The 230686-nt window shown below is 51.5% G+C and carries 210 protein-coding genes, 5 tRNA genes, 5 other RNA genes, 6 pseudogenes and 1 riboswitch (2 of these 227 only partly in view); of the genes and pseudogenes, 99 read left to right on the top strand and 127 right to left on the bottom strand.

Going from position 1 to position 230686, the window contains the following annotated elements; genetic code table 11:
- Together E6P06_RS12830 and E6P06_RS12825 are read left to right on the top strand one after the other, a co-directional pair.
- On the top strand, positions 1-821 hold the 3' portion of the coding sequence (locus E6P06_RS12830) for an EmmdR/YeeO family multidrug/toxin efflux MATE transporter (RefSeq protein WP_003846749.1). It extends 667 nt beyond the left edge of the window; the window shows 821 of its 1488 coding nt (coding positions 668-1488); the start codon falls outside the window, past its left edge; it ends in the stop codon at positions 819-821.
- Between the two features lie 99 nt (positions 822-920).
- Positions 921-996: transfer RNA gene (locus E6P06_RS12825), tRNA-Asn, on the top strand.
- Between the two features lie 140 nt (positions 997-1136).
- Here E6P06_RS12825 and cbl read toward each other — a convergent pair.
- A complete protein-coding gene (gene cbl / locus E6P06_RS12820; RefSeq protein WP_003846751.1) occupies positions 1137-2087 on the bottom strand; it encodes an HTH-type transcriptional regulator Cbl in 951 nt (316 codons plus the stop codon).
- 101 nt (positions 2088-2188) lie between these two features.
- Entirely contained in the window at positions 2189-3106 is a 918-nt protein-coding gene (nac, locus tag E6P06_RS12815; RefSeq protein WP_003030855.1) for a nitrogen assimilation transcriptional regulator NAC, read from the bottom strand.
- 326 nt (positions 3107-3432) lie between these two features.
- Between nac and E6P06_RS12810 the strand changes: the two genes are divergently transcribed.
- Positions 3433-3508: transfer RNA gene (locus tag E6P06_RS12810), tRNA-Asn, on the top strand.
- Positions 3509-3556: 48 nt separating this feature from the next.
- Here E6P06_RS12810 and E6P06_RS12805 read toward each other — a convergent pair.
- Positions 3557-3778: pseudogene (locus E6P06_RS12805) on the bottom strand (type II toxin-antitoxin system PemK/MazF family toxin); the annotation flags it as partial.
- Positions 3779-4001: 223 nt separating this feature from the next.
- On the opposite strand from E6P06_RS12805, the gene fecI reads away from it, so the two are divergent.
- The 7 genes from fecI to fecE all read left to right on the top strand — a co-directional run bounded on the left by fecI (position 4002) and on the right by fecE (position 11561).
- Entirely contained in the window at positions 4002-4523 is a 522-nt protein-coding gene (gene fecI, locus E6P06_RS12800) for a ferric citrate uptake sigma factor FecI (RefSeq protein WP_139935299.1), read from the top strand.
- Positions 4520-5473, top strand: a complete 954-nt coding sequence (fecR, locus tag E6P06_RS12795) for a ferric citrate uptake sigma factor regulator FecR (RefSeq protein ID WP_139935298.1) — start codon at positions 4520-4522, stop codon at positions 5471-5473. Before fecI ends, fecR begins: the two co-directional genes overlap by 4 nt.
- Before the next feature lie 86 nt (positions 5474-5559).
- Complete coding sequence (fecA, locus tag E6P06_RS12790; protein WP_139935297.1) at positions 5560-7884, top strand: TonB-dependent Fe(3+) dicitrate receptor FecA; 2325 nt, start codon at positions 5560-5562, stop codon at positions 7882-7884.
- A gap of 58 nt (positions 7885-7942) precedes the next feature.
- Positions 7943-8845, top strand: coding sequence for a Fe(3+) dicitrate ABC transporter substrate-binding protein FecB (locus E6P06_RS12785; RefSeq protein ID WP_139935296.1), 903 nt, complete (start codon positions 7943-7945; stop codon positions 8843-8845).
- Positions 8842-9840, top strand: a complete 999-nt coding sequence (fecC, locus tag E6P06_RS12780; RefSeq protein WP_139935295.1) for an iron-dicitrate ABC transporter permease FecC — start codon at positions 8842-8844, stop codon at positions 9838-9840. Before E6P06_RS12785 ends, fecC begins: the two co-directional genes overlap by 4 nt.
- A complete protein-coding gene (gene fecD, locus E6P06_RS12775; protein WP_134215824.1) occupies positions 9837-10793 on the top strand; it encodes a Fe(3+) dicitrate ABC transporter permease subunit FecD in 957 nt (318 codons plus the stop codon). The genes fecC and fecD overlap by 4 nt, the downstream gene beginning before the upstream one ends.
- Positions 10794-11561 (top strand): Fe(3+) dicitrate ABC transporter ATP-binding protein FecE, encoded by a 768-nt coding sequence (fecE, locus tag E6P06_RS12770; protein WP_106902475.1) that lies wholly within the window; start codon positions 10794-10796, stop codon positions 11559-11561.
- 89 nt (positions 11562-11650) lie between these two features.
- Here the strand turns inward: fecE and E6P06_RS28245 are convergent, their stop codons facing one another.
- Complete coding sequence (locus E6P06_RS28245) at positions 11651-11785, bottom strand: AraC family transcriptional regulator N-terminal domain-containing protein (protein WP_226791653.1); 135 nt, start codon at positions 11783-11785, stop codon at positions 11651-11653.
- Positions 11786-12214: 429 nt separating this feature from the next.
- On the opposite strand from E6P06_RS28245, the gene E6P06_RS12760 reads away from it, so the two are divergent.
- Positions 12215-13006, top strand: coding sequence for a DUF4393 domain-containing protein (locus E6P06_RS12760; RefSeq protein WP_003836714.1), 792 nt, complete (start codon positions 12215-12217; stop codon positions 13004-13006).
- Positions 13007-13156: 150 nt separating this feature from the next.
- Here the strand turns inward: E6P06_RS12760 and E6P06_RS12755 are convergent, their stop codons facing one another.
- On the bottom strand, positions 13157-13378 hold the full coding sequence (locus tag E6P06_RS12755) for a hypothetical protein (RefSeq protein ID WP_003036289.1): 222 nt from the start codon (positions 13376-13378) through the stop codon (positions 13157-13159).
- A 97-nt stretch (positions 13379-13475) separates the two neighbouring features.
- On the opposite strand from E6P06_RS12755, the gene E6P06_RS12750 reads away from it, so the two are divergent.
- The 4 genes from E6P06_RS12750 (at position 13476) to E6P06_RS12735 (ending at position 18608) form a co-directional block, all read left to right on the top strand.
- A complete protein-coding gene (locus tag E6P06_RS12750) occupies positions 13476-13679 on the top strand; it encodes a hypothetical protein (RefSeq protein ID WP_003836718.1) in 204 nt (67 codons plus the stop codon).
- 244 nt (positions 13680-13923) lie between these two features.
- Complete coding sequence (gene shiA / locus E6P06_RS12745) at positions 13924-15240, top strand: shikimate transporter (RefSeq protein ID WP_139935294.1); 1317 nt, start codon at positions 13924-13926, stop codon at positions 15238-15240.
- A 118-nt stretch (positions 15241-15358) separates the two neighbouring features.
- Positions 15359-16813 (top strand): AMP nucleosidase, encoded by a 1455-nt coding sequence (locus tag E6P06_RS12740; RefSeq protein ID WP_016149940.1) that lies wholly within the window; start codon positions 15359-15361, stop codon positions 16811-16813.
- Positions 16814-16829: 16 nt separating this feature from the next.
- Positions 16830-18608: an aminopeptidase P family protein gene (locus E6P06_RS12735; RefSeq protein ID WP_048233454.1), complete on the top strand. Its 1779-nt coding sequence runs from the start codon at positions 16830-16832 to the stop codon at positions 18606-18608.
- Between the two features lie 55 nt (positions 18609-18663).
- Here E6P06_RS12735 and ptsG read toward each other — a convergent pair whose 3' ends face one another.
- The 14 genes from ptsG to yceD form a co-directional block, all read right to left on the bottom strand.
- Positions 18664-20097 (bottom strand): PTS glucose transporter subunit IIBC, encoded by a 1434-nt coding sequence (gene ptsG / locus E6P06_RS12730; protein ID WP_003836725.1) that lies wholly within the window; start codon positions 20095-20097, stop codon positions 18664-18666.
- A gap of 293 nt (positions 20098-20390) precedes the next feature.
- A complete protein-coding gene (locus E6P06_RS12725) occupies positions 20391-21188 on the bottom strand; it encodes a metal-dependent hydrolase (protein ID WP_003036276.1) in 798 nt (265 codons plus the stop codon).
- 10 nt (positions 21189-21198) lie between these two features.
- A complete protein-coding gene (gene holB / locus E6P06_RS12720) occupies positions 21199-22203 on the bottom strand; it encodes a DNA polymerase III subunit delta' (protein WP_032948994.1) in 1005 nt (334 codons plus the stop codon).
- Positions 22200-22841 carry a dTMP kinase gene (tmk, locus tag E6P06_RS12715; protein ID WP_003036268.1) on the bottom strand — a complete coding sequence of 214 codons (642 nt, stop codon included), beginning with the start codon at positions 22839-22841 and terminating at the stop codon, positions 22200-22202. Before tmk ends, holB begins: the two co-directional genes overlap by 4 nt.
- A complete protein-coding gene (yceG, locus tag E6P06_RS12710) occupies positions 22831-23853 on the bottom strand; it encodes a cell division protein YceG (protein ID WP_003036266.1) in 1023 nt (340 codons plus the stop codon). The genes tmk and yceG overlap by 11 nt, the downstream gene beginning before the upstream one ends.
- Positions 23854-23855: 2 nt before the next feature.
- Entirely contained in the window at positions 23856-24665 is an 810-nt protein-coding gene (gene pabC, locus E6P06_RS12705; RefSeq protein WP_096878875.1) for an aminodeoxychorismate lyase, read from the bottom strand.
- A gap of 135 nt (positions 24666-24800) precedes the next feature.
- Positions 24801-26042, bottom strand: coding sequence for a beta-ketoacyl-ACP synthase II (gene fabF / locus E6P06_RS12700; protein WP_003036260.1), 1242 nt, complete (start codon positions 26040-26042; stop codon positions 24801-24803).
- A gap of 85 nt (positions 26043-26127) precedes the next feature.
- On the bottom strand, positions 26128-26364 hold the full coding sequence (acpP, locus tag E6P06_RS12695; protein WP_000103754.1) for an acyl carrier protein: 237 nt from the start codon (positions 26362-26364) through the stop codon (positions 26128-26130).
- Between the two features lie 155 nt (positions 26365-26519).
- Positions 26520-27254, bottom strand: coding sequence for a 3-oxoacyl-ACP reductase FabG (fabG, locus tag E6P06_RS12690; RefSeq protein WP_003036255.1), 735 nt, complete (start codon positions 27252-27254; stop codon positions 26520-26522).
- 12 nt (positions 27255-27266) lie between these two features.
- Positions 27267-28196 (bottom strand): ACP S-malonyltransferase, encoded by a 930-nt coding sequence (fabD, locus tag E6P06_RS12685; protein WP_071685314.1) that lies wholly within the window; start codon positions 28194-28196, stop codon positions 27267-27269.
- A gap of 15 nt (positions 28197-28211) precedes the next feature.
- Positions 28212-29165 carry a beta-ketoacyl-ACP synthase III gene (gene fabH / locus E6P06_RS12680; protein WP_003832181.1) on the bottom strand — a complete coding sequence of 318 codons (954 nt, stop codon included), beginning with the start codon at positions 29163-29165 and terminating at the stop codon, positions 28212-28214.
- Positions 29166-29242: 77 nt separating this feature from the next.
- Positions 29243-30322, bottom strand: a complete 1080-nt coding sequence (gene plsX, locus E6P06_RS12675) for a phosphate acyltransferase PlsX (RefSeq protein WP_003846798.1) — start codon at positions 30320-30322, stop codon at positions 29243-29245.
- Positions 30323-30444: 122 nt separating this feature from the next.
- A complete protein-coding gene (gene rpmF / locus E6P06_RS12670; protein ID WP_003036242.1) occupies positions 30445-30618 on the bottom strand; it encodes a 50S ribosomal protein L32 in 174 nt (57 codons plus the stop codon).
- Positions 30619-30634: 16 nt separating this feature from the next.
- Positions 30635-31156: a 23S rRNA accumulation protein YceD gene (gene yceD / locus E6P06_RS12665; RefSeq protein ID WP_003036239.1), complete on the bottom strand. Its 522-nt coding sequence runs from the start codon at positions 31154-31156 to the stop codon at positions 30635-30637.
- A 197-nt stretch (positions 31157-31353) separates the two neighbouring features.
- On the opposite strand from yceD, the gene E6P06_RS12660 reads away from it, so the two are divergent.
- Positions 31354-31938 carry a nucleoside triphosphate pyrophosphatase gene (locus E6P06_RS12660; protein WP_003836743.1) on the top strand — a complete coding sequence of 195 codons (585 nt, stop codon included), beginning with the start codon at positions 31354-31356 and terminating at the stop codon, positions 31936-31938.
- Positions 31939-32020: 82 nt separating this feature from the next.
- On the opposite strand, the gene rluC is transcribed toward E6P06_RS12660, so the two are convergent.
- Positions 32021-32974, bottom strand: a complete 954-nt coding sequence (gene rluC / locus E6P06_RS12655) for a 23S rRNA pseudouridine(955/2504/2580) synthase RluC (protein WP_003036228.1) — start codon at positions 32972-32974, stop codon at positions 32021-32023.
- Between the two features lie 699 nt (positions 32975-33673).
- Between rluC and rne the strand changes: the two genes are divergently transcribed.
- Positions 33674-36937 (top strand): ribonuclease E, encoded by a 3264-nt coding sequence (rne, locus tag E6P06_RS12650; RefSeq protein WP_139935293.1) that lies wholly within the window; start codon positions 33674-33676, stop codon positions 36935-36937.
- A gap of 40 nt (positions 36938-36977) precedes the next feature.
- On the opposite strand, the gene E6P06_RS12645 is transcribed toward rne, so the two are convergent.
- Complete coding sequence (locus tag E6P06_RS12645; protein WP_044700682.1) at positions 36978-38003, bottom strand: LysR family transcriptional regulator; 1026 nt, start codon at positions 38001-38003, stop codon at positions 36978-36980.
- A gap of 21 nt (positions 38004-38024) precedes the next feature.
- On the opposite strand from E6P06_RS12645, the gene E6P06_RS12640 reads away from it, so the two are divergent.
- A complete protein-coding gene (locus E6P06_RS12640; RefSeq protein WP_139935292.1) occupies positions 38025-39224 on the top strand; it encodes an MFS transporter in 1200 nt (399 codons plus the stop codon).
- Positions 39225-39301: 77 nt separating this feature from the next.
- Here the strand turns inward: E6P06_RS12640 and flgL are convergent, their stop codons facing one another.
- From flgL to flgB, 11 genes are all read right to left on the bottom strand, one after another.
- On the bottom strand, positions 39302-40255 hold the full coding sequence (flgL, locus tag E6P06_RS12635) for a flagellar hook-associated protein FlgL (RefSeq protein WP_139935291.1): 954 nt from the start codon (positions 40253-40255) through the stop codon (positions 39302-39304).
- 14 nt (positions 40256-40269) lie between these two features.
- Positions 40270-41928: a flagellar hook-associated protein FlgK gene (flgK, locus tag E6P06_RS12630; protein ID WP_016149929.1), complete on the bottom strand. Its 1659-nt coding sequence runs from the start codon at positions 41926-41928 to the stop codon at positions 40270-40272.
- Positions 41929-41992: 64 nt separating this feature from the next.
- Complete coding sequence (gene flgJ, locus E6P06_RS12625) at positions 41993-42943, bottom strand: flagellar assembly peptidoglycan hydrolase FlgJ (RefSeq protein WP_003836755.1); 951 nt, start codon at positions 42941-42943, stop codon at positions 41993-41995.
- Positions 42943-44019: a flagellar basal body P-ring protein FlgI gene (locus E6P06_RS12620; protein WP_139935900.1), complete on the bottom strand. Its 1077-nt coding sequence runs from the start codon at positions 44017-44019 to the stop codon at positions 42943-42945. Before E6P06_RS12620 ends, flgJ begins: the two co-directional genes overlap by 1 nt.
- Before the next feature lie 33 nt (positions 44020-44052).
- Positions 44053-44751, bottom strand: coding sequence for a flagellar basal body L-ring protein FlgH (flgH, locus tag E6P06_RS12615; RefSeq protein ID WP_003836756.1), 699 nt, complete (start codon positions 44749-44751; stop codon positions 44053-44055).
- A 57-nt stretch (positions 44752-44808) separates the two neighbouring features.
- Complete coding sequence (flgG, locus tag E6P06_RS12610) at positions 44809-45591, bottom strand: flagellar basal-body rod protein FlgG (protein ID WP_003036202.1); 783 nt, start codon at positions 45589-45591, stop codon at positions 44809-44811.
- A 13-nt stretch (positions 45592-45604) separates the two neighbouring features.
- A complete protein-coding gene (locus tag E6P06_RS12605; RefSeq protein WP_003036200.1) occupies positions 45605-46360 on the bottom strand; it encodes a flagellar basal body rod protein FlgF in 756 nt (251 codons plus the stop codon).
- A gap of 20 nt (positions 46361-46380) precedes the next feature.
- On the bottom strand, positions 46381-47592 hold the full coding sequence (gene flgE, locus E6P06_RS12600; protein ID WP_003836758.1) for a flagellar hook protein FlgE: 1212 nt from the start codon (positions 47590-47592) through the stop codon (positions 46381-46383).
- 26 nt (positions 47593-47618) lie between these two features.
- Positions 47619-48317, bottom strand: a complete 699-nt coding sequence (flgD, locus tag E6P06_RS12595; RefSeq protein ID WP_003836761.1) for a flagellar hook assembly protein FlgD — start codon at positions 48315-48317, stop codon at positions 47619-47621.
- Between the two features lie 11 nt (positions 48318-48328).
- Positions 48329-48733 (bottom strand): flagellar basal body rod protein FlgC, encoded by a 405-nt coding sequence (gene flgC, locus E6P06_RS12590; protein WP_003036191.1) that lies wholly within the window; start codon positions 48731-48733, stop codon positions 48329-48331.
- A 3-nt stretch (positions 48734-48736) separates the two neighbouring features.
- On the bottom strand, positions 48737-49153 hold the full coding sequence (gene flgB, locus E6P06_RS12585; protein ID WP_003836763.1) for a flagellar basal body rod protein FlgB: 417 nt from the start codon (positions 49151-49153) through the stop codon (positions 48737-48739).
- Positions 49154-49310: 157 nt separating this feature from the next.
- Between flgB and flgA the strand changes: the two genes are divergently transcribed.
- The 3 genes from flgA to flgN all read left to right on the top strand — a co-directional run bounded on the left by flgA (position 49311) and on the right by flgN (position 50783).
- The gene (flgA, locus tag E6P06_RS12580; protein ID WP_139935290.1) at positions 49311-49970 is read left to right on the top strand and encodes a flagellar basal body P-ring formation chaperone FlgA; all 660 of its coding nucleotides are present in this window, start codon (positions 49311-49313) and stop codon (positions 49968-49970) included.
- A 93-nt stretch (positions 49971-50063) separates the two neighbouring features.
- On the top strand, positions 50064-50357 hold the full coding sequence (gene flgM, locus E6P06_RS12575; RefSeq protein ID WP_003036183.1) for a flagellar biosynthesis anti-sigma factor FlgM: 294 nt from the start codon (positions 50064-50066) through the stop codon (positions 50355-50357).
- 3 nt (positions 50358-50360) lie between these two features.
- A complete protein-coding gene (flgN, locus tag E6P06_RS12570; protein ID WP_016149928.1) occupies positions 50361-50783 on the top strand; it encodes a flagella biosynthesis chaperone FlgN in 423 nt (140 codons plus the stop codon).
- A gap of 85 nt (positions 50784-50868) precedes the next feature.
- On the opposite strand, the gene murJ is transcribed toward flgN, so the two are convergent.
- The 4 genes from murJ to rimJ form a co-directional block, all read right to left on the bottom strand.
- Positions 50869-52404 carry a murein biosynthesis integral membrane protein MurJ gene (murJ, locus tag E6P06_RS12565; RefSeq protein WP_003036176.1) on the bottom strand — a complete coding sequence of 512 codons (1536 nt, stop codon included), beginning with the start codon at positions 52402-52404 and terminating at the stop codon, positions 50869-50871.
- 222 nt (positions 52405-52626) lie between these two features.
- A complete protein-coding gene (locus E6P06_RS12560) occupies positions 52627-53550 on the bottom strand; it encodes a Gfo/Idh/MocA family protein (protein ID WP_048216625.1) in 924 nt (307 codons plus the stop codon).
- A 1-nt stretch (position 53551) separates the two neighbouring features.
- Positions 53552-54199, bottom strand: coding sequence for a YceH family protein (locus tag E6P06_RS12555; RefSeq protein WP_139935289.1), 648 nt, complete (start codon positions 54197-54199; stop codon positions 53552-53554).
- A 34-nt stretch (positions 54200-54233) separates the two neighbouring features.
- On the bottom strand, positions 54234-54818 hold the full coding sequence (rimJ, locus tag E6P06_RS12550) for a ribosomal protein S5-alanine N-acetyltransferase (RefSeq protein ID WP_003832145.1): 585 nt from the start codon (positions 54816-54818) through the stop codon (positions 54234-54236).
- 259 nt (positions 54819-55077) lie between these two features.
- On the opposite strand from rimJ, the gene mdtH reads away from it, so the two are divergent.
- The 9 genes from mdtH to E6P06_RS12505 all read left to right on the top strand — a co-directional run bounded on the left by mdtH (position 55078) and on the right by E6P06_RS12505 (position 61824).
- Positions 55078-56286, top strand: coding sequence for a multidrug efflux MFS transporter MdtH (gene mdtH, locus E6P06_RS12545; protein ID WP_003036166.1), 1209 nt, complete (start codon positions 55078-55080; stop codon positions 56284-56286).
- Between the two features lie 114 nt (positions 56287-56400).
- Positions 56401-56961 carry a lipoprotein gene (locus E6P06_RS12540; protein WP_003036163.1) on the top strand — a complete coding sequence of 187 codons (561 nt, stop codon included), beginning with the start codon at positions 56401-56403 and terminating at the stop codon, positions 56959-56961.
- 105 nt (positions 56962-57066) lie between these two features.
- Positions 57067-58113, top strand: coding sequence for a dihydroorotase (gene pyrC, locus E6P06_RS12535; RefSeq protein ID WP_139935288.1), 1047 nt, complete (start codon positions 57067-57069; stop codon positions 58111-58113).
- 65 nt (positions 58114-58178) lie between these two features.
- Entirely contained in the window at positions 58179-58424 is a 246-nt protein-coding gene (gene dinI, locus E6P06_RS12530; protein ID WP_003036157.1) for a DNA damage-inducible protein I, read from the top strand.
- A 340-nt stretch (positions 58425-58764) separates the two neighbouring features.
- Entirely contained in the window at positions 58765-59019 is a 255-nt protein-coding gene (gene bssS, locus E6P06_RS12525) for a biofilm formation regulator BssS (protein WP_003036154.1), read from the top strand.
- Between the two features lie 114 nt (positions 59020-59133).
- On the top strand, positions 59134-60249 hold the full coding sequence (solA, locus tag E6P06_RS12520) for an N-methyl-L-tryptophan oxidase (protein WP_003836779.1): 1116 nt from the start codon (positions 59134-59136) through the stop codon (positions 60247-60249).
- Positions 60250-60304: 55 nt separating this feature from the next.
- Entirely contained in the window at positions 60305-60418 is a 114-nt protein-coding gene (locus tag E6P06_RS12515) for a YceO family protein (protein ID WP_003036148.1), read from the top strand.
- 262 nt (positions 60419-60680) lie between these two features.
- Positions 60681-61247 carry a cytochrome b gene (locus tag E6P06_RS12510; RefSeq protein WP_003846816.1) on the top strand — a complete coding sequence of 189 codons (567 nt, stop codon included), beginning with the start codon at positions 60681-60683 and terminating at the stop codon, positions 61245-61247.
- 1 nt (position 61248) lies between these two features.
- Complete coding sequence (locus tag E6P06_RS12505; RefSeq protein ID WP_003832130.1) at positions 61249-61824, top strand: YceI family protein; 576 nt, start codon at positions 61249-61251, stop codon at positions 61822-61824.
- A gap of 45 nt (positions 61825-61869) precedes the next feature.
- Here the strand turns inward: E6P06_RS12505 and E6P06_RS12500 are convergent, their stop codons facing one another.
- Positions 61870-62922 carry a rhodanese-related sulfurtransferase gene (locus E6P06_RS12500; RefSeq protein ID WP_137348253.1) on the bottom strand — a complete coding sequence of 351 codons (1053 nt, stop codon included), beginning with the start codon at positions 62920-62922 and terminating at the stop codon, positions 61870-61872.
- A gap of 220 nt (positions 62923-63142) precedes the next feature.
- On the opposite strand from E6P06_RS12500, the gene E6P06_RS12495 reads away from it, so the two are divergent.
- On the top strand, positions 63143-64063 hold the full coding sequence (locus E6P06_RS12495; protein WP_003036136.1) for a Kdo(2)-lipid IV(A) acyltransferase: 921 nt from the start codon (positions 63143-63145) through the stop codon (positions 64061-64063).
- A gap of 155 nt (positions 64064-64218) precedes the next feature.
- Positions 64219-65439 (top strand): multidrug efflux MFS transporter MdtG, encoded by a 1221-nt coding sequence (gene mdtG, locus E6P06_RS12490; RefSeq protein ID WP_044711570.1) that lies wholly within the window; start codon positions 64219-64221, stop codon positions 65437-65439.
- A gap of 62 nt (positions 65440-65501) precedes the next feature.
- Here the strand turns inward: mdtG and E6P06_RS12485 are convergent.
- The 3 genes and pseudogenes from E6P06_RS12485 to E6P06_RS12475 form a co-directional block, all read right to left on the bottom strand.
- Positions 65502-66203: pseudogene (locus E6P06_RS12485) on the bottom strand (GGDEF domain-containing protein); the annotation flags it as partial.
- Between the two features lie 36 nt (positions 66204-66239).
- Positions 66240-67447 (bottom strand): IS3 family transposase gene (locus E6P06_RS12480; RefSeq protein WP_089617520.1). Its coding sequence is split into 2 segments (ribosomal slippage): positions 66240-67126 and positions 67126-67447, totalling 1209 coding nucleotides; the frame shifts between segments, so codons are not numbered across the junction.
- Positions 67448-67540: 93 nt separating this feature from the next.
- A pseudogene (locus E6P06_RS12475) lies at positions 67541-68185 on the bottom strand (MASE4 domain-containing protein); the annotation flags it as partial.
- A gap of 676 nt (positions 68186-68861) precedes the next feature.
- Here E6P06_RS12475 and E6P06_RS12470 point away from each other — a divergent pair.
- On the top strand, positions 68862-69239 hold the full coding sequence (locus tag E6P06_RS12470; RefSeq protein WP_032936472.1) for a MysB family protein: 378 nt from the start codon (positions 68862-68864) through the stop codon (positions 69237-69239).
- Here E6P06_RS12470 and E6P06_RS12465 read toward each other — a convergent pair whose 3' ends face one another.
- The 3 genes from E6P06_RS12465 to mdoG all read right to left on the bottom strand — a co-directional run bounded on the left by E6P06_RS12465 (position 69240) and on the right by mdoG (position 73600).
- A complete protein-coding gene (locus E6P06_RS12465; protein WP_003036125.1) occupies positions 69240-69443 on the bottom strand; it encodes a YceK/YidQ family lipoprotein in 204 nt (67 codons plus the stop codon). It abuts the gene before it with no gap.
- 100 nt (positions 69444-69543) lie between these two features.
- Positions 69544-72072 carry a glucans biosynthesis glucosyltransferase MdoH gene (gene mdoH / locus E6P06_RS12460; protein WP_003036122.1) on the bottom strand — a complete coding sequence of 843 codons (2529 nt, stop codon included), beginning with the start codon at positions 72070-72072 and terminating at the stop codon, positions 69544-69546.
- A complete protein-coding gene (gene mdoG, locus E6P06_RS12455) occupies positions 72065-73600 on the bottom strand; it encodes a glucans biosynthesis protein MdoG (RefSeq protein ID WP_096878882.1) in 1536 nt (511 codons plus the stop codon). The genes mdoH and mdoG overlap by 8 nt, the downstream gene beginning before the upstream one ends.
- 271 nt (positions 73601-73871) lie before the next feature.
- Between mdoG and mdoC the strand changes: the two genes are divergently transcribed.
- Entirely contained in the window at positions 73872-75032 is a 1161-nt protein-coding gene (mdoC, locus tag E6P06_RS12450; protein WP_048233430.1) for a glucans biosynthesis protein MdoC, read from the top strand.
- 23 nt (positions 75033-75055) lie between these two features.
- Here the strand turns inward: mdoC and E6P06_RS12445 are convergent, their stop codons facing one another.
- The 6 genes from E6P06_RS12445 to csgB form a co-directional block, all read right to left on the bottom strand.
- Complete coding sequence (locus E6P06_RS12445; RefSeq protein ID WP_139935287.1) at positions 75056-76543, bottom strand: phospholipase D family protein; 1488 nt, start codon at positions 76541-76543, stop codon at positions 75056-75058.
- Positions 76479-77021 (bottom strand): O-acetyl-ADP-ribose deacetylase, encoded by a 543-nt coding sequence (gene ymdB, locus E6P06_RS12440; RefSeq protein ID WP_003036110.1) that lies wholly within the window; start codon positions 77019-77021, stop codon positions 76479-76481. The genes E6P06_RS12445 and ymdB overlap by 65 nt, the downstream gene beginning before the upstream one ends.
- A gap of 100 nt (positions 77022-77121) precedes the next feature.
- The gene (locus tag E6P06_RS12435) at positions 77122-77442 is read right to left on the bottom strand and encodes a type 1 fimbrial protein (RefSeq protein ID WP_032936233.1); all 321 of its coding nucleotides are present in this window, start codon (positions 77440-77442) and stop codon (positions 77122-77124) included.
- Positions 77443-77594: 152 nt separating this feature from the next.
- Positions 77595-77927 (bottom strand): curli assembly chaperone CsgC, encoded by a 333-nt coding sequence (gene csgC, locus E6P06_RS12430; RefSeq protein ID WP_003036101.1) that lies wholly within the window; start codon positions 77925-77927, stop codon positions 77595-77597.
- Between the two features lie 61 nt (positions 77928-77988).
- Complete coding sequence (gene csgA / locus E6P06_RS12425; RefSeq protein WP_003036098.1) at positions 77989-78438, bottom strand: curli major subunit CsgA; 450 nt, start codon at positions 78436-78438, stop codon at positions 77989-77991.
- Between the two features lie 40 nt (positions 78439-78478).
- Complete coding sequence (gene csgB, locus E6P06_RS12420; RefSeq protein WP_003036094.1) at positions 78479-78937, bottom strand: curli minor subunit CsgB; 459 nt, start codon at positions 78935-78937, stop codon at positions 78479-78481.
- Between the two features lie 761 nt (positions 78938-79698).
- Here csgB and csgD point away from each other — a divergent pair.
- From csgD to csgG, 4 genes are read left to right on the top strand one after another with little or no spacing between them, the layout of a single operon-like run.
- On the top strand, positions 79699-80349 hold the full coding sequence (csgD, locus tag E6P06_RS12415; protein WP_003036091.1) for a biofilm master transcriptional regulator CsgD: 651 nt from the start codon (positions 79699-79701) through the stop codon (positions 80347-80349).
- 4 nt (positions 80350-80353) lie between these two features.
- Positions 80354-80746: a curli production assembly/transport protein CsgE gene (csgE, locus tag E6P06_RS12410; RefSeq protein ID WP_003036087.1), complete on the top strand. Its 393-nt coding sequence runs from the start codon at positions 80354-80356 to the stop codon at positions 80744-80746.
- A 25-nt stretch (positions 80747-80771) separates the two neighbouring features.
- The gene (gene csgF / locus E6P06_RS12405; protein ID WP_003036084.1) at positions 80772-81185 is read left to right on the top strand and encodes a curli production assembly/transport protein CsgF; all 414 of its coding nucleotides are present in this window, start codon (positions 80772-80774) and stop codon (positions 81183-81185) included.
- Positions 81186-81210: 25 nt separating this feature from the next.
- Entirely contained in the window at positions 81211-82044 is an 834-nt protein-coding gene (gene csgG / locus E6P06_RS12400) for a curli production assembly/transport protein CsgG (RefSeq protein ID WP_003036082.1), read from the top strand.
- Between the two features lie 46 nt (positions 82045-82090).
- On the opposite strand, the gene E6P06_RS12395 is transcribed toward csgG, so the two are convergent.
- The 4 genes from E6P06_RS12395 to ghrA form a co-directional block, all read right to left on the bottom strand.
- Entirely contained in the window at positions 82091-82573 is a 483-nt protein-coding gene (locus tag E6P06_RS12395; RefSeq protein ID WP_008320293.1) for a DUF1097 domain-containing protein, read from the bottom strand.
- 101 nt (positions 82574-82674) lie between these two features.
- Complete coding sequence (locus E6P06_RS12390; protein WP_003836798.1) at positions 82675-83229, bottom strand: molecular chaperone; 555 nt, start codon at positions 83227-83229, stop codon at positions 82675-82677.
- Between the two features lie 23 nt (positions 83230-83252).
- Entirely contained in the window at positions 83253-83990 is a 738-nt protein-coding gene (locus E6P06_RS12385; RefSeq protein WP_139935286.1) for a phosphatase, read from the bottom strand.
- An 86-nt stretch (positions 83991-84076) separates the two neighbouring features.
- The gene (gene ghrA / locus E6P06_RS12380; protein WP_139935285.1) at positions 84077-85015 is read right to left on the bottom strand and encodes a glyoxylate/hydroxypyruvate reductase GhrA; all 939 of its coding nucleotides are present in this window, start codon (positions 85013-85015) and stop codon (positions 84077-84079) included.
- Between the two features lie 236 nt (positions 85016-85251).
- On the opposite strand from ghrA, the gene E6P06_RS12375 reads away from it, so the two are divergent.
- The 5 genes from E6P06_RS12375 (at position 85252) to E6P06_RS12355 (ending at position 86063) form a co-directional block, all read left to right on the top strand.
- Positions 85252-85339: transfer RNA gene (locus E6P06_RS12375), tRNA-Ser, on the top strand.
- 44 nt (positions 85340-85383) lie between these two features.
- Positions 85384-85520, top strand: a non-coding RNA gene (locus E6P06_RS12370) — RtT sRNA.
- A gap of 44 nt (positions 85521-85564) precedes the next feature.
- Positions 85565-85701: non-coding RNA, RtT sRNA (locus tag E6P06_RS12365), on the top strand.
- 44 nt (positions 85702-85745) lie between these two features.
- Positions 85746-85882: non-coding RNA, RtT sRNA (locus tag E6P06_RS12360), on the top strand.
- A 44-nt stretch (positions 85883-85926) separates the two neighbouring features.
- A non-coding RNA gene (locus E6P06_RS12355) (RtT sRNA) lies at positions 85927-86063 on the top strand.
- Between the two features lie 4 nt (positions 86064-86067).
- Here E6P06_RS12355 and E6P06_RS27960 read toward each other — a convergent pair.
- Positions 86068-86193: a hypothetical protein gene (locus E6P06_RS27960; RefSeq protein WP_232727526.1), complete on the bottom strand. Its 126-nt coding sequence runs from the start codon at positions 86191-86193 to the stop codon at positions 86068-86070.
- 867 nt (positions 86194-87060) lie between these two features.
- On the opposite strand from E6P06_RS27960, the gene rarD reads away from it, so the two are divergent.
- On the top strand, positions 87061-87975 hold the full coding sequence (gene rarD, locus E6P06_RS12345; protein WP_121539897.1) for an EamA family transporter RarD: 915 nt from the start codon (positions 87061-87063) through the stop codon (positions 87973-87975).
- A 946-nt stretch (positions 87976-88921) separates the two neighbouring features.
- Positions 88922-89836 carry a VirK/YbjX family protein gene (locus E6P06_RS12335; protein ID WP_008320289.1) on the top strand — a complete coding sequence of 305 codons (915 nt, stop codon included), beginning with the start codon at positions 88922-88924 and terminating at the stop codon, positions 89834-89836.
- Positions 89837-90219: 383 nt separating this feature from the next.
- On the opposite strand, the gene phoH is transcribed toward E6P06_RS12335, so the two are convergent.
- The 6 genes from phoH to putP form a co-directional block, all read right to left on the bottom strand.
- Positions 90220-91008, bottom strand: a complete 789-nt coding sequence (phoH, locus tag E6P06_RS12330) for a phosphate starvation-inducible protein PhoH (protein WP_003036052.1) — start codon at positions 91006-91008, stop codon at positions 90220-90222.
- Entirely contained in the window at positions 90987-91283 is a 297-nt protein-coding gene (locus E6P06_RS27645; RefSeq protein WP_168199044.1) for a hypothetical protein, read from the bottom strand. The genes phoH and E6P06_RS27645 overlap by 22 nt, the downstream gene beginning before the upstream one ends.
- Positions 91284-91530: 247 nt before the next feature.
- On the bottom strand, positions 91531-92814 hold the full coding sequence (gene efeB / locus E6P06_RS12325; RefSeq protein WP_121539896.1) for an iron uptake transporter deferrochelatase/peroxidase subunit: 1284 nt from the start codon (positions 92812-92814) through the stop codon (positions 91531-91533).
- A 5-nt stretch (positions 92815-92819) separates the two neighbouring features.
- Positions 92820-93947 (bottom strand): iron uptake system protein EfeO, encoded by a 1128-nt coding sequence (gene efeO, locus E6P06_RS12320; protein ID WP_044700715.1) that lies wholly within the window; start codon positions 93945-93947, stop codon positions 92820-92822.
- Positions 93948-94005: 58 nt separating this feature from the next.
- Positions 94006-94839, bottom strand: coding sequence for an iron uptake transporter permease EfeU (gene efeU / locus E6P06_RS12315; protein WP_003036041.1), 834 nt, complete (start codon positions 94837-94839; stop codon positions 94006-94008).
- 212 nt (positions 94840-95051) lie between these two features.
- A complete protein-coding gene (gene putP / locus E6P06_RS12310) occupies positions 95052-96560 on the bottom strand; it encodes a sodium/proline symporter PutP (RefSeq protein WP_032936247.1) in 1509 nt (502 codons plus the stop codon).
- A 422-nt stretch (positions 96561-96982) separates the two neighbouring features.
- On the opposite strand from putP, the gene putA reads away from it, so the two are divergent.
- Complete coding sequence (gene putA / locus E6P06_RS12305; RefSeq protein ID WP_048219135.1) at positions 96983-100945, top strand: trifunctional transcriptional regulator/proline dehydrogenase/L-glutamate gamma-semialdehyde dehydrogenase; 3963 nt, start codon at positions 96983-96985, stop codon at positions 100943-100945.
- Between the two features lie 59 nt (positions 100946-101004).
- Complete coding sequence (locus E6P06_RS12300; RefSeq protein ID WP_003836811.1) at positions 101005-101400, top strand: lysozyme inhibitor LprI family protein; 396 nt, start codon at positions 101005-101007, stop codon at positions 101398-101400.
- On the opposite strand, the gene rutR is transcribed toward E6P06_RS12300, so the two are convergent.
- The 3 genes from rutR to E6P06_RS12285 all read right to left on the bottom strand — a co-directional run bounded on the left by rutR (position 101397) and on the right by E6P06_RS12285 (position 103343).
- The gene (gene rutR, locus E6P06_RS12295; protein ID WP_003036026.1) at positions 101397-102035 is read right to left on the bottom strand and encodes an HTH-type transcriptional regulator RutR; all 639 of its coding nucleotides are present in this window, start codon (positions 102033-102035) and stop codon (positions 101397-101399) included. The genes E6P06_RS12300 and rutR overlap by 4 nt on opposite strands.
- A 58-nt stretch (positions 102036-102093) precedes the next feature.
- Entirely contained in the window at positions 102094-103008 is a 915-nt protein-coding gene (locus tag E6P06_RS12290) for a DMT family transporter (RefSeq protein ID WP_139935284.1), read from the bottom strand.
- A 161-nt stretch (positions 103009-103169) separates the two neighbouring features.
- Positions 103170-103343, bottom strand: coding sequence for a general stress protein (locus E6P06_RS12285; RefSeq protein WP_003036022.1), 174 nt, complete (start codon positions 103341-103343; stop codon positions 103170-103172).
- Between the two features lie 386 nt (positions 103344-103729).
- Here E6P06_RS12285 and wrbA point away from each other — a divergent pair, with 386 nt between their 5' ends.
- Both wrbA and E6P06_RS12275 read left to right on the top strand, forming a co-directional pair.
- Entirely contained in the window at positions 103730-104326 is a 597-nt protein-coding gene (gene wrbA / locus E6P06_RS12280; protein WP_003832057.1) for an NAD(P)H:quinone oxidoreductase, read from the top strand.
- Between the two features lie 20 nt (positions 104327-104346).
- Entirely contained in the window at positions 104347-104574 is a 228-nt protein-coding gene (locus tag E6P06_RS12275) for a YccJ family protein (protein WP_003036015.1), read from the top strand.
- A 38-nt stretch (positions 104575-104612) separates the two neighbouring features.
- On the opposite strand, the gene agp is transcribed toward E6P06_RS12275, so the two are convergent.
- The 8 genes from agp to E6P06_RS12235 all read right to left on the bottom strand — a co-directional run bounded on the left by agp (position 104613) and on the right by E6P06_RS12235 (position 111492).
- A complete protein-coding gene (gene agp, locus E6P06_RS12270; RefSeq protein ID WP_139935283.1) occupies positions 104613-105854 on the bottom strand; it encodes a bifunctional glucose-1-phosphatase/inositol phosphatase in 1242 nt (413 codons plus the stop codon).
- Between the two features lie 87 nt (positions 105855-105941).
- Entirely contained in the window at positions 105942-106649 is a 708-nt protein-coding gene (locus E6P06_RS12265) for a helix-turn-helix transcriptional regulator (RefSeq protein WP_139935282.1), read from the bottom strand.
- A 69-nt stretch (positions 106650-106718) separates the two neighbouring features.
- Positions 106719-107474, bottom strand: coding sequence for a sulfite exporter TauE/SafE family protein (locus E6P06_RS12260; protein WP_139935281.1), 756 nt, complete (start codon positions 107472-107474; stop codon positions 106719-106721).
- 135 nt (positions 107475-107609) lie between these two features.
- On the bottom strand, positions 107610-108116 hold the full coding sequence (locus E6P06_RS12255) for a protein disulfide oxidoreductase (protein ID WP_003035978.1): 507 nt from the start codon (positions 108114-108116) through the stop codon (positions 107610-107612).
- Positions 108106-108729: a DsbA family protein gene (locus tag E6P06_RS12250; protein WP_139935280.1), complete on the bottom strand. Its 624-nt coding sequence runs from the start codon at positions 108727-108729 to the stop codon at positions 108106-108108. The genes E6P06_RS12255 and E6P06_RS12250 overlap by 11 nt, the downstream gene beginning before the upstream one ends.
- On the bottom strand, positions 108726-110606 hold the full coding sequence (locus tag E6P06_RS12245) for a protein-disulfide reductase DsbD (protein WP_139935279.1): 1881 nt from the start codon (positions 110604-110606) through the stop codon (positions 108726-108728). Before E6P06_RS12245 ends, E6P06_RS12250 begins: the two co-directional genes overlap by 4 nt.
- A 48-nt stretch (positions 110607-110654) precedes the next feature.
- On the bottom strand, positions 110655-111017 hold the full coding sequence (locus E6P06_RS12240) for a copper resistance protein (RefSeq protein ID WP_139935278.1): 363 nt from the start codon (positions 111015-111017) through the stop codon (positions 110655-110657).
- A 70-nt stretch (positions 111018-111087) separates the two neighbouring features.
- Positions 111088-111492, bottom strand: a complete 405-nt coding sequence (locus E6P06_RS12235; RefSeq protein WP_003846865.1) for a VOC family protein — start codon at positions 111490-111492, stop codon at positions 111088-111090.
- Positions 111493-111888: 396 nt separating this feature from the next.
- On the opposite strand from E6P06_RS12235, the gene dsbA reads away from it, so the two are divergent.
- The 4 genes from dsbA to E6P06_RS12215 all read left to right on the top strand — a co-directional run bounded on the left by dsbA (position 111889) and on the right by E6P06_RS12215 (position 114728).
- Positions 111889-112512, top strand: coding sequence for a thiol:disulfide interchange protein DsbA (gene dsbA / locus E6P06_RS12230; RefSeq protein WP_003035960.1), 624 nt, complete (start codon positions 111889-111891; stop codon positions 112510-112512).
- A gap of 193 nt (positions 112513-112705) precedes the next feature.
- The gene (gene cbpA / locus E6P06_RS12225; RefSeq protein ID WP_003035957.1) at positions 112706-113626 is read left to right on the top strand and encodes a curved DNA-binding protein; all 921 of its coding nucleotides are present in this window, start codon (positions 112706-112708) and stop codon (positions 113624-113626) included.
- A complete protein-coding gene (gene cbpM / locus E6P06_RS12220; RefSeq protein WP_003035954.1) occupies positions 113626-113919 on the top strand; it encodes a chaperone modulator CbpM in 294 nt (97 codons plus the stop codon). The genes cbpA and cbpM overlap by 1 nt, the downstream gene beginning before the upstream one ends.
- A gap of 122 nt (positions 113920-114041) precedes the next feature.
- A complete protein-coding gene (locus E6P06_RS12215; RefSeq protein WP_003846869.1) occupies positions 114042-114728 on the top strand; it encodes a Crp/Fnr family transcriptional regulator in 687 nt (228 codons plus the stop codon).
- 44 nt (positions 114729-114772) lie between these two features.
- Here E6P06_RS12215 and E6P06_RS12210 read toward each other — a convergent pair whose 3' ends face one another.
- The 3 genes from E6P06_RS12210 to deoD form a co-directional block, all read right to left on the bottom strand.
- Positions 114773-115606, bottom strand: coding sequence for an outer membrane protein OmpK (locus tag E6P06_RS12210; RefSeq protein ID WP_139935277.1), 834 nt, complete (start codon positions 115604-115606; stop codon positions 114773-114775).
- A gap of 86 nt (positions 115607-115692) precedes the next feature.
- Positions 115693-116856 carry an MFS transporter TsgA gene (tsgA, locus tag E6P06_RS12205; RefSeq protein ID WP_016149894.1) on the bottom strand — a complete coding sequence of 388 codons (1164 nt, stop codon included), beginning with the start codon at positions 116854-116856 and terminating at the stop codon, positions 115693-115695.
- Between the two features lie 38 nt (positions 116857-116894).
- A complete protein-coding gene (deoD, locus tag E6P06_RS12200; protein ID WP_106902498.1) occupies positions 116895-117602 on the bottom strand; it encodes a purine-nucleoside phosphorylase in 708 nt (235 codons plus the stop codon).
- Between the two features lie 317 nt (positions 117603-117919).
- Here deoD and E6P06_RS12190 point away from each other — a divergent pair, with 317 nt between their 5' ends.
- The 8 genes from E6P06_RS12190 (at position 117920) to E6P06_RS12155 (ending at position 125113) form a co-directional block, all read left to right on the top strand.
- Positions 117920-118429 carry a GNAT family N-acetyltransferase gene (locus tag E6P06_RS12190; RefSeq protein ID WP_016149892.1) on the top strand — a complete coding sequence of 170 codons (510 nt, stop codon included), beginning with the start codon at positions 117920-117922 and terminating at the stop codon, positions 118427-118429.
- Positions 118430-118671: 242 nt separating this feature from the next.
- Positions 118672-118896, top strand: a riboswitch (cobalamin riboswitch).
- 220 nt (positions 118897-119116) lie between these two features.
- Entirely contained in the window at positions 119117-120169 is a 1053-nt protein-coding gene (locus E6P06_RS12185; RefSeq protein ID WP_003035934.1) for an ABC transporter substrate-binding protein, read from the top strand.
- 66 nt (positions 120170-120235) lie between these two features.
- A complete protein-coding gene (locus tag E6P06_RS12180; RefSeq protein ID WP_054528248.1) occupies positions 120236-121303 on the top strand; it encodes an iron ABC transporter permease in 1068 nt (355 codons plus the stop codon).
- On the top strand, positions 121300-122115 hold the full coding sequence (locus E6P06_RS12175; RefSeq protein WP_139935276.1) for an ABC transporter ATP-binding protein: 816 nt from the start codon (positions 121300-121302) through the stop codon (positions 122113-122115). The genes E6P06_RS12180 and E6P06_RS12175 overlap by 4 nt, the downstream gene beginning before the upstream one ends.
- Before the next feature lie 10 nt (positions 122116-122125).
- Positions 122126-122566, top strand: coding sequence for a pseudoazurin (locus tag E6P06_RS12170; protein ID WP_003035925.1), 441 nt, complete (start codon positions 122126-122128; stop codon positions 122564-122566).
- A gap of 27 nt (positions 122567-122593) precedes the next feature.
- Positions 122594-123145 carry a ubiquinol-cytochrome c reductase iron-sulfur subunit gene (gene petA, locus E6P06_RS12165; protein WP_044700748.1) on the top strand — a complete coding sequence of 184 codons (552 nt, stop codon included), beginning with the start codon at positions 122594-122596 and terminating at the stop codon, positions 123143-123145.
- A gap of 1 nt (position 123146) precedes the next feature.
- Positions 123147-124307, top strand: a complete 1161-nt coding sequence (locus E6P06_RS12160; RefSeq protein WP_016149886.1) for a cytochrome b N-terminal domain-containing protein — start codon at positions 123147-123149, stop codon at positions 124305-124307.
- 2 nt (positions 124308-124309) lie between these two features.
- Positions 124310-125113, top strand: a complete 804-nt coding sequence (locus tag E6P06_RS12155) for a cytochrome c1 (protein WP_008320240.1) — start codon at positions 124310-124312, stop codon at positions 125111-125113.
- A gap of 154 nt (positions 125114-125267) precedes the next feature.
- Here the strand turns inward: E6P06_RS12155 and E6P06_RS12150 are convergent.
- Positions 125268-125355: transfer RNA gene (locus E6P06_RS12150), tRNA-Ser, on the bottom strand.
- 142 nt (positions 125356-125497) lie between these two features.
- Complete coding sequence (locus E6P06_RS12145) at positions 125498-127126, bottom strand: ABC transporter substrate-binding protein (RefSeq protein ID WP_139935275.1); 1629 nt, start codon at positions 127124-127126, stop codon at positions 125498-125500.
- A gap of 271 nt (positions 127127-127397) precedes the next feature.
- Between E6P06_RS12145 and yccA the strand changes: the two genes are divergently transcribed.
- Together yccA and tusE are read left to right on the top strand one after the other, a co-directional pair.
- Positions 127398-128057 (top strand): FtsH protease modulator YccA, encoded by a 660-nt coding sequence (yccA, locus tag E6P06_RS12140; protein ID WP_003035917.1) that lies wholly within the window; start codon positions 127398-127400, stop codon positions 128055-128057.
- A gap of 88 nt (positions 128058-128145) precedes the next feature.
- The gene (gene tusE, locus E6P06_RS12135) at positions 128146-128475 is read left to right on the top strand and encodes a sulfurtransferase TusE (protein WP_003035914.1); all 330 of its coding nucleotides are present in this window, start codon (positions 128146-128148) and stop codon (positions 128473-128475) included.
- Here the strand turns inward: tusE and yccX are convergent.
- Entirely contained in the window at positions 128472-128753 is a 282-nt protein-coding gene (yccX, locus tag E6P06_RS12130) for an acylphosphatase (protein ID WP_003035911.1), read from the bottom strand. The two genes, tusE and yccX, sit on opposite strands and share 4 nt — an antisense overlap.
- A gap of 94 nt (positions 128754-128847) precedes the next feature.
- Here yccX and rlmI point away from each other — a divergent pair, with 94 nt between their 5' ends.
- Positions 128848-130038 (top strand): 23S rRNA (cytosine(1962)-C(5))-methyltransferase RlmI, encoded by a 1191-nt coding sequence (gene rlmI, locus E6P06_RS12125; protein WP_048233409.1) that lies wholly within the window; start codon positions 128848-128850, stop codon positions 130036-130038.
- 57 nt (positions 130039-130095) lie between these two features.
- Positions 130096-130413, top strand: coding sequence for a heat shock protein HspQ (gene hspQ, locus E6P06_RS12120; protein ID WP_003035905.1), 318 nt, complete (start codon positions 130096-130098; stop codon positions 130411-130413).
- Positions 130414-130474: 61 nt separating this feature from the next.
- On the opposite strand, the gene E6P06_RS12115 is transcribed toward hspQ, so the two are convergent.
- On the bottom strand, positions 130475-130888 hold the full coding sequence (locus tag E6P06_RS12115; protein ID WP_003035903.1) for a CoA-binding protein: 414 nt from the start codon (positions 130886-130888) through the stop codon (positions 130475-130477).
- A 172-nt stretch (positions 130889-131060) separates the two neighbouring features.
- Here E6P06_RS12115 and E6P06_RS12110 point away from each other — a divergent pair, with 172 nt between their 5' ends.
- Positions 131061-131723 carry a DUF2057 family protein gene (locus E6P06_RS12110; protein WP_003836835.1) on the top strand — a complete coding sequence of 221 codons (663 nt, stop codon included), beginning with the start codon at positions 131061-131063 and terminating at the stop codon, positions 131721-131723.
- Between the two features lie 93 nt (positions 131724-131816).
- Positions 131817-132275, top strand: coding sequence for a methylglyoxal synthase (gene mgsA, locus E6P06_RS12105; RefSeq protein ID WP_044700753.1), 459 nt, complete (start codon positions 131817-131819; stop codon positions 132273-132275).
- Positions 132276-132307: 32 nt separating this feature from the next.
- Here mgsA and helD read toward each other — a convergent pair whose 3' ends face one another.
- Positions 132308-134362: a DNA helicase IV gene (helD, locus tag E6P06_RS12100; protein WP_139935274.1), complete on the bottom strand. Its 2055-nt coding sequence runs from the start codon at positions 134360-134362 to the stop codon at positions 132308-132310.
- A gap of 125 nt (positions 134363-134487) precedes the next feature.
- Here helD and E6P06_RS12095 point away from each other — a divergent pair, with 125 nt between their 5' ends.
- Positions 134488-134934 (top strand): YccF domain-containing protein, encoded by a 447-nt coding sequence (locus tag E6P06_RS12095; RefSeq protein ID WP_003035892.1) that lies wholly within the window; start codon positions 134488-134490, stop codon positions 134932-134934.
- Between the two features lie 18 nt (positions 134935-134952).
- A complete protein-coding gene (yccS, locus tag E6P06_RS12090) occupies positions 134953-137106 on the top strand; it encodes a YccS family putative transporter (RefSeq protein ID WP_139935273.1) in 2154 nt (717 codons plus the stop codon).
- Here yccS and E6P06_RS12085 read toward each other — a convergent pair.
- Entirely contained in the window at positions 137084-137698 is a 615-nt protein-coding gene (locus tag E6P06_RS12085; RefSeq protein ID WP_003035889.1) for a TfoX/Sxy family DNA transformation protein, read from the bottom strand. The genes yccS and E6P06_RS12085 overlap by 23 nt on opposite strands.
- 217 nt (positions 137699-137915) lie before the next feature.
- On the opposite strand from E6P06_RS12085, the gene sulA reads away from it, so the two are divergent.
- Together sulA and ompA are read left to right on the top strand one after the other, a co-directional pair.
- Complete coding sequence (sulA, locus tag E6P06_RS12080) at positions 137916-138425, top strand: SOS-induced cell division inhibitor SulA (RefSeq protein WP_003035886.1); 510 nt, start codon at positions 137916-137918, stop codon at positions 138423-138425.
- Between the two features lie 357 nt (positions 138426-138782).
- Complete coding sequence (gene ompA, locus E6P06_RS12075) at positions 138783-139829, top strand: porin OmpA (RefSeq protein ID WP_003035883.1); 1047 nt, start codon at positions 138783-138785, stop codon at positions 139827-139829.
- A gap of 89 nt (positions 139830-139918) precedes the next feature.
- Here ompA and matP read toward each other — a convergent pair whose 3' ends face one another.
- On the bottom strand, positions 139919-140371 hold the full coding sequence (gene matP / locus E6P06_RS12070) for a macrodomain Ter protein MatP (RefSeq protein ID WP_003035881.1): 453 nt from the start codon (positions 140369-140371) through the stop codon (positions 139919-139921).
- A gap of 185 nt (positions 140372-140556) precedes the next feature.
- Here matP and E6P06_RS12065 point away from each other — a divergent pair, with 185 nt between their 5' ends.
- Positions 140557-142317 carry a Lon protease family protein gene (locus E6P06_RS12065; RefSeq protein WP_003035878.1) on the top strand — a complete coding sequence of 587 codons (1761 nt, stop codon included), beginning with the start codon at positions 140557-140559 and terminating at the stop codon, positions 142315-142317.
- A gap of 68 nt (positions 142318-142385) precedes the next feature.
- The gene (fabA, locus tag E6P06_RS12060) at positions 142386-142904 is read left to right on the top strand and encodes a bifunctional 3-hydroxydecanoyl-ACP dehydratase/trans-2-decenoyl-ACP isomerase (RefSeq protein ID WP_003035875.1); all 519 of its coding nucleotides are present in this window, start codon (positions 142386-142388) and stop codon (positions 142902-142904) included.
- A gap of 107 nt (positions 142905-143011) precedes the next feature.
- Here the strand turns inward: fabA and rmf are convergent, their stop codons facing one another.
- The 6 genes from rmf to rlmKL form a co-directional block, all read right to left on the bottom strand.
- Entirely contained in the window at positions 143012-143179 is a 168-nt protein-coding gene (rmf, locus tag E6P06_RS12055; protein ID WP_003035871.1) for a ribosome modulation factor, read from the bottom strand.
- 256 nt (positions 143180-143435) lie between these two features.
- The gene (pqiC, locus tag E6P06_RS12050; protein ID WP_003035868.1) at positions 143436-143999 is read right to left on the bottom strand and encodes a membrane integrity-associated transporter subunit PqiC; all 564 of its coding nucleotides are present in this window, start codon (positions 143997-143999) and stop codon (positions 143436-143438) included.
- Entirely contained in the window at positions 143996-145636 is a 1641-nt protein-coding gene (gene pqiB / locus E6P06_RS12045; protein WP_139935272.1) for an intermembrane transport protein PqiB, read from the bottom strand. Before pqiB ends, pqiC begins: the two co-directional genes overlap by 4 nt.
- A gap of 4 nt (positions 145637-145640) precedes the next feature.
- Positions 145641-146894, bottom strand: a complete 1254-nt coding sequence (gene pqiA / locus E6P06_RS12040; RefSeq protein ID WP_139935271.1) for a membrane integrity-associated transporter subunit PqiA — start codon at positions 146892-146894, stop codon at positions 145641-145643.
- A gap of 14 nt (positions 146895-146908) precedes the next feature.
- A complete protein-coding gene (locus E6P06_RS12035; RefSeq protein WP_003836846.1) occupies positions 146909-148816 on the bottom strand; it encodes an ABC transporter ATP-binding protein in 1908 nt (635 codons plus the stop codon).
- Between the two features lie 12 nt (positions 148817-148828).
- Positions 148829-150937 (bottom strand): bifunctional 23S rRNA (guanine(2069)-N(7))-methyltransferase RlmK/23S rRNA (guanine(2445)-N(2))-methyltransferase RlmL, encoded by a 2109-nt coding sequence (gene rlmKL, locus E6P06_RS12030; RefSeq protein WP_003831977.1) that lies wholly within the window; start codon positions 150935-150937, stop codon positions 148829-148831.
- Between the two features lie 98 nt (positions 150938-151035).
- Between rlmKL and E6P06_RS12025 the strand changes: the two genes are divergently transcribed.
- Positions 151036-152142, top strand: coding sequence for a YcbX family protein (locus tag E6P06_RS12025; RefSeq protein ID WP_071667290.1), 1107 nt, complete (start codon positions 151036-151038; stop codon positions 152140-152142).
- Here the strand turns inward: E6P06_RS12025 and zapC are convergent.
- Entirely contained in the window at positions 152139-152681 is a 543-nt protein-coding gene (zapC, locus tag E6P06_RS12020) for a cell division protein ZapC (protein WP_003035852.1), read from the bottom strand. The two genes, E6P06_RS12025 and zapC, sit on opposite strands and share 4 nt — an antisense overlap.
- Positions 152682-152846: 165 nt before the next feature.
- A complete protein-coding gene (pyrD, locus tag E6P06_RS12015; protein WP_139935270.1) occupies positions 152847-153857 on the bottom strand; it encodes a quinone-dependent dihydroorotate dehydrogenase in 1011 nt (336 codons plus the stop codon).
- Between the two features lie 367 nt (positions 153858-154224).
- On the opposite strand from pyrD, the gene ssuE reads away from it, so the two are divergent.
- The 5 genes from ssuE to ssuB are packed head-to-tail and all read left to right on the top strand — an operon-like array spanning position 154225 to position 158475.
- A complete protein-coding gene (ssuE, locus tag E6P06_RS12010; protein ID WP_139935269.1) occupies positions 154225-154800 on the top strand; it encodes an NADPH-dependent FMN reductase in 576 nt (191 codons plus the stop codon).
- A complete protein-coding gene (locus E6P06_RS12005; protein WP_139935268.1) occupies positions 154793-155767 on the top strand; it encodes a sulfonate ABC transporter substrate-binding protein in 975 nt (324 codons plus the stop codon). Before ssuE ends, E6P06_RS12005 begins: the two co-directional genes overlap by 8 nt.
- A complete protein-coding gene (gene ssuD, locus E6P06_RS12000) occupies positions 155764-156909 on the top strand; it encodes an FMNH2-dependent alkanesulfonate monooxygenase (protein WP_087879483.1) in 1146 nt (381 codons plus the stop codon). Before E6P06_RS12005 ends, ssuD begins: the two co-directional genes overlap by 4 nt.
- A gap of 10 nt (positions 156910-156919) precedes the next feature.
- The gene (ssuC, locus tag E6P06_RS11995) at positions 156920-157711 is read left to right on the top strand and encodes an aliphatic sulfonate ABC transporter permease SsuC (protein WP_003035843.1); all 792 of its coding nucleotides are present in this window, start codon (positions 156920-156922) and stop codon (positions 157709-157711) included.
- Positions 157708-158475: an aliphatic sulfonates ABC transporter ATP-binding protein gene (gene ssuB / locus E6P06_RS11990; protein WP_003035840.1), complete on the top strand. Its 768-nt coding sequence runs from the start codon at positions 157708-157710 to the stop codon at positions 158473-158475. Before ssuC ends, ssuB begins: the two co-directional genes overlap by 4 nt.
- Positions 158476-158546: 71 nt before the next feature.
- On the opposite strand, the gene pepN is transcribed toward ssuB, so the two are convergent.
- Positions 158547-161159 carry an aminopeptidase N gene (gene pepN, locus E6P06_RS11985; RefSeq protein WP_003035838.1) on the bottom strand — a complete coding sequence of 871 codons (2613 nt, stop codon included), beginning with the start codon at positions 161157-161159 and terminating at the stop codon, positions 158547-158549.
- A 266-nt stretch (positions 161160-161425) separates the two neighbouring features.
- On the opposite strand from pepN, the gene pncB reads away from it, so the two are divergent.
- The 4 genes and pseudogenes from pncB (at position 161426) to aspC (ending at position 167259) form a co-directional block, all read left to right on the top strand.
- Positions 161426-162628 (top strand): nicotinate phosphoribosyltransferase, encoded by a 1203-nt coding sequence (gene pncB, locus E6P06_RS11980; protein ID WP_139935267.1) that lies wholly within the window; start codon positions 161426-161428, stop codon positions 162626-162628.
- Positions 162629-162795: 167 nt separating this feature from the next.
- On the top strand, positions 162796-164196 hold the full coding sequence (gene asnS / locus E6P06_RS11975) for an asparagine--tRNA ligase (protein ID WP_003035832.1): 1401 nt from the start codon (positions 162796-162798) through the stop codon (positions 164194-164196).
- Between the two features lie 600 nt (positions 164197-164796).
- Positions 164797-165885 (top strand): annotated as a pseudogene (ompF, locus tag E6P06_RS11970) (porin OmpF).
- A 183-nt stretch (positions 165886-166068) separates the two neighbouring features.
- Complete coding sequence (aspC, locus tag E6P06_RS11965; protein ID WP_044712521.1) at positions 166069-167259, top strand: aspartate transaminase; 1191 nt, start codon at positions 166069-166071, stop codon at positions 167257-167259.
- A gap of 53 nt (positions 167260-167312) precedes the next feature.
- Here the strand turns inward: aspC and E6P06_RS11960 are convergent, their stop codons facing one another.
- The 7 genes from E6P06_RS11960 to cmoM form a co-directional block, all read right to left on the bottom strand.
- Positions 167313-167960, bottom strand: a complete 648-nt coding sequence (locus E6P06_RS11960) for an MBL fold metallo-hydrolase (protein WP_003035823.1) — start codon at positions 167958-167960, stop codon at positions 167313-167315.
- 28 nt (positions 167961-167988) lie between these two features.
- On the bottom strand, positions 167989-168537 hold the full coding sequence (locus E6P06_RS11955; RefSeq protein ID WP_003035820.1) for a YcbK family protein: 549 nt from the start codon (positions 168535-168537) through the stop codon (positions 167989-167991).
- 177 nt (positions 168538-168714) lie between these two features.
- Positions 168715-170466 (bottom strand): L,D-transpeptidase, encoded by a 1752-nt coding sequence (ldtD, locus tag E6P06_RS11950; protein WP_003846982.1) that lies wholly within the window; start codon positions 170464-170466, stop codon positions 168715-168717.
- 245 nt (positions 170467-170711) lie between these two features.
- Positions 170712-175172 carry a chromosome partition protein MukB gene (mukB, locus tag E6P06_RS11945; protein WP_003846984.1) on the bottom strand — a complete coding sequence of 1487 codons (4461 nt, stop codon included), beginning with the start codon at positions 175170-175172 and terminating at the stop codon, positions 170712-170714.
- Positions 175172-175876 (bottom strand): chromosome partition protein MukE, encoded by a 705-nt coding sequence (gene mukE / locus E6P06_RS11940; RefSeq protein WP_003035809.1) that lies wholly within the window; start codon positions 175874-175876, stop codon positions 175172-175174. Before mukE ends, mukB begins: the two co-directional genes overlap by 1 nt.
- Positions 175857-177179, bottom strand: a complete 1323-nt coding sequence (mukF, locus tag E6P06_RS11935; protein ID WP_003836877.1) for a chromosome partition protein MukF — start codon at positions 177177-177179, stop codon at positions 175857-175859. Before mukF ends, mukE begins: the two co-directional genes overlap by 20 nt.
- Entirely contained in the window at positions 177172-177975 is an 804-nt protein-coding gene (gene cmoM, locus E6P06_RS11930) for a tRNA uridine 5-oxyacetic acid(34) methyltransferase CmoM (protein ID WP_003846990.1), read from the bottom strand. The genes mukF and cmoM overlap by 8 nt, the downstream gene beginning before the upstream one ends.
- A 135-nt stretch (positions 177976-178110) precedes the next feature.
- Here cmoM and elyC point away from each other — a divergent pair, with 135 nt between their 5' ends.
- Positions 178111-178875 carry an envelope biogenesis factor ElyC gene (gene elyC, locus E6P06_RS11925; RefSeq protein ID WP_139935266.1) on the top strand — a complete coding sequence of 255 codons (765 nt, stop codon included), beginning with the start codon at positions 178111-178113 and terminating at the stop codon, positions 178873-178875.
- 117 nt (positions 178876-178992) lie between these two features.
- Here the strand turns inward: elyC and E6P06_RS11920 are convergent, their stop codons facing one another.
- The 14 genes from E6P06_RS11920 to E6P06_RS11855 all read right to left on the bottom strand — a co-directional run bounded on the left by E6P06_RS11920 (position 178993) and on the right by E6P06_RS11855 (position 194864).
- Positions 178993-179886: a YcbJ family phosphotransferase gene (locus E6P06_RS11920; RefSeq protein ID WP_003035798.1), complete on the bottom strand. Its 894-nt coding sequence runs from the start codon at positions 179884-179886 to the stop codon at positions 178993-178995.
- A 164-nt stretch (positions 179887-180050) separates the two neighbouring features.
- Complete coding sequence (kdsB, locus tag E6P06_RS11915; RefSeq protein ID WP_003035796.1) at positions 180051-180797, bottom strand: 3-deoxy-manno-octulosonate cytidylyltransferase; 747 nt, start codon at positions 180795-180797, stop codon at positions 180051-180053.
- Complete coding sequence (gene ycaR, locus E6P06_RS11910) at positions 180794-180976, bottom strand: protein YcaR (protein ID WP_003035793.1); 183 nt, start codon at positions 180974-180976, stop codon at positions 180794-180796. Before ycaR ends, kdsB begins: the two co-directional genes overlap by 4 nt.
- Positions 180977-181027: 51 nt before the next feature.
- A complete protein-coding gene (locus E6P06_RS11905) occupies positions 181028-182260 on the bottom strand; it encodes a winged helix-turn-helix domain-containing protein (protein ID WP_139935265.1) in 1233 nt (410 codons plus the stop codon).
- A gap of 41 nt (positions 182261-182301) precedes the next feature.
- A complete protein-coding gene (lpxK, locus tag E6P06_RS11900; protein WP_044701579.1) occupies positions 182302-183279 on the bottom strand; it encodes a tetraacyldisaccharide 4'-kinase in 978 nt (325 codons plus the stop codon).
- The gene (msbA, locus tag E6P06_RS11895; protein ID WP_003035784.1) at positions 183276-185024 is read right to left on the bottom strand and encodes a lipid A ABC transporter ATP-binding protein/permease MsbA; all 1749 of its coding nucleotides are present in this window, start codon (positions 185022-185024) and stop codon (positions 183276-183278) included. Before msbA ends, lpxK begins: the two co-directional genes overlap by 4 nt.
- A gap of 36 nt (positions 185025-185060) precedes the next feature.
- Positions 185061-187325, bottom strand: coding sequence for a ComEC family protein (locus E6P06_RS11890; protein WP_139935264.1), 2265 nt, complete (start codon positions 187323-187325; stop codon positions 185061-185063).
- 206 nt (positions 187326-187531) lie between these two features.
- A complete protein-coding gene (ihfB, locus tag E6P06_RS11885; RefSeq protein ID WP_003035780.1) occupies positions 187532-187816 on the bottom strand; it encodes an integration host factor subunit beta in 285 nt (94 codons plus the stop codon).
- A 159-nt stretch (positions 187817-187975) separates the two neighbouring features.
- Positions 187976-189649 carry a 30S ribosomal protein S1 gene (gene rpsA, locus E6P06_RS11880; protein ID WP_003035776.1) on the bottom strand — a complete coding sequence of 558 codons (1674 nt, stop codon included), beginning with the start codon at positions 189647-189649 and terminating at the stop codon, positions 187976-187978.
- 113 nt (positions 189650-189762) lie between these two features.
- Entirely contained in the window at positions 189763-190446 is a 684-nt protein-coding gene (gene cmk, locus E6P06_RS11875) for a (d)CMP kinase (RefSeq protein WP_003035772.1), read from the bottom strand.
- 171 nt (positions 190447-190617) lie between these two features.
- A complete protein-coding gene (locus E6P06_RS11870; protein ID WP_003836891.1) occupies positions 190618-191379 on the bottom strand; it encodes a M48 family metallopeptidase in 762 nt (253 codons plus the stop codon).
- A 138-nt stretch (positions 191380-191517) separates the two neighbouring features.
- Entirely contained in the window at positions 191518-192801 is a 1284-nt protein-coding gene (gene aroA / locus E6P06_RS11865; protein WP_003836893.1) for a 3-phosphoshikimate 1-carboxyvinyltransferase, read from the bottom strand.
- A gap of 69 nt (positions 192802-192870) precedes the next feature.
- Positions 192871-193959 (bottom strand): 3-phosphoserine/phosphohydroxythreonine transaminase, encoded by a 1089-nt coding sequence (gene serC, locus E6P06_RS11860; protein ID WP_139935263.1) that lies wholly within the window; start codon positions 193957-193959, stop codon positions 192871-192873.
- A 212-nt stretch (positions 193960-194171) separates the two neighbouring features.
- Positions 194172-194864: a DUF421 domain-containing protein gene (locus E6P06_RS11855; protein ID WP_003035760.1), complete on the bottom strand. Its 693-nt coding sequence runs from the start codon at positions 194862-194864 to the stop codon at positions 194172-194174.
- Positions 194865-195000: 136 nt separating this feature from the next.
- On the opposite strand from E6P06_RS11855, the gene ycaO reads away from it, so the two are divergent.
- The 4 genes from ycaO to pflA all read left to right on the top strand — a co-directional run bounded on the left by ycaO (position 195001) and on the right by pflA (position 201292).
- Positions 195001-196761, top strand: a complete 1761-nt coding sequence (gene ycaO / locus E6P06_RS11850; RefSeq protein ID WP_016149860.1) for a 30S ribosomal protein S12 methylthiotransferase accessory factor YcaO — start codon at positions 195001-195003, stop codon at positions 196759-196761.
- A 405-nt stretch (positions 196762-197166) separates the two neighbouring features.
- Entirely contained in the window at positions 197167-198024 is an 858-nt protein-coding gene (focA, locus tag E6P06_RS11845; RefSeq protein ID WP_003035756.1) for a formate transporter FocA, read from the top strand.
- 59 nt (positions 198025-198083) lie between these two features.
- Complete coding sequence (pflB, locus tag E6P06_RS11840; protein WP_003035753.1) at positions 198084-200366, top strand: formate C-acetyltransferase; 2283 nt, start codon at positions 198084-198086, stop codon at positions 200364-200366.
- A gap of 185 nt (positions 200367-200551) precedes the next feature.
- Positions 200552-201292: a pyruvate formate lyase 1-activating protein gene (pflA, locus tag E6P06_RS11835; protein ID WP_003035751.1), complete on the top strand. Its 741-nt coding sequence runs from the start codon at positions 200552-200554 to the stop codon at positions 201290-201292.
- Between the two features lie 43 nt (positions 201293-201335).
- On the opposite strand, the gene E6P06_RS11830 is transcribed toward pflA, so the two are convergent.
- Complete coding sequence (locus E6P06_RS11830) at positions 201336-202757, bottom strand: amino acid permease (protein ID WP_139935262.1); 1422 nt, start codon at positions 202755-202757, stop codon at positions 201336-201338.
- Between the two features lie 213 nt (positions 202758-202970).
- Positions 202971-204119 (bottom strand): MFS transporter, encoded by a 1149-nt coding sequence (locus E6P06_RS11825; protein ID WP_003836902.1) that lies wholly within the window; start codon positions 204117-204119, stop codon positions 202971-202973.
- A 385-nt stretch (positions 204120-204504) separates the two neighbouring features.
- On the opposite strand from E6P06_RS11825, the gene ycaC reads away from it, so the two are divergent.
- On the top strand, positions 204505-205131 hold the full coding sequence (ycaC, locus tag E6P06_RS11820; RefSeq protein WP_003035746.1) for an isochorismate family cysteine hydrolase YcaC: 627 nt from the start codon (positions 204505-204507) through the stop codon (positions 205129-205131).
- Between the two features lie 109 nt (positions 205132-205240).
- Here ycaC and E6P06_RS11815 read toward each other — a convergent pair whose 3' ends face one another.
- The 8 genes and pseudogenes from E6P06_RS11815 to lrp form a co-directional block, all read right to left on the bottom strand.
- The gene (locus E6P06_RS11815; RefSeq protein ID WP_003035744.1) at positions 205241-206104 is read right to left on the bottom strand and encodes a dimethyl sulfoxide reductase anchor subunit family protein; all 864 of its coding nucleotides are present in this window, start codon (positions 206102-206104) and stop codon (positions 205241-205243) included.
- Between the two features lies 1 nt (position 206105).
- Positions 206106-206723, bottom strand: coding sequence for a DMSO/selenate family reductase complex B subunit (locus tag E6P06_RS11810; RefSeq protein WP_003035741.1), 618 nt, complete (start codon positions 206721-206723; stop codon positions 206106-206108).
- Between the two features lie 10 nt (positions 206724-206733).
- Positions 206734-209178, bottom strand: a pseudogene (dmsA, locus tag E6P06_RS11805) (dimethylsulfoxide reductase subunit A).
- A 236-nt stretch (positions 209179-209414) separates the two neighbouring features.
- Positions 209415-210707, bottom strand: coding sequence for a serine--tRNA ligase (serS, locus tag E6P06_RS11800; RefSeq protein WP_003836908.1), 1293 nt, complete (start codon positions 210705-210707; stop codon positions 209415-209417).
- Between the two features lie 92 nt (positions 210708-210799).
- Positions 210800-212143 (bottom strand): replication-associated recombination protein RarA, encoded by a 1344-nt coding sequence (rarA, locus tag E6P06_RS11795; RefSeq protein ID WP_003836910.1) that lies wholly within the window; start codon positions 212141-212143, stop codon positions 210800-210802.
- A 10-nt stretch (positions 212144-212153) separates the two neighbouring features.
- Positions 212154-212765 (bottom strand): outer membrane lipoprotein chaperone LolA, encoded by a 612-nt coding sequence (gene lolA, locus E6P06_RS11790; RefSeq protein WP_003831898.1) that lies wholly within the window; start codon positions 212763-212765, stop codon positions 212154-212156.
- A 111-nt stretch (positions 212766-212876) separates the two neighbouring features.
- Positions 212877-216941, bottom strand: a complete 4065-nt coding sequence (gene ftsK / locus E6P06_RS11785; RefSeq protein ID WP_139935261.1) for a DNA translocase FtsK — start codon at positions 216939-216941, stop codon at positions 212877-212879.
- A gap of 134 nt (positions 216942-217075) precedes the next feature.
- The gene (gene lrp / locus E6P06_RS11780) at positions 217076-217570 is read right to left on the bottom strand and encodes a leucine-responsive transcriptional regulator Lrp (RefSeq protein WP_002439523.1); all 495 of its coding nucleotides are present in this window, start codon (positions 217568-217570) and stop codon (positions 217076-217078) included.
- Between the two features lie 547 nt (positions 217571-218117).
- Between lrp and trxB the strand changes: the two genes are divergently transcribed.
- The 6 genes and pseudogenes from trxB (at position 218118) to infA (ending at position 223942) form a co-directional block, all read left to right on the top strand.
- Positions 218118-219086: a thioredoxin-disulfide reductase gene (gene trxB, locus E6P06_RS11775; RefSeq protein WP_139935260.1), complete on the top strand. Its 969-nt coding sequence runs from the start codon at positions 218118-218120 to the stop codon at positions 219084-219086.
- 114 nt (positions 219087-219200) lie between these two features.
- Positions 219201-220967 carry a cysteine/glutathione ABC transporter permease/ATP-binding protein CydD gene (gene cydD, locus E6P06_RS11770; protein WP_071698297.1) on the top strand — a complete coding sequence of 589 codons (1767 nt, stop codon included), beginning with the start codon at positions 219201-219203 and terminating at the stop codon, positions 220965-220967.
- Positions 220968-222689, top strand: a complete 1722-nt coding sequence (cydC, locus tag E6P06_RS11765; RefSeq protein WP_139935259.1) for a cysteine/glutathione ABC transporter ATP-binding protein/permease CydC — start codon at positions 220968-220970, stop codon at positions 222687-222689. It abuts the gene before it with no gap.
- A 44-nt stretch (positions 222690-222733) separates the two neighbouring features.
- Entirely contained in the window at positions 222734-223438 is a 705-nt protein-coding gene (aat, locus tag E6P06_RS11760; protein WP_003035721.1) for a leucyl/phenylalanyl-tRNA--protein transferase, read from the top strand.
- A pseudogene (locus E6P06_RS11755) lies at positions 223439-223796 on the top strand (hypothetical protein).
- Entirely contained in the window at positions 223724-223942 is a 219-nt protein-coding gene (gene infA / locus E6P06_RS11750) for a translation initiation factor IF-1 (RefSeq protein ID WP_002211347.1), read from the top strand. Before E6P06_RS11755 ends, infA begins: the two are co-directional and overlap by 73 nt.
- A 79-nt stretch (positions 223943-224021) precedes the next feature.
- Here infA and E6P06_RS11745 read toward each other — a convergent pair whose 3' ends face one another.
- Entirely contained in the window at positions 224022-224933 is a 912-nt protein-coding gene (locus tag E6P06_RS11745) for a LysR family transcriptional regulator (protein ID WP_003847025.1), read from the bottom strand.
- Positions 224934-225041: 108 nt separating this feature from the next.
- Between E6P06_RS11745 and E6P06_RS11740 the strand changes: the two genes are divergently transcribed.
- From E6P06_RS11740 to E6P06_RS11725, 4 genes are all read left to right on the top strand, one after another.
- Positions 225042-225902, top strand: a complete 861-nt coding sequence (locus tag E6P06_RS11740; RefSeq protein WP_003035384.1) for a pirin family protein — start codon at positions 225042-225044, stop codon at positions 225900-225902.
- Between the two features lie 16 nt (positions 225903-225918).
- Positions 225919-226596 (top strand): isochorismatase family protein, encoded by a 678-nt coding sequence (locus E6P06_RS11735; protein WP_003035382.1) that lies wholly within the window; start codon positions 225919-225921, stop codon positions 226594-226596.
- A 149-nt stretch (positions 226597-226745) separates the two neighbouring features.
- Positions 226746-226833: transfer RNA gene (locus E6P06_RS11730), tRNA-Ser, on the top strand.
- A gap of 44 nt (positions 226834-226877) precedes the next feature.
- Positions 226878-227014: non-coding RNA, RtT sRNA (locus E6P06_RS11725), on the top strand.
- A gap of 141 nt (positions 227015-227155) precedes the next feature.
- Here the strand turns inward: E6P06_RS11725 and rlmC are convergent.
- The 5 genes in view from rlmC to potG are tightly spaced (at most 59 nt apart) and all read right to left on the bottom strand, a layout consistent with a single transcriptional unit that may run on beyond the window.
- The gene (gene rlmC / locus E6P06_RS11720) at positions 227156-228283 is read right to left on the bottom strand and encodes a 23S rRNA (uracil(747)-C(5))-methyltransferase RlmC (protein WP_139935258.1); all 1128 of its coding nucleotides are present in this window, start codon (positions 228281-228283) and stop codon (positions 227156-227158) included.
- A gap of 41 nt (positions 228284-228324) precedes the next feature.
- Positions 228325-228813, bottom strand: a complete 489-nt coding sequence (locus tag E6P06_RS11715) for a YbjO family protein (RefSeq protein WP_003035378.1) — start codon at positions 228811-228813, stop codon at positions 228325-228327.
- A 59-nt stretch (positions 228814-228872) separates the two neighbouring features.
- Positions 228873-229718 (bottom strand): putrescine ABC transporter permease PotI, encoded by an 846-nt coding sequence (gene potI, locus E6P06_RS11710; RefSeq protein WP_003035376.1) that lies wholly within the window; start codon positions 229716-229718, stop codon positions 228873-228875.
- Complete coding sequence (potH, locus tag E6P06_RS11705; RefSeq protein ID WP_103848614.1) at positions 229715-230668, bottom strand: putrescine ABC transporter permease PotH; 954 nt, start codon at positions 230666-230668, stop codon at positions 229715-229717. Before potH ends, potI begins: the two co-directional genes overlap by 4 nt.
- 9 nt (positions 230669-230677) lie before the next feature.
- Positions 230678-230686 carry the 3' end of a putrescine ABC transporter ATP-binding subunit PotG gene (potG, locus tag E6P06_RS11700; protein WP_134215920.1) on the bottom strand. The gene runs 1125 nt beyond the window's last position, so only the last 9 of its 1134 coding nucleotides appear in the window; the start codon falls outside the window, past its right edge; the stop codon is at positions 230678-230680.

Genomic DNA, 230686 nt, shown 5'->3' with positions numbered 1-230686 from the left:
TTGTGGGAGCAGGCCTGGGACTGACCATTTCGCGCTACATCGGGGCGATTGCCATCATCTGGGTACTGATGATTGGTTTTAACCCCGCGCTGCGAATTCCCTTCAAAAGCTATTTTAAGCCACTCAATCTCGCCATTATATGGGAAGTGATGGGGATCGGCATTCCGGCAAGTATCGAGTCGGTGCTGTTCAACGGCGGTAAACTTTTGACGCAGATGTTTGTTTCAGGCATGGGAACCAGCGTTATCGCCGGGAACTTTATTGCATTTTCTATCGCCGCGCTTATCAATTTACCGGGGAATGCTTTAGGTTCCGCGTCGACAATCATTACCGGCAGGCGTCTGGGAAATGGCCAGATTGCCCAGGCTGAAATCCAGCTACGGCATGTGTTCTGGCTGTCGACGATTGGGCTAACGGCAATTGCCTGGCTAACCGCACCTTTCGCCGGGGTGATGGCCTCATTTTATACCCACGATCAGGATGTAAAAGAGGTCATAGTCATCCTGATTTGGCTCAACGCAGCATTTATGCCGATATGGGCAGCCTCCTGGGTGTTACCAGCGGGCTTTAAAGGTGCGCGAGATGCACGTTTTGCTATGTGGGTATCGATGCTGGGCATGTGGGGCTGCCGCGTAGTCGCGGGCTACACTCTGGGTATCGTATTAGGATGGGGAGTTGTCGGCGTTTGGTTAGGTATGTTCTTCGACTGGGCCGTGCGCGCCGCGTTATTTTACTGGCGTATGGTCACAGGCCGCTGGTTGTGGAAATACCCACGCCCCGAACGCGAAAAGTGCATAAAACAACCGGTTGCGTCTGAATAATCGGCGAAATGAGGAATATTTCAGCAAACGATCGTATTTATCCATTCAGGCTTTGACAACGCTGAGCGGCATCGCTAATATTCGCCTCGTTCAAACGATTCCTCTGTAGTTCAGTCGGTAGAACGGCGGACTGTTAATCCGTATGTCACTGGTTCGAGTCCAGTCAGAGGAGCCATATTTAAGAAGCCTGCTCAGGAAACTAAGCAGGCTTTTTGCTTTTCTGCGATCCCATTAGCCAGGTAGAGCGCTTCACTTCACACCCAGGCTTTTCCATACTGGCGACGATAGAAGCCCGTTTCTCACGGGCTTTTATTGTTAAATCTGATAATCAATCACCGCTTCATCTGGCTCCATCGCCTGACGCTTAATTTCATCGACGGATAACCCTGCGTTGCATAGCTCGATGAATCGCCAGACGTAGTTGCGCTGCAGTTGTCCGCGTTTAAGCCCTAGCCAAACGGTATTTGCATCAAACAAATGCCGGGTATCCAGACGGGTTAACGTCCCCTCTTCCTGCTCGCCGCTGGATTGCTCTGCCACCAGCCCAATCCCCAATCCCAGTGACACGTAAGTTTTAATCACATCCGAGTCCTGGGCGCTGAGAATAATATCAGGTATCAGCCCCTTGCGAGCAAACGCCTCATCAATACGGGAACGCCCTGTAATCCCCTGACGATAGGTAATTAACGGCCAGTGAGCGATGGACTCCAGCGTTAGCGGAGAAGCCTTCACTAATGGATGGTCCTGAGGAACAAGCAGGCTGTGGTGCCAACGAAACCAGGGAAAAGCCACCAACAATGGATCGCTGCTCAGCCGCTCACTGGCAATTCCGATATCTGCCCCGCCATTTTGTAGCAGGACATCAATCTCCTGTGGTGTGCCCTGAATAAGTTCCAGACGCACCTCAGGGAACAGCTCACGAAAGGCTTTTATCACCGCAGGCAAGCTATAGCGTGCCTGCGTATGCGTGGTGGCAATCGTCAAAACGCCGGACGTATCATTGGTAAACAGATCCGCCAGTCGACGAACATTGCTGGCCTCATTCAGAATACGTTCGGCAATGATCAGCAAGGCTTTACCCGGTTCAGTCATGCCCAACAGGCGTTTACCGCGACGGATAAAAATTTCGATGCCAAGTTCATCTTCAAGTTCACGAATGTGTCGGCTGACGCCCGACTGCGAGGTGTACAGTATATTCGCGACCTCCGTCAGGTTGTAATCCTGACGGGCCGCCTCGCGGATTATTTTGAGTTGCTGGAAATTCACGTTTCACTCCGGGCACATCAGACATTACGCTATTGTTAAAGTCTGATGCCCGGCATAACAAATAATAAAAACCTGCATCTTATTCCTCGCGGGAATAAGGTTTAGCTGACCAGCTGCAGTTCGCGATTTTCCAGCGCCGGACGGCTAACCAGCGATAGCAGGATCTCCTTCACTGCCTGCGCCTGGGGCGATAAGCTCCCTCTGGCTGATACGTTCAACGATAATGGCAGATTCATCGATGGGGTTGTGATGCGCGCCATCCAGCCGTTCGCTGCATTGCATAATGAACGGGCGGCCGACTCGGGCAACACTGTGACGCCCATACCACTGGCAATGGCGGCCGTCAGGGTGGAGATAGACTCAATTTCGCCAATCACTTTAGCCGTTAAGCGACGTAGCGAAAAAGCTTCATCCACGCGCAGGCGAACCGCGCTGTAATCCCGTGGCAAGAATAAATTCATCTGCGCCACCGCGGCTAAATCGACGCTTTGCCCCGGACACTCACGCGTGCCGACCAGATACAGATCCTCTTTAAGCAACGGTTGACTGCTGATGCCCGCCACGGGTGAACGCTCATAGAGCACTGCCATATCTAATTGCCCGCTGAGCAGCTTGTCATTCAGCACTGCCCCACTGTTTTCATGCAGATAGACCTGCACATCGGGCAGTTCGGCACGTAGCGTCTGTAATAACGGCATGGTAATGGATGACGCTGCTGTCCCCGGCGCAAGGCCGATAGAGACCTGGCCTGTCAAGGTCTGTCCCACGTTATTAACCGCAAGTTGCGCCTGTTCACACTGACGTAAAATCGTCCGGGCGTGGGTATATAACACTTTTCCTGCTTCCGTCGGCGTGACGCCACGCTTGGTACGAATCAGCAATTGCTGATCAAGCTCACCTTCCAGCGTTGCGACCTGCTGGCTCAGCGCGGGTTGCGCAATGTGCAATACTTCCGCTGCCTGGGTCAGGCTACCAATATCGACGATTTTCACGAAATATTTCAGTCGTCTGAAGTTCATTTTGCCTCCTGTCGGAATACCAGAACCCGTGCTGGCAGTCATTGAATTCAGGATTGCAAGATGCTTGCCACTTTCGTCTAAAACGGTGTTTTATGGTTAAAGCCGCACAAAGTCAGGAGTAAAAGCGAAGGAAGATCATTCTGCACACCGAAATATCTCATTCAGGCTGCCCTGGAAGAGGTAGACACGCACCAGAATGGGGCAAAAGCATAAAAAGACGGAAAGATCGCCGCTTTGCTGATTTTGTCAGCAAACGAACACACAAATGTATTTACCCCTTTGACAAGCCTCACCACCCTCGCTAATATGCGCCTCGTTCAAACGATTCCTCTGTAGTTCAGTCGGTAGAACGGCGGACTGTTAATCCGTATGTCACTGGTTCGAGTCCAGTCAGAGGAGCCATATTTAAGAAGCCTGCTCAGGAAACTAAGCAGGCTTTTTGCTTTTATGCTATTGCTCATTGCGCATATCAAAGCCACAGCTCAATCTGGCCAACACTTCATTCATAATGACCGCAGGTATTTGTTCCAGGCGCTTGCCGTTCCGAGGTTCCATATCAATAGTTCTGGGCTGATCACGGCGAATAACGCCCGTCGTTTTAGTGCCCGCATCATCCAGTTAAACGCTAACACCAGCAGCATGAGCAAGGTTTCCGCCACTGGTGACAGGAACTGAGGTGTCCGATTCTCGCTCACAACAGACATGGTCAGATGTCATTCCAACCATCACATGCCAAATCACACTCCTCTTTCCCATCCAATATCCACATCATAAGATTTTTATAAAAAACAATGCGTTAATACGTTCAACGTAATACAATTATATTTCCAATTGTAATGATAACCATTCTCATATTACTATAATCGCGTGATAATTAACTTTTGATACATTCCGCATGTCTGACCACGCCACTACCACTGCTTCCTTTACGCTCGAGTCGCTTTATGGCGCACATCACGGCTGGCTGAAAAGCTGGCTGACGCGCAAACTCCAGTCCGCCTTTGATGCAGATGACATTGCCCAGGACACTTTTCTACGGGTAATGGGCAGCGGGCCGCTCTCGACGATCCGCGATCCGCGTTCCTTTCTGTGCACTCTCGCCAAACGGGTGATGGTCGACCTGTTTCGCCGAAACGCGCTGGAAAAAGCCTATCTGGAGATGCTGGCGCTGATGCCGGAGGCGCTCGCGCCTTCGCCCGAGGAACGCGAGAGTCAGCTCGAAACCCTGCAACTCATCGACAGCATGCTTGACGGGCTGAGCGGAAAAACACGCGAAGCGTTTCTCCTTTCGCAGTTGGATGGTCTGACCTACAGCGAAATAGCGCTAAAGCTCGGTGTTTCGGTCAGTTCAGTGAAAAAATATATGGCAAAGGCTATCGAACATTGTCTGCTGTTTCGTCTGGAGCACGGTCTGTGAACGCCTCTATCACCGATTCTCGCCGCCAGGCATTGCGCTCGGCATCACACTGGTATGCCGTATTGAGCGGCGAGCGTGTCAGCCCACAGCAGGAAGCGCGCTGGCAACAATGGTATGAAGAGGACAAAGATCATCAGTGGGCCTGGCAACAGGTTGAAAACCTGCGCAGCCAGCTCAGCAGCGTTCCGGGCGATGTCGCCAGCCGGGCTCTGCACGATACGCGTCTTACCCGTCGTCATGTCATGAAAGGGCTATTGCTGCTGCTCGGCGTAGGCGGAGGCTGGCAGCTCTGGCAATCTGAAGCCGGAGAAGGTCTGCGCGCGGACTACCGCACCGCCAAAGGGGCTGTCAGCCATCAGCGGCTGGACGATGGCTCGCTGCTGACGCTCAACACACAAAGCGCCGTGGACGTTCGTTTTGATACGCGTCAACGCGCTGTCCATCTCTGGTACGGAGAAATTGCTATTACTACCGCAAAAGACGCGCAGCAGAGACCTTTCCACGTTGTGACCCGCCAGGGCCAGCTCACCGCGTTAGGCACAGAATTTACCGTCTACCAGCAGGACAACGTCACACGCGTTACCGTTCAACAACACGCGGTTGAAATCTTACTGGCAAATCGTCCGCAGGAAAAACTCATCGTCAGCGCTGGCGAGAGCCTGCAGTTTAGCGCGTCTGAATTTGGTGCAATTACCTCAGCGGATGATGAAAGCGCCGCCTGGACGCAGGGCATTCTGAGCTTTAGCGATAAACCTCTGGGTGAAGTGATTGCCACGCTGAGCCGTTATCGCAACGGCGTGCTGCGCTGCGATCCGGCTGTGGCCGGGTTACGCCTGAGTGGGACCTTCCCGCTGAACAATACCGATGCCATCCTGAATGTTATCGCGCAGACTCTTCCAGTGAAAATTCAGTCGGTTACGCGATACTGGGTAAATATCTCAGCATTGTAAGAAAAATAATTCTCATTTCGATTGTCCTTTTTCCCCTTCTCATTCGACTCATAGATGAACACAACAAAAATGATGATGGAGAAGGTATGACGCCTTTACGCGTTTTTCGCAAAACAACACCTTTGGTTAACGCCGTTCGCCTGAGCCTGCTGCCGCTGGCCGGGCTGTCGTTATCCGCCTTCGCAGCGCAGGTTGATATTGCACCGGGTTCGCTCGACAAAGCCCTTAATCAGTATGCCGCGCTCAGCGGAATTACCCTGTCGGTTGACGCCAGCCTGACGCGCGGCAAACAGAGTAACGGTCTTCACGGTGACTACGACGTCGAAACCGGCCTGCAACACCTGCTGAACGGTAGCGGCCTGCAGGTAAAACCGCTGGGTAATAACAGCTGGACACTGGAGCACGCACCCGCACCGCAAGAAGATTCCCTGACCGTGGTGGGCGACTGGCTGGGGGATGCGCGCGAAAACGACGTTTTCGAACATGCTGGCGCGCGTGACGTTATCCGCCGTGAAGATTTCGCCAAAACCGGCGCGACGACCATGCGCGAGGTGCTGAACCGCATTCCTGGCGTTACCGCCCCAGAAAACAACGGTACCGGTAGCCACGATCTGGCGATGAACTTTGGTATTCGCGGCCTGAACCCACGCCTGGCCAGCCGTTCAACGGTACTGATGGACGGTATTCCCGTGCCGTTTGCCCCTTACGGCCAGCCGCAGCTTTCCCTGGCACCTGTTTCGCTCGGAAATATGGACGCCATCGATGTGGTGCGCGGCGGCGGTGCTGTGCGTTACGGGCCGCAGAGCGTGGGCGGCGTGGTGAACTTTGTCACCCGCGCCATTCCGCAAGACTTCGGTATCGAAGCCGGCATGGAAGGCCAGCTCAGCCCAACGTCCTCACAAAATAATCCAAAAGAGACGCACAACCTGATGATGGGCGGCACGGCGGATAACGGTTTTGGTACCGCCCTGCTTTACTCCGGCACCCGCGGCAGCGACTGGCGCGAGCACAGCGCAACGCGCATCGACGATCTGATGCTGAAAAGCAAATATGCGCCGAACGACGTGCATACTTTCAACAGCCTGCTGCAATACTACGACGGTGAAGCCGACATGCCCGGCGGCCTGTCGCGCGCGGATTACAACGCCGACCGCTGGCAGTCCACGCGCCCTTACGATCGCTTCTGGGGGCGCCGCAAGCTGGCAAGCCTCGGCTATCAGTTTCAGCCGGACAGCCAGCATAAATTCAATATTCAGGGCTTCTACACCGAAACCCTGCGTAGCGGCTACCTGGAACAGGGCAAACGCCTCACCCTTTCACCGCGTAACTACTGGGTACGCGGCATTGAACCGCGCTACAGTCAGAGCTTTATGGTGGGTCCTTCCGCGCACGAAGTGGGCGTGGGATACCGCTATGTGAGCGAGCCGACGCATGAAATGCGTTACTACACCGCCACCAGCAGCGGACAACTCCCGTCCAGCGCTAGCCCATACGATCGCGACACCCGTTCCGGCACCGAAGCGCACGCCTGGTATCTGGATGACAAAATCGACATTGGCAACTGGACGATCACACCGGGTATGCGCTTTGAACATATCGAGTCATACCAGAACAACGCCATCAAAGGCACGCATGAGGAAGTGAGCTACAACGCCCCACTTCCGGCGCTAAACGTGCTCTATCACCTGACTGACAGCTGGAATCTTTATGCAAACACTGAAGGCTCATTCGGCACCGTACAGTACAGCCAAATTGGCAAGGCTGTGCAAAGCGGCAATGTGGAACCGGAAAAAGCGCGAACCTGGGAGCTCGGAACCCGATACGACGGTGGCGCGCTGACCGCGGAAATGGGGCTGTTCCTGATTAACTTTAATAATCAGTACGACTCCAACCAGACCAACGACACTGTAACCGCACGGGGTAAAACGCGCCATACCGGGCTGGAAACCCAGGCCCGCTATGACCTCGGCACGCTGACGCCAACGCTCGACAACGTTTCGGTCTACGCAAGCTATGCGTATGTGAACGCCGAGATCCGCGAGAAAGGCGACACCTACGGCAACCAGGTGCCGTTCTCGCCGAAACACAAAGGCACATTGGGCGTGGACTATAAACCGGGTAGCTGGACCTTCAACCTGAACAGCGATTTCCAGTCCAGCCAGTTTGCGGATAACGCCAACACCGTGAAAGAGAGCGCCGACGGCAGCACCGGCCGCATCCCGGGCTTCATGCTCTGGGGCGCACGCGTAGCCTATGATTTTGGTCCGCAGATGGCAGACCTGAACCTGGCGTTCGGCGTGAAGAATATCTTCGACCAGGCGTATTTCACCCGCTCTTACGACGACAACAACAAAGGCATCTACGCAGGCCAGCCGCGCACTCTGTATATGCAGGGGTCGTTGAAGTTCTAATTCACACCGATTTCGTAGGCCGGGTAAGCGCAGCGCCACCCGGCTTTCAGGAGCACCGATGTTCACATTTATCCGCACACTTTTCGCCGCTCTGCTGCTGGTCACCAGCCACGCTTTTGCCGCCACAGTTCAGGACGAACATGGCACCTTTACGCTTGATAAAACGCCACAGCGGATAGTGGTACTGGAGCTGTCGTTCGCGGACGCGCTGGCTGCCGTCGATGTCAGTCCTGTCGGCATTGCCGACGATAACGATGCCACGCGCATTCTTCCCGAAGTTCGCGCCCATCTGAAACCCTGGCAGTCTGTCGGCACGCGTGCGCAGCCGAGTTTAGAAGCCATCAGCGCACTGAAACCGGACCTGATCATTGCCGACAGCAGCCGTCATGCGGGTATTTTCAGCGCCTTACAGCAAATTGCACCGGTGCTGCTGCTGAAATCTCGCAATGAAACCTACGCTGAAAATCTTCAGTCTGCGGCCATCATCGGCGAGATTGTGGGCAAAAAGGCACAGATGCAGTCACGCCTGGCGAAACACAAACAACAGATGTCAGCGTGGGCCAGCCAGTTGCCAAAAGGCACGCAGGTGTTGTTTGGTACGTCCCGGGAGCAGCAGTTCAACCTGCACACGCAGGAGACCTGGACCGGGGGCGTCCTGACCTCTCTGGGGCTGAAGGTACCTGCGGCGATGGCGGGTGCGTCTATGCCGTCCATCGGCCTGGAACAGCTACTGGCGCTCAATCCTGCATGGCTACTGGTCGCACATTATCGCGAAGAGAGCATCGTGAAACGCTGGCAGCAAGACCCGCTGTGGCAGATGTTAACGGCTGCGCAAAAACAGCAGACGGCGTCGGTCGACAGTAACGCCTGGGCGCGGATGCGCGGCATTTTTGCGGCCGAACGTATTGCCAGCGACACGGTAAAAATCTTCCATCACCAGCCTTTATCCGATGTGAAATGACAGTTCTCAGACATCCGGCGTTGCAATGGGGGCTGCCCCTTGTCGCGCTTATCGCAATTTTCTGGCTGAGTCTGTTTTGCTACTCGGCCATTCCTGTTTCTGGCGTTGATGCTATTCGCGCCCTGCTGCCGGGCCACGCGCCGACGCTTCCACAAACGCTGGTGCAAAACCTACGTCTGCCGCGAAGCCTGGTCGCCATTCTGATCGGCGCAAGCCTGGCTCTCGCGGGAACGCTGCTGCAGACTTTGACGCATAATTCAATGGCATCTCCTTCGCTGCTCGGTATTAACAGCGGCGCGGCGCTGGCGATGGCACTGACCAGCGCGCTCAGCCCCGTGCCCGTCGCGGGTTACTCCATCGCCTTTATCGCCGCCTGTGGCGGCGGCGTAAGCTGGCTGCTGGTGATGACCGCAGGCGGCGGATTTCGCCATACCCAGGACAGAAACAAACTGATCCTCGCGGGTATCGCGTTCTCGGCGTTTTGCATGGCCCTGACCCGCATCACCCTGCTGCTGACGGAAGATCACGCCTACGGCATTTTTTACTGGCTCGCGGGAGGCGTATCCCACGTACGCTGGCAGGAGTTCTGGCAGCTTTTCCCGGTGGTGGCAGTTGCTATACCGGTGGTGTTGCTGCTGGCCAATCAACTGAATCTGCTTAACGTCAGCGACAGCACCGCCCGTACGCTGGGGGTGAATCTGCCGAAGCTGCGTTTAATCATCAACATTCTGGTGCTGCTTCTGGTCAGTACCTGCGTCAGCGTGGCCGGCCCGGTGGCTTTTATCGGTCTGTTGATGCCGCATCTGGCTCGCTTCTGGGTAGGATTCGACCAGCGCAAGGTCCTGCCGATGAGCATACTGATGGGCGCCACACTGATGCTAGTGGCGGATGTTCTGGCCCGCGCGCTGGCTTTTCCTGGCGAATTACCCGCGGGGGCCGTGGTGGCTCTGATTGGTGCGCCCTGCTTTGTCTGGCTGGTCAGGAGGCGTGGATGAAAGTTACGCTAGTCATTTTTATCGCCCTCGCACTGGCAGGATTTTCGCTGCTGTCGCTGCAAATGGGGGTGATCTCCGTTCCCTGGCGCGCCCTACTGACCGACTGGCAGGCCGGGCGTGAGTATCATTACGTGTTAACGGCGTACCGCCTGCCGCGACTGCTGCTGGCGCTGTTTGTTGGTGCAGCCCTCGCGGTGGCAGGCGTTCTGGTACAAGGGATTGTGCGTAACCCTCTGGCATCGCCGGATATTCTCGGCGTAAACCATGCCGCCAGCCTTGCCTCTGTAGGCGCACTGCTTCTCGTACCGTCACTGCCGGTGATTGCTCTGCCGCTGCTGGCCTTTGCCGGTGGCATGGTGGGCCTGATCCTGCTGAGAATGCTGGTGAATACCAGCCAGCCGATGAAGCTCGCGCTCACGGGTGTTGCGCTTTCTGCCTGCTGGGCCAGCCTGACGGACTGGCTGATGCTTTCGCGCCCGCAGGATGTGAACAGCGCCCTGCTGTGGCTGACCGGCAGCTTATGGGGCCGTGACTGGAGCTTTGTGAAGATTGCCGTCCCGCTGCTGATGTTGTTTCTGCCGCTGAGCCTGGGTTTTTGCCGCGATCTCGACCTTCTGGCACTGGGCGATGCGCGCGCCACCACGCTCGGGGTGTCGGTGCCGCGTATCCGGCTCCTGGCTTTGCTACTGGCCGTCGCCATGACATCTACCGGTGTGGCCGTCTGCGGCCCGATCAGCTTTATTGGTCTCGTGGTGCCGCATATGGTGCGCAGTATTACCGGTGGGCGTCACCGCTGGCTGCTGCCCATATCGGCCATGACAGGTGCGTTGCTGCTGGTGGTTGCCGACCTGCTGGCGCGAATTACTCATCCCCCGCTGGAGCTTCCGGCTGGCGTACTGACCGCCATTATCGGTGCACCGTGGTTTGTCTGGCTGCTTGTGAGAATGCGATAAATGACATTACGAACTGAAAATCTGACGGTCTGTTACGGTACAAACAAGGTCCTTGATGGCGTTTCACTCGCCCTACCAGCGGGGAAGACAACCGCCCTGCTCGGCCCTAACGGCTGCGGGAAATCGACGTTGCTAAACTGTTTTTCACGGCTGTTAACGCCGCAATCCGGTGGCGTATTTCTCGGCGATAATGCCATCAACACGCTCTCATCACGCCAGCTAGCCCGCAGGCTGGCGCTGCTGCCCCAGCACCATTTAACGCCAGAGGGGATCACCGTCCAGGAGCTTGTTTCGTACGGTCGCAACCCGTGGTTGTCACTCTGGGGGCGCCTCTCCGTTGAAGACAATGCGCGGGTCCAAGATGCTATGCACCAGACCCGGATCCAACATCTTGCCGACCGACGGTTAACCGATCTTTCCGGCGGTCAGCGCCAGCGCGCCTTTCTGGCGATGGTCCTGGCCCAGAATACACCCGTCATACTACTCGATGAGCCAACCACCTATCTCGATATCAATCACCAGGTGGAACTAATGCGGTTGATGGGCGAACTCCGGGCTCAGGGGAAAACGGTGGTCGCAGTGCTGCACGACCTTAATCAGGCCAGCCGGTACTGCGATCATCTGGTGGTAATGGCGAACGGACATATTATGGCGCAAGGCACACCAGAAGCGGTGATGAACCCTGGATTGCTGAGAACCGTATTCAACGTGGATACGGAAATACACCCCGAACCAGTATCTGGTAGGCCGATGTGTGTAGTGAGATAGATGACACAGGCTGTAATGGTACCATGGTCTCAACAGGTCGCCGTCATATCACTCGCGCTGTGATGACTTCACTCTGCCCAGGTAACATTTCAACTGTTCTGAGCTGAATAATATTGCAGCGTTCTGTCATCAATCATCATGCGTTTAGGACCAGTCAAAACCATGTTAATCATCGGTTCATAAACTGCAGACAGGCGGTGTTCAGGGATTACTCTCAGCACCATAGCAACCCGTGAAATGCAGGTTTCGGTACGCTGATTACCCGTGGCTGATGCAAGTTTTCGTAACTTCGGTAATTTTTGCATTTACCGAGTGATAACACGTCGCTGTATGCACAGCAAGAGAGGCAGGATAAAGGAAAAAGCGAAGAGGATGGAGAAACGGGGAGACGCGTTAATTCATGTTTCCGCTTAATATTAACGGGCGCCGGGTTGCTTCATACCAACGTCCGCTGAGTGCCAGGAGCAGACATGAAAGAATCGATTGCTGCAGAATCTCCGTCTGATCAAGACGTCTCAAATTCTTGGGGTTATAGTGTGTGGTGCTCAACGAATCGTTGCGCGGGACATTTGATATGCAGCCATTTTAGCTGCAGCAAACACAGGCAGCATATCCAATACAGGTGAAATCAGGCATTATACAATGGAGACAAGATGGTAGATGAGAGCGCGAAAGCGATAGTCGAAAAGCTCGCTGTTCCGGTTTATGAAGATGCTCTGAGCCCTTTTGCTAAAGAATTATCAAAGGGATTAGTCTCTATTGCCAGAATGGTAAATTCGGGAGTTTTCCTGGTAGAAGACAGTGTTCATGCGGTGACAAGCGTCTTGCGGATGACAGCTGAGAATCTGGCATTATTACCGCCCAAGCAAATTTCATTCGATCAGCCAAGAGTTGCTCTTCAGGCTCTGAATGAGGCAAAATTTGCAATAAATGAAGATGAAATACAGCGCCTTTTTTCAAATCTTATATCGGCAAGCCTGGACAAAGAAACTTCGAAGCTTGCTCATCCGGCGTACATCGAAATAATCAAGCAGCTCCAGCCGGATGAAGCCAAGATCCTTCGGTTTATGTTTAATAAAGAAAACCATAGAAAAGGTCATGCACCAACGATTGATATAGTCCAACAAGATTTGGAGGATAGTAACTTAACAATCACATCAACTAGACTGGAAGTAAACCTAATTTGTGAAGATGCTGGTTGCGATAACCCCGAAAACTCAGTTATGTATTTCTCCAACTTAAAACGGTTGGGCCTGCTAACTCCAACATCAGGAACTTCTTTCCCAAAGGAAGAGCATGAAAGAATTTTCTCATCAGAGAAAGTAAAAGAAATATGCAGTATCAATTCGCATCTAGATAGAGTTTCTTATAAAAGCGGGCAATATAGTTTTACAGGCTTTGGCCGAGGCTTTGTCGATTCGTGTGTCGGCAGATATAGCATTTAAAAAGTCAATAAGCTGCTCCGGTTATTGAGGCCTTAACGTCAGCTCCTCGCTCAAAGTTGCCCCTCAGCTCCACGCCAGCTGCTGAACAAACGCATCCGTGTAAGTGCACAATTTTCATGTGGCACTAAAGCAGTGTGTTCCCATCGACATTCAGTCAGCTTTATACGCCTGCCACTCGCGCCAGACATTCTCAGGATCAATATCGCGGTAGCCACGCTCTCTGATTATATCCTCGGCTGCTTCGGCCGGCAGGCGGATGGCTGTAGCGCCATCACGAATGGACTCAACCTCATCGCGGGTCAATTCCCGTCCTATGTCCTGTTCTTTATCAATCAGGACTACGATCAACGCAGGGATAAAAACAATCTTCATACTGACAAGCCTCTGATATATTCGCATCCCACTGTATCACTGACAGTTTTGATATAATTCAGTAATCGTCAATTTATTACCAGGACGGGAATCATTCATGACATTGCAAATCCGTGACGCCACACCGGCCGACGCGATATTGCTCAATGCGCTGGGCTACCGCATCTACCGCGCACACTTTGAACAAAAGGCACTGGAGCTTCGCTTATATGTCTACGGAGATAACGGGCGTGCGATTCGTGCTTATGAGCGATGTGGTTTCACTGAATCTCCGTATGCCATTATGAAAGTGGGTTTATAGCTTCCCCAAATACAGTACTCCTAATGCTCCGCCTGAAATCAGAACACTCCTGACAGGCCACGATTCCACCAGATTCAGATTTTTCATTCATCTTATTTTTCATGTTGCCATCAGATGAGGGAGATAATCGTTTTCACTTCCCGTCTGTCGCGGTAATCTCATAACGGTCGTTAATATTGCGACTGCAATGTGTGTAACCCAACTCAAATACTAATAACTAAAAAACAGTACAGACAGGATAACTATGGATTCCACCCTCACCTCCACGGGTCCCCAACAGGACGCCTCTTCGCTTAACCGCGCCCGACGCGCTGCGCTTGGCAGCTTCGCGGGTGCCGTGGTCGACTGGTATGATTTTCTGCTTTATGGCATTACTGCCGCACTGGTCTTTAACCGCGAGTTCTTCCCGCAGGTCAGCCCGGCGATGGGGACACTTGCCGCATTTGCTACCTTTGGCGTCGGATTTTTGTTCCGTCCGTTAGGCGGGGTGATCTTCGGCCACTTCGGCGATCGTCTGGGCCGTAAACGTATGCTGATGCTTACCGTCTGGATGATGGGTATTGCCACTGCGCTGATCGGGATTATTCCCTCTTTTGACACCATTGGCTGGTGGGCTCCTGTGCTGCTGGTGACACTACGCGCCATTCAGGGATTCGCCGTTGGCGGTGAATGGGGCGGCGCAGCGTTGCTCTCGGTCGAAAGCGCGCCGAAAAATAAAAAAGCCTTCTACAGCAGCGGCGTCCAGGTTGGTTACGGCGTCGGACTGTTACTTTCTACCGGTCTGGTCTCGCTGATTAGCTCGCAAACCACCGATGAGCAGTTCCTGAGTTGGGGCTGGCGTATTCCATTCCTGTTCAGCATCGTGCTGGTATTGGGCGCGTTGTGGATGCGTAACCGAATGGATGAATCGGCCGAATTCGAACAGCAGCAGCAGGCACCGCAACCAGAGAAAAAGAGACTACCGGTAGTCGAGGCATTAATCCGTCATCCAGGTGCGTTTTTGAAAATTATCGCTCTGCGCCTGTGTGAACTGCTGACGATGTATATCGTCACCGCGTTTGCCCTTAATTACTCCACGCAGAATCTGGGTTTACCTCGTGAACTGTTTCTGAATATCGGCTTGTTGGTGGGTGGACTGAGCTGTCTGACCATCCCCTGCTTTGCCTGGCTCGCCGACCGCTTTGGTCGCCGGCGCGTTTACATTACTGGCGCACTGGTCGGGACGCTTAGCGCATTCCCGTTCTTTATGGCGTTAGAAGCGCAATCCATTTTCTGGATCGTGTTCTTCGCGATTATGTTGGCCAACATTGCACACGATATGGTGGTCTGCGTACAGCAGCCTATGTTTACCGGTTTGTTTGGCGCAAGCTATCACTACAGCGGCGCAGGCGTTGGTTATCAGGTAGCAAGCGTAGTTGGCGGCGGTTTTACCCCCTTCATTGCTGCTGCACTGGTAACATTCTCCGGCGGAGACTGGCACAGTGTAGCCATTTATCTGATGGCGGGTTGTCTTATTTCCGCGACTACAGCATTGCTGATGCGGGATAAGCAGCACGGTTAAGCCAGGGTGCGGAGGCCGTCCGGTCTTCGCACAATCTTCCTCAACGTCTGACTTTTGTTTCACATTCCTGTGACATACTATCGGGAGAGCAGTACATCTGTGGAACAAGGAGACAGACATGAACAATAAGGGCTCCAGCCTGACCCCGGCTCAGGCACTGGATAAACTGGACGCGCTGTACGAGCAGTCGGTTAAAGCACTGCGTAGCGCCATTGGTAAGTATATTGAAACAGGGACGCTCCCTGATGTAATCGCCCGCCATAACGGTCTTTTTGTTTACCCATCACTGTGTGTCACCTGGGATGGCATCGCCACCAATCCCCCGAAAACCCGAGCCTATGGTCGTTTTACCCATGCGGGCAGCTACACCACTACGATTACCCGCCCGTCGCTTTTTCGTCCGTATCTTGAAGAACAGCTCACGCTGCTGTATCAGGATTATGATGCGCATATCTCCGTCGAGCCGTCGCAGCATGAAATCCCCTATCCCTATGTGATTGACGGTTCAGAACTGACGCTGGATCGCTCAATGAGCGCCGGATTAACGCGCCATTTCCCCACCACTGAATTGTCGCAGATTGGTGACGAAACGGCAGACGGGATTTTTCATCCGGCGGAATTTTCTCCGCTGTCTCACTTCGATGCCCGACGCGTGGATTTTTCGCTGGCGCGACTACGTCATTACACGGGAACGCCGGTTGAACATTTTCAACCTTTTGTGCTGTTCACCAACTACACCCGCTACGTCGATGAGTTTGTGCGTTGGGGTTGCAGCCAGATCCTCGACCCGGACAGCCCATATATCGCGCTTTCTTGTGCGGGCGGGATCTGGATCACCGCCGAAACCGAAGCGCCAGAAGAAGCCATCTCCGATCTCGCCTGGAAGAAACACCAGATGCCCGCCTGGCATTTAATCACGGCTGACGGTCAGGGGATCACGCTGGTCAATATCGGCGTTGGCCCGTCTAACGCCAAAACCATTTGCGATCATCTGGCCGTACTGCGCCCTGACGTCTGGCTGATGATTGGTCACTGCGGTGGTCTGCGTGAAAGCCAGGCGATTGGCGACTATGTTCTGGCCCACGCTTATCTGCGTGACGATCACGTTCTGGATGCCGTACTACCGCCGGATATTCCGATTCCGAGCATTGCGGAAGTACAACGCGCCCTGTATGACGCCACCAAAGAAGTCAGCGGTATGCCCGGTGAAGAAGTTAAACAGCGCTTGCGTACCGGTACTGTCGTCACCACCGACGATCGTAACTGGGAGCTACGCTATTCCGCTTCTGCGCTGCGTTTCAACCTCAGTCGCGCGGTGGCTATCGATATGGAAAGCGCCACCATCGCCGCTCAGGGATACCGTTTCCGCGTTCCGTACGGCACGCTGCTGTGCGTTTCCGACAAGCCGCTGCACGGTGAGATCAAACTACCTGGTCAGGCCAACCGTTTTTATGAAGGTGCTATTTCTGAGCATCTGCAAATAGGTATCCGGGCTATCGATCGTCTGCGTGCTGAAGGCGACCGACTGCACTCCCGTAAATTACGTACATTCAACGAACCGCCGTTCCGTTAAGACCTGAAGGTTAACTATGCACAACTCAACTCCTCTTTCCGCCCTGCGCAACCTGCTGATAGCGCAGGGGCTGGATGGCATGATTGTTCCGCGCGCCGACGCTCATCAAAGCGAAGATTGTACGCCGCATGACAATAAACTGGCCTGGCTGACCGGATTTAGCGGCTCTGCCGGCCTCGCGTTGGTCCTTCAGGACCGTGCGTTAATGTTTGTCGATGGACGCTATCAGGTCCAGGTACGCAATGAAGTCTCGCTGGATGATTTTGAAATTCATCATTTACACGATGAACCGCTGGCCGACTATTTGCAGTCTCACGTTGCAGCGGGTACACGTATCGGCTTTGAACCGCTGCTGATGGTCAACAGCCAGTTTGAAGCCTTGTCGGCAACTCATTGCGAGCTGGTACCTCTTGAGCAAGATCCTTTTGACCAGGTGTGGCTTGACCGACCGGCAGCCCCCTGCGGCATCATTCGTGAAATGCCCATTGAAATCAGCGGGGAAAGCAGCACGCAAAAGCGTGCCCGCGTCGTGGAACAACTCGCTCAACATGAGGCTGACGTACTGGCAATTACCCTGCCGGATAACATTGCCTGGCTGTTGAATGTACGCGGTTCAGATCTGGCTATGGTGCCAGTACCGTTTTCGTTTGCCCTGCTCCATCGCAGCGGTGAGTTGGAATGGTTTGTGGATAGCAACAAAACGCAGCAACTCCCCGTATCACTGCTAAACACGCTCACGCTGGCCCCGCAAGAGAGTTTCCTGGTACGTTGCCAGCAACTGGCCAGTGGGAAACGCTTTCTGGTCGATAAAGACTACGCCCCGGTTGCGTTGCGTTTTGCCATTGAAGAACACGGTGGCAACGTCTTATGGGCCCCTGATCCCATCACCTTGATGAAAGCCCACAAAAATGACGTTGAACTGGCGGGCTATCGGGAATGCCATGAACAAGATGGCGCAGCCTGGGTAAACTTCCTTGCCTGGCTGGCCCATGAAGTCCCTTTGCGCGAAGCGGCTGGCAATCCGGTCACCGAACTGGAAGCCCAGGCGAAGCAACTGGAATTTCGCCAGCAGCAGCCGGGATTTATTGAGCAAAGCTTCAGCACGATATCGGCCTCTGCCAGCAATGCGGCGATGTGTCATTACCACTCCAGTGAAAAAACCAATACGCCAATTACCTCGCAGGCCATGTATCTGAATGATTCCGGCGGCCAGTACCACAATGGTACGACGGATACGACGCGTACCTTCGCGTTTGGTCCACAGGATCCGCAACGTCGTCTGCATTACACCGCCGTGCTGAAAGGCTTTTTGTCGCTTATATCATTGCAATTTCCCAGCGGCACTCAGGGCCATCAACTGGATGCCTTTAGCCGTCGGGCACTGTGGGATTTAGGGCTGGATTTTGATCATGGAACAGGACACGGCGTAGGCCACCAGTTGCTTATCCATGAACAACCCCATCGCATTGCCAAGAAAGTAAACCCCTGGCCACTGGTCGCAGGCAATATCATCACCATCGAACCGGGTTATTATCTGGCCGGACAATATGGGATCCGCATTGAAAACCAGGTGGAGATTATCAACAGTCGTCCAGGCTTCTGCCGTTTCTCAACGCTGACGCTGGTACCGATTGATTTGAATCTGGTTGAACTTCATCTGCTGAGTGAAGCTGAAAAGCAGTGGATTGATGATTACCACCAACAGGTCAGAGAGACGCTATCCCCGCGCGTGAACGCAGAGGCACGTCCCTGGCTGTTCGCTGCCACCGCACCAATTCGCGTTCAGGCTAATTAATGCAATAAAAAAGGCAGCCCGCAGGCTGCCTTAGTTCTCCCCAATTTCTTACTGCTTAGCTGTTACGGATGTACTCATCCATTTCAGTTTTCAGGTTATCGGACTTAGTACCGAAAATCGCCTGAACACCGGAACCAGCTACCACAACGCCTGCCGCACCCAGTTTCTTCAGGCCAGCCTGATCCACTTTAGCAACGTCAGCCACGCTGACACGCAGACGAGTGATGCACGCATCGAGGTTAGTGATGTTTTCTTTACCGCCGAATGCAGCAACCAGAGCCGGAGCCATTTCACCGGTCGCACCTGCTTTGCTGTCTTCGGTGGCATCTTCACGACCCGGAGTTTTCAGGTCCAGCGCTTTAATCAGCACACGGAAGATGGTGTAGTAAACAATCGCATAACCGATACCGACAATCGGGAACAGCCACAGTTTGCTGCTGTTACCGGAAAGAACGATAAAGTCGATAAGACCGTGGGAGAACGACGTACCGTCACGCATACCCAGCAGGATACAGATCGGGAATGCCAGACCAGCCAGAATCGCGTGGATGATGTACAGGATCGGCGCCACGAACATGAAGGAGAACTCGATCGGCTCGGTAATACCGGTCAGGAACGAGGTCAGCGCAGCGGAGATCATGATACCGCCCACTTTCGCGCGGTTTTCTGGTTTAGCAGAGTGCCAGATAGCGATAGCAGCAGCCGGCAGACCGTACATTTTGAACAGGAAGCCACCGGACAGTTTGCCCGCAGTCGGGTCACCCGCCATATAGCGAGGAATGTCGCCGTGGAACACCTGACCTGCAGCGTTGGTGTATTCACCGATCTGCATCTGGAATGGAACGTTCCAGATATGGTGCAGACCAAACGGCACCAGGCAGCGTTCAATGAAGCCATAGATACCGAACGCCACGACCGGGTTCTGGTATGCAGCCCACTGGGAGAACGTCTGAATAGCAGTACCGATTGGCGGCCAAATGAAGGACAGAACCACACCGGTGAAGATAGCAGCCAGACCAGAAATGATAGGAACGAAGCGCTTACCCGCAAAGAAGCCAAGATACTCAGGCAATTTAATACGGTAGAAGCGGTTGAACATATACGCTGCAATCGCACCGGAGATAATCCCCCCGAGAACACCCGTATCAGCAAGGTGTTTAGCTGCGATCTCTTCAGCAGGTAAATGCAGAACCAGCGGCGCAACTACAGCCATGGTCTTAACCATGATGCCGTAAGCAACAACGGATGCCAGTGCAGATACACCGTCATTATTAGTGAAGCCTAACGCAACACCGATAGCAAAAATCAGCGGCATGTTCGCAAAAACAGAACCGCCTGCTTCTGCCATTACGTGCGATACAACGGCTGGCAGCCAGCTGAAGTTAGCGGAACCGACGCCCAGCAGGATACCTGCAATTGGGAGTACGGATACCGGTAGCATCAGCGATTTACCGACCTTTTGCAGGTTAGCAAATGCATTCTTAAACATAATTAGGAGTGCTCCTGAGTATTTGTGCTTTTCTACGTTCTCACGCATTAGCGAGGGGGGAGAACCTCGCCGTGTACAGGGCATCTAAGTACCCTTTATTTATTACACAGAGTAAAATAATTCAGTTTATTTTTGTTTGACGGCTATCACAGTTCAGTCGTGAATGGCCGCAAAATCCGCACATTCCGATAAAATGCGTTTCTGAATGTGTCAAGCTGGTTATTCACCGCCCATTTTGTGGCGGTGAACTTTACTCGCATTAGTGATTAATTACGAGCTTTAAAAAAAGTCAGTTAACGAACAGATTGCAGGCGAGAAGCGTCGATGTGAAACAGGCGGGCAAAGTTATCAGTGGTTGCCTGCGCCAGTTCTTCAACGGCAACACCTTTCACTACGGCCATGTACTCTGCAACGTCACGAGTCATGGCGGGCTGGTTCTCTTTTCCTCGATGCGGTACAGGCGCAAGGTAAGGAGAATCCGTCTCGACCAATAACCGGTCCAGAGGAACATAGCGGGCGGCATCACGGAGCTGCTCTGCATTTCGGAACGTGACGATGCCGGAAAACGAGATATAGAATCCAAGGTCCAGTAATTTGCCCGCCGTTTCTCTGTCCTCTGTAAAACAGTGTAGTACGCCGCCACAATCCGTCACTTTTTCTTCGCGCAGAATAGACAGCGTATCGGCTCGCGCATCGCGGGTATGCACGATAACCGGCTTCTGTAACTCACGGCCAATCTGAATATGGTGGATAAAAGATTCCTGCTGGCGCACCTTTGTTTCCGGCGTGTAAAAATAGTCCAGCCCGGTTTCTCCCATCGCCACAACCCCCTCTTCGGCGGCAAAACGACGCAGCTCCTCAACATCATAGGTTTCATCCTGATTTAACGGATGCACGCCGCAGGAAAAAACCACATTGTCGCGCTCACCAACCAGTTCACGCATACTGCGGTATCCTGGCAAGGTGGTTGCAACGGCAAGACAGAATTTCACATCGCGTGCGGCCGCTTTCGCCAGCACGTCGTCCACGTCCTTATGCAGAGATTGATAATCCAGGCCATCAAGATGGCAGTGTGAGTCGACTAAAAACATAATGTCTCTCTCAAAGATGGGGAACAGGCAGTACGGTGCCTGGTTGCAGGTAATGCTCAATACGAAGAATAAGATCGGTTAATACCAGCTCGCGGTTTACGCCCGTCACGTTCAGCAACTGCTGACGGCAATGGCAAACGTCACCGAGTATCGCCTGTATCTGGGCAACGGATAACCGTTCTGCGATGGAAGATATCAGGTCCAGGGCATCGGGATTGGTTAAATGGGCAATCCCATACGGACGTTTCAACGCATCCGTAAACAACGTTGCCAGCCAGTGTAAACGGGCGGCAGCCTGATCGTGGTTTAACGCCGCGAGCAAGATATACCAATCACCGGCATTTAATGTATTTACCAGTGCCGCACAAAAATCTGTACGGTGCGCCCAGCTTTCAGCCTGTAACAGCGTGAGTGCCGCGCCTGGCGAACCGGCACTTAGACGTAACGCGCTAAGCAGCGCTTCTGACGACGCAGTCACTTCACGAGCAAGCCAAGAGATAGCATACGACTCCGGAGGTGGCGCAAGATGATGTAACCGACAACGGCTGCGTAATGTCGCCAGCAAACGAGCTGGCTCTGTGCTGGCGAGGAAAAACCAGGTCTGTGCCGGGGGTTCTTCCAGCGTTTTCAACAGGGCATTGGCGGCAGCATCGGTTAACTGGGCGGCATCAGGGATCCATACAACCTTCGCACCGCCGAGACGCGAATGCTCGTACAGCTTTTCACTGACTTCGCGTACAGCATCAACCCCCAGCGTGCTTTTGCCTTTTTCTGGCAGCAGCGAATAGTAGTCAGGGTGCGTCCCCGCCTGCATCAGCTGACAGCCACGGCACTGTCCGCAGCTTTTATGTCCTTCCGGCTGCTGGCACATTAAATAGCGGCTGAGGGCGTAAATCAGCGCGTCGTCGCCCATTCCGGGTAACGCCTGAATCAGTAACGCATGGTGACCACGACCCGCCTGGTAGCTGGCCACCAGTTTTTCAAAATCCGGTCGTAACCATGGGTACCATTTCATGCGCCCTGCTCCTTCACCCACTGGGTGATGGTATTGCGAATATCAGCCATCACAGCCTCCAGCGGCTGCGTAGCGTCTATAGTGCGAATGCTGGCGTCTTTGGCAGCCAGCTCAAGATAGCGCGCGCGGGTACGATTAAAGAAATCGAAAGATTCCTGCTCAATACGATCCAGCTCGCCGCGTGCACGGGCACGCTTCAACCCGACTTCTGGCGTCACATCCAGATAGATAGTCAGATCCGGGCGAAAATCGCCGAGTACTGCATCGCGCAGGGTTGCCAGCATGTTTTGATCGATACCACGTCCACCGCCCTGATACGCCTGAGTAGACAGATCGTGACGATCGCCAATTACCCACGCGCCTTTCGCCAGCGCAGGTTTAATAACGGTTTCGACCAGCTGTACGCGCGCAGCGTAAAACATCAGAACTTCGGCTTTGTCAGTGATAACCTCGTCACCCACCGACTTAATGTCCAGCACCAGGCTTCTTAGTTTCTCAGCCAGTTGCGTGCCGCCAGGTTCGCGGGTGAAAACCATGTCACGAATACCGAGTTGCTCAAGTGTCTCTACCACTACGTTACGCGCGGTGGTTTTTCCGGCGCCTTCCAGGCCCTCGATGACGATATAGTTACTGCCCATTTTTTTCCTTAAGCACTTTCAGGTAATCCTGCACGGACCGGTTGTGGCTGGCAAGATTGGTGTTAAACGTGTGGCCACCTTTACCGTCAGCCACAAAATAAAGATACGGCGTTTTTGCCGGATGTGCCGCGGCCTGCAACGATGCCTCTCCCGGCATGGCAATCGGGCCAGGTGGCAGTCCTGTAATGGTATAGGTGTTATAAGCGGTCGGGGTGTCTAAATCCACGCGCGACAATTTGCCATTATAACGTGACCCCATACCGTAAATCACCGTCGGATCGGTTTGTAAACGCATACCGATACGTAAACGGTTAATAAACACCGAAGCCACCTGGTCACGCTCGCTGGCAACCGCAGTCTCTTTTTCAATAATAGAAGCCATGGTTACCAGCTGATTTTTGTCCTGATAAGGCAGGCCGTCAGCGCGCCCTTCCCAGACAGTATCCACCGCTTTAACCATTTTCTGATGCGCGCGTTTTAGCAACGCTACGTCTGTCGTATTGGCGGTATACATCCAGGTATCTGGCCAGAACCAACCTTCCACCCATTGCGGGTTTTCCAGTTTCAGCGCCTGGGCCACGGTCTCATAGCTATCGTCGCTTAACGTATGTTTGATATACGGGGCATCGCGCAGCTGTTTCAGGTAATCGCTTAGGCGCATCCCTTCAACCAGACGTAACGGGAACTGCGCCTCTTTTCCGCTTTCCAGCAGTTGCAGCATATCCCGAACCGTCATGTCGGGTGTAAAACGGTAGGTTCCGGCCTTAAAATGCGACAGTTCAGGTTCCACACGCAGCAGCCATTGGAACACGCGCGGACGGTTAATAACCTTGTCCGCATACAGCTGTTCGCCAAGGGCCAGGCGGCCCGTCCCCGCTTTCAGCGTAAAAATCGTCTCTTCTTTAATCAATAATTTACTGTCCGCCAGATGGCGAACTTTCCACATTCCCACTCCCGCGGCAATGCCCAGCACAACCAGCAATAACAGGACAACGAGTAACAGTTTTTTCATGACTAATTCGGGTGCTCACAAAGTGGGGCTAAAAAATCGAATAACAAACGTGAAGACAGCAATGTGTCGCCACAGGCACGCACGGGAATAATGGGCATTAACGCGTTACAGACGACGATTTCATCAGCCTGCATAACCTCCTCCAACCCGGCATACACTTCGACAATACTGAATGGCGATTGTGCCAGCATCCGGATACAGAATTGTCGCATAATGCCGTTTACTCCGGCCTGATCCAGGCGGGGCGTGTAAACCACATCACCTTTACGCCAGAACAAATTAGCCGCACAGCATTCCGTAACCCATCCCTCGCTGTCAAGAACCAGTGCTTCATCTGCGTCCGTCTGTTCAAGATGAGAGCGAATCAACACCTGCTCCAGTCGATTCAGATGTTTAAGCCCGGCAAGCCGTGGATTACGTCCCAGACGTACTGGGCTTAGCGCCAGCATAATGCCATCTTGCCGCCAACGATCGTAATGAACGGGCCAGGCTGAAACGGAGAGGATGCGTGTGGCGCTGTGACAACTTTTGCCACTGTAGCCCCGGCCTCCAGTGCCACGGCTGATAATCACTTTCAACACCCCGCGTACGTGCCCTTTCGCCAGCATTTTCATTTCATTTTGCAGCTCGGACCAATTTTCAAAAGAGATCAGCAGTTTTTGGCAAGCGTCTTGTAAACGCTCAAGATGCGCTGCAAAGAGAGGGATTTCGCCGTCGATAATACAGGCAGTGGTAAAACAGCCATCACCAAATTGGGTCGCTCGATCGCTTGCTGCCAGCATATTCTGCTCGCAGCCATTAATTAAGAACATGGTGGCTCCTTATTTCTGGTCCGCTAGTTTGGCAGGATGAGTAACACAGGACAAGGGCGGAAAACCGAATAAAAAAAGGCCCGACAAGCGGACCTTTTCAATTTGCTATCGATGCTAGCGCATCACCTAACAGGCTTAAATCTTTTTAAAGATCAAAGAGCCGTTGGTACCACCGAAGCCAAAGGAGTTACACAGTGCATACTCCAGACCACTAACCTGACGCGCTTCGTGAGGTACGAAGTCCAGATCACAACCTTCATCCGGGTTATCCAGGTTGATGGTTGGCGGAATAGCCTGATCGCGCAGCGCCAGGATAGAGAAAATAGACTCTACCGCGCCCGCCGCACCCAACAGGTGTCCGGTCATGGATTTAGTGGAGCTGACCATTACACGGCTTGCCGCATCACCAAAGACAGATTTCACTGCCTGGGTTTCTGCTTTATCGCCTGCAGGCGTAGACGTACCATGCGCGTTGACATAGCCAATCTGACCCGCTTCGATAGCCGCATCACGCAGCGCGTTGACCATTGCCAGCGCAGCGCCTGCACCGTTTTCCGGTGGTGACGTCATGTGGTAAGCATCACTGCTCATACCGAAGCCAACGACTTCAGCATAGATTTTTGCACCGCGCGCTTTCGCATGTTCGTACTCTTCCAGTACAACCATGCCCGCGCCGTCGCCCAGCACAAAACCATCACGTTCTTTGTCCCACGGACGGCTTGCCGCTTGCGGGTTATCATTACGCGTAGACAGCGCACGTGCCGCGCCAAAACCACCCACGCCCAGCGGCGTACTGGCTTTTTCTGCACCACCCGCAACCATCGCGTCCGCATCGCCGTATGCAATGATACGTGCAGCATGACCGATGTTATGCACGCCTGAAGTACAGGCGGTCGCGATGGAGATGCTTGGCCCTTGCAGGCCGTACATGATGGTCAGGTGACCTGCCACCATGTTAACAATCGTCGACGGAACGAAGAACGGGCTGATCTTACGCGGTCCACCATTTACCAGAGAGGTATGGTTTTCTTCGATAAGACCGAGACCGCCAATACCAGAGCCGATAGCGGCGCCAATACGGTGGGCGTTCTCTTCCGTTATTTCGAGGCCAGAATCCTGCATGGCCTGAACGCCAGCGACAATTCCATATTGAATGAAAGCATCCATCTTGCGCTGTTCTTTGCGCGAGATAATGTCTTCACAGTTAAAATCCTTTACTAAGCCAGCAAATTTCGTTGCATAGGCGCTAGTATCGAAATGGTCGATCAGGCTGATGCCACTCTGACCGGCAAGGAGAGCTTTCCAGGTAGACTCTACGGTATTGCCGACAGGAGACAACATGCCCAGTCCCGTCACAACTACACGACGCTTAGACACGGTTGTCCTCCAGGGAGGGAAAATAATTCAAGTGGGATAAAAAGATAAAACTCAGGCGGTCGAATGACCGCCTGGAGATGTTCACTTACGCCTGGTGGCCGTTGATGTAATCAATGGCAGCCTGAACGGTAGTGATTTTCTCAGCTTCTTCGTCCGGAATCTCAGTATCAAACTCTTCTTCCAGAGCCATTACCAGCTCAACGGTGTCAAGAGAATCTGCGCCCAGGTCTTCAACGAAGGAAGCATTGTTGGTTACTTCTTCCTGCTTAACGCCCAGCTGTTCGCCGATAATTTTCTTAACGCGTTCTTCGATAGTGCTCATACTCTTAAATTTCCTATCAAAACTCGCTTTCGCGATGGTTTTCGTAGTGTATAAAATGTTGAAAAATTTGCAACTAAATCCCGGCAGGTCTTACCACGATTTTGCGCTATTTTGAGGCCATTCACCCTAATAACGCAAATATTTTTCAATCGTGGTTAAACCATGTACATCCCGCCGTTGACGTGCAAAGTCTCACCTGTGATGTAACTTGCTTCGTCAGAAGCTAAAAATGCAACCGCACTGGCGATTTCCTGAGCGCCGCCAAGGCGACCCGCAGGAACCTGCGCCAGAATACCCGCACGCTGATCATCAGACAGCGCACGCGTCATGTCCGTTTCAATAAAGCCCGGAGCAACAACGTTTACAGTAATGCCACGAGACGCAACTTCGCGCGCCAGTGATTTACTGAAGCCGATCAGACCCGCTTTCGCCGCAGCGTAGTTAGCCTGACCTGCATTTCCCATGGTACCAACCACAGAACCGATAGTGATAATACGCCCATGACGCTTTTTCATCATAGCTCGCATTACCGCTTTTGACAGACGGAAAACAGATGACAGGTTGGTTTCGATGATATCGTTCCACTCGTCATCTTTCATGCGCATTAACAGGTTATCACGAGTAATCCCGGCATTATTGACCAGGATATCGACTTCACCAAATTCTGCGCGAATATTTTCCAGAACAGATTCGATAGATGCAGGATCGGTCACATTCAACATCAGACCTTTACCATTTGCACCTAAATAATCACTAATGGCCTGCGCGCCGCTTTCGCTGGTAGCAGTACCGATAACTTTCGCGCCACGGGCAACGAGTGTCTCAGCAATTGCGCGGCCAATGCCACGGCTTGCACCGGTAACCAGCGCGATTTTTCCTTCAAAACTCATGGTCTTCCTCTTTTATTGCTCTAGCGCCGCAGACAGTGCCGCCGGCTCATTCAGTGCCGAAGCAGTCAGGGTGTCAACAATACGTTTCGTCAAACCGGTCAGAACTTTACCCGGACCGACTTCATACAGGTGCTCTACGCCCTGGGACGCCATAAATTCAACGGTTTTAGTCCACTGAACCGGGCTATACAGCTGACGAACCAACGCATCGCGAATAGCGTCTGCCGTGGTTTCACACTTCACATCGACGTTGTTCACGACCGGAACCGTCGGTGCGTTAAAGGTGATTTTCTGCAGCTCAACGGCCAGTTTCTCAGCAGCAGGCTTCATCAGCGCACAGTGAGACGGCACGCTAACTGGCAGTGGCAGAGCACGTTTCGCACCCGCAGCTTTACAGGCAGCGCCCGCACGTTCAACCGCTTCTTTATGACCCGCGATAACCACCTGACCTGGCGAGTTGAAGTTGACCGGAGAAACGACCTGACCTTCTGCTGACTCTTCACATGCTTTAGCGATAGACGCATCATCAAGACCGATAATCGCAGACATGCCGCCTGTGCCTTCTGGTACAGCTTCCTGCATGAACTTACCGCGCAGTTCTACCAGACGTACGGCATCAGCAAATGCGATCACGCCTGAGCAGACCAGCGCAGAATATTCGCCCAGGCTGTGACCCGCCATCAGCGCAGGTGTTTTACCACCCTGCTGCTGCCATACGCGATAAAGCGCGACAGATGCGGTCAACAGCGCTGGCTGCGTCTGCCAGGTTTTATTCAGTTCTTCGGCCGGGCCCTGCTGAGTCAACGCCCACAGATCATAGCCCAGCGCAGCTGATGCTTCAGCAAATGTTTCTTCAACAATTGGGTAGTTTGCTGCCATTTCAGACAACATCCCAACGGTCTGGGAACCCTGCCCCGGAAACACAAATGCAAATTGCGTCATGTTTAAATCCTTATACTAGAAACGAACCAGCGCGGAGCCCCAGGTGAATCCACCCCCGAAGGCTTCAAGCAATATCAACTGCCCAGCTTTAATACGCCCGTCGCGGACAGCTTCGTCCAGCGCGCACGGTACGGAGGCAGCAGAGGTATTACCATGTCTGTCGAGCGTCACGACAACATTATCCATCGACATACCCAGCTTTTTCGCCGTCGCGCTGATAATGCGCAGGTTAGCCTGATGCGGTACCAGCCAGTCCAGCGCAGAACGGTCGAGATTATTGGCTTCCAGCGTTTCATCAACGATGTGCGCAAGTTCGGTCACTGCGACTTTAAATACTTCGTTACCCGCCATCGTCAGATGAATCGGGTTTTCTGGGTTCACGCGATCGGCGTTAGGCAGCGTCAACAGTTCGCCATAGCGACCGTCGGCGTGCAGATGCGTGGAGAGAATGCCTGGCTCTTCCGATGCGCTCAGTACAACCGCGCCCGCCCCATCACCGAAAATGATGATCGTTCCGCGATCGGTTGGATCACAGGTGCGCGCCAGAACATCAGAGCCAACGACCAGAGCATGCTTAACTGCGCCAGATTTAACATACTGGTCGGCAACGCTCAGGGCGTAAGTGAAACCAGCGCAAGCGGCCGCAACGTCAAACGCCGGACAGCCTTTGATCCCCAGCATACTTTGGATCTGGCACGCCGCGCTTGGAAATGCGTGAGTGGATGATGTGGTAGCAACCACAATCAGACCAATTTGTTCTTTGTCGATGCCCGCCATTTCAATCGCACGGTTTGCGGCGGCAAAGCCCATCGTCGCAACTGTTTCATTTGGCGCTGCAATATGGCGTTCACGGATACCTGTACGAGTGACGATCCACTCATCAGATGTCTCAACCATTTTTTCCAAATCGGCGTTAGTACGCACTTGTTCAGGCAGATAGCTGCCAGTACCAATAATCTTCGTATACATGTACGCTCAGTCACTTTTTGGTTATATACCGCCACGAGCAAATCGCTGATACGTTGGCTACATTCACAAACGCACCGTTATCTGTGTGCTCGTGAGGTTGCGCTTTCGCCACCGTCCAGCAGTTCGAATCCAGCTGGGTATACAGATTCCAGGCGAGCGGCAATTCGCTGAGGAACTTGTCGCTGCACCGCCTGCACTGCCTGTTCAATCGCGACTTCAAATGCTCGCTGATTGGCCGCACCATGACTCTTAATCACCGTGCCGCGCAATCCTAACAGACAGGCGCCATTATACTGGTCGGGGTTGAGGTGACTAAATCGCCTTGTCAGGCTTTTTTGTAACCAACGTTTTAATAACAGAAGCCACCACGACCGTTTTTTGCCCTCACCCTGAGATTTCAGCAGTGAAAGGAACATTCTGACAACACCTTCCATCGTCTTTAATGTGACATTACCTGTAAAACCGTCACAGACCAACACATCGGTTTTGCCAGTCAGTAACTCATTGGCTTCAAGATAGCCGATATAATTAATGGAAGGGATTGTTTTTAGCACAGCTGAAGCATCTCGAATACTGTCGAGACCTTTCGTTTCTTCTTCGCCGATGTTGAGTAACGCTACGCGAGGATTGGCAATACCAACAACCTCTTCTGCCAGCACGGAACCCATGACGGCAAATTGCACCAACATAGTGCTATCACAATCTACGTTGGCGCCCAAATCCAGCACCACCGTTTTGCCCTTTTGCTGATGCGGTAACACCGTCACCAACGCCGGACGCTCAATCCCCTCAAGGGGTTTGAGCAATAACTTCGCAAGTCCCATAAGTGCGCCCGTATTACCGGCGCTGACACAAGCTTGTGCCTGACCTTCTTTCACGAGCTCCAGGGCAACACGCATTGAGCTTCCACGACTGGCGCGAATAGCTTGCGAGGGCCGGGCATCACTGGCAATAACTGACTGAGCAGGGATAATCTGCAGACGCGAACGTTGTTCGAAGTCAGCTTTGGCAAGTAATGGCGTGATTGTATCGGGATCCCCGACTAAAAGAAGTGTGAGTTGCGAATTAGAATTCAGTGCCTGCAATGCTGCAGGCACTGTCACGGTAGGGCCAAAATCTCCCCCCATGACATCTAACGCCAGGGTTAGACGTGTCAAGGTATCGTCGCTGCCCGGTTAGGTGTTTCCCCAGTTACCCGGGGAAAGCCTCACTAAGCTTCATCACGCGTTCACTCTTTGTCTTTCTCACCAGGGGTGGAAAGCCATTGAGTCATGCGTGATTACTTAGCGATTACCTTACGGCCACGGTAGAAACCGTCGGCAGTGATGTGGTGACGCAGGTGTTGTTCACCAGAAGTTTTGTCTACAGACAGGCTGGTGACTGCGGTCAGAGCGTCATGAGAACGACGCATGCCACGTTTGGAACGGGTTGGTTTATTCTGTTGTACGGCCATGGACCTTACTCCTCAATTACTTACGCTTTAAGCTGGCTAATACGGCAAATGGGTTTGGTTTTTGCGCTTCATCAGGCAATTCGCCAAAGACCATGTCCGCCTCGGACACTTCACAGTGTTCAGAATCATGCACCGGAACTACCGGCAAGGAGAGGATAATCTCATCTTCAACCATTGCAAGCAGATCGATTTCACCGAATTCGTTAACCTCAATCGGCTCATACGCTTCCGGGAGTGCTTCAGCCTGCTCGTCAGAACGGACAGGACTAAAACAATATGTTGTGTGAACATGAAGTGGGAACGGTTTCCCGCAACGCTGACATTCGAGCGTAACCGATACCTTCGCATCACCGGTTATAACGGCGAGACGCTGGTTATCGATAGCGAACGACATGGAGCATTCCACATCACTGTCCACACTGACTACAGAATCGGCGACGCGCTCAACCAGATCAGAAGTATAGATACCTTCATAATCGAGGCGTTTTTGAGCCGTACGAACCGGATCAAGAGTCAGGGGTAATTTTACCTTTTGCATAGGGCGCGCATATTAACTTTGTAACGTCATATAGTCAAAGAAAAAGGCAGCCTGTGGTTGCCTTTTGCCAATAATTCGCACACATTGCGGGTCATCGACTTAAAATCGCTCAAGACAAGCCACTACAGCCAGCTTGTAGGTCGAAGTCCATAGTTTAAAATGGCTCTCATCAATACGCTATATGCGAGGGAAAAAATATGCCTCAACTTATTCTTGCTTCCACCTCTCCCTGGCGTCGCGCTTTACTCGAAAAACTGGCAATTCCGTTCGAATGCGCAGCACCAGAGGTTGATGAAACACCATTACCAGGCGAGGCGCCACGTCATCTGGTGTTGCGACTGGCGCAGCAAAAAGCGCAATCACTCGCCCACCGTTATCCCTCGCATCTGATTATTGGCTCCGATCAAATTTGTGTTCTTGATGGTGAAATAACCGGCAAACCATTAACAGAAGAAAATGCGCGCCAGCAATTACTCAAAGCCCGTGGCAATATTGTGACATTTTACACCGGACTGGCGCTGTATAATTCTGCGACCGGACATTTACAAACTGAAGTAGAACCTTTTGACGTCCATTTCCGTCATTTAAGCGAGGCGGAAATTGATGATTATCTGCGCAAAGAGCGTCCGCTCCATTGTGCAGGTAGTTTCAAAAGTGAAGGGTTAGGTATTGCACTCTTTGAACGCCTGGAGGGTCGTGACCCAAATACCTTGGTAGGTTTGCCGCTGATCGCGTTGTGTCAAATGCTGCGGCGGGAAGAAATGAACCCGTTGAACGCCTGATTAATCTGCCTGATGTCGACGCGACGCGTCTTATCAGGCCTACGGTCCATCACACGATTGTAGGCCTGATAAGCAACGCGCATCAGGCTTTGCTGCGTAATACCTCGAGGCAGCGCTTCAACTGTTTATCCATTGGCGCTTCAATACGCATCACTTCCCCCGTACCTGGATGAGTAAACTTCAACGCTGCGGCATGCAGGAAAAGTCGGTTCAACCCCGTATCCGCCAGTTGCTTATCGAACTCACGGTCACCGTAGCGATCGTCAAAAGCAATTGGATGACCGGCATACTGGGTATGCACACGGATCTGGTGCGTACGGCCGGTCACCGGGCTACAGCGCACAAGCGTGGCAAACGCATAGCGCTCTTCCACTTTAAAACGTGTTTCTGACGGTTTGCCTTCCTGATTCACCCGCACGATACGCTCGCCGCTTTGCAGAATGTTCTTTAACAGCGGCGCCTGCACGGTTTTGACATGCGACTGCCATTGGCCTCGAACCAGCGCGAGGTAATCTTTCTGCATGCCTTTTTCACGCAGTTGTTCATGCAATGAACGCAAGGCTGAGCGTTTTTTGGCAACCAGCAGCACACCGGAGGTATCCCGGTCGAGGCGATGCACCAGCTCAAGGAAACGCGCTTCCGGACGCAACGCACGTAATCCTTCAATGACGCCAAAGCTTAACCCGCTTCCGCCATGCACGGCCGTACCTGAAGGTTTGTTCAGCACCAGAATGTGGTCATCTTCATATAAAATGACATCGGTCAGCGCCGCAACCTTCTGCAGGTTTGGCGAAATGGCCTCTTCTTCACGTTCAGCGACACGCACAGGTGGAATACGCACAATATCCCCATCTTCGAGTTTGTACTCGGGTTTAATGCGTTTTTTATTCACCCGCACTTCGCCTTTACGCAAAATGCGATAAATCATACTTTTCGGCACACCCTTAAGCTGGGTGCGCAAAAAGTTGTCGATGCGTTGCCCTGCTTCGTCGGCAGTAATGGCAACTGTTTTTACGGCTGGAGTCTCTGTTTTCATGGGGGCCGATTTTAAATAGCCATCAAGATTCGCGCCACACATTTTTCTATGCTTATATTAACTGCTATACCTTATTACTTAAGTTTGACATAGCCGATTTGGTGGTTATTAAAGCAATCACTACGCGGAAGTGAAAAAACTGTGAGTAACCGGGTGATAAATGGCAAAAGTCATCTTGCTATAACAAGGTTAGCAGTGGAATAATGCGGTTGTTTCCGTGTTGAATCTTGTTAAAACAAGAACTTTTCCGGAATGACCCAATTTTGCCCGACCGATCATCAACGCAGCAATGGCGTAAGACGTATTGATCTTTCAGGCAGTTAGCGGGCTGCGGGTTGCAGTCCTTACCGGTAAGTGCTCTATGGATTTCACATTGTAGGAAGGCGGCAAGTCTGGATACCCCCAGGTTCTTACTCCTGTAAGTGACCAGGGTGAGAAGATAAAGCCAACGCACCGACAGCGTGAAAGACGACAAGCACAATGGAAGCTTCTCTGGAGAGTAACACCCAGACTGTTCCCCTGATAATTGCGCTGTGTTTCCGTATGAAATACAGGCAACCGACACTCTGCGCCTCTTTGAGCTGACGATAACCGTGAGGTTGGCGACGCGAATAGACACGAGGCCATCGGTTCACACCCGGAAAGGCATTACTCTGCCCGCAGCTTAGTCGTCAATGTAAGAATAATGAGTAAGTTACGATGAAAAGAATGTTAATTAACGCGACTCAGCAGGAAGAGTTGCGTGTCGCCCTTGTAGATGGGCAACGTCTGTACGATCTGGATATCGAAAGTCCTGGACACGAACAGAAAAAAGCCAACATCTATAAAGGCAAAATTACCCGTATTGAACCGAGTCTGGAAGCTGCTTTTGTTGATTACGGCGCTGAACGTCACGGTTTCCTCCCGTTAAAAGAAATTGCCCGCGAATACTTTCCCGCTAACTACAACTCCCATGGTCGTCCCAACATTAAAGACGTGTTGCGTGAAGGTCAGGAAGTCATCGTTCAGATCGATAAAGAAGAACGCGGCAACAAAGGCGCTGCGCTGACTACCTTTATCAGCCTGGCGGGTAGTTATCTGGTTCTGATGCCGAACAACCCGCGCGCGGGCGGCATCTCCCGTCGCATTGAAGGCGACGACCGTACCGAATTAAAAGAAGCGCTGGCAAGCCTGGAACTGCCTGATGGCATGGGGCTTATCGTGCGTACCGCAGGTGTAGGCAAATCCGCCGAAGCGCTGCAGTGGGATCTAAGCTTCCGCCTGAAGCACTGGGAAGCGATTCAAAAAGCCGCTGACAGCCGCCCTGCTCCGTTCCTGATCCATCAGGAAAGCAACGTTATCGTGCGTGCCTTCCGCGACTATCTGCGCCAGGACATCGGCGAAATCCTCATCGACAACCCAAAAGTCATGGAGATGGCGCGTCAGCACATCGCCGCGCTGGGTCGTCCGGATTTCAGCAGCAAAATCAAACTGTACACCGGCGAAATCCCGCTGTTCAGCCACTATCAGATCGAGTCTCAGATTGAGTCCGCGTTCCAACGCGAAGTGCGTCTGCCGTCCGGCGGCTCAATCGTTATCGACAGCACTGAAGCACTGACCGCTATCGATATCAACTCCGCACGCGCAACCCGCGGCGGCGACATCGAAGAAACAGCGTTCAACACCAACCTTGAAGCAGCCGATGAAATTGCACGTCAGCTGCGTCTGCGCGACCTCGGCGGTCTGATTGTAATCGACTTCATTGATATGACACCGGTTCGTCACCAGCGCGCGGTTGAAAACCGTCTGCGCGAGGCCGTACGCCAGGACAGAGCGCGTATTCAGATCAGCCATATTTCTCGCTTCGGTCTGCTGGAAATGTCCCGTCAGCGTCTGAGCCCGTCACTGGGTGAATCCAGCCATCACGTGTGCCCGCGCTGCTCCGGCACCGGTACCGTACGTGATAACGAATCACTGTCGCTGTCTATTCTGCGTCTGATCGAAGAAGAAGCACTGAAAGAAAATACGCAGGAAGTACACGCTATTGTTCCTGTGCCGATCGCTTCCTACCTGCTCAACGAAAAGCGTACCGCGGTAAATGCAATCGAGACGCGTCAGAATGGCGTGCGCTGTGTGATCGTGCCAAATGATCAGATGGAAACCCCGCACTATTCTGTGCTGCGCGTACGTAAAGGGGAAGAAACCCCGACCCTGAGCTATCTACTGCCGAAACTGCATGAAGAGGCAATGGCATTGCCGACGGAAGAAGAGTACGTCGAGCGTAAACAGCCTGAGCAACCGGCGCTGGCCACCTTCGCCATGCCAGACGTTCCGCCAGCTCCTGCTCTGCAGGAACCTGCCGCGAAAGCCGCCGCGCCTAAAGCTGCGGCAGCGACCGCAGCCGTTGCCGAACAGCCCGGTTTGATTAGCCGTTTCTTTGGCGCACTGAAGTCCATCTTCGGTGGTAGCGAAGAAGTGAAGCCGGTTGAACAACCTGCGCCGAAAGCTGAAGAGAAAACCGAACGCCAGCAGGATCGTCGTAAACCGCGTCAGAACAATCGTCGCGACCGTAACGATCGTCGTGATAACCGGGATAATCGCGGTGACCGTGACAACCGTAACGAACGTTCAGAAAACGGCGAAAACCGTGAAGATAACCGCCGTAACCGTCGTCAGTCACAGCAGCAAAATGCGGAAGCTCGCGATAACCGCCAGCAAACTACTGACGTTGCAGACAAAGCGAAATCTGGCGATGAGCAGCAGGCTCCGCGTCGCGAACGCAACCGCCGTCGTAACGATGACAAGCGTCAGGCTCAGCAGGAAGTTAAAGAGCTGAACCAGGCTGAACAACCTGTGCAGGATGCCGAGCAGGAAGAGCGCGTACGTCAGCCTCAGACTCGCCGTAAACAGCGTCAATTGACTCAGAAAGTGCGTTTCACTGACAGCCCGGCGGTTGAAACCGAAGTGGCAACTGCCGCAGTAGTTGCTGAAACCTCTGCCGCTCAGCCAACAGAACAGCCTGCACCAGCACAACGCACCGAACTGGCGAAAGTTGATCTGCCAGCCGTCGTTGCGACTGAGCAGGAAGACAACAGCGACGCGCGTGACTCCAATGGTATGCCGCGTCGTTCCCGTCGCTCCCCTCGCCATCTGCGCGTCAGTGGACAGCGTCGTCGTCGTTACCGTGACGAGCGTTATCCGGTTCAGTCACCAATGCCGTTAACGGTCGCCTGTGCATCTCCTGAATTAGCGTCCGGTAAAGTTTGGATCCGCTACCCTGTCGCACGTCCTCAGGATCAGCAGGTTGAAGAACAGCGCGAACAAGAAATGGTCCAGCAACAAGCCGCACCTGTCGCCGTAGAGCCTCAGGTTGCTGCTGCTGCCGTGGAACACATTGTGGATGCCCCTGCGCCAGTTGAAGCCGTGCAGCCAGAGATTGTCGTAGCTGAGCCTCAGGCCGCCGTTGTTGAAACCACACAGGTTGAAACCACGCATCCGGAAGTCATTGCGACCCCGGTCGAGGAACAACCGCAAATTATCGCTGCATCTGATGCGCCCGTTGCAGAAGAAATCGCCGCTGAAGCCGAACCTGTGGCTGACGTTGTGACTGCGCCGGTTGTTGAAGAGCCTGCAGAGGTTGTTATTTCCCAGCCAGAAGTGGTTGAAGAGATTGCCGAAGTTGTGGAAACAGCGCCAGTTGTTGAAGAGGTTGCTGCGCCGCAGGAAGTTGTTGCAGCGCCAATTGTAGAAGCGACTGTCGTTAAACCTGAAGTTGTCGCAGCCAGTGTTGATGCTGAACACCTTCACAGCCATGCGACCGCACCGATGACCCGCGCCCCGGCACCGGAATATGTGCCAGAAGCGCCGCGTCATAGCGACTGGCAGCGTCCGGCATTCGCCTTTGAAGGCAAAGGTGCCGCTGGTGGACACAGTGCAACGCATCAAGCGACTGCGCCAGCAACACGTCCTCAGCCTGTCGAGTAAGCCATAATCAATATCAAAGCCGGCCTTCGGGTCGGCTTTTTTATATCTGATCTACTCCTTTCATCCCCGTCAGCTGCGGCATAACATCCTTCATTAAGTCCAGAAACTTGCGTAAGCGAATCGGATAGTAACGCGCCCACGGATAAACCAAATGTACAGGCAACGGCGCCGCATGCCACTCAGGTAGCAACGCAACCAGACGTCCGTTGGCAATATCCTCCGCCACCATCCAACTTGAAACAATAGTCACTCCCAACCCCGCCAGCGCGGCATTCCTTGCGACATAAATACTGTCGGTACTTAATCTGGGTGAAATATTCAACGTGACTGGCTCATTACGCAATTGGTGCAACAACGAAACGCTATGTTGATAAAACGTATTCACGGCAATCCAGGGCAGCGCTGATAACTGCTCAGGATGAGAAAGCTCGCCGTATTGTTCCAGCAGCCCAGGGCTCGCCACCATACTACGGGGAACTTCAGCCAGTAAAACGGCAACCGTGGCCGGATCCACCTCGGCACCAACCCTGATAGCGCAGTCAATATTATCGCTCAGAAAATCAACGGTTTTATCGTTGAGCATCCACTCTACTGCTACCTGGGGATAGCGCGAAAGAAACTGCAAAAGCGGCTCAAGCAGTTGTTGTTGCCCGAACGCATGCGGTGCACGGACTCGCAACGTCCCCACAGGTTCATCTTCTGTGACATTAAGTCCATCTTCCAGCGCCAGCCAGGCATCAATAATCTTCTTGGCATGCTGGTAGCCTCTTTCGCCGTCGTCGGTCAATTTCATCGCATGCGTGGTACGCATGATCAGTTTCACACCCAGCAGGGTTTCCAGGGATTGCAACCGTCGGCTTACGGTCGCTTGCGTTGTCCCCATCTGTTTTGCCGCTGCCGAAAGCGATCCTGCTTCGACAATACGTACAAACGTACGCATCAGCTCCACCCTGTCTATACGCTCATTTTTTATCATTTTCAGTTTCATCATACGTCTGACGTATAACTGTTTTACCACTGCGCTCGCTACCACGCCACTCGCTGAAGGATAAAAATAGCCGCACATCCTGTGATTGAGGAATCATCTGTGAACACATTTACCGCACTTTCCCGTTGGGTCACTTTCGTTCTGGCAGTAGGTGCCGGATTCAGTGTCGCTGCTATCTACTATGCTCAACCCCTTCTGCCTTTAATGGGTCAGGATCTGAACTTAAGTATTACCGGCATGGGGTTGGTCCCGACGCTGACCCAGGCGGGATACGCGCTGGGTATTTTGTTTTTATTGCCATTGGGCGATCGTTATGACCGCAGGACATTAATCCTGCTGAAAAGTATCTCTCTTGCTGTGCTGCTTCTGGCATGCAGCTTTACCGGGCAGTTGCATTCACTGTTAATAGTGAGCCTGTTGATGGGCATGGCGGCAACCATGGCACAAGATATTGTGCCTGCGGCGGCAATACTGGCGCCCGAAGGCAAACAGGGAAAAACGGTGGGCACCGTAATGACGGGCCTTCTGCTGGGAATTTTACTCTCACGTACCGTCAGTGGGCTGGTCGGTGAGGCGTTTGGCTGGCGTGAGATGTACCAACTTGCTGCCGTCAGTATTGCCGTAATTACCACGATTATGTGGAAAGTACTGCCTCGTTTTACGGTCCATTCCACGTTGAGCTATCCATCATTAATGCTCTCGATGGTGCAACTTTGGCAACGATATTCCACCTTGCGCCGCGCAGCACTGGCACAAGGCTTTCTGTCCATTGCTTTTAGCGCCTTCTGGTCTACGCTGGCGGTGATGTTATCTGAGCATTACCACCTGGGTAGCGCTATAGCGGGTGCTTTTGGTATCGCGGGAGCAGCCGGAGCGCTTGCTGCACCGATGGCGGGCCATCTTGCCGATAAAGTGGGTGCAGCAAAAGTGACGCAATTGGGTGCTTTGCTGGTAACGGTATCTTTCGCACTGATGTTTTTGTTACCCGCCCTGCCCGTTCAGGGGCAGTGGCTGCTTATCGCCCTTTCGGCGGTAGGTTTTGATCTCGGATTGCAATCCAGCCTGGTTGCCCACCAAAACCTGGTCTATAGCCTGGAGCCTCAGGCACGAGGACGATTGAACGCTCTGCTGTTTACGATGGTGTTTATCGGTATGGCGCTGGGTTCCGTTCTCGGGAGTCAGGTCTATGCGCTTGCCAACTGGGAAGGAGTGGTGACGCTGGCAACATTCAGCAGTGCGATCGCGTTGGTCATAAGACTGACGGGGAACCCGTCGCTTAGTAAGCCGTCGGTTGCCTAAAAAAATGCCCGCTCCGGGGTGTTAAAGGAGCGGGCAGACAAACATACCCAGTTTCATGATATGTTCAAAATGGATCGTTACCGGTTAAGCTGGAACAGCGACATTCCCTGCATATCAGTAAACGTTTTATACGATGCCTGTAGTGCGGCTTGTTGCATCACGTAAGACGAAATCGCGGCGTTCCAGTCGACATCCACCAGATTACTCATCTGCTGAGTTTGCCCCAATGCACGATCGGCGCCCAGTGAATCCAGCGAGCTCAATTCGCTAAGCTGCGTGCCTAATTCTGCACGCACGGACAGCACATTATTCAGCGAGTTTTTAAGACCTCGGCTGGTTTTATCGATGGCTGCAGTGGCAGTAGCTTTTGCCGCATCATTGCCCTCAACCGGTGTCTTAAGCGCATCAATAGCAGTATCCAACATTTTGAACACATTCTTTTCCTGGGTACCGCCGTCTGGCTCCGGCACAGCGTTGCTGGTCAGACTGGCGAAGACTTTATCACCGGTATGACCAATCACCATGGTCCGGGAGGCATCAACCTGCTGGGTGACGTTTGTCGTACCGCCGCTGTAAGCGCCATCAGCCTGGGCAAACGGTGCAGATTCTGTTTTATATCCGCCAAAAATGTAGCGCCCATTACCGTCGGTGCTGTTCGCCAGGTTCATCAGTTGATCGCGGATCCCCTGCAGGTCGGTGGCCAACGATGCACGGTCATCATCACTTAACGTACCGTTTCCCGCACTAACGATTTTTTCCTGCGCGGTCTGGATCGCCGTCGTCACCTGATTCAGCACGTTCTCTTCCAGCGATACTTTTTGCGTCGCGAATGAGCGCGCCAGTGTGTATTGGCTGTTCTGCGCCTGAGCCTGCGAAAGTACTACGGCCTGCGAGGCGGCAATCGGATCGTCAGATGGATTGATCACGCGTTTACCCGTCGACATCTGCTCGCCGAACTTCATCCATTCCGCCTGAGAGTTAGTGATGCCGCGCATATTCTGCTGGTACATCATCTGGGTGCTAATACGCATAGTCTCCCTCTCCCTTAGCGAATATTGATCAGTGCATCAAACAGCGCATTCGCAGTTTGCAGAACTTGCGCGTTAGCCAGGTAATATTGTTGATAACGCTGCAAATTTCCGTACTCTTCATCGAGGTTAACCCCGGAAATAGACTGCTGCTGCTTATAAAGCTGCGTTACCACGTTGTTCTGAGTAGTGGCGCTGGTTTTCAGCGTCGCCGTTTTGTTCCCGACATCGCTCACCAGCGTAGCGTAGGCATCATTAAACGTTTTATCACCGACGGTAGACTTGGTTTGCAGATCCAGCAGCTTTTGACCGTTACGGTTATCGCTTTTGCCTTTATCAACATTCGGATCAAGGTCGTTTTTGGATACTTCTGCCATGGCGATTTTCGACTCATCGGTCACCGCCACTTTCATATTGATAATGGCGTCACCCACGGGTTTCACCGTAAAGCTGTCATTTGCCAGCGCACCATTTTTGACAGTGATTTCCAGCCCATCAAACGACATTTTTCCGCCAGTGACGGTCGGCTTAAAGCTGGTATTGTCAGCCAGACGAGTTACCTGCCAGTCAGTACCATCAAACGTAATTTTATAGTCTGTGGCTTGCACCGACGAACTATCCGTTATTTTAACATCAAGCGCACCGGTCCCTTTATTCGTCGTATTGCTAAGGACTGCCGGGCCACCAATATCGAAAAAGTTTTTGCCCGGGTCGCCGTTGGCATCAAAACCTTCTTTGTGCTGCGTGTTAAACGCATCAGCAAAAGCGAGGGCCAACTGACCAAGGGTATTACGCGTTTGGTCGAGTTCCTGCGAACGGAACGTCAACAGCCCGCCCAGCGAACCGGTCGTGATCAGCTTTTCCGGGATGGCAACTTCTCCGGCCACGCCGTCAACATAAGCGACAGTCGTGCGAGAGGGATCGTCGCTGGAAGGGACTGCCGCCAGTTGGCGAGCGTTGCTGCCCTGCACCAGCGAATAGCCATTCGCCATGGTCACGTTGTAAGTCCCGCCGTCCTGCACGCTGACTTCCACGCCGACAATTTGGTTCAGTTCACTCACCAACTGGTCGCGCTGGTCGAGTAAATCGTTCGGCGATGCCCCCGCGCCGACGCCCGTCATACGGGAAATCTGGTCGTTAAGGTTAGCAATCTGTTTCGAGTAATTGTTGATCTGGTCAACGCTGGCCTTAATCGCCGTGTTTACCTGCTTGTCCTGATCCCGCAGATATTGGTCGGTTGTTCTGAACTGGTTGACTAAACCTTCCGCTTTGCCGATCAGCGCCTGGCGCGCCGCCGGATCTTCGGCGTTACTGACCAGCGTCTGCAGGCTGGTAAAAAAACCCTGCATTGAGGTCGAAATAGAGCTGGTTTTGCTGGAGAGCAGATTATCGATTTTTGACATTTGCTCATAGCGCGTCGTCAGACCGCTGCTCTGGTTCTGCGCTGCTCTCAACTGGTTAGTGATAAAGGAGTCATATTCACGTTGTACACCAGAAACATAGACGCCATTGCCTACCCAGCCCCCCGCACCCAGCGTGCTGTTCGCTTGCGCCATAATTGTTGTTTGTCGGGTATATCCGGCAACGTTATAGCTGGAGATGTTATTACTGGCAGTATTCAACGCGGCCTGCGCTGCGCTGAGTCCACTCATCGCGTTATTAATCAAGCTGGACATGGAGGTTCCTTGTAATCCTTCAATACTCGTTATTATCGGCAGCAGGTCGGTAGACTTGAGCTATTTAAAAGAGATTATCGAGATTCGTGCTGTAGGTTTTACTCACCTTTTCGCTCATCGATTTCAACTGCTGGATCATGCTGGTTAATTTACGTGCATAGTTAGGGTCTGTGGCGTAACCCGCATTTTGCAATGCCTGCGCCCCCTGTTCGGCGGTCGCGGCAGCGGTCACCGCCGCATAGCGCGGGTTACGGGATATCAGACCGACATAATCCGACAACGCCTCAAGGTAAGAGCTATAGACACGGAATCTGGCTTTCACCTTTTTCGCCTCACCGTTCTCATATTCAGTGGTGGTGATTTCAGTGGTTGGACCTTTCCAGCTTCCCGAAGCCTTCACGCCAAAAATGTTGAAACTCGGTTCGCCATTCTCGCGACGAATTTGTCGCTGCCCCCATCCGGACTCCAGCGCCGCCTGCGCCAAAATCAGATGATGCGGGACCCCGCTCTGCTGACTGGCCAGCTTAGCCGGCAGTGACAGCTGGGCGAGGAAGTCTTTGCTGTCACCTGACAGCGGCTGATCATTACTTTCTGTCGCCCGGGGGATGGCTTTGCGGACCAGTTGCGTCAGTGCCTGATTTTGATAGCTGGTCACCGTTTCCAGTGAAAACTTCATCGGCACCTGCGGCGCGTCATCCGCAGGTTGCGCTTGCCCTTCAGTCATCTGCTTGACCATCATTTCAGCCAGCCCCAGACCTTTGCCTGCGGTCATCTGCTGCGCAATTTGTTGGTCATACATGCTGGTATACAAGCGCGTTGAATCGCTGCTAAACACGCCATCTTTCGGTAACGCTTCACGCATGCTTTTCAACATCATTTGCACGAACATCCCTTCAACCTGACGGGCGACCGGGCGGATATTCGCCGCCGGGTCCTGACCCGCTTTCGCTTTCAGTTCGTTCAGAGATTGCGCATCCCAGGCGGCACTGGTCAGCAGTTTGCTGTCACCAATCATTAGATGATTTCCAGTTTGGCGCGTAAGCAACCCGCGCTCTGCATCGATTGCAGAATGGACATCAAATCCATCGGCGTTGCTCCCAGCGCATTCAGCGCACGCACAACATTGTTCAGGTTGGCGCTGGAACGCACGCTTTGCAGCGAACCACCGCTTTGGCGCAGGTCAATCTGAGTTTGTGGCGTCACTACGGTTTGTCCACCGCCAAACGGTGTGTCCGGCTGGCTGACGTTCGCCTGGCGGTTCACCGTGATCGACAAGTTGCCTTGTGCCACGGCACAGCTATCCAGCATTACTTCGCGGTTCATGACGACAGATCCGGTGCGCGAGTTGATAATCACTTTAGCGTCCTGCGGCGTGACGTTCACCTCCATATTCTGGATATCAGCAAGGAAACGCACCTGCGAGCTGTTGCCGCTTGGCACGCGCACCTGAATAGTGCGGGCATCCAACGCCGTTGCGCTGCCAAAACCACGCGAGCGGTTAATAGTGTCGGTAATTTGCTGTGCCATCGTGAAATCTTCATTATTCAGCTGTAGATTAATGGTGTTACCGCCGCCGAACTGGCTGGGTAATTCACGTTCGATGGTCGCGCCGTTGGTAATGCGTCCGCCATTGAGCTGGTTTACCTGCACGCTGCTGCCACCCGCAGCTGCGCCCGCACCGCCAACCAGAATATTCCCCTGCGCCAACGCATATACCTGGCTATCGACCCCTTTCAGCGGAGTCATCAGCAGCGTTCCGCCGCGCAGGCTTTTAGCGTTACCCATGGAAGAGACTACAACGTCAATAGTTTGCCCCTGACGACCAAAGGCCGGGAACTGCGCGGTGACCATTACCGCCGCCACGTTTTTCAACTGCATATTGGTGCCAGTTGGCACGGTTATCCCCAACTGCGAAAGCATGTTATTGAGCGTTTGCGTGGTAAACGGCGTCTGGGTGGTCTGGTCACCTGTGCCATCCAGACCTACCACCAGCCCGTAGCCTATCAGCGAGTTTTCCCGCACGCCCTGCACGCTGGTCAGGTCACGAATACGGTCGGCATGCGCGAAGGCGGTTACCAGCACCAGTGCCATTCCAACAAAAAATTTAAACACCGGGTACCTCGCTTACATCGGCGACAAGTTAAGGAAGAAACGCTGCAACCAGCCCATATTTTGCGCTTCATTGATGTAGCCGTTTCCGACGTACTCAATACGCGCGTCCGCAACCTGGGTTGACGGTACGGAGTTGCTGCCACTGATGGTGCGCGGGTTAACGACCCCGGAGAAGCGAATGAATTCAGTGCCCTGATTTATGGCAATCTGTTTTTCACCCACGACATGTAAGTTGCCATTCACCAGTACCTGATCGACCGTTACGGTCAGCGTACCGCTGAAGGTATTTCTGGCATTCGCGCCGCCTTTACCGTTAAAGGAGTTACCGCCTGAGGCTTCTACGTCGGCACGTTCGTTACCGAACAGACCTTGCAGATAGCGCGGTACGGTATCAAAGCCAAAGTTTGTCTTGCCGTCGCGACTGGCATTCGCCGAAGAGCTTTTGCTCGCGCTGACGTTTTCCTGTAATACGATGGTCAGCGTATCGCCAATATTGCGTGGACGACGGTCTTCAAAGAGTGGCTGATAACCATAGTTAATCGGTTGTGCCGACTGGAAGATTGAGCCATTCGCCACCGGCGTTGGACCTGGAACGGGCTGGGCAGTCGTCGCACCCTGCACGAGGGGCGTGGCCGGGATCCAGGCACATCCTGTTAGTGAAACCACCAGCAGGGCTAAAATAGGGTATGGGTGAAGCGCGTATTTTCGCATTGCGGTCATCTTCAAAATCAGTGTGCCGGTGAGGTTTTCACCCCACCGGACTCCACTTTAGAGTTGCGTCAGTTTTTGCAGCATCTGATCGGTGGTCGATACCGCTTTACTGTTGATTTCGTAAGCGCGCTGAACCTGGATCATGTTTACCAGCTCTTCCGCCACGTTGACGTTAGAGGTTTCAACATAGCCCTGATACAGCAGACCCGCGCCGTTCAACCCCGGCGTGCTCTCGTTCGGCGCACCGGATGACTGCGTTTCGGTGTACAGATTCTCACCAATGCTTTCCAAACCGGTATCGTTCATAAATGTTGTCAGGTTAAGCTGCCCGACCTGAACAGGCGCCGCCTGTCCCTGCTGGGTCACGCTGACAATACCGTCGCGTCCAATGGTGATACTGAGCGAGTTAGCCGGAATGGTGATGGCGGGCTGAACCTGAAAACCACCCGCCGTCACCAACTGGCCGTTCTGATCCACCTGGAAAGAACCGTCGCGGGTATAAGCGGACGTACCATCGGGCAACATGACCTGGAAAAAGCCCTGGCCTTTAATCGCCACATCTTTACTGTTGTTGGTCTGCGACAGGTTACCCTGGCTGTGTAAACGCTCGGTTGCAACCGGACGTACACCGGTACCAATCTGCAAACCAGACGGCAGCGTGGTTTGTTCAGAAGACTGTGCGCCAGGCTGACGAATCGTCTGGTACAACAGATCTTCAAACACGGCGCGTTGGCGCTTAAATCCGTTGGTGCTGACGTTTGCCAGGTTGTTGGCAATCACATCCATGTTGGTTTGCTGCGCATCCAGGCCGGTTTTGGCGATCCATAATGAACTGATCATAAAATGTCCTGTATTAACTCATCGACAGCAGTTGGTTGGCGCGGCCCGCGTTATCATCCACGCTACTGATAATTTTCATCTGCATTTCAAAGCGGCGGGCGTTGGCGATCATGTCGCTCATCGCAGCAACCGGTTTAACATTACTGCCTTCCAGCACGCCCGACATCACACGGATACTGGGGTCGGCCTGTAACGTCGCACCACGGGTAGCCTGTGCGGCCTGGGTCAGACGGAACATACCGTCATCGCCACGTTGCACTTCGATCCCTGTCGCCTTCACCAGCTTCAGCCGCCCCACTGGCGCGACCGTATTAGCCGGATCGCCAGGGTTAAGTGCAGAAATTGTCCCGTCCGCCGCAATGGTGACTTCTGAACCTTCCGGTACGGCTATCGGTCCGGCTTCGCCAATTACCGGGTGTCCCTGAATAGTCAGTTCACCCGTTGGGCTTACCTGAATAGCACCGTTACGGGTATATCCTTCGCTACCATCCGCGGTCTGCACAGCCAACCAGCCATCCTGTTGCAGCGCCACATCCAGCGGGCGGGAGGTATAGTCCATCTGACCCGGTGTCATATCGGCCCCCGGTGTGGAGGCCACGACCAGCGTACGCGTCGGTAAAGACAATCCTTCTACAGGAACCGCGCGCAGTGCATTGAGCTGTGCACGAAACCCTGGCGTGGAGGCGTTTGCCAGGTTGCTGGCCGTCACCGCCTGTTGATTCAGCGTCTGACTGGCCGCGCCCATGGCGGTATAAATTGCGTGATCCATTAAGCCATCCCGTCAGGCGCTTAGCGCAGGTTGACCAGCGTGTTGAGGATTTGATCCTGGGTTTTGATGGTCTGCGCATTCGACTGATAGTTACGCTGGGCGACAATCATATTCACCAGTTCTTTACTCAAATCCACGTTTGACGCTTCAAGCGCCCCGTTGGTCAGCTTGCCGAAGTTACCCGTACCCGCGGTACCCAGCAGCGCCACACCGGAGGCCTGAGTGGCCGCCCAGACGTTGTTGCCCTGAGACGCCAGACCTTCGTTGTTGGCAAAGTTTGCCAGCACGATCTGTCCTAGAACCTGTTGCTGTTCGTTGGAGTAGTTGCCGACTACGGTACCGTCATTGTTAATCTGGTAGCTCACCAGATCGCCTGGTTTGTAGCCGTCCTGTTTAGTGGCAACAATGTTGTTGGCACCTGTGTTCTGCTGCATGGAGTTCTGGAAACTCATTGCGAAGGTGACAGCCGGTGCGCCATTGAGCGCAGCTGTGGTGATATTGAATGTACCGCCGCCGATTAGAGCTCCATTAGTATCAAATTCCAGCGTGGACGTCGGTGCGGTTGGTACAGCAGCCTTAGGATCACTGCTATCAACGGTATAGACAGCCCATTTGTTATCAGGCTGTTTTACAAAATAGGCGTTAACTTCGTGGGCATTTCCCAGACTGTCATAAACGGTGACGGGGCCTTTTTTGTTATAGCTGTCAGCATCTTTCGGATCAAACTTTGTCGTTGTCGGGATTTTATCCGATGAGTTGAGGTTGATCTGCATTGAGGCCTTGCTGGTTGCCTGTGCCGCCATCAATGTGTTGGGGATCGTAATCGGCCCCGGGTTTGCACCCTGCTGAACTGTCGGTGGTGTACCGGTAGCCGGATAGCCCGTCAGTTGCAGCCCCTGCATATTAACGATATTGCGGTTTTCATCGAGTTTGAACTGACCGTTACGGCTGAAGAAAACAGAACCGTTACTGTCTACCATGCGGAAAAAACCGTTCTGGCTGATAGCAACATCCAGCCCGCGGCCGGTGTTGGTGGTGGTGCCGTCGGTAAAGTCCTGGGTAATACCCGCAACTTTAACGCCCAGACCCACTTTAGAACCGGCGAACATATCGGCAAAAGATGCCGTACCGGATTTAAAACCGTAGGTGGCGGAGTTGGCGATGTTGTTACCAATGACATCGAGGTTGGTCGCTGCAGCGTTCAGACCGCTGACCGCTTGAGAAAAGGCCATGACTTACTCCTGATAAGTGTGAAGGCTTAAATTATCTGCCGTACTTCGTCGAGGGTGGTGGTTCCATAGGTGCCAAGATCCAGCGTATTACCGCCGTTACTGCGAATAACGCCCTGCACCAGCGCAAACTGAAGCGGCTGTGCCACCAGTTGCGTTCCGCCATTGCTGGCAGCAATTGACACGTTGTAAGAACCGCTTGGTGCATCCGTGCCATCGGTCATGGTGCCGTCCCAGGTAAAGGTATGAACGCCCGCTTTCAATCCACCAATGTCAATGGTGCGTACCACTTTGCCGTCTTTATCGGTAATGGTTGCGGTAACCTTATCTGCCGGTTGCTGCAGCTCAACGCCAAAAGGTGTTGTCGTGGTTTTGGCACCCTCTTCCGTCCCTTTACCGGTCAGGATGGTAGTACCCGGGATCATGACCCCGTGGCCAATCAGCGTACTGGCCTGCAGCGACTGACTGTTGTCGATCTGCCCGGAGATCGACCCTAACGTGGTGTTCAGTTTCTCAATCCCGCTCACGGTACTGATTTGCGCCAACTGGGTAGTCAGTTCGTTGTTTTGCAGCGGGTTGGTAGGATCCTGGTTTTTCAGTTGTGCAACCAGCAGCGTCAGAAAGCTGCTTTGCAGGTCAGCGGCATTGCTGCCCGTCAGGGAGCTATTCCCGGTGGCAGCTTTAACGCCTGCATTGCTCGGGTCATTCATGGTTACAGCAATAGACATATGCGCCTCCTTTACTGGCCTAACGTCAACGTTTTGAGCATCAGGCTTTTCACGGTGTTGAGCACTTCGACGTTTGCCTGATAGCTACGTGAGGCAGACATGGTGTTGACCATCTCGCCAACAACGTCCACATTCGGCATTTTTACGTAGCCATTCGCATCGGCCAGCGGATTACCGGGTTCATAAACCAGCTTATCCGGCGCCTGACTTTCAATGACGTCAGCAACTTTTACGCCACCGGTAGCCGCACCTGGCGCAGCATCTACCTGAAAAACAACCTGTTTCGCGCGATACGGCTGACCGTCGGGCCCGCTGACGCTATCCGCATTCGCCATGTTACTGGCCGCGACGTTCAGGCGTTTAGACTGAGCCGTCAGCGCAGAACCTGCGATATCAAAAATATTTAACAGCGCCACGAATTAGTTCCCTCCTTGCAGCACGTTCATCATGCCTTTGATTTGCCCACCCAGCGCGGTCAGCCCCATTTGATACTTGAGGCTGTTGTCTGCAAATTGCGTGCGCTCCCGGTCCATATCCACCGTGTTGCCATCAAGAGATGGCTGGTCAGGAATACGGTAGAGCAGCTCCGTAGACGGCGAAGAAACGGTCTGGGCCGGAATGTGTTGTGCAGAGGTCAGCGTCAACGAAACGCCGCCGGTTTGTTCCCGTCCTCGCACCATGACTTTTTTTAATTCACTGGCGAAATCCAGGTCACGCGCCTGGTACCCCGGCGTGTCGGCATTGGCAATGTTGGCCGCCAATATTTCCTGGCGTTGGGCGCGCAAATTCAGCGCTTCCTGTTGAAAACGTAAGGCGGCGTCGAGCTTATCGAGCATATCTCCTCCGCAAATGACAAAATTCAGCCGACAGCTTAAATCCCATTACGCGCGCGTTATCGCCGGAATAAACGCAAAATGCGTCGCTATTTGTTGCGTTGATGACTGCGTCACACAGGTAAAATCCTGCCACTACCTGAAAAAGCGCGAGGTTTTGATGCAAACGTTTAAACGTGGAATAGTCGTGGCAGCACTGCTGTTCAGCCCTATGACGCTGGCGCAAGACCTGAATTCGCAGCTAACGGCATGGTTTTCCCAGCGCCTGGCCGGATTTAGCGATGAGGTGGTGGTCACTATCCGAACGTCGCCAAACTTATTGCCGAGCTGTGAGCAACCGGCATTAAGCGTGTCAGGTAGCGCGAAACTGTGGGGTAATGTGAATGTGCTGGCTCGCTGTGCCAACGAAAAACGTTATCTGCAGGTGAACGTCCAGGCGATGGGAAACTACGTAGTAGCCGCCGCGCCTGTAGCGCGAGGTAGCACCCTGACCCCAGCCAGCGTAACGCTGAAACGTGGTCGACTGGACCAACTACCGCCGCGCGCGGTGCTGGATATGAGTCAGGTGCAGGATGCTGTGAGCCTGCGCGATCTGGTCCCGGGCCAACCGATACAGCTTTCGATGTTGCGCCAGGCATGGCGGATCAAGGCCGGTCAGCGCGTGCTGGTTATTGCCAACGGAGATGGCTTTCGGGTTAATGCCGAAGGTAAAGCGCTGAACAACGCCGCTGTCGCACAGAATGCGCGAGTGCGGATGATTTCAGGCCAGGTGGTGAGCGGCGTCGTCGATTCTGATGGGAATATTCTTATTAACCTATAATAGGTTAAAGATTTTTTAGCGTGTGCCGATAGATAAACAACCAATGATTACAGCGGGCCGCTATAGCGTAACCCCTCGATGAGGAAAAATAAAATGAGCATTGATCGTACCTCACCATTGAAGCCAGTAAGCACCGTTCAGCCGCGTGAAACCAGCGATGCGCCGGTACAAAAAGCGCAGAAGGAAAAAACCACCGCGACCACCAGCACTAGCGTCATGCTGAGCGACGCCCAGGCCAAACTGATGCAGCCCGGCACCAATGACATCAATATGGAACGCGTGGAAGCACTGAAAACCGCAATCCGTAACGGTGAATTGAAAATGGATACCGGAAAAATTGCCGACTCGCTGATTCGCGAGGCGCAGAGCTACCTACAGAGTAAATAAAGTATGACTCGTTTGTCAGAAATACTTGACCAGATGACGACCGTCCTCAATGACCTGAAAACGGTAATGGATGCTGAACAGCAGCAGCTTTCCGCAGGCCATATCAACGGCAGCCAGCTACAGCGTATTACAGAAGAAAAAAGCTCTTTGCTGGCGACCCTTGATTATCTGGAGCAGCAGCGCCGTCAGGAGCATGACGCCACGCGCAGCGCTAATGATGAAATTGCTGAACGCTGGCAGACCATCACCATGAAAACACAGCACTTACGTGACCTCAACCAGCACAATGGCTGGCTGCTGGAAGGGCAGATCGAGCGTAATCAACAAGCAATACAAGTGCTGAAACCGCACCAGGAACCGGCGTTGTATGGCGCAAACGGTCAAACTTCAGCTGCGCACCGCGGCGGGAAAAAATTCTCTATCTGATGCAAGCCTGATAACGTTTTGCTTATCAGGCCTACGCTTTTTGTAGGCCGGATACGGCGTTATGCCGCCATCCGGCATTGATTCTTTATGCCGTCCGGCGCACAAACTCTTTTACTTTAAAGCCCAGTACAGCGAGTGCTGCGAAGTAAGCAGCAATACCTGCCACCACGACCGCCATCAGACGCAGCAGGCGCCACAACATCGTTCCCTGCGACCAATCTGGCATGATGTAGAGCATCCCAACCAGCACCGCCGACATCACCAACACGGAAATCACCAGTCGCGCCAGGAACCAGGTCCAGCCCGGTTGCGGGGTGAAGATTTTCTGCTTACGCAACTGCCAGTACAGCAGTGAAGCGTTCAGACACGCCGCCAGACCAATCGACAGCGACAGCCCGGCATGCTTTAACGGCCCGATAAACGCCAGGTTCATCACCTGGGTCATAATCAGCGTCACAATGGCAATCTTCACTGGCGTTTTTATATCCTGGCGCGAGTAAAAGCCCGGAGCCAACACTTTCACTACGATCAAGCCAATCAAACCTACCGAATACGCCACCAGCGCACGCTGGGTCATCGCGGCATCAAAGGCGGTAAATTTACCGTACTGGAACAGAGACACCGTCAGCGGTTTGGCCAGAATACCCAACGCTACGGCACTCGGTAATGCCAACAGGAAACACAAGCGCAGGCCCCAGTCCATCAGGCGACAATACTCATCATGATTACCGCTGGAAAAGCTTTTGGACAGCGATGGCAGCAGGATAGTCCCCAGCGCTACGCCAAGCACACCAGACGGAAACTCCATCAGACGGTCGGCATAGTACATCCACGAAACTGAGCCAGAGGCCAAAAACGAGGCGAAAATCGTATTGATAATCAGTGAAATCTGGCTAACTGATACCCCAAGGATCGCCGGGCCCATCTGCTTGACGACGCGCATCGCCCCCGCATCGCGGAAGTTCACACGCGGCAGTACCAGCATGCCAATTTTCTTCAGATGCGGAAGCTGATAAATCAGCTGTAGCACGCCACCCACGGTAACGGCCCACGCCAGCGCCAGCACTGGCGGATGAAAATAAGGGGCCGCAAACAGCGCGAAACCGATCATGCTGATATTCAGAAAAGTCGGGGCAAACGCAGGAATAGAAAAGCGGTTCCAGGTGTTAAGGATCGCACCAACCAGTGAGGCCAGTGAAATCAGTAGAATATAGGGAAAAGTGATCCGCAGCAGTTGAGTAGTCAGCGCAAATTTATCCGCTGTGTCGGCAAACCCCGGCGCGGTAACTAAAATCACCCATGGCGCAGCCAACATCCCGGCTACCGTCACCACAGCCAGCGCCAGCGTCAACAGTCCGGAAACGTAGGCAACAAACACGCGGGTAGCATCTTCCCCCTGCTTGCTTTTATACTCAGCAAGAATCGGCACAAACGCCTGCGAAAATGCGCCTTCGGCAAAAATTCGGCGCAGCAGGTTAGGAAGTTTGAATGCCACAAAAAAGGCATCTGTCGCCATCCCTGCACCAAAGATTCTGGCGACAATCGCATCACGCGCAAAACCCAGCACACGTGAAAACATCGTCATCGAGCTGACGGCTGCCAGCGACTTTAATAAATTCATCTATGTTGTATTCCAGACTCTGAGGCAAAACCCCGACAAACCTGCCCGTAGGTCGGATAAGGCATTTTCGCCGCCATCCGACACTTTTGCTGTGCCTGATGGCGACACCGTAGCGCCTTATCAGGCCGACAAATCAGCCTATGGTTGAAAAGAGGTGTTATTTTGAGTGGGCATATAGTACCTGGATTACAATGAATTACTACCGCCAGATGTTACAGGGGGTTATTCAGCCATCGCCTCCCGCCACAGCTTTTCAACAACACGCTGGGCCAGTAGCGCCTGCTCGCCTGCCGTCTGGGGAACCGTCTGATTTTGCACGCACTCAATGAAATGACGCGCACATCCGGCAAAACCACGCTGTTCTAAGGTCGTTTGCCAGCCCGCTATCGGCTTATGAACAACACCTTGCCCACGCTCTTCCCGCCATTCCCGCATATCAGTTACGTCAATCAGGCCACCGTCCGTCACCGCCTGCACGCTCTCACGCTGGCTACCGGCACGGCGATGCATACTGGTCGTTATCTGCATTTGACCGGTAGAAAAATGGTGCTCGGCGTAAAGCATCGCACCAGATTCATTGGTCAGCAGCGTGCCGTTATTTAACTGCGCCTGCCCTCCCGCCAGCCACAATGCGGTATCGACTACGTGCAGATAGTCGTCCAGCAAAGTGAAACGCAGATCGTGCGGCCCAACGCTATCCGTACGGTGCTTATCCATACGTACAGACGCTGCGGTGCTCAACTGGGTTTTGAGATCCTGGTACAGCGGTGCAAACCGGCGGTTAAACCCGACCATCAGCGTGAGTTTTTTCCGCGCGGCCAGTTCCACCAGTTGCTCAGCCTCACGCAGGTTTTCCGCCAGCGGCTTATCCACACACACGTGAACTCCGGCATTCAGCAATTCACTGACGACCGCATAGTGAGTCGCGGTGCTGGAATGGACGAAAACCGCGTCGCTGGTTTGCGCCAGATTCATCAGTGAATCCACGTAGGGTATCCGCCAGGTATCACAGATACGCTGTGCTTTATCGCGCGAAGGTGAAAAGGCGCCTTGCAGCGTCCAGTCTGCGGAGGTGCCCAGCACGGGTAGCCAGGCCTTTTGCGCAATACCGCCAAGGCCGACAACGCCGATACGTAATTTATTCACGTTAGTCTCCCAGGTGCGCCAGCAATGAATCAAGTCGCTGCTTAAGTTCTGCGACCTCCGTTTCCAGCATTTCCACGCGTGCCTGCAGATCACCGGAGGCTGCAGGGAGTTGATCTGCCGCGGCAATGGCTCCATCAACCTCACCGCAAAACAGGTGCATATAGCGACTTTCACGTTTGCCCGGCTCGCGCGCCAGGCGGATCACATAAGGCCCATCTTCCCGGGTTGCCAGATTTTCCAGTGTCGATTCCACTTCGGACATATCGCTGAATTCATACATACGGGATGCGCGACTACGCAATTCACCAGGCGTCTGAGCGCCCCTCAGCAGCAGTGTAGTGATTACGGCCACCTCTGCGGCACTAAGCTTCAGATTGCCAAATTCAGAGTTGCAGAAACGCTGCTCATATTTCGTGACGCGATTGCCAAAGCCGCTCACCGTGCGCAGAAAATGTCGCTTAACCAGGTTATCTAATTGCTCCTGCACGTCCGATTCCGACAGGTTCATCACCGGTTCACGATTCGTTTTTTGATTGCAGGCTGTTACGACTCCATTAACGGAGAGTGGGTACTGTTCCGGCGTTGTCACTTGTTTTTCTAATAAACAGCCAATCACTCGTGCTTCGGTGGCGGTTAATTCGTATTTCATCGTCTTCTCCATTAATCATGGCTGCATCTGAAACTTAGCGGCCGGGGGTCCATTCTGATGTGGTCAACGCCGTCAGCACGTGATCGCGCCACTGCCCGTCAATCAGCAGGTAGTCTTTGGCATACCCTTCTTTTTCAAAACCCAGTCGCGCCAACAGGTCACCGCTGCGCTTATTATGTGGCATGTAGTTAGCCATAATGCGGTGAATATGCTGCGTGCGCTGCATATAACGGATGGCCGAAGTTAAGGCTTCATACATTAGCCCCTGCCCCTGCCATTTCTGCGCAATGGAGTAGCCGAGATAACAGGCATGGAAGGATCCCCGCACCACGTTTGAGAAGTTCGCAACGCCGATAATCTCTTTTTCGTCCGGATCGAGCAGCGCAAAATAATAAGCGGTGCCCTGTTTATGAAACTCAGAGATCATGCTGAGACGCGCCTGCCAGCCGGACGGATAGCAGTGGCTTTCATCGCGAATAGGTTCCCAGGGTTTTAAGAAATGACGATTTTCTGCGTAATAATCTGCCAGACGCCAGGCATCACGCTCATGCACTAAACGCACGACCAGGCGGTCCGTGGTTAAGCGCACTTTTGGCACGTTACTGCGATAGCCAAACATTCTATACCTACTCCTTCCCGTAACGTCTTCAATACGCTATTCGCATTACTATACCTGTGCGAATACACCCTGTGAAAAGAGCAAAATGCCATTTTTTGAATTATTCACACATTTTGATGAAAACTCTCTATCAAGACGGACTTTTGATAAAAAAATATTGTCCCGCGAAGGGTGGGAAAAGCGATGACGACACCGCAGAATAGGAGGTGCTTATCTTTTAAACTCTATCCAGAGTGACGAGTTTTTCCCTGGAGGGGAAATGTCGCAAGTCTCGCAGGCAAGGAACCTGGGTAAATACTTCCTTCTCATCGATAATATGCTGGTCGTGCTGGGTTTCTTCGTCGTTTTCCCGCTGATCTCAATTCGTTTCGTCGACCAAATGGGCTGGGCCGCCGTGATGGTCGGTATCGCGCTTGGATTACGTCAATTTATCCAGCAGGGGTTGGGTATTTTCGGTGGTGCTATTGCTGACCGTTTCGGCGCCAAACCGATGATCGTCACCGGCATGCTGATGCGCGCAGCCGGGTTCGCCACCATGGGCATTGCGCATGAACCGTGGCTGCTGTGGTTTTCCTGCTTTCTTTCCGGGCTGGGTGGCACGCTGTTCGACCCTCCCCGTTCGGCGCTGGTAGTCAAGCTGATCCGCCCGGAAAAGCGCGGGCGTTTTTTCTCTATTCTGATGATGCAGGATAGCGCCGGGGCCGTGGTCGGCGCGTTACTTGGCAGTTGGTTATTGCAATACGATTTCCGTCTGGTATGTGCCACCGGCGCAATTTTGTTCGTTCTGTGCGCGGCGTTTAACGCCTGGCTGCTCCCGGCATGGAAGCTGTCGACGGTGAAAATTCCGGTACGCGAAGGGATGAGCCACGTGATGCATGACAAGCGCTTTGTCACCTATGTGCTGACGCTGGCGGGCTATTACATGCTGGCGGTACAGGTGATGCTGATGCTGCCCATCATGGTGAACGACATCGCAGGCTCACCAGCCGCCGTGAAATGGATGTATGCCATTGAGGCATGTCTCTCTTTAACGCTGTTGTACCCGATTGCCCGCTGGAGTGAAAAACGCTTTCGCCTTGAACATCGTCTGATGGCGGGCCTGCTGGTGATGTCTCTGAGCATGATGCCCATTGGGCTGGTCGGGAATTTGCAGCAGTTGTTCACCCTTATCTGCACGTTCTATATTGGCTCGATCATCGCCGAACCGGCGCGTGAAACCCTGAGCGCCTCGCTGGCGAATGCGCGGGCCAGAGGAAGCTATATGGGCTTCAGCCGACTGGGACTCGCCATCGGTGGCGCAATTGGCTATGTCGGCGGCGGCTGGCTGTTTGACATGGGCAAGGCCCTGGCACAGCCTGAGCTGCCCTGGATGATGCTCGGTATTATTGGCTTCATCACCTTCCTGGCGCTGGGCTGGCAATTCAGTCTCAAACGCCCAACGCGAGGTATGTTGGAGCCAGACGCCTGATAGCCGAACCTGCGTCCGGGCGCTTTTCAGTTTTTTCTGCTGGCGTCCGGGGCGCTGGTACTCGATGATGCTTTGTGTCACGATTACGCCACATGTATCATGTTGAGGAACCCCATGAAAAAGTTTTTTTTTGCCGCTGCACTGATTGTCAGCGGCCTGTTGGTTGGTTGTAATCAACTCACGCAATACACGGTTAGCGAGCAAGAAATTAATCAAGCCCTGGCAAAGCATAATAACTTTTCAAAAGACATCGGTTTGCCCGGCGTTGCTGAAGCACATATCGTACTGAATAATCTCGCCAGCCAGATTGGTCGTGAAGAGCCAAACAAAGTAACCCTGACCGGCGATGCCAACCTGGACATGAACTCCCTGTTTGGCAGTCAGAAAGCGACCATGAAGCTGAAGCTGAAAGCCTTACCGGTTTTCAATAAAGAAAAAGGCGCGATTTATCTGCAAGAGATGGAAGTCGTCGACGCCACCGTCACGCCAGAAAAAATGCAGTCGGTACTGCAAACCCTGATGCCGTATTTAAATCAATCGCTGCGTAACTATTTCAACCAGCAACCAGCGTACATTCTGAAGGATGACAGCAGCCAGGGTGAAGCGCTGGCGAAAAAATTGGCGAAAGGTATTGAGGTGAAACCGGGTGAAATCATCATCCCGTTCACCGACTAATAAAACTGAGGGCGCTGATGCGCCCTTTTTTTTCGTGCAAACGAAAACGTTTCCGCTTATCCTTTGTTTCCGGCAAAAAAGACTATCCTCAGCCGGAGCATATTGATGACTGCACCATCCCAGGTTTTAAAGATCCGCCGCCCAGACGACTGGCATCTTCACTTTCGCGATGGCGACATGTTAAAAACTGTCGTGCCCTATACCAGTGAAGTTTATGGCCGCGCCATTGTCATGCCGAACCTGGCACCGCCCGTCACCACGGTTGACGCGGCTATCGCTTATCGCCAGCGCATTCTTGACGCGGTACCTGCCGGACACGACTTCACGCCATTAATGACCTGCTACTTAACGGATACGCTGGATCCCAACGAGCTGGAACGTGGATTCAACGAAGGCGTATTCACCGCGGCAAAACTCTATCCAGCCAATGCCACCACCAACTCGACGCATGGCGTAACCTCTATTGACGCCATTATGCCGGTGCTGGAGCGGATGGAAAAATTGGGTATGCCACTGCTGGTGCACGGCGAAGTCACGCATGCAGATATCGATATTTTCGATCGCGAAGCGCGCTTTATTGAAACGGTGATGGAACCGCTGCGTCAGCGTTTGACCTCGCTGAAAGTGGTGTTCGAGCATATCACCACCAAAGATGCTGCCGAATACGTTCGCGACGGTAACGAACTTTTGGCTGCGACCATTACGCCACAGCACCTGATGTTTAACCGCAACCACATGCTGGTTGGCGGGATTCGCCCTCACCTGTATTGCCTGCCGATCCTCAAACGTAACGTCCACCAACAGGCGCTGCGTGAACTGGTTGCCAGCGGGTTTAAGCGCGCATTACTCGGTACCGACTCAGCGCCGCACGCGCGTCATCGCAAAGAGTCAAGCTGTGGCTGTGCGGGCTGTTTTAATGCACCGACCGCGCTGGGCAGCTATGCCACCGTGTTTGAAGAGATGAATGCGCTAGACCATTTCGAAGCCTTCTGCTCACTCAACGGCCCACAGTTCTATGGCTTGCCGGTAAATGAGACCTTTATTGAGCTGGAACGCATGGAGCACCTGGTTCCTGAGAGCATTGCACTGGAAGACGATACGCTGGTGCCTTTCCTGGGTGGCGAAACGGTACGCTGGTCAGTAAAAAGCTAAAAAAAGTGTAGCCAATTGATACGAATGACTGTATAAATAAACAGTATATTCCACAGGGGGCTACTATGCGTATTGAAGTCACTATTGCCAAAACTTCACCTTTACCTGCCGGTGCAATTGACGCACTGGCAGGTGAACTCTCCCGCCGTATTCAGCACCATTTTCCGGATAACGAAGGTAACGTTACCGTCCGTTATGCCGGCGCAAACAATTTGTCGGTTATTGGCGCGACTAAAGAGGACAAAGAACGCATCAGCGAGATCCTACAGGAAACCTGGGAAAGCGCGGATGACTGGTTCATCAACGAATAAATAATGATATGCAGTGATGTTTGTTTGCCGGGTCGCCCCGGCTTTTTTATACACACTATCCCGTAATCAATCGCGCATTTCTTTTGACGAGTATTTAATTTAATATTAACCCACCGATTATCTTTTAACCAAAACAACAAAATAATTGTGCAACATACTAAAAAAAAATGAATAACATGTTGGTTTCTTAGTCAGATAACGCTGAAAACAAAAAATTTATGCCCTTCCCTCTTTAAATTTTCAATGAATACCCTTATTTATTGATATACTGAAGTTGCTTCAGAAAAAAACGCATTGAACCTCGAAAACCGTTGTCTAGTAACACGAATTAGGGGGCATGATGGAAAAGAATAATGAAGTCATTCAGACTCATCCGCTTGTAGGGTGGGACATCAGCACTGTTGATAGCTACGATGCGCTGATGCTGCGTTTGCACTACCAGACCCCGAATCGCCCTGACCCGGATGGGACTGAAGTTGGTCAAACGCTCTGGTTAACCACTGATGTTGCCAGGCAATTTATTTCGATATTAGAAGCAGGAATCGCCAAAATTGAATCTGGCGATTACCAGGTAAATGAGTATCAGCGACATTAAACCTGATACATCCAACCATCAAAAGGCACCTTAACGGTGCCTTTCTTATTTCCAGGTTGAATATTCCGGGTCAGTTATTTAACCTGCTACTATCGCGATTGCAGAGAGAAGCGGATGAAATACGACTTAATCATTATTGGCAGCGGTTCAGTAGGCGCCGCAGCTGGATACTATGCCACTCGTGCCGGTCTGAAGGTTCTGATGATCGATGCACATATGCCTCCGCATCAGCAGGGCAGCCACCACGGCGACACTCGATTAATTCGTCATGCTTATGGCGAAGGTGAAAAATACGTTCCGCTAGTGCTACGTGCGCAAACATTGTGGGATGAACTGTCCACCCATAATGAAGAACCGATTTTTGTTCGCTCCGGTGTTATCAACCTCGGTCCGGCAGAGTCCACCTTCTTAGCGACTGCAGCGCAAAGCGCCAAACAGTGGCAACTCAACGTTGAACAACTGGATGCGGCAGCCATCATGGCGCGCTGGCCGGAGATTCGTGTACCTGACAACTATATCGGTCTGTTTGAAGCGGAGTCCGGTTTTTTACGCAGTGAGTTAGCAATTAAAACGTGGATCCGTCTGGCGGAAGAAGCAGGCTGTGCGCAACTGTTTAAATGCCCGGTCAGCGCAATTCATCACGGTGATGATGGCATCACGGTAGAAACGGCTGACGGTGACTACCACGCGAAAAAAGCAGTGATCAGCGCCGGTACCTGGGTGCAGGCTTTAGTCCCTGAACTACCGATACAACCGGTGCGCAAAGTGTTCGCCTGGTATCAGGCCGATGGGCGCTACAGCGTTAAAAATAACTTCCCAGCCTTCACCGGCGAGCTGCCAAATGGTGATCAATACTACGGTTTCCCGGCAGAAAACGACGAGCTGAAAATTGGTAAGCACAACGGCGGACAAGTCATTCACTCTGCTGATGAGCGTAAGCCATTTGCCGCTGTAGCCAGCGATGGTTCTGAAGCCTTCCCATTCCTGCGCACAATTCTGCCGGGCGTTGGCTGCTGCCTGCATGGCGCGTCCTGCACTTACGATAATTCACCGGATGAAGACTTTATTATCGATACTCTGCCAGCGCACGACAACACGCTAATCATTACCGGGCTGAGCGGACATGGCTTTAAGTTTGCCTCTGTTCTGGGAGAGATTGCGGCAAACTTCGCTCAGGACAAACCGTCTGACTTTGACCTGACCCCCTTCAGGCTAAGCCGTTTTAAGTGATAATAAATGAATGGCCTCGATGATGAGGCCATTTTTAATGACAGGAATAACGTTAATGCGCCGTATTTTTCACTATCTTGTTAATAATATTCGCGAGCATCTTATGCTCTACATTATTTTATGGTCGCTGCTGGCCATTATGGATGTAATATATATTATGTTTTTCTGATTCCTGCGCGCTGACAATAATTGACAAAAATTGAAATTATCTTAATTTTTATTGCAATAAACTGAACAATAATAAAAATCATAACCACCCATAAACCAAGCATTATCACCTACTCTCACACTAATCCCTTGATGATCAATTCAATAATCAGTCAACTTTACTGAACAAAAAATAAATATCATCACCATTGTTATTTATTAGTTGCATTAATGTCTTTTACACGCCATTTTCATTCACTTCTGAAATATCAATCGGTGTGCTTATGCAATTCAAAAATAGTTCACAGCGCTATGGCGTAGTGTCAGCCACATTACATTGGCTGGTTGCGATTGCTGTATATGGCATGTTCGCGTTGGGCTTATGGATGGTCACGCTTAGCTACTATGACGGCTGGTATCACCAGGCCCCTGAACTGCATAAAAGCATCGGCATCCTTCTCATGATGGGACTGGTTATCCGCGTTGTCTGGCGGTTGTTCTCCCCTCCACCTGCTGCGTTGGCAAGCTACTCCCGATTAACCCGCATCGCAGCGGCAATGGGTCACCTCGCTCTTTATTTGCTGCTCTTTTCAATTGTCATCAGCGGATATCTAATTTCCACCGCAGATGGCAAAGCGATAAGCGTCTTTGGTTGGTTCGACATTCCAGCCACCGTTGCCAACGCAGGTGCTCAGGCCGACCTCGCCGGTAGCTTGCACCTGTGGCTTGCGTGGACCGTGGTGATTTTATCCCTACTGCACGGACTGATGGCCCTGAAACATCACTTTATCGATAACGACGATACCCTCAATCGCATGTTGGGAAAATCGTCATCTGACTATGGAGCTTAAAATGAAAAAAAACCTGCTGGGACTTACACTCGCCTCTCTGTTATTCACCACCGGGTCGGCCGTGGCGGCAGATTACAAAATTGACAAGGAAGGACAGCATGCCTTTGTTAATTTCCGTATTCAGCATCTGGGTTACAGCTGGCTGTACGGCACATTTAAAGATTTCGACGGTACGTTTACCTTTGATGAGAAAAATCCCGCAGCCGATAAGGTTAACGTAACCATCAACACCAACAGTGTTGACACTAATCACGCCGAACGTGACAAACATCTGCGCAGCGCAGATTTCCTTAACGTAGCAAAATTCCCGCAGGCGACCTTCAGCTCCACCAGCGTGAAGAAAGAAGGTAATGACCTGGATATCACCGGTAATTTGACCCTGAACGGCGTTACCAAACCGGTTACGCTGGATGCGAAGCTCATCGGTCAGGGCGGCGATCCTTGGGGCGGTACGCGCGCTGGTTTTGAAGCGCAAGGTAAGATTAAGCTGAAGGATTTCAACATCACCACCGATCTCGGTCCGGCGTCGCAGGAAGTCGATTTAATCATCTCAGTGGAAGGTGTTCAACAGAAGTAACGCATGAATTGCCGGATGAGGTTCTGCCCCTCATCCGGAATCATGTTATTGCGCAGGGTCTGGAATACCCAGTTTGGTATTCAGTTGACCACGTGATTTATTAAAGATTTTATTGCCATTTTCACGCCCAGCGCGACGACGCCGTTGTTCCTCTTCCGGCAACTCACTCTCTTCGCTACACAGCTCGCTACAGCAGCCTTTATATTTCTGCGCACAAGCCGGGCACTGAATAAACAACAGATGGCAGCCATCATTTTTGCAATTAGTATGGCTATCGCACGCCGTGCCGCACTGATGACAATGTGCGATAATATCTTCAGAGATCCTTTCGCCCATGCGCTCATCAAAGACAAAGTTTTTACCGATAAAACGCACCGGAAGTCCCTGCTCACGCGCCTTGCGGGCATACTCAATAATACCGCCCTCAATGTGCCAGACTTTGCTAAATCCATTGTGTTTCATCCAGGCGCTAGCTTTCTCACAGCGGATCCCACCCGTGCAGTACATCACGATTTTTTTATCTTTATGCGCCTGCATCATTTCAACCGCTTTCGGCAACTGATCGCGAAACGTGTCTGCCGGGATCTCCAGCGCATTCTCGAAGTGACCCACCTCATATTCATAATGGTTGCGCATATCAATGAATACCGCTTCAGGATCGTCAAGCATGGCATTCACCTCTGCTGCCTTGAGATAATCCCCCACGTTGCTGGCGTCAAAGTCTGGATCGTCAATACCATCCGCCACGATACGTTCACGGACTTTCATACGCAGTACCCAGAACGATTTACCGTCATCATCCAGCGCAATATTCAGACGTAAATCGTTCAATGCAGGGTCAAACGCATAGAGTTGCTGGCGAAATGCCTCGACGTTGCTTTGCGGTACGCTGATTTGCGCGTTAATTCCTTCATGGGCAAGATATACTCGCCCGAAGACGTTCAATGCGGTGAACATCTGGTACAGTGCATCACGCGTGTGCTGAGGATTGGCAATGGTGAAATATTTATAGAATGAGATCGTCGTACGCGGCTCGGTCTCGGCCAGCATTTTGGCTTTGAGGGCGTCGTTCGAAATGCGGTTGTGTAACACTGGCATGGTGTACGTATCCTGCAAATAGGGAATAAATGAAAATCGGCGGCATAATAAAGCAAACATCGCCAATTTACATCCACACATTTTACGCTACATTTCATACTTCACTATAAAATTGCATCAACAATTGCAGAATTAATCACCGTTCTCCCGTCACAAATTTTTGATACGCGCGAAAAAATGCGACAATACAGGGAATTGGTCGTTTGAAGACAGGATAGACATGACGAATTTACCCAAGTTTTCGGCTGCGTTACTGCATCCACGTTATTGGTTAACCTGGCTGGGTATTGGCATCCTTTGGTTAATCGTGCAGTTACCCTACCCCATCCTCTTTAAGTTGGGCTGTGCATTAGGTCGACTGGCGCTACGTTTGATGAAACGTCGGGCAAAAATTGTTTCCCGAAATCTGGAACTGTGCTTCCCGCAGATGAGTGAGCAGGAACGCCAGCAGATGGTCGTCAAGAACTTCGAATCCGTGGGCATGGGCGTAATGGAAACCGGAATGGCCTGGTTTTGGTCCGATAAGCGTATTTCACGCTGGACTGAAGTGATCGGGATGGAACATATCCGTGACGTTCAGGCGCAAAAACGCGGGATCCTGTTAGTGGGTCTGCACTTTCTGACTCTGGAACTGGGTGCGCGTCAGTTTGGTTTGCAGGAACCGGGTATTGGTGTGTATCGCCCTAACGACAACCCGCTTCTCGACTGGCTACAAACCTGGGGCCGTATGCGCTCGAATAAATCAATGCTCGATCGTAAAGACCTGAAAGGGATGATTAAAGCGTTGAAAAAGGGCGAAGTGGTCTGGTACGCGCCGGATCACGATTACGGCCCTCGTGCCAGTGTGTTTGTACCACTTTTTGCCGTTGAACAAGCCGCAACAACCTCTGGGACCTGGATGCTTTCGCGCATGTCCAATGCCTGCCTGGTACCGTTTGTTCCTCGCCGCAAACCTGACGGTAAAGGGTATCAATTGATTATGCTGCCTCCGGAGTGTTCACCGCCTTTGGATGACGCAGAGACCACTGCCGCGTGGATGAACAAAATTGTTGAGCAATGCATCATGATGGCGCCAGAGCAGTATATGTGGCTGCATCGTCGCTTCAAGACGCGCCCTGAAGGTTCTCCTTCCCTGTACTAAAACACTGTTGCAGCCCTGTGGGCTGCAACACCTTCCCTGCCTGCTTTAGGTTTAACTGCTATCCGCATTGCAGCAATTATCTACCAGGCGCATAATTAGCCTGCTTACTTATACTCAATCGATAGCGCAAACAGCGCGCCACACTGCGGAACGCTATGTCACCCTCAGATGCTCCCATAAACTGGAAACGCAACCTCACTGTTGCCTGGTTAGGCTGTTTTTTAACCGGCGCAGCATTTAGCCTGGTCATGCCCTTTTTGCCCCTTTACGTCGAAAGTCTCGGCGTCACGGGACATAGCGCACTGAATATGTGGTCAGGCCTGGTCTTCAGCATCACCTTTCTTTTTTCCGCCATCGCCTCTCCTTTCTGGGGTGGCCTTGCCGATCGCAAGGGGCGAAAAATCATGCTGCTACGGTCTGCGTTGGGTATGGCTGTTGTGATGCTGCTGATGGGACTGGCGCAAAATATCTGGCAGTTCTTGATCCTGCGCGCCTTGTTGGGGCTGCTTGGTGGATTCATCCCCAATGCGAATGCACTGATCGCCACCCAGGTTCCACGCAATAAAAGCGGCTGGGCACTGGGAACGCTTTCCACCGGTGGTGTTAGTGGCGCACTGCTCGGGCCGCTGGCGGGCGGCCTCCTCGCGGATCAGTACGGACTGCGCCCCGTATTTTTCATCACCGCCAGCGTGCTGCTGGTCTGCTTCATCTTGACGCTATTTTTTATCCGCGAGCGTTTCCAGCCGGTGAGCAAGAAGGAAATGCTGCACATTCGTGAAGTCGTGGCCTCTTTAAAGAACCCCAAACTGGTGCTGAGCCTGTTTGTCACCACTTTGATCATTCAGGTAGCCACCGGTTCTATCGCGCCAATACTGACACTGTACGTTCGAGAGTTGGCTGGCAACGTCGGCAATATTGCGTTTATCAGTGGGATGATAGCCTCAGTCCCCGGCGTTGCGGCATTAATCAGCGCCCCTAAACTTGGCAAATTAGGCGATCGGATTGGCCCGGAGAAGATCCTGATCGTCGCGCTGATCGTTTCCGTGTTACTGCTAATTCCAATGTCATTTGTCCAGACGCCCTGGCAGCTTGGTATTCTGCGCTTTTTATTGGGGGCGGCCGACGGCGCTCTGCTCCCGGCGGTACAAACGCTGCTGGTCTATAACTCGACTAATCAAATAGCTGGACGTATTTTCAGTTATAACCAGTCATTTCGCGACATTGGTAACGTAACAGGACCTCTAATGGGGGCAGCGATATCCGCCAACTACGGTTTTCGTGCTGTATTCTGTGTGACCGCAGGAGTCGTACTGTTCAACGCCCTGTACTCGTGGAATAGCCTGCGCCGTCGTCGGAGTACAGAGGTCGTGGGATAATTTATATATTTATATTCTTATGTTCAGAATAAAAATTATCTCACATGACATATATTTCAGTCTTAATGATAATAGTAACACACCTTATTTCTGCCAGAATTTTTGGCTTCATACAAAGCGGCATCAGCATATGAAACAACTTTATCCGCTGATTCATCATCAATTTTACTGCAATATACACCGATACTTATCGTCATTTTTTCTTTTAACTCATATGAATTTGGTATTGTCGTACCATTCTCGACATTTCGCCTAATTCGTTCTGCAACAACAATTGCCTCATCTTGATCGTTACACTTAAGAAGGATCGCAAATTCTTCGCCACCTATTCTGGCAAAAATATCCGTATCTCTGATTGATTTATTGATAATATCGACAATGCTGATTATTACTCTGTCACCTTCCTGATGACCGTAGGTATCGTTAATCCGTTTGAATTTATCAATATCCAGAACCATTACACACACTGCACCTTTTGCTAATGATGATTTTAATGACTTATAGAATAGCTTACGATTATATATTTTAGTCATTGCGTCTTTAATAGCTGAGTCCCTTTCTTTTTTTAAGATGATGAAGGTGTTGTACATCAGTATTGAGATTATACACAGGGCACTTATCACCTCAATCCCCCGGCTAACATACCAAATATACATGCTATATTCATCCAGGCTCAGAAGTAGTACATTGGTCAATATTGCTGAGCAACACAGTAGCCCTATACTTTTCCACAAGATGTTGTGCGTTTTGGTTTTAATGATTATGATCTTGACCCTCCATCTCCGAACAGCTTTTGTATCTTAAGTTAACGATGTCCGCTGCCGCCGGTATTCCCTCGGGGAGTGATATCCCAGCGCGCTGTGCGGGTGGTTTTCATTGTAATGCGTGAACGCTACTGCAAGGTTTCGCAGTGCTGTTCTCACATCCGGTTTTGGCATGAACGCGATATAGTCTTCTTTCATCGTTTTCACGAACCGTTCGGCCATGCCATTACTCTGCGGGCTGCTCACCGCTGTTGTGCAGGGCTCCAGATTCAGCTCTCTCGCGAACCTCCGCGTTTCATACGCGGTATACGCTGAACCGTTATCCGTCAGCCACTGCACCGCTGTGTCGGGCAACCTGTCGCCGAAGCGCTTTTCCACCGACCTCAGCATCACATCCTGCACGGTCGAACTGTCATAGCCTCCCGTGCTTGCTGCCCAGTCTATGGCCTCACGGTCGCAGCAGTCCAGCGCGAACGTTACCCGCAGTTTTTCGCCGTTGTCGCAGCCGAACTCGAAGCCATCTGAACACCAGCGCATATCGCTTTCTGCCACCGCTATCTTGCCCTTATGTTCACGCTTCGGTCGCTCTGGTTTGTGATGCAACAACAACAGGTTATGCTCGCTCATTATCCTGTAAAGCCGTTTGGCATTCACAGGTGGCTGTCCCTCTGTGCGACGTTGCTTGCGCAGGATGCCCCACACGCGTCGATAACCATAACTCGGCATATCGCTGATAATGTTGAGGATAGCCGACAGTATTTCTGCGTCTGCTTCTTCATTACGCCGGTTACAGCGCCTGTCCTGCCAGTCGGCAGAACGGTTAATCCGCAGTGACAGTTGCGCACGCGACACGCCCATGGTCCGGCTGACCATGGCTATTCCCCGTCCTTTGGCAACAAGGGCGCGTGCGCTATCCATTTTCGCGACTGACCGTACTCCACGGCTTCTTTCAGGATCTCAACTTCCATCGTTTTCTTGCCCAGAAGGCGCTGAAGCTCCCGGACCTGCTTCAGAGCAGCAGTAAGCTCAGAAGCAGGAACGACTTCCTCTCCAGCCGCAACGGCGGTGAGGCTGCCTTCCTGATATTGCTTCTTCCACTTAAACAGCAGGCTGGGCTGGATACCATGCAGGCGGGCGACATGGGAGACATTCATACCCGGCTCCATCGTCTGCTGGATAATGGCGATCTTCTCCTGAGGAGTTTTACGTTTACGGACTTCTTGCCCTAACAGGATCCCGGTCATCTCAAAATTGGCGTTAGTGTTAGACATATATTCAAGCCTATCTCTTATCTGGAGATACAGCTACTGTCCGGTGTTTCAGGGGGCTACATCATTGGTTTTAATGATTAAATACAACAGGACCAGTCCCCAGGATACAATAAGCGAATAAATGTACCCAATATGCCAGTGCACCGTGACATTATCAGGCTTCAGGCTTGTTATCTCGAGTGTAAAATTAGGGTTGTAACTGGCCAGAGTGTGCGCCATCACCGCGATAACTAGCATAATTAAAAATGACAGAACGATATAGCAAGGTTCTCTTTCTTTGGTTTCAATAACTGTCGATGATATTTTATAAGATTTCAATGAAACAAATAGCAGAGCGATGAAACTAATCTGCCGAAAGTAATAGAATATAGCTATATCGTTAGTTCTTTTTTCGATTGATGCATGATCATTAATCAAGTCCTGAACGATGTAGATAGTCTCGACGAAAAATATGTTATTGCCAAGAAACGCCATGCCTAATATCATGAGGCAGGTGAGATCTTTTCTACAAAGATACTGAAATAACATAAACAGGAAAATTATTCCATATAAAAAGAACAACCCTACAATTATAATCAGATATACAGTTTGTGGGACACTTTGCATCGTTAATTTAAATTGTGTAAGACACAAACCACCAAGAACATAGCTAGCCAAACAGATTATATAGAAAGCCATTAACCTTCCATTATTTGAATTATAGTTATCCATAACAACCTTAAGGTAATTCTTAATTTTGCATTTTATATAATAAAGCATAAGATTTTGCAAACTATTATACCCGCACAATTTCAATAACATTAATTCATTTCTTATTTAATGGTTTCTTATAGATTTATAACCTTTGTCATTAATAATATTTTATTATGTATACTATTTTAGTATCACTCACACCATTCACAACCTCTATACACAAAAGACACTTTGTCACTTCCAGAGACACCACTAAGTTTAGCCACTTTCATTGATTACCTCTGCAACACTTCCGTATTGGGCATTAATTTTCTCCTTTACTTTGATTGAGTTATGCAATATTAATTCATAAGCGCTCGCATTCCCCCTCTAAAACACATAAAAAATGGTGTTTAAAACTGAAGATTTTCTAATATAACGCCAGATTTTATTTATTTGATTTTCATTACTGCATTGCAAACCACATACATTACTCTTTTTTCTTGAATTTTTTTCCTGATATTACGTAGGCTTCAGTATCTGCCAATGTAAATTTTTTCATAAACTACCGAAGTTACTTTCACCTGCTCTCGTTGGCATTGCAGGCAGTAATCATCTGAGCTAACGGGTTTGACGCTCTGCGGATCGCCGTCTATAGATTGAATCATCCCCCTTTATTGTTCGCCTTAGGAGAAGAAATATGGCAAAGAATGACATGAATTTTTATGCCACGTTGGAAGAGGCTATTGATGCGGCTCGTGAAGTGTTTCTGGCTGATAACCCTGACCTTGAGTCAGACGATGCCAGCGTTCAACAGCTAAGCATCCAAAAATACGTGCTACAGGATGGCGACATTATGTGGCAGGCGGAATTCTTTGCTGACGAGGATGATGTAGATGGTGAATGTCTACCAATGCTGAGCGGAGAAGCGGCTCAGAGCGTTTTTGATGGCGACTATGATGAAATTGAAATTCGCCAGGAGTGGCAGGAAGAAAATACGCTTCACGAATGGGATGAAGGTGAATTCCAGCTGGAACCTCCCCTTGATACCGAAGAGGGGCAGACCGCAGCCGATGAATGGGATGAGCGATAATTACTCGTAAGGTCCATGATGTATGTCGAGCGGCAGCAGCAACGTATCAAACACCAGCGAAAATGGCAGATCGAGGATCGTGACGTAGCGCCATGCCGAGTCCCGAACATCCCATTGCACGCCAGGATAGTATTGATTTCCGTGTCCTTGCCCTGGGATGGTACGACTAATAATGCTGCCGCATCCGCTCAGGAAGAAGATCATTATTCCTACAGCCAATATTCGCACCTGCTACCTCACGACCCATTCTATTCAATATAAAAAAATACCGGCACCAGGCCGGTATTTTCACGTTACAGAACGCTTATTTTTTCCTGAGCGCCAACGGGTTCAGAGTCAATCCCTGATAGTAGTTCACCCACGAAGAATACTTATCAGGTGAATTCCAGACGCGATAATGTAAACGTGCCATGGTCACTGGATCGCTCAACAATACAAGGCGGCGATCGCGATTCAGTTTCTCCGGCGTTTCGTTCAGCGCCTGTTCCACATGACGATCGCGTGCAATCTCCAGCACGTTGCTGGCGCGGTGGCGTGCAGTCGCCATGGCCGTGGCCAGTGCGTTAAACGACGGGTTAAACACCGCATGCATAAAGCCATCGTCCAGCGTACGTTTACGGTTCATCACCAGATAAGTATCGGTATCCACCAGCACCTGCGGCGGGGAATACTCTTCCGGGATCAGGAACAGCTTCCAGCGCTTGGTACGTAACCCCACCGTGGAACGACTGGAAATCACGGAAACAAACGGCGACAGGATCAGCGAGAAGACAATCGGTGCCAGCCAGAACAGGAAACGCAGATCCAGCCAGGCCATACCCACAGCCCACACCAGCCCCAACAGTAACTGAGAACCGTGACGCATAAACGCTTCACCCCATGGGGTGGAATCGTCATCGCGCTGCGGCGAGTTCCACACCACTTCCCAACCGAGGAAAGCGCTCACGACGAAGACGGTATGGAACAGCATGCGCACCGGTGCCAGCAGCACGGAGAACAGAACCTCCAGCAGCAGCGACAGCGTAACGCGGATAAACCCACCGTACTCTTTCGTCCCTTTACACCAGATGAGCAAAATACTCAGCAACTTCGGCAGGAACAACAGCACCATCGTTGAAGCAAACAGCGCGATCGCCAGTTCAGGTCGCCATTGCGGCCATACCGGGAATAGCTGACGCGGTTGCAGGAAGTACTGCGGTTCCGTCAACGCATGTACCACCTGCAATGCGGTAGAGAGCGCGAGGAACATAAACCACAGCGGCGCGGACAGATAGGACATCACACCAGTCAGGAACACCGCACGGTGAACCGGGTGCATCCCCTTAACCAGGAACAGACGGAAGTTCATCAAGTTGCCGTGGCACCAGCGACGGTCACGCTTGAGTTCATCCAGCAGGTTCGGCGGTAGCTCTTCATAAGAGCCCGGCAGATCGTAAGCAATCCACACGCCCCAGCCAGCGCGACGCATCAACGCCGCTTCCACGAAGTCATGGGAGAGAATCGATCCCGCAAACGAACCTTCGCCCGGTAACGGCGCGAGCGCACAGTGCTCGATAAACGGCTTCACGCGGATAATTGCGTTGTGGCCCCAGTAGTGTGATTCGCCTAACTGCCAGAAGTGAAGCCCGGCGGTAAACAGCGGCCCATAAACACGGGTCGCAAACTGTTGGCAGCGCGCATACAGCGTATCCATACCGGAAGCCTTCGGTGAAGACTGGATAATCCCGGCATTCGGATTCGCTTCCATCAGGCGCACCAGGCCGCTCAGACAGTCACCGCTCATCACTGAGTCCGCATCCAGCACAACCATGTAGCTGTACTGATTTCCCCAGCGACGGCAGAAGTCATCAATGTTGCCGCTTTTACGCTTCACGCGACGACGACGACGGCGGTAGAAAATCTGTCCTTCGCCCTGCACTTCGGCAATCAGCTCCATCCACGCTTTTTGTTCTGCCACGCAGATATCTGGATTGTAGCTGTCGCTCAGAATATAAACATCGAAATGCTCAGCGTTGCCCGTTGCTTTGACCGACTCCCACGTGGCGCGAAGTCCCGCGAATACGCGATCAACGTCCTCGTTACAGATAGGCATAATCAACGCCGTACGGTGTTCAGGATTCAACGGTTCATCCCCGACCGTTGAGGCCGAGATACTGTACTTATCCCGTCCAATCAGCAATTGCAGGAAGCCCATCAGCGCGGTCCAGAACCCCGCTGATACCCAACAGAAAAGTACGGCAAACAAAATAAGAATGCCGGTCTGGAGCATGTAGGGCAGCAGTTGCATAAAGGAGACCCACAAATCCTGCCCCATCATGTCTGCAGGATTAATGAATGCCCACCCCTGATAAGGAAGGATCGTCTTCATATACCAGGTTGCAACGACCGTTTGCGCCAGCGTTAAGATCAACAGCGTATAGCGGCGGATGGTGCCTACGGTACGCCATTTTTGCTCGCTCTCTTGTTCTTCTTTCGTCAAACGCGAAAGATAACGCGGTGTCACATCACGCCCACGCAGACGATCCCAAAAACGCCCAACCGGGTTGGTACGCCAGGGATCGGGGAACATAGAGGTACGTGTTGCTTTTGGCATCGCCTGTAACTGATCGCGCCCCTCATCGTCCTTAACCAACTGCTCTTTAGCCAGAGAATCCGGCCATGCTTGCTCAAGACGAGCTTTTACAGAACCCTGCGGTGAATCATCCTCGCGCGAGTACGTACGATGCTCAGCATCCAGCGCCTGATGAACGGCGCGGATGTCAGTTTTCGGCAGTGCCGCTTTTTCGATATCCGAAAGCGGCATTGCGTCAATATACTCAGTTGTCTTATTCATTGGCAGGTAACTGGTAGCTCCAGGTTTCACTCAGCGTCTGATCTGCATTGACCAGGGCAGCACGCATTTCAGTGGTTTTCTTCACGTCTTTCACTTTCACGCGCAATACCAAACGCCAACCTTTAGTGACCGGGTTGTAGCGCACGGTGTTTTCAACGATTTCACCGTTGTCACCAATACTGGTTTGTGCAGTAACCGGCGTATCCTGCGGCAGCTTTTTCATATCGGTGCCGGAAAAGTCCACCACAAACGCGATGGTACCGTCAGGCTGACGAATGAGATTGGACTGTTTAACATCACCGGTAGAACGACGTGTCTGCTGTACCCAAGCGTTATCAGGCGCATGAAGCTTGTCTTCATCACGCGTGAACGTCAGGGTATATTTAAAGTTCATTTCTTTACCGGCTTCAGGCAGCTGATCCGGGGTCCAGTACGCAACGATGTTATCGTTCGTTTCATCGTTAGTTGGAATTTCAACTAACTCAATCTTACCTTTGCCCCAATCGCCTTTTGGCGTGATCCAGGCGCTCGGGCGCAGATCGTAACGATCGTCGATGTCTTCAAAACGCGAGAACTGACGGCCACGCTGCAACAGACCGAAACCTTGCGGATTTTCCATAGCAAAGCTGCTCACCGCGAGATGTTTCGGGTTATTCAGCGGACGCCAAATCCATTCGCCGTTGCCAGCGTGGATGGACAAACCGTTAGAGTCATGCAGTTCTGGACGATAGTTAGTCGTCGGAGAAGGCTGGTTCGGTCCATACAGGAACATACTGGTTAACGGTGCCACGCCAAGTTTGCCCACTTTGTCGCGCAGATAAACTTTGGACTGAACATCGACTACCGTGTCACGACCAGGAATGATGACAAAGCGATACGCTCCGGTAGCACGCGGAGAATCCAGTAAGGCATAAATGGTTAAACGTTTATCAGTTGGTTTCGGACGCTCGATCCAAAACTCACGAAAGCGGGGAAATTCTTCACCAGAAGGCAGAGCGGTATCAATCGCGAGACCGCGCGCAGAAAGGCCGTAGACCTGGCCTGCACCCAGAACACGGAAATAGCTGGCACCGAGCATGCTGACGATTTCGTCGTTTTTATCTTTGCTGTTGATCGGATACAGCACTTTGAACCCGGCGAAACCGAGATCTTTTACCGTGTCTTTATCATGCTGAACATCGCCGAAATTAAAGTAATCCGGGCTGTATTTGATTCTTTTCACCGCAGTAGCGGTCACTTCGTTGATTTTGACCGGCGTGTCGAAGTACATACCCTGGTGGTAGAACTCGAGCTTAAATGGGGTCTTGAGATTGCTCCAGTAGGCTTTATCGCGATTAAACTGGATCTGCTGATAATCCGCATATTTCATGTCGCGGAAAACGGAGGGCAAGTTACTTTTTGGCGCCTCATAGCCTTTATTGGCTAAGGATTGAGCTTGTTTTGCAACATCATCAATGCTGAATGCCCAGCTTGATGATGTGTACAGCGTTAACATGACTGCTGCACCCAACCAACGCATTTTCATCATTTGTAGTTTATGTTTCATAATTAGTAAGCACTTCCCCCTTTGTGTGCTTATATTGATCCGATCCATTTTAATGGATAATCGGGTATTCCGACAACTGAATCCCTGTATTGTTCGCGCGCTGGCTCATGGTTTAAGCAGGTTCGTCTGCCTGTTTTCACTTTGCGTGCTTATCCTGGAGACAGGTTGTTAGACTTCGTGTAGGGTTGCCCTCGAATGTAACCATTATTCGTCTTAGGGATAAGACGAAAAGTCTGAGAATACATAACTGTCTATGAGCTCTGTATCACCACCACGCGAATATTTTCTTGACTCCATCCGTGCCTGGCTAATGTTGTTAGGGATCCCGTTTCATATTTCATTGATCTACTCCACACACACATGGCACGTGAACAGCGCAGAACCATCGTGGTGGTTGACCTTGTTCAATGACTTTATCCATGCTTTTCGCATGCAAGTCTTCTTTGTCATTTCGGGTTATTTTTCCTACATGCTATTTCTACGCTATCCGTTAAAGCGCTGGTGGAAAGTGCGTGTAGAACGCGTGGGGATCCCTATGCTGACCGCGATTCCGCTGCTTACGCTGCCGCAATTTATCATGCTGCAATACGTGAAAGGCAAAGCAGACAGCTGGCATACCCTCAGCGGCTACGATAAATACAACGCGCTGGCCTGGGAGCTGATTTCCCATCTGTGGTTTTTACTGGTTCTCGTGGTGTTAACAACCCTGAGCATGTGGGTGTTTACCCAGATGAAACACAGATTGACGCAAAGCGACGTCGGCAGCGCGCCTGCGGTGTCAATGACGAAGTTAACGCTGATTTTTGCAGTGCTGGGTTTCGGTTATGCCGCCGTCAGAAGGACGATTTTCATCCTCTACCCTTCGATTCTCAGCGATGGCATGTTTAATTTTATCGTTATGCAAACGTTGTTTTATGTGCCTTTCTTTATGCTCGGTGCGCTGGCGTTTATCAATCCTAATCTGAAAGCGCTGTTTACCACGCCATCACGCGGCTGCACACTAGGCGCCGCATGCGCATTTGTCGCATACCTGTTCAATCAACGTTACGGCAACGGCGATGCCTGGATGTATGAAACTGAATATGTCATTACCATGGTCATGGGCCTGTGGATGGTGAACGTCGTCTTTTCACTTGGTCACCGTTTGCTGAATTTCCAGTCAGCCCGCGTAACCTATTTTGTCAACGCATCTCTGTTTATCTATCTGGTGCATCATCCGTTAACGCTGTTTTTTGGCGCTTACATCACACCGCATATCAAGTCGAATTTGCTGGGCTTTCTCTGCGGTCTACTGTTTGTGGTCGGGATTGCGGTAATACTGTACGAAATCCATTTACGGATCCCGGTGCTGAAGTTTCTCTTTTCGGGTAAACCAGCCGTCAGGCAGGATAAAAACAAGGCCGTGGCCGGTTAGTTTTCCGTCAATCATTGTGTGGTTCAGAGCAACCACTCAATGGGTAACACGGACGCCAGCTTTACCAGAACCCGCTTCCAGAATCCTGTGGCGGGTTCTTTTTTCAGTACCTGTTCACTGCCAGAAAGTCTGTCGACCCAATTGAGTCTTCCCCACCGATCAAGACGTAGTTGCCAGGCCATTTCACGCTGGCTTTGCATAAAACGTTTATGAATCAACTCGGCCAGTACTTCACTCTCAATCACAAACCCCATTTCCGTATTGAGCAGCGTTGAACGGGGATCAAAATTAAGCGAGCCGATAAACACTTTACAACCGTCAATACTGAAGGTTTTCGCATGCAGGCTGGAGCCTGAATTACCGGTTAATCCCCGGTCATGTACTGCTGAAACGCGATCGCGGGTTGGTTTGAGCTCGTATAACTCCACACCGTAGCGCAAGAGCTTTTTTCGCCAGCGTGCATAGCCTGCGTGAACGACTGCGACATCATTCGCCGCCAGAGAATTAGTTAAAATCGCGATCTTAACGCCTTTTCTCACCAGTCTCAGGAGCTGCGCCACACCGGCGCGAGTTGGTACAAAGTAGGCGGAAATAATATCAATACGCTCGGTGGGAGATCCCATCACGTCAAACAAACGCTGCGGTAATAGTGAGTGGCGCGGCGCTTTCCCCTCTCCTTTTGCGGGATCATCACTCAGCAAGCGCGTTCTCGCCCAAATCAGCGGTAGCGACCTCTGATCGAGGTGGGTCATAAACTGGCTGGTTTCCAGCTTATGTAGATAGCGACGCGTGATGTCATCGTTATACCAGGATTCTGGAAGTTCGATTTTTTGCGTTGAAGCTGGCTCAGCCACCTCAAGTACATTTTGCAATGTTGAAACCGAGCGGCAGTGCCAGTAACGCTCAAAGTCGTCAGCAACATCCTGGACCACCGGCCCGATAGCCATAACATCCAGATCGGAAAACAGCGGTTGTTCGCCTGTGCCAAAATAGGCATCGCCGATATTTCGCCCGCCCACGAGAGTTACGACGCCGTCAGCGGTATAACTTTTATTGTGCATACGTCGATTCAACCGGGCAAAATCGGTTAAATAGCCTAGTGCACGCAGGATACGAAAGGAAAAGGGATTAAACAGACGGATTTCTATATTAGGGTGATTGTCCAGCAAACGCAGCGTGTCATCCAGACCTGGCGTGTTGTTATCATCCAGCAACAAACGCACCCGGACGCCCCGCTTCGCCGCGGCCAGCAAAACGGAAAATAGTAATAGCCCGGACATGTCGCTTTCCCAGATGTAATACTGAACATCCAGGGTACGTTCCGCCATTTCCGTCAACCGATAGCGAGCAGCAAATGCATCCAGGCTGTCATCCAACGTCAGAATGCCGCATTCTCCCGGGTGGTTTTCACAAAGTGGCGTGATGGCACGCTCAAGTCGCGTCATATCAGTCCGTGCGTTCATCGCCTTGCTGGGTAAGTAATCTCTTGTATAGCCGAGCGTTTTCTTCATCAAAGCACACGAAGTATATTTGATCGGGAAGCGTACGTCGGGTGATAAATTTCAACACCGTTTTCACCGCGATCTCTGCCGCTGCAGCGCGGGGGTAACCATAAGCACCGGTGCTTATTGCTGGAAAAGCAATGGATTGATAACCATTGGCTAAGGCCAGTTGCAAGCTATTAAAGTAAGCCTCTTCGAGGCGTTCAGCTTCATGATGATCGCCACCCTGCCATACGGGCCCCACGGTGTGGATCACTGCTCTGGCGGGCAAGTTTCCCGCCAGGGTGATAACCGCATGACCGGTTGGGCATTCGCCCTGTTGCTGGATAACCTGTTTGCAGGCCGCCAGCAACGCAGGCCCTGCAGCGCGATGAATCGCTCCATCGACGCCACCTCCGCCCAATAGCGATGGATTCGCCGCGTTGACAATCACATCAACAGCGATCGTCGTAATATCGCCATGTAACACATGAACACGTGATTGCATAAGTTCCCCCTGACCAAACACTATTTGTTAAGTGTACAGCAGGGTTTTCCCGGAAATCTCACTTTTTAACCAAACGTGTGCATATGTACGCCGGAATGATTCATTTATATTCAATGTTAAGAATTGCCATGTTTTTCTGTTCATTGAGATAGTGCATTTTGACTGTGGCAATTTGCTGCACATTTTGAGGGGCAGTCGCGACCTGTTGCTGACTGTAGAGACTATTACGGGTGGTGCCGTCGCGCATACATGACAATTCAATTTGCTGCTGCCGAGCGTTAACATCGCAAGGTGATTCAACTATTGCACCGCGAAAATGAATAACCCCGCCGGTTGAGATTTGTTGCGCCATTGCGGGGAGGGTAAAAAGAGAAATGCTGCACAAGCTGATACTTAAAAAACGCTTTAATAATGTACACATAAGGGTTCCTCAATGATTAGCCATCCTTGAGGGATCGAAATGATCCTTCGCCGCTGTGATTAACGATCAAATTAAAACGTTCAAACGTCTCTATATTCATAGAACAGCAGTGCATTCCCAGCCACACCCTTAATGCAAATACAGCAAAAAAATCATTGGTGACTGTTTGAGTCTGGCCATTGCTGAGACAGATGCAGAGACTGCCCATCCGAAACGGTAACGATAATTTTGACCGAATCCTCAGGTGAAATATTAAAGCTCAGTTTAGTTAATTCAATCGGCCGATTAGCGGGGACCGAAAGGCTTGTTTTCTGCTGCGATTGGCTTTGTCCCCCGGACCCTTTACGTATGGCGAGGACTTGTACCTCACATACGCACGGTTGAGTTAACGTCACCTGAGGAATAATGGTGTACATATCACCTTGCTGAGTTGTATTGAATGTTATTTGATTTGCCAGCGCGGCAATGAGTAATAGCGTATGCATCATATTCTCCCGAAAAAAAAACAGGGCTCACGCCCTGTTTATTATCAGTCAGAAAACTGAATTAGTGTTGGTTAGCTGTAGCGTTGTTACCAAAGCCAACCTGCTGAATCAGCACATTGGAGTCAGAGGCTGTCTGATTAACCAACGCACCGTTGCGGCCACCGAACTGGGTCACGCTAATATCAGCATTTTTTGCATTCCACTGATCGATAGTGGCACTGTTCTGGAAGCCGGTCTGTTTCAGGCTAATGGTACTGTCATCAGCACCCTGGCCAACAACAGCTCCGTTGCCACGCCCGTGTTGTGTGATGGTGACATCTGATTTACGCGCATCACTTTGCAGAGCATTTGCAGAGTTGTTTGACCCATATTGGTAGATACTCAGTGAAGAGTCTGGGCCATAATTACTGCCACCACCATGATGATTTCCGCCCCATTGCGGAACAACACCAGCCAGAGCACTGCCAGAAACTACGATTGCTGCGAATGCTGCCACTTTTAAAAGTTTCATGGTAAACCCCCATCGGATTGATTTAAACGTCGTTAATGGATTAGCGTTGAGTCACGCGAATTGCCATTTGCGACTGTCTCTGCACCACAACTGCTGTTTTTTGTGTACCGTACTGGGTAATATTGGCTTTATTACCAGAGCCTTTCTGGATAATTACCGCCGTATTACCGTATGAACCTTGTTTAATACTCGCATCATTGGAACTACCCGTTTGATCAATATATGCAAAGTTATATGATCCCGTCTGGTCTGTTTTCGCTCGATTACCAGAACCTTCTTGCGAAATGACTGACAATAACTTCGAGCCCCCCTGGCGGGTATTTGCACTGTTCGCAGTGCCAACCTGACCAATAATGGCTGCCTGATTAAATGAAGACTTACTTAATTCATTTACCGCAAAGTTATATTCTGAATTAGCTAAATCATAACTTGTAGTCGCGGCTGCAATCCCAGGCACACCCAGCATTGTAAACATCATAAATAACAACTTGTTTTTCATGTTGTCACCCTGGACCTGGTCGTACATGAAGTTAAATTAATTACCACTCAAATTGTTGTTAACATGACTTACATTTGTTAACGCCACGTTACGATGAAGAGTATGTCTGCGGAAACATTTTAAATAACTCACCCGCCAGTTGTATTTTTATATTCAGATTCACCCCAAAGTACTAATTAACAGCAAACAATACCGTTACAGCTCTGGATTTCATTTCTTTTTTAACCCAGTGAATGAATTTCTATGCAGTAACAAAAAAAACGCGTTTTCCGCGTTTTCTGGGCCTCGTAGCGAGGTACTTCGATAGTTAGCAGTACAAGTCGTGACAAGCGTCATTTTTTTCTATCTAAAATTGTCCAACTTAAAGTAAGACGAAAAGATCGGAATTTATTAGAAATCAAAAACCATCTAAGCATAAATTTAACTCTTAATAATCAATACCATATTATAATTTGTATGATTTTTTAAATCTATGCAGTATCGCCAAAATGTACAACTTTACTATCAAATCTAAACTTCTAAAAAACCCAAAAATCACATTTTAATATATAAATTTACATTCTGTAACATGTTTAACACTTGCTTTAAGATTTGTAATAGCTAGATTGAAATCAGTTGAAGTCCATTTGTTTTAATATTTTCACCCCGTTGGGTCGATATTTTATTTCTACACAGCAGTGCAACATCTGTCAGTACTTCTGGTGCCTCTATTTTAGTAGAGACAGCTGTCAGGTGTGCGACTAAAAAAGTGGAGTTTCATCATGTTTAATGAAGTCCATAGTATTCATGGTCATACATTATTGTTGATCACTAAACCATCCCTGCAGGCAACTGCGTTATTACAGCATTTAAAACAATCGCTGGCGTTAACCGGAAAACTACATAATATTCAACGTTCTCTGGATGATATTTCCTCCAGCTGCATTGTTCTACTGGACATGATGGAGGCAGACAAAAAACTGATCCATTACTGGCAAGATAATTTGAGCAGAAAAAACAACAATATAAAGACGTTATTGTTGAATACCCCAGATGATTATCCTTATCGGGATATTGAAAACTGGCCGCATATCAATGGCGTATTCTACGCAACGGAAGATGAGCAGCGTGTCGTCAGCGGATTGCAAGGTGTGTTGCGTGGCGAATGCTACTTTTCACAAAAGCTCGCCAGCTACCTGATCACGCATTCCGGGAACTACCGCTATAACAGCACGGAGTCGGCATTACTTACGCACCGTGAAAAAGAGATCCTTAATAAACTGCGTATTGGCGCCTCAAATATTGAAATCGCGCGTTCACTATTTATTAGTGAAAATACGGTTAAAACACATCTTTATAATCTTTTCAAAAAGATAGCTGTCAAAAATCGTACGCAGGCGGTCTCGTGGGCCAATGATAACCTCAGGCGATAAAGCCATGAAAAGCTATTTGTCCTGGATTGTGGCAGCAAATTTGTTCCTTGCTGCCGGGAATCTACACGCTGCTGTAGAGGTGGAGGTTCCCGGACTGTTGACTGACCACACTGTCTCTTCCATTGGCCATGATTTTTATCGTGCCTTTAGTGACAAGTGGGAAAGTAAGTACACAGGAAACTTAACCATTAATGAAAGGCCCAGTGCACGTTGGGGAAGTTGGATCACCATAACTGTCAATCAGGACGTTATCTTCCAGACTTTTTTATTCCCGACAAAAAGAGACTTCGACAAAATTGTGGTCTTCGCATTGGCAGAAACTGAGGAAGCATTAAATCGTCGGCAAATAGATCAAACGCTATTAAGTACGAGCGATTTAGCGCGCGATGAATTCTAAAACATGATTTAGTCCGGAGGCTTTCATGCGTGTCAAACATGCAGTGGTTTTGCTCATGCTGATTTCACCATTAAGTTGGGCCGGAAATATGACGTTCCAGTTCCGCAACCCTAACTTTGGTGGCAACCCAAACAACGGCTCTTTTTTACTGAACAGCGCTCAGGCGCAAAACTCGTATAAGGATCCGAGTGCTGGCGATTACGGGATTGAAACCCCATCAGCACTGGATAACTTTACCCAGGCAATACAGTCGCAAATACTCGGTGGCTTGCTCACCAATATCAATACCGGTAAACCGGGGAGGATGGTAACCAGCGATTTTATCGTTGATATCGCCAACCGGGATGGGCAACTGCAACTGAATGTCACGGACAGGAAAACGGGGAGAACGTCGACTATTGAAGTGTCGGGTTTACAAAATCAGTCGACCGATTTCTAAATTATAGCCACGAAAGGAAAAAATCATGCAGCGCTTACTTATCATGGTGGCAGTAATTTTACTCAGCGGATGTTTAACAGCTCCGCCTCAAGAAGCCGCTAAGCCGACATTAATGCCCCGGGCCCAAAGCTATAAAGATTTGACGCATCTGCCTATGCCTACAGGTAAGATCTTTGTGTCGGTATACAACATTCAGGATGAGACTGGCCAATTTAAACCTTACCCGGCAAGTAACTTCTCTACCGCCGTCCCGCAAAGCGCCACGGCTATGCTTGTCACCGCATTGAAAGATTCTCGTTGGTTCGTCCCTCTGGAACGTCAGGGGCTACAGAACTTGCTGAACGAACGTAAAATCATTCGTGCGGCTCAGGAAAACGGTACGGTTGCGATTAATAACCGGATCCCGCTACAGTCCCTGACCGCGGCAAACGTCATGGTGGAAGGGTCAATTATCGGTTATGAAAGCAACGTTAAATCGGGTGGTGTCGGTGCGCGTTATTTCGGTATTGGCGCCGATACGCAATACCAGCTCGACCAGATAGCGGTAAACCTGCGCGTAGTTAACGTCAGCACCGGTGAGATCCTGTCGTCAGTGAACACCAGTAAAACCATTTTGTCTTATGAAGTACAGGCTGGAGTGTTCCGCTTTATTGACTACCAGCGTCTGTTGGAAGGTGAAATTGGCTACACCTCTAACGAACCGGTTATGCTTTGTCTGATGTCAGCGATTGAAACAGGCGTTATCTTCTTAATTAATGACGGCATCGATCGCGGATTGTGGGATTTGCAGGATAAGAAACAAGTTGATAATGACATTCTGGTTAAATACCGCCATATGTCGGTACCACCAGAATCCTGATGGATCTTTACTGCATAAAAAGCGTGAGGAAAACCCTCACGCTTTTTTATTTACTGGTCAGCGTCGGCGATATTCGATTTTCACGGCGAGACGCCAGCCACAGACCACTGTTTTTCATCGCATAGCCGAATACCAGGCCCAGTACCAGTGAAGGTACAACCAGTCGCCAGTCGCCCTGCCCTGCAAATGTTGCACATGCGCCAATAAACGTGCCCGGTACAAATGAAAGCAACCATTGCTTTGCCTGGATACACATCAGAAACGCGACAATTCCCGTCATGACATAACCAATAATGTCCATATGCGGGGCAAGCGCGCTACCGTTAATAATCACCAACGCCCACACCACACCGCTTAGCAGCGTACACGCCGAGATCCACAGTCCTTTTAGCCCACCTTGCGGGCAGGCGAAATAGGCCGTGCACCCCAGAAAGCCAGCCCAACTGAGTAAGCCAAGAGAAACGGCCACCCATCCCCAGATCCCAGAGAGAATGCCCGTTGTGATTGCAATTGAGAGAAGTATGTTCATGCCGCGTATCTTAGCAGAAAAACGACATAGGAATGAGATCGTGCACACAATTTATGCAAGCATATAATTTGCGTTGCAGTTTAAAGTGATTTAAATCACATTTATTCGTCAGTATCTTCCTGCAATTCGTCCCACATTGCACTAATAGCATCACGTGTTAGCGGCGCCATGGTACGCCAGAACGGCGTGTTTGCGTGCGCCTCAACTTTGCCAAGGAACGTACCACACCAGGGCAGCAGGTAGTCTACAAACAAGGTTTCAAGCGCCTCACTTTCATCTTCCGCAGACTGGTCTTCAAGCCATGAAGCCGCCAGCAACAGCGTACCAATGTGATCTGCCGGCGTATCTGCCAGCGGCATGCCGCGGGCAGAAAGAAATGCACGAACATCCGATTCTTTCGCCCCTTCTACCCAGGCGCTACGATAAGGCGGCACAGCACACTCTTCACCGACAAACAGCGCGTTGTAATCTGCAGCCAGTTGGGGCATATCGCAGCTCTTCTGCAGACGAGTGAGCAGTTCGTCCTGTTCCAGCGGCCAGTTGGCGGACAATTTACCTTCACTAATTAAGGTAAACAGGGGAACCAGTAAAGGGTCCTGCGGTTGGCGATAAAACAGCGAGCCCAGTACACGACACAGGATAGAAAACTCGTTCATTGATATATTCCAGTTAGTAACAATTACAGTTCAGCAAATTCCGCGATCGGCTCCATGCCTCGCGATTCCAGAAACGCCAACAGGCGTTTAGGTGTGACGTTTAAAATTCTGTCTTCAGGGAAATTAACATCATCCAGGATTTTACGGCATTCGCCAAATTCTCCCAGCGTGAAAGCAGTATGTGAATCCGACCCTAACGCCACCCAGCCGCCAGCATCGCGCACAGCCGCAGCAACCGCACGACAATTATCCTCACTGCCCTTACGCGAATGCAAAAACGAAGAGTTATTGATTTCCAGTGCAACCTGGTAATTTGCCGCCGCCTGGGCAATTGCAGTAATATCAACCGGATACTTGGGATTTCCCGGATGGCTAATGATGTGCACATTACCGCTGGCCATCGTGGCTATCATTGCCTGGGTATTGGTTTCTTTATCGTGAGGTGCAAAAACTGGCTCATGGAAGCCCGCAATAATGAGGTCCAGAGAGGTAAACATCGGACCTGAACAGTCAATTTCGCCTTCAATATTCTTAATATTCGCCTCAATGCCGCGCAGGATCCCTACGCCATCTACAACACGTGGCCAAATACGCATATTGATAAAGTGCCAGTGGTGAGGCGCGTCCGCCATATCCGGTCCATGATCGGTAATAGCAAACAGCTTGATGCCTTTGCGACGGGCTTCAGCGATGTAATCACTTAAGGTGCTGTAGGCGTGGGTGCTGGCGACGGTATGCATATGCAGGTCAACGGGATACATAACTCTCTCCTGTAGTCATTTTTCGTCAAGGATAGCAGGTATCGCCGCTATTTATTAGCTGAAACCCGGCATCCGCCGGGTTAGCATTAGTATCCCCGTACGCGATCGACCTGACCCGTAACGGATTTCCCGCTCTCAAGATCCAAAATCGTGCGGGAGATATAGTCCACCGCCTCCGCCGGGCGCGTTACCGCGGCAATATGCGGCGTCATTGCCACACGCGGATGTTTCCACAGAGGACTGGTTTCCGGCAGCGGTTCACGGCTATAGACATCCAGCATGGCACCTTTCACCTTGCCGCTGTCCAGCGATGCCAGAAGATCGTCTTCATTGAGATGAACACCACGCGCCAGGTTCAGCACGTAGGCGCCATCCAGCAATTGGCTAAGTAAATCAGCGTTAATAATACCTACGGTTTCTGCCGTATTAGGCAGGAGGTTGATAAGCACACGAGTTTGGCTCAAAAACGCGCCCAGTTCCTCAATACCGGCGAAGCTTTCCACACCAGACCAGGATTTACGCGAACGGCTCCAGCAGCGCAGTGGGAATCCCCATGCTTGCAGGCTTTCGGCAACTTTTGCGCCCAATACACCTGCCCCCATGATCCCGACGGTAAACTCCTCACGAGTATATTCTGGCAACGGTTGCCATTTCGCCTGATTTTTCAATGCCTGATAATCATCAAAGCGACGAAACCAGTGCAGCACCTGACTGACCGCATATTCCTGCATTTGCAGGCCCATACCCGTATCTTCCAGACGGAAAAGCGGGATCGACGCATCCAACATTTCCGGATGAGCATTGAGTTTACTGAGAATAGAATCGACGCCCGCGCCCAGCGCAAATACGGCTTTTAATTTTCGTCCTGCGAGCATTTCAACCGGCGGATGCCAGACCAGCGCATAGTCAGCATGTGCATTATCACCCGCTTTCCACTCACGAACGTTTGCACCAGGTATTGCCTTTGCCAACGCATTAATCCACCAGGTCGTATCGAATGTTGGGTGATAGAAAATTATATCCACATTGTCTCCTGAACATTGTTGTGCGGAACTTTCTCGCACTTATTATCATCATTTTCCGAGGGAACATCAGAGTAGCAAATTTTAGGATGCTGGCAAAAAAAACAATTCCCGCTTATTTATGCTCCATGTTGCTTGAAGTTTGTGTAAATGCACATTTTTTTCAAAAAGTTGATTGACGACGGGGCGGTGTTTCCCCTACATTAGCGCCCGTTCCGGTAGCACAGGAACAACAATATGGTGAGGTGTCCGAGTGGCTGAAGGAGCACGCCTGGAAAGTGTGTATACGGCAACGTATCCGGGGTTCGAATCCCCGCCTCACCGCCATATTTTAAGAAGAGCTCGTACGCAAGTACGGGCTTTTTTTTCGCATGTTGCACAGCATGGCGGGGATGAGAAGCCCGGACCGGGGTTCGACTACTGGCGCAGCCAGTTGGACAGACTGAGAGCACAGCGAACAGGCTGCCCGCAGGGCGAGCGAAGCGAGTCAATCCCCGCCTCACCGCCATATTTAAAGAAGAGCTCGTATGCAAGTACGGGCTTTTTTTTCGCATATTGCATAGCCTGGCGGGGATGAGAAGCCCGGACCGGGGTTCGACTACTGGCGCAGCCAGTTGGACAGACTGAGAGCATAGCGAACAGGCTGCCCGCAGGGCGAGCGAAGCGAGTCAATCCCCGCCTCACCGCCATATTTTAAGAAGAGCTCGTACGCAAGTACGGGCTTTTTTTTCGCATGTTGCACAGCATGGCGGGGATGAGAAGCCCGGACCGGGGTTCGACTACTGGCGCAGCCAGTTGGACAGACTGAGAGCACAGCGAACAGGCTGCCCGCAGGGCGAGCGAAGCGAGTCAATCCCCGCCTCACCGCCATATTTAAAGAAGAGCTCGTATGCAAGTACGGGCTTTTTTTTCGCATATTGCATAGCCTGGCGGGGATGAGAAGCCCGGACCGGGGTTCGACTACTGGCGCAGCCAGTTGGACAGACTGAGAGCATAGCGAACAGGCTGCCCGCAGGGCGAGCGAAGCGAGTCAATCCCCGCCTCACCGCCATATTTTAAGAAGAGCTCGTACGCAAGTACGGGCTTTTTTTTCGCATATTGCACAGCCTGGCGGGGATATCGCCCCGCTCAAGGTTTCTGCTCCACTTATCGCTGGTAGCGGCATGCATGAGACTTATCATGCCGGATTTCTTCAACAAATCACGCCAGATCCTCCGGTCTAGATTGCAGGTAATGACCTTCATAGCGGTTTACTCTTTCTCAAGCAACCAGCAGCGGAAGCCATCATCCATTGCCTAGTCCTGCGCAGTTTGCCCGCCAATACTCCCGGTTGTGCTGAGATATCAGCAAGCTGGTGGAGCATCGCTTTAATTTATTCCAGCGCGGCATTGCACCCGGTAATGATGCGCTTAAGCAAGGAATGCTGGCCAGGTGTTGTGAGTCCGGCAGCATCACGAATGGTGTGTAATACAGGGGTGTAAGCATCGATCGATTTCGTCGATCGATTACGTAAAAATTGATCTGCAAAATGAATTATCCCGCATGATTGTCCCTGTGCCACAATCTCTAAAACGAATTTAACTGATTGTTTATAAATCTAATTCCTGTCTTATTTAGGAGCGAACACCTTTTGTCCTGGAAGCTCGGCAGGGAAATAGCATAAAGGATGATGTGATGAAGAGATGCGCACGGTGTAATAAGAAAAGGAGCGTCTTTGAACAGTGGCTCTCACTCGATACAGAATTCTGCGACGAGTGCTTATTTGATATTGACGAGGAAATCAGGGAAAGGCAAATACTCCCCGTCAGACGTCTGAAAGATGATCCAGCCCGCAATACAAATCGGAAGTCTTCCCGTTGATTTTTATCATCATTTTATAGATACGATCATGATAAATTTCACCTTGTTTTTTATATCACCCTGACTGTAAATGAGATTGAGTACTGTAACAGCACACGTTTCTCTTAAGAGCAGGTACATGCCAGAGTGAAGGGTTGACAATGCTCTTCAGAAGAACATGTCAGTATGGCAAGCAAGGATACACATAAATGGTAAAGTTTCTGCGAAATGGACCCGCAGTTGTTGTTCTGGCATTTATATTATGGGGCCTGATCCCATTGTTTTATCAATATCTATCTGGCGGAGCCCTCGCTGAAATTTTGATGTACAGAGTTTTCTGGTCTATACCTCTATTACTGCCAATAAGATTATTATTTCGTAAGAGAACGTTTTTTCGCGATTTACTGAAAGATAAAACCTCCTTCATATCCTGCATGATAGCAGGCTTGCTAATGGTAATTTCGTGGTCAGCTTTTATTTATGCATTAACAAATCATAAGGTACTCGACGCCAGTCTGGGATATTTTATCAACCCACTTATTGTCATTTGCCTTGGATGTATTTTTCTTAAAGAAAAACCATCATTATTTCAACTTATAGCAGTAATATCCGGCGTATGTGGTCTTGGCTATCAGATTATTTCCGCAAACAGTTTTCCTTCACTAGCGTTAATCATGGGGTTTTCATTTGCATTGTACGGACTGGCGCGAAAATTTATCCATTACGATGCAATAACCTCAATCACGCTTGAAACATTCTGGGCTCTACCTGTTGCTCTTTTCATCTTTATCTATACTGGCTCGAGTATAACTACATCATCTGACATCTCTCTGTTCCTTTATATATTAACCGCTCCCGTTACAGTAATTCCGTTAGTGTTATTTGCAGTAGCGCTAAATCGTACATCTCTTATTGTGACAGGTCTTGCTCAGTATATAGAACCATCTTTGCAATTTCTCATTGCCATACTTATATTTGGAGAAATTATTAATTACTCCGAGCTATTTTGTTTTTCAGCGGTATGGTTTGGATTGTTGCTATGTATATTTGAGAGTCTTTACTATCATTACCGACGTAATCCTCCACGGTCTGAAAGTAATCATCCTGCAGGCACTTTACGGTGATGTACATGCAGAATATAAAACTCAGTACGCTTATTCGTTTCCCTGGAACACGCGCTCAGGTATGAATGAGTAAACAACTCGAGTTTGTTTATTCAAGATTACCACGTCATTTAGGTACACAGGACAGTTGACTGCATGTTCATGGTTAAAGCCGGACAAAAAAATTTTTCCGATACCTTTATACAGATTGGCACTGTTCATCACCGGTGAATCTCCCGGAACACTGCCGCACTGCAACCAGGCATCGAGCTAGTGCATTTCTCTGAGAACGTGAGTGACCAGAGAATGTTGCGGCCGATCGGTAAAGTCTCTGTATCCGGAAATATTCTTAACGGCAGTACCCTATTCGTGCGTCAGCCAGCGAATCAGGTTCCCCTTGGTATTGTTTTGCGGGTCTGTTTCATAACCATACAATGCAAACTCCTTTTCAGTACAAAAGGTTACCAAAAATATACTGGGCATTATATCTGGAAAGAAAGTCAGGAATGTGTATATCCCAATTTAAGTTATTCAATTTGACAATAATCCACGAAAACCGGCGTATTGCGCGGGAATACAGCCAATTGTGATAGCTGTCATCGTCCAAAATTTGTCCTGACGTTCAAAGTCGTGCGTTTTCCAAACACCCATGGCTCGCTGAATCACATGATTTACTTCGTTATGTGGTTGACAAGTCAACCTACCAGGTTACTCAATGAACATCGGTATGTTTGTAAAGTATACTTTGTTTAACAAATATATATGTTCTTCTCTGTAGAATGAAAAAAATTTGTTTTCATCAGGATATGCGGACGAGAGAGCGCCTAATGATTATCAACAAAACTGGCATGTCAGACATGAATTTATTTTCAAAATGTTTCGCATTAACAAAACAGCGTCAGAGATTCCAGTATTTACACCTTGCACGTAAATAAATTTAAACACCCTGAATTAATAATGAATACTTATGAAAAATACATCATATCTAAGTTTCTTTAACCAAATTCTATTGGCACGTGGCCCTTTGCATAGCAAATGGAAGAACAAAAAATTTCGACTCATGTATCTTTTACGATCTATGATAAGTCCTGTCTCCAGTATTCGGTATTATCAAGAATTACATTCCCTTAAATCAATTGATAAGATTCTGGAGATGCAACCTACGTTACCAGCCAAAATTCATCGTCCCTATTTACATAAAGGAGGGCTGGCATGGAATCGAAGGAAAAACATTATTGGTCACTACCGTTTTGTCCAGAGTTTACCAGTGAAACACCAGGCGTTATTATTACCCGACAGAGATGTGCTATTGGTCCATTTCACCGGAAAAAATGGTGAGGATTTTGATATTCACTGTTCTTCAGGCGGTTTTGATCGTGAAGGAGAACTGATGTTATCTCTGAGTTTTAACAATACCCCGGTGGCCCGATTGTCCTTCTCGGTTATCCCGTCAAAAAAAGGACATTGTGCATTTATTGGCGGTCTGCAGGGGGCACCAAAAAATATTGGCCCAGACATTATTCGTGACGCTACTAAAGCCTGCTATGGACTATTCCCTAAGCGGATCGTTTTTGAGGTTCTTTGTTCATTGATGCGTTGCTGTGATATCACTAATATTTTAGCAGTTAGTGAACAGAGCCATGTTTTCAGGCAATGGCGATACCGGTACAAGAAACGTAAATACTTTGTTGCCCTGTACAGTGATTTTTGGGAATCAGTTGCTGGTCGTCCATACGGTAATTGGTATAAGTTGCCAATTTATGTAGAGCGTAAGTCATTTAATGAGCTTGCCAGTAAAAAACGCGCGGAATACCGGAGACGGTATGACCTGTTGGATCATATTAATGAGGAAATCATGATTCTTCTGCAAAATCAGATGTAACATAATGTCGTAACTCAGCTCAGAAACTGGCTGATGAATGCGACATCTCGATAAAAGCGTAGCTATCGTTCCGCGTTGGCGAACCATTACACGAACGTCCGCTGAGTGCTGTGAGCTCAACGGGTCGCTGATCCGCGAGACGCATTCATCACTGGATAAACGCATGAGTCTAAAATAAGGTGTTCTCTATTCCACAGTTCATAAATCAAACTTTTGACATATCTCAAGTCAGGCAAGGTTCCCCCTCGACTTCAGATATCCTGGTTTCTACTCGTTTTCGATGTTCTATTTCATCAGAGCATACTATTTCAATTTCTAAAATTTACTTAACAACACACAAATAACAAAGCCCGGTTTCCCGGGCCTTGAAGACGGAGTACTTATCAGTTGTAAGCGTTGAGCGTCCGCTGACAGAGCGCCGAGCGGACGCAATCGTCTTTATTGAAACGAACGATCCCAACCATATCATCTTCTTCGAAACGGGCCAGCGCATCGCTTAGCCCTGAGCGAACGTGCGCAGGTAGATCGCACTGGGTCACATCCCCATTCACAATCACCGTCACATTCTCCCCGAGGCGGGTTAAAAACATCTTCATTTGCGCAGCAGTGACGTTCTGAGCCTCGTCAAGAATGACCACTGCATTTTCAAATGTACGTCCACGCATATAGGCGAACGGTGCGATTTCCACCTTACCAATCTCAGGTCGCAGGCAATATTGCATGAAGGAGGCTCCCAGCCGTTTCACCAGCACGTCATACACGGGGCGAAAATAGGGAGCGAACTTCTCCGAAACATCCCCAGGTAAGAAGCCGAGGTCTTCATCAGCTTGCAGAACTGGGCGGGTTACAATGATCCTGTCCACATCTTTATGGATCAGGGCCTCTGCTGCTTTTGCCGCGCTGATCCAGGTTTTACCACACCCGGCTTCACCGGTGGCGAAGATCAGCTGTTTACTCTCGATAGCATTCAGGTAGTGCGCCTGAGCCTCATTTCGCGCCGTGATTGGCGTGGCATCGCGACTATCACGCGCCATACCGATCGCTTCTACGCCGCCCATCTGCACAAGCGAGGTGACCGATTCATCTTCACGTTGCTTATGACTACGCGAATCCCGCCTCAGCACACGTTTTGCTTCACGACGAGCTTTGATCACTGCTTTTTGTCTTCCCATGGATAGCACCTTGAGTTGTAGGTATACATCACACGCGCCGTTGGCGGCACGATTATGCGCACGAACATCTGAGGGTTGGCTTCCTTGTAAGCCATTGCTTGCTTTCGGATAAGACGCCACACACGGCTACGCGCACCGTACAGGGCGTCAGTTACAAGGAGAAGAAGTGAATGAGAGAGAGATTTAGCGGTGACGAGGAGGCTACCGGAAGAGAAACGTCCGCGTAAGGTACTGCTGTTACTGTGAAAAACGTGTCCAATACAGGACTTTTCCATTCGCGATCTCCATAGTGAAAGACTATCACCGCCGGGAACTACCGCTATTACTTATAATTACATCATAACCTTTCGCTAACGCAACAATATTTTTACTTATTGTTAACTTAAATTCTATCTTATCACCAGAGACAGTCTCTTGCAGAGAGATGACAGAATTATTTCAGTCGCATACCGATCATAAAAAATAATTTGTTCCTTCATCAAGATATCAGGAAAAACCCCGCTGTACTGCGGGGCATAATCATCAGGCTTCGAGCAGAGACTGTCCCAGATAATTGTCTGCAGTTTTAACACCCGGCAAAGCAAAGAAATATCCCCCACCAATCGGTTTGACATACTCTTCGAGCGCTTCACCATTCAGACGTTTCTGCACCGCCAAAAATCCTTTTTCCAGATCGTGTTGATAGCAAACAAACAACAGCCCCATATCCAGTTGACCAGAATTAGTCACACCGAGCGAATAACTGTAGCCACGACGCATCATCAGGCTCGAGTCGGTCTCTTTCGTGCGCGGGTTTGCCAGGCGGATATGACTGTCGAGCGCAATCACCTCACCTTCAGGATCACTGGCATAGTCAGGTACATCATGCTCATGCTGCATGCCCAGCGGCGCGCCGGTGTGTTTATCACGACCAAAAATCGTTTGCTGCTCTTTCAGCGGCGTACGATCCCAGAACTCAACGCGGAACTGAATGAGCCTGACGGCCTGATAACTGCCACCTTGCGCCCAGGCAGGTTCACCCTGCACATCCGTGACCCACACCACGTCTTGCATCAACTTCGCATCCGTAGCGTCCGGATTCGCGGTGCCGTCTTTAAAGCCAAGCAGGTTGACCGGGGTCTCTTTGCCTTTGCTGCGCGCGGCGTGGTCAGAAATAAACCCTTCACGTTTCCAGCGCACGCTGAGGAGATCGGGCGTATGTTTAATGATATCGCGCAACGCGTGGATGACCGTGTCCTGGGTGTTGGCACAAATCTGCAGCAGCAAATCACCATGGCACAGCGCCGCATCCAGCGAATCATTCGGGAAGCGGGTCATTTTTTGCAGCTTTTTCGGCATCTGCGATTTCAGGCCATAACGTTCATCGAACAACGATGAACCAACCGACAACGTCATCGTCAGGTTGTCTGGCGCAATGTATGCGCCGAGGATACCTGAATCCATAGGAGGGAGACGCGGATTGGGCGTATCCGGTGCCGGTCCACCGGTGGTCAGAAACGCAAATCGGCTAGTCAACAACCGGAATAAACGCTCAAGATCGGCCTTATCGCTGGCGAGAACATCGAATGCCACCAGCATCATTGATGCCTGCTGCGGCGTCAGGATCCCCGCCTGATGCTGACCATAAAACGGCTGCGTTTCACTACGCGCATCCGGAGACAGCGTTCCCGGCGCGCTTTGTGGTTTTTGCGCGTGGGCAACCGGACACCCACCCGCCAGCGCCAGCGCCCCACCCAGGGCGCCCATCCCTTTCAGTAAACGTCGGCGTGACGGTTCGCTCACGCCGTTTTCATTATCTTGCTGCATAGTGCTTAATCCAGACCCAGAACACCGCGTAATTGCGACAAGTCTTCCGCCAGCGTCGTGATCGGCCCTTTCAGCGCATTACGATCGGCATCAGTCAGTTTGTCATAGGTTTCAAAACCGTCTTTGGTACGGTACTTGCTCAGAATGGTATCGACCTTTTTGAAGTTCGCATCCACCTTCGCCAGCAGCTCAGCATTGGATTTTTGCAACTGAGGACGCAGGAGATCGACAATTTTCTGCGCGCCATCGACGTTGGCTTGGAAATCCCACAGATCGGTATGGCTGTAGCGATCTTCTTCCCCACTGATTTTGCTGGCAGCAACTTCTTCAATCAGTCCTGCTGCCCCGCCAACAACTTTAGACGGTGGGAAAGCCAGCTCGCTAATACGCGTTTGCAGGTCAAGAACATCGCTATTTAATTGGTCGGCGTATTTATCCATACCTTTGGTGGTATTGTCGCCAAACAGCGCTTTCTCCAGACGGTGGAAGCCGGTGAATTTTGGATCAGCGGCTTTTTGCTCGTAATCGTCTTCACGCGCATCGATGCTGCCGTCGAGATCGGAGAACAGTTCAGCAATCGGTTCAATACGCTCATAATGCTGACGGGTTGGCGCATACAGGGATTTCGCTTTTTCCACATCACCGGCTTTAATTGCATCGGTGAAGGCTTTAGTGCCCGCCACCAGTTGCGCGGTTTCAGCCGTCACGTAGGCTTTATATTCGGTAATCGCGCCGCTCAGACTCAGCAGAGCATCGCTCTGTGCGGCATCCGCCGTTGCGCTGCCTTTTACGATCAGTTTGCCTTTCGGATTAGTCAACAGACCGCAGGTCATATCATATTCGCCAGGCTGCAGGTTAGCGGTCATTTTCTGGCTAAAACCTGGTGCAATGTTTTCGCGCTCTTCAACCACCATAACGCCTTTAAGAATTTCCCACTCCAGCGCTTTCTGGCTGTGGTTCTGGATGATGAACTGCGTTTTCCCGGCGTTAACCGTGATCGTCATCGGTTCACACTGTTTGTCGTTAACCGTGACTTTCACCTGCGGAATATCGGCGGCTTGTGCAGAAAAAGCGGATGCAAACAGCGCGGCAATACCCAACTGCAGCGCACTACGGCGAAAATTAAACGTCATAACCTATCCCTATAAATAAGTATGTTGTAACTAAAAAGTATTCTGCATCGCGTTTTTATCAAGGTGCGGTACGCGATGCCGTAGTGCCTGAACGCGGCGGTAGTGCAAACATAATCAACGCCGGAATCAGGTAGATAAACCAGACAGCGACTTCACTAACGCTTGGCGCTTCCTGATAGCCGAAAATGCCTTCCATCAATGTGCCAAACAGCGAATGCGTCGACAGCACACTGCTCAGGTCAAACGCCACATCCTGAAAATGATTCCACAACCCGGCTTCGTGGAAAGCGCGGATCGCCCCAGCGGCAAGACCGGCAGCTACCAGCAAAATGAACAGGCTGGTCCATTTAAAGAACGCCCCGAGGTTGAGGCGAATGCCGCCGAGGTAAATCAGGTATCCCAGTACCACTGCGGTAGCCAGTCCCAGCATCGCGCCTAACGGCGGCCAGATGCCTACATCCTGCTGGAATGCCGCCAGCAGGAAGAACACCGATTCCAGCCCTTCTCGCGCAACAGCAAAAAAGACCATCATCACCAGCGCCCAACCGTGATGATTACCGCGTTGCAACGCGTTATCGACAGCCTGTTCAAGCTGGACTTTGACGTTGCGGGAAACTTTACGCATCCAGAACACCATCCAGGTGAGGATCACCACGGCAATGACCGCCACGATGCCTTCAAACAGCTCCTGTTCTTTTTGCGGAAATTCACCGGTGGTTTCGTTGATGAAAATCCCTAACGCCAGGCATAATGCCGCCGCCAGCAGAACACCAATCCACATCACACCAATCCATCGACCACGCTGAGTCCGTTTCAGGTAGCTGGCAATCAGGCTGACAATCAGCGCGGCCTCTAACCCTTCGCGCAACATAATTAGAAATGGAACAAACATGCGAAGAACCCTTAAACGTTATTCTCGGTCAATTGATGAAAAGAAAAGTAAATTACAGTGATAGTGATTATCATTACAGCAAAGAAAAACTCAAGCAGAATGTTTTGAGAATGATGACTTAATGTAAACAGTTAGGCGGGTAATGGTTATGCAGGTTTGCGGGGGCGCAATAAAAAGCCCGCGCACGGCGGGCTTCAGGGACAGGAGATAAATTATTCTGCCTGTAAACGCGATGGCGGAGCTGAGTGATAATGCGCGTCAGCCTCGGCAAAACGTTGCTGCATAGCAGTTGAAGGTGCTTTACCCAACAGGCTGAAGACCACAATACCGATGCTGCCGAAAACAAAGCCCGGGATGATTTCATACAGACCCAGCCAGGCGAACTGCTTCCAGACGATTACCGTTACCGCACCGATGATCATCCCTGCCAGCGCGCCGTTGCGGGTCATACGCGACCACATTACCGAGAACAGAACCACAGGGCCAAACGCCGCGCCGAAGCCCGCCCAGGCGTAGCTTACCAGACCCAGCACGCGGTTCTCCGGGTTCGCCGCCAGCGCGATGGACACCAGCGCCACGACCAGCACCATGATGCGGCCAATCCATACCAGCTCTTTCTGGCTGGCATTTTTACGCAGGAATGCTTTGTACAAGTCTTCGGTGATTGCGCTGGAGCACACCAGCAGCTGGCAGCTCAGGGTCGACATAACCGCAGCGAGGATCGCAGACAGCAGAATACCGGCAATCCACGGGTTAAACAGGATTTGCGCCAGTTCAATAAACACACGCTCGGCGTTCTGGTTAACGGCACCGGCAAGCTGCGGGTTGTTGTTAAAGTAAGCAATACCAAAGAAGCCCACAGCCACGGCACCCGCCAGACAGAGGATCATCCAGGTCATACTGATGCGGCGAGCATGAACAATGCTATGGTGGGAATCTGCAGCCATAAAGCGCGCCAGAATATGCGGCTGACCAAAGTAGCCCAGACCCCAGCCCATCAGGGAAATGATGGCAACAAAATTCAGCCCTTTGAACATGTCCACGTTCTCAATGCTCTTTTGTTTAATCACTTCCAGCGAATCCTCGAACCCACCCACACCAATAATAACCATCACCGGCGTCAGGATCAGAGCAAAGATCATCAGGCTGGCCTGGACGGTATCGGTCCAGCTTACTGCCAGGAAACCACCGATAAAGGTGTAAATGATCGTCGCGGCCGCGCCCGCCCACAGTGCTGTTTCGTAGCTCATGCCAAAGGTACTTTCAAACAGACGCGCCCCTGCCACAATCCCTGAAGCACAATAGATGGTGAAAAACAGCAGAATAACCAGCGCGGAGATAATACGTAGAATTCGGCTTTTATCTTCAAAGCGACCGGTAAAGTAATCCGGTAACGTCAGCGCATTGTTATTGTATTCGGTGTGTACGCGTAAACGTCCGGCCACCAGCTTCCAGTTGATCCAGGCACCCAAAATAAGGCCGATGGCGATCCAGCTTTCTGAAATGCCCGACAGGAAAATTGCGCCAGGCAGACCCATCAGCAACCAGCCGCTCATGTCAGATGCCCCAGCAGATAACGCGGTCACGAACGGACCCAGACTGCGTCCCCCCAGAATGTAATCGTCAAAGTTTTTGGTTGAACGCCATGCAATAAACCCTATCAATATCATGCCGAAAATATAGACACAGAATGTCACTAACATCGGTGTGCTAATAGCCATCAAAACTCTCCAAAATTATGTATCAGCAATGCCGTGGCTTGCCGTTTTATTACCCTGCCGGAACGTGGCAAAGATATCTATGTTGACCAGGGCGACCGTATCCTGCCGGAAGCGATGGTTATTCACAATCGATTTAACACACCATTTACATCAAATTTGATCCAGAGTAGATAGCATTTTTCTGTAGGTTGCACTCTCTCACATTTTTTTCGGTTGCACCTTTTAAAAGTGTTAACTACCGCAGAGAAAAAGATTCTGTAATTTTTACAGCCCACATCATAAGACTCATATTTATTAACATTTCATTCATTTCCAAGCTTGCAAACCAAGTCACATTTAACATGGTTGCACAAAGCTGCAACATAGTGGATATTTCTCGGTAACTATCAGACCCGTATTTCAGTACAACAGGAGTAAACGGCATGGGAACCACCACGATGGGGGTTAAGCTGGATGACGCCACTCGCGAGCGTATTAAAACAGCAGCATCACGAATCGATCGCACGCCACATTGGCTGATCAAACAAGCCATCTTTAATTATCTCGAAAGACTGGAAAATAACGACGCGCTTCCTGAACTACCGGCCCTGCTGGCGGGTGCCGCGAATGAGGGTGAGGAGTCAACCACGCCGCAGAATGAAGCGCATCAGCCTTTCCTGGAATTTGCCGAACAGATCCTGCCGCAGTCAGTTTCCCGCGCAGCAATCACCGCCGCGTACCGCCGCGCCGAAACCGATGCAGTGCCGATGCTGATGGAGCAGGCTCGTCTGCCGCAACCCATCGCTGAGCAAGCGCACAAGCTGGCGTACAGCCTGGCCGACAAACTGCGTAACCAGAAGACCGCCAGCGGCCGCGCCGGGATGGTACAAGGTTTATTGCAGGAATTCTCCCTTTCTTCACAGGAAGGCGTCGCACTGATGTGTCTGGCGGAAGCCTTGCTGCGTATTCCTGATAAGGCAACCCGCGATGCGTTAATCCGCGACAAAATCAGCAACGGCAACTGGCAGTCGCACATTGGACGCAGTCCGTCACTTTTCGTCAACGCGGCGACCTGGGGACTGTTGTTTACCGGTCGTCTGGTTTCTACGCATAATGAAGCCAGCCTTTCACGCTCACTCAACCGTATTATCGGCAAGAGCGGTGAACCACTGGTGCGTAAAGGCGTCGACATGGCAATGCGCTTGATGGGCGAGCAGTTCGTCACCGGAGAGACTATCGCCGAAGCGCTGGCTAACGCGCGTAAACTGGAAGAAAAAGGTTTCCGCTACTCTTATGACATGCTGGGTGAAGCGGCTCTAACCGCCGCTGATGCCCAGGCTTATATGGTTTCGTACCAACAGGCAATCCACGCCATTGGTAAAGCCTCAAATGGTCGCGGCATCTATGAAGGGCCGGGTATTTCTATCAAGCTGTCGGCGTTGCATCCGCGTTATAGCCGCGCGCAGTATGACCGCGTGATGGATGAACTCTATCCGCGTCTGAAGTCGCTTACTCTGCTGGCCCGCCAGTACGACATCGGTATCAATATCGATGCTGAAGAGGCAGACCGACTGGAGATCTCCCTCGATCTGCTGGAAAAACTGTGTTTTGAACCTGAACTGGCGGGCTGGAACGGTATCGGCTTTGTTATTCAAGCCTACCAGAAGCGCTGCCCGTATGTTATCGACTACTTGATTGACCTCGCCACGCGCAGCCGCCGTCGCCTGATGATCCGCCTGGTTAAGGGCGCCTACTGGGATAGCGAAATCAAACGTGCGCAAATGGACGGTCTGGAAGGTTATCCGGTCTATACCCGTAAGGTGTACACCGACGTTTCCTATCTGGCCTGTGCGAAAAAACTGCTTGCGGTACCGAATCTGATCTACCCGCAGTTCGCCACCCACAACGCCCATACGTTGGCGGCGATTTATCAATTAGCCGGTCAAAACTACTATCCGGGTCAGTACGAGTTCCAGTGCCTGCACGGTATGGGCGAACCGCTATATGAGCAGGTCACCGGTAAAGTTGCCGATGGCAAACTGAACCGTCCATGCCGCATTTATGCACCGGTAGGCACGCATGAAACGCTGCTTGCGTATCTGGTGCGTCGTCTGCTGGAAAACGGCGCCAACACTTCATTCGTCAACCGCATTGCAGACACGACCCTGCCGCTGGATGAACTGGTAGCCTGCCCGGTCGAAGCCGTTGAAAAACTGGCGCAGCAGGAAGGCCAGGCTGGTCTGCCACATCCGAAGATTGCCCTGCCGCGTGACCTGTACGGTAAAGGCCGCGAAAACTCAGGCGGACTGGATTTAGCTAACGAACATCGTCTGGCCTCGCTGTCCTCCGCCCTGCTCAACAGCGCGCTGCAAAAATGGCACGCTAAGCCAATACTCGAACATCCGGTTGCTGACGGTGAAATGACGCCAGTCGTCAACCCGGCCGAACCGAAAGATATTGTCGGTTACGTGCGTGAAGCGACTCACAGCGAAGTGGAACAGGCATTGCAGAACGCAGTAAATAACGCGCCGATCTGGTTCGCCACACCGCCACAAGAGCGCGCCGCTATTTTGCATCGCGCCGCCGTTCTAATGGAAGGCCAGATGCAGCAATTGATTGGCATTCTGGTGCGCGAAGCAGGTAAAACCTTCAGCAACGCCATTGCGGAAGTGCGCGAAGCGGTAGATTTCCTGCACTATTATGCCGGTCAGGTCCGCGATGACTTCGATAATGAAACCCATCGTCCGTTAGGGCCGGTAGTCTGTATCAGCCCCTGGAACTTCCCGCTGGCTATTTTCTCAGGGCAGATTGCCGCTGCGCTGGCGGCGGGCAACAGCGTGCTGGCAAAACCCGCGGAACAAACCCCGCTGATTGCCGCCCAGGGTATTGCCATTTTACTCGAAGCAGGTGTACCGCCAGGCGTGGTGCAACTGTTGCCTGGTCAGGGCGAAACGGTCGGGGCGCAGCTCACTTCCGATGAGCGCGTACGCGGCGTCATGTTTACTGGCTCAACGGAAGTTGCCACGCTGTTGCAACGCAATATCGCGACCCGCCTGGATGCTCAGGGACGTCCAATCCCGCTTATCGCCGAAACCGGCGGGATGAACGCCATGATCGTCGACTCCTCCGCGCTGACGGAACAGGTGGTGGTCGACGTCCTGGCTTCTGCCTTTGACAGCGCCGGGCAGCGCTGCTCCGCGCTTCGCGTCCTGTGTCTGCAGGACGATGTAGCCGACCATACGCTGAAAATGCTGCGCGGCGCGATGGCGGAATGCCGCATGGGTAACCCGGGCCGCCTGACCACCGATATTGGACCGGTTATCGATGAAGAAGCCAAAGCCAATATTGAGCGCCATATTCAGGCCATGCGCGCCAAAGGGCGTCCGGTGTTCCAGGCCGTGCGCGAAAATAGCGACGATGCGCGGGAATGGCAAACCGGTACCTTTATCGCCCCGACGCTTATTGAGCTGGAAAGCTTCGATGAATTACAAAAAGAGGTGTTTGGTCCGGTACTGCACGTCGTGCGTTACACCCGTAATAATCTGGGCAGCCTGATTGAGCAAATTAATGCCTCCGGCTACGGTCTGACGCTGGGCGTACACACCCGTATCGATGAAACCATCGCCCAGGTCACGGGCTCAGCACATGTGGGGAACCTGTATGTTAACCGCAATATGGTCGGCGCCGTCGTCGGCGTGCAACCATTCGGTGGCGAAGGCTTGTCAGGAACCGGGCCAAAAGCGGGTGGGCCGCTGTATCTGTACCGCCTGCTGGCAAACCGACCGGAAAATGCGTTAGGCATTACCCTTGCCCGCCAGGATGCAGACTACCCGGTCGATGCGCAGCTTAAAGCCGCACTGGTTCAACCACTGGAAGCGCTCAGCGAATGGGCAACCGACCGTCCAGCACTGCGTGCGCTCTGCCAGCAGTTTGGCGAACTGGCGCAGGCCGGAACGCAACGCCTGCTGCCAGGACCCACCGGCGAGCGCAATACCTGGACGCTGTTGCCGCGCGAACGCGTGCTGTGTATCGCCGATGATGAGCAGGATGCACTGGTACAGGTTGCCGCTGTAACTTCCGTTGGTAGCTTAATCCTGTGGCCAGATGATACGTTCCATCGCGACCTGGCAAAACGCCTGCCAGCCGCGGTCTCCGGGCGCATTCAATTTGCCAAAGCGGACAACATCGCCACGCAGCCGTTTGATGCCGTTATTTTCCACGGCGATTCCGATCAGCTTCGCGCACTGTGTGAAGCAGTGGCGGCCCGCGAAGGGGCGATTGTGTCGGTCCAGGGCTTTGCCCGTGGCGAGAGCAATATTCTGCTGGAGAGGCTGTACATTGAACGCTCTCTGAGCGTCAATACCGCCGCAGCCGGCGGGAACGCCAGCCTGATGACAATCGGCTAAGGTTGTGGTTAATTAAGGCTCCGGTAACGGGGCCTTTTTTTATGAAGCCAGAGGGAAGCATGAAACGAATCGTACTGACATGTGCAGCGCTGCTGCTGAGCGGCCAGGCGCTGGCGGATGACTGCGCCAACGCGAACACGCAGATTGAGATGAACACCTGTGCGGCAGAGCAGTATAAGGCGGCCGACGCCAAACTTAATGAAACTTATCAGAATGCGCTGAAGCGCGCCGCTCCAACCCAGCGCGATTTACTGAAAAAAGCGCAAATATCCTGGATAACTTTGCGCGATGCGGACTGTGCATTACTCAGTTCTGGCACCGAAGGCGGTAGCGTTCAGGCGATGATTACCAGCCAGTGCCTGACGGATAAGACCAACGAGCGCGAAGCGTTTCTCGCCTCGCTCTTGCAGTGTGAAGAAGGCGATTTAAGCTGCCCTTTACCACCGGCCAGTTAACGCACGCGGATCCCTTCAATAATCATCCGCTGTACGCTCTCGACCGTTTGGTTAAAAAAGGCTTCATCACGCAGCGTTGCGCCTGTCACCGCCTCTACCTGTGGGGCAAAGTCGGCGTAGTGCTGAGTTGAAGCCCAAATCATAAAAATCAGATGATGCGGATCGACCGGAGCCAGTTTTCCGCTTTTGATCCAACCGGCAATCAGCGCGGATTTCTCATCAATTAGCGTTTTGAGATCCCCCTCCAATTCTGCCATCAATAAAGGCGCTCCGGCCAGCATCTCCATACAAAACAGCCGTGATGCCTGAGGGTAATCGCGCGACACTTCCAGCTTAAGGCGAATGTATTCTTTAATGGCCACCAGCGGCGCAAAGTCTTCGCGAAAAGCTTTCAATGGAGCCAGCCAGATGTCGAGGATCTGCCGTAAAACGGCGATATAAAGCACCTCTTTTGACGGGTAGTAATAAAGTAAATTGGTTTTTGACACGCCAGCCTGTTCTGCCACCTGTTCCAGGCGCGTGCCGTGGATCCCATATTGGGAGAAGATATTTAATGCCGCGGTTAATATGGCCTGCCGTTTTGCACTGACGGCCTGCGAACGCTTACCTGTTTTTTTCTCTGCGCGTTGGACCATGCGCCCTCTCCTTCTTGTGAGGGCGTCAGCATACCAAATCACGCGGTGAATGGTTAAATTAAAGCGATTCCGGAGGCGCCTCTTGCGGCTGCGCTTTTTTCTTTTTGAACTTCAGCTCGCTGACCAGCACGCCAACAATAATGAATGCCGCGCCAAGCAATGCAAGTAGCGGTAAGCGTTCACCCGCCAGACGGCCAAAGATTCCCGCCCACACTGGCTCACCGGTATAAATAACCGTCGCGCGCGTCGGCGAAACGCTACGCTGCGCCCAGTTCATGGTGACCTGAATAATCGCGCTGAAAATCCCCAGCCCCAGCGCCACCACCAGCAATCCGGTAGACATTGGCAGTACGGTCTCTCCGGCTGGTCCCATCGCAATAAACGCCACTATTGAAGCAGTTGCCAGTTGCACTACCGTTACCCGCCGTACATCCACTTTTCCCGCCCACGCGCTAATCAGGATAATTTCTGCCGCAATCGCCACCGCACCGGCGAGCGTGATCCACTCGCCTTCGCCTAAAGCCAGTAAATTACCTCCCGGTCCGGCAAGAAAAATCAATCCGATAAAGGCCAGTACAATACCGACGCACGGCATCAGTCCAGGCATGCGCCCCAGACACAGCCATTGTAAAAGCGGTACCAACGGAACGTACATCGCGGTAATAAACGCCGATTTACTGCTGGGAATAAACTGTAGCCCCCAGGTTTGCAGGCTATAACCCAGCGCAATGGCGATACCGATTGCAACCCCTGCTTTGACTTCCAGCCATGTCAGCTTATGCAGTGTGTGTAACGACAAAAGCGCGACCGCCAGTGCGGCAGTGGCAAAACGCACACCGACAAAGAAAAAAGGCCCGCTCAGGGTAACGGCATATTGCACCGCCAGAAACGTGCCACCCCAGAACATGGTGATCACAATGAGGATCGCTTCCTGAGGTTTAACAGAAAAGGAATAACGAGAGAGTAATGACATGAGACACCCGATTAACTGAATGTCATTAGTCTGCGTTGCGTTTTGTTACAGTTCAACCTTGCAGACAAAAAAAACCGCCGGAAGGATCCGGCGGCGGTGGCTACGTAACGTCTGTCTCTGACGCTCAGGCGTCACGACATATCTGACAGATAGCCCGACAATTACGATTTGTTGTTGCCGTGGCTATTTTTGCCCCCTTTTTTGCCTGCCTCTGAAGCGCGTTGCGGGTCATTCTTAAAGTTGCCCCCGCTGTGCTGGCCACCTTTTCGACCTGCTTCTGATGCTCTTTCGCGGTCTTCCGCAAAGTTGCCGGAACCGCCCCGATGGTTTGCCATTACTGACCTCCGTCATTGATTAGACATCATATTGCATAGGTACTGAGGAGTGATACCTCACGCAGCGTTACGGGCGAGGCCCTGAAAATAACTGCGTGGGATTAAGCATAGTGAAGCGTGGACTGGGCAGACGCTAACTGTAATATCCTGCAACAGGATCAGGAGTGCCAAAGAAATAATCACCCTAAGAAATCAATAAGTCTTTCTTATGACTACCGAATTCACCCCAGTTAAATATGTATCATTTTGCTACAAAGCAGGTTGTTGTAAAAATTGTTATAAATCAAAGAAGTGATTGTGAAATTTGCACTCCTGACAGTACGTCATATCTTTAAAGGTAGGTAGCGAGTCGCTACGGACACGGTTAACTCGAGGAGTAGTGTAAAATGGCAAAAGTTCTGGTGCTTTATTATTCCATGTATGGACACATTGAAACTATGGCCCATGCAGTCGCAGAAGGCGCAAATAAGGTAGATGGCGCGGAAGTGATTATTAAGCGCGTACCAGAGACCATGCAGCCTGAGATTTTCCTTAAGGCTGGCGGCAAAACACAAAACGCACCAGTCGCAACCCCGCAAGAACTGGCTGATTACGACGCCATCATTTTTGGAACCCCCACGCGCTTTGGCAATATGTCCGGTCAGATGCGTACCTTCCTCGACCAGACTGGCGGGCTGTGGGCCTCTGGTGGTCTGTACGGCAAACTCGCCAGTGTATTCAGCTCAACGGGAACCGGCGGCGGTCAGGAACAAACCATTACCTCAACCTGGACTACGCTTGCCCACCATGGGATGGTGATTGTGCCTATCGGTTACGCGGCGCAAGAGCTGTTTGATGTCTCTCAAGTTCGCGGCGGTACCCCTTACGGTGCAACCACCATTGCCGGAGGCGACGGCTCCCGCCAGCCAAGTCAGGAAGAATTATCTATCGCCCGCTATCAGGGTGAATATGTCGCAGGTCTGGCAGTAAAACTCAACGGCTAATCTTCAACAGGAGGATTCGAATGCCAACTCAAGAAGCGAAAGCCCATCGCGTCGGCGAATGGGCAAGTCTGCGCAATACATCGCCGGAAATAGCCGAAGCCATTTTTGAAGTCGCACATTATGACGAGAAACTGGCGGAAAAAATTTGGGAAGAAGGTAGCGATGAGGTACTCATCAAAGCCTTTGAAAAAACAGACAAAGATTCGCTCTTTTGGGGTGAACAGACTATCGAACGTAAAAACGTCTAGCGCTCAGACTCCCCCGCGAACACGGGGGAGTTTTTCTTTTATTTAGCCGCCTCATTCAGCACGCTGTCGAACTTATCTATCGGGCAAAAATCATCCGCATCTATCGGACATCCTTTCAGCTCAAGCGTTACGCGCTGCGCCGGGGATTTCAGCGTCAGAACATCTGCATTACGCAACTGCTGCGAGCTCTGATACACATACTCGATTTTCATCAGATCACGATTTGCGTTGCTGTCATGCCAGCGCTGGAAGACAATCTTCCCGCCAATCGGCGTACGCTCGTTCTGATCGTGAAGCTGGTATGGTTTGAAATCCAGCGCGGTGAGCAGCGAAGCGATGTTTGAGTCATGTCCCACCAGCACGGTTATTTTCGGTGCTTTCGCGCGTTCCGTAACCAGCGCATTATCAATATATTTCACCAGAGGTTTGGCGACGTTCTGCGCCACTTCCGGGGAGGTGAACAGGCTGTCCTGATAGCCATTTTTCAGCTTCGACAGAACCTTCCACTGCTGATCCGATTTAATCTCGCCCCAGGCAACCTTGTCCATCGGGAAGCCTTCGTAATACTGCAGCGTGAAGGCATCGACCAGCGAATTCCCCACCTTCAGCGGCCCCGATACGCCTGGCTCCTGCTGGTATTTCGCGCTGAACGTATCTTTGGCATCGGTCAGGGAACACTGCTGTTTTTCTTTACAGGATGGAGAGTCTTTGTAGTCGGTCATTTGCTCAAGCAACTGATAGCTATCGTTGAGCTGCATTTTACTTCGCTCTTTCTCCATGGCCTGAACGGCCTGCTGGCTGAAGGCGGCGGAATCATCGGTGATCACCGGATTAAAGGTGGGATCCATGGTGCCCATTTTTTCCTGATGATGGACCGGAACATCGCAACCTGGGAAAGCACCGGTGACAAAGAACTGCGCCGTAGCAACTGTACGCTGCAGACTGTTAGCATAGGTATACACCGTATCCGGTGCCGGACATTCGCCCGATTTCACCATCCCCTGCTCTGCCAGCCACTCTCGCATGTAGTGGCCCATATAGACTTCCAGCACACCGCCTTTAGTAGTGAGTTGTCCGCCGGGGACATCCCATTCTGGCCATTGCTTGGGGGTGGACTGTTCAAGAACGCTGCCATTATTGGCTAAAGGTGCACGTAAGTTATGCCGACTCATCATCAATACTTGTTGAAGCTGGTACCCTTCCGGCGCGGTCTGCGCCTGCGCGGCGGTGGACAGTAATACAGCCCCTGCCACAGCGGCGGCGATTAACGATTTATTCATCCCTACGACCTCTTGTTGTTATCAATCACAACAGAGTGTGACAGAAATATGACATATTTCCGGGAACGCTTTCGCAAAACAGACCATCTAGCGTGTCGTTTTAACACCAAACTCGGTTTCGAGTTTACGAATGCCAAGAGGTGTGAAGATGACGTGGCGGCTGCCCTGTACTGTTTTTATCCATCGCTGTTCACTGAACCAGCGCAGCAGCGTTGCGCCAAGCACACCACCAGGATGATAACGTCGCTCGCTCCAGTCCAGACAACCGCAGGTTAACTTCCGCCGGGATGAACCCGCCGCCAGGACAATCCCCATCTGGGCCAGCTTTTCCTGGCCAAGAGGAGTCAGCGTTTCACCATCCGGCGTTAACCACTGACGGGAAACCAATGTATCAAACAACCTCACCGCGACCTCTCCGGCGAGATGGTCGTAGCAGGTGCGGGCATGCCGCAAACCTGGCGGCGTTGTGATTCTCCGGGGCATTGATGTCGCCCACGCAACGCCCATCAGGCGTTCCAGCAGTTCAGCGATATCGGAACCTGCAAGGCGAAAATAACGATGTCTGCCCTGCGCCAACGCTATAACAAAACGTTGTTCGCACAGACGCGCGAGATGCGCGCTGGCGGTCGACGCGGATATATCCGCCACTGCGCTGAGCTCAGTTGCAGTCCAGGCGCGGTCATCCATCAGGGCGCACAGCATACGCGAGCGCGATTTATCGGCCATCACTGCCGCAGTGAGTGCCATTTTCGACTCCAGATCGCCCTCTTCTTCATGTAACATCACGGATGCCATAACGACCTCATTGACCCTGAATCTCTGAATTAACGATGCCATGAAAGTCGCGCAAAGTCACCGAACCGGTCACACAGCACGCAGCATCATCTCTGTACCCAACCCGACCAGACAAAACAGAAAACAGCGTTTAAACACGAGCGGAGAAATAACCCTTCGCACACGGGTTCCTATCCACTGACCAATAAGTGCAGGAACAATGGCCAAAGCCGACAAGCTTAGGGATTGTACGGGCAGCGCGTTGTGCCACCACAGACCCAGCGCCAATGCCAGGGTCGAAAAGGTAAAAGAGATCCCGAGCGCCTGTACCAGTTCATCTTTCTCAAAGCCCAGGGACTGGATCCAGGGCACGGCGGGCATCACAAACACCCCGGTTCCGCCGGTCAATAAGCCGGTCACAAATCCAATAACGAGGGAGTACGGTTTTTCACGCTGCGGGGCCACCGCAATTTTCTTTCCTGCCAGCGTCCAGATAGCGTAGGCCACCAGCGCCACGCCGAGTGCAAACTGAGTTCGGGTGGTGTCGCCCCCGGTAATCCAGGCGCTGGCAAGCAGAGTCGCCACTACCACTGTCAGCAGCATTGGCCACAGTCGTTTGAGTAATTGGCGTGTATTTCCAACACCGCCAAACTGGAACAAATTGCTTATCAGCGAAGGCAATAGCAGCATAGCCGCCGCCGCAACCGGTGAAATAAGCGATCCGAGGATCCCCATCGCCACGGTGGGCAACCCCATACCCGTAACGCCTTTCACCATCCCGGCGAGGACAAATGTGGCGGCAATCATCATCACCAGAGCGGGTCCAAACGCTAAAGAACTCGTCATGTTGCACTTTCCTGGAAAAGAGAAGATGACTGATTCTGGACGTTAATCACTGTGCTTGCTTCGTCAGGCAACGAAATATGCCTTCCAGAGGAAGGCGACGCCATAAAAAAATGCCGGGTTCCCCCGGCACAAATATCAGAATATTTTCGCCCACCACAGCCGAAGTTTCATGCCCCAGTAGCTGGTCCAGCCGCTGGTGGTTGATACCACCCGACCTTCTGACATCACCACCAACGTGGGCGTGACGCTAATCGCCCAACTGTGGGAAATAGCCCCATTCGCATCATTGATGACCGGAAATTCCACGCCTTTACGCAACAGCCAGCGAGATACCTCAGCTTCATTTCCGGAGCGTAACGCAATGGTCATCACATTTTCCCCTTCCGAGCGCAGCCTGGCGACTTCCGGCGTTGTGAAGCGGCATACGCCGCACCAGCTCGCCCAGAAATAAAGCAACACTGGCTCGTCTTTGCTGAGCGCCGCCAGCGTGACGGTTTCACCATCCAACGTTTGTAAAGGCGTACTGTCAAAAGAGGCAGGGAGCTGCGGCGCGCGCCAGGCATCCATCAGCAGCATCGCCCCCGCCAACAGAGCCAGTAAGATCAGCCCTTCGCGCAGCCAGCGGCGCAGTTTACTGAGCATTGGCCGCCGCCAGTTTTTCTTTTACCACTTCCTCAAGCGTTTCCCACGGCACCGCACCGGGAATAAGTTCATCGCCAATGATCGTTGCGGGGGTTCCCTGTACACCCACCAGTCGCGCCAGTTGCAGGTTAGTGCTCAGCGTTTCAGCACTTTGGGCGTCCAGCGTCACCGAACTGGCCCCCGCTTTTTCCTGCGCCTGTTTGATACTGACATCGGTATGGTAGCCCTTCTTCTGCATCAGTTTTTCATGTAGCGCCAGAAACTGCTGCGGATGCTGATGCCATGTCGTCAGCACGGTCCGCGCCGCCAGTTCCGAGCTTTCACCTTTAAACGGCAACGGTTTGATCACTACCGCCACGTCAGGATATTTCTGCACAATTTTTTCCAGCATTGGATCCAACTGCTTGCAGTATGGGCAGTTGTAATCGGTGAAGTTTATCAGGGTCAGTTTTGCCTGCTTTGCGCCAATCCGCGGGCTGTTGGGATCGTTAAACAGGGCTTCCTGAATTAATGCTTCAATTTGCTTTTCCTGTTCCGGGGTAAACGGTGCAGGCTCTTTCGCGATACTGACGGCAGAAAACAGGGTTAACAGCAGAACAATCATCATCTTCATGGGGTAACTCCTTTGGCATCGTTCAACGTTTGCAGTACCGCATCGCGGGTTAACAACGTGGGTAACACCTGGCCTTCCGGCAGACCGGGGCCATAAATTTGGTTATACGGCACAGCAACCTGGCCGCGTTTTTTTAGAAATTCGGTAATGACTTCAGAAGGGAGTGTCCAGTCGCCGCGCAGCGCCACCACATCCGGCTGTTGCAATGCGGCCTGTACGTCATCTTTATGCAAGACGTTGAACTTGTTTACCTTACAGGTGATGCACCAGTCTGCTGTGACGTCAATGAACACGCGCTTATGTTGCGCCAGCGCATCCTCAATAGCTTGCTCGCTTAGCGGTTGCCAGTTCACGCTCTCTTTGCCAGTGCTTTGCCCTACGAATCCGAAATGCGGGAGCAGCAACGTCGCAAGCCAGATAGCGGAGCCCAGCATCATCACGCCGAGCAAACGCCGCAACATATTCATCCAGCGTCCTGGCCGCGGCAAACGCAGTGCCAGACCGGGACGCAGAGCTACCAGCAGCCACGGTAAGCTCATTCCCAGCCCAAGTGCGATAAACAATCCCCATAATGTCGGCAGCGAAGCGGTCAATGCCACCGCCACCGCCGTTCCAAGGAACGGGGCACTGCACGGCGTAGCAAGCAGCGTCGCAAATGCACCTTGCCAGAAATGTCCCGACAGACCGTTGCCGCCGTGAGTCGCCAGCGTGGTAGTCATCGCAGAAGGGAGTCGGAATTCAAACCACCCGAACAGGCTGGCGCTGAACGTCAGCATCACCAGTACCATCACGCCAATGAACCATGGATTCTGAAACTGGATCCCCCAGCCAAGCGCCTGATTGGTTAAACGCAGCACCGTCATCAATAGAGCCAGAGCCATAAATGAGACAAGTATTCCGGCTACCGATGCGAGGAACTGACGACGGACCTGGCGACGACTTTTTTCCTCGACCAGCAAAATCGAGCCCAGCTTCATGCCCAGAACCGGTAACACACAGGGCATCAGATTGAGGATCAAACCGCCCAGCAGCGCCATTAGTACCACTTGCCACAGTGGGAGTGAGGCGTTCTCAACAACCGGGGCTTCGCCAATCGCAAGACGACTTTCCTGGGCAACACCGTTATCTGCCAGCACCAGGGTGACTGACTTACCACGCAGATCCGGCGCGCCTTCTCCCCAACCGTCATGTACAGGTACCGTGGCGCGTAATGTCTCCCCCTCAACATGGATTTGCGGCATGCCAAAATCCGCATCATCAACAGCATCCAGATACAGCCCTGGTGCAGTCCAGCCTCCCGCACGGTGAGCCTCGACGACTAACTCTCCCGCCCGTGCGCCGGCGCTCAGAGCATCGGTCAGGCCGCTGGCAAGTGGGATCTGTCCCATCGCCTGAGCATAGTCATGTGCAAAAGTCGGGTCCTGGGCTGTGGGCGTCACGGAAAAAGGAAAATCCGTCAACAGGCAAACGTCGCTACAGGTGGATAGCGTCAAAACGCCGCTGAGCGTGGCGGGCGCTCTACCGCGCACCACCATCGGGAACGTCACCTTATCGTGATACCCCTGGGTAGTGATATTGGCGACCTCAAAACGAGCAGGGGTTGGCCAGAACCAGTCGACCGCAGGCATTTCCTCTTTCCAGGCGATAGCAGGCGCAACGCCCCCCTCGCCCGGAGAACGCCAGTAGGTTTTCCAGCCGTCCTCCAGTTTGACATCCAACAACAGACGAGTTTCACCGCCAGCGGACGTATCAGCGCGTAACCGCACGCTGGCGTGATCGTTATCGGGTGAACGCAGCCAGCCGGGTTCAGCCGCCCAGGATACGGGCAGCCATAGCAATAACAGACAGAGCAGCGTCTGCCTGAAAACAGTCATCATAGTTTTTCTCCGTGAATAATTATCTAACAGTCAGCAACGGCTGTTCTGTCATTCACGGAAGACGCAAAATCGGAGATGCACCCGGAGAGTGGGCGGCGAGATGGCTCGCGGTGTGAAAAAAGGTAGACGAAACGCCCGCACTGGCGCCAGCAACGACAGCAGCAGGCACAGCACCAGAATAGCACCTTCAAACAGTACGGGTGGCGCAGCCAGTAATGACTTCGCGCTCAGTTCACAAGGGGTAACGGGTGAGGTTTCATCGGTCTGCACTTGTGCACTGGCGACAACGCTTGTAACGGCGGTATCCATCTGCAACGCGTGCAGGCCCGCCATGCGTTGTGCGGTGCAAACCATCACCACAACACATGCCAGACAGAGGAACAACCATCCCATCCGTTGACGTTTCGCCATTATACCCTCACTCATTGATGCGAGTTATCTTAACCACTCGCCGGTTTTTGGCAACCTTTACGCTGTAAAGTTATGTCCTTCCATCTGCTGGATATACCGCGATTTCAATCAGATTGAGATCGGGATCCCTGACATAAACCGAGCGAATCGGTCCTGTCGCGCCGGTTCGTGCAACGGGCCCTTCAATAATCTCAACTCCGTGGGTTTGAAACGTCTCTGTCACCTCTTCCAGGGTACGCGTGGTGATAAAACACAAATCCAGCGCCCCCGGCGTTGGCGCGTAGGCTTTAGGTTCAAACTCTTTTCCCCGAATATGGAGATTGATTTTCTGATTGCCAAAGACGAAGGCTTTCCGACCTTGTGCGAAAGTTTCCAACCTCATGCCTAAGAGCTCGACATAAAAACGAACGCAAGCCTCTTCATGATTGGTGGTTAGTACCAGGTGATCCAGGTGGTCGATCATAGTGATATCCATTTGGGTTGCTCGTCTCTGACACTTACCCTATTCATTCACGCGCGACAAGAAAAAGACAATCTACAGGGGTATTTGCAAATACTTAGCGCAATACCTTGCCATTCACGCTTTAAGGCGAAATGATAATTAATCATATTTTCGTCTTTGTTTATTACACTATAACATTGCTAAAAACACCCCTGAAAATATCACGGAAGTTATCATTCACTATTTACGAAGAATGCCAGAGAATATTTCAATGTCAGCACACAAATAATGCCCGCTACGTACTGATGCGTAAATGAAAGTAAGGGTCAGCGCATTTTCAGAGGATTTCCTTATTATATCCATACGCAATGAATAACGTATTCATTAGCAGATAATTTGTTTATCAAATGTTATTTAGAGTATATGGAAATGAAAAAATATTTATTACCCCTGATTGGGTTACTTTTTACAGTTAGCGCTCAGGCAGCATCATTTACCGACGGTAAAGAGTATATCACCCTGGAAAAACCCGTCGCTTCCGCCCCAGCTGCACTGAAGTTTTTCTCATTTTACTGTCCTTCCTGTTATCAGTACGATGAAGTTTTTGAAATCACGGATAACGTGAAAAAAGTACTGCCTGCTGATGTCAAACTCACCGAATACCACGTCGACTTTTTAGGTCCGCTGGGGCAAGACATGACACACGCCTGGTCCGTCGCCATGCTGTTAAACGTACAAGATAAAGTTAAACCGTTGCTTTTTGATGCCGTTCAGAAAAAACAAACCGTTAAAACAGCGGATGATATTCGTAACGTATTTATCAGCGCGGGCGTCAGTGCCAGTGATTATGATGCCGCCTGGAACAGTTTTGCCGTGAAATCCCTGACCGCTAAACAACAAGAAATGGCTAAAGCGGTAGATTTAACCGGTGTGCCCGCCATTTTTATCAACGGTAAATATATGATCAATCCAAAAGGACTGAAATCTGACGACCTAAACTCTTTTGTGAAGAGCTACGCGGATACGGTTCGCTATCTGATCACCAAATCCTGACGTTTCGCTAATCTCACTTTTCGCACCACACAACAGTCAAAAGCGCTGTTGGTGGTGCGCAATCACATCATTTAGACCAATATCCTTTCTTCCCGGTTGGCATTCGCCGTTATCAGGATTACCCTAAACTTAGCGGTGTTACCTGTTGTCGGGGTACACCTTCTTCAAGTGTTGATTTACACGAGAGAACGCTATGGAATTAAAGGATTATTACGCCATTATGGGCGTGAAACCGACAGACGATCTCAAGACAATCAAGACCGCCTATCGTCGACTCGCCCGTAAATACCATCCTGATGTCAGCAAAGAGACTGACGCTGAGGCCCGGTTTAAAGAGGTTGCTGAAGCCTGGGAAGTCCTGAGTGATGAACAGCGACGTGCCGAGTACGACCAACTGTGGCAGCATCGCAACGACCCTCAGTTCAGCCGTCAATTCCAGCAAGGAGAGGGGCAAAGCTACAGCGCCGAAGATTTCGACGATATCTTCTCCTCCATTTTTGGTCAGCGTGCGCACCAGTCGCGCCAGCGCCCTGCCAGCCGCGGGCATGACATCGAAATAGAAGTTGCCGTCTTCCTCGAAGAAACGCTTACTGAGCATAGCCGCACTATCAGTTACAACCTGCCAGTCTACAATGCGTTTGGCATGGTAGAACGAGAAATTCCTAAAACACTGAACGTGAAAATTCCGGCTGGCGTCGGTAACGGTCAGCGTATCCGCCTGAAAGGTCAGGGCACGCCCGGCGAAAACGGTGGGCCGAACGGTGATTTGTGGCTGGTGATTCATATTGCGCCGCATCCGCTGTTCGATATCGTTAATCAGGATCTGGAAGTTGTCGTTCCTCTGGCGCCGTGGGAAGCTGCGCTGGGTGCGAAAGTAACCGTTCCGACGCTGAAAGAGAGCATCCTGCTGACCATTCCTGCAGGCAGCCAGGCCGGTCAGCGGCTACGCATTAAAGGCAAGGGTCTGGTAAGTAAAAAACATACCGGCGATTTGTATGCGGTGATCAAGATCGTCATGCCACCGAAACCTGACGACACCAGTGCCGCCCTGTGGCAACAACTGGCAGATGCACAAAAGACCTTTGATCCGCGCAAAGAGTGGGGGAAAGCATAATGGCTAACGTTACCGTCACTTTTACCATTACCGAATTTTGTCTGTACACCGGTGTGTCAGAAGAAGAACTGCATGAGGTTGTCGGCTTAGGGGTGATAGAACCCTACGAAGACGAGACGTTTGACGATCATGCGCTGACCGTAATGCGTCGCGCGGTGCGCCTGCGTCAGGAGCTGGAACTTGACTGGCCAGGGATTGCCGTTGCATTGACGTTGCTGGAAGAGAACGCGCAGCTGCGTCAGGAAAACCGCCTGCTGCGCCAGCGGCTGTCCCGTTTTATCAGCCATCCTTAGTGCGTCAGGGCCAGCATGGTGCTGGCCTTTTTATTGTCCCGAAACCTGCTCTTAATGACATTAAGTAGTAGATGGCATACAGTCAGCGATAAGAATTATCTCAAACAATAAGACGTTGAGCCATGCAGCTTAAGCCCCTGACAAAAGGTCGTTTTCACAATATCTGGCAGCAAGATGATGCCTTAATTGAGAAGATATTCCAGGAACTGCTCTCTGAAACGCAGATGATCCACGAAGATGAGTATCTCTATCGCCAGGGGCAGGTAGTCGATCGACTTATCATGGTGCAATCAGGCAGAATTTCCCTGCGTTACAGCGCGGAAAATGGTCGCCGTTTTCAGTTGGGCGCAATGGAATGTGATGAGCAACTATTTGGTGAAATGGAGTTTTTTACCGGGTATCGCTGCCAGCTTGATATCGTGGCCGAAGAGCCGTTGACCGTGGCGGTGTGCAGCTGTGATCGTCTTGAAGAAGCGCTAAACCAGCACCCGAGACTGGCGATATTTTTTGCCAGTGCGATGGCGATTGATTATCAGGATATGCTGGAAATCTTCCTGCACCGGATGCTCTACCCTATCGTTCATAACGTGGCGTATGATCTGTATCGCCAGCATCAGAACAAACAGCCGATGGATGGTTTCCATAAAAAATACCAGGAAGCAGAACGGTTCGGCACCACCGATCGGGTCTATCGGCGGGCGGTTAAAGCCCTGACGGATGCCGGACTGGTAACGCGCACGAAGCAAGGACTGGAAATTAAGGATCTGGATGGACTGCGTAAATTCCTCGGCAATGACATCATTGACTGACACACCATCTCCGTAGAGAAGGTTGGTGTGTCAGTTCAGCGCAATCAGAATTTATAGGTAAGGTTGAAGTAGTGACCGAGTCCGGTGGTGCGCCCTGCTCCGCCGTGATTTTCCATCAATGCCATATTGCGGAAATACTTCAGGCCATAACCCACCGCATAATGCTCTGAATGCCAGTAGATACCGTTATACCATTCAATCGCGTTATTGCTGTATAACGGTTGATTAGCAATCTTGTTAGCGGCGAACTGATAGTCAAAGTAACCCTGATAGTTCAGGTAGCTGCCGTTGGCAAAGGTATAGAACGGCGTCGACCAGTTGGTCGAGAACATGTAGCCATCCCACTTGCCTTCGTTATCCGCACCGTAGTTTTCACGCACATAATGCGCATAGATGTTCATTCCCACCAGACCAAACCACGGAACCTTAACATCTGTGCCCAGACCAACATAATGTTCAAATAATTCCCGGTCGCCAATGTTATTTACCGTTGCGATATAGAATTCGTTAAATGGCCCAACGGATAAATCTTTATTTAAAATAGCATCCAGGGAAAAACGTGGGGATATCTTGGAGAAAAAGTTATCGCCACCATGGCGGTCATCCTGCTTGCGGTCAAAAATATCAAAGAAATCGACATAACCATACAGATCGATAACTCCGGAACGCGCCCCAAACTCCAGTTCCAGATAAGTGTCATTACGAATACCATAAGGCACTTTCGCATCCACACTTTGCATTAAGTTCATCTGCATCCAGTTAAAATCATTTTTACGGACGTTGCCATCGGTATAATCAGCAGCAAGCGCTTGCGTACAGCTCATTACAACGATTGCGCCCAGAACTGTTTTTTTAACCATTGATTTATTCTTCATCATTTTCAATTCCTTTGAGCAAGGTTGAGTGTCGCCCCACCAAATAAATGGTGTGGCGACTGACTATCTAATTAGAGAGGTAAGTGTTATTACTGTGCTTTGTTACGTTTAAGTTTTAATGTACCCATCAACATGATAAAGATTATTAAATATAATACTGGTATTGCGTACATAATTTTCTGCAAGCCCATTGTTTTTTCCATTAGCGCACTGATCGCTGGACTAAACATAGCCCCGGCGCTACCGCTAATTAAAATATATGAAACATTCTGACTACTTGCGCGCTTCACAAATGAAACTCCGTAGGCAATAAAGGAGTTATACAGCGCCGCACAGACGAATCCGTAACTATAAGCCAGATAATCAAGCCCCGAGATGTTTTCTTTCGTTACAATAATGGTCGTAATAACGCAAGCGAGCAAAATAATACTCAACAGGAAATAATGTATCCTCACTCGAGAAACAATGACAGTTGATACTAGCGCCCCAACCAACGCCGCTCCCCAGTATTGCGTAATAATATTACCGGCTTCCTCAAAAGGAATGCCAAATTTGTTCTTCACAAATAATGGTGCCCAGGTCAGGAAGGTATACAGCGCCAGCATACCTAAGAACAGACCAATACCTCCGCTAATAATCCCTGGGTTCCACTCAGACTTCACCGCGTCTGTCCGATCCTCCGCAGACGCGGTTTCACAGGCAGTAAAACGAGTGAGCGCCACCACACCTAACGTAAGTAAGGCCACCATGCCAACACTTAGATAGCTGTAACTCCATGACATATTGTGCGTCAGGGCGTAGGTGGTGATCAGCGGGAAAACCACGCCTGCGACGTTAAAGGTGGCGTCTTGTACCACCAACATTGTACTTTGAATGCGATCCTGCCATACCGAAACGACAATCGTTCCTGCCACACACAGGCCAATCCCACCGCAAAAGCCCACCAAAGTCATGGCAACCATCACTGGCCATAAGCCGGGGCTTAAGTGCATTGCCAGCGAACAGAGGAACACTATCGAATAGATAATAAACGTCATTCGCTTGACGCCAATTTTTTCTATCAGGAAAAAGGCGGCGATGGTCCCCGCTAATGCCCCACCGTTAAGCAGCGAAAATATCGAGGCAACGGTATTCACATCAGCACTGTAACGTACCGCAATCGGTTCAATCAGCATTCCAAACTGACTGGCAAACCCCGCCATAATAAAATTTGCCAGAAAACTAATCAGTGTAAGTGCTATTTTATTCTTCATATAATGACATCCCTGATTGGTTCAATTAAAAGCCAATGCTAAGCCGTAACGACTGTATTTAGCGCCAGCTCAATCATATTTTTAAAAGTTAATTGTCGTTCCTCTGCCGTGGTTTCTTCGCCTGTCAGGCAATGATCGGACACCGTTAAAATAGCCAGTGCTTCAATATTAAATTGGTGTGCTAAGGCGTATAAGCCGGCCACCTCCATATCCACACCCAGTACACCAAACTTTTCCAGTGCAGGAATGAGGTTTTCGTCAGGATCGTAATAAAGATCGCCACTGAAAACATTACCGACCTTAATGTCGATTCCGGCCTTCTGTGCCAGCATCCACGCCTGTTGTAGTAATGGGAAGTGAGCGGACGTCGCCATCGTGTAGCCCGCGCTACGTTTTAAATTTGTGACAGAGTCAGTACCGGCAGCGAGAGCCAGAATAATGTCGCGCATTTTGACATGCGGTTGTGTTGCCCCCAGACTACCGACGCGAATAATTCTCTTCACATTAAAATCATGTACCAGCTCATGGGCGTATAGCGTCATAGACGGAATACCCATACCGTGTCCCATCACCGAAACAGGTTGACCAAAATAAAGACCGGTATAGCCCAGCATATTACGCACGTTGGTAACTTCGCGGTAATCCATGAGATAATTTTCGGCAATAAATTTTGCGCGCAGCGGATCGCCCGGCATAATCACAGTTGGCGCAAAATCACCCGCTTTAGCATTAATATGTGCAGTCATAACAATTCCTGAATTATGGGTATTGGAGATATGCAGGGATTGTAACCAGACGTTTGCAGAGGATTGAGGACAAAAGTCCTGCTCAAAGGATCGGCCTCTCATTTCTGAGAGTTAGAGTTGCAGGCTTAGGATGCAGAGGAAAACTATGCCTCGGCAACAGTTAGGAAAAGCAAGACCCAGAACAATAAAAGAACAGATTAGCCCCCAAATCGCTGGTGACTACCGCGTTGGCGCGAGTAGCCATAGCAGCGTCAATATTGTTTTGAAAGTGGTCTTATTGTTATTATCGTATTCCACTCTAAGCTTGGATGCCTGCCATGACCCGATTAAGGTTTAGTGAGATGACTCACGCCGATATACCTGCTGTTCAGTCATTCCTTATTAAGCATCTTAATTTGTTCTTCAATGCCGGGAGAGTCATGCCTGCTGCTGAAGAAGATATCTTCGATCTCAAGCAGCAGTATATTTTGCAAGAAAGAAATCTATTACTTTGCGCATGGAGTGAAAAACAAGAGCTCATCGCTACACTTGCGGTATGTCAATATGATGATCGTATCACTGAGCTACGTGGGCACTATAATTTGCCTGAAACGGCAGAAATTTGTCGTTGCTACGTGGATGCGCGCTACCGCAGACAGGGAATCGGAAGCCGGTTGTTTGCTTTAGCTCAAATGTTCTGCCAGCAGCAAAAATATAAAACCTTATATCTGCATACTCATCATTTCTTGCCTGGAGGGTATCATTTTTGGTTGCGTAAAGATTTTAGCGTCGTTATGGATATGCAGGATGAATGGCAATTGGTACATATGCAGAGATCACATTATTAAATTAACCCAACGCTAATTAACTGCGTTATTGATAACGATCAATATGATTAAATTGAAAAAATAAAACCGTGTTTATAGTTTGATCAATGTCAATCAATTCTCATTTAGCTTTTTATTGTTATTTTCATGTATACATCCGAGATAAAGGATTTAAGCATAACCAACTGTAAAACATAACAATTTTACCAAAGGTGTGAGGTTTTCCCTGTTTATTCATACGGTTGACCTCGTTAACAATTGCCGTTAGAGTCGCTTTTGACAGCATTTCATTACATTTTTGTATATGAATAGGAATATGGTGAGAATTATTCAATTCAATTCCATAACTGCCCCCGCAACTGTAGGCGGATGCAGAATATCCTTGTGTGGTTAATAAGCCACAGGTCACTGTAAAGCTCGTCTTTATGGGAAGGCCGATATTCTGATTACCGTGAGTCAGGAGACCTGCTGTCAACGATGTATACCATTAAGTGGACGGGATGGTCCATGGGATGAATTATTTGACGTAAGCAGTAGTGTATTTATGAATAAGATTTTGGCTAAGTAAGGCTTATTTGCATTTGTTGCATATCTTCATTCTTAAAATTCACGATTTAATGTCATCTATCTTCATGTCTCCTCCCGATATATGGAATGAAATGAGCCATGACCAGACTTTAAGATTCTGGCATCAACGGGACGATGATAATGCACGCTAATTCTACATTTTTCTCTTCTAAAAAAACGCTTCTGGCTATTGTTGGAACCACTGTACTGTTGACTTCCGGTTTTTCTAACGCGGCAAAAACCGAATATCCTCTGACGATTAAAAACTGTGGACGCGATATTACCTTTAATCAGGCACCAACGCGCGTGGCAACCGTGGGTCAGAACAGTACCGAGATTCTCTATTCACTGGGGCTGGCCGATCGCGTCGTGGGTACTTCGTTGTGGTTTGGCCCGGTACTGGATGCTTACAAAGCAGCAAATGAAAAAGTTGCCGTCATTGCGCAAAATATTCCCAGCTTTGAAGGAATTGTGGCTAAAAAACCAGATCTGGTCGCCAGCCAGTTTGAATGGCAAATCGGCCCTGCTGGCACAGTTGCCTCATACGAACAGTTTAGTGAACTGAAGGTGCCCGTTTACACCGCGCCAGCTGACTGTGCTAAGGATAACGAAGATGGGGGTGATGGTGTTCGTAAGGGCATGTTTGATATTGCTATGGTGTATCAGGAAGTCGCCGATCTGGCAAAAATTTTTGATGTTCAGGATAAAGGCGAAGCGCTGATTGCCAGCCTTAAAGCGCGTGAATCAGCAGCAAAAAATAAAATTACCGGCATGGATAAGAATGTTTCTGCCGTGTTCTGGTTCTCAAGCGCCGATTTACAGCTCGATCCTTACGTTGCCGGGAAGTTTGGCCCAGCAGCATGGATAGCCCAAACGCTGGGTGTGAAAAATGTCATTGATTCTGCTGAAGAGTGGCCAACGGTGGGCTGGGAAACCATCGCTAAAGCAAATCCTTCCGTCATTGTGCTCGGTGAGATGAGCCGCCGACGCTTCCCGGCAGATGACTGGAAGATCAAGATGGAATACCTCCAGTCCGATCCTGTCACCAAACTGATTCCTGCCGTCAAAGAAAACCATCTGCCGGCCATTGACGTACAGACAATGAATGCCGGGATCAGAACTATTGATGGGGTGGAAAAACTGGCTGACGCTCTGGTTGAATATGGCTTAGCGCATCCGCAGGCTGCTCATTAATCTACATTTTGCGCTATATCACGGCACGGTATAGCGCATCTCCGTTACTCAGGAACGCAGATAATCATGAGTGATTCTCGCAGGATGCGTCGCGCTGTTGGTCAGCTTGCGGTGAGAGTCGGTGGTCATGCCGTTTGGGTCAGTGCGCTGATGTGTTGCGTACTGCTGGCGGGGATTTCCATCGGCGAAACGTTTATCCCCTGGCAGCACGTACTCAGCACGTTGGCAAATCATCTTTTCGATACCCACTATCCTGTCGATGCACTGGATGCGGGGATCGTCTGGAACTACCGCCTGACCCGAGCACTGGTCTCAGCAAGCTGCGGCGCCTGCCTGGCTGTTTCTGGCGTAGTGTTGCAGTCGTTGCTGCGCAATGCGCTCGCCGAACCTTATCTACTGGGGATTTCTGCCGGAGCATCTACCGGTGCGGTGCTGATTGCGCTCACGGGACTGGGGGCTGGCATCATCAGTATGTCTTTAGGGGCGTTCATTGGTGCGCTGACGGCATTTCTGTTCGTTGCGCTATTGGCGATGGCCGCTGGCGGTAAACAAGGCGGCGGGATTACAACCCAAATCATTCTTGCCGGGATCGCCAGTTCGCAACTGTTCAATGCGATTACGTCGCTTATCATCACCCGCTCAGCAAACGCCGAGCAAGCACGCGGAATTATGTTCTGGTTGTTAGGCAATTTGAGCGGTGTACGCTGGCCCGATGTTGTCTTAGCTATTCCTACCGCTCTGGTCGGTATTGCGCTGTGCTTCTGTTATGCCCGCCACCTTGATGCGTTCTCCTTTGGCGCTGAATCCGCGGCATCGTTGGGCATTCCAGTCAAACGTACTCGCGCAGTACTAATTGCTGCTGTCACCGGTATGACTGCGATTATGGTCTCCATTGTTGGTGCGATCGGCTTTGTCGGTCTGGTGATCCCTCATGCCGCTCGTTTGCTGGTCGGCAACCAGCATCATCGACTGCTGCCGGTTAGTGCGCTTACCGGCGCCATTTTCCTCATTGTCGCCGATGTTATTTCCCGCACGTTACTACCCGGCCAGGTACTGCCCATTGGGGTAATCACGGCTTTGGTCGGCGCGCCTGCGTTTTCAATCATTCTGATAAGAGGAAACCAGAACAAATGACGGTAAACCTCGTACAGCCACTTGTTACCTCTGCGCAAGCCGTTATTGAAGCCTGCAATCTGCGTTGGAAGGTAAAGGGTAAGACGATTGTTGATGATATTTCTCTCCGCGTAACTCCCGGCGAGTTTGTCGGTATCATCGGTCCCAACGGCTCGGGCAAAACGTCACTGATTTCACTGCTGGCCGGTTTGCTGAAGCCGACTTCCGGGCACATCACTCTGCGGCAAAAAGCGCTCCAGCACTATTCGCGGCGTCATCTTGCGCAACATGTGGCGCTGGTCGAACAACAGGCTGAAACCAGCGAGCGGCTTACCGCTTTACAAGCCGTTTCTCTGGGACGGACCCCCTGGCTTAGCCTGCTCACCCCCTGGTCTGCCAAAGATGACGATATCGTACAAACGATGCTGGAGAAGGTCGATCTCAGTGAATTACAGCACCGCTGCTGGCATACCTTTTCCGGGGGAGAAAAACAGCGCCTGCATATTGCACGGGCGCTGGCGCAGCAGCCGCAATTGTTGCTGATGGACGAACCCACCAACCATCTCGACATTCAACATCAGATTGGCCTGCTGAGTCTGGTTAAACGTGAAAAGCTCACGGTGATTGCTGCTCTGCACGACCTTAATCATGCCGCAATGTTCTGCGATCGCATCATCGTAATGACCTCCGGACAAATGGCGATGCAGGGTAAACCTTGCACCGTTTTTACCCGCGATAATCTCCATGCCTGGTTTGGTATCGACGCCGTTGTCGAACATGAAGCGGGTAGTGAAAACTGTTTTATTCGTTATCAAAGACCTGATGAATTTTAAGGAAGAATCGATGAAATACCTCAAACAGAGTCTGAAAGTTTTGTGTTTACTCGCCCTCGCCTCTTCAGCCTTCGCGCAAACTCACGAAGTGTTGATGAAGAATCGTGGGTCTGCGGGGCCGATGGTCTACGAGCCGGATTATCTGGAGATCCAACCCGGTGATACGGTGAAGTTTATCCGTAAGCATAAGAGCCACAACGCGGCTTCAATTGCTGAATTGTCTCCGGCTGACTATCCCGGTTTCATGGGAAAAATAGATGAAGAGATCGAGGTGACTTATGACAATCCTGGATTTTACGGCATCAAATGTTCACCGCATTACGCTCAGGGCATGGTGATGATGATTAAGGTTGGCGATACCACGTTACCGGACAGCTATCGGGCATTCAAAGCGCCGGGTATTGCTGATAAGCGCTTTCAGGAAATTTACGCGCGTATCGACAAACAATAATCCGCATTACTCTGGGAGAAATACAAGGTGGCAGATAAAAAACTTGCAGATGGCGAAATCCAGGAACAGCGTCGGGAATGCCTGTGTAAACTGACGAAATTCGTCGGCGCGGCGGGCGTCGCGGCTGCCGTGTGGCCGCTGGTTTCGGCCTTAAGCCCGGATGAGAAAACGCTAGGGGAAAATGAACCGATTGATGTTTCTCTTGCGGGTGTTGCTGCTGGACAAACCATCAGGCGCATATGGCAGGGAAAGCTGATTCTTATTCACCACCGCACGCAGGAAGAGATTGTCGCCGCCAGAAATACCAACTGGCATACGCTTATTGATCCACAGTCTGACAGCGAGAGGGTCTCTGCCGTTCATCCCCAATGGCTGGTGGTTCAAGGGTACTGTCCACATGCCGGATGTGTCCCCAACGCCCAGCCGGGAGGGCTGGGCTGGATTTGTCCGTGCCACGGCTCGGAATTTGATACCTCCGGGCGCGTGACGCGCGGCCCCGCAACGGCCAACCTGGCAATCCCGGATTACGCCTTTCATTCTGATGGTCAGATCGTGCGTATCGGCACTAAGGAAGCCTGACATGATGAGTGAGCGCGTCTATTCGCTTCGCTGGCGAATTCCTTTTCCTCGTTCGATTGCCGGACTCTGGCTGTTCGCTATCGGCGCAATCCTGCTGGTTATGCTCGGCGTGCAGATCCTGACAGGTATCGTACTGGCGATGTTTTACGTGCCGACAGCCGGGCTGGCATTTGACTCCATTATTCATATTATGCGTGCGGTTCGCCACGGAGAACTGATACGCAATATGCATGCTATTGGCGCATCGCTCTTTTTCTTTGCCTGTTATCTGCATATTTTTCGCGGTATGTACTACAACGTGTACCGCAAGCCCTGGACAACAATGTGGTTGATTAGCGTCACGCTGTATATCCTCCTGATGATAACCGCATTTCTTGGTTATAGTCTTATCTGGGGGCAAAAAAGCTACTGGGCGGCAACGGTCATTACTCGCTTTGCCCAGGCCATTCCGCTAGTGGGTGATACGTTATACGCATATTTAGTCGGTAGCCATACGCCGGGAACACCGATGCTTGGCCGCTTTTTTGTTATCCACTTTATTCTTCCTTTTATGATTGTCGTGGCAACGGTTTTTCATATACGAACCGTACAGTCAGCGTTTGCCCAAGCGATGAAAAAGAAGTTCAGCGAGAAAGAGTCCAGGAGCCTGTTGTTCGATTACAAAATTACCGATCTCGATGCCATCAAAATCACCCTTTTTTTGATGCTCTTCGCCTGGTTTTTATTCTTTGCTCCGCACTATCTGAGCAGCGCCGATAACTTTATTCCCGCAGACCCAACGATTACACCGGCAATTGTTGCGCCAGAATGGTATTTCCTTCCCTTCTTCTCCATCTTGCGCTGCTTCCCGAATGAATTCGTAGGACTAGCCGCGATGTGCGGTTCGATACTGATTTTCTATTTTCTTCCCTGGCTTGATACCTCCCGGGCTCGTTTTCGCCATTACAGCAAGCTGGTCAAATGCGGATTCTGGCTGTGGGTCATCAATGCCTGCTTTTTAGGCTGGTTAGGATCGAAAGCGCTGGTTGGCCCCGACCTTCTTGACGGTTTTCGTAACGAAGAAGGTTGGATACGTGCCGCGTCCCAGCTTTCGACGCTGATTTGGTTTGCCTGGTTTTTAATCGTATTACCTTGCCGTCGTTTTCTGGAAAAACAGGACTGATAATGAAACGACTATTGAAATTCAGTGTTCTGTGTTTTTCTCTATTGGGACTGGGCTCCACCTATGCGCAAGAAGCCACGCCTGAACGACAGGAATGGAGTTTCAGCGGCATCAATGGCCAGTATGATAAAGAGCAGCTTCGGCGTGGTCTGCAGGTTTATGAAGAGAAGTGTCGCGCTTGTCACGGCATGAAGCACCTTACCTTTCGAACCTTGACCAGATCCGGCGGCCCGGAACTCACGGAAGAAGAAGCAAGAAGTATCGCTAACGGCTATCAGTTTCCTGAGATTCAGGATGACGGCCAGATGGGTGAGCGGGACGGGACGCTAAATGACAGCTTTATATCGCCATATTTAAACGAGCGGGAAGCTCGATACCTTAATAATGGCGCAGAACCTGTTGACCTGAGCTATATCGTCCGCGCCCGCTCATACGATCGTGGATTTCCGCAATTCCTGTTAGATGCTTTTCTGCCCTACACGGACCAGGGAGCTGATTACGTCTACGCGTTACTCACCGGCTATCTGCCTGACGATCCCGAACTGAAGGCTAACCGCTATTTTCCGGGCGGCGTGATTAACATGCCGAAACCGCTGAATAGCGGAGAGATCCAATGGAGTCCGGCGTCGCAGAAAGCTGAAACTGAGGAGCAATACGCCAGGGATGTTACCGCCTTTCTGGCATGGGCAGCCGATCCGGCGCTCTCTGAACGAAAACAGCAAGGGATTTACGTTATGGGCTATCTGGCTATTATGCTGGGGCTGCTATGGATATTACGACGAATGAAGAGACGTTCGCTCATGTAGCTTTTGCGAGGCGGGGTGATTACTCAGTTCACCAGCATTCAACCGGTCAGCAGCACTGTTGCTCTTGCGCGACTAAGACGAGTAAAGGAAGACAAAATATAAACCGAGCAAAACGAAAAAACCCCAAGCTATTTCATAGCTTGGGGTTTATGTTTGGCGGAAGCGTAGAGATTCGAACTCTAGAACCCTTTCGGGTCGCCGGTTTTCAAGACCGGTGCCTTCAACCGCTCGGCCACGCTTCCAATGAGGCGCACTATAAACATCCCGAACGGACCTGTAAAGCACCAATGTGTTCGTTTGCCTGAAAAACAGCCAAAATGTTGTTAATCGACTGAAATAACAACAGATTGACCATTTAATCAGCACAAATACCGACTACAACGCTTAATGTTTTTTGATGTACATATCTTTGGTGTAGTAATTTCCCCGGTTATCCGGCGCAAATCCCCCCACCCACGGCTTCACCAGATGCGTGCGGACATAGTGGTAAACCGGAATCGCAGGGACATCATCGCCTAAAAGATCTTCCGCCTGCTGATAGTATTTGCCTCGTTCTTCCAGTGAATTTGCTTTCGCCGCATTACGCATCGCTTCATCAAAGGCGGGGTTGCTGTACTTGGTAGTATTCTCGCTATCACCGGTACGGAAAATATTGAGGAAACTTGAAGCATCATCATAATCGGCTATCCACGCATAGCGCACGACGTCAAAATTACCGGTGTGCATAGTGTCCAGCATGGTTTTCCATTCCTGGTTTTGCAGCTTCGCCTCGACGCCAAGGTTTTTCTTCCACATCGACGATGCGGCAATCGCAATACGCTGGTGCGTTTCGAAGGTGTTGTAGAGCAAATTCAAGCTAAGCGGATGCTCAGGACCAAAACCGGCTTCAGCAAGCAGTTTTTTGGCTTCAGCAATACGTTTTTCGAGCGGCCATGACGCATACTCCGGGGCATGCAGTTTCACCCCACCTATTTCCGGCTGGCTGATAACCCACGCTGCTCGCTGCCCCTGCCCCATCACCTTTTGCGCAATGATGTCTTTATCCAACGCCATATTCAGCGCCCGGCGCACGCGCGGATCATTAAACGGCGCGCGGGTTGTATTGAACTGATAGTAATACGTTGAAAGCTGGGGAGAGACATGCAGTTCATCGCCCATCGTTTTTTTCAGTTGGGCGAACTGATTGACCGGTACGCTATAAACAATGTCGATTTCACCGGCCTTATAGCGGTTTACGTCAGCCGACTCTGAGCTGATGGGCAAATAAGTAACTTTATTAATAACCGTATGCTGATCGTCCCAGTAATGTGGGTTACGCTCGGCAACGATGCGCTCATTGACCACCCATTGCGATAGTTTGTACGGCCCACTGCTGACAAAATGTTCTGGTCGGGTCCACTTGTCGCCAAAACGCCCAATCAGAACTTTATCCAGCGGCACCAGCGATGGATGCGCCAGCATCGCCAGAAACGCCGCCGTCGGTTGCGTCAGGGTAATTTGCAGCGTGGTATCATCCAGGGCTTTTACCCCTAGTGTAGCGGGATCTTTATTCCCTTGGGCAATATCAACCGCGTTCGCAACATGCATATTGCCCAGATACGAAGCATAAGGTGAAGCCGTTTGCGGCGAGACCAGACGCTGCCAACTCCAGACAACATCCGGTGCGGTAATCGCAGAGCCATCAGACCAGGTAATGCCCGGACGTAAATGAAAGGTCCAGATAGTATTGTCTTTATTCTCCCAGGATGCCGCAAGGCGGGGCTCGATAGACCCATCCTGCTTGACAGCAACCAGACCGTCGAACATATCGCTGATTAAATTAAACTCAACGTTGCTTTCGACTTTATGCGGATCCAGCGATGCCGGCTCACTGCCGTTATTTCTCACCAGTTCCTGCTTTTCAGCCAATGCTGTTCCTGCGGGAACATGAGCTGCCCATGCCGCGCCGTTTATTGATATCACACAGGCGGCCAACAGCGTAAACGTAAATACCTTCGATTTGTGTTGAGTCATTCCCTGCACCTTATTGTTCTGTTTTATGATGACACCGCAATCACTCATAAAGGGATGCAGTAAATAACGCAATATTTTTCAGTGACCTATAAGATGTCGATCTGACATTTTCAAACAATAAGTGGTAACATCTAATTTAGACACTTTTGCTGAAATAATATGCTTAAGTCTGGCGGGTTAAAATGCGTAAAGATGGGTAAAACCGCTGTGTCATTCCCCTTGATTTCATTATCCTCCATCATTAATTACATCTGTCATAAGAGAGTGACTCATGGATCGTATTATTAGTTCTTCGCGCGACCGTACATCGCTACTCAGCACGCATAAAGTGCTGCGCAATACCTATTTTCTGCTCAGCCTGACGCTGGCGTTTTCTGCCATCACCGCAACGGCAAGCACCGTGCTGATGCTGCCATCCCCGGGTCTAATCCTGACGCTGGTGGGTATGTATGGTCTGATGTTCCTGACATATAAAACTGCGGATAAGCCGGTCGGAATTCTGTCTGCTTTCGCATTCACCGGCTTCCTGGGCTACATTCTGGGACCGATTCTGAACACCTACCTGTCTGCAGGCATGGGTGATGTTATCGGTATGGCGCTGGGCGGCACTGCTCTGGTCTTCTTCAGCTGCTCTGCCTATGTGCTGACCACCCGTAAAGACATGTCCTTCCTCGGCGGTATGCTGATGGCAGGTATCGTGGTGGTGCTGATTGGTATGGTTGCGAATATCTTCCTGCAACTGCCAGCTCTGCATCTGGCCATCAGCGCGGTGTTTATTCTGATTTCTTCAGGCGCTATCCTGTTTGAAACCAGCAATATCATCCGTGGCGGTGAAACCAACTACATCCGTGCAACGGTCAGCCTGTATGTTTCGCTGTACAACATCTTCGTCAGCCTGCTGAGCATTCTGGGCTTCGCCAGCCGCGACTAAGTTGTCAACTCGCACTATCCAGCCCCGCTTATGCGGGGCTTTCTTTTTTGGTAAACTGCCGCCAGTTTGACTAACGTAGTGACAAATTATGTTGATCTTTGAAGGTAAAGAAATCAGTACCGATAGCGAAGGCTATCTGAAAGATACCACGCTGTGGAGCGAGCCGCTGGCCGAGAAAATCGCCGAAAACGAAGGCATTACGCTCTCCGCAGAACACTGGGAAGTGGTGCGTTTTGTCCGCGATTTTTATCTGGAATTTAATACCTCCCCCGCTATCCGCATGCTGGTAAAAGCGATGGCCAACAAGTTTGGCGAAGAGAAAGGCAACAGCCGTTATCTCTACCGCCTGTTCCCAAAAGGTCCGGCCAAGCAGGCGACTAAAATTGCCGGCCTGCCGAAACCGGTGAAATGTATTTAATAACGGATACTAAATCCCTTTAGTTCGTCGCCAGGACGATGGGGTTCGCTGAGAACTCTGTCAACCCTGGCGCTTCGCGGCCCCCCGGCTTTCAACCACTTCATCAGTTGTTCCACCCGGTCACTTTCACCGCAGGCGACAACCTCTACGCTGCCGTCATCCATATTCTTCGCGTATCCGGTCAATCCCAGCCGTTGTGCTTCATGCTGGGTGGTGTAGCGAAATCCTACCCCCTGAACCCGGCCATAGACCCAGGCGATTATGCAGACTTTCGACATTGCGGTTCTCCTTATCATCACAGCGCGCGTTGCAAATATGCGTAAAACTCAGGACAATGGCGCCCATTTCTTTGAATTGACAGAATAGTAAATTATGAGTGTACGTTTAGTGTTAGCCAAAGGGCGCGAAAAATCATTACTGCGCCGCCATCCGTGGGTATTTTCCGGTGCTGTCGCACGTATGGAAGGTAAAGCCAACCTCGGTGAAACCATCGATATTGTTGACCATCAGGGTAAATGGTTAGCACGCGGCGCGTACTCACCCGCGTCGCAGATCCGTGCACGCGTCTGGACATTTGACAAGTCTGAGTCCATCGATATTGATTTCTTTACCCGTCGTCTGCAGCAGGCGCAGACATGGCGTGACTGGCTGGCGAAAAAAGACGGTCTGGACAGCTACCGTCTGATCGCCGGAGAATCCGATGGTCTGCCGGGTGTCACCATTGACCGCTTCGGCAACTTCCTGGTGTTGCAGTTGCTCAGTGCGGGAGCTGAATACCAACGCGCCGCCCTGATTAGCGCTCTGCAAATTGTTTTCCCGGACTGCGCCATTTATGACCGTAGCGATGTGGCCGTGCGTAAAAAAGAAGGTATGGAGCTGACTCAAGGGCCAGTAACGGGCCAGCTTCCGCCAGCACTGCTGCCAATTGAAGAGCACGGCATGAAGCTACTGGTTGATATTCAGCATGGTCACAAAACCGGCTACTACCTCGATCAACGCGATAGCCGCCTGGCCACGCGTCGTTATGTGGAAAATCAGCGTGTGCTGAACTGTTTCTCTTATACCGGTGGATTTGCGGTTTCAGCATTAATGGGTGGCTGCCGTCAGGTCGTCAGCGTTGACACCTCTCAGGAAGCGCTCGATATTGCCCGCCAGAACGTGGAACTGAACAAGCTGGATCTGAGCAAAGCTGAGTTCGTGCGTGATGATGTGTTCAAACTTCTGCGAGCTTATCGCGATCGTGGTGAGAAATTCGACGTCATCGTGATGGATCCGCCGAAATTTGTCGAAAACAAAAGCCAGTTGATGGGTGCCTGCCGCGGCTATAAGGACATCAATATGCTGGCTATTCAGTTACTCAATCCGGGCGGCGTACTGCTGACTTTCTCCTGCTCTGGGCTTATGACCACCGATTTATTTCAGAAAATCATCGCTGATGCCGCAATAGATGCTGGTCGTGATGTACAATTTATAGAGCAGTTCCGTCAGGCCGCCGATCACCCGGTGATCGCTACCTACCCGGAAGGGCTGTATCTGAAAGGGTTTGCCTGTCGCATCATGTAACTTGAAAAGTGGAATATTACCCTTACATAGAGGGTATCTATTTCCCGGGAGGTGACTATGATTGCCAGCAAATTCGGTATCGGCCAGCAGGTCCGCCATTCCCTGTTAGGTTACCTCGGAGTGGTCGTGGATATCGACCCGGAATATTCGCTTGATCAACCGTCAGCCGATGAGTTGGCGGTTAACGACGAACTTCGCGCCGCTCCCTGGTATCACGTGGTGATGGAAGACGATAATGGTCTGCCAGTACATACGTATCTGGCCGAAGCACAACTGAGTAGTGAGCTACAGGAAGAACATCCGGAGCAACCGTCGATGGATGAACTGGCGCGAACAATTCGAAAACAGCTTCAGGCCCCGCGCCTGCGCAATTGATGCAAACACAGACCCGATTAGCTAATCGGGTCTGTGCGTTTTGTTCGGCTACAGATCCACCTTACTTCGCCAGTCCCAGCCGCGGGATCTCAATCGCCGGGCAACGATCCATCACCACCGTCAACCCTGCATCACGAGCCAGTACGGCTGCTTGCTCGTTAATCACGCCGAGCTGCATCCATAGGGTCTTCGCGCCGATGGCAATTGCCTCCTGAGCAACACCCCACGCCGCTTCGGAATTACGGAAGACATCTACCATATCCACTTTCTCTGGTACATCTGCCAGCGTCGCATAGCCCTGCTGCCCCAGCAGTGTTTTTCCGGCAACTTTCGGTGAAACAGGAATAACGTGATAGCCCTGATCGAGTAAATATTTCATAACCCGATAGCTTGGGCGATCGGGTTTATCGCTTGCACCCACCAGTGCAATCGTGCGGGTCGTTGTCAAAATGCCAGCAATATCGGTCTCTTTCATCGTTTTCCTCCAGGCTGTTTAGCAAAGTGTACGACAAACCTGACTTTGCGACCATTCATCCCATACTGGCGCATGAGAGCTAAACTCAAAAATATGTCTATATGTTAGTAAACATGATTATCGAAAAATTTAGATACATCTTATACAGATTTTTTCTGGACAGGAGAAACTTATGAAAGCCGGCATTGTGACAGCCTTAATTGCCCTGTGTTTGCCGGTAACCGTTTTTGCTACCTCTCTACGTCTGTCTAATGATATTGACCTTCTGGTGCTGGACGGAAAAAAAGTCTCCAGCTCATTACTGCGTGGTGCCGAAAGTATTGAGCTGGAAAATGGTCGGCACCAGCTCGTGTTTCGCGTAGAAAAAACCATTCGCCTGTCCAGCCACGAAGAACGTCTGTATATTTCGCCCCCGCTGGTCATCAGCTTTGATACCCAACTCGTCAGTCAGGTTAATTTTCACCTGCCACGTCTGAGCAACGAGCGAGATGCAACGCATTTTGACGATGCCCCACGCGTAGAACTGCTGGATGGGGATTCCATGCCTATACCGGTTAAGCTGGATATTCTGTCAATCACATCCACCGCAAAAATCGTAGATTATGAAATGGAAACAGAGCGCTATAACAAAGCGGCTAAGCATGCGTCTTTACCGCAATTTGCCACGATGATGGCCGATGACAGTTCGCTGCTTTCCGGGGTATCTGAACTGGACCGCGTGCCGCCTCAGTCACAAACGCTGACTGAGCAGCGCTTAAAATATTGGTTTCAACAGGCTGACGCACAAACGCGAAGTAACTTCTTACAATGGGCTGAGAAACAGCCCCCATCGTGACATTTATGTTCGTATACGCATTTTTTTTGTCTTTCTCTTGCAGCGTCAAGTGCTTCCAGTACTCTGTAACAAGGTTAACTTGGGAGCTGTACTATGGAATTAACGACTCGCACATTACCAGCGCAGAAACATATTGCGTTGGTCGCACACGATCACTGCAAAAAGATGTTGATGAGCTGGGTTGAACGCCACCAGCCATTACTGGAACAACACGTTCTGTATGCTACAGGGACAACTGGAAATTTAATTCAACGCGCGACAGGAATGGACGTCAATGCCATGCTGAGCGGCCCAATGGGGGGTGACCAGCAGGTGGGTGCGCTAATTTCAGAAGGGAAAATTGATGTGCTGATTTTCTTCTGGGATCCGCTCAACGCCGTTCCCCACGATCCTGATGTCAAAGCCCTGCTACGCCTGGCCACAGTCTGGAACATTCCGGTCGCCACCAACGTGTCAACGGCTGATTTTATTATCCAGTCGCCAAACTTTAACGACGCAACGGATATCTTGATCCCGGATTACGCCCGTTATCTTGCAGAACGCCTCAAATAAACGCTAAGCAGGCGGCAACTGCCGCCTGCTTTTCAGGGTTTCCGGGTCACCGGAACGTCTAATTGCTTAAGCTCATCAACAAAACATGATGGCGCGTCTTTACTAAACAGTAGCCATACCCGATGCCGCGCACGCGTTAGCGCCACATACAGCAACCGCCTCTCTTCAGCATCAGGAAAATCTTCAACAGCCGGGAGTAACGCCTCTTCCATAATCGACTCACGAGCCGGAGCCGGAAAACCGTCATTCCCGTCATGAAGCCCCATAACAATGACGTAATCCGCCTGCTGCCCTTTGCTGGCATGAATAGTCATAAAATCCAACTGCAGCTTGGGCCAGCGGGTGGCCGCTTTGTCCAGGCTGGCTGGCTTCAGATGATGGTACCGCGCCAGTACCAGAATTCTCTCTTCAGCTTTCACAAAACCCGACAGCTTATCCAGCAACAGATCTAACTGACTTTCATCGAGCAACGTGACGGCTTTTTTATCACCGGTCGTCAGACTGTTCAGCGGTTTCGTGAGCTGATGTGGGTTTTGCTGGATCAACTGGTTTGCGACTTCGCCAATCCGGCTATTAAAACGGTAAGTCGTATCCAGATTACAGCTATCGCCCTCACCAAAATTTTGCTGGAATGCGGTCGTCAGAGAAAGCTTTGCTCCGCTGAACCGGTAAATGGCCTGCCAGTCATCTCCCACGGCAAACAGCGTGGTCTGCGAGTTTTGCTTTCGCAAGGCGGCTAACAGGGCGGCGCGCTGAGGGGAAATATCCTGAAATTCATCGACCAGAATATGTTTCCACGGACTGATAAACCGCCCCTTCTCCAGAATGACAATAGCCTGATGGATCAACCCGGAGAAATCGACGGCATTCTCATCCTTCAGGGCACTCTTCCAGGCCTTGAGCAGCGGCGCCATGAGCTTTATGCGTTTACTGAACAGATCGCGGATCTCCTCCGGAGCATTAGCAATCATCTCCGCCTGTGCTCCACCATGCATCCGCATCAAACTAACCCAGCGATCCAACCGGGAGGCCAGACGGCGCTGTAATTTTTCGTCATCCCAGAAGTTACCTTCGGGTACAGACCACTGCATTTCTTCTTCTAACCATTGTCGCCAGCCTTTAGCCTGAGCCTTTTTCTCACTGCACTGCTGACGCCAGGTCGTTATAAAGAGTTTACTGCGAGCGGCGGCATCATTTTCCAGCTTGCTCACTGTTGGAACTTTTTTGCTACCTTGCGAAATAATGTACAACGCCAGTGAATGGAACGTCCGTGCAGTGACCTCGTCCGTATGCAGACGCTCACGAATGCGGTCATCCATCTCCTGGGCTGCTTTGCGTCCAAACGCCAGCAACAGGATCTGTTCTGGCGCGGCTTCTCCTCGTGCAAGCAGCCAGCCCGCACGGGCGACCAATACGGATGTTTTGCCGCTTCCGGCCCCCGCAAGAACCAATAAAGATTGCTCACCGTTCACTACCGCACGCGCCTGAGCCGGATTCAACGGCGAAGATTCAATATGCTGGAAAAACTCAGCATACTCTTCCAGCATTGCCTCGGTGTACGCCTGATTGTGCTGTAAGCGGCAGGCTTCAATGTCCTTCAACCATGCCTGGCATTGACGTAACGCCTCCCGGCAATTTTCAAATTCTTCCAGCCGATTAACCGGGAGCGGTAACGCGGCAAAGGCACGGCGAATCTGCTGCTGCAGCCCTGACGTTTGTTCGCGCGTCAGCCATTTACTTTCACTAGTACGGGCCGCTATCGCATCCAACTGCTGCTGTAAAACCCCCGCAGCAACGTCACTCATTTCCTGGCTCCACTGTTGCCAGAGTGCATTCAAATGATGATGGAAGCGCTGGGTTTCCGCCCACTCTGTACCGTGAAGACGAACCACCTTCTCATCCGGGAGTACAAACTCCAGCTCGCCCCACACCAGACCACGTTTGCAATGAATAGCCAGTAACTGATTGAAGGGAATAAGATACTCGTGACGATCGCCGGAAACTTTAATCCCGGCATTGAGAATAACGGCCCGATCGTAAGGGTGTTGTGCCAGACGTTTTCCAAGAGAAGTAGCTTTCAGTTCCATAAGACTCAAGCGGATCCACACGAAGAGGTTTGCTTATCAGTGTAACCGCCAGAGAAAACGTGCTCCAGCCCAAAAAAACGTTACAATTGCCGAATTCACAGAAAACCAGAGTTAACCGAGGGTTTATGCGTACTGTTCTGAATATTTTAAATTTTGTGCTTGGGGGGTTCGCCACCACCCTGGCCTGGTTACTGGCAACGCTGGTCAGTATCGTGCTTATTTTTACTTTACCCTTGACCCGTTCATGCTGGGAGATAACCCGACTTTCGCTGTTTCCCTATGGCAACGAAGCGATACATGTCGATGAACTGAATCCTGCCGGTAAAAGCGTCCTGTTGAATACCGGCGGCACCGTGCTCAATATTTTCTGGCTAATTTTCTTCGGCTGGTGGTTGTGTCTGATGCACATTGTCTCTGGTATTGCTCAGTGCATAACGATTATTGGTATTCCGGTTGGCATTGCGAACTTTAAAATCGCTGCCATTGCGCTCTGGCCGGTGGGTCGCCGGGTAGTTTCAGTAGAAGTTGCCCGTGCAGCGCGTGAAGCCAATGCACGTCGTCGCTTTGAATAATCAGGACCAATGGCCTTTATGTTAAGTCCTCTGCTCAAACGCTATACCTGGAACAGCACCTGGCTGTACTACGTGCGGATTTTTATCGCGCTATGCGGTACAACGGCGCTGCCCTGGTGGCTGGGTGACGTCAAGCTGACCATCCCTCTCACGCTAGGTATGGTCGCTGCCGCACTTACCGATCTCGATGATCGTCTCGCGGGCCGACTGCGCAATTTAATCATCACGCTGGTGTGCTTTTTTATTGCCTCAGCCTCCGTTGAACTGCTCTTCCCATGGCCCTGGCTGTTTGCTATTGGGTTAACGCTTTCCACCAGCGGTTTTATTCTGCTGGGGGGATTAGGCCAGCGCTATGCAACCATCGCTTTTGGCGCGTTGCTCATCGCCATTTACACGATGCTGGGCACCTCGCTTTACGATCAGTGGTATCAACAACCAATCCTGCTGCTCGCTGGCGCTATCTGGTATAACCTGCTGACGCTCACCGGACATCTTCTGTTCCCCATCCGCCCCTTACAGGACAATCTGGCCCGCAGCTACGAACAATTAGCGCACTACCTGGAACTGAAGTCGCGTCTTTTTGATCCCGACATAGAAGATGAAAGCCAGGCGCCGTTGTATGATTTAGCCCTCGCTAATGGGCAACTGATGGCAACGCTAAACCAGACCAAAGTGTCGCTGCTGACTCGCCTGCGCGGTGACCGTGGACAACGGGGAACACGTCGCACGCTACATTACTATTTTGTGGCGCAGGATATTCATGAACGCGCAAGTTCCTCACATATTCAATATCAAACGCTACGCGATCATTTCCGTCATAGCGATGTGATGTTCCGCTTCCAGCGGTTGATGTCGATGCAAGGACAAGCCTGTTCACAATTGTCTCGTTGTATTTTATTGCGCACGCCTTACCAGCACGATCCGCACTTTGAGCGCGTCTTCACCCATATAGATGCCGCACTTGAGCGTATGCGTGCCAGTGGTGTGCCTGCAGATCTGCTCAATACGCTGGGATTCTTACTATCGAACCTGCGGGCTATCGATGCGCAACTGGCCACCATTGAGTCTGAACAGGCTCAGGTACTCTCGCGCAATGAGTCTGAAAATCAGCTTGCTGATGACAGTCCCCATGGATTCAGTGATATCTGGTTACGCCTGAGCCGTAATTTCACCCCAGAGTCCGCACTGTTTCGCCATGCCGTCCGCATGTCGTTAGTGCTCTGTGTTGGTTATGCCATTATCCAAGTAACTGGCATGAATCACGGATACTGGATCTTGCTGACCAGCCTGTTTGTCTGTCAACCAAACTACAATGCCACCCGACATCGCCTGGCGCTCAGGATTATCGGCACGTTGGTTGGTATTGCCATCGGTTTACCGATCCTGTGGTTTGTGCCCTCTTTAGAAGGGCAGCTAATACTTTTAGTGATCACTGGTGTACTGTTTTTTGCCTTTCGCAACGTCCAGTATGCGCACGCCACCATGTTTATCACGCTGCTGGTATTACTGTGCTTTAACCTGCTCGGCGAAGGCTTTGAGGTTGCACTGCCGCGTGTCATCGATACGCTAATTGGCTGTGCTATCGCCTGGGCGGCTGTCAGTTTCATCTGGCCAGACTGGCGTTTTCGTAATCTACCACGGGTAATTGAGCGGGCGACTGACGCTAACTGCCGCTACCTTGATGCAAATCTCGAACAATACCATCAGGGTCGTGATAATCGTCTGGCCTACCGTATCGCTCGCCGTGACGCGCATAACCGTGATGCTGAACTCGCCTCCGTGGTGTCAAACATGTCGAGCGAGCCGGATGTGACGGCCCAAACCCGCGAAACGGCGTTCCGTTTACTGTGTCTCAACCATACGTTTACCAGCTATATTTCTGCGCTTGGCGCACATCGCGAACAGTTGACCAATCCAGACGTTCTGGCATTGCTGGATGACGCTGTTTGCTATGTTGATGATGCCCTTCACCATCAACCCGCTGACGAGCAACGCGTATACCAGGCGTTAGAAGGGCTGAAGCAGCGAATTCAGCACCTGGAACCACGCCCGGACAGTAAAGAGCCTCTGGTCGTTCAGCAAGTTGGGTTATTGATCGCTCTGCTCCCGGAAATCCGGCGATTACAGCAGCAAATTGCCGTACTACCTTCTAATACCCCGGTTCCGGCGTAAGAGAACTTACCCACTCCACCAGCTCCTGGCGACGCGTCGCCGGGAGCGCGGCTTCATGTATCCCCCCTACCGCGCCTTCAAGGGCATAGAGTACTTTTACCGTCAGAGCCGGGTTATTTTGCCGAAGTTTCAGCCAGCACATTTGTGCTCCCAACGACCGCATAGTCCCCTCATCTTTAATTCCAACTTCATTCAGCAGAGTCTCCAGATGAAACGTCATATTTGGCAATTCCCGCAGACGATGCTGGGTAAAGCGACTCTGTTTTTCCTTAACCGCTGCATCCAACGAATATCGCGATAACGACACCAGTTGCTGCTGGTTTTGCCACAGGGCATCGTTCACCTGGTAATAATTAAGTACAAGAGGACGTCCCCGCTTAATAAATGTCAGCCAGACAGGAGAATTTTGTACACAATACTGGGCGCTCTGTTCACAGGCGCGAAGATACAACTCACCATTGGCGACCATGGCAAAGACCGTATCGCCAACCGTCAGACTGTAGCCACCAAACAGTGAGCGATAGTGAATTGTCCCCAGAGAAGCCAGATATTCCTGCGATTTATAGATCCTTGCATAAGAAAGCTCTTTCATAAAAATCCTTTTTAAATCATAACGTAAGCAAATGATTTTCAATAGCGGATCCGTTAATGACGAAAATAGGCAACTTATGCGTATGGGGCAAGATGAATTTTATTTTTCCCGTGACGACAACTAAAAATTGCGAACCTGTTTCCGAAAATAAGGTTGATCTTTGTTGATAGCAGGGTTACTGTATATTCATACAGTAACTCACAGGGCTGGATTGATTATGTACACTTCAGGCTATGCAAATCGTTCTTCGTCGTTCTCTTCCGCATCAAGCAACATTGCGCGCGTTTCATCAGAGAACGCAACCGCTGGGCTTATCAGTGAAGTAGTCTATCGCGAGGACCAGCCCATGATGACGCAACTACTGCTGCTTCCTCTGCTGCAACAGTTAGGGCAGCAATCACGCTGGCAGCTGTGGCTGACGCCTCAGCAAAAATTAAGCCGGGAGTGGGTGCAGTCAGCCGGACTTCCATTGACAAAAGTAATGCAGATTAGTCAACTCTCCCCCTGCAATACGCTGGAATCGATGATCCGTGCGCTGCGCACAGGTAATTACAGTGTTGTCATTGGCTGGCTGGCGGAAGAATTAACGGAAGATGAACATGCCGAACTAGTCAAAGCGGCTGATGAAGGAAATGCGATGGGTTTTATCATGCGTCCTGTTTGCGCACAGTCACTTGCGGGGAGACAGCATTCCGGGCTAAAAATTCACTCGAATTTGTATCATTGAGTAAAATTAGGATTTATCCTGGAATTTTTTTTCATGCTTCAATTTGCCTTTGAGCTTTAACGCGTTTTTCGTCCGAACGCCTGTCTCAAGCGGTTTTCAGGAAATCCTCAGTGCATTTAGTCATCAATAAATGTTAAATATTATGTATACAAGCCTTTTTTTTTCATATGCCTGACGGACTTCACACTTGTAAGTTTTCAACTACGTTGTAGACTTTACATCGCCAGGGGTGCTCGGCGTAAGCCGCAGATATCGGTAGAGCAACTATTGAACTGGTCCCCGGGTGAAGGATTTAACCGTGTTATCTCTCTTCGGAGATATTCATGGCGAATTTTGGATGATAACGAGGCGCAAAAAATGAAAAAGACAGCTATCGCAATTGCAGTGGCACTGGCTGGTTTCGCTACCGTGGCGCAGGCCGCTCCGAAAGATAACACCTGGTATACTGGTGCTAAACTGGGCTGGTCTCAGTACCATGACATTGGCAACAACCAGATCGACAACAACGGACCGACCCACGAAAGCCAACTGGGTGCTGGTGCGTTCGGTGGTTATCAGGTTAACCCGTACGTTGGTTTTGAAATGGGTTACGACTGGTTAGGTCGTATGCCGTACAAAGGCAACACTGAAAATGGCGCATTCAAAGCTCAGGGCGTTCAGCTGACCGCTAAACTGGGTTACCCAATCACTGACGATCTGGACGTTTATACCCGTCTGGGTGGTATGGTTTGGCGTGCAGACGCTAAAAACAACCAAGGCTTCAAAGACCACGACACTGGTGTATCCCCAGTATTCGCTGGTGGCGTAGAGTATGCAATTACTCCTGAAATCGCTACCCGTCTGGAATACCAGTGGACCAACAACATCGGTGACGCGAACACCGTTGGTGGTCGTCCGGATAACGGCCTGTTGAGCGTTGGTGTTTCTTACCGTTTCGGCCAGCAGGAAGAAGCAGCTCCAGTAGTTGTTGCTCCGGCTCCGGCTCCAGAAGTACAGACCAAGCACTTCACTCTGAAGTCTGACGTTCTGTTCAACTTCAACAAAGCAACTCTGAAACCAGAAGGCCAGCAGGCTCTGGACCAGATGTACAGCCAGCTGAGCAACCTGGATCCGAAAGACGGTTCCGTAGTGGTTCTGGGCTTCACTGACCGCATCGGTTCTGACGCTTACAACCAGGGTCTGTCCGAGAAACGTGCTCAGTCCGTTGTTGATTACCTGATCTCTAAAGGTATTCCTTCTGACAAAATCTCTGCACGTGGCATGGGTGAATCCAACCCAGTTACTGGCAACACCTGTGACAACGTGAAAGCTCGCGCTGCACTGATCGACTGCCTGGCTCCGGATCGTCGTGTTGAGATCGAAGTTAAAGGCATCAAAGACGTTGTAACTCAGCCTCAGGCTTAAGTTATCGTCTTATAAAAAAACCCCGCTATGCGGGGTTTTTTTTCATCTGTTTCCACTCAAAACAAGCCTCTTGTTACACCAGCCAACCGCTAGTCTTTTCCCAGCAACGCCTGTAAATCCTGCTTCAATGTCGACATTTTGTTCGCGTACTTCTCTTTATGCTCTGCGTCTTCAATCAGCTGCACTATAGTTTCAGAAAGTGTTTTTCCGCGCCGCTGCGCAAGACCTGCCAGACGCTGCCAGACCATAAACTCCAGATCGATAGATTTCTTACGCGTATGTTGATGTTCTGCATTAAAGTGCCGCTTACGCCTCGCCCGGATCGTTTGCTTCATACGATTGAGCAGTGCAGGGTTCATGTATTCTTCAATCCAGGCGTTGACCCGAACCGGTTCATTTTCGAGGGTTAGCAACAAATCAACGGCTTCTTTGGCAGCGCTGGCTTCCACATAGCGGGTAATCAACTCCCCCTCGCGATGCTTCTTCACCAGGTACTTCCATTTCCATCCGCTTTCAAGATTTTCAAGTTGTTGATATTTCATTGCGATCTCAATGTTACCGTGTAACTCTTATCAGAATATCAGCTTTTTCGGCATCTGAAGAAAAGAATATCCAGCCTGTGAACTGCCGCGCGTCATCACAACCGTTTCGCGGCGCTTTCCAGGTGTTTAGTGGTGAGGGTTACGGTATAATCTCGTTTTTTACAACAGACTAAAAAACATCAACTTTGACCATTACGAAACTTGCATGGCGTGATCTGGTTCCTGATACCGACAGTTATCAGGAAGTATTTGCACAGCCGCACGTCACTGACGACACCGACACCTTACTTAGTGATACTCAGCCACGTTTACAATTCGCGCTAGAGCAGCTTCTTCAGCACTGGACAACATCCTCGTTCATGTTGGTGAAAGCACCGGAGGAGCTTGAGTATCTCAACCTTATTGCAAAGGCTGCACGTCCCTTGCACACGGATGCAGGAAGCCTGACTGGCGGTCATTACGACATCTCCGGTCACACTATTCGTTATCGTACAGCTGAAAAAGCGGAAGACAATTTTGCGACGTTGACGCAGGTGGTCAGCGCTGACTGGGCCGAAGCTGAACAACTGTTTGGCTGTCTACGTCAGTTCAATGGCGAAATTACGCTGCAGCCAGGTCTGGTACATCAGGCCAATGGGGGTGTGCTGGTTATCTCATTGCGCACGCTGTTGGCCCAACCTCTGTTGTGGATGCGTCTGAAAGCCATTGTCAGCCACGAGCGTTTTGATTGGGTGGCTTTTGATGAGTCTCGCCCGCTGCCTGTCTCTGTTCCGCCTATGCCGCTTAAACTGAAAGTGATTTTGGTGGGCGAGCGTGAATCGCTGGCGGATTTCCAGGACATGGAACCAGAGTTGGCTGAACAGGCCATTTACAGCGAGTTTGAAGATAATCTGCAGATCGTGGATGCCGAAACCATGACGCAGTGGTGTCAGTGGGTCACGCATACTGCCATGCGCAATAATTTGCCTTACCCCGCTCCTGATGCCTGGCAGGTTTTGATCCGTGAAGCCGTTCGCTATACCGGTGAACAGGATACATTGCCGCTTAACCCGCTGTGGATCACCAGACAGTTCAAAGAGGTGGCCCCGTTATGCGAGAGCGAAACCTGCAACGCTGAGCAGTTCAGCCTGATGCTGGCTCAGCGCGAATGGCGTGAGGGATTCCTGGCCGAACGCATGCAGGACGAAATTCTGCAAGAGCAGATCCTTATCGAGACAGAAGGCGAGCGTATTGGCCAGATCAACGCCTTGTCGGTGATTGAGTTTCCAGGCCACCCACGCGCATTTGGCGAGCCTTCTCGTATCAGTTGCGTTGTGCATATTGGCGACGGCGAGTTTACGGACATTGAGCGCAAAGCCGAGCTCGGCGGAAATATTCATGCCAAGGGTATGATGATTATGCAGGCGTTCCTGATGTCGGAACTCCAGCTTGAGCAGCAAATCCCCTTCTCTGCCTCGCTGACCTTTGAGCAATCTTACAGCGAAGTGGACGGTGACAGCGCGTCTATGGCAGAACTGTGCGCATTGATCAGCGCCCTCGCCGACGTGCCTGTTAATCAAAGTATCGCCATTACCGGTTCTGTCGATCAGTTTGGTCGGGCGCAACCTGTCGGTGGTCTGAATGAGAAAATTGAAGGTTTCTTCGCCATCTGCCAGCAGCGTGAGCTGACGGGCACGCAGGGCGTTATCATTCCTTCGGCTAACGTCAGACACCTCAGCCTGCATCCCGCGCTGCTACAGGCCATAGAAGAAGAAAAATTCACTATCTGGGCGGTGGACGACGTAACTGATGCGCTGCCACTATTGTTAAATCTGGTGTGGGATGGCGAAGGCCAGACAACGCTGATGCAAACCATTCAGGAACGTATTGCCACGGCTACGCAACAGGAAGGTCGTCACCGTTTTCCATGGCCGCTACGTTGGCTGAACTGGATTATTCCGAACTGATCGGACTTGTTCAGCGTACACGTGTTAGCTATCCTGCGTGCTTCAATAAAATAAGGCTTACAGAGAACATGGTAGATAAACGCGAATCCTATACGAAAGAAGACCTTCTTGCCTCTGGTCGCGGTGAACTGTTTGGCGCAAAAGGGCCACAACTGCCAGCACCAAGCATGCTGATGATGGACCGTGTCATCAAGATGACCGAAACCGGTGGCAACTTTGACAAAGGTTATGTTGAAGCTGAACTGGATATCAACCCAGACCTGTGGTTCTTCGGTTGTCACTTTATCGGCGATCCGGTGATGCCGGGCTGCCTGGGTCTCGACGCCATGTGGCAGCTGGTTGGATTCTATCTCGGCTGGCTGGGCGGCGAAGGTAAAGGCCGTGCGCTGGGCGTAGGTGAAGTTAAATTCACCGGCCAGGTTCTGCCGACTGCGAAGAAAGTCACTTACCGCATTCACTTCAAACGTATCGTTAACCGTCGCCTGATCATGGGCCTGGCTGATGGTGAAGTGCTGGTTGATGGTCGTTTGATCTACACCGCAAACGATCTGAAAGTGGGTCTGTTCCAGGACACTTCCGCGTTCTAATCCAGGACTGCGTAGCAGCCAGACATTAACGTTTCTCCGTTTTATCTGGTGTGCAAAAAGGCGAAACCTCCGCTCTGCGGAGGTTTCTTTTATCTAAAGAGACAGAATCAGGCCATTAAAACCCTATCCCCCATGGCTTCTCGCCAGCCTCCCAGCCAGTATGACCTCTGATTCAGCGTCTGATAGGGACACATTTCTTTTGAGCGTCCGGCAATGCCGGCCTGATATCCACGTTGATGTGCCCGTTCCAGGCGATCTCGTTTTTGTCTCTTCATGCCTCGTTTCCCTCATTTTTTGGTCTGGTGGAAAAGAAAACAGTGATTGCTAAGTGTGCAATCACACTAAACGAATACCCCTAAACATTAGGCTCGTCAATGCGCAAAATTCACGCCAGTGTCATATTTGTGAGCTAGCCTCTAAATCATTTGTACAAAAATAGTCAGTCAGAACAGCTATCTCCACGGCTAAAAAAATAAAAAAAACCGCCCCGGGCGGTGAGCCAGGGGCGGCATAATTTACAATTATTTAAGCTTATGGGATGCGTTTCAGCTCTTGAGCAATAGCCGTCGCTTCCTGACTCCAGGCGTTAGCAAGAACCTTCACCATCTCATCGTAGCCGTCTTTAGTCTGTACAGCTTCGATGTGGAATGGACGTTTGATCAGTTGTCCCTGATGATTCAGCAACCATTCTCCACTCACGATAACCTTACCATCGTAACGACCGTGGAAGCCGGTTACGGTGACGTTCAGCGTGTCCTGAGTGCTTCCCAGCGGCTGCGAAGCAACAACCCAGCCAGGCAACTGCATGCTGAGGTTAGCAACCAGCGTATTGCGCAATTGCTGATCTAATGGGCTGGCCCAGAGATTATTATTGGCTATAACATATTGCACATCGCTGGTCTGGTAAACCACCCCATTACCGGCCAGATAATCAGGTACCGCAATCTGTTCAACCCACAGCAGACGGTTTCCCTGATTGGCGGAGCTCTGCACACCGCCTTGTGCGATAGGGAGCTGGTAATAGCTTTTATTCTCTCCGCTGGAGCTGCATGACGTCAGCCAGACCGCCATCATCACCACTAGCCACTTTTTCATTGTTTCGCCCTCTTCGGCTCTGGATCTTTTTTGTCCTTCGCTTCAAATACCAGCGCATTACTCTTATCGTTCAGCGTTTTCAGTACCGGTTGCAGTTCACGTAGCACCTGATCAAGACGCTGCATATCTGCCACCATCTTGTTGTAGGCCGCGGAACCAGGCTGGAAGCCCTGCATGCTACGATTTAGTTCACGCAGCGTATTCTGCATATCCGCCGGAAGATCCTGCATCGACTGGCTGGACGTGATCTTGTTCATGTTATCCAGCGTGGTTTGCAGATGCTTCATCGTGCGCTGGCTTTCCGACAGCGTATTGGTTGCCTGCTCAATCATCGGGTTCAGCGGCAGATTATTTATCTTATCCAACGCTTCCATCAGACGCTGTTGGATCTGCGCCAGACCACCGCTCACGGTCGGAATAATTTGATAACCATTAAATTCACGCACACCAGTAATCGGCGGCTCTTTCGGGTAGAAGTCGAGATCGACATACAGCGCGCCGGTCACCAGGTTCCCGGTTTTGAGCGATGCCCGTAATCCGCGTTTAAGCAATTCCGCCAGATGAGCACCAACATCAGTATCTTCGCCCAGCTGCGCCTTCAGACGTTCTGGTTCGATGCGTACCAGCACCGGAATGCGGTAATCATTGTTGAACACCTGGCGCATATTCGGTGAGAAGAAAGGTACTTTACTCACCGTACCCAAGCGGATGCCACGGAATTCCAGCGGCGCACCAGGCTGCAGGCCACGAATCGAATCTTTAAAGAACATCAGATAATCGATATGATCGGTATACAGTGAATCCTGAATACTTTTTTGATCGTCATAAAGATTAAACGCTGACTGTTGTGCGACCGGCTCGCCCTGCTCTAAACCTTCTGGCACATCAAAACTTACACCACCGCCAAACAGCGTGGAGAGCGAACCCATTTCTACGCGCATACCTGCTGAGGTAAGATCTACGGCGATCCCGCTGTCTTTCCAGAAACGCACATTACTGGTCACCAGACGATCGTTAGGCGCATTAATGAAAAGCTGATAGCTGATCGTACGCTTTTGCGCATCAAATGTGCTGGTTTCAACCGAACCTACACGATAGCCGCGAAAAAGCACCGGATCGCCCGGACTCAACTGACCGGCTTTTTTGCTGTCCAGAATCACACGGATCCCTTTTGCATCTGGCGGGGCCAGTGGCGGTGAATCCAGCAGTTGGTAATTTTCCAGCTTACTGCCTTTATTGCCAGGCTGCAGTTCAATATAAGCCCCGGACAATAGCGTGCCGAGCCCACTTATACCTTCACGTCCAACCTGCGGCTTCACCACCCAAAAGACAGAATCTTTATGCAGCAGCTTTTCCATTCCGGAGTTAAGACGCGCTCTAATCTCCACATGGGTCAGATCATCCGTCAGGGTTGCGCTCTCAACGATGCCGACGTCCACACTGCGGCTCTTAATCGTCGTTTTGCCCCCTTCAATACCTTCGGCATTGGTGGTAATAAGCGTGACCTGTGGCCCCTGATGACTGTAGTGATAAAACAGAACCCACGCGCCAATGAGTGCAGTGACGATAGGAAATATCCACACGGGCGACCAGTTTTTTACCTTTTGCACTTTGGCTTCCCCACTTTTAGATTCCATGCTGTCAGGACTCCTCATGGCCTGGTTCTGGTTCACGATCCCACGACAGACGCGGATCAAATGTCATCGCAGAAAACATTGTCATAATGACGACTAAAGCAAACATCAAAGCACCCATTGCAGGATAAATGTTCATTAACCCTCCCATGCGCACCAGCGCAGAGAGTACCGCAATCACAAAGACGTCGATCATTGACCAGCGACCGACAAATTCCACGACCTCATAAATTAAATGCATCCGTTCACTGTCGCGCTTGCCGTGCCCCTTGGCGTCCCAGCATAGCCAGGCAATGGCGATCATTTTCAACGTCGGCACCATAATACTGGCGATAAAGATAACCGCAGCCACCGGATACGAGCCTTCGCTCCAGATTAAAACCACCCCCTCAAGTATGGTTGACGGCAGCTTTGACCCGAGCAAATCGGTAATCATAATCGGCAAAATATTGGCAGGAAGATAAAGCATGATTGACGTAAACAGTAATGCCAACGTCCATTGCAGACTGTTTTTACGCCGCACATAGCCTTTCGTCTGACAGCGTGGGCACACCCTTTCATCAGCGGGAAGTATTGCAGTGCAGCAAGAGCAGGAACGCAGTCCCTGTCGAATACCAGGCACGCCAGGTTTTAAGGCCTGCTTTATGACAGGCATTGGCGCAATATCATCCCATAGCCAGCGACGGTCAACGCACTGAAATGCACGCAACTGTAAAACGCAAAAGAAGCACCACGGAATAAAGCTGCTGCCCACGCCGATATCGCCGTAGGCCATTAGCTTAACAAAGCTCACCAGCACGCCGGCGATGAAGATTTCTGCCATTCCCCAGCTTTTTAACTGAAACAAAATGCGCGCCAGCCATGCTTTAAGCCGCTCGGGCATCTGAACCCGGTTTACCAGTAGCAGGATCGTCAGCAGGCAAAAGGCCGGAACTAGCTGAACGAATAAGATAAAGAAGGTGCCGAGACTGGCGTAATCTTCAGAAAAGAGCACGCTGGGAATTTGCAGCAACGTCACTTCACTACTCACCCCTGCGACGTTCATATTCACAAAGGGAAAGAGGTTTGACAGCAGCAGCATAAATAGTGCGGCTAAAACATAGGCAGTGGGACGCTGCCGGGGCGCGTCCCACTCAACGGTTAACGTAGTGCCACATCGTGGACATGCCGCTTTCTGACCATGCTCAAGGCGAGGTAACGCCACCAGCATGTCACACTGCGAGCACAAAATATGCTTCGCGGCATGGTGATGTTCGCACATAGGTGCTCCTTTAATTATGCGCCATTCTTCAAAGACTCAAGATACTCCCAGCGCTCAAAGGCTTGCTCAAGTTCTTGTTCCGCTTCGTTCAAATTAGCTAACACCTGTTGCGTTTGCTCGTGAGGCTGACTGAAAAACGCGGCGTCAGCAACCTGAGCCTGTAAGGCTTCCAGCTTAGCTTCCAGTTCTTCAAGCAACGCGGGGAGCTGCTCCAGTTCGCGCTGCAGTTTATAGCTTAGTTTGCTGGTGCCGCGTTTGACAATTTCTGCTTTAGGAGCGGCTGGCTCCTCTGTTTTTTTCGCAACTGGCTGCTTAAACGCCACATACTGCGATTGCTGACTGCGCGCATCATGATAACCGCCGACATAACGACCAATTTTACCGCCGCCTTCGAAGATCCAGCATTCGGTCACGGTATTATCGACAAACTGACGGTCGTGGCTCACCAGCAGCACGGTGCCCTGGTAGCTATCAATCAACTCTTCGAGCAGTTCCAGCGTTTCGACGTCAAGATCGTTCGTTGGTTCATCGAGAATCAACAGATTGCTGGGTTTCAGGAACAAACGCGCCAATAACAGGCGATTACGTTCCCCGCCAGAGAGCGCACGTACTGGCGTCATCGCACGTTTCGGATGGAACAGGAAGTCCTGCAGGTAACCCAGCACATGGCGAGGTTTACCGTTAACCATCACCTCTTGCTTACCTTCAGCCAGGTTGTCCATCACGGTTTTATCGGGATCCAGTTCGGCGCGGTGCTGATCGAAATAGGCCACTTCCAGCTTGGTACCGACGTGAATGCGTCCGCTGTCAGCCTGAAGCTGACCTAACATCAACTTCAGCAGCGTTGTTTTGCCGCAGCCGTTAGGTCCGATTAGCGCGATCTTGTCGCTACGCTGCACCTGCGCGGAGAAATCTTTCACCAGCTGCTTTCCGTCAACCTGGTAATCCACATTCTCCATTTCGAAAACAATCTTGCCTGAACGGCTAGCCTCTTCGACTTGCATCTTCGCTGTGCCCATTACTTCGCGACGTTCGCCACGCTCGCGACGCATGGCTTTCAGTGCGCGCACGCGACCTTCGTTACGCGTACGACGCGCTTTGATACCCTGACGGATCCAGACTTCTTCCTGCGCCAACTTGCGGTCAAATTCCGCGTTTTGTAACTCTTCTACGCGCAACGCTTCTTCTTTATCCAGCAGATACTGATCGTAACTCCCCGGATAGGTCACCAGCTTGCCGCGGTCAAGATCGACAATACGCGTCGCCATATTGCGGATAAATGAACGGTCATGGGAAATGAAAATAATTGTCCCATTGAAGGTTTTCAGGAACCCTTCCAGCCAGTCGATGGTTTCAATATCCAGGTGGTTCGTCGGTTCATCCAACAGCAGCACGCGCGGGTTGCTCACTAACGCGCGGCCCAGCGCCGCCTTACGTAGCCAGCCGCCGGAAAGCGATGCCAGTTCCATGTCTGCTTCCAGGCCAAGCTGTTCCAGTACTTCATTAATACGGTTTTCCAGCTGCCACAGATTGTGGTGATCCAGCTGTTCCTGAACCTTCGCCAGTTCCTGGAGGTTTTTATCACTCGGATCGGCGATCACCAGATGCGAGATATCGTGATAACGCTTGAGGTAAACCGCCTGTTCTGCAATCCCTTCGGCGACAAAATCGTAGACGCTACCCTGCACGTTGCGCGGCGGATCCTGCTGCAGACGCGCCACAACCAGATCCTGCTCATAAATAATACGCCCATCGTCAAGACCCTGTTCACGGTTCAGGATCTTCATCAGCGTCGATTTGCCCGCGCCATTACGGCCAACCAGACAGACCCGCTCGTTATCTTCGATATGCAGTTCAGCATTATCAAGAAGCGGGGCATCGCTGAACGACAGCCATGCACCATGCATACTGATTAATGACATTTAATTTTCCTTTCAGGCTGCGGTAATCAGCCAGCAATTGTGGATCTGACGGTTACGGGCAAAGTCCTGGGAAAGCGTTTTTTGGGTGATTTCTTGTGCTTTCAATCCCAGTTCAGCCAAACCGTCGAGATCCATACGGAACCCACGTTTGTTGTTGGAGAACATGATCGTGCCGTCTTTACGCAGCAGACGTTTCAGATCTTTCATCAGCGCCAGATGATCGCGCTGCACATCAAACGAGTCTTCCATACGTTTTGAGTTAGAGAACGTCGGTGGATCGATGAAAATCAGATCAAACTGTTCATTGGCATCACGCAACCAGCCCAGGCAATCGGCCTGAATTAAACGGTGAGCGCGACCGCTCAGGCCGTTCAGACGCAGGTTGCGTTCCGCCCATTCCAGATAGGTACGCGACATATCAACCGTCGTGGTGCTACGCGCACCGCCCAATCCTGCATGTACGCTGGCGCTGCCGGTGTAGGAGAACAGGTTAAGGAAGTCCTTACCTTTACTCATCTGCCCCAGCATACGGCGCGCAATACGGTGATCGAGGAATAAACCCGTATCAAGGTAGTCAGTCAGGTTCACCCACAGGCGCGCGTTGTACTCGCTTACCTCAATGAATTCACCCTTCTCATTCATCTTCTGATACTGATTCTTGCCTTTCTGGCGTTCACGGGTTTTCAGCACCAGTTTATTGGGCGCGATTTCCAGTACTGACAGCGTTGCGGCAATAATGTCAAACAGGCGTTGACGCGCTTTTTGCGCATCAACTGTCTTCGGTGGAGCATATTCCTGAACCACGACCCAGTCACCGTAACGATCCACAGCAACGTTGTATTCCGGCAGATCAGCGTCATACAGGCGATAACATTCAATGCCTTCCTGACGCGCCCATTTTTCCAGTTTCTTGATGTTCTTGCGCAGGCGGTTAGCATAATCTTCCGCGACCGTGGCAGGCTTGCTGTCCGCGGTGGTCTCTGCAACGTGATAGTTTTTCTGCACACAATCCAGCGGGCCGTTTTTCGCCTTGAACTGCTTGTCGGCACGTAATTGCAGGCTGCTGAGCAGATCCGGAGAGGCGCTGAACAGCGACAAATTCCAGCCGCCAAACTGGTTTTTCATCGTACGGCCCAGCAAGCTGTGCAGGGCAATCAGCGCCGGTTCGCTATCCAGACGTTCGCCGTAAGGCGGGTTACTGATAACTGTCCCATACGGTCCTTTCGGCAACGGATTGCTCAGTTTGGCGACATCTTTAACGTCAAACGTCATCAGATCGGCGATACCGGCGCGGCGAGCGTTACTGCGCGCTTTTTCAATCACGCGCGCATCGCTGTCGGATCCATAAAAATGCGAGGTATAGTCAGCCAGTCCCTTACGCGCACGCACCTGCGCTTCGGCTTTAACTTCTTGCCAGACGGCTTCGTCGTGCTGCGCCCAACCGCTGAAGCCCCAGTACCCGCGGTGCAGGCCCGGCGCGCGATCGGTTGCCCACATCGCCGCTTCAATCAGCAGTGTGCCGGAACCACACATCGGATCGAGTAATGGGGTTCCCGGTTGCCAGCCAGAACGCATAACAATAGCGGCGGCCAGCGTTTCTTTAATCGGTGCCTGACCCGCGCGATCGCGATAGCCACGCTGGTGCAAACCATCACCGCTCAGATCGAGCGCAATGCTGGCGGTATCTTTGTTCAACCAGACGTTGATGCGCAAATCCGGAGATTCACGATCCACATTCGGACGCGGCATATTTTTACGGGTAAATGCATCGACAATCGCATCCTTGACCTTTAGCGCGCCGTACTGACTGTTACGAATGGTTTCGTTCAGGCCGCTAAAATGAACGGCAAACGTAGCACCAGGGTTAAATATCTCTGTCCAGTCGATTGCCTGAACGCCGAGGTACAGATCAAGATCGCTGTAGACCTTGCACTCTCCCATCGGCAGGATAATGCGCGAGGCCAGGCGACTCCACATCAGGCTCTGGTAAACAAGCCGCGTGTCGCCCTTAAAATGGACCCCACCCTGAACGACCTGACACTCCAGCGCGCCGAGGTTTTCCAGTTCAGTTTTTAACAGCTCTTCCAGCCCGCGGGCCGTACTGGCAAACAGAGAATTCATAATGTCACTTTTACTCCGAGAAAATTGCTGCGCATTATAGCTAATATGGGCTGTATGTCATAAAGTTGAAGGCTTATTTTCATTCGAGGGGCTGTACAGTGGTCACGTTAACCCGGCTTTTTATTCATCCGGTTAAATCAATGCGCGGCATTGGGCTTACGCATGCCCTGGCAGATATTAGCGGTCTCGCCTTTGATCGCATATTTATGATCACTGAACCTGACGGAACGTTCATAACCGCCCGCCAGTTCCCACAAATGGTCCGTTTTACGCCTTCCCCATTCCACGATGGGCTGCATCTTACGGCTCCAGACGGCAGCAGTGCGCTCGTACGATTTGCCGACTTCGCCACCCAGGATGCGCCAACTGAAGTATGGGGAAATCATTTTACCGCGCGCATTGCGCCAGTGGCTATTAACCAGTGGCTTAGCAGTTTTTTCTCCCGTGACGTGCAGCTACGCTGGGTCGGTCCGCAGCTGACGCGCCGTGTAAAACGACATGTTGATGTTCCTTTATCCTTCGCTGATGGTTATCCCTATCTGCTGGCCAACGAAGCATCCCTGCGCGATGTGCAACAGCGCTGTCCGGCAAGCGTCAAAATGGAACAGTTCCGCCCCAATCTGGTGGTTTCGGGAGCTGGCGCCTGGGAAGAAGATACCTGGAAAGTGATTCGTATTGGCGACGTCATTTTTGATGTTGCAAAACCCTGTAGCCGCTGTATTTTCACTACCGTTAGCCCGGAAAAAGGCCAGAAACATCCATCCGGCGAACCTCTCGCAACACTGCAAACCTTCCGTACTGCGGTAGATAACGGCGATGTCGATTTCGGCCAGAATCTTATCGCACGCAACAGTGGCGTTATTCGCGTCGGCGATGAGGTAGAGATTTTGGCAACCGGCCCCGCCAGAGCGTACGGCGCGGCGGAATCTGATGATACCGTCGCCGAGCAGCAGCCTGATGCCACGGTGCTGATTGACTGGCAGGGACAGACCTTTCGCGGAAATAATCAGCAGGTATTGCTTGAGCAGCTGGAAAACCAGGGTATCCGGGTTCCCTATTCATGCCGGGCAGGCATTTGCGGATGCTGTCGAATTCGACTGGTAGATGGCGAAGTTAGCCCGTTGAAGAAATCAGCGATAGGGGACGACGGAACGATTCTGTGCTGCAGCTGTATTCCCAAAACGGCAATCAGGCTGGAGAGCTAAACCGCCTGCTCAAGGCTGAAACTGTCAACTACTGCTTGCGGTTTCAGTCTGTCATTCATTATTTTAATCGCATCGCCAAGCTGCATCGTGCGCCCGGCGATAACCACACCAGGTTGCGCAAGCAGACAAAGCGCGGCGTTTTCACCCGGCTCAACCACTAACAGGTTTACCTGTTCATCGGTATCGCTTAAATCAACACAGGCAGCGTCACCCACGACCGGCGACCAGTTAATACCGTGCGCAACAAAGTGCCAGCTTTTCGGCATTTGCGGTTTGAGATAACGAATCGCCACCAGCGCATTGAGCACCAGTTCCGCTTTTTGTTCTTTGGCTAAATCCAGGTAGCGACATTTTTCTTCAAAGGAAAAATAAAGCGCGGCGTCATCAACACAAAAACCTGACGGAGAAAATGCATCAGGAGTGAGCATTTTACGAGCAAAACGCGAGCGGAATAACATGCCATTGGCTAAATCGAGCATCATACGATCATGCTCTTCATCATAATACCAGCGCCAGTTATCGTCGGGTTTAATTCGCATCAGTTTCTCTCCTTTCCTTAATCATCACCGTTACGACAGTATCCTTTTGCCGCTTCGTTTATTGCCCTAATAATAAAAGCTCAGAATGTTTAAATAAGCAACAGTAAAGGAATATAAAACAACCAGGGCTAGAAATAAAGCCCTGGTTTGTGATTAAGGTAGCATTCAGATATTGCTGACGATTTCTTTTATCAACGGCGGACCTTTAAAAATAAAGCCCGAATAAATCTGTACGAGGGTTGCACCAGCAGCTATTTTCTCACGTGCAGCAATCACCGAGTCGATACCACCAACACCAATAATCGGCAGCTGGCCTTTTAATTCCTGAGACAACTGGCGAATAATTTCTGTACTTTTTAATTGTAACGGTCGACCGCTCAGGCCACCCATTTGATCGCAATTTTTCATTCCTTGAACGAGAGAACGATCGAGCGTGGTGTTAGTCGCAATTACGCCATCAATATTATGACGAACTAAACTGTCAGCAACCTGGATCAGTTCTTCCACAGAAAGATCCGGCGCGATCTTTACCGCCACTGGAACATATTTATGGTGGATCGCTTGCAGATCATTTTGCTTATTTTTAATTGCCGTCAGGAGATCGTCTAGCGCCTCGCCGTATTGCAGCGAACGTAATCCCGGCGTATTCGGTGAAGAGATATTAATCGCGATATAACCCGCATAAGCATAGACTTTTTCCATACAAATCAGATAGTCATCTTTGCCGTTCTCTACTGGGGTATCTTTATTCTTACCAATATTAATCCCCAGAATACCGTCAAAATGCGATTTTTTAACATTCTCAACCAGGTTATCAACCCCGTGGTTATTAAACCCCATACGGTTGATCAAACCTTCTGCATCGACCAGACGGAACAGACGCGGTTTATCGTTACCCGGCTGAGGGCGTGGCGTCACGGTACCAATCTCAATGGAACCAAATCCCATCGCGCCGAGCGCATCAATGCACTCCCCGTCTTTATCCAGTCCGGCAGCAAGCCCGAGCGGATTCTTAAACGTTAACCCCATACAGGTAACCGGTTTTGCCGGTACTTTCTGGCGCACAAGCGCTTCAAGCGGTGTGCCGGTAATGCGACGTAATTGCTGGAATGTCAATTCATGAGCGCGCTCTGGATCGAGCTGAAAAAGGGCTTTACGAACGAAGGGGTAGTACATGAACTCTCCTGGATTCCCGGTGTGCAAACCGGGGGCGTATTATGTGCGATCGCGAGCAAAAAGGGAATTGACCTGCGGCAATAAATAGCAATCGTTTTCCTCGCCCCTGCTTTTTACACCCTAAATAATTCGAGTTGCAGGAAGGCGGCGACGCAGCAAATCCCCAGTCACGTACACCAGTACGTGACTGGGGTGAGCGAGGAAAGCCAACGCACATGCAACTTGAAGTATGACGGGTATATTTATTTTTCGACTTTTCTATCCCGTATAAATCATTTCGATAAACAAAATCTCTCTGCCAGACTGCATAAATTGTTATCAATGTTAAGTAAAAGCAAACAATTAGTTATAAGGGGAGATTAAAATTATGCGCGTCATTACTCTGGCGGGAAGCCCACGCTTTCCCTCTCGCTCCAGCGCGTTACTGGAATATGCTCGAGAAAAACTAAACGGTCATGATGTCGAAATCTTTCACTGGAACCTGCATAACTTTGCCCCGGAAGACCTGATCTATGCCCGTTTCGACAGTCCGGCGTTGAAGACATTTAGCGAACAATTGCAGGATGCAGACGGGCTGATTGTCGCCACGCCGGTCTATAAAGCCGCTTACTCTGGCGCCCTGAAAACCCTGCTCGATCTGCTCCCCGAGCGAGCGCTGGAAGGGAAAGTAGTTTTGCCGTTGGCTACCGGCGGCAGCGTGGCGCATTTGCTTGCCGTCGATTACGCGCTGAAACCGGTACTGAGCGCATTAAAGGCCCAGGAGATCCTGCACGGTGTGTTTGCCGATGATTCGCAGGTAATTGATTATCAACATAAACCTCAGTTTACGCCCAACCTTCAGCAGCGTCTGGACAGTGCGCTTGATACCTTCTGGCTGGCGTTGCATCGTCGCGACGTCCAACTTCCTCAACTGAACACCCTGCGAGGTGCCGCCCATGCTTGATCTTCTCAAGCGTCACACGTCATGGCTGGCACTGAGTGGGTTGTTGTCGCTGTCAACTCTGGGGCATGCCGCAGAATCGGCCCCCGATGCCTTGCGTATTGGTTACCAGAAAGGAAGCGTCAGTATGGTGCTGGCCAAAAGCCATCAGCTACTGGAGAAACGCTACCCGCAGACCAAAATCTCGTGGATTGAATTCCCGGCTGGGCCGCAAATGCTGGAAGCGCTCAACATCGGCAGTATCGATCTCGGCAGCACCGGTGATATTCCGCCAATTTTCGCCCAGGCTGCCGGAGCCGATCTGGTTTACGTGGGCGTCGAGCCGCCCAAGCCGAAAGCCGAAGTGATTCTGGTGCCGAAAAATAGCCCGATCCAGAGCGTAGCGCAGCTTAAAGGACATAAAGTCGCCTTCCAGAAAGGGTCCAGCGCCCACAATTTACTGCTCCGGGCGCTGCAACAGGCTGGACTGAAACTTACCGATATTCAACCGATCTATCTGACTCCCGCCGACGCGCGAGCAGCCTTTCAGCAAGGAAACGTTGATGCATGGGCTATCTGGGACCCCTATTATTCCGCCGCGTTACTGCAAGGTGATGTACGTGTGCTAAAAGACGGCTCAGACCTCAAGCAAACCGGTTCGTTTTATCTCGCCGCCCGTCCCTATGCCGAGAAAAATGGCGCATTTGTTCTTGGCGTACTGGATACCTTTAGCCAGGCCGATGCGTTAACCCTCAGCCAGCGCCAGCAAAGTATTACCCTGCTGGCCAAAACCATGGGACTGCCAGAACCGGTGATTGCGTCTTATCTGGATCACCGTCCGCCAACCACCATTGTGCCAGTCAACGCCTCTGTTGCAGCCCTGCAACAACAAACCGCCGATCTGTTTTATGACAACCGTCTGGTGCCGAAAAAAATCGATATTCGCCAGCGTATCTGGCAACCCACTCAGCAGGCAGGAGAAAAATTATGAGTCTGAACATGTTTTGGTTTTTACCCACCCATGGTGACGGTCATTATCTTGGAACGGAAGAGGGTTCGCGCCCTGTCGATCACGGTTATCTGCAACAAATCGCGCAAACGGCCGATCGTCTTGGGTTTACCGGCGTTCTGATTCCAACTGGTCGCTCTTGCGAAGATGCCTGGCTGGTCGCCGCCTCGATGATCCCGGTCACCCAGCGATTAAAGTTTCTGGTCGCGCTGCGTCCAAGCGTTACCTCGCCAACGGTTGCCGCACGTCAGGCTGCAACGCTCGACAGACTCTCAAATGGCCGGGCGTTATTTAACCTGGTGACCGGCAGCGATCCACAGGAGCTGGCAGGCGACGGCGTGTTCCTCGATCACACCGAGCGCTATGAAGCCTCTGCTGAATTTACTCAGGTCTGGCGGCGCTTGCTGCAAGGTGAAACGGTGGATTTCAACGGCAAACATATTCACGTTCGCGGCGCGAAGCTGTTTTTCCCTCCCGTACAACAACCCCAACCACCGCTTTATTTCGGCGGCTCGTCTGATGTCGCACAAGATCTTGCTGCAGAACAGGTTGATCTCTACCTGACCTGGGGCGAGCCGCCCGAACAGGTGAAAGCGAAGATTGAACAGGTGCGGGCCAAAGCAGCGGCGCTTGGGCGCAAGATCCGCTTCGGTATTCGTCTGCATGTGATCGTACGAGAGACAACGCACGAGGCATGGCAGGCAGCGGATCGTCTGATAGCCCATCTGGATGACGACACCATCGCCAAAGCCCAGGCCGCCTTCTCAAAAACGGATTCGGTTGGTCAGCATCGAATGGCTGCACTGCACAACGGTAAACGCGACAAACTGGAAATTAGCCCGAACCTGTGGGCAGGGGTAGGACTGGTACGCGGTGGCGCAGGGACCGCACTGGTTGGAGATGGTCCTACGGTCGCAGCACGTATTAACGAGTATGCCGCGCTGGGCATCGACAGCTTTGTGCTGTCCGGCTATCCGCATCTGGAAGAAGCGTACAAGGTTGGTGAGCTGCTGTTCCCGCATCTGGATGTCGCGATACCAGAAATTCCGCAACCGCAGCGCCTGCAACAGCAAGGAGAAGCGGTTGCAAACGAATTCATCCCGCGCAAAGTCGCACAAAGCTAAGGAGCGGCTAATGGCAACGACGAAAAACAGATGGTTATTGCGCCTCGCGCCCTGGTTTTTACCGGTAGGTCTGGTGGCGCTCTGGCAGCTCGCATCATCAATGGGCTGGCTGTCCAACCGCATACTACCCTCTCCGGAGGGTGTTATCGAAGCCTTCTGGACGCTTTCCGCCAGCGGCGAGCTTTGGCAGCATCTGGCCATCAGTTCCTGGCGCGCGCTGATCGGATTCTCCATCGGTGGATCGATTGGCCTGACGCTGGGACTGATCAGCGGTCTTTCGCGTTGGGGAGAACGCCTGCTGGATACCTCGGTGCAGATGCTGCGTAACGTACCGCATCTGGCGCTGATCCCGCTGGTGATTTTGTGGTTCGGCATTGATGAATCCGCCAAGATCTTTCTCGTTGCGTTGGGCACGCTGTTCCCGATTTACATCAACACCTGGCATGGGATCCGTAATATCGATCGTGGGCTGGTAGAAATGGCGCGTAGCTATGGGTTGTCCGGCTTTTCACTGTTTGTTCATGTCATCCTCCCTGGCGCCCTGCCCTCAATTATGGTCGGTGTGCGTTTCGCTCTCGGGCTGATGTGGCTGACGCTTATCGTCGCAGAAACCATTTCAGCCAATGCCGGTATTGGCTACCTGGCGATGAACGCCCGCGAATTTCTGCAAACCGATGTGGTCGTGGTGGCCATTATTCTCTACGCCTTACTCGGCAAACTTGCCGACGTCAGCGCCCAATTGCTGGAGCGAGTCTGGCTGCGCTGGCACCCGGCTTACCATATAAAGGAGGCTACCGTATGAATACCGCTCGCTTGAACCAGGGTACGCCGCTGTTGCTGAGCGCCGTGACAAAACAATACGCCGCTAATACGGTGCTCAATCAGTTAGATTTGCATATACAGGCCGGGCAGTTCGTTGCCGTGGTTGGCCGCAGCGGTGGTGGTAAAAGCACGTTGCTGCGTCTGCTGGCAGGGTTGGAGTCGCCCACCTCAGGCGCATTACTTGCCGGAACCACCCCACTGGCGGAAATTCAGGATGATACGCGTATGATGTTTCAGGATGCGCGTCTGCTACCATGGAAGACGGTTATCGATAACGTCGGTCTGGGTCTGAAAGGTCACTGGCACAATGCGGCCCGAGATGCGCTGGCCGCCGTTGGACTGGAGAATCGTGCTCAGGAGTGGCCCGCAGCGCTTTCTGGCGGACAAAAACAGCGCGTGGCCCTGGCCCGGGCATTAATTCATCGCCCTGGTCTGCTGCTGCTGGATGAACCCCTCGGCGCACTGGATGCCTTAACCCGCCTTGAAATGCAGGAGCTGATCGTCTCTTTATGGCAAGAGCACGGCTTTACCGTACTGTTGGTCACCCATGACGTCAGCGAAGCGGTAGCAATGGCCGATCGCGTTTTGCTGATTGAGGACGGAAAAATCGGGCTGGATTTAACGGTGGATATTGCACGACCTCGCCGGATTGGTTCCGTGCGTTTGACAGAACTGGAAGCCGAGGTGTTGAACCGGGTGATGCAGCGTGGCGACAATGAAGTTCAGCTACGCAAGCAAGGTTAAAAATGCCGGATGGCGCTACCGCTTATCCGGCCTACGCGTGAATGGTAGGCCGGACCCATCCGGCAATATTATCAGGCTAACGCTTTAGAGATCTTTTCGAACAGATCGCCTGACAGATTCTCCAGACCTTTCAGCTGTTCCAGCGCCGCACGCATCTTCGCCTGACGTTTTGCATCATAACGTTTTAAGCGAATCAGCGGCTCAATCAGGCGTGACGCCACCTGCGGGTTACGGCTGTTGAGCTCAGTCAGCATGTCAACCAGGAACTGATAACCGCTACCATCTTCCGCATGGAATGCTGCCGGGTTGCTGCCCGCGAAGGCACCGATCAGAGAACGGATGCGGTTTGGGTTACTCATGCTAAAAGAGCGATGCTTCAACAGGCCGCGTACCGTTTCCAGTACGTTTCTAGCCGGGCTGGTGGATTGCAGGATAAACCATTTATCCATCACCAGACCGTCATGGTGCCACTTATTGTCATACTCCTGCATCAACGCGTCACGACAAGGAAGCTGCGCAGCGACTGCCGCGGATAGCGCCGCCAGCGCATCGGTCATATTGTTCGCTTCACGGTACTGCTTGCTTACCAGCGTGTCAGCCAGATGGGTTTCGCCAAAGGCCAGGAATCGCAGGCAGGCGTTACGCAGCGTACGCTTGCCAATATCGGCATGCTCAACGCGGTACTCATCAAGATGATTAGCGTTATAGATGGCGAGGAATTCATCCGCCAGTTCGGCCGCCAACGTGCGGGTTAACGCTTCGCGTACTTCGGTTATCGCCACCGGATCAATGATGTCGAACAGTTCGGCAATTTCATTTACTGAAGGCAGCGTCAGGATCTCTGCCGCCAGCGCCGGATCGATTTTCTCATCCAGCAAAACTGCGCGGAATGCATCGGCCACGTGTACCGGCAGCGACAGCGGCTGTCCCTGCTGATGGCGGGCAACGTTGAGCTTAATGTAGGTCGCCAGCAGGCTTTGCGCCGCGTCCCAACGAGAGAAATCATTACGCGCGTGACGCATCAGGAAAGTCAGTTGCTGATCGCTCCATTTATATTCCAGTTTTACCGGCGCGGAGAATTCGCACAGCAGCGCCGGAACCGGCTGGAAGTAGACGTTATCAAAGACAAACGTCTGCTCTGCCTGGGTGACGTTGAGTACGGAATTCACCGGGTGCCCGCCTTTTTGTAGCGGGATCACTTTCCCTTCGTTGTCATACAACTCGAGAGCGAATGGAATATGCAGCGGTTGTTTTTCAGCCTGATCCGGCGTGGCCGGCGTGCGCTGGCTAATGGTCAGCGTGTACTGTTCAGTTGATGGGTTATAGTCATCACGCACGGTCAGAATCGGCGTACCGGACTGACTGTACCAGCGGCGGAAATGGGAGAGATCAACGTTAGACGCATCTTCCATCGCCTGCACAAAATCATCACAGGTTGCAGCGCTACCGTCGTGACGCTCAAAGTACAGCTGCATCCCTTTCTGGAAGTTAGCCTCACCCAGCAGGGTGTGGATCATACGAATCACTTCCGCACCCTTCTCGTACACGGTCAGGGTATAGAAGTTGTTCATTTCGATGACCATATCCGGGCGGATAGGATGCGCCATCGGGCTGGCGTCCTCAGCAAACTGCAGGCCGCGCATGGTACGCACATTGCTGATGCGGTTTACCGCACGTGAACCGAGATCGGAACTGAACTCCTGATCGCGGAACACAGTTAAACCCTCTTTCAGGCTCAACTGGAACCAGTCGCGACAGGTCACGCGGTTGCCGGTCCAGTTATGGAAATATTCGTGACCGATGACGCGCTCAATATCGAGGTAATCTTTGTCGGTGGCGGTATCGGTACGCGCCAGCACGTATTTGGAGTTAAAGATGTTCAGACCTTTATTCTCCATCGCGCCCATGTTGAAGAAATCCACAGCGACAATCATATAGATGTCGAGGTCATACTCGAGGCCAAAGCGCTCTTCATCCCATTTCATGGAGTTTTTCAGCGAGGTCATCGCCCATGGCGCGCGGTCCAGGTTACCGCGATCGACGTACAGTTCCAGTGCCACTTCACGCCCTGAGCGGGTAGTAAAAGTATCGCGCAGGACGTCAAAATCACCGGCCACCAGCGCAAATAAATAGCACGGTTTCGGGAATGGATCCTGCCACTGTACCCAGTGACGACCATTTTCCAGTTCACCCTGCGCCACGCGGTTACCGTTGGAGAGCAGGAACGGATATTGCGTTTTATCGGCGATTATTTTGGTAGTAAAACGCGCCAGCACGTCCGGGCGATCAAGATACCAGGTAATATGGCGGAAACCTTCTGCTTCGCACTGGGTACACAGCGCATCGCCTGACTTGTACAGCCCTTCCAGCGCGGTATTCGCCGCTGGGCTAATTTCATTCACGATACGCAGCGTAAAACGTTCCGGCAGTTGATTGATGACCAGAGCGCCCTCTTCTTCTCTATACTCTGTCCACAGCTCGTCGTTTACGTGGATCGACACCAGGGTCAGATCTTCGCCATTCAGGCGCAGGGGCGCGTCGGACGCGCCATGACGGACAACCTGGCTCACTGCGGTGACCACGGTTTTTTCAGCATCCAGGTCAAAGGTCAAATCAATATCAGTAATCTGGTAATCCGGCGCACGATAGTCGTGACGGTATTTGGCTTGTGGCTGTTGTGTCATAAAAAAACCTTTAGCATCTTTAATAGAGTCTCGGCTTCAGTCTATTCCTGTTGCGTAAATCGCGCTACGCAGAATGTTCATCTTTTCAGGCACAAACACCCTTTTTGCTACATTTTTATAACACGTGGCACGAATTGCCCTCGACCAGAAAGAGAGCTTATGGTGTGATCGGGGTTCAATAAATCGCTAAACAGGGTATACTCCAGCGGTTTTCTTAGTTGTTTATTGTACTAAACGCTCCCGTGAGAGGATGCTACTGCGCACCTATGACACAATTCGCTTCTCCTGTTCTGCACTCGCTGCTGGATACAGACGCTTATAAGTTGCATATGCAGCAAGCCGTTTTTCACCACTACTATGACGTACAAGTAGCGGCTGAATTTCGTTGCCGTGGCGATGACCTGCTCGGTATTTATGCCGATTCTATTCGTGAGCAGGTGAATGCTATGCAGCACCTGCGACTGCAGGAGGATGAGTACCAGTGGCTCTCCGGCCTGCCTTTCTTTAAAGCTGATTACCTCACCTGGTTACGTGATTTCCGCTATAACCCGGAACAGGTTTGCGTCACCAATGATAACGGTAAGCTAAACATCCGCTTAACCGGTCCGTGGCGTGAAGTGATCATGTGGGAAGTCCCGCTGTTAGCGGTGATTAGCGAACTGGTACACCGTTACCGCTCACCTGAATCAGGCGTCCCGCAGGCACTCGATGAGCTGGAAAGCAAACTAGTAGAATTCTCTGCTTTAACGAAAGATGTCGATATGTCCCGCTTCCATTTGATGGATTTCGGTACGCGTCGTCGTTTTTCGTGCGAAGTACAGCAGGCTATCGTTAAACGCCTGCAGCAAGAGCCCTGGTTTGTCGGCACCAGTAACTACGATCTGGCCCGCCGTCTGTCATTAACCCCAATGGGTACGCAGGCGCATGAGTGGTTCCAGGCTCATCAGCAAATCAGTCCTGAACTAGCCACCAGCCAACGTGTAGCCCTGGCCGCCTGGTTAAATGAGTATCCTGATCAACTCGGCATTGCATTGACCGATTGCATCACCATGGACGCATTTTTACGCGACTTTGGCGTTGAGTTTGCGACCCGCTACCAGGGATTACGCCATGACTCAGGCGATCCGGTGGAATGGGGTGAAAAAGCCATCGCCCATTATGAAAAACTGGGTATTGATCCGCTGAGCAAAACGCTGGTCTTTTCAGATAACCTCGATCTGAAAAAAGCGATTGAACTCTACCGCCACTTCTCTTCCCGCGTACAGTTGAGTTTTGGTATTGGGACACGGCTAACATGCGACATTCCACAGGTTAAGCCGCTTAATATCGTAATTAAGCTGGTGGAATGTAACGGCAAACCAGTGGCGAAGTTATCTGACAGCCCGGGTAAAACCATCTGCCACGATAAAGCATTTGTTCGTGCACTGCGCAAAGCCTTCGATCTCCCGCATATTAAAAAAGCCAGTTAATCCTTCCAGGGAGCCATTTTGGCTCCCTTATTCGCGTTTATTTCCGAAATCTTTCACTCCAGCTACGAATTCTGCTTGTCTGATTGCAGATGCCAGGTAACATAGGTATCCCCCCCATTATGGGTGGACATGTGTTTATATATCCGACTATTAACAGAGAGAATATTATGAGCGTTGTGCCTGTAGCCGACGTACTCCAGGGCCGCGTAGCCGTTGACAGCGAAGTCACCGTGCGCGGATGGGTGCGTACCCGCCGAGATTCAAAAGCTGGCATCTCCTTCCTCGCCGTTTATGACGGTTCCTGCTTTGATCCTGTACAGGCCGTCATCAATAATTCTCTGCCCAATTACAATCAGGACGTACTGCGCCTGACGACGGGTTGTTCAGTTATCGTAACGGGTAAAGTCGTTGCATCACCTGGACAAGGACAGAGCTTTGAAATTCAGGCCACTGAAGTTGAAGTCGCGGGCTGGGTTGAAGATCCTGATACCTACCCAATGGCGGCTAAGCGTCACAGCATCGAGTATCTGCGTGAAGTGGCGCATATGCGTCCGCGCACCAATATGATTGGTGCGGTAGCGCGCGTACGTCATACGCTGGCGCAAGCGCTGCATCGCTTCTTCCACGAGCAGGGTTTCTTTTGGGTATCGACTCCGCTGATCACCGCTTCCGATACGGAAGGTGCCGGTGAAATGTTCCGTGTTTCTACACTGGATCTGGAAAACCTGCCGCGTAACGATCAGGGTAAAGTCGATTTCGATAAAGACTTCTTTGGTAAGGAAGCGTTCCTGACCGTTTCCGGTCAGTTGAACGGTGAAACCTACGCCTGCGCTCTGTCCAAAATTTATACCTTTGGCCCGACGTTCCGTGCAGAAAACTCTAACACCAGTCGTCACCTGGCAGAGTTCTGGATGCTGGAACCAGAAGTGGCGTTCGCTGACCTGAACGATGTTGCAGGCCTGGCTGAAGCGATGCTGAAATACGCGTTCAAAGCCGTACTGGCAGAGCGTGCGGATGATATGAAATTCTTCGCTGAACGTGTCGACAAGGACGCGATTTCACGCCTGGAACGTTTCATTGACGCTGACTTCGCGCAGGTGGATTACACCGACGCGGTAAGCATTCTGGAAAAATGCGGCAAACAGTTTGAAAACCCGGTTTACTGGGGTGTGGATCTGTCTTCCGAGCATGAACGTTATCTTGCTGAAGAGCACTTTAAAGCGCCGGTGGTGGTGAAAAACTACCCGAAAGATATCAAAGCGTTTTATATGCGCCTTAACGAAGACGGTAAAACTGTTGCTGCAATGGACGTTCTGGCTCCTGGAATCGGCGAAATCATCGGTGGTTCTCAGCGTGAAGAGCGTCTGGACGTGCTGGATGCCCGTATGCTGGAAATGGGTCTGAACAAAGAGGATTACTGGTGGTATCGCGACCTGCGTCGCTACGGTACCGTTCCGCATTCCGGCTTCGGATTGGGCTTCGAGCGTCTGATCGCTTACGTCACCGGTGTGCAAAACGTCCGTGATGTTATTCCGTTCCCGCGTACTCCGCGTAACGCCACCTTCTAAACGTGCGTTATTGTTTCAAAGGCCAGCATTGCTGGCCTTTTTTATACCCTTTTCATGTTATCTGGATACCCATCTCACGTTAAACACAACCATTCAATCCCCTCCACCTGTTACGTAATATTTCATCGCAATACATTTGCACAAAAAATAACCAGTAATTTTATTGTGGATTAGCATTTTCTGATTAAATAGTACATTTTTTAGCCTTTCGCACGGCACTCCAGACGTCCAAAAATCGTTATCTGTAAAATCCAAACTTTCCGGTATTACGGAGAAAAAATAACCTTAGCAAAATTAAATATAAGAAAATCATATAAATAGAAATAAAAACGAGAATTTTCAGCTCAAGGGTATCCGAAGTTTGACGCTGTTCACAAAGTTGCACAAAAATAACATTTTGTTACACATTTTTTCTTTTTGAAACCAAATCTTTATATTTGTAGCACTTTGACGGTAGCGAAACGGTAGTTTGAATGGAAAGATGCCTGTCAGACACATAAAGACACCAAACTCTCATCAATAGTTCCGTAAATTTTCATTGACGGAATTTATTGGCGGCAGTGGCAGGTGTCATATAAAAACCGATGAGGGTAATAAATAATGATGAAGCGCAATATTCTGGCAGTGGTTATCCCTGCTCTGCTGGTAGCCGGGGCAGCTAACGCTGCAGAAGTTTACAACAAAGATGGTAACAAGCTGGATGTATACGGTAAAACCGTAGGTCTGCACTATTTTTCTGATAACGCTGGCAACGATGGCGATCAGACTTATGCCCGTCTTGGTTTCAAAGGGGAAACTTAGATTAATTCCGATCTGTCCGGTTACGGTCAGTGGGAATACAACTTTGCCGGTAACAACTCTGAAGGCGGCAGCGACGCTCAGAACGGTAACAAAACCCGTCTGGCATTTGCTGGTCTGAAATATGCCGATCTGGGCTCTTTCGACTACGGTCGTAACTACGGTATCGTTTACGATGCCCTGGGTTACACCGATATGCTGCCAGAATTTGGTGGTGATACTGCGTACAGCGACAACTTCTTCGTTGGCCGTGTAGGTGGTGTTGCGACCTACCGTAACTCTAACTTCTTCGGTCTGGTTGACGGCCTGAACTTCGGTATCCAGTATCTGGGTAAAAACGAGCGTGATGGCAATACCGGCCGTTCTAACGGCGACGGCGTTGGCGGTTCTGTAAGCTACGAAATGGATGGCTTCGGTATCGTTGGTGCTTACGGTGCAGCTGACCGTACCAACGCGCAGGAAAACTCTTTCTACGCTAACGGTGGCAAAAAAGCTGAGCAGTGGGCAACCGGCCTGAAGTACGATGCTAACAACATCTACCTGGCAGCGAACTACGGTGAAACCCGTAACGCAACCCGCCTCTCCACTACCCAGAATGGCGTGACCACCAGCGGCTTCGCCAACAAAACGCAAGATTTCTTTGTTGTCGCTCAGTACCAGTTCGATTTCGGTCTGCGCCCGTCCATCTCCTACAACAAATCTAAAGCGAAAGACGTAGAAGGTGTAGGCAACGAAGATCTGGTGAACTACATTGAAGTAGGCGCAACCTACTACTTCAACAAAAACATGTCCACCTATGTTGACTACCAGATCAACCAGATCGATTCTGACAACAAACTGGGTGTGAACTCTGACGACACCGTAGCACTCGGTATCGTTTACCAGTTCTAATAGCAGACCTCTTTGTTAAATGCCTTAAAAACAGGACTTCGGTCCTGTTTTTTTATATCTGCTAGCGAATTCTTGCGTCTTAAAAAAACACCTCAGCTTTTCGTCAGTAACGGTTGGCATTTTGTAAATCTACCGTTAACCTGATAGCGGACTTCCCTTCTGTAATCACTATGGAACCTCGTCATGTTTGAGAACATTACCGCCGCTCCTGCCGACCCCATTTTGGGTCTGGCTGATTTGTTTCGTGCCGATGACCGCCCTGGAAAAATAAACCTCGGGATCGGTGTATATAAAGATGAGACAGGCAAAACGCCGGTGCTGACCAGCGTTAAAAAAGCCGAGCAATATATACTGGAAAATGAAACCACCAAAAACTATCTTGGCATTGACGGTATTCCAGAGTTTGGTCGTTGCACTCAGGAATTACTGTTTGGTAAAACGAGTTCGCTTATCAACGATAAACGCGCACGTACGGCACAGACCCCTGGCGGCACTGGCGCACTGCGCGTGGCAGCTGATTTTCTCGCAAGAAATACGTCGGCTAAACGCGTATGGGTGAGCAACCCAAGCTGGCCGAACCATAAGAGCGTCTTTAACTCTGCCGGTCTGGAAGTTCGTGAATACAACTATTACGATGCGGCGAACCACTCATTAGACTTTGATGCGCTGCTGGCCAGCCTCAGCGAAGCTCAGGCTGGCGATGTGGTACTGTTCCACGGCTGCTGTCATAACCCAACCGGTATCGATCCTACGCTTGAGCAGTGGCAAACGCTGGCTCAGCTTTCTGTCGAGAAAGGATGGTTACCGCTATTTGACTTCGCATACCAGGGCTTTGCCCGCGGTCTGGAAGAAGATGCAGAAGGTCTGCGCGCATTCGCCGCGCTGCACAAAGAGCTGATCGTTGCCAGTTCCTACTCCAAGAACTTTGGTCTGTACAATGAGCGCGTGGGTGCCTGTACGCTGGTTGCTGCTGATGCTGAAACCGTCGACCGTGCGTTTAGTCAGATGAAATCAGCCATTCGCGCTAACTATTCCAACCCGCCAGCACACGGCGCATCCGTAGTTGCCACGATTCTGAGCAATGAAGCGCTGCGTGCCATCTGGGAACAGGAACTGACCGATATGCGCCAACGCATTCAGCGCATGCGTTTACTGTTCGTGAATACGCTGCAGGAGAAAGGTGCGAACCGCGACTTCAGCTTTATCATCAAACAGAACGGCATGTTCTCATTCAGCGGCCTGACAAAAGAGCAGGTTCTGCGTCTGCGTGAAGAGTTTGGTGTCTACGCTGTCGCTTCCGGACGTGTAAACGTAGCTGGAATGACGCCAGATAACATGGCACCGCTGTGCGAAGCGATTGTCGCAGTACTGTAATCTATCGCGTACAAAAAAGGCCGCAATAGCGGCCTTTTTATTTATCTGCGGTATTACCAGACAGGCATTTCGTCCTGCAGGAACGGGTTATGAAGCCGTTCGTTACCCAGCGTAGAAAGTGGGCCGTGACCCGGAATAAACGTCACGTCATCGCCCAGCGGCAACAGTTTACGTTTAATCGAATCGATCAGTTGGCTGTGATCTCCGCGCGGAAAATCGCTGCGCCCTACGCCACCTTTGAAAATCACGTCACCCGAAATCAGTAACTTTGATTGCTCATCAAAGAAGACCACATGTCCCGGTGTATGACCCGGACAATGCAACACCTGCAACGTCACGTTGCCAACGCTGACCCGATCACCTTCGTTCAGCCAGCGATCGGGCGTCAGCGGCTCACAATCGCCCAGGCCAAACATGCGGCTCTGCGCAGGGAGCCCCTGTAGCCAGAACTCATCTTCTTTTTCCGGACCAATAACCGGTACACCATAATGCTGTGCCAGTTCAGCTGCCGCCCCAACATGATCAAGATGACCGTGAGTAAGCAGGATCTGCATTAGCGTCAGACCGCTGGCATCCACTTCCTGTTTGATTTTCTCGGCATCGCCGCCGGGATCGACCAACGCGGCCAGACGAGTCTGCTCACACCAGATTAGCGAGCAGTTCTGGGCGAATGCAGTGACCGGAATAATACGATAGTTCATACAGCTCCTGTTTCATTAAGCTTATGGATCACCAGTGCCGTGCAGGGCCGGTGTCGATATGCACAAAGTTACTGCTGGGGTAGTATCCTACACCACCTGCGCGCATAGATAACGCAGCTTTGCGAATATTACTTAATGCGATGCCTTCAATATGGAAATCCATGGCCTGGCCTTTGGTGTGGTAGCTTTTCTTGGCCACACCGCGACTGCGCGCACGTAGTTCATTATTGGTATCGACGGAACGATAACCGGAGATCAGCTGTACGGGTTTACGCGTACCCAGCAGGCCCTGCAGACGGAAGAGTTGATCAAACAGTCCGGGGTCAATGGATTTCACTTTATTGGCCCGAAAATCACGGAAAAAGTGGTTAAGTTTTGCTAATTCGTCCTGAATATAGCCCCTGCCATCAAAAAACTCTGCTTTTATTGACTCACCGGTATGCAGGTTATTCAGAGTCAATATACGCGGACGTGGGGTAGAGAGTGTTGCAAACGCAGGCGTAGGCAGGATGGCAGCGCCGAGGGCAATACCACCAAGCGCCAGCAGTTTGCGGCGATTAGCGTCAAATTTGTCCATGGTATTAAGGTCTACAAGGTCAATGTTATCGTATGTATGCTCTAGCGCACGCGGGAAACCTTATCTGGCTAAGTAGTCCACGTCAAGGCTCCCAACCCCAGGAAATACGGGGCTCACAGCCATTTTGCCCCGTTTCCAGCATAACTTACGACAATCATTTTCCTCGAACTGCTTCATTTATCTGATTAATTGCTCGGCTTTTGACACAATTTGTGCGCTGGATCGCGCTGTCAGATCGTAATTGTAAATATCTGTACGATACTGCGTGCGACCATCCGGGCCAACAAATGCGGTCAGATAGTAGAGGTTGACCGGAATATTCTGGCGAATATTCACGTACCGCGTATCCCCTTGCTTCAGGGCATCCGAGATGCGGGTATCATTCCAACCCGCGTCCTGTAGCAGCATATTCGCCAGCTCAGATGCCTTATTCACACGCACACAGCCGGAACTTAACGCCCGCGTATCTTTCTGGAACAGATTGTGGTTCGGCGTATCGTGCAGATAAATAGCGTCCGAACTCGGCATATTGAATTTATAGCGTCCGAGCGAGTTGCGTGCGCCCGGAGCCTGCTGAAAGCGGAACGGCAGATTGGACGCAGTGATGGTGGCCCAGTCAACCTGCCACGGATCTATCGTCTCTTTACTGTTCCAACCGCGCATCACGGTATAGCCGTGACGTTCAAGATATCCCGGATCATTCCATAACTTAGGCAGAATATCTTTTCGGGCCAGCGTCGGTGGAACGTTCCACGGTGGGTTAACGACCACGTTATTCAGCGCACTACTCATCATCGGCGTTTTGCGATCTGGACGCCCGACAATAACGCGCGAGGCCAGCACCTGATTTCCATTCTGATAATAAACCAGCGAATAGGCAGGAATGTTCACCATGATACCGGTAGACAGCTCACTCGGCAGCAGGCGCAAGCGCTGAATATTTAACGCCAGCACGCCCGCACGCTGAGCAGGCGTTACGTTCAGCCAGTCACGCGTGGCAGGGCCAATCGCGCCATCAGCCCCAAGCCCTTGCCACGTCTGAAAACGCTTTACCGCATCGACAAGTTCACGATCGTAAGCGCTACGTCCTTCTTTAGCAGATGTACTGACGGTGGACTCCAGCATTCCCGTACGGCGCAAAATTTCACGCAGCGCGGGGATGTCGTTACTCCACTCTCCCGGACGCAGCGTCGCGGTACTGGTGAGCTGAGGCCAGGGCCGCGTATCGCTCACCAGCTTGAGTAGTGATTCATGCATTGCGGCGTACTGCGGATGCTGAGGCGCCAGGCTGGCAACAAACGAAGTTAGTTGACCGTTATCCAGTGCGACCTGCCACTGGTTGATGACAGAAATCGGCGGCGTTGTTAGCGCATAGGGCTTATCGCTATAAAGCCAGCGATTACCTTTGACAGGGATATTAGCAATAAAGTGCAGGTATCCCAACATCGCATCAGAGAGCACGATATCTCGCGCCTGGCCGGACACTGCCGGATCAGTCAGAAGTGCAACCCAGGTAGTAAACTGCGGCTGAAAGCCAGCAATCGCGACCTCGGCCAACTGTTGTTGAAAGGCCTTTACCGCATCACGATTTTCCCACATCGGCTTCATTTCACGTGCGGCATACAGCAATTCCAGCTGGCTCATATACACTGGCGTGAAGCCCGCTGGAAGTTGAGATTGTAATTCGGCGCGGGCTTGATCAACTGACACGCCCTGCGGTAACGGTTGAATCCCCGCCATAATAGCCGTCGCGGAAGATTGTACCTGCGGCTGCGATAATGCTGTTGGCTGTTCACTGACGCTCGCGGAGCTATCGCCAGGGATCATTTCAGGCTCATCGGCCTGCGCATTGAACAGTGGAGCGAATGTTACGGCCAGGCACAAACTGATTGCCGACAGCCGACGACCACACATTTTATTAAGCAACATCCCTTGCCCCCTGTTTTCTTTATCATACTCTATAGCCAGGCACCATAAATCGGGTGTGCAACGCCTGTAGACGCCAATACAACTGAAGTATGACGAGTAAGCCTGCATACCCGTCAGGCTTATCTTCAGTATATAAACTTCGCCAATGTTTTACCTGGTATAATGTAAAGAAGTTAAAAGAAATTGCACCTGCAATTGAGACTTTTCGGAAAAGAAGAAAGGCGGTCAAATGACCGCCTTTCTATTTAGCTTGCCTGCGAGGAGGCATCTTCAGTCCCCGGCAGTGGTTCCGGTAACTGAGGCGCAAATCCGCGCAGCCCCACCACATGAACGTGCTCGGTGTTCTGGAAGACTTTACGCACCAGTTTGTAGGTCGTGCCTTTCTCTGGGCTGATGTTTTCCGGCGCAGCGATAATCAGCTGCATCTGCAAACGCTCACACAGCTCAAACAGAGTCGCAATAGAACGCGCATCGAGTCGTGCTGCTTCATCAAGGAACAGCAGGCGGCAAGGAGAGATGTCTTTCCCGCGCAATCTGCGACCTTCATCTTCCCAGCTTTGCACCACCATCACCAGAATAGACATCCCGGTCCCGATCGCTTCACCCGTTGACAGCGCGCCAGATTCAGCACGCAGCCAGCCGTCAGAACCTCGGTTTACCTCAACTTCCATCTCCAGATAGTTACGGTAGTCCAACAGCTCTTCACCTATGGTTTGCGGCGTACGCTGTCCCATGTCAATCTGCGGATTCAGACGTTGATACAGCTTCGCCAGCGCTTCAGAGAAGGTCAGACGATTGCTGTTAAACAGATCCTGATGCTGCTCATGCTGCTCTGAAAGTACGTCCAGCAAGGTAGCATGCGTTTCACGCACATTGACGTTCAGGCGAACGCTGTTAACCTGGCCAAACGACACACTTTGCAGCCCCTGGTTCAGCATGCGAATACGGTTCTGTTCACGCTGAATGGTCTTACGAATAATGTTCGCCACGCTGCGTGAGCTGATCGCCAGTTTCTGTTCACGAGAGGTTAGCTCTTCCGTCAGACGGCTCAGCTCAATCTCCATCTGTTCGATGGCTTCAACCGGATCGTCGGTACGGATAATATCCTGGCGAATACGTTCACGCAGATGCTGGTAAACCGCGACGAAGAACTGGATTTTGCGCTCTGGGCGTTTTGGATCTTCAGACATACGCAACACATCGCGCAGGTGTTCGTTATCCGCAACCGCCAGACGTAGCGCACCGAGCGCCTTATCCGACATCGAACGCAGTTCGTCACCGGAAAGATAGGCCAACTCGCGACGGTGCAGACGACGTTCCACACCGTTATCTTTCACCATCCGCATGACTGCACACCAGCCGGCTTTGGCGGTGACTACCTGCTCACGCATTTCATGATAATCACGTTCCAGCTTGCGCAGTCTGCGGGTCAGGTTTTCCATCTCCGCTTCGCAGAAGGTCAGTGCTTTTTCAAGTTGGTTACGGCGTGCACGGTTGTTGCTGAGCTGCGCATGCAGTTCGTCACGACGGATACGCGCGCGCTCTTCGGCACCACTGTCCGCACGAACGCCAATATCCTGCAGTTCACGTTGTAAATCGTTAAGCAGCTCTTTTTTGGTGTCATAAGAGCTTTTTAGCGATGCCATGACCTGGTTGTACTGGCTTAACTGTGCAGCATGACTGCGCAGCGCCTCACGAGCGCGGGTACGTTCGGCTTCCGCCTGTTCCAGGCGTTCACGCAATTTTTCGTTCAGATCGCTATTACCGCTCAGCATTTCGGCTGAGTCGGAATAACTAAAGTGCGCCCGACGCTGTACGACTTCAGTCAGCGCAAAAGCCTGCTGACGTGCGTCGCGCTGCATCTGCTGGGAATACGTATAGTCTTCCTTCAGTTGTTCAAACTGCTCAGGGTCATTTTGCAGAACTGAAACGATAGGTTCCAGTTTCGCTAACTGATTGCCATGTTGCTGTACAAAACGCGCGGCTTCCTGAGCTTCATCCAGACGCTCGCGAATTTCGTCCACGCGATCGGCCAGCGTGTCATCCGCCAGCAGATTCAAGCGAGGCAGCAGGCGGTTCAGCGCGGAGACGCCCTCTTTCGCCTGTTCAAACTGCATACGGCTTTGCTGATTATCATTTTCATGATTGGTCAGCGCACGTTCCAGTTCAACGCGACGGCTATTCAGTTGGCGAATTTCCGCTTCTGGATCGGCTTCAAACGCCACCGACAGATGGCTGCCGATAAAGCGGCTGAACGCCTGATGCAGACGCTGGGTTTTCTGTACATCAAAGGAGAGCGTGGCGAAACGTTCAGACAGCCCTTCACGCTCGGCATGCAGGGTTTCGATACGGCTTTCGCGCGCGGCACGACCAAAAATAGGCACCTTCGGGAAGCGGGAATAACGCCATTGACGCTCGGCGGTTTTCACCACCACCGCATTTTCCAGTTCATCAACGCTGAAGACGCTATCATCAAACGACTGCGGATCCCCTTCGATGAAATAGAGATCTTCCGGGCAATCCGTCAGCCCTTCAAGCTGTTCGGTAATTAGTGATAGATCTGGTACCACGATGGCATGGCGCGAAGGACCGTACAGCGCAGAGAAGTACGGGGCATCTTCAAGGCTAACGTCATCATAAATTTCTGACAGCAGCACGCCGCCAAAGCGTTCAGCCAGCGCGTTCAGACGCTGATCTTCCGCACCGCCCGGCTGACTTAAACGTTCAATCTCTTCATCAACCGCATTTTTACGTGCACCGACTTCATCACGCTCAACAATGGCCTCACGCTCGCGCTCCAGCAATTGTTGCAGATACTCGGTCACATCCTGGCTGGAGGTAAACTCTTCGCCACACTGCTCGCTAAGCTGATTCAGGCTATTTTGCGCAGCCAGCCAGACAGGTGCCCGCTTCATCAAATGCTGAATACGGGATTGTAGCTGTTCCTGTTCCTGACGCAGCGTCATACGCTGTTCGCTGGCAGACGAGACGCTGTCCGACAAGGCGGCGATGCGCGCTTCCAGTTCCTGGTGCAGCGCTTCCAGCTCATCGATATCAAACTGTTTACCCTGACGCTTGCAGAATTCGGCCAGCAGACGCTCGGCATCCTGCTGTTCGCGCAGACGCTGCTCCAGTTCGCTCAGTCGCATACGCAATGGCTGAACCTGTTCCGCCAGGTGGCGCTGTTCAACGCCTTCACGCAGCAATTCACGCGCCACGCTCCAGGCTTCACTACGTGCCAGCGGGCCGTTGATAGCCGCCACCAGCTGATAAGCCTGTTCGAACTGGCTATGCGCGGTTTGCGCCACGCTCATTTTTTGTTCAAGCGTTAGCAGTTTTTCAGTGGCTTCCTGCTCTTTGGCCTGGAAAGTCTCCAGCCATTCGGCGGCGCTGTCGGCTGTCAGATCCGGTAGGTGGCAGAGCTCTTTCGCCCGATTTAGGGCCTGAATCGCCTGGGTATACTGGATGGCTCGCGTCTGCTGGACGTCCAGCGCCTGCTGGTAATCGGCAAGCTGGCTTTTCAGCTCATCCACTTCCAGTTCGGCGGCTTCCGCGCGGGCTTCGTTTTCATCCTGGCGGTCAACGGCTTCCGCAACCACCTCATTTTGTTCTTCAAGACGGATCTGCAGTTCTTCGAGATCCGCTTCGTAGCGTTCAATTTTTTCCTGCTGACGCAGCGCGGTTTGCACCAGATTCAGGTGATCGCTCGCGGCCTGATAATCGGCTTCCAGATCGCCTTCGGCGCCGTTATGCTCGCCCAGTTCACGCGCCATATCCACGTGCTTGTACTGCTCTGCCGCCAGCTGCTTACGTGAGGTATACAGTTCACGACGATATTCCAGTGCTTTATCCAGATGGATACGACGTTCGTTGGCATGGCGCATATAATCCGCAGCCACATAGTTGGTCGCTTCGCTGATCAAATGCTTAAACAGGTCGCGGTCAGACTGGGTTACGCGAATCGCTTCAAGCGTCATGCGGTTTTCACGCAGCGCGGCTTCCATATCCTGGAACGCTTTACGGACGCCGCCGTTTTCCGGCAGCAGGTAGTCACGCAGTGAACGGGTAATGGCGCTGGAGATCCCGCCGTACAGCGAGGCTTCAATCAAACGGTAGAATTTACTACGATCAGACGCGGAGCGCAGACGACGGGCAATGATGCCCAGATCGAACATCAGCGAATGATAATCGGTTATTGAGTTGAACTGCTTAAACTGCACACCTTCCATCTCATCAAGCTTCTCTTTCAGCTCAGGTAGAGACAGTACGCGCGCCTGGCGTTCGTTCAGCGTTTCCGTCACCAGTTGGGTTGGCTGTACCGACATCGGCAGCCCCTGAATGGCAAACGGTTTGATATCCACTTTGCGATCACGACCCGCAACCTGTTGCAGACGCACACCCACGACCACGCGCTGATGACGCGAGTTGAGGACGTCGAGCATTGAGTAACAGACCCCTGCTTTCAGCTTACCGTGCAGACCTTTATCACGTGAACCGCTGGTTGCACCAGCTTCGGTGGTGTTACGGAAATGCAGCAGGGTTAAGTCCGGAATGAGCGCCGTAACAAATGCCGCCATGGTGGTGGATTTACCCGCACCGTTACCACCGGACAGCGTGGTGACCAGCTCATCGAGATCAAACGTACGGGCAAAAAAACCATTCCAGTTAATCAGCGTAAGTGAGCGAAATTTACCGCGTTCAATCATTATTCTTCTTCTCCACTGTCCGGCTGATTCTCTTCGGGCTCATCGTTGAGCTGCAGACGGTTCTCGACCGCCATCGCTTCACCATCACGAATTAAGCGACGTTGTGCTTCACGCGGATCGTCACCGCTACGCACATCCGCGCCAAAGCGGAAGACAGATTCTGTAATACGGAATTTGCTGCTGTCGTGGCCCAGAAACCACACCATGCCTAAGCGGCGCAAACGGTTGAGCGAAGAACGCACTTTTTCCTGTAGCTTCTGGCGGTCAACGTCAGAACCGGTTGAACGGTTGTTCACCAGCTTCAGCAGTTTGGCTTCATCCGCCAGCGTTAACAGCTCGTCATACAGCTCTTGCTGGGTAAAAATCCCTTCGTTCGCCAGGCGTTCCGGGCTGAGATAGAGATAGCAAAGAATTTTACCCACCATCATGTCCAGTTCAGACAGGACCGAACGCGGAATGAGCGTCGTTGAACGCGGACGAAGGTAAAAGAACCCTTCCGGCGCACGGATCAATTCCACGTTATAGCGGCTGTAAAACTCTTCAAAATATTCCTGAAAATCCATCAGGAAGGCATGATTATCCAGTTCATCCAGACCGATATGGCGGCCCGAACGTAAGGCGCTATCCAGCGCCGGAAATAACGGATTCGCCAGCGCCTGCGCCAGCTTTACCGGCATCACTTGTTCAATATTTGTCAATGACATGCGCCTGTACCTTGGCTCCGTAATCATTAATCGGCTGCCATTTGGCTGGCAGTCCGGTGAAGTCTGCTTGCGCTACGCCAAGGCGTACCGCCTGATCGATAACAATACGCGCGACGTCGAAATGACGCGCACGTGGGTATTGCGCCAGATACTCGCGCACTACCAAACCGAGATCCAGTGGTGTTTGTCTGGATTTGTAGATAGCCAGCTGTTCTTCGATGATCGCCGCCAGTTGTTCACGGATCTCGTTAAATTCTTCATATTCCAGATCTTCCGGAAGTTCACCGGTGACCTCTTCGTCACGCAGCACCATCTCCTCGTCACGCATATCCAACAGACGATCGGCGTTGGCATAGGTCAGCGCCCATGGGTCGTCAAAGTAGGTCTGCACGGACTGACGCAGACGCTGGGCGAAGACGCGGTTTTTATCCATATCGATCGCGGTACGGATAAATTTATGCACATGACGATCGTAGCCGATCCACAAGTCAATGGACTGCTGACCCCAGCTAATAATGCGGTCGAGCTTGCTTTGTAAATCAAACACCAGCCGATCAACAAAATGCAAATCATCATGCGTCATTGTGGCGTCCTGGATGCGTAACAGGTTAGCCTGCAGCTTATCCCCCGCCGCTTCCAGCGTATCCTGCAGTTCACGCAGCGTACCAGACGTTTCAGAAAGCAACAGTTCACAGCTGGAAATCGCCGCCCGCCAGTCTTTGTTTAGCAACTGTGCGATGTCGTCTTTTACCTGCTGCTGCTGTTCATCCATGATGCGCTGGGTCAGATCGATACTGTCGAAAATCTCCGCCACCGAGTATTTCAATGGCGCATAGACGTTGCGGTGCCAGTGGAACTCATCGCCACCTTCCGCTGCCGCATCCGCCGCGCGCTTCAGTTCGCCTGCAACAATCGACAGTTGCATGGAAAGACGCAGCGTAGAGAACTCGCGCTGACGAATATAGTAATCTGTGATGCCAATCCCGAGCGGCGTTAAACGGTAAATGGCGTTGCCTTCAGCCTGCTCGCTGGTAAAGCGGTTCAGCAGACGTTGACGCACCATGTCGTTGATCGCGTTGTTGGCGCGGACGCCGATGGTTTCGCTGGTTTGCTCAAACGCATCACTCACATGGCGGAACGCATCCACCAGTTCACCTTCACTCATCTCACCGTCAAGTCGCTCACCGTTCAATGTGGCGACCGCCAGCAGGAACGAAAGTCTGTCTACCGGCAGAGAGATGGAGAAGTCATTTTTTCTGGCCCAGGCAACCAGTTCGGGGACTGTCTGGGAAAATTCACTCATAGGTTATCCTTGCATCTGCGGCTCGGGCCGGACGTTTAATCGCGGTGACATGAATATAGCGCCCAAGGCTGATATACGGTTCCTGGCGGCAATAGCGCGTTTCTATTTCTGTTAAAGCATCAAAACAGTCATGCTGTTTTTGTTTATCACGCAGATAATCATGAAACACCCTCACGCCCGTTTTACCGGTTATCTCCCAGCCAATCTCCTCCAGCCAGCCATAGACCTGCTGAGGGTCGCGCGGGAAATCGGGAGACAACGTGCGCCGTTTCTTTTTATACATTCCCTGCTGTACATAGCCGAAATTACCGACCAACACATTACGCATCAACAGGCCATTTGCATTGTAGAACATCAGCGATAAAGCACCGCCCGGGCGTAACATCGACCACAATGTTTTTAAGACGGCTTGTGGATCGGCCACCCATTCCAGCACAGCATGAAACAATATCAGATCAACCTGAGAATCCAAATGCTGTGGGATGTCCTGAGCGGCACAATGTATAAAATGCATGTTGTCGCTCACACCTTGCTCTTCTGCCGCCCGTTGCGCTCGCGCCACCATCTCAGCAGAAAGATCGCACAAGGTAACGTGATGGCCCCGCTGCGCCATCAGAATGGCTGTCTGCCCTTCTCCGCCACCCGCATCAAGCACACGCAATGTCTGGCCCGCGTATTCGGCAAGAAGTTTGTCCAGATCCTGCCAGAGGATCGTCTGGCGAAGCTGACCTTTAGTGGTGCCGTAAATGTTACGGGAAAACTTCTCTGCAATGTCATCAAAATTGCGATCCCGCATCGGGCTCTCCACACGCTGGCTTTAGGGTGACTAAGTAAAACCGCTATTTTGTCACACCCACGCCGAGAATGAACCTTCCTGGTGTAATATCGCTGCAGATCCCCTGCTGTATGGTTAAAAAAGGAACCAAAAAGGATGCTTTTTACGCTGAAGAAAGTGATTGGCGGTATGATGCTGCCACTTCCGCTAATGCTCATTATCATGGGTATAGGCCTGACGCTGCTCTGGTTTAGCCGCTTTCAAAAAACAGGGAAAGTGTGCATTAGCCTGAGTTGGCTGGCGCTGTTACTTCTTAGCTTGCAACCCGTCGCTGATAGCCTACTGAAACCGATTGAGGACAGCTATCCAACCTGGCAGGATACACAAAAAGTGGAATACATTGTGGTGCTGGGCGGAGGGTATACCTGGAATCCTCAGTGGGCACCAAGTTCAAACCTAATCAGCAACAGTCTTCCGCGTCTGAATGAAGGTATTCGCCTCTGGCGTGCTAATCCGGGATCGAAGCTTATCTTTACCGGTGCTGCGGCAAAGAGCAATAACGTCAGTACTGCAGAAGCGGGAGCCCGCGTAGCGCAGTCACTGGGTGTGCCACCCGGTGATATCATCACGCTGGATAAACCTAAAGATACTGAAGAAGAAGCCGCAGCAGTTAAGCAGGCCATCGGCAGCGCGCCGTTCCTGCTGGTGACCTCCGCATCGCACTTACCACGAGCAATGATTTTCTTCCAACAAGCTGGACTACACCCGTTGCCCGCGCCGGCTAATCAGTTAGCAATTGATTCACCGCTAAATCCGTGGGAGCGCGCGATCCCCTCTCCCGTCTGGTTGATGCATAGCGATCGTGTTGGTTACGAAACATTGGGTCGCATCTGGCAGTGGTTAAAGGGATCGGAGCACTGACAGAAATATTGCCTGACGGCGACGCTAACGCGGCTTATCAGCCCCAGGCGTTCAGCGCAGAATTGTAGGCCGGATAAGGCGCTCACGCCGCCATCCGGCAATGCCGTAACGGGATAGTCAGGCGAGCCACGGCAGCAGTGATTTCGTTGCCAGATCAAAGTTGGTGCGATTAAAACGTCCGGTGTTGACCAGTTGCGCCACCTCATCCCATAACACATACAGCCAGCGCCGCCAGATGAAGGACTCCGCCACGGGCGCGCGTTGCAGGTATTGCCAAAGCAGGCTTTCCGCCAGCGCGTTATCCATTAAACGGAACAATTCATACTCTCTGGGTGCCCACAGCATCAACCCCGGTCCCACCATGGCCAGTAGCTGATCGCTACGGGCGTCTTTGAGCATGCTACGTAAACTGAAATTACCGTGGATTAGTACGCAGTTATCATTGAATCCTTCAAATAAAGCGGGTAAACACTCACGGGTACGAAACAGGATGCGCTTATCCTGCATCGTCAAGCCAGTATTGTTGAACTGATTTAACGTGGTCCACAACACCTCAACACGCTGGCGATACCAGGATGGCCAGATATTCTCTTGCGTGTTATCCACCATTCCCACGCAGCCACGGCTATCCTGCCGATGCCATGACAGCAGACCTTCTACGATCTGATCTTTTAAATGTTCCCAGCGTTCGGGCGTTCGGGCTGGCGCTTCCACCGGCACACCCCGTAAACGCTCAAGCAGTAACACATCGGGGCCGGGATGCTCTTCGTGGGTCAAGACCCCGTAAATGACGGGCATACGCACCGTACCGCTGCGCGCTAACATGGAGGTTTTCCATGCCAGTTGCTGCGCCATACCTGGCGTGGTGAAACTTCTCGCCATCAGCGGCATCGGATTTCCCTGGCTGTCGTACAGTGACCACAGGGCCGTATCCACTTTTTCATTCACGCATTCTATACGACTGAGTTTTTCGCCCAGCAGGTGGCTGAGTTCGGCACGCAACTGTTCCATTTCAGATTGCCCTCATAAATGCTACTGCTTTCATAATGAGCGTCGGGCAGACAGATGTCACCCGGATGAGATCAATTGATGAAAAGAAAAGTTGAGGGAAAGCGCAACGATACGACACTCCTCCCAAAAATACGCATCAATATGGGGGAGTGCCGTGAGAAAAACTAAGGCATTTCGGCGCGAACGCGCTCGAGATCTTCGGTAGTGTCTACGCCGGTACCCGGGACTTCTTTTGCGACGGCAACGTGAATTTTTTCGCCGTACCACAGCACTCGCAGCTGCTCCAGCATTTCGATATGCTCAAGCGGGCTAGGCTGCCAGTTAACATAGCGGCGAATAAAACCGGCGCGATAGCCGTAAATGCCCAGATGGCGCAGGAAGGTGTCCCCCACCGTTTCCAGACTTTTGGCGAAACGATCGCGATCCCATGGGATGGTCGCGCGTGAAAAATAGAGCGCATATCCTTCAGCGTCCAAAACGACTTTTACCGCATTCGGATTAAATGCCTCTTCCGCACTGTGAATCGGAGCCGCAAGAGTCGCCATGCCGACCTGACGTTGCGCCAGATTCTCAGCCACCTGGCGAATAATGACCGCCGGAATCATCGGCTCATCACCCTGTACGTTCACAATAACGGTATCATCGCTAAAACCACATTTCTCGACGACTTCCGCCAGGCGTTCCGTACCAGACTGGTGATCGGCGCGGGTCATGCACACTTCCCCCCCCACCGCTTCTACCGCGCGAGCGACATCCTCGTGATCGGTGGCCACGATGATACGTTCAGCACCAGATTCACGCGCACGCTCCAGGACATGCACGATCATAGGCTTGCCGTTGATATCCAGTAGCGGCTTGCCCGGCAGACGAGTGGACGCATAACGCGCAGGAATAATGACCACAAAACTCATGATTTACTCTCATCAGCAGTCAGAACGCGGGCTTCGGTTTCCAGTAACACAGGAATGCCATCACGCAGTGGGAAAGCAAGGTTATCCAGTTTACAAATCAGTTCCTGTTTTTCCTGGTTAAACCAGAGTTTGCCATTGCATACCGGGCAGGCAATGATTTCAAGCAGACGATGATCCATAGTTCCTCCAGATGGACCGGATTGTGAATCCGTAAATATTAACATAATCGCTTAATGGGCTGGGTCTATTTCCCAACCATGGCGTGCATCAGCAAATAAACCTTCAGGATAACGTCCCAGCGTCACGCGTGTTGCCAGTTGCCAGCGGGCAAAATCGTCAATCGCCTGAAACAATCCTTTTTGCAAAGTCGCCCCAGGCTTAACCCCATCCTGTAACCACAGCGAAATCACGTCCAGCACGCCCGTTTTACGGTGCATTTTGGCATCCATTCGCCCAACCAACTGCCCGCGGTGCAGCAACGGCAAGACGAAATAACCGTACTGACGTTTTGGTGCTGGCGTGTAACACTCCAGCCGGTAGCTAAAATCGAATAGCTGCTCTGCCCGTTTACGATCCCAAACCACCGGATCAAAAGGCGATAACACTGCGCTGTGGGTCGCCGTTAATTTGCCCGCCAGCGCCTGTTCGAGTAGCGGCTGAAGGTGGCTATGCAGCCACAGCGTTCCCAGCCCTTCAACGTCGACAGGAATAATCTGTTGCTGTTCCGCCCGTTCGTTGCACCAGTTTTTTAGCGCCGGGCGCTTCAGGCGATAGTAGTCTGCCAGCCATTGTTCGCGGAAAATCCCCAGACTGCGGGCGCTGTTATCCAGCATGACGCTTTCAGCATCTTCCTGTGAAAGTGGGTCGCGTTCATCGTCCCAGTGTGGCATGACGCGATGGGTTAAATCATACACGCGCTGGAAATTACGCCGTTCCACCACCATCACTTTCCCGGCAGTGAACAGCCCTTCAAGATGACGCTTTTGCGGTTTCCATTCCCACCAGCCGCTGCTCCCCTTGCGTGGATGCTCAAAATCAGCAGATCGTACCGGTCCGTTATGCTGGATGTGCTGGAGCAGTTGCTCAATTTCATGAGCATGTTCTTTCATCCACGCCACTTTATACTTCCAGCCCATATTCTCCGGGGCCAGCATGCGGTGACGTATCAGCATAAAATCGCTGCGCGGCAAAAAGCAGGCCTCGTGCGCCCAGTATTCCATCAGTTCGCCCTGCTGTAACGAGTCGTCCAGCCATTGGGGTGAATAATCGCCTAAACGACTAAACAGCACCAGGTAAGGACTTCGCGCCACAATATTGATGGTATCGATTTGCAGTAACGACATGCGCGAAATAGTCGCGAGAATATCTGCCGGGGTTGCCCGACGGCGTGTTTTTTTCAGCAGACCTTGAGCGGCAAGGTGAAGATGACGGGCATCCGTCAGAGAAAGGTGCGGCAACGACATCTATGGCCTCATAAATGATTCGCTGCCGCAGCGTGAATCAGTTAGCGAGTCAGCGAGATTAAGCTATCCAGCAACATGTCAGGCCGATCGCCTGACAAATGTGCGTCAACAGGTAAATACCACCAGTTTTCATCGGCAAATGCCCGGCACTTAACCGCATCTTTTTCCGTCATCACCAGCGTTTGCCCGGCGTTTACAAACGCACTGACGTCACTGTAGGTCAGAGACTGATGGTCTGCCAGCGCAATGCTTTTTTGCACGCTGGCACCGCATGCTTTCAGCGTGGCAAAAAAACGCGGAGGGTGACCAATGCCCGCCATGGCGACAATATTGGGCAATTGCGCTACATCACGGCGTTCGCCTGTACGTAAATTAACGGCCAGCCCCGGTTCAAGTCGCATAGGGATTTCCCCTGGTTGCGCAACGCCACCGTTAACAATAGTCGCATCCACCGATTTTAGACGACCTGCGCGTTCCCGCATTGGACCAGCGGGAAGCCACCAGCCATTGCCAAACCGACGTTCGCCGTCAATAACCACGATTTCAACATCTCGCGCCAGACGATAGTGCTGTAGCCCATCATCGGTCACAATAATCTGCACGTCATGTTGGGCCAAAATGGATTTTACCGCATCCGATCTTACCGGGGATACCGCTACCGGCACGCCGGTACGTTGGGCGATCAGCACAGGTTCATCACCCGCTTCTGCGGTAGTGGTCTCTGCGGTCAATAACAACGGATAAGCGGCCGCTTTCCCGCCGTACCCACGCGACACCACGCCCACGCGAATCCCGCGTTGCTGCAGTTGTTCAACCAGCCAAATCACCACTGGTGTTTTGCCATTGCCGCCGGCTGTAAGGTTTCCGACCACCACAACCGGTACTGGCGCGCGCCAAGCGCGTTTCAGCCCAAGCTTGTAGCATAGGCGGATCCCACCACTCACCAGGCCATAAAGCCAGGAGAGTGGAAGTAACAATCGCCACAGCGGCGATTCACCAGACCAGATACGTGCGATCATTGACCGAATTGCATTTTGTGTAATTGCGCATAGACCCCGCGCTGCTCAATCAGGTCGCTATGGGTTCCGCGTTCGACAATCAGACCATCCTCCACCACGATGATTTCGTCGGCTTGTTCAATGGTTGAAAGACGGTGAGCAATGACCAGAGAAGTACGGTTTTTCTGTAGCTCATCCAGCGCAGACTGAATCGCACGTTCAGATTCGGTATCAAGAGCTGATGTTGCTTCATCAAGGATCAGAATTGGACTGTCACGCAACAAGGCACGGGCGATAGCGATACGCTGACGTTGTCCGCCGGAAAGCAGGACGCCGTTTTCACCAATCACCGTATCCAGACCATTATCCATCTTGTTGATGAAATCCATGGCGTAGGCCATCTGTGCCGCTTTTTCGATCTGCTCACGACTGTACATATCGGTACGCGCGTAGGCGATGTTGTTGGCAACCGTATCGTTAAACAGGTGCACATTCTGCGAAACCAACGCAACCTGATCGCGCAGGGATGCCAGGGTATATTCGCGCAGATCGTGTCCGTCCATCAGAATCTGCCCTTCATCAATATCGTAGAAGCGCGTAATCAGGCTGGCGATGGTGGATTTTCCTGAGCCCGAACGGCCAACCAGAGCAACGGTTTTACCCGCGGGAATATTCAGGTTGATGTTACGCAGAGCCGGTACTTCACGTCCCGGATAGGTGAAAGTCACGTTGCGGAACTCGAGATCGCCGGTAGCACGCTCGATAACACGTTTACCTTCATCTTTCTCCTGTTCGCTATCCAGAATCGTAAATAAGGTCTGGCATGCCGCCATACCGCGCTGGAACTGCGCGTTGACGTTGGTCAGCGATTTCAACGGACGCATCAGCGCGATCATTGAGGAGAAGACAACCGTAATTGTCCCTGCCGTCAGGTTTTCCATTACGCTTGGGAAGCTGGCCGCATATAACACGAAGGCCAGAGCCAGAGACGCAATCAACTGGATGATAGGATCGGAGATAGAAGAAGCGGAAACCATCTTCATACCCTGCAAACGCATCTTGTTGCTGACCTTATCAAAGCGCTTGGTTTCGACTTCCTGACCACCAAAAATCAGAACTTCTTTGTGGCCTTTCAGCATCTGCTCCGCACTGGTCGTAACCTGCCCCATAGTGTTTTGCATGTTTTTACTGATGCTACGAAAGCGCTTGGAAACCACACGGATCGCCACTGACACAATTGGCGCCAGTACAATCAGGATCAGTGACAGCTGCCAGCTGTAATAGAACATCATGATAAACAGGCCAATGATTGAGGCCCCTTCACGTACCACGGTGATCAGCGCGCCGGAAGACGATGACGCGACCTGCTCTGAATCATAGGTAATACGTGACAACAGCGTACCTGTAGACTGTTTATCAAAAAAGGAGACTGGCATGCCCATCATATGACCAAACAGGCGGCGACGCATGGTCATGACCACTTTGCCTGACACCCATGAGATACAGTAGCTGGAGACATAACTGGTTAAGCCACGAACTATCATCAGCCCAATGACCACCAGCGGCATCCACAGCAGCACCGAACGATCCGTTTTACCAAAACCATCATCCAGTAATGGTTTAAGGAGCGATAACATGAAGGTATCGCTGGCCGCGTTAAGGACTAACGCTATACCCGCCACGATCAGACCCGATTTAAAAGGCGCTATGGTTGGCCATAGTCGGCGAAACGTCTGCCACGTAGAGAGATCTTTATCGTTATGCATTCAAAAAACCAGCATTTGTTAGAATAGCCGCATATTCTACCCGTTATCCTCCGACACGCCAAACCACTGATGATACCAACGAGGTAAAATCTGATCCCGCAAGCTGTGTATTCGCCAGTTTTTTTGGTAAAAATCCAGCGTAATCTGCCCCTGATGTGATGTATCCAGCCATTGATAATTTTGTTTCCGATAACGTTGCTTCACTTTCCAGGATGGCAGACGCCAGGCGTTGTAACGGGATGCAGAGGCTAGTGCGGCCTGCCCGTCAACTCGCTGAATGAGTGCCAGTGATGATGAAGTATTGCTGCCATGATGCGGAACCTGCATCACCGTAGACTGCAGATGCTGCCAGTAGTGACTTAGCATTTTTTGTTCAGCGGGAGACTCAATATCGCCGGTCAGCAGAACACTCTGATACCCATCATCAACTTTAACCACGCAGGAGTGGTTATTTCCCTGCCCTGTATTTCCAAGCACAGGCCAGTGCGCACTGAAGGTTAACCCTTGCCATTGCCAACGTTCTCCGCGAAAACACGGGAGGTGTCCTTTCCAGCCTAGCGGACTTCTTATCCATAGTGATGGCCAGACTTGTTGTAAGGAGTGCAACCCTCCCCGGTGATCCATATGTTCATGGCTTAAAATGACCCCTTCCGGCTCCAGATTATGCCAACGCAACCAGGGAATAATCAGCTGTTGCGCGCTATCGCCTTCAGGCCATGCCAGACCGGTATCGTAAAGCAGCGCTTTTCCATTACGCACAATCACCATCGCCAGCCCCTGCCCGACATCCAGCATATGCACTTGCCACACATCTGTACGCGGTGCACGCCAAAGCGGCCCACTCAGCAAAAGTAGCGCAGAGAAACAGACCACCGGTAGCGTACGCAAGATATTTAGTCGCCATGCGATAATCATCATTCCGGGTAAAAATGCGAGCCATTGCCAGCGTGCATCAATATTGATCCACCCTTCAGGCAGGCTCCTGAGCCCCCAAAATAGTAGCGCCAGAGAACGATCCGCTAAATACCACAGATTCGATTCAATCATCACCAGTCCGGCTAAATGCACGATCATGCCTGCTAATATCAAGGGTACGGAAACAAACGTGACCAAAGGGACGGCAAACAAATTAGCCGGAAACGAGGTCAGACTAAAACCGTGAAACAATGCGATTTGTACGGGAAGAAGCAGAAGCGTAATACCCAATTGCAGATGAGCCAGCGCCAGAAATTGACGACCAGCACGCGACAGCGGCCAGTCCGGGAGCGGTACCCATTGGTACCAGAACAGCAGTGCCGCAACGGCGGATGCAGACAACCATAGACTTTGCGAAAGAACGGCAACAGGATCCACCACCAGAATGGCTGCCAGACAGCAGATCCATACCGACCATCCGCTCCACTGCCTGCTGCTAAGTCTTAGCGCCCCCCAGACTAGCAGCGCAACAACCGTTCGTAATGCCGGGGGTTGCAGCCCCGTCAGCCAGGCATATAATGTGGCGCAGATAATCCCACCCACTAATGGAACCTGCCAGCAAATCCATCTGGCGGGCATAAAAAATTGTCCCGCGCGAATTATTCCGCCAGCCAGAAGTGCAGCAAACGCAATATGCAGCCCGGAGATTGCCATCAAATGAGCCGTGCCGGTATCACGCATAATCGTTTTCACCTCTTGTGACACGGACAAGCGCTCACCCATTCCCAGACCCAGTATGACCTGCTGCCAGGGATAGTCGGCGAGTACCGTTTTCAATGAGTCGAGAAATCGCGAACGCAAACTGCATTGTGGTGTGATAACCGAAGCCTGTAAGAATCGCCCCGTCAACGGTTGATGCTGCGTCAATGCGTAACGCTGGCTATCAAATCCGCCTTCGTTTAATTGACCGTGTACGGCGCGGACTTTCAATGTCATCGCCCATGTCTGACCCGCACAAACATCACCGGGTAAATACTGTCCGTACAAGACGATTCCTTGTGCAGGAAAGATTCGTCTCCCCTGAAGGTGAGTGATTTGGCCGTAGTGCGTTGTCATATTGTCAGTTCCGGTTATCTGCACAATGGCTTGCTGGGTTTTCGCAGGCAGCGTATTACCGGCCCACAGAGCCTCTTTCGCAGCCAGGATTCCCCAAAGAAAAAACAGCAGGGTTAGTCCGGCGGAACGTATATATTTGTGGGGGAGAAAACAGAGCAGACATGCCAAACAAAATACAATGCCGATACACAACATGCCTGGCAGCGTAGGTAATAGCATGAGTGGGAGAATGCCGAATAATGCACACGTACTCACCGTTGTTATTTTCATCAATAACCTCCCTGTTACAGGGAGTGTGCAGTACTCTTCGACGATTGTCTGGCATCAATTTATCGTTATACGACCTGAGTTCCGCAGACATTTAGTGTGGGTTGTAACGTACAAATTAACTGGGATGAGGATTCCAGGATAGGCGCACAGAAATGAAAAAAGCACCCATGTGGGTGCTTTTCTCGGCGTTAAGTCTCGCTAAAAACTTAACCGTAAATATTGGCGCGGTCGCGCAGTTCTTTACCTGGTTTAAAGTGCGGAACGTATTTCCCTTCCAGATCCACTTTATCGCCGGTCTTCGGATTACGTCCGGTGCGTGGTGCGCGGTAATGCAAAGAGAAGCTGCCGAAACCGCGGATTTCAATACGCTCGCCCTGCGCAAGAGTCGAGGCCATATGTTCCAGCATCTCTTTAACTGCATCTTCAACCGCTTTCGCGGGAATATGAGGTTGCTGGGTTGCAAGTCTTTCAATCAATTCTGACTTGGTCATGATTCCTCCGGTTCCTTAAAGGCATAATTAGCTGCTGCATTGATTAAGGGCGGCCGTAGCCGCCCTTTGTCATTGATTACAGGACGAATCCTGTAATCTGTCAAGCTACTCGTCATCCTTTGTGCCGTTAACAGCACAAAGGATTTAGAGCACTCGATATTACTCGCCTTTAGCTGCTTTGAAAGCTTCAGCCATTGCGTTGTTAGAGAAGTTAGCATCTTCCTGTTTGTTAACAGTTGCGATTGCATCTTTCTCATCAGCTTCGTCTTTAGCACGAACAGACAGGCTGATTGCACGGTTCTTACGATCAACGCCGGTGAATTTAGCTTCAACGTCGTCGCCTACGCTCAGAACCAGAGTTGCATCTTCAACGCGGTCACGTGAAGCTTCAGAAGCGCGCAGGTAACCTTCAACGCCGTCAGCCAGTTCTACGGTTGCGCCTTTAGCGTCAACTGCAGTGACTTTACCGTTTACGATTGCGCCTTTCTTGTTCAGTGCAACCCAGTTGTTGAACGGATCTTCTGCGAGCTGTTTAACGCCCAGAGAGATACGCTCACGCTCTGCGTCAACCTGCAGAACAACTGCTGCGATTTCGTCGCCTTTTTTGTATTCACGAACTGCTTCTTCGCCTGCAACGTTCCAGGAGATGTCAGACAGGTGAACCAGGCCGTCGATGCCGCCGTCCAGGCCGATGAAGATACCGAAGTCAGTGATAGACTTGATTTTACCTTCAACACGGTCGCCCTTGTTGTGGGTTTCCGCGAACTGCTGCCATGGGTTGTTTTTGCACTGCTTCAGACCCAGGGAGATACGACGACGTTCTTCGTCGATATCCAGAACCATAACTTCCACTACGTCGCCAACGTTAACAACTTTGGACGGGTGGATGTTTTTGTTGGTCCAATCCATTTCGGAAACGTGAACCAGGCCTTCAACGCCTTCTTCGATTTCAACGAAGCAGCCGTAGTCGGTCAGGTTGGTCACGCGACCAGTCAGTTTGGTACCTTCTGGATAACGCTTAGCGATAGCTACCCATGGATCTTCGCCCAGCTGTTTCAGGCCCAGAGATACACGAGTACGCTCGCGGTCGAACTTCAGCACTTTAACAGTGATTTCGTCGCCAACGTTTACGATTTCGCTCGGATGCTTAACGCGTTTCCATGCCATGTCGGTGATGTGCAGCAGGCCGTCAACGCCACCCAGATCAACGAATGCACCGTAGTCAGTGAGGTTCTTAACGATACCTTTAACTTCCATGCCTTCCTGCAGGTTTTCCAGCAGCTGATCGCGTTCTGCGCTGTTTTCGGATTCGATAACGGCACGACGGGAAACAACAACGTTGTTACGCTTCTGATCCAGCTTGATTACTTTGAATTCAAGCTCTTTGCCTTCCAGGTGCAGCGTGTCGCGGACCGGACGAACGTCTACCAGGGAACCCGGCAGGAACGCGCGAATACCATTCAGCTCAACAGTGAAGCCACCCTTGACTTTGCCATTGATAACACCAGTAACGGTTGCAGCTTCTTCGTAAGCTTTTTCCAGCGTGATCCAAGCTTCGTGACGTTTAGCTTTTTCACGGGACAGCAGGGTTTCACCGAAGCCGTCTTCTACTGCATCCAGAGCAACGTCAACTTCGTCACCAACCTGGATTTCCAGCTCGCCCTGGGCGTTTTTGAACTGCTCTGCCGGAATGGCGGACTCAGATTTCAGACCAGCGTCAACCAGTACTACGTCTTTGTCGATAGCAACAACAACACCACGAACGATGGAACCCGGACGGGTTTCGATTTCTTTTAAGGATTCTTCAAACAGTTGAGCAAAAGATTCAGTCATGTTTAATCTTCAGGTTTCATATTTAACGTCCACCTGGCTCCATGCCGGATGGGGTTGTTTAACATACCCGCTGTCAATCCATTGCAACGGGGGTACTGCAAATTCGGTCGCACTTAAGCGAGAGCCAGTTTTTGGCGCGCGTATTGTAACGCTTTTTCAATCACTTGCTCAATGCTTAATCGGGTTGAATCCAAAACTAAAGCATCAGCAGCAGGAACCAGCGGCGCTACAGCACGGTTACGATCGCGATAATCGCGTTCTTCGATCTCGGCCAAAAGGCGTTCAAAGTTAACACTAAAGCCCTTCTCCTGCAACTGTAGCATACGTCTATGCGCACGTTCTTGCGAGGAGGCGTCCAGAAAAATTTTCACCGGCGCATCCGGGAACACCACGGTCCCCATATCACGTCCATCAGCAATCAGACCTGGGGTTTCGCGAAATGCGCGTTGACGACGTAAAAGCGCTTCACGCACGCGAGGAAACGCCGCGACCTGAGAGGCGGCATTCGCCACTTCCTGGGTACGGATTTCACCGCTGACATCCTCACCTTCAAGAATGACTTCAAGGTTGCCGTCTGTTGAGATAAAACGCACATCCAGGTGTGAGGCAAGCGGTACCAGAGCATCTTCAGAAGTGACATCAACATGGTGATGTAACGCTGCGAGCGCCAGTACGCGGTAGATCGCGCCTGAATCTAACAGATGCCACTGCAATGCTTCCGCCATTGCCTTGCACAAGGTGCCTTTTCCTGCACCGCTTGGGCCATCAATGGTAATAACCGGGGCAATTGCCGTCATCTTTTTCTCCTTAAACGGGCGTACATTAACGTGAACGCCGCGCATTATACGCGCCAACGCTAATGATCGTTAATACAGAGTGTAAAAACCCGATTAGTCTGTAACGATATGTGGAAGAATTGCGCAATTATAGCGGGCTGGCGAGAAACCAGCCCGGAAGATGGCACTGTTTTACTTTTTATCTGCTGCGATACGTTCACGCATATGCTGAGCGCGATCGTCAGATGCCGGATGAGAATCCATCAGTGATTTTGCATGGCCTGCGTCCATCGTGGCAAACTTATCAAACGCAGTCACTAACCCCTGACGGTCAATACCGCGTTTTTTCAGCAAATCATAGGAAAAGTCATCCGCATCCGATTCCTGGCTACGGGAGAAGGCTGAGTTAATCACACCTTCCGCCAGATCGCCCAACTGAGACTGGGAAAGCTGAGAAGCGACGCCGCTGGTCGCAGAAATAGCATCGCGCGCAGCAAGTGTGGCATACGCGGTCTGCATTGCTTTACGTGAGTGCCCTAAAGAAACATGGCCCAACTCATGACCCAGCACGCCTTCAATTTCATTGTCGGTCATCAGGTCCATCAAGCCCGAATAAACACGTACACATCCATTCGCCATTGCCCAGGCATTGATATCACTGGTCATATAAACTTTATAGTTGACCGGCGTTCCATCAATGTTATTACCCAACGCTTTCGCAATTTTATTCAGACGCTTAGTGTATTTGCTTTTTGCGCCCGCCAGCTGGTTTTCACTATCCATCTGCTTACATGAGCTGTTAGAGAGGGATTTGACATCAGCGTCGGTAAGCGTCGCAGCTTTATAAGCTGCCATACCAGAACTGGCAACAAGGTCGCCATTTACGCCATTTTTACAACCTGCCAGCAACGTAGCGGAAACCGCCAACGCCAAAAAGAGTGATTTATTTTTCATGCTAATCTTCCGATGATATTTATAATAAAAACAAATAAATAAGTTAAATCATCCACAAGTTAGCATTAGTTGTAAGCGTAAAAACAGTGCGGTTACGGACACAGAAACGCCAGTCCGGGGACCGACGTTTCGTGAGGATCAGGCAGATGTACTAATACGCGCCAGCTGTTCGAAATAATCCGGGAAAGTTTTGGCGGTACATTTTGGATCAAGAATGGTCACAGGCGTGTCAGACAGCGCCACCAGCGAGAAACACATCGCCATGCGGTGATCGTTATAGGTCGCGATGTCCGCAAATTGCAATGTTGCAGGCGGGGTGATGCGGATAAAGTCATGCCCCTCTTCCACTTCCGCGCCCACTTTGCGTAACTCCGTCGCCATCGCGAACAGACGATCGGTCTCTTTGACGCGCCAGTTGTAGATATTACGTAATGTTGTGGTGCCTTTCGCAAACAGCGCCGCCGTTGCAATGGTCATCGCCGCATCAGGAATATGGTTCATATCCATATCCACTGCGTTCAACTCGCCGCGAGTACAGGCAATAAAATCGTCGCCCCATGTAATGGTAGCACCCATTTTTTCCAGTACATCGGCAAAACGAATATCACCCTGCATGCTGTTACGGCCAATCCCGGTAACTTTTACCGTACCGCCTTTAATGGCACCCGCCGCGAGGAAATAGGAAGCGGAAGAAGCATCGCCTTCAACCAGGTATGCACCCGGTGACTGGTACTGCTGCTGCCCCTTCACGACAAAGCGCTGGTAGTTTTGATTTTCAATTTCAACACCAAACGTTTTCATCAGGTTCAGTGTGATATCAATGTAAGGTTTGGATACCAGGTCACCTTTAATTGCAATCGTCGTATCCTGCGGCGCAAGCGGCGCAGTCATCAGCAGCGCAGTGAGGAACTGGCTGGAAACGCTACCGTCTACCTCAACCTGGCCACCGGTAAAGCCACCGCGCAGACGTAAAGGTGGATAGTTTTCCTGCTCCAGATAGTCAATTTTGGCTCCGCCCTGGCGCAGCGCATCAACCAGATGACCTATCGGGCGCTCTTTCATGCGCGGTTCGCCCGTCAGCACGATGTCATTGCTGCCCAGACATAGCGCTGCGGCCAGCGGGCGCATTGCGGTTCCGGCATTACCAAGGAACAGTTCCACTGAGCCTTGCGCATGTAATGCACCACCATTGCCAATAATCTCGCAGCGGGTACGATCAGCAGAAAGGGTATAGCTAATCCCTAACACATTCAGAGCATTAAGCATATGGCGAACATCATCGCTGTCCAGCAGGTTGGTCAGGACAGTGGTGCCATTGGCTAATGCGGCCAGCAGCAAAGCGCGGTTAGAAACACTTTTGGATCCAGGCAGATTGATTGTGCCATCCACCCGCGCAATGGGTTGTAACGTCAGGGATTCCATGAAACTCGACTCTCAAAAACAGACATAAAAACCCCACAGACGGGCTGTGGGGATGAAAAGTACAGCAGATTAGCCGCGACGGCGTTCAAAATCGACCATGAAATCGGTCAGTGCTTTTACACCTTCAAGCGGCATTGCATTGTAGATGGACGCACGCATACCGCCGACCACACGATGCCCTTTCAGCGCATGCAGGCCCGCAGCAAAAGACTCTTCCAGGAACAGTTTATCCAGTGCGCTGTCAGCCAGCTGGAACGGTACGTTCATGCGTGAACGGTTGGATTTAGCCACATCGTTACGGTAGAAATCGCTGTTATCAATTACGCCGTACAGCAGTTCCGCTTTTTGCTGGTTAATCTTATCCATTTCATTAACACCGCCCTGCTTTTTCAGCCATTTAAAGACCAAGCCAGACAGATACCAGGCAAAGGTTGGCGGCGTATTGAACATGGAATCGTTGTCATTCAGCACGGTATAGTCGAGGATTGACGGGCATGAAACATGAGCTTTACCCAGCAAATCTTCACGGACGATGACAATCGTCAGGCCCGCCGGGCCGATGTTTTTCTGTGCACCGGCATAAATTACGCCATAACGGCTAACGTCAAGCGGTGCGGAAAGAATGGTAGAGGACAGATCCGCCGTGACCACAACGTTACTGGCAAAATTCGGCGTTTCATCGATCGCAATGCCATCGATAGTTTCGTTCGGACAATAGTGCAGGTACGCCGCGTTATCAGAAAGCTGCCATTCACTCATCGGCTTAACAGCGCGCAGGCCGTCCACGGTGACTTTGGCATCAATAACGTTTGGTGTGCAGTATTTTTTCGCTTCTTTAATTGCACTGGCGGCCCAATAACCGGCATCGACGTAATCCGCGGTGGTTTTATCCCCCAGAATATTTAACGGGATACCCGCGAACTGCCCACGACCACCGCCATGGCAGAACAACACTTTATAGTTGGAGGGGATGCTAAGAAGATCACGAAAATCCTGCTCCGCTTCCTCGGCGACCTGGATGAATTCTTTGCCACGGTGGCTAATTTCCATCACCGACGTGCCAAGACCGTTCCAGTCGCGAAGATCCTGTTGAGCCAGTTTAAGTACTTCTGCCGGTAGCATTGCCGGACCTGAACTAAAATTAAAGACCTGAGCCATTTCCCCTCACCACGTTGTGTTGTTGTCCAATCAACATCCTGTCATTGACGATAATCCGGTGACAGACATTGGTATAAGTTATTCCTGTGGATATCGGTTTTATCATTCAGTGACACGCGCCGCAATGGGTAAAACTGACCAGGGTAAAAATGTGTCATTGGTCACACAACAGAATCTATCGGATTGACGGGTAAAAACCGAGATTTTTGCTGTCAAGTAACCCGTTTTTCCCGACTGGCCTTCGACCATTCTGGATTTGCACAGCGTGGACATAATTGATGATCTCCGGCGTTCATTTGCACCACTTCGCTACAACGTATACAGGCATAGTCTCCTGCTTCAGGCATTACTTTAAATCGTTGCGTACAGTGCTTAGGTAAAATACTGAGCCCCGGCTTTACGTCTTCATCGGCAAAGAAGTAGACGCTGATTTGTCCATTCGTCTCCAGAATAGCCAGTTTCACCTGTCCCAATTGCTCCACGCCGTTCAAACGCAGTTCCATAAAGAATTCAAATTCCGTCATATTGGCACTATTGAGCTTTGACCATGCCAGTTCGCCGTCTTCAATGATCACGACGGGTTTGCCCTCCAGCAGGTCCTCCATTTTTTCACTATGCGCCATTAGCCACATCACCAACCGATACAGCACAGCAAGAGTAATAAAAACCACCAGCACTGGCAGCATCGGGACATCGTCATAGAATGCCACGTCTCCCGCTGCAGAACCCAGCGTAAGGATGATCAGCACTTCAAAAAGCGACATCTGGCGTACGCCGCGACGTCCGGTGATTTTTAAAAACAGAAAAACCAATATAAAGGTGTAGAGGCTGCGTAACGCAACTTCCCCCAGAAAATCCATGGGCACCTTATCAAGCGCCATACGGTGCAAATCGAAAGCTTTCATTAATATGCTCTAAACGTGGTTGGTTGTAAGAAAGCATAGCCAATGCTTTTATTTACGCCTGAGCTCCGGCGGCGATAGCGCCGTTCATTGAAAACCCGTATCATTGCGCGCTTTCCGTACGACAAAAGTGATTTTCATGACGCAAACATTTATCCCCGGCAAAGATGCCGCTCTGGAAGACTCCATCGCTCGCTTCCAGCAAAAATTGCTCGACCTCGGTTTTCAAATTGAAGAAGCCTCGTGGTTGAATCCCGTCCCTAACGTCTGGTCTGTACATATTCGCGACAAAGAATGCGCGCTGTGCTTCACCAACGGTAAAGGCGCGACGAAAAAAGCGGCGTTGGCTTCCGCGCTGGGCGAATACTTTGAGCGTCTGTCGACTAACTATTTCTTTGCGGATTTCTGGTTGGGCGAAACTATCGCCAATGGCCCGTTCGTGCATTATCCGAACGAAAAATGGTTCCCGCTGACAGAAGAAGACGATGTACCAGAAGGTTTACTGGATGCACGTCTGCGAGCGTTTTACGATCCAGATAACGAACTGACCGGCAGCATGCTTATCGATCTGCAGTCTGGTAATGAAGAACGTGGCGTCTGCGGCCTGCCGTTTACCCGTCAGTCGGATAACCAGACTGTCTATATTCCGATGAATATTATCGGCAACCTGTATGTTTCTAACGGCATGTCCGCGGGTAACACGCCTAACGAAGCGCGCGTTCAGGGCCTGTCTGAAGTCTTTGAGCGTCATGTGAAGAACCGCATTATTGCGGAAAGCATCAGCCTGCCGGAAATCCCGGCCGAAGTCATGGCGCGCTATCCGGCTGTGGTGGAGTCCATCGCCACACTGGAAGCTGAAGGTTTCCCAATTTTCGCCTACGATGGCTCGCTGGGCGGCAAGTATCCGGTGATTTGCGTTGTCCTGTTCAACCCGACCAACGGTACCTGCTTCGCTTCCTTCGGCGCACACCCGGATTTCGGCGTGGCGCTGGAGCGTACCGTCACTGAACTGCTGCAGGGCCGTGGTCTGAAGGATCTTGATGTCTTCACCCCACCGACCTTCGACGATGAGGAAGTGGCAGAACATACCAACCTTGAAACTCACTTCATCGATTCCAGCGGTTTGATCTCATGGGATCTGTTCAAGCAGGATGCCGACTATCCGTTCGTTGACTGGAATTTCTCTGGCACCACGGAAGAAGAGTTCGCCACTCTGATGGCCATCTTCAATGCTGAAGATAAAGAAGTGTATATCGCTGACTATGAGCACCTGAGCGTTTACGCGTGCCGCATTATTGTGCCGGGAATGTCTGACATCTATCCGGCAGAAGATCTGTGGTTAGCTAACAACGCTATGGGCGCCCATCTGCGTGACACCATTCTCTCTCTGCCGGGCAGCGAATGGGATAAAGAAGACTATCTCAATCTGATCGAACAACTGGATGAAGAAGGCTTTGACGACTTCACCCGCGTACGCGAGCTACTCGGTCTGGCGACCGGTGCAGATAACGGTTGGTACACCCTGCGTATTGGCGAGCTTAAAGTGATGCTGGCGCTGGCCGGTGGCGATCTGGAGCAGGCGCTGGTGTGGACAGAATGGACGATGGAATTTAACGCCTCCGTCTTTAGCGCGGAACGTGCAAACTACTATCGCTGCCTGCAAACATTGTTGCTGCTGTCTCAGGAAGAGGACCGTCAGCCGCTGCAATATCTGAACGCATTTGTCCGCATGTACGGCGCAGAGGCGGTTGAAGCGGCAAGTGCGGCATTGAGTGGCGAAGCGCCATTCTACGGGTTGCAAACCGTTGATAACGATCTGCAAGCTTTCCCGGCGCATCAGTCTCTGCTGAAAGCCTATGAAAAACTGCAGCGCGCGAAAGCGGCACATTGGTCAAAATAATGACAGTCAGCCTGCGCTAAGTAGGCTAAAAGTATTGTCTGGGATATATTACGGGGCGCTTTAAGCGCCCTGTTTTTTTATTTTGGTCAAATCGGAAAATAAATGTAAAAACAAGGTTAAATATTAGTAGTTGATATTAAAAAAATTAGCATATTAATGTGGTTTTTTATCTCAATTACTCCATTTTAATTAACCGTCTGACAGGAGACAAAAAGAAAAAATTCAACTCACTTTATAATTTTTAAAATTTATTTTTATATGGATAATCAACAAGTTACTCCGTAATCGCATAAAAACCATGCGTCTTGTGGGCCTATAAGCCAGGCGAGATATGATCTATATCAAATTCTCATCTATAATGCTTTGTTAGTATCTCGTCGCCGACTTAATAAAGAGAGAGTTAGTGTGAAAGCTGACAACCCTTTTGATCTTATTCTACCTGCTGCAATGGCCAAAGTTGCCGAAGAAGCAGGCGTCTATAAAGCAACGAAACATCCGCTTAAGACGTTCTATCTGGCAATTACTGCCGGTGTATTCATTTCAATTGCCTTTGTTTTCTATATCACCGCCACAACCGGTACCGGAACTATGCCTTTCGGCATGGCAAAATTAGTAGGTGGTATCTGCTTTTCCCTGGGGCTGATTCTTTGTGTTGTCTGCGGCGCAGACCTCTTCACCTCGACCGTATTGATTGTCGTAGCAAAAGCCAGTGGTCGTATTACCTGGGGCCAATTGGCTAAAAACTGGCTTAACGTTTATGTCGGTAACCTGGTGGGTTGCTTGCTCTTCGTGCTATTGATGTGGCTTTCCGGCGAATACATGACCGCCAACGGCGCGTGGGGGCTCAACGTCCTACAAACAGCCGACCACAAAGTGCACCATACTTTTGTTGAGGCGGTAAGTCTTGGCATCCTGGCTAACCTGATGGTGTGTCTGGCCGTATGGATGAGCTACTCGGGCCGCAGCCTGATGGACAAAGCGTTTATCATGGTATTACCGGTCGCAATGTTTGTTGCCAGCGGTTTTGAGCACAGTATCGCAAACATGTTTATGATCCCTATGGGTATTGTAATACGCGATTTCGCCACCCCGGAATTCTGGACCGCAGTTGGGTCTTCTCCGGAGAATTTTTCTCACCTGACCGTGATGAATTTCATCACCGATAACCTGATTCCGGTTACGATCGGTAACATTATCGGCGGCGGTTTGTTGGTCGGGTTGACATACTGGGTCATTTATCTGCGTGGTAACGATCATCATTAATCTGATGATGCCCATTACACGCAGTAAATAAAAAATCCACTTAAGAAGGTAGGTGTTACATGTCCGAGCTTAATGAAAAGTTAGCCACAGCCTGGGAAGGTTTTACCAAAGGTGACTGGCAGAATGAAGTAAACGTACGTGACTTCATTCAGAAAAACTACACTCCATATGAGGGTGACGAGTCCTTCCTGGCTGGCGCAACTGATGCGACCACTGCACTGTGGGACAGCGTGATGGAAGGCGTTAAACAGGAAAACCGCACTCACGCGCCTGTTGACTTTGACACCTCCGTTGCTTCTACCATCACTTCTCACGACGCTGGCTACATCAACAAAGCGCTCGAGAAGATTGTTGGTCTGCAGACTGAAGCTCCGCTGAAACGTGCGATCATTCCGTTTGGCGGCATCAAAATGGTTGAAGGTTCCTGCAAAGCGTACAATCGCGAACTGGACCCGATGCTGAAAAAAATCTTCACCGAATACCGCAAAACCCACAACCAGGGCGTATTCGATGTTTACACCAAAGACATTCTGAACTGCCGTAAATCCGGTGTTCTGACTGGTCTGCCAGATGCGTATGGCCGTGGCCGTATCATCGGTGACTACCGTCGCGTTGCGCTGTACGGTATCGACTACCTGATGAAAGACAAATACGCTCAGTTCGTCTCTCTGCAGTCCGATCTGGAAAACGGCGTAAACCTGGAAGCAACTATCCGTCTGCGTGAAGAAATTGCTGAACAGCACCGCGCTCTGGGTCAGATCAAAGAAATGGCTGCTAAATATGGCTGCGATATCTCTGGCCCGGCTACCAACGCTCAGGAAGCTATCCAGTGGACTTACTTCGGCTACCTGGCCGCTGTTAAATCTCAGAACGGTGCAGCAATGTCCTTCGGTCGCGTATCCACCTTCCTGGATGCTTACATCGAACGTGACCTGAAAGCAGGCAAAATCACCGAGCAAGACGCACAGGAAATGATCGACCACCTGGTCATGAAACTGCGTATGGTTCGCTTCCTGCGTACTCCTGAATATGATGAACTGTTCTCCGGTGACCCGATTTGGGCAACTGAATCTATCGGTGGTATGGGCGTTGATGGCCGTACTCTGGTTACCAAAAACAGCTTCCGCTTCCTGAACACCCTGTACACCATGGGTCCTTCTCCGGAGCCGAACATCACTGTTCTGTGGTCTGAAAAACTGCCTCTGAACTTCAAGAAATTCGCCGCTAAAGTGTCCATCGACACCTCTTCTCTGCAGTACGAGAACGATGACCTGATGCGTCCGGACTTCAACAACGACGACTACGCTATCGCTTGCTGCGTAAGCCCGATGGTTGTTGGTAAACAAATGCAGTTCTTCGGTGCGCGTGCAAACCTGGCGAAAACCATGCTGTACGCAATCAACGGTGGCGTTGATGAAAAACTGAAAATGCAGGTTGGTCCTAAATCTGAACCGATCAAAGGCGACGTTCTGAACTTCGACGAAGTTATGGACCGCATGGATCACTTCATGGATTGGCTGGCTAAACAGTACGTCACTGCACTGAACGTTATTCACTACATGCACGACAAGTACAGCTACGAAGCCTCTCTGATGGCGCTGCACGACCGTGACGTTATCCGCACCATGGCGTGTGGTATCGCGGGTCTGTCCGTTGCTGCTGACTCCCTGTCTGCAATCAAATATGCGAAAGTTAAACCGATTCGTGACGAAGACGGTCTGGCTATCGACTTCGAAATCGAAGGCGAATACCCGCAGTTTGGTAACAACGACTCTCGCGTTGATGACATGGCGGTTGACCTGGTAGAACGTTTCATGAAGAAAATTCAGAAACTGACTACTTATCGTAACGCTATCCCGACTCAGTCTGTTCTGACCATCACCTCTAACGTGGTTTATGGTAAGAAAACTGGTAACACCCCAGATGGTCGTCGTGCTGGCGCGCCGTTCGGACCGGGTGCTAACCCGATGCACGGCCGTGACCAGAAAGGTGCTGTTGCCTCTCTGACCTCCGTTGCTAAACTGCCTTTTGCTTACGCTAAAGATGGTATCTCTTACACCTTCTCTATCGTTCCGAACGCTCTGGGTAAAGACGACGAAGTTCGTAAGACCAACCTGGCAGGTCTGATGGATGGTTACTTCCACCACGAAGCGTCCATCGAAGGTGGTCAGCACCTGAACGTGAACGTCATGAACCGTGAAATGCTGTTGGATGCGATGGAACATCCGGAAAAATATCCGCAGCTGACCATCCGCGTTTCTGGCTACGCAGTACGTTTTAACTCCCTGACTAAAGAACAGCAGCAGGACGTTATTACTCGTACCTTCACTCAGACTATGTAATTGGTTTTGACTGAAATCGTACTTTAAAAAGCGTACAATAAAGGCTCCACGTAAGTGGGGCCTTTTTAATAGCCTGCTTTGTCAGCCATCTATACTTATGGATAGCAGCCAAAACAGACTCGACACAGTTAATAACTGTGCACTAACACTGGCCCCGGATGGGCCACACCTGGAGAAACACCGCAATGTCAGTTATTGGTCGCATTCACTCCTTTGAATCCTGTGGCACTGTTGATGGCCCGGGCATCCGTTTTATTACCTTCTTTCAGGGCTGCCTGATGCGCTGCCTGTATTGCCATAACCGCGACACGTGGGATACGCACGGCGGTAAAGAAGTTACCGTTGACGAATTAATGAAAGAGGTGGTGACCTACCGCCACTTTATGAACGCCTCCGGAGGCGGCGTGACAGCGTCTGGCGGCGAAGCTATCTTGCAAGCTGAATTCGTACGTGACTGGTTCCGGGCCTGTAAAAAAGAAGGTATTCATACTTGTCTGGATACTAACGGTTTTGTTCGCCGCTACGATCCGGTGATCGATGAGTTGCTGGAAGTCACCGACCTGGTCATGCTCGATCTCAAACAAATGAACGATGAAATCCATCAGAATCTGGTGGGTGTGTCTAACCATCGTACACTCGAGTTCGCGCGTTACCTGTCCAACAAAGACATCAAAGTGTGGATCCGCTATGTTGTCGTACCTGGCTGGTCTGACGATGACGACTCCGCACACCGCCTTGGCGAATTTACCCGCGATATGGGCAACGTTGAAAAAATCGAGCTGCTGCCTTACCACGAGCTGGGCAAACACAAATGGGTGGCAATGGGCGAAGAGTACAAACTCGACGGCGTTAAGCCGCCGAAGAAAGAGACCATGGAGCGCGTGAAGGGTATTCTCGAGCAATATGGACATAAAGTGATGTATTGAGTTTTATGGTGGGTAACAGATACGTTACCCACCTGACTCTGCCTTAACGCCCTCTTCTCGCCAGTAACGGGAAAATCAATCCCAGTCCAACCAGCACAAATGGCGTCACAATATTCAGCGTGAGCTGGAATGTCCACTCAGGGGTGAAGGCTTCCATTTTCGGGAAAATCCCGGTCAGACAGGCAAATGCGGTAAAGGCAAAGCACCAGATCCCCACGGTCATCGCAAGCGATCGGTTGCGAATAAAGACATATTCTGATTTATATTTTTGCGCCAGACGAATAACGGCAATGAATGCCACAAACACCCATAAATAACGCAATGGCATCACGACAGAGTTAAGATTCAATAGCCATTTATACAGATTGTTCATGTCGCCAATTCCCAGTGTTGGCAACATAATCAGAATCGCCACCAGCACCAGCGTCAGAATATAACCATTTACCAGCGTACCGGAAGCGTTGGTTTTACACAGGCTCTCGGGAATATATTTACGATCAGCATCACCCAGCAGAACTTTAAGCGGTGCATCAATAGAAAATACCAATGCCGCAATCTGTCCCAGCGTATTGGCAATCGCGTAAATAACCATCAGCGAATTACCCATACCATAATACTCGCCCAGTTTCTGGAAGGCGTAATATTGACCATTCGTCATCAGATCATCTGGAATATGCCGGGAGTCAAACATCATTCCCATAGCCAGCGATCCGAGAATCGCACATACCGCCACCATAACAGCCAGAACGAGCATCCCTTTCGGAAATTCTTTGCCCGGATTACGTGTCTGATTAACGTATGGCGAAATTTTCTCCGCGCCGCCCACGGCAAAGACCAGCATGGAGATCGTGGTAATGTAGGTAAAATCAATGTGCGGGATAAACGATTCCCAGGTGATATTAGTTGTCGCTATCTGCACATCCGTAATTGCAGGCGCAGTTACCGCCATCACGACATACAAAATGGACATCACAAACATCGCGATGCCTGCAACTGACCCAACAATTTTCAGCGACTTCATGCCACGGGACGCAACCCACATGAAAAAGACAAACAGCGCCAGTGTCAGCCCCTGCAACGCCACGACGGTGTACTCTTTAATCAACGAACCATCGCCCTTCAGCGCCCATCCCAGCGCAATCAGAATAGCCTGCGGTTTTTGCGCCAGATAAGGAATATGCACAACCCAATAGGTCCATGCAGCAAGATAAGCCAGCCCTGGCCCCATGGTATGTTTAATCCAGGTACTGACGCCGCCTTTACCCTCTTTAAAAGTTGAGCCAAGCTGCCCGACGATCAACGCATAAGGTATAAAATAGAGCGCGAAAATAAAGATCCAAGAGGAGACAACAACTAATCCCTGATTGGCATAGTTGTTAACGACGTTGCCAAAACCCCAAACGGTAATAAAAGACATCAATGCAATGTTGTACCATCGCAATTGTTTTTCCTGCACACCAGCCATACGCAATCCTTCGTGGAAGCTTTATGATTATAAATAAATGAGGCGTGGGATTATGCGCGGTAAAATGAGCGAGCGGAAACGGCAGGATGTAAAACTATAACCTTCTGCACACTTTATTTTCAGGAAAGAAGTGTGTGATTAAATAATGCAGGTTCCCATAAAGCATACATAAACAGTATGTATGGGAACCTGTTCATATTCTGTTAAATCAGGTCAAATGTGCGCAATAGAATTGGGTGTATGGCCCGTTTTACGCAACAGCATCAGTAAATAAATAAACGATACGCTGGCGATCATGATAAACAGCAAGCTATCTGAATAATTCTGCATCAGCATCGCTGTAAATGAAGGACCCAGCAGACTGCCCACGGTATAGCTCAATAACAATGCCTGATTCATGGCGACCAGCTGATGATGCTCCACCTTTTCACAGGCCCAGGCCATCGCGACCGGGTAGAGGGTAAAGCCTGCCGCACCCAACATAAACAACGCGGGCGCCATCGCCGCCTGATTCAGCATGGCGATACTCCCGACGATCACCACGAAGACCTGGACGCGTAAAACCAACAGACGTCCCAGCTTGTCCGCCAGACGGCCAATCGGCCATTGCCCCAGAATACCTGCACTTACCAGGACCGCCATCCAGAAACCAATGCTGGCATTACTCACCCCCTGATGATTGAGATACAGCGGCATCAGGCCATACAAAGACCCCAGCACAATCCCGGAAATAATACAGCCATTCACGCCCAGACGCGCCTGGCGGAGTTTCAGCATGGAGACAATAGGCGTAGACTGCTGCTCATCACCCTGCTGATTGGCAATGCGCGTAAACAGCAGTGGCAAAACACCCGCCAGGATAGTACCCGTCACCCACGGCAGGACGTTCATCAATTCCGTGGATACTTTACTCACCAGCAGTTGGCCTAAAAACGTCCCCACGTAATAGATCATCATATAGGCGGCAAGCAAACGTCCGCGATTACGCGAAGTCCCGCTGCACATCAGCGCGCTTTCCACCACCACCCAAATCATGGCGCAGCCAACACCAGCGATAAAACGCCAGGTCATCCAGCTCCAGAATCCCACCATAATCCCCAGCCCGACACAGCCCGCGGCAAAAATAAGCGAGGCGATATAATAGCTGCGGTTAAAACCAAGGTGTTTTATTAAATACCCTGTCAACAACGTCCCTACCAGATTACCGGTAAAGTAGGACGAGCTCACCACGCCTACCTGCCAGGTGGGCAGATTTTCATGGGCGAGCCAAAGCGGGACGAGCGTGTTTAACACGGCGATCGCCAGGGTCAACAGAAGTAGCCCGCACAGCAATAGCATGACGGGACGGGTATAGGTGGACATGAATAAAAACCGTGAGGAAGTTCAAATTTCATGCGCATCATGCCACTGCTAAAAACATTGTCAATCGGCGTAATCAGAGGGCTGAGGCGCTTTCTGGTCGATCGATTTGCATTACTGATTCTTAATGTGAATAGATAAAAAATACAAAATCACATCTGCTTGTTTTTATTGATCTAAAACAAAAATCTCGCGTTACGTTCAGTCGAAAAATTTCATGGATTACCCTTACTTTTATTTCTTACTAAACTCAATGCGGGATGCTGAGCTGCATTGTCTTCAAAATAGAACAGTGAGTTCTTATTTAGGCATCTACTCCAGATATCGTTCTTTTCGTAGACTTAAACTCATCAAATTTCCCCCACTGATGCTGAACAGGAAAAATATCATGACTAAACCTTACGTAAGACTTGATAAAGATAATGCGGCAGTACTGCTGGTCGACCATCAGGCTGGCCTGCTCTCTCTGGTTCGGGATATCGATCCCGATAAATTTAAAAACAACGTGCTAGCCCTGGGTGACTTAGCAAAATACTTCAACCTCCCAACCATTCTGACAACCAGTTTTGAAACAGGACCAAACGGGCCGCTGGTACCGGAACTGAAAGCGCAATTTCCCGATGCGCCCTATATTGCTCGCCCAGGAAACATTAACGCATGGGATAACGAAGATTTCGTGAAGGCAGTGAAAGCGACCGGCAAAAAGCAGCTGATTATCGCTGGTGTCGTGACGGAAGTTTGCGTCGCCTTCCCTGCGCTCTCAGCTATTGAAGAAGGCTTTGACGTCTTTGTGGTAACCGATGCTTCAGGCACATTTAATGAAATTACCCGTCATTCAGCTTGGGATCGGATGTCTCAAGCAGGCGCTCAGTTGATGACATGGTTCGGAGTAGCGTGCGAGCTGCACCGCGACTGGCGCAACGATATCGAAGGTCTGGCAACGCTGTTCTCGAATCACATTCCGGACTACCGCAATCTGATGACCAGCTACGACACGTTAACTAAGCAGAAGTAAAACCAGGGCGAAAGCCCTGGCCTGACATATTGCCTGATGACGCGCAGCTTTAAGGCCTACGGATCTGTAGGCCTGATAAGACGCAAGCCGCCATCCGGCATAGTTTGGATTAACTCGCCACCGCCATACCGACTGTCATATGCAGCCCGTAGAACACGCCACGACCAATCAGCTCGCCGACTAACAGCAAAATAAACGCCACGGAAAGCAGCGGAACGGCAGGCTGGTAACCCTTCACTTGCGGTACAATCCAGCAGCACAACGCTAATGCCAGCGCCACAATCCGCCACGCCATCAGCGAGCCGTAATCCGGAACCAGCGCAGACGCCTGCTGAATCGAACTGTGGATCGTCGCCAGTTCAGCCCCCTGCATGACAGACATAATGGCGCTTACGACCAGAGCAAGCACTGAAATTGCCGGCAGCAGGCGCATCGCCCAACCATCCACGCCAGCAATTCTCAGTAACAGATACCCCAGCAGCGGACCGCCCATAAACATCGTCAGGAAGAAGCCCAGCGGAGTCCAGACACTATACCAGGTCGGCACAGTATCAATGGTGTTATAAACGCGTACCATCATCCAGACAAAAACCACACCCAGCACCATGGTGACAACTAACCACAGATTGCGTAATGCGGGCGACATTTTTTTCAACGTGGCCAGCAGCCAGCCGATACCACCAACGGCAAAGAAGATTGAACCGCTGGCAATTTCGTTACTCAACGCCGAAGACCCTACGCGATTGAGCGAGTTAAAGGCGCGCATCGGCGAGCCCAGGTGGAGCATAGAAGCAATGAAGCCAATGCCCATTAATACCCACAGTCCAAACATGCAGGCAATCACGCGCTGCTGCGATTCTGGACGTAAGTCACCTTTCATCAACGCCAGCGCCAGAACGATAAAGCCACCAACCACACACTGTCCGAAGACCGTGAAGATCATCAGCGGCCATTCATGCCATCCACTTCCCATCTTACACCTCCTTCGGATTGGCCAGATAACCTGTGGTATCCCCGGTCGGGCGGCTATTGGCGTTAGGTTTGATGACAATACTCGGTTTGGTAAAGTGCGCGCCCGGCAGTGGCGCAACCGCAGCCAGGGTGCCATGCTTTTTGCGCAGCTCTTCAATCGGACCAAAATCCAGCGCACGCAGTGGGCAGGATTCGACGCAGATAGGTTTTTTACCTTCAGCGACGCGCTCATGGCAGCCATCGCATTTAGTCATATGCCCTTTTTCAGCATTGTACTGCGGCGCGCCGTAAGGACAGGCCATGTGGCAATACCGACAGCCAATGCACACGTCCTCATCGACAACGACAAAGCCATCTTCACGTTTGTGCATCGCGCCGCTCGGACACACCTTGGTACAGGCAGGGTCTTCGCAGTGGTTACACGCAATGGAGAGGTAATAGGCAAAGACGTTCTGATGCCAGACGCCGTTATCCTCCTGCCAGTCACCGCCCGCGTATTCATAAATGCGGCGGAAGCTGACCTCCGGGGTTAAATTTTTAAAATCTTTGCAGGCCAGTTCGCAGGTTTTGCAACCGGTGCAACGGCTGGAATCAATAAAAAATCCATACTGGGTTGTCATCGGTTACTCCTTACACCTTTTCAACCTGAACAAGGTTCGTGTGTGATGGGTTCCCCTTCGCGAGAGGAGACGGACGCTGGGTCGTCAGGACGTTAATACAACCGCCCTGGTCCACGCGTTTTGCGTCCGGGTCATACCACGCTCCTTAGCCTAGTGCCACCACGCCAGGCATCATACGCGGCGTTACTTTCGCCTCGATGTGCACTTCACCACGATCGTTAAAGATGCGCACCTTGTCGCCGTTGTTAATGCCGCGTCTCTGCGCATCCATCGGGTTGATCCACATTTCCTGACGGCAGGATGCTTTCAGAACATCCACGTTGCCATAGGTCGAGTGGACACGAGACTTGTAATGGAAACCGGTCAGTTGCAGAGGGAATTTCTCCACCAGCGGATCGTTCAGGCTTTCAAATCCTGGGGTATAAATCGGCAGTGGATCAATCACATCACCTTCCGGCAGTTCCCAGGTCGCCGCGATCTCGGCAAGTTGCTGCGAATAAATTTCGATCTTACCTGACGGAGTAGTCAGCGGATTGGCGTCAGGATCCTCACGGAACGCCTTGTACGCCACGTGATGCCCCTGTGGGTCACGCTGTTTAAAGATCCCCTGCTTGCGGAATTCTTCAAACGTTGGCAGTTCAGGAATCGCTTTGCGCGACTGCTCGTACAGATGACGCATCCACTCTTCCTGAGTGCGACCTTCTGTAAACTGCTGCTCAACGCCAAGGCGTTTCGCAAGCTCGCTGGTCATCTGGTAGATAGTCTTGCATTCGAAGCGTGGTTTGATCGCCTGATCGGTGAAAATCACATACGACATATTCCCGCAGGAGGCATCCAGTGCGAAGTCCATCTGCTCCGAAGCGGTACAGTCCGGCAGCAAAATATCCGCGTATTTCGCCGAGGAGGTCATATGGCAGTCGATGACAACGATCATCTCGCACTTCTTATCATCCTGTAGGATTTCGTGTGTGCGGTTGATGTCGGAGTGCTGGTTAATCAGGCAGTTACCCGCATAGTTCCAGATCATCTTAATCGGAACATCGAGCTTATCTTTACCACGAACACCGTCACGCAGCGCCGTCATCTCCGGACCTCGCTCAATGGCGTCCGTCCACATAAACATCGAGATACTGGTTTCTACAGGGTTTTCCAGCGTAGGCATACGTTCAAACGGCAAACTGTATGAGCCCTCACGCGCCCCGCTGTTGCCGCCGTTAATCCCAACGTTACCGGTCAGAATAGCCAGCATAGAAATGGCGCGGGTCGCTATTTCACCATTAGCATGACGCTGCGGTCCCCACCCCTGGCTGATGTATGCCGGTTTAGCGCTACCGATTTCACGTGCCAGTTTGACGATTCGTTCAGCAGGAATCCCGGTAATTTGCGCTGCCCATTCCGGGGTCTTGGCAATACCGTCTTTGCCCTGCCCAAGAATATACGCCTTATAGTGACCGTTTTTCGGTGCATCTGCCGGTAAGGTTTTCTCGTCGTAACCTACGCAATATTTGTCAAGGAACGGTTGATCAACCATGTTTTCGGTGATCAGAACATACGCCAGCCCATTTACCAGCGCGGCATCCGTACCTGGACGGATGGGGATCCACTCATCTTCACGACCCGCACCAGTATCCGTGTAGCGAGGATCGATAATGATCATGCGGGCATTGGATTTCTGTCGCGCCTGTTCAAGGTAATAGGTTACCCCACCCCCGCTCATACGGGTTTCACCTGGGTTATTCCCGAACAGAACCACCAGCTTGCTGTTTTCAATGTCTGACGGGCTGTTACCGTCTGCCCAGCCGCCGTAGGTGTAGTTCAACCCGGCAGCGATTTGCGCTGAAGAGTAGTCACCGTAGTGGTTCAGGTAGCCACCACAGCAGTTCATCAGACGTGCTACCAGCGTTTTGCCCGGTGGCCAGGAGCGTGTCAGGGTGCCGCCCAGCGTACCTGTGCCGTAGTTCAGGTAGATAGACTCGTTGCCGTAGTCTTTGATAAGACGCTGCATATTGCTGGCAATGATGTCGTAGGCTTCATCCCAGCTGATACGCTCAAATTTACCTTCGCCACGCTTGCCGACGCGTTTCATCGGGTATTTCAGACGATCGGGATTATAGACGCGACGACGCATGGAGCGACCTCGCAGACAGGCGCGTACCTGATGCAAACCGTCGTAGTTGTCATCACCGGTGTTGTCGGTTTCAACATACTTTATTTCACCATCTACCACGTGCATACGCAGAGGACAGCGGCTACCACAGTTCACCGTACACGCGCTCCAGATGACTTTCTCACTGGCCTGTGTTGGATTAAGGGCTTCTGCAGCATTTGCAATACGGGTAAATGGCAGGGTAAACGCGCTACTGGCCACCGCCAGTCCGCCTATCGCCGTCGTTTTCACCAAACCTCGGCGACTAACCTCAGCTGCCAGCATGGCATCGGGGATCTTAGTTTTCATAGTGGCTCACTCTGCTGCTCACAATAAACAAAAGGCAAATATTCGTTGTATATATTTTTATATAACGTTACTATCGATATACAGACTGGTAGATACTGAATTTGCGAAAAGACAGAGATAAATACTGACTTTCATTTGAAGGCAGTATTACTCCTATGGAGGTAGTCGTTATTGTCCGACGTCAAACGGGCATAAAAAAAGCGCCCGGAGGCGCTTTTTTAGCAGGGAAAGGTAGCTTAGCCGATGAATTCCAGGCCATTCATGTACGGACGCAACACTTCCGGAACCTGAATGCGACCATCAGCCTGCTGATAGTTTTCCATTACCGCAACCAGCGTACGTCCTACCGCCAGACCAGAACCGTTCAGCGTATGTACTAAACGGGTCTTTTTATCGGATTTACTTCGGCAACGCGCCTGCATACGACGAGCCTGGAAATCCCACACGTTGGAGCAAGAGGAGATTTCGCGATAGGTGTTCTGCGCCGGGATCCACACTTCCAGATCGTAGGTTTTGCATGCGCCGAAGCCCATGTCGCCAGTGCACAGGATGATCTTGCGATACGGCAGACCCAACAGTTGCAGGACCTTCTCAGCATGACCGGTCATCTCTTCCAGCGCATCCATCGAATCTTCCGGGCGAACGATCTGCACCATCTCAACTTTATCGAACTGGTGCATACGGATCAGACCACGGGTATCACGACCGTAAGAACCTGCTTCAGAACGGAAGCACGGCGTATGCGCAGTCATTTTGATCGGCAGCGCATCTTCGTCGATGATTTCGTCACGCACCAGGTTGGTCAGCGGCACTTCTGCAGTTGGGATCAGCGCATAGTTGCTGCTGTCAGCTTCTTCATCCAGCGGACGGGTGTGGAACAGATCGCCAGCAAATTTCGGCAGTTGGCCTGTTCCGTACAGCGTGTCATGGTTAACCAGATACGGAACGTAGTTTTCGCTGTAACCATGCTGTTCGGTATGCAGATCCAGCATGAACTGAGACAGCGCACGGTGCATGCGCGCGATCTGGCCTTTCATAACAACGAAACGAGAGCCAGTCAGCTTAACCGCTGCGGCGAAATCAAGACCCGTGTGCATTTCACCCAGAGTAACGTGATCGCGCACTTCGAAATCAAACTCACGTGGTGTACCCCAGCGGCTGACTTCGACGTTGTCATTTTCATCTTTACCCACCGGAACTTCGTCCGCTGGCAGGTTAGGAATGGTCAGCGCAATATCGCGGATCTCGGCCTGTAAGGTATCAAGTTCAGCTTTCGCGGCATCCAGCTCTTCGCCCAGTTTGTTCACTTCCAGACGTAAAGACTCGATATCTTCCCCGCGCGCTTTTGCCTGGCCGATGGATTTCGATCGAGAGTTACGCTCTGCCTGCAGGTTTTCAGTTTGTACCTGCAGAACTTTACGACGCTCTTCAAGAGCGCGCAGCTTATCTACATCCAGCTTAAAGCCCCGGCTTGCCAGTTTTTCTGCGACTGCGTCTGGCTCATTACGCAGCAGATTGGGATCGAGCATGCTTATCCTGTGCTTATCGAATTAAAATAGGAGAAAGTGACCACAGCCTGCGGTCACAGGGATACAGAGACAACATTACCGCAACGATAACACTAACGGTAGCGTTTTATAGGGCTATTTTGATCCTGTCCGGCGAGCCAGGCGAGCTTTTCGCCAATCTTGCCTTCAAGACCTCTGTTTGTGGGGTGATAATAGCGCGTTTGTGCCATTTCCTGCGGGAAGTACTCTTCTCCGGCGGCATAGGCATTTGGTTCATCATGGGCGTAACGATACTCCTGACCGTAGCCCATCTCCTTCATCAGCTTCGTCGGCGCATTGCGCAGGTGAACCGGCACGTCGTAATCCGGACGTTCACGTGCATCAGCCAGCGCAGCTTTGAAGGCGGTGTAAACTGCATTACTTTTCGGCGCGCAGGCCAGATAAACAATCGCCTGAGCAATCGCACGTTCTCCTTCAGCTGGTCCCACGCGGGTAAAGCAGTCCCATGCGGAAATTGCCACCTGCATGGCGCGTGGATCGGCATTGCCCACATCTTCAGAGGCAATTGCCAGACAGCGACGAGCAACATACAGTGGGTCACCGCCTGCACTAATGATGCGCGCATACCAATAAAGCGCTGCATCCGGTGCACTGCCGCGAACCGATTTATGTAATGCAGAGATGAGATCGTAAAAGCGATCGCCTTTATTATCGAAGCGTGCGCTACGCTCACCGGCAATTTCAGTGAGCAATTCTGGTTTCAATACGCGCTTGCCAGAATCATCAACTTCGGCCATATCGGCCATCATTTCCAGCGTATTCAGCGCCCGGCGCGCATCACCATTAACCAGTTCGGCAATAGCCCGACGCGTCTCTGGCGGCAGTACGATATCCTGGCCGCCGTAACCCCGCGCTTTGTCTGACATCGCCTGGTCCAGCACCTGTTCAATGTCGTCGGTAGTTAACGATTTCAGTAAATAAACACGCGCCCGCGACAGCAGCGCTGAGTTCAGTTCAAACGAGGGATTTTCAGTGGTGGCGCCAATAAACGTGATGGTACCGTCTTCAATATGCGGTAAAAACGCATCCTGCTGGCTTTTATTAAAACGGTGAACTTCGTCGACAAACAGGATCGTACGCCGACCAGCGTTACGGTTCTGACGCGCACGCTCAATCGCTTCACGAATCTCTTTTACACCAGACGTAACCGCCGAAATGCGTTCGACATCGGCGTTAGCGTAACGGGCAATGACTTCGGCAAGGGTGGTTTTCCCCGTCCCCGGTGGCCCCCATAAAATCATGGAGTGCAGGTGCCCGGCCTCGATAGCGCGCGGCAAGGGTTTACCCGCAGCCAACAAATGCTGCTGGCCGATATACTGCGCTAAATTTTCTGGCCGCATACGCGCGGCCAGTGGCTGAAAGGTATTATCAGAAAAGTCGAGCGACAGATTGCTCACTCACACGCCTCTACTTACGTTGATCGTCAACCGTTACACCTTGCGGCGGGGTAAAGGTGAATTTGGAAGGTTCAATCGCACCATTCTGCTGAGATTTCAGCTGATAGCTGCTGCGCTGATCGTCTTGCTCAACGGCGCTAAACTGATGGATCGTCCCGTCACGCCCAACATTGATCGTAAACTGCTTCAGGTTACCGCTGCTGGTTTTTGGCGTCAGCACGAAATCATCGCCGTTTTGCTTAATGTTGTACTGCTGCCAGTCACTGGCCTGGTTACGCGCGATCAGCATGAACGGCGTATTGCCCGTGGCGTCTTTCAGCCAGGTCGCGGTCGCCTGTTCAACAAACGGGTTAAAGAACCACAGCGTTTTCCCATCGGAAACCAGGATGCTCTCATCAGGCTGGGTCATATGCCAGTTAAACAGATTAGGACGTTTAACCCATAAATCACCCTGACCTTCCTGCACCGCTGCGCCGCTGCCGTCCGTGACCTTCTGAGTAAAGCTGGCATGGAAGCTACTGACTTTATCCAGACGGCTTTTCAGGTCGCTGGCAGCGTCAGCCCAGACACTGCTCACCACAAAGCTCGACAGTAATGCACAGGTGATTGCGATTCTTTTCATCGTTATTCCTCAAAATACGTCACTCCCAACGGGGAGATCCCTCTGCTATCCATTTCAGGCCAAAAATCAGCATGAGGAAAGTAGAAAATACTGAATTACTTAACTTTGCAATCATTCGAAGGGCGGCGGAGCCAGCACTTCACGATTACCATTATGCCCTTGTTCGCTGACAATACCCTGCGCTTCCATCTGCTCGATGATGCGCGCCGCTCGGTTGTAGCCGATGCGGAACTGACGCTGGACGCCGGAGATTGAGGCTTTGCGTTTCTGGGTCACAAAGTTTACCGCCTGATCGAACAGCGGATCCAACTCTTCGCCACCATCAAAACCGCCACCGCCTCCTTCGCTTTCGCTGTCAGAAGTAATGCCGTCGACGTATTGTGGACGACCGCGCGCTTTCCAGTCCTGTACCACTGCGTGAACTTCTTCGTCGCGGACAAAGGCGCCGTGAACACGCACAGGGATCGTCGAGTTCGGTGCGGAATAGAGCATGTCACCCATACCTAACAGCGATTCCGCTCCGCCCTGGTCAAGGATGGTACGCGAGTCAATTTTACTGGACACGGTAAAGGCGATACGCGTTGGAATGTTCGCTTTAATCAGTCCGGTGATAACGTCAACCGACGGTCGCTGGGTTGCCAGCACCAGGTGGATCCCCGCCGCACGCGCTTTTTGCGCCAGACGAGCAATCAGTTCTTCCACCTTTTTGCCAACCGTCATCATCAGGTCGGCGAATTCATCCACCAGCACAACAATATACGGCAGTTTTTCCAGCACCGGATGCTGAACATCCATACTGTCACCCGGCTTCCAGTAAGGGTCCGGAATCGGACGCCCCATGCGGGCGGCTTCGGCGATTTTCTCGTTATAACCGGCAAGGTTACGCACGCCAAGCGCCGACATCAGCTTGTAGCGACGTTCCATTTCATTGACGCTCCAGCGCAAGGCGTTAGCAGCATCTTTCATGTCGGTCACGACTTCGGTCAGCAGATGCGGAATGCCTTCATAAACCGACAGTTCCAGCATTTTCGGGTCAATCATGATAAAGCGAACGTCTTCCGGCTGCGCCTTGTACAGCATGCTGAGGATCATGGCGTTCACCCCAACAGACTTACCGGATCCGGTTGTCCCTGCTACCAGCAGGTGCGGCATTTTTGCCAGATCGGCCACCACCGGTTCGCCCGCAATATCTTTACCCAGCACCACAGTCAGCGGAGATGAGTTATCACGGAATTTAGCGTTATCCAGCACTTCACGCAGATAAACGGTTTGACGTTTTTTATTCGGTAACTCCAGTCCGACATACGGTTTGCCTGGAATAACCTCAACCACACGTACCGCTGCGGTCGACAATGAACGCGCCAGATCTCGCGACAGGTTGGAAATACGCGCCGCTTTAACCCCAGGAGCCAGATTAAGCTCAAAGCGAGTAATCACCGGGCCTGGAGAGTAGTTCACCACATCGGCTTTAATGCGGAAATCCGCCAGACGCGCTTCCACCAGACGTGCCATTTGCTCCAGCGCGAACGTATCTATCGGCTCAACCTCGCTCGGCGGCGGTGTAAGCAGATCTAACGATGGCAGCGGCGTGCTTGGACGGTGCGCCGGACGGCTGTCGCCATTACGCATCAGCAGCGGATGGATCAGACTATCCTGCGGCGGCGGCGTAACAGGCTGCGCTGGCTGCTGATAATGCTGCTGCGGTGCGACAGGCTGCGCCGGCTGCTGATAATGCTGCTGCGGTGCAACAGGTTGCGCCGGTTGCTGATAATGCTGCTGCGGTGCAACAGGCTGCGCCGGCTGCTGATAATGCTGCTGTGGTGCAACAGGCTGCGCCGGTTGCTGATAATGCTGCTGCGGTGCATCAGGCTGCGCCGGTTGCTGATAATGCTGCTGCGGTGCAACAGGCTGCGCCGGTTGCTGATAATGCTGCTGCGGTGCAACAGGTTCCTGGTACTGCGGCGCAGGCTCCGGCATCACGCCAGGCGTAAACAGTGGCTCATGCGGCCCCTCATCTACCAGCGTTTTCATTGGCGAAAATTCAAAGTCATCGAGCGAGAACGGATTCGCTCCGGCAGGCTGTTCACCGGAATAACGCTGCTGCTGAGAAGAAGCAAACTGGCGAGCCAGTTCCGCTTCTGCGGCTGAATCTTCGTCATCAGTCTGGTGGGTATCGTCCTGATACTCTTCGCCATAACGATGCTGCTGCGACTGAGCGAACTGGCGTGCCAGCTCGTCCTGCTGCATTGCATCCATTTCATCGTCATTGTACGCATCTGTATCAAGCTGCTCTTCGCGCGCTTTCTCTTCAGCCATACGCTGTGACGGCAGTTTGATGCCATACGACGCCAATTCCCGGCGAGTAGGCACGCGCACACGATTTGGGCGCGGTAACTGCGGGCCAATCCCCTCTTTCACCTGCGGACGCGGCGCACCGCTGCCCGCAAGGCTAAAGACAGGTGCAGCTGCCGCTGCACCCGCCCCTAAAGCGGCGCTTTTTACACCGGCAGCCAGCGGTGCAACAGCAGCAACAGACTCAACGGGCGGTATGGATGCAGTCGTCGGCATAGATGGCGTAGACGGTTTAATACGCTCAGGCTCCTGAGCAGGTTCTGGAATCGGCTGATACCACGCGGCCAGTTGCTCACGCTCACGCGCACGTTTCTCTTCGACTTCTTCAAAGTAATAGAGCGGCGGACGAGTCGGTTTAACTTCTTCAACCACGGGCTCAGGTTCCACCACAAGCGGTTGTTCAACCACTGGCTGCTGAAACGTAGTGCTCTGTTGAGGGATTGATTCCTGCTGATAAACAGGTTGCGGCGCAGGCTCCGGCTGATAAGCAGGCTGCTGGAATGTGGCGTTCTGTTGAGAGGTCGGATCCTGTTGATAGACAGGCTGCAGCACAGGCTCTGGCTGATAAACAGGTTCCGGCTGCGGTGCGTAATATTGCGGCTGCGGACTCTCCTCCACAACCGGCTGTTGCCATGGCTCATACGGCTGCTGCACCGGAGGTTGCGCGTACTGGGCTGGTTGCGGATAACCTTCAGGCGTTGGTGCAATCGCGGCATCACCGGTTTGCGGGCCTGGTGCGGATTGCCAGGCTACGGCTGGAGCCGGTTGCTCCATAACAGTGTTGGTCACGGGCGAGGTTTGCAGCAACGGATCTACCGGCGCGCTCCAGGCCTGAGCGGCCGTTGTAGCTGCAGCTGCTGCAGCCACAGGCTCGGTCACCGAGTGGCCGTTAAGCAGTGGGTCAAGCTCGTCATATTCAGGCAGCGTCGCGCGATTGCCGGAAAACAGCACATCGTTAGGATCGGCAACCACGCCACGGGCGCTGTATTCAATTTCGTCTTCATCATCCATGCGTTTGCCGGAGAACAGCGCCGCATCGGTATGACGACCAAGCGGGTTGGTAAATTTCTCTGCCAGACGCTTACGGCGCGCTAACGCACCGCGCAGAATACGAGCCCGACGCGATTCATGGGGTTTGCCATCAGCGGCATCGACAGACTCTTCTTCATCTTCATATTCTTCGTCATCGACCCAGGTATCGTCGCGGCGGGTACGGTTGCTGGCAAACGTCAGGATATTGAGTAACCAGCCGCCCAGTTTTTCCGCAATGCTCACCCATGACCAACCGGTGAAAAGCGTTAATCCCGCCGCCCAAATGCACAACAACGTCAGCGTGCCGCCGCTGCTGTGCAGTAAGGGTTGTAGCGTAGTGCTGAGCAGACTGCCGATCACGCCGCCAGAGGCGAAATACCAGATGTCATCGGCGTTAATTGCGGCCAGCCCGCAGGAAGTGAGAATCAGCGCCAGGACGCCAATAATGCGCAGCGAGACGGCAAAATAATCGACGTATTCGTCGCTGGCCTGGTGTCGCCAGGCAAACCAACAACCGCCAACAATGATGACGGGAATGGTGTAGGCCATGACGCCAAAAATAAAGAACAGCGTGTCCGCCAACCATGCTCCGGGTATTCCCCCCAGATTATGGATAGGTTCATGCCATGCGGTTTGTGACCAACTGGGATCCGAAGGGTTAAAGCTGAGTAAGGCAGCCATCAACCAGACGGCAAAAAGGGCAATAAGGATCAGTAGCGCTTCCAGAAGTCGGCGCCCGCTGCTTAACTTCGTCAATGTGACGTCTTTGTCTTCAGTGTATTCCTGGCTCAAAAACGGCTCTCCAGGTTTCAGGCTTTTCCTGCCCGATGCTAAAACGGACAACAGCACCGGGTTACCCCGGCACTGTTGCTGTATGGATTAACAGGAGTGTAATCAAACTGCGTCGATTTTGCACCTGTTCCGTGTTAGCGCGTCTTAATTACCAGACGATTGCTCTGTTTGACTTCTTCCATGACTACATAAGTACGTGTGTCATTCACGCCAGGCAGACGCAGCAGGGTTTCCCCCAACAGCTTACGGTATGCCGACATATCCGGTACGCGTGTTTTCAGCAAATAGTCGAAATCACCGGAAACCAAATGACACTCTTGAATTTCTTCAAGTTTTTGTACTGCAGAGTTGAATTGTTCAAACACATCCGGGGCGCCACGATTCAGAGTAATCTCAACAAAAACCAGAAGTGATGCATCCAGATAATGCGGGTTTAACAGCGCTGTATAGCCCTGAATAAAACCCTGTCTTTCCAACCGACGCACACGCTCAAGGCAGGGCGTTGGTGAAAGTCCCACACGTTTAGAAAGCTCGACGTTAGAAATACGCCCATCCTTTTGCAGCTCATTAAGAATGTTACGATCGATACGGTCGAGATCTTTGCCAGGGCGCTTCTTACTATCTACCATTATTATTGTCTCTCTGTATTCCTTCCCTACTCCTGCCTGACTCTACCAACATCACTGTTCAGAGTCGCTACCCATCAAAATAAACCGCAACCCAGAGGGATTTTCGGTTCGCAATGTCTGGGTTTATGGTGAGAAGACCGTTGCCTGTCGGCGGCTATCGACATCACGAATGGCATCTGTCCACACCATGCGTAGATTTCGCTAACACGGTAAACATGGTATCTACATGCATGATTATGCAGCACATACATGACACAGTTTTTTTCTTCCTTGAATGTTTTCGCAAAACAGCAGGGGATTGTCAAAGCAAAACATCGATTTTTAGTACAACATGCCAGTTATTCATTCGCAGTGATGGAAAATCGTCATTTTATCACCTTATAACTGACCGATTTTAAGTAGAAATCGTTATAGTATTACGGCTGATCACCCCGTTCATTGGTTTCTGCTATTACACATATTGTTAACAAAATCGCCATACTCTTTTTTTACGTCTGTAAATTCCCTACAATCCTGCTCATTGCCTGCCAACAACTATGGGGATCTCATGGGCGCAACCAAACACAGTAAACTTCTTATTCTGGGCTCTGGCCCTGCGGGATATACCGCTGCGGTCTACGCTGCACGCGCGAACCTGCAACCGGTACTGATTACCGGTATGGAAAAAGGTGGTCAGTTGACCACAACAACAGAAGTGGAAAACTGGCCTGGCGATCCGCACGATCTTACTGGCCCGCTGCTGATGGAGCGTATGCACGAACATGCGTCCAAATTTGACACTGAAATCATTTTTGATCACATCCGCAAAGTTGATCTGCAAAACCGTCCTTTCCGTCTGACCGGCGACAGCGGTGAATACACCTGTGACGCACTGATCATCGCCACCGGCGCTTCAGCACGTTACCTGGGTCTGCCTTCAGAAGAAGCATTCAAAGGCCGTGGCGTTTCCGCCTGCGCGACCTGCGACGGTTTCTTCTACCGTAACCAAAAAGTTGCGGTGATCGGCGGCGGCAACACCGCTGTTGAAGAAGCGCTATATCTGGCGAATATCGCATCTGAAGTGCATTTGATTCACCGTCGCGACAGCTTCCGCGCGGAGAAAATTCTCATCAAACGTTTGATGGATAAAGTTGAAAACGGCAACATCGTGCTTCACACCCACCGCACGCTGGAAGAAGTGACCGGCGATCAAATGGGCGTAACCGGACTGCGTCTGCGCGATACGCAAAACACTGACAACGTGGAATCACTGGACGTTGCCGGGTTATTTGTCGCTATCGGTCACAGCCCGAATACCGCTATTTTCGACGGTCAGCTTGAACTGGAAAACGGCTACATCAAAGTTCAGTCCGGTATTCACGGCAATGCCACTCAAACCAGCATTCCGGGTGTCTTCGCAGCCGGTGACGTGATGGACCATATTTATCGCCAGGCGATTACCTCTGCGGGCACTGGCTGTATGGCCGCGCTTGATGCAGAACGTTATCTCGACGGTCTGGCGGACGCTTGCAAATAAGTTTTACAAATCAGTAACAAAAGTAAAAAAGGCGACTATAAGTCGCCTTTATTTTTGCCTCGTTGTAACATTGCCCTGCCCAAAAATTCCAATAACTCACCTGCTAAGCGTGCAATGAATAAAACCCGTCAAAAAGAGCTGACCCGCTGGTTAAAACAGCAAAGTGTAATTTCCCAACGATGGCTGAACATTTCGCGCCTGTTGGGGTTCGTGAGCGGCCTGTTAATTGTCGCTCAGGCCTGGCTCATGGCCCGAATTCTGGACCATATGATCATGGCCAATATTCCCCGAGAGGCGCTTCTGCTTCCTTTCATCGTGCTGGTATTGATTTTCATCCTGCGGGCATGGGTCGTCTGGTTACGCGAACGGGTCGGGTTTCACGCAGGGCAGCATATTCGCTTTGAAATTCGCCGCCAGGTGCTTGACCGTCTGCAACAGGCAGGTCCGGCCTGGATACAAGGCAAACCGGCCGGGAGTTGGGCCACGTTGATCCTGGAGCAGATTGACGATATGCATGATTACTATGCACGTTATCTGCCGCAAATGGCGTTGGCCGTATGCGTCCCCTTATTGATCGTGGCGGCGGTATTCCCGTCAAACTGGGTGGCCGCCCTTATTCTGCTTGGAACTGCCCCGCTGATCCCGTTGTTTATGGCGATGGTTGGTATGGGTGCTGCCGACGCTAACCGCCGCAATTTTCAGGCTCTTGCTCGCCTCAGCGGCCATTTCCTCGACCGCCTGCGGGGCATGGAGACGCTAAGAATCTTTGGTCGCGGTGAAGCCGAAACGGAAAGCATCCGCGCTGCGTCACAGGATTTCCGCCAGCGCACTATGGAAGTCCTGCGCCTGGCTTTCCTGTCATCCGGTGTCCTTGAGTTCTTTACCTCCCTGTCCATCGCACTGGTCGCGGTTTACTTCGGCTTTTCCTACCTTGGCGAACTCGATTTTGGACACTACGGCACAGGTGTCACATTAGCTGCCGGCTTCCTCGCGCTCATTCTGGCGCCGGAATTTTTCCAGCCCCTGCGCGATCTGGGCACTTTTTATCACGCCAAAGCACAAGCCGTTGGTGCAGCAGACAGTCTGAAAACCTTCATGGAAACCCCGCTTGCACATCCTGAGCGTGGCGACATTGAGCTGACAACAAAAGAAGCTGTTTCAATTGAAGCACGAGATCTGGTCATCACCTCGCCGGAAGGTAAAGTGCTTGCAGGCCCGCTCAACTTTACCCTGCCAGCGGGCCAACGCGCGGTGCTGGTTGGCCGCAGCGGCTCCGGCAAAAGTTCGTTGCTCAATGTCCTGTCCGGATTTCTCTCTTATCAGGGATCGCTGCGAATTAACGGCTTTGAACTACGCGACCTGTCGCCTGATTGCTGGCGCAAACAGCTGTCCTGGGTTGGACAAAATCCGCAGCTCCCTGCCGCCACGTTACGCGATAACGTGCTGCTCGCTCGCCCCGATGCCAGCGAAGAACAGCTGCAGGCCGCACTCGACAGCGCCTGGGTCAGTGAGTTTTTACCGCTACTGCCGCAGGGTGTAGATACACCAGTAGGCGATCAGGCGGCTCGACTTTCTGTCGGACAAGCGCAGCGCGTTGCCGTGGCTCGCGCCTTACTCAACCCGTGTCAGTTGCTGCTGCTTGATGAACCCGCCGCCAGCCTGGATGCACACAGCGAACAACGCGTGATGCAAGCGTTGAACGCAGCGTCACGCCGCCAGACTACGCTGATGGTGACACACCAACTTGAAGACCTTGCCGACTGGGATGCTATCTGGGTGATGCAGGACGGACAGATCGTTGAACAAGGCACTTATGCCGAACTTAGCGCAGCCAACGGGGCGTTTGCGACATTACTGGCTCATCGTCAGGAGGACATCTAAATGCGCGCTTTGCTACCTTATCTGACGCTGTATAAACGTCACAAATGGATGTTAACCCTGGGGATCGTTCTGGCGATCGTCACACTGTTGGCAAGTATTGGTTTGCTGACGCTTTCCGGTTGGTTCCTGTCGGCTTCTGCTGTGGTGGGTGTCACCGGGATTTACAGTTTTAACTATATGCTCCCTGCCGCCGGGGTACGCGGTGCGGCAATCACCCGCACCGCGGGCCGCTATTTCGAGCGACTGGTCAGCCACGACGCGACGTTCCGCGTGCTGCAACATTTGCGTATATATACCTTCAGCAAACTGCTGCCGCTCTCTCCTGCTGGCCTGTCCCGTTATGGACAAGGTGAATTGCTTAATCGCGTGGTGGCAGATGTCGACACGCTCGATCATCTCTATTTACGCGTGCTCTCCCCGCTTGTAGGCGCTTTTGTCGTCATCATGGTGGTCACGCTGGGGCTAAGCGTTCTCGATTTCACGCTAGCTATTACTCTCGGCGGTATTATGCTGCTGACCTTATTTATCTTGCCCCCACTCTTTTATCAGGCAGGTAAAAGCACCGGGCAAAGCTTGACGCATTTACGTGGGCAGTATCGTCAGCAGTTAACATCCTGGCTGCAGGGCCAGGCTGAACTGACCATCTTTGGTGCCAGTGAACGTTACCGCGCCCAAATGGAAGCCACCGAGTTGCAGTGGCATGAAGCTCAACGACGTCAGTCTGAATTAACGGCGCTATCACAGGCGGTCATGCTGTTAGTCGGCGCACTGGCAGTGGTTGTGATGTTATGGATGGCCTCAGGTGGCGTAGGTGGCAATACCCAGCCGGGTGCGCTGATCGCGCTGTTTGTCTTCTGTGCGTTGGCCGCATTTGAAGCATTAGCCCCCGTCACCGGCGCGTTTCAGCATCTCGGACAGGTTATTGCCTCTGCGCTGCGCATCACCGAACTGACTGAACAGCAGCCAGAAGTCACCTTCCCGGATGCCGGTTCCCCGGTTTCTGAGCGGGTCACTCTCACGCTACGCGATGTATCATTCAGTTATCCGGGACAAGCACAAAAAGCGCTCGACACCCTTTCCCTGCAGGCTCAGCCCGGTGAGCATATTGCGATTCTCGGTCGCACCGGATGCGGTAAGTCAACGTTACTGCAATTGCTCACCCGCGCATGGGATCCACAGCACGGTGAAATTCTGATTAATGAGCAGCCGATTTCAGCCCTCAGTGAAACCACGCTGCGCCAGAGCATCAGCGTCGTGCCACAGCGCGTGCACCTGTTCAGCGCGACGCTTCGCGACAATCTTCTGCTGGCGGCACCGCACGCCAGTGATGACACATTATCCGCAATGCTGTGCCGCGTCGGTCTGGACAAACTGCTTGAGGGTAATGGACTCAACGCCTGGTTAGGCGAAGGGGGTCGACAGCTTTCTGGTGGCGAACTTCGTCGTCTGGCTATCGCCCGTGCCTTATTGCACGATGCCCCACTGATGCTGCTGGACGAACCGACCGAAGGACTTGATGCAACAACAGAAAGCCAAATGCTTGAATTAATTGGCGATGCCATGCGTGATAAAACCGTACTGATGGTGACACATCGTCTGCGCGGCTTGTCACGTTTTGATCAAATAATAGTGATGGACAACGGACACATTATTGAGCAAGGTAATCACGCAGATTTGTTAGCCCGGCAGGGGCGTTATTACCAGTTTAAGCAACGTCTGTAAGCTATTATTGAACGATCAAACTCGCGTAGTGGAGTTTCGCAGTCATGCGCCTGGTGCAATTGTCCCGCCATTCTATAGCCTTCCCTTCACCGGAAGGCGCTTTACGCGAGCCTAACGGTTTGTTGGCGCTTGGCGGCGATCTCAGCCCAGCCCGACTGTTAATGGCCTATCAGCGCGGAATTTTCCCGTGGTTTTCGCCTGGCGACCCAATCCTTTGGTGGTCGCCCGATCCACGCGCCATTCTTTGGCCCGAGAAATTTCATCTCAGCCGCAGCATGAAACGCTTTCATAAAAACTCGCCTTATCGCGTGACGCTCAATTACGCGTTCGGTCAGGTGATTGAAGGCTGCGCGAACGACCGGGAAGAAGGCACCTGGATAACGCATGATGTAGTGGACGCCTACCATCGCCTGCACGAACTGGGCCATGCGCACTCCATTGAAGTGTGGCGAAAAAATGAATTAGTGGGCGGTATGTATGGCGTGGCGCAAGGTACACTATTTTGTGGCGAATCAATGTTCAGCCGTCAGGAAAATGCGTCCAAAACCGCACTGCTTGTTTTTTGCGCTGAATTTATCCGTCAGGGCGGAAAATTAATCGACTGCCAGGTATTAAATAGCCACACAGCTTCGCTGGGCGCCGTCGAAACCCCTCGTCGGGAGTACCTTGAACACCTGAGCAGACTGCGCCAGCAGCGGCTACCGAGCCATTTCTGGGTTCCCAGGACGTTATTTTCGCCTCAGGGGTGAATGTTTTCGGCACATTTTTTGTCGGGGTGTTATAATTGTCGCGCAGAGTTGGTTTAGCCCATTACCCCGCCGCCGTTAAGGAACAGTTCGCGTCAGGCAACGCCTATCGTTTATCTCCTCGTTCCCTTACACGTTGCGCTTTAAGTGCGGCTTTGCCGTGTGTGGTTAGAGTAATGCGCCAAACCCGATTTGCTGTGTTTTAAACGCACAAATCTTTACTTATTAAAAGAACTTCGGCATTATCTTGCCGGTTCAAATTACGGTAGTGATACCCCAGAGGATTAGATGGCCAAAGAAGACAATATTGAAATGCAGGGTACCGTTCTCGATACGTTACCTAATACCATGTTCCGCGTAGAGTTAGAAAACGGTCACGTGGTTACTGCACACATCTCCGGTAAAATGCGCAAAAACTATATCCGCATCCTGACGGGCGACAAAGTGACTGTTGAGCTGACCCCGTACGACCTGAGCAAAGGCCGCATTGTCTTCCGTAGTCGCTGATTGTTTTTAACGCCCGAATGGCGTCCAGATAATAAAAGGTCGGTTTAACCGGCCTTTTTTGTGGGCTGAGGATATGTATTTAATCCTCAATCATCCGCGCATATTCTTCCGTTAAGAAATCTACTAAAGCGCGCACTGACGGCAATAATCCCCTGCGTGATGGAAAGACTGCGTGAATAATTTCTCGCTTCGGTTCCCAACCGTCGAGCAACGCCACCAGTTCACCCGCGGCTAATTGATCTTTTACCATCAGTTGCGGAAGCTGCACTACCCCCACACCGGCAACTGCGGCTTCACGTAGCGCCAGCATATCGGTGGTAATCATTCGCGGCGTGAAATGCACCTCTGCCCGCGCGCCCTGCGGGCCAAATAACTCCCAACGATGTACATGTTTGCCCGAGGCGAGACTCAAACCAGGCCAGCGAGTCAGCTCCGCCGGAGAGTGTAGCGCCCCCATTTGCTCGATTAACTGCGGGCTGGCATACAAACGATGCCCCCTGTCCGCCAGCACACGCATCACCAGGTCGCTATCCTCAAATGGTCTGGGCCTGACGCGAATCGCCACGTCCAGACCTTCTCCAACGACGTCAACACGACGATTTGTCGCCTCCAGTTGCACTGATACGTCAGGATAACGCGCCATAAAACGAGCAAGCATCGGCCCGATATGCACATGCAGCAACGTGACCGGGCACGTCAACTTCACCACGCCACGCGGTTCAACCTGTAACGCGGCAATGGCATCCTGCGCCGCCTGCGCTTCCACCAGCATCGCCTTACAGTGTTCGTAAAAGGTTTGCCCCACTTCCGTCACGTTAAACTGGCGGGTGGTTCGCTGAATCAGTCGAACTCCCAGCCTCTCTTCCAGTTGCGCTATCCGTCGGCTTAGTTTTGATTTCGGTTCATCAAGCGCCCGACCCGCCGCCGCGAATCCTCCTTCCTCTACAACATGCACAAACCATGCAAAATCATTGAGATCTGGCTTCGTCATCTAATTGTCCTATTTATGAGACAGTGAGAACTATTTTAGCTACTACTCAGCTCGCTGTCATGAATATAAGCTTATTCACATCAAGATAACGCCACTGAGGAGACACAAATGAAACACGTAACAGGCGTCTACACCGCACCTCGCCCGCACTGGGTTGGCGATGGATTTCCGGTTCGCTCGATGTTTTCTTACCAGTCTCATGCTGAGCAACTAAGTCCGTTCCTGCTGCTGGATTACGCCGGTCCACATACGTTTACGCCGGGTAACGAAAAACGCGGCGTAGGCGAGCACCCTCACCGTGGTTTTGAGACGGTGACCATCGTTTACAGCGGCGAAGTTGAACACCGTGATTCAACCGGTCGCGGCGGCATTATCGGCCCCGGCGACGTGCAGTGGATGACCGCGGGTGCAGGAATATTACATGAAGAGTTCCATTCACCAGAATTTACCCGTCAGGGTGGCGAACTGGAAATGGTACAGCTGTGGGTCAATCTGCCAGCAAAAGACAAAATGGCCGTTCCGGGTTACCAGGGCATCAGCAGCGATGTGATCCCCTCTGTCGCCCTGCCTGATGAAGCAGGAAGCGTTCGGGTGATTGCGGGCAGCTATCAAGATACTAAAGGCCCGGCACATACCTTCTCGCCGCTGAACGTTTGGGATATGCGTTTACAACGTAATCATCAGCTCACGTTGTCCCAGCCGGAAGGATGGAGCACTGCGCTGGTGGTATTGAAAGGGAATATCACCGTAAACGGCACTACGTCTGCCAGCGAAGCGCAACTGGTGGTGCTGAGCCAGCAAGGGAAAACGCTGCATATTGAAGCCTCCAGCGACGCCAGCGTACTACTGCTTTCTGGAGAACCGTTGAACGAGCCGATTGTAGGTTACGGTCCGTTTGTAATGAACACGAAACAAGAAATCGCTGAAGCCGTACGCGATTTTAACTCCGGCCGCTTTGGCCAAATCTGAATCGAAGGAGAAGAATATGTCCAGTCCTGCAAACTTTAATGGTTCACGTCCGGTCATCGATGTAAATGATTCCGTCATGCTGCTTATCGATCATCAGAGCGGGTTGTTCCAGACCGTCGGCGACATGCCAATGCCAGAACTACGTGCGCGTGCCGCCGCACTGGCTAAAATGGCGACCCTGGCGAAGATACCGGTGATTACCACGGCATCCGTACCGCAGGGACCTAACGGCCCGCTGATCCCTGAGATCCACGCCAATGCGCCGCATGCCCAATACGTGGCGCGTAAAGGCGAAATCAACGCCTGGGATAACGAAGACTTCGTGAAGGCGGTCAAAGCAACAGGTCGTAAGACGCTGATTATCGCCGGTACGATTACCAGCGTGTGCATGGCTTTCCCTGCTATCAGCGCGGTTGCGGAAGGCTATAAGGTCTTCGCAGTGATTGACGCTTCCGGTACTTACAGCAAAATGGCGCAGGAAATCACCCTGGCTCGCGTTGTTCAGGCTGGCGTCGTGCCGATGGATACCGCCGCCGTCGCTTCTGAAATTCAGGGCACATGGAACCGTGAAGACGCCGCCGAATGGGCGGAAGTGTATACCAAAGTCTTCCCGGCTTATCAGTTGCTGATCGAGAGCTACAGTAAAGCCCAGGAAGTCGTGACCAACGGCGAAAAACTGGACTCTCAGCGCTAATCCTATCCTCCGCGCCTGCCTGGGCGGAGGAATATGTATATTGCGTAACCAAACGAGAGTTAACACGTAAATTCTGCTTGACCGTTTTAGCGCAACTCCCTATAGTAGCGCCCCGTTGCCCCCCAAGCGGTCAGGTAGCAATACAATATGGTGAGGTGTCCGAGTGGCTGAAGGAGCACGCCTGGAAAGTGTGTATACGGCAACGTATCCGGGGTTCGAATCCCCGCCTCACCGCCATATTTTAAGAAGAGCTCGTACGCAAGTACGGGCTTTTTTTTCGCATGTTGCACAGCCTGGCGGGGATGAGAAGCCCGGACCGGGGTTCGACTACTGGCGCAGCCAGTTGGACAGACTGAGAGCGCAGCGAACAGACTGCCCGCAGGGCGAGCGAAGCGAGTCAATCCCCGCCTCACCGCCATATTTTAAGAAGAGCTCGTACGCAAGTACGGGCTTTTTTTTCGCATATTGATTTGCCGGATGCGGTGCAAGCACCTTATCCGGCCTACGAATGACGAACAACCTGTAGGCCTGATAAGCGAAGCGCCATCAGGCATAGCAATTATTGTCGGCTGAGTAGCGTTAACACTTCATAATGCGAGGTGTGCGGGAACATATCGAAAAGCTGAACGCGTTCAATTCGATACCCAGGCAACTCACGAATATCCTTCGCCATGGTTTGCGCATTACAGCTGGAATAAACAATAAAACGCGGTGCCATGCGGGAAAGAAAATCGCACAGCGGTTTCCCAATCCCGCGACGCGGTGGATTCACCAGCACCAGATCCGGAACTTCGCCCTGAGCGGTAGCAAACTGAGTTGAATCCAACGCCTGAAAATGCAGATTCTGCAACCCAAGTTCCTGCGCCGACTGCTTCGCGCAGGTAATCGCCTCTGGCGCGATTTCAATCCCCGTCAGTTTCATTTGCGGCGTAGCGCAGTGCAGGCCAAAACCCCCAACGCCGCAAAACAGATCCCACATGTGATTAACCGGAAGCTGACGCACCCAGTCGCGCGCCGTGGCATACAACTGCCCCGCCACCACCGGGTTAGTCTGGAAGAAGCTCTGTGGGCGGATCCACAACGGTACATCGTTAAAGCGTTCCGCCAGCGCCTGTTGTTCCGTCAGGAAGATTTCTGTCTCCCCTTCCATAATCGCCATATGCACCGGCTGAATATTGGCAGTGATCACTTTTAACTGTGGGAGTTGTGCCTGCAGCCAGGGCAGCGCCGCGCGCAGCTGTGCCAGTTTTGCTTCAGAACGCAGGACAAAACGCAGCATCATGCCGCCATCGAACCGGCTTTCCGTTAACAGCAAATATTTCAGTTCCCCGCGTTTACGCGCAACGTTATAGGGCGTTAGCCCTGCTCGGGCGATAAACGGCTTAAGCGCGGAAAATACGGACGCAAAAGACTCAGGGTAGAGCGGACAGTCGCACAAATCTTCCGGCGTACCGTCACGATGCAACATCCCCAGTAACGGTTTTTCCACGCTGCCGCTGACCACCATTTTGGCTTTATTGCGAAACGCGCTTTCCGGACCACTGACCGGCGCGCACCATTCTCCGACCGGATAATCGGCCAGCAGATTCTGTAGATCGGCTGTTTTAGAGAAGAGTTGATCGGCGACAGGCTGTGTTATCCACTGACAGGAGCGACAGCGTTCGGCGTCATAAAGTGCGCACTGCATACAAAGACCTACAAATTAACCGGGGGCCAAGATTATACACGTTATTGCAAACGGAAGAACCGCCTGCTGGACGCAGGAACAAACAGTAGCAGCAATACCAGCATATCCGGCAGTTTTTGCATCACCAGCGTATGCAGGATTTCGCGTCTGGACTCCCCCGCAATACTGAACAGTTCGGGATATCCGTAGCCCAGCGAAGCTGCCCACAGATAGACGCTGGCGATAATCTGGGTCAACAGATAGATCCAGCGTGCCCAGTTCCGTCCTTTTACCAGCGAAAATGCACAGTAAATTTCGATAAATAGCAGCACCAGACTGCCCAGAAACACCAGCGTCAAATTCCAGGTCTGCACACTGCGATGAATAAACTCACTGGTTCCACGAAACCCAAGCGTATTAAAAATCATCAACAGATCGAGACAGCGGATCATAATAATAGCCAGCGCCGCCACCTGCACCAAAGCAGGGACGTTTAAGCGAGCATGTGATGTGGATGATTTCTTAAAAAATCCCAACGCGTCGTCTTCCATGAAAACGGCGCAACCACCACAGCTGCGCCGTATAGACAGGTTGGCAGATTTTAGTTTTTTCAGCCGCGTCTTGCACGTTGGATATCGCGGATCCGTTGTTTTTCTGTTCGCGCCATCAGATACCACGCGATAAATCCGATAATTCCTACCACACCAAGAATCAGCGTCGCCAGCGCGTTGATCTCCGGGTTCACCCCCATACGTACGCTGGAGAACACCAGCATCGGTAACGTTGTGGCACCAGGACCAGAGACAAAGCTGGCAATAACCAGATCATCGAGTGACAGCGTGAAGGCTAATAGCCAACCGGAAATCACCGCCGGCATAATCATCGGCAGCGTGATGACGAAAAAGACCTTCAGCGGCGTGGCGCCAAGATCCATCGCTGCTTCCTCAATGGAATGATCCAGTTCGCGCAAACGTGAAGAAATCACCACCGCTACGTACGCTGTACAGAAGGTGACGTGCGCCAGCCAGATGGTCAGCATTCCGCGATCAGCCGGCCAGCCGATGGCGTGAGCCAACGCTACAAACAGCAGCAGCAGCGACAAACCGGTAATGACATCTGGCATAACCAGCGGCGCGGTGATCATAAAGGCGAAACCATTCGAACCACGAAAACGACCAAAGCGCACCATTACCACGGCGGCAATGGTGCCAAGGATTGCCGCCATCGTAGCAGCGCCCGCGGCAATCGTTAGGCTCATGCCTACAGCGCTTATCATCGCGGTATCGTGAAAAAGCTCGCCATACCAACGCGTTGACCACCCCGCCCAAACCGTCACCAGCTTCGAGCTGTTAAACGAATAGATAACCAACATCAGCATCGGCGCGTACAGGAAGGTAAAGCCAACTACCAGGATAAAAATACGCCACGGCGAGCGAACGACCGGTAAGTTATTCATCCGTGTTCCCCCACGCTTTTTTGCTGATATTTGTGGAACCACATGATCGGCACAATCAGTAACAGCAGCATAATAATGGCGACAGCAGAAGCCACCGGCCAGTCGCGGTTATTGAAAAACTCCTGCCAAAGCACACGGCCAATCATGATGCTGTCCGGGCCGCCCAGCAGCTCAGGGATCACAAACTCGCCAACAGCCGGAATAAACACCAGCATTGACCCGGCAATAATCCCGCCCTTGGTCAATGGCACAATCACGCTAAAGAAAGTCTTCAGTGGTCGGGCACCTAAATCCAGCGCCGCTTCCACCAGCGAGTAATCAATACGGGTCAGCGCGGTATAAATCGGCAGCACCATAAAGGGCAAATAGGCGTAAACAATGCCGATATAGACCGCCAGATTGGTGTGCAAAATAGTCAACGGTTGGTCGATGACACCCAGCCACATCAGAAAGTTGTTCAGGACGCCGTTGTTTTTCAGGATCCCCATCCAGGCATACACGCGAATTAAAAACGAGGTCCAGGACGGTAGGATCACCAGCAACAGCAGAATATTACGCGTTGAGGGTTTACTGTGCGCGACTGCCCATGCCAGCGGGTATCCCAGCAGCAGACAACAGATTGTCGAAATTCCCGCCACCTGTAACGATTGCAGGTAGGCATCGAAATAGAGCGGATCGTCCGTCAGTTGCAGGAAGTTGCCTAAGTTGAGCGTGATGGATAACTGATCGTCAGCCCATGAAACGAGGTCGGTATAGGGTGGAATAGCGCGCGCCATTTCCGCCAAACTGATTTTGAAGACGATCAGAAACGGCAGCAGAAACAGAAGCAGCAGCCACACATACGGCAGCGCGATCACCAGCTTGCGCCCGTGCTTCATTTGCAGTCGCGACATAAACAGCGTGAATCGCCCTGCTTTATCCACACGCGCCGGAGGTTCAAGTGTACTCATCTTCGCTCCTTAAACCGT

Source organism: Citrobacter sp. CF971 (assembly GCF_006385635.1).
In the GTDB taxonomy this organism is placed as follows: Bacteria; Pseudomonadota; Gammaproteobacteria; order Enterobacterales; family Enterobacteriaceae; genus Citrobacter; species Citrobacter freundii.
This window is presented reverse-complemented; position numbering and strand designations above follow the sequence as displayed.

What these genes read in the sequence shown, in the direction of transcription:
- nac (WP_003030855.1), bottom strand. Translation starts at nt 3,106, where the DNA reads ATGAACTTCAGACGACTGAAATATTTCGTGAAAATCGTCGATATTGGT.
- fecI (WP_139935299.1), top strand. Translation starts at nt 4,002, where the DNA reads ATGTCTGACCACGCCACTACCACTGCTTCCTTTACGCTCGAGTCGCTT.
- fecA (WP_139935297.1), top strand. Translation starts at nt 5,560, where the DNA reads ATGACGCCTTTACGCGTTTTTCGCAAAACAACACCTTTGGTTAACGCC.
- E6P06_RS12785 (WP_139935296.1), top strand. Translation starts at nt 7,943, where the DNA reads ATGTTCACATTTATCCGCACACTTTTCGCCGCTCTGCTGCTGGTCACC.
- fecC (WP_139935295.1), top strand. Translation starts at nt 8,842, where the DNA reads ATGACAGTTCTCAGACATCCGGCGTTGCAATGGGGGCTGCCCCTTGTC.
- fecD (WP_134215824.1), top strand. Translation starts at nt 9,837, where the DNA reads ATGAAAGTTACGCTAGTCATTTTTATCGCCCTCGCACTGGCAGGATTT.
- fecE (WP_106902475.1), top strand. Translation starts at nt 10,794, where the DNA reads ATGACATTACGAACTGAAAATCTGACGGTCTGTTACGGTACAAACAAG.
- E6P06_RS28245 (WP_226791653.1), bottom strand. Translation starts at nt 11,785, where the DNA reads ATGGTGCTGAGAGTAATCCCTGAACACCGCCTGTCTGCAGTTTATGAA.
- E6P06_RS12760 (WP_003836714.1), top strand. Translation starts at nt 12,215, where the DNA reads ATGGTAGATGAGAGCGCGAAAGCGATAGTCGAAAAGCTCGCTGTTCCG.
- E6P06_RS12755 (WP_003036289.1), bottom strand. Translation starts at nt 13,378, where the DNA reads ATGAAGATTGTTTTTATCCCTGCGTTGATCGTAGTCCTGATTGATAAA.
- E6P06_RS12750 (WP_003836718.1), top strand. Translation starts at nt 13,476, where the DNA reads ATGACATTGCAAATCCGTGACGCCACACCGGCCGACGCGATATTGCTC.
- shiA (WP_139935294.1), top strand. Translation starts at nt 13,924, where the DNA reads ATGGATTCCACCCTCACCTCCACGGGTCCCCAACAGGACGCCTCTTCG.
- E6P06_RS12740 (WP_016149940.1), top strand. Translation starts at nt 15,359, where the DNA reads ATGAACAATAAGGGCTCCAGCCTGACCCCGGCTCAGGCACTGGATAAA.
- E6P06_RS12735 (WP_048233454.1), top strand. Translation starts at nt 16,830, where the DNA reads ATGCACAACTCAACTCCTCTTTCCGCCCTGCGCAACCTGCTGATAGCG.
- ptsG (WP_003836725.1), bottom strand. Translation starts at nt 20,097, where the DNA reads ATGTTTAAGAATGCATTTGCTAACCTGCAAAAGGTCGGTAAATCGCTG.
- E6P06_RS12725 (WP_003036276.1), bottom strand. Translation starts at nt 21,188, where the DNA reads ATGTTTTTAGTCGACTCACACTGCCATCTTGATGGCCTGGATTATCAA.
- holB (WP_032948994.1), bottom strand. Translation starts at nt 22,203, where the DNA reads ATGAAATGGTACCCATGGTTACGACCGGATTTTGAAAAACTGGTGGCC.
- tmk (WP_003036268.1), bottom strand. Translation starts at nt 22,841, where the DNA reads ATGGGCAGTAACTATATCGTCATCGAGGGCCTGGAAGGCGCCGGAAAA.
- yceG (WP_003036266.1), bottom strand. Translation starts at nt 23,853, where the DNA reads ATGAAAAAACTGTTACTCGTTGTCCTGTTATTGCTGGTTGTGCTGGGC.
- pabC (WP_096878875.1), bottom strand. Translation starts at nt 24,665, where the DNA reads ATGTTCTTAATTAATGGCTGCGAGCAGAATATGCTGGCAGCAAGCGAT.
- acpP (WP_000103754.1), bottom strand. Translation starts at nt 26,364, where the DNA reads ATGAGCACTATCGAAGAACGCGTTAAGAAAATTATCGGCGAACAGCTG.
- fabG (WP_003036255.1), bottom strand. Translation starts at nt 27,254, where the DNA reads ATGAGTTTTGAAGGAAAAATCGCGCTGGTTACCGGTGCAAGCCGTGGC.
- fabD (WP_071685314.1), bottom strand. Translation starts at nt 28,196, where the DNA reads ATGACGCAATTTGCATTTGTGTTTCCGGGGCAGGGTTCCCAGACCGTT.
- fabH (WP_003832181.1), bottom strand. Translation starts at nt 29,165, where the DNA reads ATGTATACGAAGATTATTGGTACTGGCAGCTATCTGCCTGAACAAGTG.
- rpmF (WP_003036242.1), bottom strand. Translation starts at nt 30,618, where the DNA reads ATGGCCGTACAACAGAATAAACCAACCCGTTCCAAACGTGGCATGCGT.
- yceD (WP_003036239.1), bottom strand. Translation starts at nt 31,156, where the DNA reads ATGCAAAAGGTAAAATTACCCCTGACTCTTGATCCGGTTCGTACGGCT.
- E6P06_RS12660 (WP_003836743.1), top strand. Translation starts at nt 31,354, where the DNA reads ATGCCTCAACTTATTCTTGCTTCCACCTCTCCCTGGCGTCGCGCTTTA.
- rluC (WP_003036228.1), bottom strand. Translation starts at nt 32,974, where the DNA reads ATGAAAACAGAGACTCCAGCCGTAAAAACAGTTGCCATTACTGCCGAC.
- rne (WP_139935293.1), top strand. Translation starts at nt 33,674, where the DNA reads ATGAAAAGAATGTTAATTAACGCGACTCAGCAGGAAGAGTTGCGTGTC.
- E6P06_RS12645 (WP_044700682.1), bottom strand. Translation starts at nt 38,003, where the DNA reads ATGTGCGGCTATTTTTATCCTTCAGCGAGTGGCGTGGTAGCGAGCGCA.
- flgL (WP_139935291.1), bottom strand. Translation starts at nt 40,255, where the DNA reads ATGCGTATTAGCACCCAGATGATGTACCAGCAGAATATGCGCGGCATC.
- flgK (WP_016149929.1), bottom strand. Translation starts at nt 41,928, where the DNA reads ATGTCCAGCTTGATTAATAACGCGATGAGTGGACTCAGCGCAGCGCAG.
- flgJ (WP_003836755.1), bottom strand. Translation starts at nt 42,943, where the DNA reads ATGATTGGTGACAGCAAACTGCTGACCAGTGCCGCCTGGGATGCGCAA.
- E6P06_RS12620 (WP_139935900.1), bottom strand. Translation starts at nt 44,019, where the DNA reads ATGGCACTGGTGCTGGTAACCGCCTTCGCGCATGCCGACCGTATTCGT.
- flgH (WP_003836756.1), bottom strand. Translation starts at nt 44,751, where the DNA reads ATGCGAAAATACGCGCTTCACCCATACCCTATTTTAGCCCTGCTGGTG.
- flgG (WP_003036202.1), bottom strand. Translation starts at nt 45,591, where the DNA reads ATGATCAGTTCATTATGGATCGCCAAAACCGGCCTGGATGCGCAGCAA.
- E6P06_RS12605 (WP_003036200.1), bottom strand. Translation starts at nt 46,360, where the DNA reads ATGGATCACGCAATTTATACCGCCATGGGCGCGGCCAGTCAGACGCTG.
- flgE (WP_003836758.1), bottom strand. Translation starts at nt 47,592, where the DNA reads ATGGCCTTTTCTCAAGCGGTCAGCGGTCTGAACGCTGCAGCGACCAAC.
- flgD (WP_003836761.1), bottom strand. Translation starts at nt 48,317, where the DNA reads ATGTCTATTGCTGTAACCATGAATGACCCGAGCAATGCAGGCGTTAAA.
- flgB (WP_003836763.1), bottom strand. Translation starts at nt 49,153, where the DNA reads ATGCTCGATAAGCTCGACGCCGCCTTACGTTTTCAACAGGAAGCGCTG.
- flgA (WP_139935290.1), top strand. Translation starts at nt 49,311, where the DNA reads ATGCAAACGTTTAAACGTGGAATAGTCGTGGCAGCACTGCTGTTCAGC.
- flgM (WP_003036183.1), top strand. Translation starts at nt 50,064, where the DNA reads ATGAGCATTGATCGTACCTCACCATTGAAGCCAGTAAGCACCGTTCAG.
- flgN (WP_016149928.1), top strand. Translation starts at nt 50,361, where the DNA reads ATGACTCGTTTGTCAGAAATACTTGACCAGATGACGACCGTCCTCAAT.
- murJ (WP_003036176.1), bottom strand. Translation starts at nt 52,404, where the DNA reads ATGAATTTATTAAAGTCGCTGGCAGCCGTCAGCTCGATGACGATGTTT.
- E6P06_RS12555 (WP_139935289.1), bottom strand. Translation starts at nt 54,199, where the DNA reads ATGAAATACGAATTAACCGCCACCGAAGCACGAGTGATTGGCTGTTTA.
- rimJ (WP_003832145.1), bottom strand. Translation starts at nt 54,818, where the DNA reads ATGTTTGGCTATCGCAGTAACGTGCCAAAAGTGCGCTTAACCACGGAC.
- mdtH (WP_003036166.1), top strand. Translation starts at nt 55,078, where the DNA reads ATGTCGCAAGTCTCGCAGGCAAGGAACCTGGGTAAATACTTCCTTCTC.
- E6P06_RS12540 (WP_003036163.1), top strand. Translation starts at nt 56,401, where the DNA reads ATGAAAAAGTTTTTTTTTGCCGCTGCACTGATTGTCAGCGGCCTGTTG.
- pyrC (WP_139935288.1), top strand. Translation starts at nt 57,067, where the DNA reads ATGACTGCACCATCCCAGGTTTTAAAGATCCGCCGCCCAGACGACTGG.
- dinI (WP_003036157.1), top strand. Translation starts at nt 58,179, where the DNA reads ATGCGTATTGAAGTCACTATTGCCAAAACTTCACCTTTACCTGCCGGT.
- bssS (WP_003036154.1), top strand. Translation starts at nt 58,765, where the DNA reads ATGGAAAAGAATAATGAAGTCATTCAGACTCATCCGCTTGTAGGGTGG.
- solA (WP_003836779.1), top strand. Translation starts at nt 59,134, where the DNA reads ATGAAATACGACTTAATCATTATTGGCAGCGGTTCAGTAGGCGCCGCA.
- E6P06_RS12515 (WP_003036148.1), top strand. Translation starts at nt 60,305, where the DNA reads ATGCGCCGTATTTTTCACTATCTTGTTAATAATATTCGCGAGCATCTT.
- E6P06_RS12510 (WP_003846816.1), top strand. Translation starts at nt 60,681, where the DNA reads ATGCAATTCAAAAATAGTTCACAGCGCTATGGCGTAGTGTCAGCCACA.
- E6P06_RS12505 (WP_003832130.1), top strand. Translation starts at nt 61,249, where the DNA reads ATGAAAAAAAACCTGCTGGGACTTACACTCGCCTCTCTGTTATTCACC.
- E6P06_RS12500 (WP_137348253.1), bottom strand. Translation starts at nt 62,922, where the DNA reads ATGCCAGTGTTACACAACCGCATTTCGAACGACGCCCTCAAAGCCAAA.
- E6P06_RS12495 (WP_003036136.1), top strand. Translation starts at nt 63,143, where the DNA reads ATGACGAATTTACCCAAGTTTTCGGCTGCGTTACTGCATCCACGTTAT.
- mdtG (WP_044711570.1), top strand. Translation starts at nt 64,219, where the DNA reads ATGTCACCCTCAGATGCTCCCATAAACTGGAAACGCAACCTCACTGTT.
- E6P06_RS12470 (WP_032936472.1), top strand. Translation starts at nt 68,862, where the DNA reads ATGAATTTTTATGCCACGTTGGAAGAGGCTATTGATGCGGCTCGTGAA.
- E6P06_RS12465 (WP_003036125.1), bottom strand. Translation starts at nt 69,443, where the DNA reads ATGATCTTCTTCCTGAGCGGATGCGGCAGCATTATTAGTCGTACCATC.
- mdoH (WP_003036122.1), bottom strand. Translation starts at nt 72,072, where the DNA reads ATGAATAAGACAACTGAGTATATTGACGCAATGCCGCTTTCGGATATC.
- mdoG (WP_096878882.1), bottom strand. Translation starts at nt 73,600, where the DNA reads ATGATGAAAATGCGTTGGTTGGGTGCAGCAGTCATGTTAACGCTGTAC.
- mdoC (WP_048233430.1), top strand. Translation starts at nt 73,872, where the DNA reads ATGAGCTCTGTATCACCACCACGCGAATATTTTCTTGACTCCATCCGT.
- E6P06_RS12445 (WP_139935287.1), bottom strand. Translation starts at nt 76,543, where the DNA reads ATGAAGAAAACGCTCGGCTATACAAGAGATTACTTACCCAGCAAGGCG.
- ymdB (WP_003036110.1), bottom strand. Translation starts at nt 77,021, where the DNA reads ATGCAATCACGTGTTCATGTGTTACATGGCGATATTACGACGATCGCT.
- E6P06_RS12435 (WP_032936233.1), bottom strand. Translation starts at nt 77,442, where the DNA reads ATGTGTACATTATTAAAGCGTTTTTTAAGTATCAGCTTGTGCAGCATT.
- csgC (WP_003036101.1), bottom strand. Translation starts at nt 77,927, where the DNA reads ATGCATACGCTATTACTCATTGCCGCGCTGGCAAATCAAATAACATTC.
- csgA (WP_003036098.1), bottom strand. Translation starts at nt 78,438, where the DNA reads ATGAAACTTTTAAAAGTGGCAGCATTCGCAGCAATCGTAGTTTCTGGC.
- csgB (WP_003036094.1), bottom strand. Translation starts at nt 78,937, where the DNA reads ATGAAAAACAAGTTGTTATTTATGATGTTTACAATGCTGGGTGTGCCT.
- csgD (WP_003036091.1), top strand. Translation starts at nt 79,699, where the DNA reads ATGTTTAATGAAGTCCATAGTATTCATGGTCATACATTATTGTTGATC.
- csgE (WP_003036087.1), top strand. Translation starts at nt 80,354, where the DNA reads ATGAAAAGCTATTTGTCCTGGATTGTGGCAGCAAATTTGTTCCTTGCT.
- csgF (WP_003036084.1), top strand. Translation starts at nt 80,772, where the DNA reads ATGCGTGTCAAACATGCAGTGGTTTTGCTCATGCTGATTTCACCATTA.
- csgG (WP_003036082.1), top strand. Translation starts at nt 81,211, where the DNA reads ATGCAGCGCTTACTTATCATGGTGGCAGTAATTTTACTCAGCGGATGT.
- E6P06_RS12395 (WP_008320293.1), bottom strand. Translation starts at nt 82,573, where the DNA reads ATGAACATACTTCTCTCAATTGCAATCACAACGGGCATTCTCTCTGGG.
- E6P06_RS12390 (WP_003836798.1), bottom strand. Translation starts at nt 83,229, where the DNA reads ATGAACGAGTTTTCTATCCTGTGTCGTGTACTGGGCTCGCTGTTTTAT.
- E6P06_RS12385 (WP_139935286.1), bottom strand. Translation starts at nt 83,990, where the DNA reads ATGTATCCCGTTGACCTGCATATGCATACCGTCGCCAGCACCCACGCC.
- E6P06_RS27960 (WP_232727526.1), bottom strand. Translation starts at nt 86,193, where the DNA reads ATGATAAGTCTCATGCATGCCGCTACCAGCGATAAGTGGAGCAGAAAC.
- rarD (WP_121539897.1), top strand. Translation starts at nt 87,061, where the DNA reads ATGGTAAAGTTTCTGCGAAATGGACCCGCAGTTGTTGTTCTGGCATTT.
- E6P06_RS12335 (WP_008320289.1), top strand. Translation starts at nt 88,922, where the DNA reads ATGAAAAATACATCATATCTAAGTTTCTTTAACCAAATTCTATTGGCA.
- phoH (WP_003036052.1), bottom strand. Translation starts at nt 91,008, where the DNA reads ATGGGAAGACAAAAAGCAGTGATCAAAGCTCGTCGTGAAGCAAAACGT.
- E6P06_RS27645 (WP_168199044.1), bottom strand. Translation starts at nt 91,283, where the DNA reads ATGGAAAAGTCCTGTATTGGACACGTTTTTCACAGTAACAGCAGTACC.
- efeB (WP_121539896.1), bottom strand. Translation starts at nt 92,814, where the DNA reads ATGCAGCAAGATAATGAAAACGGCGTGAGCGAACCGTCACGCCGACGT.
- efeO (WP_044700715.1), bottom strand. Translation starts at nt 93,947, where the DNA reads ATGACGTTTAATTTTCGCCGTAGTGCGCTGCAGTTGGGTATTGCCGCG.
- efeU (WP_003036041.1), bottom strand. Translation starts at nt 94,839, where the DNA reads ATGTTTGTTCCATTTCTAATTATGTTGCGCGAAGGGTTAGAGGCCGCG.
- putP (WP_032936247.1), bottom strand. Translation starts at nt 96,560, where the DNA reads ATGGCTATTAGCACACCGATGTTAGTGACATTCTGTGTCTATATTTTC.
- putA (WP_048219135.1), top strand. Translation starts at nt 96,983, where the DNA reads ATGGGAACCACCACGATGGGGGTTAAGCTGGATGACGCCACTCGCGAG.
- E6P06_RS12300 (WP_003836811.1), top strand. Translation starts at nt 101,005, where the DNA reads ATGAAACGAATCGTACTGACATGTGCAGCGCTGCTGCTGAGCGGCCAG.
- rutR (WP_003036026.1), bottom strand. Translation starts at nt 102,035, where the DNA reads ATGGTCCAACGCGCAGAGAAAAAAACAGGTAAGCGTTCGCAGGCCGTC.
- E6P06_RS12290 (WP_139935284.1), bottom strand. Translation starts at nt 103,008, where the DNA reads ATGTCATTACTCTCTCGTTATTCCTTTTCTGTTAAACCTCAGGAAGCG.
- E6P06_RS12285 (WP_003036022.1), bottom strand. Translation starts at nt 103,343, where the DNA reads ATGGCAAACCATCGGGGCGGTTCCGGCAACTTTGCGGAAGACCGCGAA.
- wrbA (WP_003832057.1), top strand. Translation starts at nt 103,730, where the DNA reads ATGGCAAAAGTTCTGGTGCTTTATTATTCCATGTATGGACACATTGAA.
- E6P06_RS12275 (WP_003036015.1), top strand. Translation starts at nt 104,347, where the DNA reads ATGCCAACTCAAGAAGCGAAAGCCCATCGCGTCGGCGAATGGGCAAGT.
- agp (WP_139935283.1), bottom strand. Translation starts at nt 105,854, where the DNA reads ATGAATAAATCGTTAATCGCCGCCGCTGTGGCAGGGGCTGTATTACTG.
- E6P06_RS12265 (WP_139935282.1), bottom strand. Translation starts at nt 106,649, where the DNA reads ATGGCATCCGTGATGTTACATGAAGAAGAGGGCGATCTGGAGTCGAAA.
- E6P06_RS12260 (WP_139935281.1), bottom strand. Translation starts at nt 107,474, where the DNA reads ATGACGAGTTCTTTAGCGTTTGGACCCGCTCTGGTGATGATGATTGCC.
- E6P06_RS12255 (WP_003035978.1), bottom strand. Translation starts at nt 108,116, where the DNA reads ATGCTCAGTAAACTGCGCCGCTGGCTGCGCGAAGGGCTGATCTTACTG.
- E6P06_RS12250 (WP_139935280.1), bottom strand. Translation starts at nt 108,729, where the DNA reads ATGAAGATGATGATTGTTCTGCTGTTAACCCTGTTTTCTGCCGTCAGT.
- E6P06_RS12245 (WP_139935279.1), bottom strand. Translation starts at nt 110,606, where the DNA reads ATGATGACTGTTTTCAGGCAGACGCTGCTCTGTCTGTTATTGCTATGG.
- E6P06_RS12240 (WP_139935278.1), bottom strand. Translation starts at nt 111,017, where the DNA reads ATGGCGAAACGTCAACGGATGGGATGGTTGTTCCTCTGTCTGGCATGT.
- E6P06_RS12235 (WP_003846865.1), bottom strand. Translation starts at nt 111,492, where the DNA reads ATGGATATCACTATGATCGACCACCTGGATCACCTGGTACTAACCACC.
- dsbA (WP_003035960.1), top strand. Translation starts at nt 111,889, where the DNA reads ATGAAAAAATATTTATTACCCCTGATTGGGTTACTTTTTACAGTTAGC.
- cbpA (WP_003035957.1), top strand. Translation starts at nt 112,706, where the DNA reads ATGGAATTAAAGGATTATTACGCCATTATGGGCGTGAAACCGACAGAC.
- cbpM (WP_003035954.1), top strand. Translation starts at nt 113,626, where the DNA reads ATGGCTAACGTTACCGTCACTTTTACCATTACCGAATTTTGTCTGTAC.
- E6P06_RS12215 (WP_003846869.1), top strand. Translation starts at nt 114,042, where the DNA reads ATGCAGCTTAAGCCCCTGACAAAAGGTCGTTTTCACAATATCTGGCAG.
- E6P06_RS12210 (WP_139935277.1), bottom strand. Translation starts at nt 115,606, where the DNA reads ATGATGAAGAATAAATCAATGGTTAAAAAAACAGTTCTGGGCGCAATC.
- tsgA (WP_016149894.1), bottom strand. Translation starts at nt 116,856, where the DNA reads ATGAAGAATAAAATAGCACTTACACTGATTAGTTTTCTGGCAAATTTT.
- deoD (WP_106902498.1), bottom strand. Translation starts at nt 117,602, where the DNA reads ATGACTGCACATATTAATGCTAAAGCGGGTGATTTTGCGCCAACTGTG.
- E6P06_RS12190 (WP_016149892.1), top strand. Translation starts at nt 117,920, where the DNA reads ATGACCCGATTAAGGTTTAGTGAGATGACTCACGCCGATATACCTGCT.
- E6P06_RS12185 (WP_003035934.1), top strand. Translation starts at nt 119,117, where the DNA reads ATGCACGCTAATTCTACATTTTTCTCTTCTAAAAAAACGCTTCTGGCT.
- E6P06_RS12180 (WP_054528248.1), top strand. Translation starts at nt 120,236, where the DNA reads ATGAGTGATTCTCGCAGGATGCGTCGCGCTGTTGGTCAGCTTGCGGTG.
- E6P06_RS12175 (WP_139935276.1), top strand. Translation starts at nt 121,300, where the DNA reads ATGACGGTAAACCTCGTACAGCCACTTGTTACCTCTGCGCAAGCCGTT.
- E6P06_RS12170 (WP_003035925.1), top strand. Translation starts at nt 122,126, where the DNA reads ATGAAATACCTCAAACAGAGTCTGAAAGTTTTGTGTTTACTCGCCCTC.
- E6P06_RS12160 (WP_016149886.1), top strand. Translation starts at nt 123,147, where the DNA reads ATGATGAGTGAGCGCGTCTATTCGCTTCGCTGGCGAATTCCTTTTCCT.
- E6P06_RS12155 (WP_008320240.1), top strand. Translation starts at nt 124,310, where the DNA reads ATGAAACGACTATTGAAATTCAGTGTTCTGTGTTTTTCTCTATTGGGA.
- E6P06_RS12145 (WP_139935275.1), bottom strand. Translation starts at nt 127,126, where the DNA reads ATGACTCAACACAAATCGAAGGTATTTACGTTTACGCTGTTGGCCGCC.
- yccA (WP_003035917.1), top strand. Translation starts at nt 127,398, where the DNA reads ATGGATCGTATTATTAGTTCTTCGCGCGACCGTACATCGCTACTCAGC.
- tusE (WP_003035914.1), top strand. Translation starts at nt 128,146, where the DNA reads ATGTTGATCTTTGAAGGTAAAGAAATCAGTACCGATAGCGAAGGCTAT.
- yccX (WP_003035911.1), bottom strand. Translation starts at nt 128,753, where the DNA reads ATGTCGAAAGTCTGCATAATCGCCTGGGTCTATGGCCGGGTTCAGGGG.
- rlmI (WP_048233409.1), top strand. Translation starts at nt 128,848, where the DNA reads ATGAGTGTACGTTTAGTGTTAGCCAAAGGGCGCGAAAAATCATTACTG.
- hspQ (WP_003035905.1), top strand. Translation starts at nt 130,096, where the DNA reads ATGATTGCCAGCAAATTCGGTATCGGCCAGCAGGTCCGCCATTCCCTG.
- E6P06_RS12115 (WP_003035903.1), bottom strand. Translation starts at nt 130,888, where the DNA reads ATGAAAGAGACCGATATTGCTGGCATTTTGACAACGACCCGCACGATT.
- E6P06_RS12110 (WP_003836835.1), top strand. Translation starts at nt 131,061, where the DNA reads ATGAAAGCCGGCATTGTGACAGCCTTAATTGCCCTGTGTTTGCCGGTA.
- mgsA (WP_044700753.1), top strand. Translation starts at nt 131,817, where the DNA reads ATGGAATTAACGACTCGCACATTACCAGCGCAGAAACATATTGCGTTG.
- helD (WP_139935274.1), bottom strand. Translation starts at nt 134,362, where the DNA reads ATGGAACTGAAAGCTACTTCTCTTGGAAAACGTCTGGCACAACACCCT.
- E6P06_RS12095 (WP_003035892.1), top strand. Translation starts at nt 134,488, where the DNA reads ATGCGTACTGTTCTGAATATTTTAAATTTTGTGCTTGGGGGGTTCGCC.
- yccS (WP_139935273.1), top strand. Translation starts at nt 134,953, where the DNA reads ATGTTAAGTCCTCTGCTCAAACGCTATACCTGGAACAGCACCTGGCTG.
- E6P06_RS12085 (WP_003035889.1), bottom strand. Translation starts at nt 137,698, where the DNA reads ATGAAAGAGCTTTCTTATGCAAGGATCTATAAATCGCAGGAATATCTG.
- sulA (WP_003035886.1), top strand. Translation starts at nt 137,916, where the DNA reads ATGTACACTTCAGGCTATGCAAATCGTTCTTCGTCGTTCTCTTCCGCA.
- ompA (WP_003035883.1), top strand. Translation starts at nt 138,783, where the DNA reads ATGAAAAAGACAGCTATCGCAATTGCAGTGGCACTGGCTGGTTTCGCT.
- matP (WP_003035881.1), bottom strand. Translation starts at nt 140,371, where the DNA reads ATGAAATATCAACAACTTGAAAATCTTGAAAGCGGATGGAAATGGAAG.
- fabA (WP_003035875.1), top strand. Translation starts at nt 142,386, where the DNA reads ATGGTAGATAAACGCGAATCCTATACGAAAGAAGACCTTCTTGCCTCT.
- rmf (WP_003035871.1), bottom strand. Translation starts at nt 143,179, where the DNA reads ATGAAGAGACAAAAACGAGATCGCCTGGAACGGGCACATCAACGTGGA.
- pqiC (WP_003035868.1), bottom strand. Translation starts at nt 143,999, where the DNA reads ATGAAAAAGTGGCTAGTGGTGATGATGGCGGTCTGGCTGACGTCATGC.
- pqiB (WP_139935272.1), bottom strand. Translation starts at nt 145,636, where the DNA reads ATGGAATCTAAAAGTGGGGAAGCCAAAGTGCAAAAGGTAAAAAACTGG.
- pqiA (WP_139935271.1), bottom strand. Translation starts at nt 146,894, where the DNA reads ATGTGCGAACATCACCATGCCGCGAAGCATATTTTGTGCTCGCAGTGT.
- E6P06_RS12035 (WP_003836846.1), bottom strand. Translation starts at nt 148,816, where the DNA reads ATGTCATTAATCAGTATGCATGGTGCATGGCTGTCGTTCAGCGATGCC.
- rlmKL (WP_003831977.1), bottom strand. Translation starts at nt 150,937, where the DNA reads ATGAATTCTCTGTTTGCCAGTACGGCCCGCGGGCTGGAAGAGCTGTTA.
- zapC (WP_003035852.1), bottom strand. Translation starts at nt 152,681, where the DNA reads ATGCGAATTAAACCCGACGATAACTGGCGCTGGTATTATGATGAAGAG.
- pyrD (WP_139935270.1), bottom strand. Translation starts at nt 153,857, where the DNA reads ATGTACTACCCCTTCGTTCGTAAAGCCCTTTTTCAGCTCGATCCAGAG.
- ssuE (WP_139935269.1), top strand. Translation starts at nt 154,225, where the DNA reads ATGCGCGTCATTACTCTGGCGGGAAGCCCACGCTTTCCCTCTCGCTCC.
- E6P06_RS12005 (WP_139935268.1), top strand. Translation starts at nt 154,793, where the DNA reads ATGCTTGATCTTCTCAAGCGTCACACGTCATGGCTGGCACTGAGTGGG.
- ssuD (WP_087879483.1), top strand. Translation starts at nt 155,764, where the DNA reads ATGAGTCTGAACATGTTTTGGTTTTTACCCACCCATGGTGACGGTCAT.
- ssuC (WP_003035843.1), top strand. Translation starts at nt 156,920, where the DNA reads ATGGCAACGACGAAAAACAGATGGTTATTGCGCCTCGCGCCCTGGTTT.
- ssuB (WP_003035840.1), top strand. Translation starts at nt 157,708, where the DNA reads ATGAATACCGCTCGCTTGAACCAGGGTACGCCGCTGTTGCTGAGCGCC.
- pepN (WP_003035838.1), bottom strand. Translation starts at nt 161,159, where the DNA reads ATGACACAACAGCCACAAGCCAAATACCGTCACGACTATCGTGCGCCG.
- pncB (WP_139935267.1), top strand. Translation starts at nt 161,426, where the DNA reads ATGACACAATTCGCTTCTCCTGTTCTGCACTCGCTGCTGGATACAGAC.
- asnS (WP_003035832.1), top strand. Translation starts at nt 162,796, where the DNA reads ATGAGCGTTGTGCCTGTAGCCGACGTACTCCAGGGCCGCGTAGCCGTT.
- aspC (WP_044712521.1), top strand. Translation starts at nt 166,069, where the DNA reads ATGTTTGAGAACATTACCGCCGCTCCTGCCGACCCCATTTTGGGTCTG.
- E6P06_RS11960 (WP_003035823.1), bottom strand. Translation starts at nt 167,960, where the DNA reads ATGAACTATCGTATTATTCCGGTCACTGCATTCGCCCAGAACTGCTCG.
- E6P06_RS11955 (WP_003035820.1), bottom strand. Translation starts at nt 168,537, where the DNA reads ATGGACAAATTTGACGCTAATCGCCGCAAACTGCTGGCGCTTGGTGGT.
- ldtD (WP_003846982.1), bottom strand. Translation starts at nt 170,466, where the DNA reads ATGTTGCTTAATAAAATGTGTGGTCGTCGGCTGTCGGCAATCAGTTTG.
- mukB (WP_003846984.1), bottom strand. Translation starts at nt 175,172, where the DNA reads ATGATTGAACGCGGTAAATTTCGCTCACTTACGCTGATTAACTGGAAT.
- mukE (WP_003035809.1), bottom strand. Translation starts at nt 175,876, where the DNA reads ATGTCATTGACAAATATTGAACAAGTGATGCCGGTAAAGCTGGCGCAG.
- mukF (WP_003836877.1), bottom strand. Translation starts at nt 177,179, where the DNA reads ATGAGTGAATTTTCCCAGACAGTCCCCGAACTGGTTGCCTGGGCCAGA.
- cmoM (WP_003846990.1), bottom strand. Translation starts at nt 177,975, where the DNA reads ATGCGGGATCGCAATTTTGATGACATTGCAGAGAAGTTTTCCCGTAAC.
- elyC (WP_139935266.1), top strand. Translation starts at nt 178,111, where the DNA reads ATGCTTTTTACGCTGAAGAAAGTGATTGGCGGTATGATGCTGCCACTT.
- E6P06_RS11920 (WP_003035798.1), bottom strand. Translation starts at nt 179,886, where the DNA reads ATGGAACAGTTGCGTGCCGAACTCAGCCACCTGCTGGGCGAAAAACTC.
- kdsB (WP_003035796.1), bottom strand. Translation starts at nt 180,797, where the DNA reads ATGAGTTTTGTGGTCATTATTCCTGCGCGTTATGCGTCCACTCGTCTG.
- ycaR (WP_003035793.1), bottom strand. Translation starts at nt 180,976, where the DNA reads ATGGATCATCGTCTGCTTGAAATCATTGCCTGCCCGGTATGCAATGGC.
- E6P06_RS11905 (WP_139935265.1), bottom strand. Translation starts at nt 182,260, where the DNA reads ATGTCGTTGCCGCACCTTTCTCTGACGGATGCCCGTCATCTTCACCTT.
- lpxK (WP_044701579.1), bottom strand. Translation starts at nt 183,279, where the DNA reads ATGATCGCACGTATCTGGTCTGGTGAATCGCCGCTGTGGCGATTGTTA.
- msbA (WP_003035784.1), bottom strand. Translation starts at nt 185,024, where the DNA reads ATGCATAACGATAAAGATCTCTCTACGTGGCAGACGTTTCGCCGACTA.
- E6P06_RS11890 (WP_139935264.1), bottom strand. Translation starts at nt 187,325, where the DNA reads ATGAAAATAACAACGGTGAGTACGTGTGCATTATTCGGCATTCTCCCA.
- ihfB (WP_003035780.1), bottom strand. Translation starts at nt 187,816, where the DNA reads ATGACCAAGTCAGAATTGATTGAAAGACTTGCAACCCAGCAACCTCAT.
- rpsA (WP_003035776.1), bottom strand. Translation starts at nt 189,649, where the DNA reads ATGACTGAATCTTTTGCTCAACTGTTTGAAGAATCCTTAAAAGAAATC.
- cmk (WP_003035772.1), bottom strand. Translation starts at nt 190,446, where the DNA reads ATGACGGCAATTGCCCCGGTTATTACCATTGATGGCCCAAGCGGTGCA.
- E6P06_RS11870 (WP_003836891.1), bottom strand. Translation starts at nt 191,379, where the DNA reads ATGAAAAATAAATCACTCTTTTTGGCGTTGGCGGTTTCCGCTACGTTG.
- aroA (WP_003836893.1), bottom strand. Translation starts at nt 192,801, where the DNA reads ATGGAATCCCTGACGTTACAACCCATTGCGCGGGTGGATGGCACAATC.
- serC (WP_139935263.1), bottom strand. Translation starts at nt 193,959, where the DNA reads ATGGCTCAGGTCTTTAATTTTAGTTCAGGTCCGGCAATGCTACCGGCA.
- E6P06_RS11855 (WP_003035760.1), bottom strand. Translation starts at nt 194,864, where the DNA reads ATGAAAGCTTTCGATTTGCACCGTATGGCGCTTGATAAGGTGCCCATG.
- ycaO (WP_016149860.1), top strand. Translation starts at nt 195,001, where the DNA reads ATGACGCAAACATTTATCCCCGGCAAAGATGCCGCTCTGGAAGACTCC.
- pflB (WP_003035753.1), top strand. Translation starts at nt 198,084, where the DNA reads ATGTCCGAGCTTAATGAAAAGTTAGCCACAGCCTGGGAAGGTTTTACC.
- pflA (WP_003035751.1), top strand. Translation starts at nt 200,552, where the DNA reads ATGTCAGTTATTGGTCGCATTCACTCCTTTGAATCCTGTGGCACTGTT.
- E6P06_RS11830 (WP_139935262.1), bottom strand. Translation starts at nt 202,757, where the DNA reads ATGGCTGGTGTGCAGGAAAAACAATTGCGATGGTACAACATTGCATTG.
- E6P06_RS11825 (WP_003836902.1), bottom strand. Translation starts at nt 204,119, where the DNA reads ATGTCCACCTATACCCGTCCCGTCATGCTATTGCTGTGCGGGCTACTT.
- ycaC (WP_003035746.1), top strand. Translation starts at nt 204,505, where the DNA reads ATGACTAAACCTTACGTAAGACTTGATAAAGATAATGCGGCAGTACTG.
- E6P06_RS11815 (WP_003035744.1), bottom strand. Translation starts at nt 206,104, where the DNA reads ATGGGAAGTGGATGGCATGAATGGCCGCTGATGATCTTCACGGTCTTC.
- E6P06_RS11810 (WP_003035741.1), bottom strand. Translation starts at nt 206,723, where the DNA reads ATGACAACCCAGTATGGATTTTTTATTGATTCCAGCCGTTGCACCGGT.
- serS (WP_003836908.1), bottom strand. Translation starts at nt 210,707, where the DNA reads ATGCTCGATCCCAATCTGCTGCGTAATGAGCCAGACGCAGTCGCAGAA.
- lolA (WP_003831898.1), bottom strand. Translation starts at nt 212,765, where the DNA reads ATGAAAAGAATCGCAATCACCTGTGCATTACTGTCGAGCTTTGTGGTG.
- lrp (WP_002439523.1), bottom strand. Translation starts at nt 217,570, where the DNA reads ATGGTAGATAGTAAGAAGCGCCCTGGCAAAGATCTCGACCGTATCGAT.
- trxB (WP_139935260.1), top strand. Translation starts at nt 218,118, where the DNA reads ATGGGCGCAACCAAACACAGTAAACTTCTTATTCTGGGCTCTGGCCCT.
- cydD (WP_071698297.1), top strand. Translation starts at nt 219,201, where the DNA reads ATGAATAAAACCCGTCAAAAAGAGCTGACCCGCTGGTTAAAACAGCAA.
- cydC (WP_139935259.1), top strand. Translation starts at nt 220,968, where the DNA reads ATGCGCGCTTTGCTACCTTATCTGACGCTGTATAAACGTCACAAATGG.
- aat (WP_003035721.1), top strand. Translation starts at nt 222,734, where the DNA reads ATGCGCCTGGTGCAATTGTCCCGCCATTCTATAGCCTTCCCTTCACCG.
- infA (WP_002211347.1), top strand. Translation starts at nt 223,724, where the DNA reads ATGGCCAAAGAAGACAATATTGAAATGCAGGGTACCGTTCTCGATACG.
- E6P06_RS11745 (WP_003847025.1), bottom strand. Translation starts at nt 224,933, where the DNA reads ATGACGAAGCCAGATCTCAATGATTTTGCATGGTTTGTGCATGTTGTA.
- E6P06_RS11740 (WP_003035384.1), top strand. Translation starts at nt 225,042, where the DNA reads ATGAAACACGTAACAGGCGTCTACACCGCACCTCGCCCGCACTGGGTT.
- E6P06_RS11735 (WP_003035382.1), top strand. Translation starts at nt 225,919, where the DNA reads ATGTCCAGTCCTGCAAACTTTAATGGTTCACGTCCGGTCATCGATGTA.
- rlmC (WP_139935258.1), bottom strand. Translation starts at nt 228,283, where the DNA reads ATGCAGTGCGCACTTTATGACGCCGAACGCTGTCGCTCCTGTCAGTGG.
- E6P06_RS11715 (WP_003035378.1), bottom strand. Translation starts at nt 228,813, where the DNA reads ATGGAAGACGACGCGTTGGGATTTTTTAAGAAATCATCCACATCACAT.
- potI (WP_003035376.1), bottom strand. Translation starts at nt 229,718, where the DNA reads ATGAATAACTTACCGGTCGTTCGCTCGCCGTGGCGTATTTTTATCCTG.
- potH (WP_103848614.1), bottom strand. Translation starts at nt 230,668, where the DNA reads ATGAGTACACTTGAACCTCCGGCGCGTGTGGATAAAGCAGGGCGATTC.